Genomic DNA, 230,686 nt, shown 5'->3' on the forward strand with positions numbered 1-230,686 from the left:
GGCGCGGCAGCCTCCTCGACACCGCCGGCCGACGCCGTCTCTTCGGCGGCCTCCGGCGACCCGCCGCAGCAGGAGACCGCCGAGGAGACCGCTCCGGCCGCGCGCCCGCGCCGCCGTGCCACCCGCCGCGCCTCCGCACCCGCCGGTGCGCCGCAGGCCGCCGAAGAGACGGCGACGGCCGCCGCTGTCGAGGAGGCTCCCGCGCAGGCCGAGCCCGTCGCTGAGCCGGTCGCTGAGGAGGATGCTCCGAAGGGGCGTGCACGTCGCCGTGCCACGCGCACTGCTTCTGCTCCCGCCGGTGCCCCACAGGCCGCTGAGGAGGCTCCCGCGCAGGCCGAAGCGGTCGCCGAGCCGGTGGCCGAGGAGGACGCGCCCAAGGGTCGTACGCGTCGTCGTGCCACCCGCACCGCTTCCGCTCCCGCCGGTGCCCCGCAGGCCGCCGAGAAGGAGGTGGCCGCCAAGCTCGCCGAGCAGCCGGCCGCCGCCGAGAAGGCTCCGGTCGAGGAAGCCGCCGCCGACAGCGCCGACAGCGCCGATGACGAAGCGCCCCGTGGGCGTCGTCGCCGCGCCACCCGCAAGACCGCGGCCACCGGCTTCTCCGCGCCGTCCGGCCACAAGGCCCGCAGGGCCCAGCGCGCCGAGGAGTCCGGCGAGGACGGCGGGCGCAAGCCCCGCCCGGCCGTCGCCGTCTTCCAGGCGCCGGTGTTCGCCGCGCCGATGTTCCAGACCCCGGAGAGTGCCGCCGCGGCGGCCGCCGCCGAGGCCGCGGAGGAAGAGCCCGCCGAGCCCGCCCCCGCCGTGGTGGAGGAGGAGCCGACGCCGCGCAGGCGCCGCCGCCGTCGGGCCGCGGACGAGCAGCCCGCCGTCGAGGAGCGCGAGGCGGCCAAGGCCGCCGACGAGCAGCCCGCCGACGAGCCCGAGGACGCCGCGGACCAGGTCGAGCAGGCCGACTCCGACGACGACACGGAGGAGTCCGGCGAGCGCCAGGGCCGCCGTCGCCGTCGCGGTGGCCGCCGCCGTCGCCGCGGTGACTCCGCCGACCAGGACGCCGAGCAGCACGAATCCGCGCGCCACGCCCAGGATTCCGACGACGCCGACGACGCCGACACGGTCACCGCCGAGCAGGCGGAGCAGGACGCCGAGGACAGCGCCGAGCAGGAGGCGGAGGACGCCGACGAGTCGGAGGCCAACGGTTCCGGCTCCAGCAGCAGCCGTCGCCGTCGTCGCCGCCGTCGTCGCGCCGGTGACTCCGCCGAGGGCGAGCCGGGCGACAGCGACCCGGAGCGCACGGTCGTCAAGGTCCGCGAGCCCCGCAAGAAGGAGGAGCGCGAGCCGGGCACCGGCGCCGACGAGGTCCAGTCCATCAAGGGCTCGACGCGCCTGGAGGCCAAGAAGCAGCGCCGCCGCGAGGGCCGCGAGCAGGGCCGCCGCCGGGTGCCGATCATCACCGAGGCCGAGTTCCTGGCGCGCCGCGAGGCCGTCGAGCGCGTGATGGTCGTCCGCCAGAACGGCGAGCGCACCCAGATCGGCGTCCTCGAGGACAACGTGCTCGTCGAGCACTACGTCAACAAGGAGCAGGCCACCTCGTACGTCGGCAACGTCTACCTGGGCAAGGTCCAGAACGTGCTGCCGTCCATGGAGGCCGCGTTCATCGACATCGGCAAGGGCCGCAACGCCGTCCTGTACGCCGGTGAGGTCAACTTCGAGGCGCTCGGCATGGCCAACGGGCCGCGCCGCATCGAGTCCGCTCTGAAGTCCGGCCAGTCCGTCCTCGTGCAGGTCACGAAGGACCCGATCGGCCACAAGGGCGCCCGCCTGACCAGCCAGGTCTCGCTGCCCGGCCGCTATCTGGTGTACGTGCCCGAGGGCTCGATGACCGGCATCAGCCGCAAGCTGCCCGACACCGAGCGCGCGCGTCTGAAGACCATCCTCAAGAAGATCGTCCCCGAGGACGCGGGCGTCATCGTGCGCACCGCCGCCGAGGGCGCGAGCGAGGACGAGCTGCGCCGCGACGTCGAGCGTCTGCAGGGCCAGTGGGAGGACATCCAGAAGAAGGCGAAGGCGGCCTCCACGAGCGCGCCGGGCCTGCTGTACGGCGAGCCGGACATGACCGTCCGTGTCGTCCGCGACATCTTCAACGAGGACTTCTCGAAGGTCATCGTCAGCGGTGACGAGGCGTGGGAGACCATCCACGGATACGTCGCGCACGTCGCCCCCGACCTGGCGGACCGCCTCTCCAGGTGGACGTCCGAGGTCGACGTCTTCGCGACGTACCGCATCGACGAGCAGCTCGCCAAGGCCCTGGACCGCAAGGTCTGGCTGCCGAGCGGCGGCTCGCTGGTGATCGACAAGACCGAGGCGATGATCGTCGTCGACGTCAACACCGGCAAGTTCACCGGACAGGGCGGCAACCTCGAAGAGACCGTGACGAGGAACAACCTCGAAGCGGCCGAGGAGATCGTGCGCCAGCTGCGCCTGCGCGATCTGGGCGGCATCGTCGTCATCGACTTCATCGACATGGTCCTGGAGTCGAACAGGGACCTGGTCCTGCGGCGCCTGCTCGAATGCCTCGGACGTGACCGTACGAAGCACCAGGTCGCCGAGGTCACCTCGCTCGGCCTGGTCCAGATGACCCGCAAGCGTGTCGGCCAGGGACTCCTGGAGTCCTTCTCCGAGACCTGCGTGCACTGCAACGGCCGCGGCGTCATCGTGCACATGGAGCAGCCCACCTCCGCGGGCGGCGGCGGCAAGCGCAAGAAGCGCGGCCGTGGCGGCCCGGACCACCAGGACCACGGTCACGAGCACACGCACGACATGGAGACGGCGGACGAGGTCGCGGACTCCGAGACCGCGGACGAGCTCGCGGCCGAGGTGGCCGCTCCGGTGGCGCTGCCCGAGCCCGAGTTCGTCGCGGACGAGGAGCTGTACAGCAGTGCGGCCGAGGCCGAGGCGGCAGCGTCGTCCCGCGGCCGTTCGCGGCGGCGCGCGACGCGCCGGGCGTCGGCTCCTGCGGGCGCCCCCCGCGTGGAGGCCGCTCCCGAGGAGGAGGCGCCGAAGTTCGACGCCCCGCAGGCCGACTCTCCGAAGGCCGACTCCCCGAAGGCCGCGAAGAAGGCGGGCAAGCGCGCCAGGGCCGCCGAGCGGGCCGCGAAGGCCGAGGCGGAGGCCAAGGCCGCCGAGACCCCGGTCGCCGACTCCGACGTCGCGCGCACGGTGGCTCCGGCCGTCGAGGACCCGATCGTGGGCAGCCCTGAGGCCGTCGAGGCGGCGCAGGAGGCCCATGAGACGGCTGAGACGGCTCCCGAGGCTCCCGCGGCTCCTGTGGACGACGCCGCGCCGAAGGGACGTACGCGCCGCCGTGCGGTCCGCAAGGCGACGTCGCCCGCCGGGTCCCCGAAGCCCGCCGAGGGCGCCGAGAGCGGTCAGGCCGCCGAGGTGGTCGTGGAGGCCCCCAAGGCCGAGCCGGTCGCCGAGCCGGCGCCCGAGCCCGCCGCACAGGCGCCCGTGACCGACGCGGCGCCGCCGCGTCCGCGCCGCCGTGCGGTCCGCAAGGCCACCGCGCCGACCGCGTCCGAGGAGGCGGCCGTCCTGGTCGTCCCGTCGACGTCGGCGGAGAAGGCTCCCGAGAAGGCCGAGGCACCCGCCGAGGCCCCCGCCGAGGAAGCCGCACCGGCCAAGAAGACGGCGCGCAAGGCGGCCAAGAAGGCGCCTGCGAAGAAGACGGCGGCCACCAAGACGGCCGCGAAGAAGACGGCTACCAAGAAGACGGCCGCGAAGAAGACGACGGCCAAGAAGGCGTCGAAGGCGACGGCGAAGAAGGCCGCGGCGGCCGAGCAGGCGCCGTCCGGTGTCTCCGCGAGCGCGGCCGACGAGGGCTGACCTCTTCGCCCCGGTGCCCCCCGCACGGCGAGTACGCCGGGCGGGGGGCACCGCTGTGTCAGGTAAACGCGCTCCCACAGCCCGAAAGCGTGAAGTGGGAGGCCCTCTCTTGGAGCTACGGGGGGATACCTGTAAAACTCATGCGGTCTGATGAACGAACAGTGACGTGTGCGCGTGTTTGGGGAGAAGGCGTGCCGCGTCGGGGGAGGGATGACACATGGCGCACGGGCGCCTGCGAGGCACGGGACGACACCGTGCGGTGAAACCGGTCAAGGGCGGCCGCCAGGCGGTGGCGCTGGCCACGGTCCTCTCGGCGGCGGGAGTCCAGGCCGCGGGTTCCGTGGGGACCGCGTCGGCGGACACCGGGCCCACCTGGACGGAAGGGCCGATCTTCAACGATCCGAACGGCACGGCCGACCAGCAGTACGCGATCCGGTCCCGGCTGATCGAGCTGACGAACTCCGCGGTGCCCGGCTCGACGATCAAGGTCGCGGTCTACCACGTATGGGAGGCCTCGGTCGTCAACGCGCTCGTCGACGCCAAGAACCGCGGCGTGCGCGTACAGGTCCTGCTCGACGAGACCAGCAGGAGCGACCGGCCGACGAACACCTCGTACAACACGCTGAAGTCGGCGCTCGGCACGGACAGGACCAGGTCGTCGTTCGTATCGCTCTGCCCGACAGGGAAGTCCTGCCTGGGCAACCCGAGCTACGGCAAGTCGATCATGCACAACAAGTTCTGGCTGTTCTCGGAGGTCGAGGGCGCCAGGGACGTGGTCGTGCAGACCACGTCGAACTCGACGCCGTCGGCGCACACGAAGTTCTACAACGACGCGCTGCTGCTGCCGGACAACCCCGCGATGTACGACGCGTACGCGGAGTACTTCACGGACATGCTCGGCAAGCGCTGGGCCGACTGGGACTACCGCACGGTCAGCAGCGGCCGCTACAAGGCGTACTTCTTCCCGCGCAACGGCACGGTCAACGAGACCGACACCATGTACTCGGTCCTGAACAACGTGAAGTGCACGTACAAGGACGCGGCCGGCGTGACGCAGCACACGAAGGTCCGTGCCGCCATCTTCAAGATCACGCGGAAGCAGATCGCCGACAAGCTCGTCTCGCTGAAGAAGGCCGGCTGCTCGGTCAGCATCCTGTACGCGGAGACGGACAGCGCCAAGAGCCAGGGCGGCACCCCGGGCACCTGGGAGCAGCTGCACAAGTCGGGCGGCCCGTCCGTGCGCTGCTACAACGACGACCGGGACCCCCTGCACCCCGGCACCCGCCTCACGACGCCGTACATCATCCACTCGAAGTACCTGCTGGTCGACGGCATGTACGACGGCAAGCGGAACAAGGTCTCCTTCACGGGCTCGCAGAACTACACGGCGCCCGCGCTGCGCGAGAACGACGAGGCGATCGTCAAAATAGACGACGACTCGGTGCACGACACGTACCGCTCGCACTTCGACCGCACGCGGGCCGTGGCCTGGCCGGGCAGCGCCGACAAGACGGACCTGTGCAAGGGCGTCAAGCCGCTGCCGCCGGACGGCGAGCCCACGTGAGCGGGGGTGCGGGGCCGGTTTGACCCTTCCGGGTCGGCCCCGTAACCTTGACCGTCGGCGTGTTCCTATGCACCGCCACCCCCTGTAAACCTTTTTCCTCCCGTTTCGTGGGCACTGTTCCGGGTCGGGAGAGGCCGTCCGCTCTGCGGGCGGCTGGACTGCGGGGGCACCGTTCCGAGCGAGAGAGAGATCCGCGTGTACGCCATCGTGCGCAGCGGTGGTCGCCAGCACAAGGTTGCTGTCGACGACATCGTTGAGGTTGACAAGATTTCCACTGCCAAGGTTGGCGACACGGTCGAGCTCTCGACCCTGCTCGTTGTCGACGGCGAAGCCGTGACGAGCGACCCGTGGGTGCTTGCCGGCATCAAGGTCCAGGCCGAGGTCGTGGACCACCACAAGGGCGCGAAGATCGACATCCTTCGCTACAAGAACAAGACCGGTTACCGCCGTCGTCAGGGTCACCGTCAGCAGTACACGGCGATCAAGATCACCGGTATCCCCACGGCTGCGAAGTAAGGGACTGAGACAAGATGGCACACAAGAAGGGCGCATCGTCCACTCGGAACGGTCGCGACTCCAATGCTCAGCGGCTCGGCGTGAAGCGCTTCGGCGGTCAGGTCGTCAACGCCGGTGAGATCCTGGTCCGCCAGCGTGGCACGCACTTCCACCCGGGTTCGGGCGTCGGCCGCGGCAAGGACGACACCCTGTTCGCGCTGGACGCCGGTGCGGTGGAGTTCGGTACCCACCGCGGCCGCAAGGTCGTCAACGTCGTTCCGGTCGCCTGACACAGGCTGCCGTAGAACACGTTCTTCGCGAGGGCGGACCTCTCTTCCCGGTTTCGGGAAGCAGGTCCGCCTTTCGCGTGTTAGACGTAAGACATTTCCGTACGTTTCTGGAGGCACTGAACCATGACCACCTTCGTGGACCGCGTCGAGCTGTACGCCGCCGCGGGTAGCGGGGGCCACGGCTGTGCCTCCGTCCACCGTGAGAAGTTCAAGCCGCTCGGCGGCCCGGACGGCGGCAACGGCGGCCGTGGCGGCGACGTGATCCTGGTCGTCGACCAGGACGTCACCACCCTCCTCGACTACCACCACAGCCCGCACCGCAAGGCCACCAACGGCCAGCCCGGCGCCGGCGACCACCGCTCCGGCAAGGACGGCCAGGACCTCGTCCTGCCCGTCCCGGACGGCACGGTCGTCCTCGACAAGCAGGGCAACGTACTGGCGGACATGGTCGGCCAGGGCACCACCTTCGTCGCGGGCCAGGGCGGCCGCGGCGGCCTCGGCAACGCGGCGCTGGCCTCCGCCCGCCGCAAGGCCCCCGGCTTCGCGCTGCTCGGCGAGCCCGGCGAGTCCCGGGACGTCGTCCTGGAGCTCAAGACCGTCGCCGACGTCGCCCTCGTGGGCTACCCGAGCGCGGGCAAGTCCTCGCTGATCTCCGTGCTGAGCGCGGCGAAGCCGAAGATCGCGGACTACCCGTTCACGACGCTCGTCCCCAACCTCGGTGTGGTGACGGCCGGTTCGACCGTCTACACCGTCGCGGACGTGCCCGGCCTCATCCCGGGCGCCAGCCAGGGCCGCGGCCTCGGCCTGGAGTTCCTGCGGCACGTCGAGCGGTGCAGCGTGCTCGTGCACGTGCTCGACACGGCGACCCTGGAGTCCGACCGCGACCCCGTCTCCGACCTCGACGTCATCGAGGCCGAGCTGCGGGAGTACGGCGCGGGGCTGGAGAACCGGCCGCGCATCGTCGTCCTGAACAAGATCGACGTGCCGGACGGACAGGACCTCGCGGACCTGGTCCGCCCCGACCTGGAAGAGCGCGGCTACCGCGTCTTCGAGGTGTCGGCCGTCGCCCACAAGGGCCTCAAGGAGCTGTCCTTCGCCCTCGCGGAGCTGGTCGGCGAGGCGCGTGCCGCGAAGCCGAAGGAGGAGGCGACCCGCATCGTCATCCGCCCCAAGGCCGTCGACGACACCGGCTTCACGGTCACCCGCGAGGAGGTCGGCGGCGAGCCGCTGTACCGTGTGCGCGGTGAGAAGCCGGAGCGCTGGGTGCGCCAGACCGACTTCCAGAACGACGAGGCCGTCGGCTATCTCGCGGACCGTCTCAGCCGCCTCGGCGTCGAGGAGGCGCTGATGAAGGCCGGCGCGCGCAACGGCGACGGCGTCGCCATCGGCCCCGAGGACAACGCGGTCGTCTTCGACTGGGAGCCGACGATGATGGCGGGTGCGGAGATGCTCGGACGCCGTGGCGAGGACCACCGTCTCGAAGCGCCGCGGCCGGCCGCCCAGCGGCGCAGGGACCGCGACGCGGAGCGGGACGAGGCGCAGAAGGAGTACGACGACTTCAAGCCCTTCTAGCACTTCAGGGCAGGGTGCGTACGACAACGAGAAGGGCCCCGGAGCTGGAAAGCTCCGGGGCCCTTCTGCGTATGCGCTGACGCGCGGGTGCGATCAGAGGCTCACGCCGTGACCGAGTCCTCCGCGCCGTTCGACTCGTTCGATTCGTTCGGGTCCTGTTCCATCTCCTCCGCCGCTTCCTCCGCGATGCGCTGGCCCGGGATGTCCGCGTCGATGCGGGAGGTCATGCGGGCGCGGCGGGCGTCGGCCTTGGCGCTCAGGGCGAGGGCCGCGGCGTTGAAGCGGACCAGGGAAGGCGGGTCCGAGGGGCCCAGGAGGTGCTCCTTGAGCTCGGCGCGGGCCTCCGCGTGGGTGTCGAGCTCCGGGGCGCGTACGGCCTTCAGAAGGGCCGCCACGCCGTCCGCCTCGGGGGTGAGGATGGCCGCCGCGGACGCGGTCGGGAAGCTCGCGCGGAACTCCGCCTCGGACATGCCCGCCGTGTTGGCGACGGCGTAGGGCTTCTCGCTGCTCAGCCAGTCGGAGACGACCGAGGAGACATCGCTGATCAGCAGGTCCGCCTGGTTGAAGCAGGCGAAGATCGCCGGGCGCGCGGACGTGATGATCTGGTGCTCCCACTCGGGGAAGGAGGCCCAGAACGCGGTCTCCCACGCGGTCGTCGCCGCGTCCACCGCGCTCTGCTGGTCGCCGTCCGGGGAGCCCTGGAGCATCATCCGCTCCTGTTCGTCCGCGCTCTTGCGGAAGCGCCGCGCGGTCAGCTGGTCGAGCTCCTCGGTGCGCCGGGCCAGCTCGGCCGCGGCCTCGGGGCCCGGCCGGGCGCCGGAACGCTTCTGGTTGGCCGCGAGGATCATCGCCTTGATGCGCTCGTTGGCGGCGCCCGCGCGCGGGTCCTGCGAGCCGGTCATCGGGTGCGGCTTGTAGAGGAGGCGTACACCCGGGTCCGCGAGGAGCTCACGGACGATGTTCTCGCCGGCCAGGACCACCGAGGTGTTGCCGGGGTTGCCGTCCCAGCCCTCCCAGGTGGGGGCGTAGAGGACCGTCGTGTACGGCCCGGTGGGCGCGCCGGAGAACGGGCGGATCGGGGACAGCTGGGGGCGGCCGACCTCGACCACGTCGCGGTCGTCCACGCCGATGTCCGCGAGCTGGTAGCGCTCGCGGGCCGCGGGGCCCGCCACCCACACCTCGTCGTACGCCTTCGCGTAGGGGTTGCAGGAGGAGAGCTTGTCGCTCTCGCCGTGGTTGATGAAGGCGTGCTTGATCGTGGGGATGCGCAGGACCTGCGAGGTCTTCGCGGCGTTCGCCGGGTGCAGCATCGTCTTCAGCGTCGACGTCTCCAGCGAGAACATCGTGGCGACCTTCGGGAAGCAGATGATCGGGACGTCGGTCGCGTCGATCTTCTGCACCATGAACCGCTCGCGCAGCACGATCAGCGGCTTGCCGTCGAGCGCGCCGAGCGTGGAGAGCCACATGTTCGCCTGGTAGGCGGACGTGGTGCCGCCCGAGAAGTACATGGCGACGGTCGGCTTGTACTCCGCCAGCCACGCGTCGAGCCACTCGATGACCTTCTGGTCGTTCTTGGCCCGCTTCTTCGGCAGCAGCCAGGTGCCGAGGTAGAGCGCGCCGGCACCGATCAGCGTGAGGGAGACGGCGAGCCCGATGCCGCCCCAGTACGCGTCGGTGGTGCCCGCGGTGACGAGCAGGCCGATCGTCGACGGGACCGAGAAGGTCAGCAGGCGGTGGGCCTGGCGGCGGGACAGGATGCGCGGCGGGGCGGCCGTCAGGTGCAGCGCCGAGGCGTCGATGTTGCGGGTGACGATCGGCAGCGAACGGGTGCGGCGCACCAGCACGGCGATGGCCTGGCATCCGAAGTGCAGGGCGTAGAAGGCGAGCAGCGCGATGGTCAGCGGCGACTGCTCGGCCAGCGGCTCTATGCCGTCGATGCGCAGCAGCCCGACGAGGATCAGCATGTCGCGCAGGAGCTGGCGCACCGTGACGTCGAAGCGGATCTTGCCAAGGAGGGAGAGGAGGCCCGGCTGCTTGTACTGCAGATAGATGTCGAGCGCGAGGTTCGCGGCGGCCGCGGCGATGAACACCGGGACGTAGGGGATCAGCGCGGTCGCGAGCTGTGTCGCGAAGAGCGCGAACATCGCGAACAGCGCTGACAGCTGCACGATGCGACGGGGGGCGAGTCCGGCAGAGGGCACGGGCTTGGGCTCCTGGCGGGGATGAAGGGGGATGAAGGGAAACTGGGGGGAAGTCGACCACTGACCGTATGACGCGCAGTGGCTCCCTAGCAATCTTCCGTGACATCAATCACCGGATAAAGGGGCAAAGAAGACTGAACCTCAAGGTCGTTTTTCGCCTCTGACTCGAATAGGCCTCGGCGCGCCGCGTAGATTGCAGGTCCGGAGCGTGCAGGTCCGAATACCTGCGGATCCGGAGAAAACGCAGATCCGGGGCATCGGGACAGTTGGGGAAGAGCGTGGCAGCGGCAAGGCAGTCAGTGGCAGAGGCCCGGCGGGTCGTCGTGAAGGTCGGGTCGTCGTCCCTGACCACCGCGTCGGGGGGCCTGGACGCGGACCGTGTCGACGCGCTCGTCGACGTGCTGGCGAAGAGCAGGAGCGGCGGCGAACGCGAGATCGTGCTCGTCTCGTCCGGCGCCATCGCCGCGGGTCTCGCCCCACTGGGCCTCGTCCGGCGCCCCAAGGACCTCGCCCGGCAGCAGGCCGCCGCCAGCGTCGGCCAGGGCCTCCTCGTGGCCCGCTACACCGCTTCCTTCGCGCGCTACGGCGTACGCGTCGGACAGGTGCTCCTCACCTCCGACGACATGGCCCGCAGGGCCCACCACCGCAACGCCTCGCGCACCCTCGACCAGCTGCTCGCGATGGGCGCGCTGCCCGTCGTGAACGAGAACGACACCGTGGCCACCGACGAGATCCGCTTCGGCGACAACGACCGGCTCGCCGCCCTTGTCGCCCACCTCGTCCACGCCGACCTCCTCGTCCTCCTCTCCGACGTGGACGGCCTCTACGACGGCGACCCCGCCCGGCCGGGCACCTCCCGCATAGAGGAGGTCAGGGGCCCCGCCGACATGGCACACGTCGAGATCGGCAGCGCGGGCAAGGCGGGCGTCGGCACCGGCGGCATGGTCACCAAGGTCGAGGCGGCCCGGATCGCCGCGGCCGCCGGCATCCCCGTCGTCCTGACCTCCGCGAGCCAGGCCGGGGACGCCCTCACGGGCCGCGCCACCGGCACCTACTTCCACCGCACGGGACGCCGCTCCGCCGACCGTCTCCTCTGGCTGCAGCACGCCTCCGAGCCGCGGGGCGCGATCACCCTCGACGAGGGGGCCGTGCGCGCGGTCGTCGAGGGCCGCAAGTCGCTGCTGCCGGCCGGTATCGCCGCAGTCGAGGGCGACTTCACCGCGGGCGACCCGGTCGAGCTGCGGGACGCCGCGGGCCGGGCGGTGGCGCGCGGCCTGGTGAACTTCGACGCCAAGGAGATCCCGATGCTCATCGGCCGCTCCACACGTGATCTCGCGCGGGAACTCGGACCTGCGTACGAGAGGGAGGTCGTGCACCGGGACGACCTCGTCCTGCTGCACGGATAGCTCCAGGAAAGCCCCAGGTCGCCTCGGCCCACCCGCCCCACGCGCCCCATACGCCCCGGCCGAAAACCGTCGCGAACGACCCCCGCCGACCGGCCCGCGGAAGGTGAAACTCCCCAAAACCGCCCCGCGGGACTGCTTGGCCTGCTCAACTTTGTTGAAGACAGTTCTGCACGACCGTTGCGTATCGGCACCACCATTGCGTAAGGAGGCCGTCGTGAGACGAGTGCGCCCAGGGGCGGCGTCCCGCGGCTCGGCTGAGCGGACGCTGACGAGCGTCGGGGCGGGAACGGCGTACGAGAGCGACCCGCACGGGGCGCAAGAAGGCGACAGGGGCGAGAGCCGGGAGGGCGACGGTGCGCAGGGGCCCCGGCTGTGGCACGTCACGCTGAGCGTCTCGGGCGTCGAAGCCCCGCTGGACGACGTCAGGCGAGGTCTCGAACAGCTCGCCCACGACCACCCCTTTCTGCTCACCAGCAGGTACGCGCCGGACCACGCCGAGATCCGCTACTGGGAAGAGGCCCGCGATCTGCACGACGCGGCCGCGGTCGCCCTGCGGCTCTGGGGCGAGCACCGGATGAGCGCGCAGCTGCCGCCGTGGGAGATCGTGGGGCTCGAAGTGATCGGCCGCGACACGTATCACCAACGCATCGCGGAGGGTTACGGTCCGTTACCGGCCACCCCCGTCGGCGTGCACCCCTTTTGAGCCGTCGTCCCACGGGGGTACCGGCCCGCCGGCGGTCTCGGGGACTGGAACACCGGGTGGACGCCCCGCGCGCGGGGATTACCCTGCGGGCATGACGTCGCTCTCTTCCGTCTCGCCCTACGACAACCTCTCGCCGGTCGCCGAGGCCGCCTACCGCGCCCGCGGCGCCGCCGCCACGCTCGCCCCGCTGCCGCGCGCGGCCAAGGACGACGCGCTGCTCGCGATCGCCGACGCCCTCGAAGTGCGGACCGCCGAGATCGTCGAGGCCAACGGCAAGGACACCGAGCGCGCCCGCGACGCAGGGACCAGCGAGTCGATCGTCGACCGCCTCACCCTCACCCCGGAGCGGGTCCGCGCCATCGCCGCCGACGTGCGCGACGTGGCCGCCCTGCCCGACCCCGTCGGCGAGGTCGTCCGCGGCTCGACCCTCCCCAACGGCATCGACCTGCGCCAGGTCCGCGTACCGCTCGGCGTCGTCGGAATCATCTACGAGGCCCGCCCGAACGTCACCGTGGACGCGGCGGCCCTCTGCCTGAAGTCCGGCAACGCGGTACTGCTGCGCGGCTCGTCGTCGGCGTACGCGTCGAACACCGCCCTCGTGCGGGTCCTGCGCGACGCGGTGCACGGCGCGGGCCTGCCCGCCGACGCCGTCCAGCTCGTCCCGGGCGAGAACCGCGACTCCGTGCGCGAGCTGATGCGGGCCCGCGGCCTCGTCGACGTGCTCATCCCGCGCGGCGGCGCCTCACTGATCAAGACCGTCGTCGAGGAGTCCACGGTCCCCGTCATCGAGACCGGCACGGGCAACTGCCACGTCTACGTGGACGCCGCCGCCGACATCGACATGGCCATCGACATCCTGATCAACTCCAAGGCCCAGCGCCCCAGCGTCTGCAACGCCGCCGAGACGCTGCTCGTGCACCGCGACATCGCCGACGCGTTCCTGCCGCGCGCCCTGGACGCCCTCGCGGACGCCGGGGTGACCGTGCACGCCGACGAACGCGTCCTCGCCCACGGGGACGCCTCCAAGGCCACCGTCGTGCCCGCGACGACCGAGGACTGGGAGACCGAGTACCTCTCGTACGACATCGCGGCCGCCGTCGTCGACACGCTGGAGCAGGCCGTCGAGCACATCAGGCTGTGGACCTCCGGGCACACCGAGGCCATCGTCACCACCTCGCAGCAGGCCGCGCGCCGCTTCACCCAGCTCGTGGACTCCACGACGGTCGCCGTCAACGCCTCGACGCGCTTCACCGACGGCGGCCAGTTCGGCTTCGGCGCCGAGATCGGCATCTCCACGCAGAAGCTGCACGCGCGCGGCCCGATGGGGCTGCCCGAGCTGACCTCGACCAAGTACATCGTGACGGGCGACGGCCACATCCGCTGACATTCCTGCTGACATTCCCGGTGGCACTCCCTTACCGGCCGAATTCCCTTGCCGTCTGCCCAAATTGCCCCCTCCAGGGCTACGCTGGAGGGGTGCCGGAGGACGTGGGGGGCACGCCGTCGTTCCCTGACGGCTGGGAGCCCGACGACGACCGCGACCGCGGGGGTGCGGACGAAGAGTTCGCCTCCGTGGTCTTCGACGAGGACTTCGTGCGGGCCGCGGAGATACACGAACCGACCGCCGTCGAGCGGCTGTTGGCCGCCGCCCAGGCGCGCGCCGAGGCATCGGAGGCCGAGGCCCGGCGGGCCCGCCCCCGCGGCCGTGGCCACGACGCGACCGACGACGAGCTGTACGACGAAGGCTTCGGGCCCGACGACAACGAGTTCGGCCGCGACGACGACTCCGACGATGCCTACGAGTACGACGCCCCCGACCGGCGGTACGGCCGCCCCGGCCGCCACCCCGGCCAGGCCCGCTGGCACCGCCCCATCGCCTGGATGCTGGCCCTCCTGATGGGCATCGGCATGGTCGCCCTCGCCTTCACCGCCGTCTACCGAGGAGCCTCCTCGGGCCGCCAGGACCAGGTGCCCGCACCCGCCTCGACCGAGGTCGGACAGAGCGCGGGACAGGAGGCGCCGCCCAGCCCCTCCGTCTCGGCCGAGTTCAGCCGGTCGGCGGTGCCTGCGGAGCCCCGCACACCGTGAAGAGTTGACCGAACTTGTCGTGTACCAGGGCGTTTACCTGACGCCCCGGAGACCTACTCTGAAGGTATGGGCGGGCCAGGAGACCCACCCGCAGGGACACCCGAGGGCGCTCCCGGCGGTGGCGAGGACGAGTACCGATCGGTTGTCTTCGACGAGTCGTTCGTGCGCGCTGCCCGCCTCCAGGAGTTCTCCGCGCAGGAGCGCATGGGCGACCACACGCGCGCCGTGCGCCGCCGCCCCGCACGCCACCGGGGCCTGTCCCGCCAGCTCGTGATCCTCGCCGTGCTGATCGCGGTCGCCTTCGGCACGGCGATCTACATGGGCGTACGAAATCCGTACCATCCCCCGACCGCCAAGCGCCCCGAGCCGCTGCGCATGACGGTGATACCACTCGCGCCCGCGGGCCGCGTACCCGGCTCGACCAGCGTCTCCGACCTCTACGCGCACAGCCCCGCCGCGCAGCTCAGGGTGGGCGCCGCGGGCATCAACCTCCCCCCTGTACGCCGCACTTCGCACTTCTCGGACAGTCAGGTGATGGCGGCGCTGGTCACCGCCAAGGACTATCTGGTCGAGTCCTCGCTCGCCCCGGACGTCCTCACCGGCGGCTCCGAGCGCTCCGTGCGCCTCCTGGTCGACCCGGAGCAACTCGCCCAGTTCGACCGGAGCTTCGCCCACCCGGTGGCCGACGGGCGGCACGCGGCGACGGGGTGGCTGGTGCGGTTCGACCCGGCGAAGACCGCGCTCGCCGACAACCGGGTCAGGACCGAGGGCGCGCTGCGGGTCGTGGAGGCCGGCAAGAACACGCTCGAGGTGACCTCGGAGCACACGTTCGTGTACGCGCTGAAGCCCGTGCGGAAAGGGACCGGGGGCGGCGGGGGCGCCGGGGACGCTGCGGGCACGGAGGAGAAGGCCGAGGCGTCCCTGTTCACCGTCCGCCGCGAGGTGCACTTCCGCTTCGACCGCGACGACCTGCGGATGCACCGGGCCGAGCTGGTCACCTCCGCGACGCAGGCGGGCCCCCTCGCCTGCGGGGGCGAGTCGGCGAACCACCTGCGGCCGCTGCTCGCCGGGCAGAAGGCGAAGGCGGCCGGCCCGGCGGGCACGGATCCGTACGCGACCGGGGGCGCGACGGCGCTGTGCGGGTCCCTCGCGGCTTCGGCGCAGCCTTCGCTCTCTCCGTCGTGACGTGGTCCGACGTGTTTTCTACGGCTGCTTGTCGCCCGGCGAACCGTCGTCGCCCTGGCCGCCCTGGCCGCCGTGACCGCTCTGGCCGCTCTGACCGCTCTGACCGCTCTGACCGCTCTGGCCCGTGAACTTTCCGCGGAGCTTGCCGCCCAGGTCGCCCGCGCCGCCCGCGATGTCGTTGACCAGCTTCATCAGCGGGTCCTTGCTGTTGCGCACGTCGTCGGCGTACGACGACGCGGACTGCCGGAAGGAGTCGGAGACCGAGGTGTCCCTGTCCTCGTCGCGGCGGGGGTAGTGGCCGTCCATGATCCGCTGGTAGTCGCGGGATTCGGCCCACTTCTTCAGCTCGGCGGCGCGGACCGTGGCGAAGGGGTGCGTGCGCGGCAGGATGTTCAGGATCTTCAGCACGGAGTCGCGCAGGTCGCCCCCGGCCTCGTACTCCTCGGCCTGCTCCAGGAACGCGTCCACGTTCATCTCGTGCAGGTGGTTGCCGCCCGCGAGCTTCATCAGACCGCGCATCGAGGCCTTCAGGTCCTGTCCGACCAGCAGGCCCGCGCGGTCCGCCGACAGCTCGGACTTGCGGAACCACTCGCGCAGCGCCGTCACGATCGCCATGATCGCGACATTGCCGAGCGGGATCCACGCGACCTTCAGGGCGAGGTTCGTGAGGAAGAGGAGGATCGTGCGGTAGACGGAGTGGCCGGAGAGCGCGTGGCCCACCTCGTGGCCGACGACGACCGCCCGCATCTCCTCCTCGTCGAGCAGCTCGACCAGGCCCGTCGTCACGACGATGATCGGCTCGTCCAGGCCGATGCACATCGCGTTCGGGTTCGGGTCCTGGTTGACGTACATCGGCGGGACCTTCTCCAGGTCCAGGATGTAACAGGCGTCCCGCAGCATGGTGTTGAGGTGCGCGAACTGCGCGTCGGACACGCGCACGGAGTCCGACAGGAACAGGAGCCTGAGGCTCCGCTCGGGCAGCAGGCCGCTGAGCGCCTTGAAGACCGTGTCGAACCCGGTCAGCTTGCGCAGGGCCACCAGGGCCGAGCGGTCCGCCGGGTGCTCGTAGGCCCGCGACGAGATGCCGGGGAAGCGCCTGCGCTGCCGGCTCGGCACGCGCTCGTGGCCCGCGCCGTCCCCGCCGCGGTGGTTGTCGTCGGTCATGCCGCATCCCCCATGTCTCGTCCTCCCGTGCCCCCGAGGTGGGGCCCAGCCTAGGCGGAGATACCGTGACAGGGCAGCACACAGAAGGAGTCTTCCGTCATGGAGCACAACCCCGGGGCCGTCTGGCTCACCGAGGCGGCCAAGGCCGCGGAGCAGCAGGGGCCGGGCAATCTGCTGCGGATCGTGCTGATCGTCATGGTCGCCGGATGCGTACTGGTCGGCTGGTTCCTGTTGCGCGGCTACCGTCAGGGCGGCGAGAACGGCGACGGGGGCGGCAACGGGGGCGTGGAGCGTACGCCGGACAAGGACGCCGAGAAGGGCGCTGACAAGGGGGCCGAGAAGGCCGCCGGCGAGGACGCCGACAAGAGTGCCGGCAACCGTAACGGCTGAGTCGACGTAAGCCGGAGCGAGCCTCCCGCATACGATGGCCCGGAAGTCTTTATGTCCATCCCACCTCCGGATAGGTCCTGCCTGAGATGAGCCTCCACAGCAACGCCGCCCAGCTGGTCACTCTCGCCTCCGAGGGCGGCGAGCACGGCGGCAACCACGAAAGCCTCAGCCCTCTCCTCACCGGCGGCGGCGCGTTCCTCGCCCTCCTGCTGCTCCTGTGGATCACCACCCGCTTCAATCGGGACCGCTGAAACAGGGCCCGTCCGCCGGGCCGGTAGGGTCTGCACGCATGGGAGAGCAGGACATGCCTACCGGTCCGGTGAGCAACGGCAAGCGCCGCCTGGGCGTCATGGGCGGAACGTTTGATCCGATCCACCACGGACACCTCGTGGCGGCCAGTGAGGTCGCCGCGCAGTTCCACCTCGACGAGGTGGTGTTCGTGCCGACCGGCCAGCCGTGGCAGAAGAGCGACAAGCAGGTGTCACCTGCCGAGGACCGTTATCTGATGACGGTCATCGCGACCGCGGAGAACCCGCAGTTCTCGGTCAGCCGCATCGACATCGACCGCGGCGGAGCCACCTACACCACGGACACGCTGCGCGATCTGCGTGCCCTCAACCCCGACACGGACCTCTTCTTCATCACGGGCGCCGACGCCCTCGGCCAGATCCTCACCTGGCGGGACACGGAAGAGCTGTTCTCCCTCGCGCACTTCATCGGGGTCACCCGGCCCGGCCACACGCTGGCCGACCCCGGGCTGCCCAAGGGCGGTGTCTCCCCGGTGGAGGTGCCTGCCCTGGCCATCTCCTCCACGGACTGCCGCGCGCGGGTCGCCAAGGGTGACCCGGTCTGGTACCTGGTGCCCGACGGTGTTGTGCGTTATATCGACAAGCGCGAGCTGTACCGCGGCGAATGAGCCGAGAGGGGCACCGGTGAACGACCGACAGTACGACCCTTATGCGGGCGAGTACGCGGCTGACCAGTACCAGGTCGTCGGGTACGACGAGTACGGGCGGCCGGTGTACCAGCAGGTGCAGCAGCCGCAGGTGCCTCAGCAGCATCAGGGGTACGGGTACGACCCGTACGCGGGCGGTCAGGGCGGTCAGGGCCTTCAGGGCGTTCAGGGCGGTCAGCAGCAGGGGTACGACGCCGGGTCCTACGACGCGTACGGGGGCGCAGGGACGGCGTACGACAGCAGTGGCGCCTCGTACGAGAACGGTGGCGCCTCGTACGACAACAATGGCGCCTCGTACGGCGCGGCGACCACGCAGGACGCCGGGTGGATCCCGCAGCAGCAGCAATATCAGCCGCAATCGGCTCCAGCTCCGGCTCAGGCTCCGGCTCCGCCTCCGGAACCCGAACGTGAACCCGCCCCGGAACCTGCGCCGCGTGCCGGGAAGCAGGGCGAGTACAAGACCGAGCAGTTCTCCTTCATCGAGGAGCCGGACGAGGACTCCGAAGACGTCATCGACTGGCTGAAGTTCACCGAGAGCCGCACCGAGCGGCGCGAGGAGGCCAAGCGGCGCGGGCGTTCCCGGGTCGTCGCGCTCGTCGTGGTCCTCGCGCTGGTGATCGCGGGCGGCGTCGGCTACCTGTGGTTCGCGGGCATGCTGCCGGGCCAGTCGGACGGCGAGGGCGGCGCGGCCGCGGCGGCCGGTCCGCAGAAGCGCGACGTCATCGTCGTCCACCTGCACAACACCAAGGGCGGCGGCACCTCCACCGCGCTCCTGGTGAACAACGCCACCACCAAGCAGGGCGCCACCGTCCTGCTGCCCAACTCCCTCGCCGTCTCGGACGACGACGGCACGGCGACGACGCTCGGCAAGTCCGTCGACGACGACGGCTCCACCGGCACCCGCGACGCGATCGACACGGTGCTCGGCACCCAGGTCGAGGGCACCTGGCGACTGGACACCCCGTACCTGAACAACCTCGTCGAACTCGTCGGCAACATCGACATCGACACGAACACCGACGTGCCCGACCCCAAGGCGAAGAAGGGCGAGGCGCCTCTCGTCACGAAGGGTGAGCAGCAGACCCTGAGCGGCCCGATGGCCGTCGCGTACGCCACCTACCGCGCGCGCGGCGAGACGGAGACCGACCAGCTGAACCGCTTCGGTGAGGTCATGCAGGGCGTCCTGCGCAAGCTCTCCTCGGACCCGCAGGCGGCCACCACCACCGTCCAGTCGCTCGCGCAGATCCTCGACCCGTCGCTGGAGGAGAAGGACCTCGGCGCCTTCCTCGCCAAGCTCGCCGACCGCGCGAAGGGCGGCGACTACAAGACGTCGCTGATGCCGGTGCAGCAGGACGGCACGCTTACGGAGAAGGCCGGTGAGACCGTGGTCAAGGACGTGCTCGGCGGCGCGGTGAAGAGCCCGGAGAAGGGCGCGGCCCTGCGGGTCGGCGTGAAGAACGCCTCCGGGAAGAAGGCCGCGGCGCAGGACGCCCGGGTCTCCCTGGTCAACGGCGGCTACACCTTCATCGACGGCGGCGCGGGCACCGCGGCCCAGCCCACCTCACAGGTCACCTACGCCGACGCGAGCAAGAAGGCGCAGGCCACCGAGGTCGCCAAGACCCTCGGCCTGCCGGCGAGCGCGGTCCGCAAGGGGAAGACGGTGTCCAACGCGGACGTCTCCGTAGTCCTCGGGCAGGACTACCGGACGGGATGACAGCGGGCGGCCGGACCGGATGACAGCGGGCGGCCGTACGGGATGACAGCGGTCGGCGCGGGCAGCCCGGGACGGCCCGCGCCGACGCGGTGACGTAATCGTCTGGGGCGGTGTCGGCGGTCCGTGAGACCCTTGGGGTGTATCCACGACCCGAAGGACAGCTCTCTAGTGACCGCCACGGACCGCTCCACCGAGCTCATCAACGTCGCCGCCCAGGCGGCTGCCGACAAGCTCGCGCACGACATCATCGCGTACGACGTCAGCGACGTGCTGTCGATCACCGACGCCTTCCTGCTCGCCTCGGCGCCCAACGACCGCCAGGTCAAGTCGATCGTCGACGAGATCGAGGAGCAGCTGAACAAGCAGCTCGGCGCCAAGCCGGTCCGCCGCGAGGGGGACCGCGACGCCCGCTGGATCCTCCTCGACTACGTGGACATCGTGGTGCACGTCCAGCACAGCGAGGAGCGTGTCTTCTACGCCCTCGAGCGCCTGTGGAAGGACTGCCCCGAGATCGGCCTGCCGGAGGACGCCAAGGCGACCCGCGGCAAGGGCGCCGAGCACGCCGAGCAGCAGGCCGCGGAGGAGGCCGACCTGGACGGTGACCTGCGGTGAGCAACCGCGGTTGCCGGATCATCCTGTGGCGGCACGGTCAGACGGCGTGGAACCTGGAGCGCCGCTTCCAGGGCTCCACGGACATCGAGCTGACCGACACGGGCATATCCCAGGCCAAGCGTGCCGCCCGGCTGCTCGCCTCCCTGAAGCCGGACGCCATCGTCGCCTCCGACCTCAAGCGGGCGGTGGCCACGGCCGGTGAGCTCTCCGCGATCACCGGTCTCCCCGTCAGGCACGAGGAGGCCCTCCGGGAGACGTACGCCGGTGACTGGCAGGGTCTGACGCACGACGAGATCATCGCCCGCTTCGGCGGGCAGTACGCGGCGTGGAAGCGCGGCGAGCCGGTGCGTCGCGGTGGCGGCGAGCTGGAGACCGAGGTGGCCGACCGGGCCGCGCCGGTCGTCCTGCGCCACGCCGAGAAGCTGCCCGAGGACGGCACGCTGGTCGTGGTCAGCCACGGCGGCACCATCCGCACCACGATCGGTCGCCTCCTCGGCCTGGAGCCCCACCACTGGGAGGGGCTCGGCGGTCTCAGCAACTGCTGCTGGTCGGTCCTCGGCCAGGGCGCGCGCGGCTGGCGCCTGCTGGAGCACAACGCGGGCACGCTGCCGGAACCGGTGCTCGGCGACGACGACTGAGCGTTCCTGAGCTGCCGCGGAGCCGTTCCGCAGCCGCTTCGGAGCCGCTTCGGAGCCGCTTCGGAGTGCGGCCCGACCCGGATTTCACATTCCGGCTGGTCGCAGGCTAAAGTTCTTCTTGTTCGCCCGCCGAGCGGGAAGAACACAAGGGGCTATAGCTCAGTTGGTAGAGCGCCTGCATGGCATGCAGGAGGTCAGGAGTTCAATTCTCCTTAGCTCCACAGTCCCGGAAATCCCGTCCCCATCAGGGGGCGGGATTTTCCTGTTACCCCGAACCGGCTTGAGTCGTGTGGGGTGCCTGGGGCGTATTCATCCGGAGCGCGCTCTTGGCGTGCACCTGTGCGCCGGGTGCGGTGGCCGCACCGGGCGCCGTGTCCGGACTGGTACGAATGCGTCGCTGACCGGGTCGCTCGGAGCGTGGCAGAATCGGACGGCCGGAAGGGGACGCAGCCCGAGGGAGGGAGAGCGCGATGCCTGCGAGCATCCTCGGAGAGGTCGACCACCTCTCCGAAGCGGCGGCCGTACGAGAACGGTCCGTGCCCCGCACGCTCCTCGACTGCCCTTCCTGCGGCTCGTCCCACGTCGCCCAAGTACTCGGTGACAACGGCGGAGTCTCGTACGTCTGCACCGCCTGCGGCCACAGCTGGAGCTGATCGATGGGTGCACACAGGCGGAAATGCGACTGGTGCGGCAGTGGCACACCGATCGTCCGCGACATGGAACCGGTCAACCAGGAGTACCAATACTGGTGCGAGGAGTGCGCACGGGCGCTGATCATAAAAGGCGACCCCATCGAGACGTACCGCGAACTTGAAGGGGAGCCGATCTACGGCAGGCTGCTGGACGAGCACTGCACGCTCAAGCGGTTCTACTCGTTCGCGACCGCGTGACCGCGACCAGGAGAAACGCGAAAGCGGTCACTACGTAGAGGGCGGACAACGTCATCTGGCCATAGTCCTGGGCGAGTTCGAGCCGCCCCGCTCCGTGCGGTCCGTGCGGCACCCACCACAGGGCGTACGAACAGAAGACGAGGGACGAGGCCCCGGCGACCGCCCACCGCGCCGGGCCGCCCCGGCGCTCCGCCTCGGCCGCCAGGAGCAGCACCATCGGCACGCACCACACCCAGTGGTGCGACCACGACACCGGACTCACCAGGAGCGCCGTCGCCGCGCAGGCGAGGGCGGCCCAGGCCCGTTCCCCGCGCAGCGCGGCGGTCACCGCGACCGCGAGACCCAGCGCACCGGCCACGGCGGCGGCAAGGACCCAGCGGGCGCCGGGCTCCCCGGTGTGCAGGAGTCGGGCCAGGACGCCGCGCAGCGACTGGTTCGCGGTGTCCTCGGCGAACCCGACCCGGCCCGCCTCGAAGACCATCCGCGTCCAGAAGCGCCACGAGTCGTACGGCAGGGCGGCGGCCGCGAGGAGCGTCGCACCGGCGAAGGAGGCGGCCGCCAAGCACGCCTGCCGCACAGCAGGCCGCCACGGCCCGCGCCGCAGCGCTTCCGCGGCCCCCGTGAACATCAGGAGCGCCGCGAAGAGTGCCGGCGTGAGCTTGATCGCCGCCGCGACCCCGATGCCCGCGCCCGCCCAGCGGTGACCGGGGCGCCGGGACAGATCCCACAGGACGAGGACGGCGAGCAGCAGGTTGATCTGCCCGTAGCGCAGCGTCGTCCACACCGGCTCGCACCAGACGGCGAGGGCGGACGCCCACAGGGCGCTCTCCACGCGCGCGTGCCGCTTCCCCGGCTCTCCCCGCTCGCCTCGGCCTCCCTGCCCTCCGTGGATCAGCCGGAGGGAGAGGTGCACGAAGACGACCAGGAGCAGCAGGTTGCCCAGCGTCGCGAGCGTGCGCATGGCCGCCGTGTCCAGCAGCGTCAACGGAGTGAAGAGCAGTGCGGCGAACGGCGGGTAGGTGGTGGGCAGATGGGCCTTGGTGGTGCGCAGCGCGTACAGGTCTCCGCCCGCGCGCACAGTCTCGCCCTCGGCCCGGTAGACCATCAGGTCGATCATCGAGACGTCGGCGGCGCGCTGCGCGGCCCAGAAGGCCGTGAAGGAGAGCAGGCAGATCCCGGCGGCCAGAGGCACACGACGGCGGGTGGCGGCGAGCGCGATCACGGTCACGAAGGCTGACAGTACCGGGCGTATCCGTCCAGACCGGAAACGATTTGGTGGAGCACGGGTATGACCGTGTAATGTTGGCGGAGCCGCCGGGGAAACCGGGCGGACAAGCAAGGGGCTATAGCTCAGTTGGTAGAGCGCCTGCATGGCATGCAGGAGGTCAGGAGTTCAATTCTCCTTAGCTCCACAGGATATGAGCGGGCCACCCGGATCGGGTGGCCCGCTCTTTTCGTTGCTCCTTTTTGTCCGTCACTGCCTTCCGCTGCCGAGCGCCCGGCGGCCCCGGCCCGGCGGGAGGGCTGCCGGGACCGTCCGGCGGGCCTGAGGCGACGCCCCGGGGGCCTCCTCGATGCGCAGCGCGAGCGCGGGGCATCGGCGTACCGCGCGTGTGGCACGCGCTTCGGAGTACCGCGGTACGGACGCTTCCGCCACCGAGGGGAAGCCGTCAGGGCCGAGCTGGATCAGCTCCGGGACGATGTCCGCGCACAGACCGTGGCCCTGGCAGAGCGTCCAGTCGACGGCGAGCTTGCGGCCACTGGGCGCCTCCGCCTGGGACACGTCCTCCTGTAGAGGCAGGATTCCCTCCACGGGGCGGCCGCAGCCCGCGCCCAGGACATGTGCCGCGAGGTCGTCCGTGAACGCCGAGATCGACGACTCCAGGAAGGCCGCCGAGCCGTCCGGGTGCTTGCACGCGCCGCGCCGCTTCACGGCCCGGGTCACCTCGCGCAGCGCTTCGAGAGCGGTCGGCCCGCCGCCCGCCAGGACGTCGGCGAGGCCGCGGGCCGCCGCGGGCAGGCCGAGGTAGCAGGGGCCGCACTGCCCCGAGCTCTCGGCGGCCAGCCAGTGTGCGACGCGCAGCGACTCGCCGAGCGGGCAGGTGCCCTCGCCGATGGGCAGGATCGCGCCCGCGCCGAGCGCGCCCCCGCAGGCGTCCAGGGAGGCGCGTGAGACGACCGCCTCGTGTGCTGTCACGCCGTCGAGCCACTTGCCGTGATAGCCGCCCGTCAGCACGCCCTGGGGGAGTGCGGGCGCTCCGGCGAGCTGGAGGACGTACCGCAGGGGCACTCCGGTGGGCACCTCGAGGACCATCGGCCGCGCGACCGCTCCGGAGAGGGTCAACAGGACGGTGCCCGGCTCGTCGCGCAGACCGGTGCGGCAGTAGCGGTCGGCGCCCGCCCGCGCGGCGACGGCGAGGTGCGCGAACGTCTCCGCGTTGGAGAGCAGGGTGGGGGCGCCGCCCACTCCGGAGTCGGACGTTCGCACCTTGCGGCCCGGCGGCAGGGGAGGGCCGCCGTCCGCCGAACGGACGAGGGCGGAGGACTCTCCGGTGACCATGCGCACCGGATTGCGCTGCACGCGCGCGCGAAGGGCCGGCCCGCGCCGGTTGCCGAGACCCCGCTCGGCCAGAGCGGTGCGCATCGAGGCCTCGGTGGAGTCGCGGGTCACGCCGATGACCAGCGTGCGGGCGCCCAGGGCCTCGGCGGCGAGCAGGGCGCCGTCGAGGATGAGGTGCGGGGCGCGGTTGATCAGGACGGTGTCCTTGCGGCAGGCGGGCTCGTCCTCGCTGCCGTTGACGACGACCACGGGGCGTACGCCGCGGCGTATCGCCGCTTCTGCGACGGCCCGCAGCTTCTGGGCGAAGGGGAAGCCCGCGCCCCCGCGGCCGCGCAGCGAGATGTGCTCGGCGAGTCGGGCGAGGGGCTCGCCGGCCATGGGTTCCAGGGGGCCGTGCACCTTCAGGTGCATGGCGAGGTCGAGGCGTTCGACGAGGTCGAAGCCGGAGGTGAGCAGGGGCAGGCCGACGACTCGGACTTCGGGGACGTCGGGCAGTGCGGCGTTCACGGGTGGCCTCCGGTGGCGGCGTTCCAGGGCTCGCCCGAGCCGGGGGCCTGGAAGGGCCGGGGCAGCGGTTCGGTGGCGGGGCCACTGTCGTACGCGGGGTCGAGGGGTGCGTCGTACGAGGGGTCGTAGACGGGCTGAGGGGTGGTGTCGTAGGTGGGCTGGGGTGCCGCGTAGGGGGACTCGGTCGGCAGCGGCGGGCAGGGCGCGGGCCAGCGCCCTGTGGGGTCGGCACGGGGCGGTGGGGCCGTGGGGTGCGGGGGTGTGGTGGGGGTCAGCGCACGGTAGGCCGCCGAGATGCCGACGACCGGCTCCGGAGCGGGGGTGGGGGTGTTCGTGCCGGGCAGTGGGGTGGAGGCGGTGTCCCGCGCGGGTGGCTCCCGCCGGGGCGGGGCGCCACGTTCCGGTTCGAGCAGGGCCAGAATCCGGGCGGCGACCTTCCGTTTGACCGGGCGTGGGGCGGCGCGCAGCGCGACGGCGCCGGCGACCCCGACCAGGCACAGGGAGTACAGGGCGATCACCCATGGCTTCGGCGGGCGGCCCGCGTACAGGCCGTGGATCAGCCCCGCGCACCAGGCGGGGTAGGCGAGCATGTGCAGTGCCCGCCAGCGCGAGGCGATCCGCGCGGGGGAGGCGAAGGCACTGCGCAGGGCGCCGGTGACGGCCGTGGTGATCATGAGGAAGCCCGCGAGCGAGCCGAGGCCGATCAGCCCGGCGCTGCCGGTGACGCCGAGTCCGAACGGCATCAGGGCACCGAACAGGGACACGTGGTCGAGCGCGACCTTGACGGTGCCGTGCAGCAGCAGGAAGCCGACGGAGGCGACCGCGGTGGCGCGGTGCACGGCCTGGGCGAGCAGGCGCTGGCGGGGGTGCAGGAACAGGCGGTCCGTGGCGACCAGGCCCCAGATGACGGCGGCGGTCAGCGAGACCAGGGAGAGGACGCCGGCGGTGAAGTCGATGGCGGCCCGCAGACCGTCACCGCCCGCGAAGACGAGCAGGGGTATCAGGAACAGCGCTCCGGCGCTCAGGGCCCGTGACAGCGGAAAGGCACCGGAGGACGGGTTCGGGAACGGCGAGAGCGGTGGAGAGGGCGGACGAGGCGACGGCCGGGGTGACGAACGGGGGAGGGAACGGCTCTTGCGGTGCGGGTGCAGAGGGTTCATGGGGGCGGCTCCGAAATGGTTCGGTCCCGCCGCATGCTAAGTCGCTCCATACCGGTGGGTACGGGCTTTGAGTTATTGCGTTGTTATCAAAGTGCGACCCGATCTTGGTGTTGCCCCGATAGCGGTCGGTACGCGGGGTAACCCTTGGCCAAAGCTCGGCGCCCGGTCGGGGAACGGCCGAAGATGGGAGGGATTCCCGGGTACCCGGGCGTCGTGGACGGAAGCTCGTCGCGGGCCGCGGGAGGGCTGCGGTACCCTGACGCCATGCGTGCCGTACGCCTTCTGCTTAGCGGGCCGCGCTGATCAGTCCCGACCGCCGGTGAATCGCGGTCGGAATCGGCGCGGCGTCCCCTCCTGTGCGAGGGGCATTTTTATTTGGCCAGCAGGCCAATTCCGTAGGCAGAGACGATCGATGGAGCTTTGAGGATCATGAGCGAGACGAATTCTGCTGCCGCCTCCGAGGTGGCCGCGCCGCACCGCTATACGGCCGCTCTGGCCGCTGAGATCGAGGCACGCTGGCAGGACTTCTGGGACGCCGACGGCACCTACGAGGCGCCGAACCCGAGCGGCGACATGGCCGCGCGGGACGAGGCCGAGGCCGCCCTGGTCGGCAAGCCCAAGAAGTTCATCATGGACATGTTCCCGTACCCCTCCGGAGCGGGCCTGCACGTCGGCCACCCCCTGGGGTACATCGCCACGGACGTCTTCGCGCGCTTCCAGCGCATGACCGGCCACAACGTCCTGCACACCCTGGGCTTCGACGCCTTCGGCCTGCCCGCCGAGCAGTACGCCGTCCAGACGGGCACCCACCCGCGGGTCTCCACCGAGGCCAACATCGCGAACATGAAGGCCCAGCTGCGCGCGCTGGGCCTGGGCCACGACAAGCGCCGTTCGTTCGCGTCGATCGACCCCGAGTACTACAAGTGGACCCAGTGGATCTTCGTCCAGATCTTCAACTCCTGGTACGACGCCGACGCCGCGAAGGCCCGCCCGATCGCCGACCTGGTCGCGCAGTTCGACAGCGGTGAGCGTGCCGTACCGGGCACCACGCGCGCGTGGAGCGAGCTGGACGCCGCCGAGCGCGCGGACGTGCTGAGCCAGTACCGCCTGGCCTACGCCTCCGACGCGCCCGTCAACTGGTGCCCCGGCCTGGGCACCGTCCTGGCCAACGAGGAAGTCACCGCCGACGGCCGTTCCGAGCGCGGCAACTTCCCCGTCTTCAAGGCCAAGCTGCGCCAGTGGAACATGCGCATCACGGCGTACGCCGACCGCCTGCTGGACGACCTGGACGCGCTGGACTGGCCCGAGGCCATCAAGCTGCAGCAGCGCAACTGGATCGGCCGCTCCGAAGGCGCCCGCGTGAACTTCCCCGTGGGCACCGAGGGCGACGCCATCACCGTCTTCACCACCCGCCAGGACACCCTGTTCGGCGCGACCTACATGGTCCTGGCGCCCGAGCACGACCTGGTCGACAAGGTCATCCCCGAGGCCTGGCCCGAGGGCACCCACGAGGTGTGGACCGGCGGGCACGCCACGCCGGCCGAGGCCGTCGCCAAGTACCGCGCCTTCGCCGCCGCCAAGTCCGACGTGGAGCGCCAGGCCGACGCCAAGGAGAAGACCGGCGTCTTCACCGGCGTCTACGCCACCAACCCGGTCAACGGCGAGCAGGTCCCCGTCTTCATCGCCGACTACGTACTGATGGGTTACGGAACCGGCGCGATCATGGCCGTCCCGGCGCACGACAGCCGCGACTTCGCCTTCGCGCGCGCCTTCCACCTGCCGATGCACTGCGTCGTCGAGCCGTCCGACGGCCGCGGTACCGACACCAGGACCTGGGACGACGCCTTCTCCTCCTACGAGGCGAAGCTGACCAACTCCTCGAACGAGGAGATCTCCCTGGACGGCATGGACGTCGCGGGCGCCAAGGCCCGCATCACCGGCTGGCTGGCCACCCGCGGCATCGGCGAGGGCACCGTCAACTTCCGCCTGCGCGACTGGCTGTTCAGCCGCCAGCGCTACTGGGGCGAGCCCTTCCCTATCGTCTACGACGAGGACGGCATCGCCCACTCGCTGCCCGAGTCGATGCTGCCCCTGGAGCTGCCGGAGGTCGACGACTACTCCCCGCGCACCTTCGACCCGGACGACGCGGACACCTCTCCGGAGACGCCGCTGTCCCGCAACGAGGACTGGGTCAACGTCACCCTGGACCTGGGCGACGGCCCCAAGCGGTACCGCCGCGAGACCAACACCATGCCCAACTGGGCGGGTTCCTGCTGGTACGAGCTGCGCTACCTGGACCCGCACAACGACCAGCAGCTGGTCGACCCCGCCGTCGAGCAGTACTGGATGGGCCCGCGTGAGGGGCAGCCGACCGGCGGCGTCGACCTGTACGTGGGCGGCGCCGAGCACGCCGTGCTGCACCTGCTGTACGCCCGCTTCTGGTCGAAGATCCTGTTCGACCTGGGCCACATCTCGTCCGCCGAGCCGTTCCACAAGCTGTACAACCAGGGCATGATCCAGGCCTACGTCTACCGGGACAGCCGCGGCTTCCCGGTGCCGGCCACCGAGGTCGAGGAGCGCGACGGAAAGTTCTTCTTCGAGGGCGAGCCGGTCAAGCGCGAGCTGGGCAAGATGGGCAAGTCCCTGAAGAACGCCGTCACGCCGGACGAGATCTGCGACGAGTACGGCGCGGACACCCTGCGCCTGTACGAGATGGCGATGGGCCCCCTGGACGTGTCACGCCCCTGGGACACGCGCGCGGTGGTCGGCCAGTACCGCCTGCTGCAGCGGCTGTGGCGTCTGATCGTCGACGAGTCGACGGGTGAGGTCACCGTCGCCGACGTCGCCGAGAGCGACATCGACGAGGGCATCCTGCGCGCCCTGCACAAGGCGATCGACGGCGTGCGCCAGGACTTGGACGGCATGCGGTTCAACACCGCCATCGCCAAGATCACCGAGCTGAACAACCACCTGACGAAGGTGGGCGGCGCGGTGCCGAAGTCCGTCGCCGAGCGCCTGGTGCTGCTGATCGCGCCGCTGGCCCCGCACATCGCCGAGGAGCTGTGGCGCAAGCTGGGCCACACCGACACGGTCGTCCACCACGACTTCCCCGTCGCCGACCCGGCGTACGTCGTCGACGAGTCCGTGACCTGCGTCGTGCAGATCAAGGGCAAGGTCAAGGCGCGCCTGGAGGTCTCCCCGTCGATCTCCGACGCCGAGCTGGAGAAGGTGGCGCTGGCCGACGAGAAGGTCGTGGCGGCGCTGGACGGCGCGGGCATCCGCAAGGTGATCGTGCGGGCGCCGAAGCTGGTGAACATCGTTCCCGCGTAACGACGTGCGTGCCTAGCGGCATAGGGGTCTTCCCCTACGGGCAGGTTGGGGGTTCCGCTGGAACCTCCGACCTGCCTTCTCCGTTTACGGTGGAGGAGTCGCTGGAGCGGACATCGCTGGAGCGCGCTGGACTGGATGCGGAGAGAGGAGCGTCATGGGAGCCGTGGGCGCAGTCGTGGCGCTGCTTTTCGTGCTGTTCTTGGTGCTGGGTGTCTACATGACGGTGAAGGCGGTCCGGGCGGCCAAGCGGGGCGTGGACCGCACCATCCTGGAGGCCCGCAGGACGGTGGAGGACACCACACTCCGGGCGAAGAGCTTCGCCCAGGTCGGCACCGCGGCTGAACTGGCCCAGCTGCGCCTCTCGTTGCGCACGTCCATGCGGGCCACGCAGGACGTCCTGCAAGCGGGCGCCGCCGAAGACGCCTCGCTGAAGGAGACCCTGGAGCTCTTCAACCGCCTCAGCGTCCACGGGCACGAGCTGGACGACGAGCTGCGGCGTCTGGAGCGCGACCCGGACAAGGCCGCTCTGGCCGAGCGGCTCCCCGAGATGCGGGAGCGCACGGAGCAGATCAAGAAGGCGGCGGACTCCCTGCGGTGGTCGGCGCGCGACCGGGCCCGCCGGTTCGCGAACGACGACCTGGACTCGCTGAGCACGCAGATCGACATGGAGGCGGGCGCCCTGCGGCACTGGACGACGGAGCCTTCGCCCGCCCAGGCACCTCCCGCCGCGTGGCCCGAGCCCACGACGGAGGCGGGCAAGGACGCCGAGCAGACCTGGTCCGAGCCGTCCGGTTCCGCCCGGCAGACCGCCCAGGAGGCGACGCGGCCCGCGATCACTCCGCCCGCCGCGAGGCCGACGTATCCGTGGGAGAAGAAGGCCAAGCCCGAGAGCACGACCTGATCCGCCCGGTGGCGGACGGGACGTCCGGGGAGCCGGGCGGGCAGGGGCCGGACTGCCGCCCGACGGCGCAGACAGGTAATCTCCAGCTCATGTCCCGCCATGTCGCGATCGTCACGGATTCAACGGCCTACCTGCCGCAGGCGACGATGGACCGGCACGGCATCACCGCGGTGCCCCTGACCGTGGTCCTCGGGGATCAGGCGCTGGAGGAGGGCACCGAGATCTCGGCCCGCTCGCTCGCCCTGGCGCTGCAGAAGCGGAAGTCGGTGACGACGTCCCGGCCCAGCCCCCAGCTCTTCGCGGAGACGTACCGGAAGGCCGCCGAGGCGGGTGCCACGGCCATCGTCTCGCTGCATCTGTCCGCCGAGTTCTCCGGTACGTACGACGCCGCGGTCCTCGCCGCGAAGGAAGCGCCGGTGCCGGTGCGGGTGGTGGACACCGGCATGGTCGCGATGGCCCTGGGCTTCTGCGCCCTCGCGGCGGCTCAGGCCGCCGAGGCCGGCGACTCGGCGGAGGAGGTGGTGGCGGCCGCGGAGAAGCGGGCCGCAGGCACGTCCGCGTACTTCTACGTCGACACCCTCGACTATCTGCGCAGGGGCGGCCGCATCGGCGCCGCACAGGCGCTGCTGGGCTCCGCGCTCGCCGTCAAGCCGCTGCTGAAGCTGGACGGCGGCCGCATCGACATGCTGGAGAAGGTACGGACGGCGTCGAAGGCGATCGCCCGGCTCGAGGAGCTCGTGGTCGAGCGCGCCGGTACCGGCGAGGTCGACATCGCGGTGCATCATCTGGCGGCACCGGAGCGGGCGTCGGTACTCGCTGAGCGGCTCAGGGAACGGGTGCCGGGCCTTGCGGAGCTGCACGTCAGCGAGGTCGGCGCGGTGATCGGGGCGCACACGGGGCCGGGGTTGCTGGGGGCCGTGGTCTCGCCGCGGTGAGGTTGACTGCTCGGTTCGAGCGGTGAGGCCGGCTGCTCGGTTCGAGCGGTGAGGTGTGGCCCTGATTTCCCACGTGTGGGTGACGGAGATATCCACAACTGCCGAGTAATCCACGGAAATTGAGCAAGATCAACAACTTTCTTCCGCTGTGCCTAACGTCGTCGGCATGGCACTTCGACCACTTCCCAGGACAGCTTCCGCATCGAGCGGCCCCGGTCGCGGCCCCGCGTCCGACGGTCGCGCGAGCCACCGTCACGCCCGTGATCGGGCCCGTCGCAGACGCGCCTCGGCGGAGGCGGTCCGGCTGCGTGCGGAGAGCCTCTTCGCGGAGCCGCAGCCGCCTCCTCCGACGCCTTCTCTGACGCCCTCTTCTCCCTCTTCGCGGCCTTCACGGCCCTCACAGCCTTCGAGGAGTCACCCGCGTTCTCCGCGGCTGGACGTGGCGGCTCCGGATGCGGTGCCGGTGGGCGAGGCCCGGGCCGGGCAACGCGCCGCCGCGCCGCGTGTGCCCGTGCCCGGGTGGGCGCGGGAAGCGGAGGCGCGGGGCCAGGCGGAGGCGCCGCAGTCTGTCTCGGAACAGGGGCCGCAGCCCGTATCGGCCCAGGGGTCGGAGGCGGCGGGGCCGGAGGCGGTGGGGCCGGGCTCTTCGCGGCGCGAGCGGATGGGGCTCGCCGTCCGGGAGCGGCTCCCCGTGTGGCTGCAGTCGCGGTGCGGTCTGGAGCGGCGCAGCGTGGTCGCGCTCGTCGTGGTCCTCGCCGTCGCGGCCGTCTTCGCCGTGCAGCACTTCTGGACGGGGCGGACCCAGTCCGTGCGGCCGCCCGAGGTCGTGCGTGCGGCGGGCAGCGCCCCTGACCGGGGTGCGGAACCGGCTCCGTCGCCGGGAGTTCCGGCGCAGGCGGGGCGGGCGTCGGCGGACGGGGGTGGCCCGGGTGGCGCGGCGGCCGGCGGTGCTGCCGGGGGTGTGATCGTCGTGGACGTCAGCGGGAAGGTCCGCCGCCCGGGTGTTCAGCGGCTGCCCGCCGGGTCCCGGGTGGCCGACGCCCTGCGGGCCGCCGGTGGTGTCCGGCCGGGTACTGAGACGGGCGGGCTCAATCGGGCGCGGTTCCTCATGGACGGCGAACAGGTGGTGGTCGGAGGCCCTGCGGCGGCCGCCGGGGCCGGTGGAGCAGGCGCGGGCACGGGCGCGGGGACGGGAGGAGTGGGTGGAACGGGAGGAGCGGGTGGCGTTGGAGGGGCGGCCGCCACCGGGCCGATCGGCCTGAACACGGCGACCCCGGAGCAACTCGACCAACTGCCGGGCGTCGGACCCGTGCTGGCGCAGCACATCATCGACTACCGCGCGGAGCACGGCGGTTTCCGCTCCGTCGAAGAGCTCCGCGAGGTCAACGGCATCGGCGACCGGCGCTTCGCCGACCTTCAAGATCTCGTACGGCCATGACGCGCGCGGCAGTTCACCTTGCGTCGGGCCACCGGCTCGGTGCCTCGAACCCTCGGCAGGAGGGCCCGGCCGACCTCCGGCTGGTGCCGCCCGCGTTGGCGGCGTGGGCGTCGGCCGCGCTGATGTTGGACGTGCCGACCCGGTGGGCGTTGGCCACGGTGACAGGCTGCGTGTTGGTGGCCGGGGCGCTGATGGTGACGTGGACGGCCCGGGGGAGACGGGTGCGGGACGCCGGAGGTCCCGGGCGGGCGGTGGGGCGGCGGCCATGGGGAAGGCTCTCGGTGGCCGCGGTTCTGCTCTGCGCGGCCGGGGCGACGGCCTCCGCGGCGCTGCACGGGGCGGATCTGCGCCGTGGTCCGGTCCCGGCTCTGGCGGGTGAGTACGCGCAGGTGGAAGCGGAGTTGGAGGTCACCTCCGACCCCCGGCGCACCCGTCCCCGTGTCGCGAGCGCGCACACGATGCCGCCCGCCGTCGTCCTGGACGCCGAAGTCCTCCGTGTCACGGAGGCGGACGGCACATCGACTGCGACACGCACGCCCGTCCTGGTCGTGGTGCGGACGGGGAGTACGGATTCTGGAAAAGGTGCAGGAGATGCGGGGGCCCGGTCCGGTGCCGGGCCCCGTGCGGACTGGCTCGCGTTGCTCCCGTCGACCCGGGTGCGCGTGCAGGCCCGACTCGCCCCGCCGCTGACGGAGAGGGGCAAGACCGCCGCGGTGCTCCGGGTGTCGGGGGAGCGGCCGCCACGGGTGGTCGGGGCACCGTCCGGGCCGCAGCGGCTCGCCGGGCGGCTGCGGGGCGGGCTGCGGGAGGCCACGGACAGCCTGCCGGCCGATGCCCGCGCCCTGCTCCCCGGGCTCGTCATCGGGGACACCTCCCGCGTGCCGGCCGAGCTCGACCAGGCCTTCCGGGCGACCGACCTCACGCACCTGCTTGCCGTGAGCGGCGCGAACCTCACGATCGTCCTGGTCCTGCTCATCGGCCCGCAGGGCACCGCCCAACGGATCGAGAGGCGCGGCCTGGCGCCGAAGCTCGGTGTTCCGCTGCGTACGACGGCGGTGCTCGGCGGGGTGCTCACGCTCGGGTTCGTCATCGTCTGCCGACCGGATCCGAGTGTGGTGCGGGCCGCGGCCTGCGGGCTGATCGCCCTCCTCGCCATCGCCACCGGGCGGCGCAGATCCCTCATCCCCGCGCTGGCCACGGCGGTCCTGCTGCTCGTCCTGTACGACCCGTGGCTCGCCCGGAGTTACGGCTTCCTGCTCTCCGTCCTGGCCACCGGCGCCCTGCTCACCCTCGCGCCGCGCTGGGGAGCCGCCCTGCGCAGGCGGGGGATCCCGCCACGCCTCGCGGACGCGTTGGCCGCAGCGGCGGCGGCGCAAGCGGTGTGCGCGCCCGTCGTCGCCGCCCTCGCGGCCCGGGTGAGCCTGGTCGCGGTGCCGTGCAATCTCCTCGCGGAGTTCGCGGTCGCGCCCGCCACAGTGCTCGGCTTCGCGGCGCTGGCCGCGGCGCCGGTGGCGATGCCTGCCGCCAAGGTCCTTGCCTGGGGCGCGAGTTGGCCCACCGAGTGGATCGCGGGGATCGCCCGTACCGGGGCGGCGCTGCCCGGGAGCGGGGTCGACTGGCCGGGCGGCTGGCGTGGCGGGTTCCTGCTCGCGGTCGTCACCGTGGTCCTCGTCCTGGCGGGACGCAGGGTCGTGCGACACCCATGGGTGGCCGCCGCCTGTGCCGCGCTGCTCTTCCTCGTGGTCGTCCAGCCCCCGCCGGTCACCCGGGTGATCGCGGGCTGGCCGCCACCGGGATGGCGCCTGGCGATGTGCGATGTCGGGCAGGGCGATGCCGCGGTGCTCGCGGCGGGCGACGGCGCGGGGGTGGTGGTCGACGCGGGGCCCGACCCGGTGGCGGCCGACCGCTGTCTGCGTTCGCTGGGGATCACGCGCGTGCCGCTCGTCCTGCTCACGCACTTCCACGCCGACCACGTCGCGGGGCTGCCGGGGGTGCTGCGAGGACGCGAGGTGGGGGAGATCCAGACGACGGGGTTCCAGGAGCCGCCGGAGCAGGCCGCGTTCGTGCGGGAGCACGCCGCGGCGGCGCGGGTTCCGGTGGTTCAGGCGGCGGCGGGGGAGCGGCGCCGGGCGGGCCCCCTGGACTGGCAGGTGATCTGGCCCCCGGCAGGATCGGTGCCGCGCCCCGACGGGCCGAACGACGCGAGTGTCACTCTGCTCGTACGGACGGGAGGGCTGACCCTGCTGCTCCTCGGGGACCTGGAGCCGCCCGCACAGCGAGCGCTGTTGCGCACCCCGGCCGCCGCGTCGCTCGCTTCCGTGGACGTGCTCAAGGTCGCCCATCACGGATCGGCTCACCAGGATCCGGGGCTCCTGCGCAGGGCGGCGCCTCGGCTGGCCCTGATCTCCTGCGGCGCCGACAACTCGTACGGACATCCGTCGCCCGTCACCCTGGCGGCGCTGCGGGCCGGGGGTGCGCAGGTGGTGCGTACGGACACGGAGGGCGCGATCGCGGTGGTGGGCTCGGGCTCCCGGTCGGCACCGCGGCTCGGAGTGGCCACCCGACCGCCGTGAGGGTGGCCGTCTGATCCTCGCCCACGCAGACGCCCCGCGTCTCTACGGCCGCCTTTCTACTGCCGCCTCTCCGCGCCCCTCCCGGCGGGGCTACCGAGGGGAACACGGCCCTGAGCTGGGGATATGTAAAAGGCTAGGTGGCCAATTCGGGTCAGTTGGGCCAGTCATGACACTTCCCGGCGCATCGGTAGCATTCCCGTGATCTGGGTCCGTGTTGCATCGAAAGCCGCAACGGTGATCGAATGCCTCTTCGTTGCAGTTTGCAGGTGTTGTCAAGTAAGGCGGGGGTGTGTCGCACGTGTTCGGCCGTTGGCTGGGAAACCGTACGAATCTGGCTGGACGGACGGGACCCTTGTCGGCGCTCACGATTCCGTCGAGCGCGGGGGTGCTCAGCTGCCGGGTGCTCGACCCGGTCAATGAGCCCGTGCGGAACGCGGAGTTCGCCGTCAGCGATGCCATGGGCCGCAAGGTCGTCAGTGGGGGCACGGACCCCTTCGGCTCGTTCATCACGGCTGTTCCGGCGGGGGACTACCGTCTCGCGGTCTCGGCGGAGGGGTTCACTCCGTACCGGGCGAGCGCGACGGTCGCGGAGGACGCGCACGCCTCGCTCGGCGACGTGACGCTCCAGGTCGCCCAGCCCCCGGCGCTGCCCGAGCCCGGCGACTGGGAGATCGACCCCCTGCACTCCTCGGTCGCCTTCACCGCGCGGCACATCGGGCTCGCCCGCATCCGCGGCCGGTTCAACAGCTTCGCGGGTGCGATCCGGATGGGCGAGCGGATGGAGGAGTCAGCGATGCATGTCGTCATCGACGCGTCCTCCATCGACACCGGGGTCACGATGCGCGACGACCACCTGCGTTCCGGTGACTTCCTGGACGTCGCGCGCTTCCCGACGATGGAGTTCTACAGCGACCGCTTCGTCCACAAGGGCGGCAGCCGCTGGGCGGTGTCCGGCGGCTTGACGCTGCACGGCGTGACGCGCACGGTCACGCTCGACACGGAGTACCTCGGGATCGGCAAGGGACTCGAGGGTGAGACCCGGGTCGCCTGCCGCGCCGGCACCGAACTGCACCGCGACGACTTCACGATCACCTGGCAGACGATGCTCGCGCGCGGTATCGCCGCCGTCGGACACAGCATCACGATCGACCTCGACATCCAGGTGATCCCCAAGACAGGCTGACCGCCCCCCGCCGGGCTGACGGCCGGACGGACCGGCCGCCGTTCACTACGGGGCTTCGAGCCAGCCCTCGTGTTCGGCGGCGAGTTCATCGAGGGCAGCGGGGTCGAGGCGGGACTCGGGGTCCTCGACGACCACCAGCCACTGGGCGTCCTCGGCGTCGTCCTCCCCAGCCAGGGCGTCGCGGACGAGCTGGGGTTCCTCGGCCACGCCGAAACGGTCGGGGAGTTCTTCGGACACCGCCTCCGCGGCGTCGCGGTCGGGCAGCACCAGGACATGTCGTACATCGGTCACCGGCCCATTCTCCGCCACAGGGACGGGCGGCTCGGGGCGGGGTGTCAGTGCCGCGTGGGATGCTTGTCGGCGATGGCCAGGAAGACAGATACCGCCGACATGTCAGATCCGCTCGCTCCCCTCACGCTCGCCGTGGGGCAGGAGGATCTGCTCCTCGACCGCGCCGTGCAGCAGGTGGTCGCGGCCGCCCGGGCGTCCGACGCGGACACGGACGTGCGCGACCTCACCCCCGACCAGTTGCAGCCCGGCACGCTCGCCGAGCTGACCAGCCCGTCGCTCTTCGCCGAGCGCAAGGTCGTCGTCGTGCGGAACGCGCAGGATCTGTCGGCGGACACGATCAAGGACGTCAAGGCGTATCTCGCCTCGCCGGTCGAGGAGATCACTCTCGTCCTGCTGCACGCGGGCGGCGCGAAGGGCAAGGGCCTGCTCGACGCCGCGCGCAAGATGGGGGCCCGCGAGGTCGCCTGCCCCAAGATGACCAAGCCGGCGGACCGGCTGTCGTTCGTGCGGAGCGAGTTCCGCACGATCGGCCGTTCGGCGACGTCCGAGGCGTGCCAGGCGCTCGTCGACTCGATCGGCAGCGATCTGCGGGAGCTCGCCTCCGCGGTCTCCCAGCTGGCGGCGGACGTCGAGGGCACGATCGACGAAGCGGTCGTCGGGCGGTACTACACGGGTCGCGCGGAGGCCTCCAGCTTCACCGTGGCCGACCGGGCCGTCGAGGGGCGGGCCGCGGAGGCGCTCGAGGCGTTGCGCTGGTCCCTCGCGACCGGGGTCGCTCCCGTCATGATCACGAGTGCCCTCGCGCAGGGTGTCCGGGCGATCGGGAAGCTTTCGTCCGCGCGCGGCGGCCGGCCCGCCGACCTCGCCCGTGAGCTGGGCATGCCGCCCTGGAAGATCGACCGTGTGCGCCAGCAGATGCGAGGCTGGACGCCGGACGGGGTGGCCGCGGCGCTCACCGCGGTGGCGGCGGCCGATGCGGGGGTCAAGGGCGGGGGCGATGATCCGGAGTACGCGTTGGAGAAGGCCGTCGTCGCCATTGCGCGTGCGGCTCGCTCCGGCCGCCATTAGTGCTCCGCACAGGCTGGCGGTTCATTCCCTGCGGGTAGCCCGTGGCTGGTCGCGCAGTTCCTCGCGCCCCTGAAGAGCCCGGCCCACCGCAGCCACGGCCTCTGCGGCTCGATGCGTGTGCGGGTTGCCCGTGGCTGGTCGCGCGGTTCCTCGCGGCCCTGAAGAGCCCGGCCCACCGCAGCCACGGCCTCTGCGGCTCGATGCGTGTGCGGGTTGCCCGTGGCTGGTCGCGCAGTTTCTCGCGCCCCTGAAGAGCCCGGCCCACCGCAGCCACAGCCCCAGCAACAGCCGCAGCCGCAGCCACAGCAACAGGTGAAGCCCCTCGCCGGGGACAGGACACAGCAATGCCCCCGGAGTGGGTCCGGGGGCAATGGCGCAGCGTGGCGTACTGCGTGGTCTGTCCGCGATTCGAGGTAGAGGGCTCGAATTACCCTCGCGGGAGGATTGATCAGCTCCCCGGCGCACTAGCCGGGGTAAGGGCTTCAGCCCTTGAGGGCCGCCGCCTTCGTCGCAAGCGCCGACTTCTTGTTGGCGGCCTGGTTCTTGTGGATGACGCCCTTGGAGACGGCCTTGTCCAGCTGACGCGTGGCCTCACGCGTGAGCTCGGCGGCCTTCTGGGTGTCACCGGCGGCAACGGCCTCGCGGGCCTTGCGGATCGCGGTCTTCAGCGAAGACTTGACCGCCTTGTTGCGCTGACGCGCCTTCTCGTTGGTCTTGATCCGCTTGATCTGGGACTTGATGTTCGCCACGAAAGAGCCTTTTCAGGTTCAGGTACTGCAGAGGTACTGCAGATGAATTTGATGACACGCGCCTCGATGCTTGAGAGGGCTACGAGACACAGCTGTCCACGGTACCAGCCGCCCTCGGACCGGCCCAAACCGAGCGCAGTGCGCCACCCATGGGACGATGGAAGCTACGTATAGATCCGACCCGAGGCTACAGGCGCCTCAAGAGACAGGACCCTGCGTGCCCGCGACCCCTAACAATGTGCCCGAGCCGAGCCGTACCGACCCGGCTCTGATCCGCAATTTCTGCATCATCGCGCACATCGACCACGGCAAGTCCACGCTCGCCGACCGCATGCTCCAGCTCACCGGGGTGGTGGAGCAGCGGCAGATGCGTGCTCAGTACCTCGACCGGATGGACATCGAGCGCGAGCGCGGCATCACGATCAAGTCCCAGGCGGTGCGTCTGCCCTGGGCCCCTAACGAGGGCCCGGACCAGGGCAGTACGCACATCCTCAACATGATCGACACCCCGGGACACGTCGACTTCACGTACGAGGTCTCGCGTTCGCTCGCGGCCTGTGAGGGCACGATCCTCCTCGTCGACGCGGCCCAGGGCATCGAGGCGCAGACTCTCGCCAACCTCTACCTGGCGATGGAGAACGACCTCAAGATCATCCCGGTGCTCAACAAGATCGACCTGCCGGCGGCCCAGCCGGAGAAGTTCTCCGAGGAGCTCGCCAACCTCATCGGCTGCGAGCCCGAGGACGTGCTGAAGGTCTCCGCGAAGACCGGCATGGGCGTCGAGGCGCTGCTCGACAAGGTCGTCGCCGAGATCCCGCCGCCGGTCGGCGTCGCGGACGCGCCCGCCCGCGCGATGATCTTCGACTCGGTCTACGACTCCTACCGCGGCGTCGTGACGTACGTCCGAGTCGTCGACGGCCAGCTCAACAAGCGTGAGCGGATCCGGATGATGTCCACCGGGGCCACGCACGAGCTGCTCGAGATCGGTGTGTCGTCGCCCGAGATGACCCCGGCCGACGGCATCGGCGTCGGCGAGGTGGGCTACATCATCACCGGCGTGAAGGACGTCCGTCAGTCCAAGGTCGGTGACACGATCACCTCCCTGCACAAGGGAGCCACCGAGGCGCTCGGCGGCTACAAGGACCCGAAGCCGATGGTCTTCTCGGGCCTGTATCCGCTGGACGGCTCGGAGTACCCGGACCTCCGCGAGGCCCTGGACAAGCTGCAGCTCAACGACGCCGCGCTCGTCTACGAGCCGGAGACCTCGGCCGCGCTCGGCTTCGGCTTCCGCGTCGGCTTCCTCGGGCTGCTGCACCTCGACGTGATCCGTGAGCGGCTCGAGCGCGAGTTCGGCCTCGACCTCATCGCCACCGCTCCGAACGTGGTCTACCGCGTGATCATGGAGGACGGCACCGAGCACACGGTCACCAACCCGAGTGAATTCCCCGAGGGCAAGATCGACGAGGTGTACGAGCCCGTCGTGCGCGCCACGATCCTCGCGCCCAGCGAGTTCATCGGCTCGATCATGGAGCTGTGCCAGAACAGGCGCGGCGTCATGCTCGGCATGGACTATCTCTCCGAGGACCGCGTCGAGATCCGCTACACGCTGCCGCTCGCCGAGATCGTCTTCGACTTCTTCGACCAGCTGAAGTCCAAGACGCGTGGTTACGCCTCGCTGGACTACGAGCCCACGGGCGAGCAGTCCGCGCAGCTCGTCAAGGTGGACATCCTGCTGCACGGCGACAAGGTCGACGCCTTCTCCGCCGTCACGCACAAGGACGCGGCGTACGCGTACGGCGTGCGGCTCGTCGCCAAGCTGCGCGAGCTCATCCCGCGCCAGGCCTTCGAGGTGCCCGTCCAGGCCGCGATCGGCTCCCGGGTCATCGCCCGCGAGACCATCCGCGCCATCCGCAAGGACGTCCTCGCCAAGTGCTACGGCGGTGACATCTCCCGTAAGCGGAAGCTGCTCGAGAAGCAGAAGGAGGGCAAGAAGCGGATGAAGATGGTCGGCTCCGTCGAGGTGCCGCAGGAAGCCTTCATCGCGGTGCTCTCCAGCGACGACAGCGGCCCCGGCAAGGCCAAGAAGTAGTCGCCGCCTGCCGCGGGTGAGCGGCCGCCACGCGGGCCCGGTGCGCAACGCACCGGGCCCGCGGCGCGTTGCGGCGGGCCTGCTCGTTCCGTTTGGGTGTCTGGAGGAAGTGACAGGCAGATGCCCCTTACGCATGGCGCGTCGGAGCTCTACTCTGATCACCACTCGTAGGTTACTCACAAGTTAAACAAGTAGCCGCAGGGACGTAAGAAGCACACGTAAGAGCAGACGTAGAAGCAGACGTAGAAGCAGCCGCCAGCCAGTTCGCCGCACCGTCGTGGGCCCGGAGGATGTCGTGAGCGACACACAGATCTTGATCGAGAACCGTCCGCCTTCCGTGGCGCATCTCTTCCTGGAGCGCGTGGCGGCCACGCCGGACGCCGAGGCCTACCGCTACCCGGTCCCCGCGGCCTCGGGCGAGGGCCCCGACGACTGGCGGACGCTCAGCTGGGCACAGGCCGCCGACCGCGTCCACGCCATCGCGGCCGGGCTGATCGAGCTCGGCCTGCGGTCGGAGGACCGGGTCGCCCTCGCCTCCTCCACGCGCGTCGAGTGGATTCTCTGCGACCTCGGCATCATGTGTGCCGGCGCGGCCACGACGACCGTGTACCCGCAGACCAACGCCGAGGAGTCGGCGTACATCCTGGCCGACTCCGGCAGCCGGGTGCTGATCGCCGAGGACGCCGCGCAGCTCGCCAAGGCGCGTGAGAAGCGCGCCGACCTGCCCGAGCTGCGGCACGTCGTGGTGCTCGACGCCGAGGGCGCGGAGCCCGTGGAGGGCGACCCCGAGGGCTGGGTGCTCACGCTCGCCGACCTGGAGGCCCGCGGCGCCGCACACCTGGAGAAGAACCCGGGGCTCATCAAGGAGCGGATCGCGGCGATCACCGCCGACCAGCTCGCCACGATCATCTACACCTCCGGCACCACCGGACGCCCCAAGGGCGTGCGCCTGCCGCAGGACAACTGGTCGTACATGGCCAAGGCCATCGCGGCGACCGGGCTGCTCGGCCCGGACGACGTGCAGTACCTGTGGCTGCCGCTCGCGCACGTCTTCGGCAAGGTGCTGACCTCCGGGCAGATCGAGCTCGGGCACGTCACCGCCGTCGACGGCCGCGTGGACAAGATCATCGAGAATCTGCCGGTCGTGCAGCCGACGTACATGGCCGCCGTGCCCCGCATCTTCGAGAAGGTCTACAACGGGGTCGCGGCCAAGGCGCGGGCCGGTGGCGGCGCCAAGTACAAGATCTTCCTGTGGGCCGCCGAGGTCTCCCGCGAGTACGCCAAGGTCAGCCAGGACAACTTCCGCAGGACCGGCACCGCCTCGGTGCCCTTCGGGCTGCGCGCCAAGCACAAGGCCGCCGACACCCTCGTCTACTCCAAGCTGCGCGAGGCGTTCGGCGGACGGCTGCGCGCCGCCGTCTCCGGGTCGGCCGCGCTCGCCCCCGAGATCGGCTACTTCTTCGCGGGCGCCGGCATCCACATCCTGGAGGGGTACGGCCTGACCGAGTCCTCCGCGGCCTCCTTCGTGAACCCCGGCGAGGCCTACCGCACCGGCACGGTCGGCAAGCCGCTGCCCGGCACCGAGGTGCGCATCGCGGACGACGGCGAGATCCTGCTGCGCGGCCCCGGCATCATGGAGGGCTACCACGGGCTGCCGGAGAAGACGGCCGAGGTCCTGGAGTCCGACGGCTGGTTCCACACCGGGGACATCGGCGAGCTGTCCGTCGACGGCTACCTGCGGATCACCGACCGCAAGAAGGACCTGATCAAAACGTCCGGCGGCAAGTACATCGCGCCCGCCGAGGTCGAGGGCCAGTTCAAGGCCGTGTGTCCGTACGTCTCGAACATCCTCGTGCACGGCGCCGACCGGAATTTCTGCACCGCGCTGATCTCCCTCGACGAGCCCGCCATCCTCGACTGGGCCAAGGAGAACGGCCAGGAGGGCAAGTCCTACGCCGAGGTGGTCGCCGCCCCCGCCACGGTCGAGCTCATCGACGGTTACGTGCGGCAGCTCAACGAAGGCCTGCAGCGCTGGCAGACCATCAAGAAGTTCCGGCTCCTGCCGCGCGACCTGGATGTCGAGCACGGCGAGCTGACGCCCAGCCTCAAGCTGAAGCGCCCGGTTGTCGAGCGGGAGTACAAGCACCTGATCGAGGAGATGTACGCGGGTTCGCGCGAGGCCTGAGCGCGGGCGCGCGGCCCGGGGTCCGGGGGCCTTTCGTGCGCGGCCGGGGTGGCCTAGACGCCCCGGCCGCGGCGCATCTCCTGCACCAGCTCCTCCATGTGCGTCACATGGCGGCGCAGTTCGAGGACGTCCTTGAGACTGCTCGCGGCCATATGGGTCTCGATCGCCGACAGACGCGCGCCCAACTCGTCGAACTGGCGCTGCTCACGGGCCAGTATCCGCTCCAACTGCCGGTTCTTGCGATGCAGTTCGAGGAAGACGGTGACCTTGGCGCGCAGTACCCACGGGTCGAACGGCTTGGTGAGATAGTCCGCCGCGCCCGTCGCGTAGCCCCGGAAGGCATAGCCCGCGTCGTTGTCGGTGCCCGTCAGGAAGATGATGGGCACGTCCTTGGTCTGGTCGAGACGCTTGATGTTCGACGCGGTCTCGAAGCCGTCCATGCCGGGCATGCGGACGTCCAGGAGGATCACGGCGAATCGTTGCCTCAGGATCGCCTTCATGGCCTCCTCACCCGAACGGGCGCGCACCAACGGCTCGTTCAGTGACCCGAGGACGGCTTCGAGCGCCATCAGGTTGTCCTCCATGTCGTCGACAAGGAGGATGCTCGCGCGGTTGTCGGTAACGGCCTCTGCACTCATGGTCACGGTGCCTCACTCGGTTGCCGGCGGAACAGCGCCTTCTCCCTGAGTGCTGGGCTGTTCCGGAGCGACGGTCTCTGGATCGGGGGAGGTGGCCTGCTCGGCGGCTGCCGGTCCTGCGGGGTCCAGGAGGGCGCAGACGACGCCCAGCAGCTGGTCCACGTCCACTGGTTTCGGTACGTAGTCGGTGGCGCCCTGGGAGATGGCCTTCTCGCGGTCCCCGGGCATGGCCTTGGCGGTGAGGGCGACGATGGGCAGACCCCGCCAGCGGGGACTGCGGCGGATCGCGGCCATGGTTTCGTAGCCGTCCATCTCCGGCATCATGATGTCCATCAGGACGATGTCGACCTCCGGATTGCGTTCCAGCGTCTCGATGCCCTCGCGGCCGTTCTCCGCGTACAGGACGGGCATGCCGACACGGCTCAGGACGTGGGTCAGCGCGAAGACGTTGCGGATGTCGTCGTCGACGATGAGCACCCTGCGCCCCGGGAGTATGCGGCCCGCGCGCCCTTCCTTCCACTCCTCCAGCTTCGTGGGCGTGGGCCAGCTGTCGTCGGGTTCGAGGGCGGTGTGCGGCCGCAGGGCCGCCTGTTCGATCGGCTCCGGCATGTGCTGCGTGTGCGTCGCGGCGTACGCGATGGCGGCCGCGCCGTGGCCCGGGTGCACCACCGGGACGTACAGCGAGAAGGTCGAGCCCTCGCCGGGGCTGCTCTCCGCGGTGATACGGCCGCCGAGCAGGCCCGCGATCTCACGGCTGATGGAGAGACCGAGGCCGGTGCCTCCGTACTTGCGGTTGGTGGTGCCGTCGGCCTGCTGGAACGCCTCGAAGATGACCGGGAGCTGCTCGGCGGGGATGCCGATGCCGGTGTCCCTGACGGCGAAACAGAGCAGGTCCTCGTTGTCGTGGACCAGCCGGTCGCGCGCCGTCTCCTTGACGCGGCTGACGCGCAGCTCGACGCTGCCCGCCGAGGTGAACTTCACCGCGTTCGACAGGAGGTTGCGCAGGATCTGCTGGAGGCGCTGCTCGTCCGAGAACATCTCACGCGGCACGTCCTCGCCGACCGACACGTCGAAGGCGAGTCCCCGGTCCAGGGTGAGCGGGCGGAACGTCGCGTGGACGTAGTCGAGGACCTTGATGAGCGGGAGCTTCTTGGGGCGTACGTCCATGCGCCCGGCCTCGATCTTCGACAGGTCCAGGATGTCGTTGATGAGCTGGAGCAGGTCGGAACCCGAGCGGTGGATGGTCGTCGCGAACTGCACCTCCTGGTCGGAGAGGTGGTCGTCGGGGTTGTCGGAGAGCAGCCGGGCCAGGATGAGGAGCGAGTTGAGCGGCGTGCGCAGCTCGTGCGACATGTTCGCCAGGAACTCCGACTTGTACTGCGAACTCGTGGCGAGCAGGGCCGCCTTCTCCTCCAGCTCGGCGTTCGAGCGGCGCAGCTCGGCCTGCTGGCGCTGGAGTTCGTCCGAGCGCTCCTGGAGCTGGGTGGCCAGGCGCTGGGACTCGCCTAGCAGGGACTCCGTGCGGGAGTTGGCGATGATCGTGTTGATGGCGACGCCGATGGTGTTCACGAACTGGTCGAAGAAGGCCAGGTGGACATCGGAGAAGCGGGAGAACGTGGCCAGCTCGATCACGCCGAGCAGCTTGTCCTCGAAGAGGATCGGGATGATCACGACCGTGGCGGGCGCCGCGTCGCCGAGCCCCGAATGGATCTTGATGTAGTCCGGCGGGACCTCCTCGACGAGGATGCGCTTCTTCTCCAGAGCGGCCTGGCGCACCAGGCCCTGCGCCGGCATCCCGCCGGTGTCGACGACCGAGCCCTGCGCCGCGCCGTACCCCGCGATGAACGCGAGGCCCTTCGCGGTGACCTGGGTGGGCGCGGGGCTCTCCGCGGTGTCCGGGTCGGCCAGGAAGAACGCGCCGTACTGCGCGTTCACCAGCGGGGTCAGCTCGCGCAGGATCAGATCGGCGACCTCCATCAGGTCGCGGTGGCCCTGCATCAGACCCGCGAGGCGGGCGAGGTTGGACTCCAGCCAGTCCTTCGCGCGGGTGGTCTCGCGGAGGTTGGACACCATCAGGTTGATGTTGTCCTTGAGGTCGGTGACCTCGCCGCGCGTCTCGACCGTGATGGCGCGGGTCATGTCGCCCTGGGCGACGGCGGAGGCGACCTCGGCGATGGCGCGGACCTGAGTGGTGAGGTTCAGCGCCAGCTCGTTCACGTTCGTCGTCAGGCGCTTCCACGTGCCGTACACGCCCTCGACGCGGGCCTGGCCGCCCAGCTGACCCTCGGAGCCGACCTCGCGGGCCACGCGGGTGACCTCGGAGGAGAACGAGGACAGCGTGTCCACCATGGTGTTGATGGTGGTCTTCAGCTCCAGGATCTCGCCGCGGGCGTCCACGTCGATCTTCTTGGAGAGGTCGCCCTGGGCCACGGCCGTCGCGACCTGGGCGATGTTGCGGACCTGGCCCGTGAGGTTGTCCGCCATGTAGTTGACGTTGTCGGTGAGGTCCTTCCACACGCCCGATACGCCGAGGACCTGCGCACGGCCGCCGAGCCTGCCGTCCGTGCCGACCTCGCGGGCGACACGGGTCACCTCGTCGGCGAAGGCACGCAGCTGCTCCACCATCGTGTTGACGGTGTCCTTCAGCTCCAGGATCTCGCCGCGCGCCGTGACCGTGATCATCTTGGAGAGGTCGCCGTTGGCGACGGCGGTGGTGACCTGGGCGATGTTGCGGACCTGGGAGGTGAGGTTCGACGCCATGAAGTTGACGTTGTCGGTGAGGTCCTTCCACACGCCGGAGACGCCCCGCACCTGGGCCTGGCCGCCGAGGTTGCCCTCGGTGCCGACCTCGCGGGCGACGCGGGTGACCTCGTCGGCGAACGCGGAGAGCTGGTCGACCATCGTGTTGATCGTCGACTTCAGCTCCAGGATCTCGCCCTTCGCCTCCACCGTGATCTTCTTGCCGAGGTCGCCCTGGGCGACGGCCGTCGACACGAGCGCGATGTTCCGCACCTGGGAGGTGAGGTTGTCCGCCATGAAGTTGACGTTGTCGGTGAGGTCCTTCCACACCCCCGACACGCCCCGCACCTGGGCGCGCCCGCCCAGATTCCCTTCGGTGCCGACCTCGCGGGCGACGCGGGTGACCTCGTCGGCGAACGCGGACAGCTGGTCGACCATCGTGTTCACCGTCGACTTCAGCTCCAGGATCTCGCCCCGGGCGTCCACGGTGATCTTCTGGCTCAGGTCGCCGTTGGCGACGGCGGTGGTGACCTGGGCGATGTTGCGGACCTGGGAGGTGAGGTTCGACGCCATGAAGTTGACGTTGTCGGTGAGGTCCTTCCACACGCCCGACACCCCGCGCGCCTGGGCGCGGCCGCCCAACTGGCCCTCCGTGCCCACCTCGCGGGCGACGCGGGTCACCTCGGCGGCGAACGCGGAGAGCTGCTCCACCATCGTGTTCACGGTCAGCTTCAGTTCGAGCAGCTCACCCGTCGCCTCGACGGTGACCGTGCGGGTCAGGTCGCCCTGCGCCACCGCCGTGGTGACGAGGGCGATGTCCCGCACCTGGGCGGTGAGCCGGGACGCCATCGTGTTGACGGCCTCCGTCACGTCCCGCCAACTGCCGGACAGACCGCGCACCTTGGCGCGCCCGCCGAGCCGGCCCTCCGTGCCGACCTCCCGGGCGACGCGGGTGACTTCACCCGTGAAGAGGGACAACTGATCGACCATCGTGTTGACGGCACGCCCCAAACGGCGTAAATCACCCCGCAGTTCACGGGTGCCGTCGTGCAGGTCGACGCGCTGAGTGAGGTCACCGCCCGCCACCGCGTTCAGCACCCGGGTGGCGTTCGCCGCCGGTGCGACCAACGCGTCAAGGAGGGTGTTGACCTCCGAGACACGCGCCGCCCACCTGCCCTGTCCGGGGCTCGCGCCGAACCGCTCGTCGAGCCGGCCGTGTCGTATGATCTCGCGTCGCACTCGGACCAGTTCACCGTCGAAGTGCAGTGAACGGTCCAGCATTTCGTTGAAGACCGCGTACAGCTCGGCGGTGATGCCCTCACCGACCGGCGCGACCTTGGTGAAGTCCCCGTCCCTTGCGGCGCGCATGGCAGCGAGAAGCGGGCGTAGCTGGGAGGTGACCGATTCCGTGTCGGGGTCGGTCTTCTGCGCGGGGACCCGATTCCGGCCACGTCCGAGCGCAGGCATAGCACTGTTCTCACTCATAACGGCCCACTTCAGTAACTCGTTGCTTATGAGTGTGGCCAGTCTGTCACTCTGTCGGTGTCACCTGAGGCGTATTCGCCCGAACTGCTCAGGAGCCGCATTGTGGGGTCCATTCCGATGCAACGGAAGAACGATTTCCGTGCCTCCGCCACGGACCCGGACCACCCCGGGCCACCGGCGGTGGCGCGCACATCACTGCCCGGAAACCCACTGGCACCCGCCGCCGCACGCAGGTTCGTGCGTGCCGCGCTCGCCGACTGGACCGAGCTCGGAGTGCCCGCGGCCGCCGGCATCACCGACCGCCTCGCCGACGACTCGGTGCTGCTCGTGAGCGAACTGGTGACCAACGCCGTCGTGCACGCGGGCACGAACGTCGAGCTGATGTGCCGGCTCGACGAGGCACTGCCCGAGGAGAGCAGCACGGAGGCCCTCGTCATCGAGGTCTCCGACCACCACCCCTCCCGCGCCGTCCGCAACGAACAGGGCCCGCCGTCGGCGTCCGGCACCCCGGAGTACGGCCGCGGCCTGAACCTCGTCGCCACCCTCTCCGAGTCCTGGGGCATCACCTACCGCACGGGCACCAAGACCGTCTGGGCCCGGCTGCCCGTCGAAGGCGTGCAGGCCGTCCAAGAGATCGAGTCGTACGCGAGCGAGCAGGCGCTCCAGCGCGGCCTGCGCGCCGCCGAGATCCTCGCGCCGCTGCCCAAGCGGACCTCCCACGACACGGAGTGGGTCAACAGGGGCGCGCTCACCTTCCTCGCCGAGGCGTCCGACCTGCTGGCCGGACAGTTCGACGAGGACCTGGTGGCCGCCCTCGCCGGACAGCTCCTCGTGCCGCGCCTCGCGGACTGGTGCGCGGTGTGGCTCGAAGACGCCTCGGGAGGGCCGGGCCGCGGCGGCATGGGAGGGCCGGGGGCACGCCTCGCCCGCGTGTGGCACACCAGCGAACACCGCATAGAGGAACTGCGCCGCGTCCTGGAGAAGGAGCCGCCCCGGCTGCCCGAGGCGGCGGGCTCGGGCGCCTGCCCCGTCCCCTGGCCCGGCGAGGCGCCTGCGGGCGGGGCGTCCGGCGCGGCACTGGCGTACCGCCTGACCGCGGGCGGACGCGCGCTCGGCACGCTCGTCATCGGCCGGGCGGGCCTCGTCCGGTTCGCCGACGAGGTCACCGGCCTCATCGAGGACTTCAGCCGCCGGGTCGCGCTCGCCGTCAGCACCGCCCGCCGCTACCAGCGCCAGGCCAACATCAGCCAGGTGCTCCAGCGCGGGCTGCTGCCCAGCAAGGTCGCCGAGATCCCCGGCGTCGAGAGCGGCCTGGTCTACGAGCCGCGGGACAAGGGCGGCCCCGGCGGCGACTTCTACGACGTGTTCCAGGCGGGCGAGGGCCGCTGGTGCTTCGCGCTCGGCGACGTCCAGGGGAAGGGGCCGGAGGCGGCCGTCGTCATCGGCCTCGCCCGGCCCTGGCTGCGGCTCCTCGCCCGCGAGGGGTACCAGGTCGCGGACGTCATGGACCGCCTCAACCAACTGCTCCTCGACGACGCGACCGAGGCGGCGGACGCGGCGGCGGCGGTGGTCGCGGTGGCGGGCGGGCAGGGAGTGCCGCCCGACGGGCCGACCTCGCGCTTCCTCTCCCTCCTGTACGGCGAGCTCCTCCCCTACGAAGGGGGAGTGCACTGCACGATCGCCTGCGCCGGGCATCCGCTGCCGCTCCTCCTCTCCCCGGAGGGGAAGGTACGGGAGGCGGCCACTCCGCAGATGCTGCTCGGGGTCGTCGACGACGAGACGTACACGAGCGAGAGCTTCGATCTGCGGGCCGGCGAGACGCTGCTCTGCGTCACGGACGGCGTGACCGAGCGCCGCTCGGGGCGGCAGCAGTTCGACGACGGCAACGGGCTCGCGGAGGCGCTGGCCGGGTGTGCGGGGCTCGACGCGGGGTTGGTGGCGGAGCGGATCCGGCGACTCGTGCACGAGTTCTCGGAGCGGCCGCCGGATGATGATCTGGCGTTGTTGGTGTTGCGGGCGCATTGAGTGGTGCGGGTGCGTTGAGTGTGGGGTGGGTACTTCGGGTGGTGCGGCTGCATTGAGTGGTGCGGGCGCGTTGAGTGGTGCGGGTGCGTTGAGTGTGGGGTGGGCACTTTGAGTGGTGCGGGTGCATTGAGTGGTGCGGGCGCATTGCGGGGGGTGGTGCGCTGAGGGGCTCGCGGTGGAGTGCGGGACACTTGTCGTATGCCTTCCGCACTGCCCGATGGTGAGCCCATGCCCGAGGACGGCGCGCTGCCCGCGTCCGCCCTGGACGGCGCGGCCTCCCGCCCCCTCGGCTTCTACCTGCACGTCCCGTACTGCGCCACACGCTGCGGCTACTGCGACTTCAACACGTACACCGCCACCGAGCTGCGCGGCTCCGGTGGCGTGCTCGCCTCCCGGGACAACTACGCGGAGACCCTCGTCGACGAGGTACGGCTCGCCCGGAAGGTCCTGGGGGACGACCCGCGGCCCGTGCGGACCGTGTTCGTCGGGGGCGGTACGCCGACGCTGCTCGCCGCCGGGGATCTTGTGCGGATGCTGCGGGCTGTACGGGATGAATTCGGGCTCGCGGACGATGCCGAGATCACGACCGAGGCCAATCCGGAGTCCGTCGACGCGGCGTATCTGAGTGAGCTGCGGGAAGGCGGGTTCAACCGTGTCTCCTTCGGCATGCAGAGCGCCAAGCAGCACGTTCTGAAGGTCCTCGACCGTACGCATACGCCCGGTCGGCCCGAGGCGTGCGTCGCCGAGGCGCGGGCGGCCGGGTTCGACCATGTGAATCTCGATTTGATCTACGGCACACCGGGCGAGACCGACGACGACTGGCGGGCCACGCTCGACGCGGCGATCGGGGCCGGGCCCGACCACGTCAGCGCCTACGCGCTGATCGTGGAGGAGGGGACGCAGCTCGCGCGGCGGATTCGGCGCGGGGAGGTGCCGATGACCGACGACGACGTCCACGCGGACCGGTACCTCATCGCGGACGAGGTGCTGGGGGGTGCGGGATTCGACTGGTACGAGGTGTCCAACTGGGCCACGTCCGAGGCGGGGCGGTGCCTGCACAACGAGCTGTACTGGCGGGGGGCCGACTGGTGGGGGGCCGGGCCGGGGGCGCACAGTCACGTGGGCGGTGTGCGGTGGTGGAACGTCAAGCATCCCGGGGCGTACGCGGGGGCGTTGGCGGGGGGCGGGTCGCCGGGGGCCGGGCGGGAAGTGCTTTCTGCCGAGGATCGGCGGGTGGAGCGGATTCTGCTGGAGCTGCGGTTGAGGGAGGGGTGTCCGTTGTCGCTGCTGCGGGAAGCCGGTCTGGGCGCCTCGCGGCGGGCTTTGGTGGAGGGGCTGCTTGAGGGTGGGCCCTATGCGGAGGGGCGGGCCGTGTTGACGCTTCGGGGGCGGTTGCTGGCGGACGCGGTGGTGCGGGACCTGGTCGACTAGGGGGCGCCTTGGACGGGGGCGCCTGTTGTTGCGTTGTGGGGCGGGTCGTCGGGCGTGTGTGCGTGGTCCCGGGTCTGCGCCTGCTGCCCGGCTGTGGGGCGGGGCCGTGGGGGTATGTACGTACTCGCTATCCCTGCGTCGCGCCTCAAGTCCAAAGGCGCCAATGTGTGCTCGGTGCTCCGTGCGCACATACCCCCACGTCCCCTCGGGCGCGTTTGCGGCTGCGGCCCGGTGGGGGTTGCCAGCGCCCACCCCTCCGCGGCCCTCGGGCCGGTTGCGCGGCTGCCGGCCGGTGGGGGTTGCCCGCGCCCGGGCCCTCACGTCCCCTCGGGAGCGTTTGCGGCTGCGGTCCGGTGGGGGATCGCTCCCCTCCTGCTCCTACCCCTGCAGGGCGTCGCGGAGAATACCCCACCCGCCCGCCCCTACTCCCGCGGGGCGTCGCGGGGCAAACGGGTGGGTGGGTGGGATACATCCGCCGCGAAGCGGCGGGCTTGGGGCTCCTACCCCGGGGGGACGTCGCGGGGCATCCCACCCACCCCGGGGGGCGTCGCGGGGACACCTCACCCACCCCGGCGGGGCGTCGTGGGGGGGGCGGGGTCAGGGGAGGGTGACGAAGTCGATCAGTTCTTCTACTCGGCCCAGGAGTGGGGGTTCCAGGTCCTTGTAGGAGTGGACCGAGTTCAGGATGCGTTGCCAGGCCGCCCCCGTGTTCTCGGGCCAGCCGAGGGACCTGCAGACGCCCGTCTTCCAGTCCTGGCCGCGGGGCACGCGGGGCCAGGAGGGGATGCCTACGGAGGACGGCTTCACCGCCTCCCATACGTCGATGTAGGGGTGGCCGACCACCAGGGCGTGGGCGCTGGTCACCTCTGCCGCGATGCGGGACTCCTTGGAGCCGGGGACCAGGTGGTCGACGAGGATGCCCAGGCGGGCGTCGGGGCCGGGGGCGAACTCGGCGACGATCGCGGGGAGGTCGTCGATGCCTTCCAGGTACTCGACGACGACGCCCTCGATGCGGAGGTCGTCGCCCCAGACCCGCTCGACCAGTTCGGCGTCGTGACGGCCCTCTACGTAGATGCGTCCCGCGCGGGCGACCCTGGCCCGCGCCCCGGGGACGGCCACCGAACCGGAGGCGGTACGGGAGGGACGTACAGGAGTAGAAGCCTGCGCGGGGCGGACCAGGGTCACCGGGCGGCCGTCCAAGAGGAAACCGCGGGGCTCCATCGGGAACACGCGGTGCTTGCCGAACCGGTCCTCCAGCGTCACCGTCGGGCCTTGCGCCGTCTTCTCGCAACGGATCACCGCCCCGCAGAAACCGGTGCTCAGCTCCTCGACCACGAGGCCGGCGTCCGCCGCCACCTCCGGTACGGGCTTCGGCTTCTTCCAAGGGGGCGTGAGGTCGGCGGAGTACTGGCGCATTCTGGTGACGATAGGAAGAGCGGCGGGTGTTGGCGTCACGACACGCCGAAGCGGGTGGCCAAGGTGGCGCGTTGCGTGTGGACAAATGCCGCATTTACCGTCGCGCCGTGGCCCGGTACGTACAGCGCGTTCTCGCCGCCCAACTCCAGGAGGCGGTCCAGCGCGGCCGGCCAGCGGGACGGTACCGCGTCCGGGCCCGCCTGCGGTTCGCCCGACTCCTCGACGAGGTCGCCGCAGAAGACGATCTCCCGGTCGCCGTCGGTGCCAGGCACCAGGACCGCGAGGTCGTGGCCCGAGTGGCCGGGGCCGATGTTCGCGAGCAGCACCTGGAGGCCGCCCAGGTCGAGCGTCCACTCCCCGCACACCAGGTGGTGCGGGTGGACGAGGAGGTCGGTCGCCTCCGCAGCCGCGTCCGCGTCCAGGCCGTGGCGTACCGCGTCCTCACGCAGTTCTTCGCGGCCCTTGGCGAAGACCGTGTCGATGCCCACCGCCCCGTACACCTCCACGCCCGCGAAGGCGGCCGCCCCGAGGACGTGGTCGAAGTGGGGGTGGGTGAGCGCGAGGTGGGTGACTCTGCGGCCGCCGCCGAGGATCCGCTGGGCCTGGGTCCGCAGGGCCGCGCCCTCCGCCAGGCTCGAACCGGACTCGATCATGAGGGCGGCGTCGTCGCCGACGACGAGTCCCGCCGCGCAGTCCCAGACGGGCAGACGGCACCGCCCCACGCGCCGTGCGAGCCGCTCCCAGCCCGCCGCTTCCCATGCCGGCGTCACGTTCATACGGTGACGCTATCCGCACGCGCGGTGTTCGGCAGCCGCTGTCTTGCCGGGGCCGTACCCGACGGCCGTACACTGACCCTTTGAAAGGCTGGCACTCACCGCGGGCGAGTGCCAGGCGGGGCTCACGGAGACAGCTGGAGGTGTGCGCGATGCTCAATGAACGCAGGCTCGAAGTGCTGCGCGCCATCGTCCATGACTATGTGGGGACGGAGGAGCCCGTCGGCTCCAAGGCGCTCACCGAGCGGCACCGTCTGGGGGTCTCCCCGGCCACCGTCCGCAACGACATGGCGGCGCTGGAGGAGGAAGGGTTCATCGCCCAGCCCCACACCAGCGCGGGGCGCATCCCGACGGACAAGGGGTACCGCCTCTTCGTCGACAAGCTCGCCGGCGTCAAGCCGATGACCGCGCCCGAGCGGCGGGCCATCCAGAATTTCCTCGACGGCGCAGTGGACCTCGATGACGTGGTGGGGCGTACGGTTCGGCTGCTCGCGCAGCTGACCCGGCAGGTCGCCGTCGTGCAGTATCCCTCGCTGACCCGGTCGACTGTGCGGCACGTCGAGCTGCTTTCGCTCGCTCCCGCCCGGCTGATGCTCGTACTGATCACCGACACGGGACGCGTCGAGCAGCGCATGATCGACTGCCCGGCGCCGTTCGGTGAGACCGCGCTCGCGGACCTGCGGGCCAGGCTGAACAGCAGGGTCGCGGGGCGGCGCTTCGCGGATGTGCCACAGTTGGTGCAGGACCTGCCCGAGGCCTTCGAGGCCGAGGACCGCGGCACGGTCGCGACGGTTCTGTCCACTCTCCTCGAGACGCTCGTGGAGGAGACCGAAGAACGGCTGATGATCGGCGGCACCGCCAATCTCACGCGCTTCGGACATGACTTTCCCCTCACCATCCGGCCCGTTCTCGAAGCCCTTGAGGAGCAGGTCGTGCTCCTCAAGTTGCTTGGGGAGGTGCAGGATTCGGGCATGGCCGTACGGATCGGTCACGAGAACGCCCATGAGGGGCTCAGCTCCACGTCCGTGGTCTCGGTCGGCTACGGTTCGGGAAGCGAGGCAGTCGCCAAGCTCGGCGTGGTCGGACCGACCCGCATGGACTATCCGGGAACGATGGGAGCAGTACGCGCAGTGGCACGTTACGTCGGACAGATCCTGGCGGAGTCGTAAGTGGCCACGGACTACTACGCCGTACTCGGCGTGCGCCGCGACGCTTCCCAGGACGAGATCAAGAAGGCCTTCCGGAGGCTGGCTCGTGAGCTTCACCCGGATGTGAATCCGGACCCGAAGACTCAGGAGCGCTTCAAGGAGATCAACGCCGCGTACGAGGTGTTGTCGGACCCGCAGAAGAAGCAGGTCTACGACCTCGGCGGCGACCCCCTGTCCCAGGCGGGCGGCGGCGGAGGCGCGGGTGGCTTCGGCGCCGGTGGCTTCGGCAACTTCTCCGACATCATGGACGCGTTCTTCGGGACGGCGTCGCAGCGGGGCCCCCGGTCGCGCACGCGCCGCGGCCAGGACGCCATGATCCGCCTCGAGATCGACCTCGAAGAGGCCGCCTTCGGGACCACCAAGGACATTCAGGTCGACACCGCTGTGGTGTGTACGACCTGTAGTGGGGAGGGTGCGGCTCCCGGGACGTCCGCCCAGACCTGTGACATGTGTCGCGGTCGCGGTGAGGTGTCGCAGGTCACGCGGTCCTTCCTCGGCCAGGTCATGACCTCGCGGCCCTGCCCGCAGTGTCAGGGCTTCGGGACCGTGGTGCCGACGCCGTGCCCGGAGTGTGCCGGTGACGGCCGCATCCGGTCGCGTCGGACGCTGACCGTGAAGATTCCCGCCGGTGTCGACAACGGGACCAGGATTCAGCTCGCGGGTGAAGGTGAGGTCGGGCCCGGCGGTGGCCCCGCCGGCGACCTTTACGTCGAGATCCACGAGCTGCCGCACGCCGTCTTCCAGCGGCGCGGCGACGACCTGCACTGCACGGTGACGATCCCGATGACGGCGGCGTCGCTCGGCACGAAGGTGCCGCTGGAGACGCTCGACGGCCTGGAGGAGATCGACATCCGGCCCGGTACGCAGTCGGGGCAGTCCGTTCCGCTGCACGGGCGCGGGATCACTCATCTGCGGGGCGGCGGCCGCGGCGACCTCATCGTGCACGTCGAGGTCCTCACGCCGACGAAGCTCGACCCCGAGCAGGAGCGGCTGCTGCGTGAGCTGGCGCAGCTGCGCGGTGAGGAGCGGCCCACGGGGCAGTTCCAGCCGGGGCAGCAGGGGTTGTTCTCGCGGCTCAAGGACGCGTTCAACGGGCGGTAGCGCCTTGAGCGGTGGCCTTCCTTAGCCCCCGGCGACGGATCTTCCGTGCCGGGGGCTTTGTCGGTCACCTGCGGGGCGGTGGGGGCTGGTCGCGCAGTTCCCCGCGCCCCTAAAAACAACCCCGTCCCGCGCCTCTTGAAGGGGCCCGGGACGGGCCTTCAAGGGGCGCGGGGAACTGCGCGAGCAACCCGCGACGGCCCGCAGCCGCCGACGGCGGTCGTGGGGCAGACGAGGCGGCGTACGCCCGGTGCGGGGTGCGCGATTCGGTGCGGCCCGAGGAGCGTGGCACGATGCGTGCATGTCCTCCGTACTGACCGATCTCCGCCGCTGTCCGATCGTGCAGGCCCCCATGGCGGGCGGTGCCTCGGGGCCGCAGCTGGCCGCGGCCGTCGCCGAGGCCGGCGGGCTCGGGTTTCTCGCCGCCGGGTACAAGACGGCCGACGGGATGTACCAGGAGATCAAACAGTTGCGGGGGCTGACCTCGCAGCCCTTCGGCGTCAACCTGTTCATGCCGCAGCCCGACACCGCCGACGCCGCGGCCGTCGAGGTCTACCGCAGCCAGCTCGCCGGTGAGGCCACCTGGTACGAGACGGAGCTCGGCGACCCGGACAGCGGGCGTGACGACGGGTACGACGCGAAGCTCGCGATCCTCCTCGACGATCCGGTGCCGGTCGTCTCCTTCACCTTCGGGTGCCCCACCCGTGACGTCCTTGACGCGTTCGCGCGCGTCGGCACCCTGACCGTCGTCACCGTCACCACGGCCGAGGAGGCCCAGGCCGCGCAGTGGGCCGGTGCCGACGCCGTGTGCGTGCAGGGCATCGAGGCGGGCGGACACCAGGGCACCCACAAGGACAATCCCGAGGCCGACGGCTCCGGGATCGGACTGCTCTCCCTCATCACCCAGGTCCGCGAGACCGTGCAGATCCCGATCGTCGCGGCCGGCGGGCTGATGCGCGGCGCGCAGATCGCCGCGGTGCTCGCGGCGGGCGCGGACGCGGCGCAGCTCGGCACGGCGTTCCTCGTCACCCCCGAGTCGGGCGCCAACCCCCTGCACAAGCAGGCCATGACCAACCCGCTGTTCGTACGGACCGAGCTGACCAGGGCGTTCTCCGGGCGCCCCGCGCGCGGCCTCGTCAACCGCTTCATGCGCGAGCACGGGCCGTACGCCCCCGCCGCCTACCCGCAGGTGCACCACCTCACCAGCGGCCTGCGCAAGGCCGCGGCGAAGGCCGGTGACGCGCAGGCCATGGCGCTCTGGGCCGGGCAGGGCCACCGGCTCGCCCGGGAGCTGCCCGCCGGACAGCTCGTGGAGGTCCTCGCCGCCGAACTGGCCGAGGCCAGGGCCTCGTCGACGCCGGAGGGCGCCGCGTGACCGCCCCCGTCTTCGTCGTCGAGGACTTCACCGCGGGCGCCGGCGGACGGTACGTGCTGGACGGGCCCGAAGGGCGGCACGCCGTCTCCGTGAAGCGGCTGCGCGCCGGTGAGGACGTCGTCCTGACCGACGGCGCCGGGCGGTGGGCGGAGTGCGTGGTCCTCGACACCGAGGGCAAGGACCGGCTCGTCGTGCAGATGGACTCCGTGGCCGAGGAGCCCGAACAGTCGCCGCGCATCACCGTCGTGCAGGCGCTGCCCAAAGGTGACCGCGGCGAGCTCGCCGTGGAGACCATGACGGAGACCGGCGTCGACGCCGTCGTGCCGTGGACCGCGTCGCGCTGCATCACGCAGTGGAAGGGCGACCGCGGCCTCAAGGCCCTCGCCAAGTGGCGGGCCACCGCACGCGAGGCGGGCAAGCAGTCGCGCCGGGTCCGCTTCCCCGAGGTCGCCGACGCCGCGTCGACCAAGCAGGTCGCGGCGCTCCTCGCGGGCGCCGACTTCGCGGCCGTCCTGCACGAGGAGGGCAGCGAACCGCTGGCCACGGCGGAGCTCCCGGCGGCCGGGCACATCGTGCTGGTGGTCGGGCCCGAAGGCGGTGTCTCCCCGGACGAGCTGACGGCGTTCGCCGGGGCGGGCGCGAAGCCGTACCGGCTCGGACGCAGTGTCCTGCGCACGTCGACCGCCGGGACCGCGGCGACGGCGCTGCTCCTGGGGCGCACGGGACGCTGGTCCTGAGCGACCCCGGGGAGGGTGTGCGTCGCGGGTCGAGCCGTTTCCGGTCGGAGCGGGTCGAGCCGTTTCCGGTCGGACCAACTCCCGTACGCGCGAGGGCAGATGGCCGCAAGCGGTCTTCCGTACCGGCGTGTGCGGTGGCACTCTGCCGCCTATGGGGGCATTGAGGCGGTTACGTGGCCGGGTGGTGGCGAAGAGGCGTTCGACGATCGTGTACGCCGTCGGGCTCGCCGGCGCCGCCGCGCTGGGCGTCACCGCGTGCGACCCCGTGGACGGGGGCATGAACACCTCCGCGGTCGCGCTCACCGTCGACGAGATGGGCACCAAGGAGCTGGAGCGGCAGAAAGCCGACGTGGCGTGGCTCAGCTGTACCGCCAGGTTCGACGACAAGGTGACCCCGCGCGGCGAGTCCGCGTCGGCCGACGCGGTGGTGAAGGTGGACTGCCAGGGCGAGACCGACGACGGCAAGGACATCACCGTCAAGGGCACGGTGCACTCCGTCGTCGACAGCGCCTGCGTACGCGGCAACCTGACCGCCGAGGTCGACGGCAAGCAGTGGTTCCGCGTCGATGTCCTTGGCAACTGCGAGGCGGGCGACGGCGATGGGGACGGTGAGGGAGACGGCGGTCAGCCCTCCGGCCCGTCCTCCGAGCAGCCCTCCGATCCGCCCGACTCCCACCGGCCGCCGCCCTCCCACGAGCGGCCCGACCCCGCGCCCACCACCACCGTCACCGTGACCGTCACCCCGGACCCGCCGCCCCGTCCGACCTGCGACTGCGTCCCCGGCAAGTGATCCTGCCCCCTGTCGGCCCGCCGGGAGCCTGCCTAGGCTGGTCGGCGTGACAGAGGCAGCGCACTCCGCGTATCTCCGGTTCCCGCACATCCACGGCGAGTTGATCACCTTCACGGCTGAGGACGACGTATGGGTCGCGCCCCTCGACGGGGGCCGCGCCTGGCGGGTCAGCGCCGACGACATGCCCGTGAACCACCCCCGGATCTCCCCGGACGGTACGACCGTCGCCTGGACCTCCACCCGCGACGGAGCCCCCGAGGCGCACATCGCGCCCGCCGACGGCGGGCCGTCCAAGAGGCTGACGTACTGGGGCAGTTGGAAGACCGCCGTGCGCGGCTGGACCCCCGACGGGCAGGTCCTCGTGGTCAGCGCGGCGGGACAGGCCTCGCTGCGCCGCAGCTGGGCGCGGGCCGTGCCGCTCGACGGCGGACCGGCGGCCACACTGCCGTACGGCATCGTCGGCGACGTCGCGCACGGCCCCGACGGGCAGGTCCTGCTGCTCTCCGCCCCGATGGGCCGCGAGGCCGCCTGGTGGAAGCGGTACCGGGGCGGCACCGCGGGCAAGTTGTGGATTCGGCGCCCCGACGGGGACTCCTTCGTGCGCGTCCACGAAGAGCTCGACGGGAACATCGAGTACCCGCTCTGGGTGGGCGACCGCATCGCCTTCCTCTCCGACCACGAGGACGTCGGCGCCCTCTACTCCTCCCTGCCCGACGGCTCCGACCTGCGGCGCCACACCGCGGTCGACGGCTTCTACGCACGGCACGCCGCCACCGACGGAACCCGCGTCGTCTACATGTCCGCCGGTGAACTCCTACTCCTCGACGACCTGTCGGACGCCGAGCCGCGCCGCCTGGACGTGCGTCTCGGCGGACAGCGCACCGACCTGCAGCCGCACCTCGTGGCCGCCGCCCGCTGGTTCGGGGCCGCCGCGCCCGGCCACACCGGACGCGGCAGCGCCGTCTCCGTGCGCGGCTCCGTGCACTGGGTGACCCACCGCGAGGGTCCCGCCCGCGCGCTCGCCGCCGAGCACGGCGTGCGCGCCCGGCTGCCCCGCACCTTCCGCGTCCAGGGCGAGGAGCATGTGGTGTGGGTGACGGACGCGGAGGGCGACGAGGCGCTCGAGTTCGCGCCGGCCACCGGACCCGCGCCCGGCGCGACCCCGCGCAGGCTCGCCGCGGGACAGCTCGGCCGGGTCCTCGGGCTCGCCATGGCCCCGGACGGCTCCCGGGCCGCCGTCGCCTCGCACGACGGCCGGGTGCTGCTCGTCGAGCGGGAGAGCGGTGAGGTCCGCGAGGTCGACCGCAGCGACGACGGCGAGGCCACCGGGCTCGTCTTCTCGCCCGACTCCTCCTGGCTCGCCTGGTCGCACCCGGGGCCGAGCCCGCTGCGCCAGCTGAGGCTCGCCAACACCGCGGACCTGTCGGTCGCCGAGGCGACCCCGCTGCGCTTTCGCGACTACGCGCCCGCGTTCACTCTCGACGGCAAGCACCTCGCCTTCCTGTCCGCGCGCGCCTTCGACCCCGTCTACGACGAGCACGTCTTCGACCTCGCCTTCGTCGGCGGCTCCCGGCCGCACCTGATCACGCTCGCCGCGACCACACCGTCCCCCTTCGGGCCGCAGCGGCACGGCAGGCCCTTCGAGGCGCAGGACGGCACGGAAACCCCCGACAGCGAGGGCGCGCCCGTCACCCGCATCGACTTCGACGGCCTCGCCGACCGCATCGTGCCGTTCCCCGTCGAGGCCGCCCGCTACACCACGCTGCGGGCCGCCAAGGACGGGCTGCTCTGGCTGCGCCACCCGGTGCGCGGTGTGCTCGGCGCCTCCCGCGCCACCCCGCACGACCCGGAACCCCGGACGGAGCTGGAGCGGTACGACCTCGCGCAGCGCCGCGTGGAGGAACTGGCCGCGGACGCCGACCACTTCGCGGTCACCGGGGACGGCAAGCGGGTCCTGCTGTGGACCGACGGCAAGCTGAAGGTGGTGCCCAGCGACCGGCGCGCCTCCGGCGACGAGGACAGCGACTCGAACATCACCGTCGACCTCTCCCGGGTCCGGCACACCGTCGACCCGGCCGCCGAATGGCGCCAGATGTACGACGAGACGGGCCGCCTCATGCGGGACAACTTCTGGCGGCCCGACATGGGCGGCGTCGACTGGGACGCCGTCCTGGAGCGCTACCGCCCCGTGCTCGCCCGTGTCGCCACCCACGACGACCTCGTCGACCTGCTGTGGGAGGTGCATGGCGAGCTCGGCACCTCCCACGCGTACGTCATCCCCGGCGGTGTCGGCGGCGCGCACCGGCAGGGGCTCCTCGGCGCGGACCTCTCACGCGGCGAGGACGGCCTGTGGCGCATCGACCGCATCCTGCCCTCGGAGGTCTCCGACCCGGCCGCGCGTTCGCCGCTCGCCGGGCCCGGCGTCGCGGCCCGCCCGGGTGACGCGGTCATCGCGGTCGACGGCCGCCCCGTCGACCCGGTCGCAGGGCCGGGGCCGCTGCTCGTGGGCACCGCGGGCAAGCCCGTCGAGCTGACCGTGTCGCCGGCCGGCGGCGGCGATCCGCGGCACGCCGTGGTGATCCCCGTCGACGACGAGGAGCCGCTGCGCTACCACGCCTGGGTCGCCGACCGGCGGAGTTACGTCCACGAGCGTTCGGGCGGCCGCCTCGGCTACCTCCACGTGCCCGACATGCAGGCGCCCGGCTGGGCGCAGATCCACCGCGACCTGCGCGTCGAGGTCACCCGGGAGGGCCTGATCGTCGACGTGCGGGAGAACCGCGGCGGGCACACCTCGCAGCTCGTCGTGGAGAAGCTGGCGCGCCGGGTCGTCGGCTGGGACATGCCCCGGGGCTCGCGCCCGTTCAGCTACCCCATCGACGCGCCGCGCGGCCCGGTCGTCGCCGTCGCCAACGAGTTCTCCGGTTCGGACGGGGACATCGTCAACGCCGCAATCAGAGCGCTCGGCATCGGACCCGTGGTGGGCACCCGCACATGGGGCGGCGTCGTCGGCATCGACAGCCGCTACCGCCTGGTCGACGGGACGCTGGTGACACAGCCGAAGTACGCGTTCTGGCTGGAGGGCCAGGAGTGGGGCGTCGAGAACCACGGCGTCGACCCGGACGTGGAGGTCGTCACCACCCCGGACGACTACGCGGCGGGCCGCGACCCGCAGCTGGACGAGGCGGTCCGCATCGCGCTCGCCGCACTGGAGGAGAGCCCGGCGAAGACCGCGCCGCCCCTGCCCGGCGGGGAGTGACCTCGCCCGGGCACCCGGACGGACGGCCGATAGCATGCCGAACGTAGAGATCTTTCCCATCGTGCTCATGCTCAGCTAGGAGGCGGCCCATGGCGGGCAAAGCGCAAAGCGACTGCCTGTTCTGCAAGATCGTCGCGAAGGAGGTGCCGGCGACCCTCGTCCGGGAGACCGAAACGACCCTCGCCTTCCGCGACATCAACCCGCAGGCGCCCACCCACGTCCTGGTGATCCCCAAGGCGCACTATCCGGACGCCGCGTCGCTCGCCGCGGCCGAGCCGACGATCGCCGCGGACGTGCTGCGGGACGCGGGCGAGGTCGCCGCCGAGGAGCGGGCCGACAGCTACCGCATCGTCTTCAACACCGGTTCCGGTGCGGGCCAGACCGTCTTCCACGCGCACGCGCACGTCCTGGGCGGCCGCGGCCTCCAGTGGCCGCCCGGATAGCGGGGGCCGCCCTCCTTGTCCGTACGTGAACTGGTGGTGCTCGGCACCGCGAGCCAAGTCCCCACCCGGCACCGCAACCACAACGGCTACGTCCTGCTCTGGGACGGCCAGGGCATCATGTTCGACCCCGGCGAGGGCACGCAGCGCCAGATGCTGCGCGCCGGGGTCGCCGCCCACGACCTGCACCGGATCTGCGTGACGCACTTCCACGGCGACCACTCCCTCGGCCTCGCCGGGGTGATCCAGCGCATCAACCTCGACCGGGTCCCGCACCCCGTCACCGCCCACTACCCGGCGTCGGGCCGGCGCTTCTTCGACCGCCTGCGGTACGCGACGGCCTACCGCGAGACCGTGCCGCTCGCCGAGGAGCCGGTCGCCGCGGACGGGCCGCTTGCCGTCACCCCCTCGTACACCCTCGACGCGATGAAGCTCTCCCACCCCGTCGAGTCGTACGGCTACCGGCTCACCGAGCCCGACAGGCGCCGGATGCTGCCCGCGCTGCTCGCCGAGCGGGGCATCACAGGGCCCGACGTCGGGCGGCTGCAGAAGGAGGGCAGCCTCGGCGGCGTGACCCTCGACGAGGTCAGCGAGGTGCGGCGGGGGCAGCGGTTCGCCTTCGTGATGGACACGCGGCTCTGCGACGGCGTGCACGCGCTCGCCGAGGGCTGCGACATGCTCGTCATCGAGTCGACGTTCCTCGACGAGGACGAACAACTCGCCACCGACCACGGCCACCTGACCGCCGGTCAGGCAGCCCGCGTGGCCGTCGATGCGGGCGTGCGCCACCTCGTCCTCACGCACTTCAGCCAGCGCTACCCCGACCCGACCCGCTACGAACAGCAGGCCCGCGCCGCCGGCTTCGACGGCGAACTCACCGTCGCACGCGACCTGTTGCGCGTCCCCCTCCCCAAACGAACCTGAACCACCCCCCCCAGAACTGAGCGAGACCGCACCATGCCGATCCCCAAGGCCGAACTCCACCTCCACATCGAAGGCACCCTCGAACCCGAGCTCGCCTTCGCCCTCGCCGCACGCAACGGCGTCGAACTGCCCTACGCCGACACCGAAGAGCTCCGCAAGGCCTACCTCTTCGACGACCTCCAGACCTTCCTGAACCTCTACTACAGCCTCATGGCCGTGCTGCGCACCGAGGCGGACTTCGAGGAGCTCGCCGACGCCTACCTCGCCCGAGCCGCCGAGCAGGGCGTCCGGCACGCGGAGATCTTCTTCGACCCGCAGGCGCACACGGCACGCGGCGTCCCGATCGCCACCGTCGTCGAAGGTCTCTGCCGCGCCCTGGACCGCAGCGAGGAGCGGCACGGCATCTCCACGCGGCTCATCATGTGCTTCCTGCGCGACCAGTCCGCCGACTCCGCCCTGGAGACCCTGACGGCCGCCGAGCCGCACCTCCACCGCATCATCGGCATCGGCCTCGACTCGGCCGAGGTCGGCCACCCGCCGGCCAAGTTCAAGGAGGTGTACGAGGCCGCCGCCGCCCGCGGACTCCGGCTGGTCGCCCACGCGGGGGAGGAGGGCCCGCCCGCGTACATCACGGAGGCCCTCGACGTCCTGCGCGTCGAGCGCATCGACCACGGGCTGCGCTGCATGGAGGACCCGGAGCTCGTGGAGCGCCTGGTCCGCGACCGGGTGCCGCTCACGCTCTGCCCGCTCTCCAACGTCCGGCTGCGCACCATCGACGTCCTGGAGGAGCACCCGCTGCCGCAGATGCTGGACGCCGGCCTCATGTGCACGGTCAACTCCGACGACCCGGCCTACTTCGGCGGGTACGCCGACGACAACTTCCACGCCGTGCGCGAGGCGCTCGGACTCGACCGGGAGCGGCTGCGCACGCTGGCCAGGAACTCCTTCCTGGCCAGCTTCCTCGACCGGGACGCGGCGGACGAGGCGCTGCGGGCGAAGTACCTCGCCGAGGTCGAGGCTTATTCGTTCGACTGATCGCCAGGGGCCGCGATACGGTCCCGGCATGGACTCCATCGCGCAGATCTACGGCTGACACGGCCCAGTAGGCCCCCGCCCGCCCGCCCGCACAGGGCCGAGGCGGCGGGCCGCCGTGTCTCTCTTCCCTTCCGTAGCTCTCTGTTCCCGGAGGAACACCCATGCCTCGACGGCTCTCCCGTCGCCCTGCCCACATCGCCATGATCGGCGTCCCGATGGTCAGCCACGTGCTGCCGGGACTGGAGATCATCCGCGAGCTGGTGGCCCGCGGCCACCGCGTGACGTACGCCAACGACCCGGCCACCGCGGGTCTCATCGAGCCCACGGGCGCCGAACTCGTCGCGTACGAGTCGACGCTCCCGTTCCGCGACAACATCTGGCCCGAGGACCCGATCGCGGCCAGTGCGCTCTTCCTCGACGACGCGATGGCGGTGCTCCCGCAGCTCCACGCGGCGTACGACGACGATCCGGCGGACCTGTACCTGTACGACATCGGCGCCTACGTCGCCCGTGCGCTCGCCGAGGCGCAGGGGCGGCCGATCGTGCAGCTGTCGCCCACCTACGTGGCGTGGGGCAGCTACCAGGAGGACGTCGGCGCGTACCTCGCCCAACTGCCGGGCGCCGACGCCCTGGAGGCCCGGTTCAAGGAGTGGCTCGCCGGGTCCGGGGCCACGACGCTCGACGTGGCCGAGTTCTCCGGACGCCCGCCGCGCGCGATCGCCACGGTCGCGCGGGCCATGCAGCCCCACGCGGACACCGTCGACCCCGAGCGGATCGACTTCGTCGGGCCCTGCCTCGGCGACCGCGCCCTGCGCGAGAGCTGGACGCGGCCCACGGGCGCGGAGAAGGTGCTCCTGGTCTCGCTCGGCTCGGCGTACACCGTGCAGCCGGAGTTCTACCGGCGGTGCGTGGCCGCGTTCGGGGATCTGCCCGGGTGGCATGTCGTCCTCCAGATCGGCAAGCATGTCGATCGGGCGGAGCTGGGTGACGTTCCGGGGAACGTCGAAGTCCGCTCCTGGGCGCCGCAGTTGGCGGTCCTGGAGCAGGCCGACGCCTTCGTCACCCATGCGGGCATGGGGAGCAGCGGGGAAGGGCTCTTCGCCGGTGTGCCGATGATCGCCGTGCCGCAGGGCGCGGAGCAGCCGATGAACGCGGACCGGCTCGTGGAGCTCGGAGTGGCCCGCCGCATCGACACGGAGGCCGCGACGGCGGACGCGCTGCGTGCCGCGCTGCTGGAGCTGGTCTCGGACCCCGAAGTCGCGCGCCGGTCCGCCGCGTTGCGGGCGGGGGCCCGCGCGGAGGGCGGCGCCGCGCGGGCCGCCGACCTGATCGAGGCGGAGCTTTAGCGCGCCGCCGGTCGGGGCGGTTTCGATGCCGCGGGTTCGCTGTGGCTGGTCGCGCAGTTCCCCCGCGCCTCTTTCGCAGTTCCCCGCGCCTCTTTCGCAGTTCCCCGCGCCCCTTTCGCAGTTCCCCGAGCCCCTTGCCGGGGCTCGGGGTGCTGCCCCATTGACGACCGCTGTTCCCATATCTACTCTCCGTTCTCATGTATGGACACCGTTCCGGCAGTCTCGTCATCACGGACGTCCGCCTCACCCCCGTCCTCGTCGCCGATCCACCGCTGCTCAACACGCAGGGCGTGCATCAGCCCTATACGCCCCGGCTCGTCATCGAGGTGGTCACGGCCGGTGGGGTGACGGGGATCGGGGAGACGTACGGGGACGGGAAGTATCTGGAGATCGCGCGGCCGCTCGCCCGGCGGCTGGTCGGGTGCACGGTCTCCGAGCCGAACCGGCTGTTCACACTCGCGGACGAGACGGCCGTCGACGCCACGCGGATCGACGACGCCGTGGACGTCGGCGGTCTGCGCGGCGTGCAGAGCGCCGACAAGCTGCGGCTCTCCGTCGTCTCCGGGTTCGAGGTCGCTTGCCTGGACGCCCTGGGCAAGGCGCTCGGGCTGCCCGTGCACGCGCTGCTCGGCGGCAAGGTGCGCGACGCCGTGGAGTACAGCGCCTACCTGTTCTACAAGTGGGCCGCCCACCCGGCGGGCGTCGCGAGTGAGCGGGACGAGGGGTGGGGCGCGGCCCTCGACCCGGCCGGCATCGTCGCCCAGGCCCGGCTCTTCGCCGAGCGGTACGGCTTCTCGTCCTTCAAACTCAAGGGCGGCGTCTTCCCGCCGGACGAGGAGGCCGCCGCGATCCGCGCCCTGGCCGATGCGTTCCCCGGCCGGCCGCTCCGCCTCGACCCCAACGGGGCCTGGTCCGTGGAGACTTCGCTGAAGGTGGCGGAGGAGCTCGGCGACGTACTCGAATACCTGGAGGACCCGGCGCTCGGCACACCCGCCATGGCGGAGGTCGCCGCGGGCACGCGGGTGCCGCTCGCCACGAACATGTGCGTGACGACCTTCGAGGAGATACCGGAGGCCTTCGCGAAGGGGGCCGTGCAGGTCGTCCTCTCCGACCACCACTACTGGGGAGGGCTGCGCCGCACCCGTGAACTGGCCGCTGTCTGCCGGACGTTCGGCGTGAGCGTGTCGATGCACTCCAACACACACCTGGGCATCAGCCTGGCCGCCATGACCCACGTGGCGGCGACCGTCCCCGGGCTCGACCACGCCTGCGACTCGCACTACCCGTGGCAGGCCGAGGACGTCCTGACCGCCCGGCCGCGGTTCACCGGCGGGAAGGTCGCCGTCACCGACACCCCCGGCCTCGGCGTCGAGCTCGACCGGGAGAAGCTCGCGGCCCTGCACGCCCGCTGGCTGGACGACGACTTCCGCGCGCTGCGGGAGCGGGACGACGCGGCGGCGATGCGGGTCGCCGACCCGGCGTGGACGACCCCGGCCGTGCCGCGCTGGTAGCCCTCCGTCCGTTACGTTGCCTGCATGGTCGTACCTGTAGAGCCCACCATCGACCCGCTGAAGGCGGCCCGCAGAGCCGGTGATCCGGACTGCGACGTCTACCTCACCGGCACGGTCTTCCTCGACATCATCTTCACCGGCCTCGACTCCGCGCCCGTGCGCGGGACCGAGTCGTGGGCGCGCGGCATGGGGTCGAGTCCCGGCGGCGTCGCCAACATGGCGACCGCGCTCGCCCGGCTCGGCCTGCACACGTCGCTCGCCGCGGCCTTCGGGGACGACCACTACGGGGAGTACTGCTGGGACGCCCTCGAACAGGGCGAGGGCATCGACCTCACCCCGTCACGGACCGTGCCCGGCTGGCACTCGCCGGTGACGGTCTCCATGGCGTACGAGGGCGAACGCACCATGGTCAGCCACGGCCACGAGCCGCCGCCGGACTCCGACGCACCGGACGGGGGCGCCCCCTCGTGCCCGCCACGCGCCCGTGCCGCCGTCGCCTCGCTGACGCCCGGCACCAGCGCCCCGTGGATCGCGCAGGCCGCCCGCAGCGGCACCCGCATCTTCGCCGACGTCGGCTGGGACGACACCGGCCGCTGGGACCTCGCGGCCCTGCCCGACCTGCGGCACTGCGAGGCGTTCCTCCCCAACGCGGAGGAGGCGATGCGCTACACCCGCACGTCGTGCCCCCGCGCGGCGGCGCGGGCGCTGACCGAGCACGTGCCGCTGGCGGTCGTGACGCTCGGGTCGGAGGGCGCGTACGCGGTGGACCGGCGGACCGGCGAGACGGCGGAGGTCCCGGCCATCGAGGTCGAGGCACTCGACCCCACGGGCGCGGGTGACGTCTTCGTCGCGGGCTTCGTCACCGGGACGCTCGCGGACTGGCCCCTCGCGGACCGGCTCGCCTTCGCCGGCCTCACGGCGGCGCTCTCCGTCCAGGAGTTCGGCGGCTCCCTGTCGGCCCCCGGCTGGGCCGAGGTGGGGGCGTGGTGGCGCCGGGTGCGGGAACTGGACGGCCAGAATCCGGTGGCGCTGCGCCGGTACGCGTTCCTGGAGGGCCTGCTGCCGGCGGCGGCACGCCCGTGGCCCTTGCGGCGGGCCGTGCCGACGATCGGCTTCCGGTCGGCGTAGCCGGGGCCCGGGGGAGAGGGGGGAGAGAGGTGAGGCGGACGGGGGAAAAGCCCTACGGTCCCGGGCGTGCCGCGTCGTACTCTTGGCAGTGCAAGGCTGTCGAGCGGCCACCAAGCCCCGCACGAGGAGGATGAGCAGGCCTTCAGAGCCGGCCCATGACTCAGACACCCACGACTCACACCGACCCGCAGGACCAGGCCCGAGCCCACTTCACCGTCCCGGCGAAGCACCCGATGGTGACCGTGCTGGGCTCCGGCGACGCCCTGCTGCGGGTGATCGAGAAGGCCTTCCCGGCGGCCGACATCCACGTCCGGGGCAACGAGATCAGCGCCGTGGGCGCGGCCCGCGAAGTCGCCCTCATCCAGCGCCTGTTCGACCAGATGATGCTGGTGCTCCGCACCGGTCAGCCGATGACGGAGGACGCAGTGGAACGCTCGATCGCCATGCTGAGGGCGGACGAGAACGGCAGCGGCGCGGAGGAGACCCCCGCCGAGGTCCTCACGCAGAACATCCTCTCGTCCCGCGGCCGCACCATCCGCCCCAAGACCCTGAACCAGAAGCGGTACGTCGACGCGATCGACAAGCACACCATCGTCTTCGGGATCGGTCCGGCGGGCACGGGCAAGACGTACCTCGCCATGGCCAAGGCCGTGCAGGCCCTGCAGTCCAAGCAGGTCAACCGCATCATCCTGACCCGGCCCGCGGTCGAGGCGGGCGAGCGGCTCGGCTTCCTGCCCGGCACCCTGTACGAGAAGATCGACCCCTACCTGCGCCCGCTCTACGACGCCCTGCACGACATGCTCGACCCGGACTCGATCCCGCGGCTGATGGCGGCGGGCACGATCGAGGTCGCGCCGCTGGCGTACATGCGCGGCAGAGCGCAACCGGTCTTCACCAATGTCCTTACGCCGGACGGCTGGCGCCCCATCGGCGACCTTCAGGTCGGTGACCTGGTGATGGGCTCGAACGGTGAGCCGACCCCAGTTCTGGGTGTCTACCCGCAGGGCCAGAAGGACATTTACCGTGTCACCGCCCAGGACGGCTCTTGGACGCTGTGCTGTGGTGAGCACCTGTGGACGGTCCGCACGGCGTCGGACAAGCGCCGTGACAAGCCGTGGCGGGTCCTGGAGACCCAGGAGATGATCGGCAACCTCCGCGCGGCCCACGCCCGCCGGTACGAACTGCCGATGCTCACGTCCCCCGTCGAGTTTCCGGAGCGCGAGATCCCCATGGACCCCTACGCGCTCGGTCTACTCCTCGGGGACGGCTGTCTCACCGGCTCCACCACTCCATCATTCGCCACGGAAGACGTCGAGCTCGCCCACGCGCTGGACGCGGCGCTCCCCGGCGTTGCCGTCCGGCACAAGAGCGGGCCCGACTACGTGTTGAACCGGATCAAGTCGCCCGGTGACGTGGTCACCATGGAGAACCCGGTCACCCGTGTCCTGCGCGAGACCGACCTGTTCGGCAGCCGGTCGCACTCCAAGTTCGTGCCGGACGACTACCTGTACAACACCGCAGAGGTCCGTCTCGCCGTACTTCAGGGTCTGCTCGACTCCGACGGCGGTCCGGTCACCCAGGACGACCGCACCTGTCGTATTCAGTACTCGACCGCGTCGATCGTCCTGCGGGACGATGTGATCGCGCTCGTTCAGTCTCTCGGCGGTACGGCCTACACCCGGCGCCGGCCGGCCGAAGGTCATGCACGGAGTACTGCTCTGGCCGCCCATCGCCACGACACGCACGTCGTCGACATCCGCCTCCCCGAGGGCATCGCCCCCTTCCGCCTCCAGCGCAAACTGGACAAGTACCATGCGGCGGGAGGCGGCGGCCGACCGATGCGCTTCGTCGACTCCATCGAGCCTGCGGGCCGCGAAGAGACGGTCTGTATTCAGGTCGCGGCCGAGGACTCGCTGTACGTCACACAGGACTACCTGCTCACGCACAACACCCTGAACGACGCGTTCATCATCCTCGACGAGGCGCAGAACACCAGCGCCGAGCAGATGAAGATGTTCCTCACCCGCCTCGGCTTCGACTCGAAGATCGTCATCACCGGTGACATCACCCAGGTCGACCTGCCGGGCGGCACCAAGAGCGGTCTGCGCGAGGTGCAGCGGATTCTCGACGGCGTGGAGGACATCCACTTCTCGCGGCTCACGTCCCACGACGTGGTCCGGCACAAGCTGGTCGGCCGTATCGTCGACGCGTACGAGAAGCACGACAGCCGCGACGGGAAGTAGACCAGCACCACCATGTCGATCGACGTCAACAACGAGTCCGGAACCGAGGTCGACGAGCAGGCGATCCTCGACATCGCCCGCCATGCCCTCGCGCGGATGCGCATCCACCCGCTCTCCGAGCTCTCGGTGATCGTCGTGGACGCCGACGCCATGGAGCAGCTGCACATGCAGTGGATGGACCTGCCGGGGCCCACGGACGTCATGTCCTTCCCCATGGACGAGCTGCGGCCGCCCATGAAGGACGACGGCGAGCTCCCGCAGGGCCTCCTCGGCGACATCGTGCTCTGCCCCGAGGTCGCCACGCAGCAGGGCAAGGACGCCCCGACGCAGCACTCCATGGACGAGGAGCTCCAGCTCCTCACCGTCCACGGGGTGCTGCACCTGCTCGGTTACGACCACGAGGAGCCCGACGAGAAGGCCGAGATGTTCGGGCTGCAGGCCGCGATCGTCGACGGCTGGCGCGCCGAGAAGGGCCTGACCGGCCCGTCCCCGGCGCCCACGGTCTCGTAGCGCCATGAGCCTTCAGCTGATCGCCGGTGCGGTCGCCCTCGTCGTCGTGGCCTGGCTCGCGGCGTGCGCCGAGGCGGGCATCGCCCGGGTCTCCAGTTTCCGCGCGGACGAGGCGGTCCGCTCCGGGCGGCGCGGCAGCGCGAAGCTCGCGCAGGTCGCCGCCGACCCGACGCGCTACCTCAACGTGTCGCTGCTCGTGCGGGTGGCGTGCGAGATGGCCGCGGCGGCCCTCGTGACGTACGCCTGCTTGCAGGAGTTCGACGAGACGTGGCAGGCCCTCGCGGTCGCCATCGCCGTGATGGTCCTCGTCAGCTATGTGGCCGTGGGGGTCTCCCCGCGCACCATCGGCCGCCAGCACCCGCTGAACACGGCGACCGCTTCGGCGTACGTCCTGCTGCCGCTGGCCCGCGTCATGGGCCCGATCCCGCCGCTCCTGATCCTGATCGGCAACGCGCTCACGCCCGGCAAGGGTTTCCGGCGCGGCCCGTTCGCCTCCGAGGCCGAGCTGCGGGCGATGGTGGACCTCGCCGAGAAGGAGTCGCTGATCGAGGACGAGGAGCGCCGCATGGTGCACTCCGTCTTCGAGCTGGGCGACACGCTCGTGCGGGAGGTCATGGTGCCCCGCACGGACCTGGTCGCCATCGAGCGGTTCAAGACGATCCGCCAGGCGCTCACCCTCGCGCTGCGCTCCGGTTTCTCGCGCATACCCGTGACGGGCGAGAGCGAGGACGACGTCGTCGGCATGGTGTATCTGAAGGACCTGGCGCGGAAGACGCACATCAACCGGGACAGCGAGTCCGAGCTGGTGTCGACGGCGATGCGCCCGGCCACGTTCGTGCCGGACACCAAGAACGCGGGCGATCTGCTGCGGGAGATGCAGCAGGAGCGCAATCACGTGGCCGTGGTCATCGACGAGTACGGCGGTACGGCGGGCATCGTGACCATCGAGGACATCCTCGAGGAGATCGTCGGGGAGATCACCGACGAGTACGACCGTGAGCTGCCGCCGGTCGAAGCGCTGGCGGACGGCTGCTACCGCGTCACGGCGCGGCTCGACATCGGCGACCTGGGCGAGCTCTTCGGCTTCGACGAGTTCGACGACGAGGACGTGGAGACCGTCGGCGGTCTGCTCGCCAAGCGTCTTGGCCGCGTCCCGATCGCGGGGGCGTCGGCGGTGGTGCCGCTGCCGGACGGGCGGGGGCTCAAGCTCACCGCGGAGTCCGCCGCGGGCCGCCGGAACCGGATCATGACGGTGCTCGTGGAGCCCGCAGACGCCGATGCCGGGGGCGGCGCGGAGAAGGCCGGGGAGGCCGGGTGACGCCCGAGGACCTGCGCGCGTTCTGCCTCTCCTTCAACGGCGCGGTCGAGGAGTTCCCGTTCACGCCGGAGATCTCCGTCTTCAAGGTGGCCGGGAAGATGTTCGCGCTCACGGCCCTCGACGGCAGCCCGCTCACCGTCAACCTCAAGTGTGAGCCGGACCTCGCCGACCGGCTGCGGGCCGCGCACCCGGAGATCGTGCCGGGCTGGCACATGAACAAGCGGCACTGGAACACGGTGACGGTCGACGGCGGGCTGCCCGACCGGCAGATCAGGGAACTCGTCGAGGATTCCTACGACTTGGTGGTCGCGGGTCTGCCGCGGGCGGAGCGGCTGCGGCTCGACCGCCCCTGAGGGGCGTACGCGACCCGGAGCGCTCTGTGCAGAGTGGCCCGTCAGCCCCTCGCCAGCGGGGTGGTGGGGCGGGCAGAATGGAGTGACAGGCGGATCCGAAACGCTCCCACTCCGGGCTGCCGGCCAAGGGAACTCGGAGTGGAAACGTCTTGTGCGATGGCGTCCGCCGTGTCCGGCCTCGGCCCTTTCGGGTCGGGGCCGGCCGTGTGTCACACGTGTGGCAGTACCCACTTCTCGAAGCACTCGCCGAGCACTACGAGAAGACTGGCCCACGGAGCCGCGTGTGCGGCCCAGTCGGTCCACGTGCGGGTGACACGACGCCCGTCCGGCTTGTCAGCCATGGGGCTTGTTCTCCTTCCTGGTTCCACTCCCAGTCGTGGATACCGCGGCGCCCCACGAACGGGTGGCAGCAGGAAGGGGGAATCGGATGAGTCGGCCGACCAGCGAGCCGGGAGGCCGGCGACACTCGTTGGAGTGAGTTCCCCGCTGGTCGTGATGATCTTCAACCTCCTTACCCTGTCGGCCAGTTGAAGCAAGCTACCCCTCCGCACCAGCGTAGCCCGCACTTCGCCACGTGGGTAGTGCCATACAGCACCTCGCGGAGGTAGGGGTCCGGTTCCAGAGCTCGCTGAATGCGATATAGCTTTCCGGGAGCTGTCGACCGGACAGCCCTCAGCGGTTGCCGCTGCGGGAAACCTCAGGTCTCCTGACAGTGGCGTGAACTGTCGTCCCGGAAGGTCTCGATGAGTAAGCTGCTAGTCTGCTATGTTGCACCTCGCACGGTCCAGTTGGGGGTGGAGCCATCATGAACGTGCCAAGTGCGGCACTTCAGCGGCTGCGGCTGCGCACCGAGCTCCGCAAGGCGCGGACCGCCGCACAGCTGACGCAGCGTCAGGTCGCGGCCAAGATGGAGTGGAGTCCCTCCAAGCTGATCCGCATCGAGGCCGGTGAAGTCGGCATCTCCGTCAACGACTTGAGGCCCCTGCTGGATGCGTACGGCATCCGCGACCGGCGCAAGATCGAGGAGCTGCTCGATCTCGCCCGCGGCAGTCGGCGCATGCCCTTCAGTGAGTACCGCGACCTCTACAGCAAAGAGTTCCTGCAGTTCCTCGCCCTGGAGTCCTCCGCCTCGATCGTCCGGCACTACGGCGCACTGCTGATGCCGGGCTCGCTGCAGACCGAGGAGTACGCGCGCGCGATCATGCTCTCGTACGAGAAGGACATCCCCGAGGAGCGCCTGGAACGCAGCGTGGAAGTGCGCCTCACCCGGCAGGATCTGCTCACCTCGGGCGGCCGGGAGGTCTTCTACATCCTCGACGAGGCGGTCGTGCGCCGGCACGTCGGCGGGCGAGGGGTGATGCGTGCCCAGCTGGAGCGGCTCGCGGAGCTGGCGGAGCGGCCGGGTGTCACCATCCAGATCCTGCCGTTCAGCGTCGGCGCCCACGCGGGCATCCAAGGCCCCTTCAGCCACTTCGAGTTCGGGGTGGACGAGATGCCGGACTCGCTTCATCTGGAGAACCCCCGCGGCGACTCGTACGTCACGGACGCCCCGGAGGAGACCGGCCGTTACCTTGAGCGGTTCTGGGAGCTGGAGGACCTCGCCATCAAGGACGACATGCCCGCCCTGCTGCGCGCCCTCGCCGTCAGGATGGGTGAGGGCACGGACGACCTGGAAGTGCTGACCAGGGAGGCCGTGCCGCAGGAGGCCCCACGGGAGGTTCCGCAGGCGTAACTCCCCCTGGACCACGCCACCTTGGCGAGAAACGCCTCGTTCATATTCGTATGACGCCCCGTTATTCTGGAAGAGGTGCTGCGTGTCCCTGCACCAGCCGCGCGGGGGAAGCGACGGCTGGCCTTCCGCACCCGGGGTGGAGGAGAAGCGTGGGCGGCTCATGGACGTGGCGCAAGAGCAGTGCGAGTGACGGTCCCGGCGGTGCCTGCCTGGAGGCGGCCTGGACCGGTGAGTCGGTCCTCGTGCGTGACTCCACCCGCCGCCGGGGTCCCGTGCTCGTCTTCGGCCCCCGGGCCTGGTCGGCCTTCCTCGCCCTGGCCGGGGCGCCGGAGCCGCGGAGTTCGACGACGGCCCGCCTCTGAGAGAGGCCGGGCCGTCGGCATGCCGGGTGGTGGTGGGTGTCAGGCGCGCGAGGCGCCCCGGCGCAGGCCCAGGAAGACCAGCGCCGCCGTCACGAGCACCACCGCCGCGTCGATCGCGAGGACCGTCCGGGTGCCCGCGAGCAGGTCGGGGCCCGTCGTCGCCAGGACTCCGAGCAGCGGGATGCCGATGGTGATGCCCACCTGCTGCGTGGAGGTGACCAGGCCCGTCGCCAGGCCCTGCTCCCCGTCGGGAACGCCTGACGTGACCGTCACGCCGTACGAGACGATCGCGCCCAGGTGGCACATGCTCGCCAGTGACACCGCCGCTGTGGCCGGCCACACCGACCAGCCGCTCTCACCGATGCCGAGCAGCGTCGTCACGAGCACGCCCTGGCCGACCATCGAGCCGACCAGCGTGCGGTGTGCCCCGAAGCGGCCGATGACCCTCGGCGCGTACGCGCCGGCGATCACCGAGAGGACACCCTGCACGCCGAAGACCAGGCCGGTCTCGAAGGCGGAGAGGTGCAGGATCTCCTGGAAGTAGAGGGTCAGCACGAACACGACCGTCGTCATCATCGAGAACGTGACCAGGCCGCCGATGTTGCCCCACGCCACCGTGCGGCGGCGCAGCATCGGCAGCGAGACGAGCGGCGAGGCGGCGCGCGACTCGACGTATCCGAAGGCCGCGAACAGGACGACGCCCGCCGCCAGCGTCACGATGACGTCCGGGCCGCCGAAGCCCCGCTCGGCCGCCGTGGAGAGTGCGTAGATCAGGGAGAGCAGACCGCCGGTGACCGTCGCGGCGCCGGGGATGTCCAGGCGGGGGCGGTCCGGGGTGCGGGACTCCGGCAGCAGTCCGGGTGCCAGCGGCAGCACGATCAGGACGAAGAGGGTCAGCAGGCCCATCGTGGAACGCCAGCCGAGCGTGTCGGTCAGTACGCCGCCGAGCACCATGCCGACGGTGAAGCCGAGCGAGAGCAGCGTGCCGGAGATGCCGAGCGCCCGGTCGCGCTGCGGCCCCTCGGGGAACGTCGTCGTCAGGAGCGACATGCCGGTCGGCACGATCGCCGCCGCACCCACGCCTTGCAGCGCACGCGCGGTCAGGAACGACGCCGGGTCCCACGCGAACGTGGCGAGCAGCGAGGCCAGACCGAAGAGGGCCAGACCCGAGAGGAACAGCTTGCGGCGCCCGAAGAGGTCACCGGCCCTGCCGAAGAGGAGCAGGAAGCCACCTGAGGGCAGCGCGAAGGCGGTCACCGCCCACTGCAGCGCGGAGTGGCTCATGCCGAGGTCGGCGCCGAGCACGGGCAGCGCCACGTTCAGCACGGAGAAGTCGAGCGCGACCATGAACTGGGCCGCGCAGAGCACGAAGAGGACGAGCTTGTCGCGGGTGGACAGCTTGGGGTTCCGGGGTCGCGGCGCCGGTGGCGCGGCCTGTGGGGACGGGGCAGTGGTGGTGTCGATCGCCATGGTCAAGAGCTTGCGACGGCCGGAATAGACGTGGGGAGCGGGAACTTATGCTGGTGGTCGGAACACCAGTCAGGGCTTGGGGGAGCGCCTCATGGCAGCAACAGCGTCGGTCACCTCATCGGGCACGGACGCCTCGAAGGCGCACCGTCTCGCGGAACTGCGGGAGTTCCTGATGAGCCGTCGCGCGCGGATCAGCCCCGCGGAGGCCGGACTCCCGGACGGCGGCGCCCGTCGGCGCACGCCGGGTCTGCGCCGCGAGGAGGTCGCCGTGCTCGCCGGGGTCGGGGCGTCCTGGTACCAGTGGCTGGAGCAGGGCCGCGACATCTCCGTGTCGCCGCAGGTCCTGGACTCCGTGGCGCGCGTCCTGAAGCTGAGCGGCGCCGAGCGGCGTCATCTGTACGTGCTGTCCGGGCTCAACCCGCCGCGGCCCGAGGTCGCCAGGGACGACCGGGAGATGTGCGAGGGGCTGCACCGGCTCATCGACACGTGGATGCCGCAGCCGGCGCACATCATGGACGCGTACTGGAACTGTGTCATGTACAACGACGCGGCCGCAGCCGTGCTCGGCATGCGCTCGGAGACCCCCGAGAACTGTCTCCTCACCTTCTTCACCGACCCCATCTACCGTGCTCGCGTCAAGAGTTGGGAGCGGAACGCTCCGGGGCTCGTCGCGATGTACAGGGCCGCCTGCTCGGAGCTCCCCGACGACGACGGCTTCGCCGCGGTGATCGCCGAGGCGAAGTCGGTGAGCCCGGAGTTCGCCGAGCTGTGGGAGCGGCGGGACATCCTGCCCGCCGGGCAGGTGACCAAGGAGATCCAGCACCCGGTGGTGGGCCCGCTCTTCCTGGAGTCCACGCAGCTCAAGGTGCCGGCCAGGCCCGACCTCACCATCGTGCTGCACACGCCGCTGCCGCACGCCGAGGTGGACACGGCGGGCAAGCTGGCGTGGCTGGCCTCGCCCGAGGGGCGCCGCGGGTCGATCCATCCGGTGGCGATGTGACGGGGCGTGCTCCGTATGCTCGGGGCATGACTGAGAGCGCCGCGCTTGACCCCGAGGACCGCAAGATCGTCACCCTGGCCCGTTCGGCCAGGGCCCGCAACGGTGTGCCCGAGGGGGCGGCCGTGCGGGACGAGACGGGCCGTACGTACGTGGCGGGAACCGTCGCTCTCGACTCGCTCCAGCTGTCCGCGCTGAGGACGGCGGTTGCGATGGCGGTGGCGTCCGGGGCGGAGTCCCTGGAGGCGGCGGCGGTCGTCTCCGGCACGGAGAAGGTCTCCGACGAGGACCTCGCCGCGGTCCGGGACCTGGGCGGGGCCGGGACGCCGGTGTTCCTCGCGGGGGCGGACGGGGAGGTCCGGGAGCGGGTCGAAGCGGGCTGAGGTCACGGGCCGGGCGCCGTCACACCGCGTCCGGGCCCCGTTCTCCCGTCCGTACCCGCACCACCGTCTCCACCGGGACCGCCCACACCTTGCCGTCGCCGATCTTGCCCGTGTGGGCGGCGCGGACGATCGCGTCGATGACCGGGTCCGCGTCCAGGTCCGGGACCACCACCTCCACCCGGACCTTGGGCACCAGGTCGACCTGGTACTCCGCGCCGCGGTAGACCTCGGTGTGGCCGCGCTGGCGGCCGTAGCCGCTGGCCTCGGTGACCGTCAGGCCGTGCACGCCCAGTTCCTGGAGGGCCGACTTCACCTCGTCCAGGCGGAACGGCTTGATGACCGCGGTGATCAGCTTCATGCGACGGGGCTCTCCTTCTTGGCCGGGGCCTTGACCGAGGCGGAGCCCACGGGGCCCGCCAGGACGCCGTGATCGTAGGCGCTCTCCGCGTGCTGTGTCTGGTCCAGGCCCGTCAGCTCGTCCTCGGCCGACGCCCGGAAGCCCATCAGCCGGTCGACGGCCTTCCCGATGCCGTACGTGACGGCGAACGTGTACGCCGCCACCGCCCCGACCGCCACCGCCTGCCTGCCCAGCTGCGCCGCGCCGCCGCCGTGGAAGAGGCCCTCCGCGCCGTCCGTCATCGTGGCCGTCGCGAACAGGCCGATCAGCAGCGTGCCGATCACACCGCCCACCAGGTGCACGCCGACGACGTCGAGGGAGTCGTCGTAGCCGAGGCGGAACTTCCACGCGACGGCGTACGAGCAGACGACGCCCGCCGCGAGGCCGATCGCCGCCGCGCCCGGGATGCCGACCACACCGCACGACGGGGTGATCGCGACCAGGCCCGCCACCGCGCCCGACGCCGCACCGAAGGTGGTGGGGTGGCCGTCGCGCCGCTGCTCGACGAAGAGCCAGCCGAGCAGGCCCGTGCACCCCGCGACCAGGGTGTTGAGGAGGGCCGCCGCGGCGAGGCCGTTCGCGCCGAGGGCGGAGCCGCCGTTGAAGCCGAGCCAGCCGAACCAGAGCAGACCCGCGCCCATCAGGACCATGGGCAGGTTGTGCGGCCGCATCGCCTCCTTCTTGAAGCCGATGCGCGGCCCGAGCACCAGACACAGGGCCAGCCCCGAGGCGCCCGACGCGATCTCCACGACCAGGCCGCCCGCGAAGTCGAGGGCGCCGAGCTTCTGCGAGATCCAGCCGTCCGGCCCCCACACCCAGTGCGCCACGGGAACGTATACGAGAAGGGTCCAGACCGGTACGAAGACCAGCCAGGCCGCGAACCGGGTGCGGTCCGCGACCGCGCCGCTGATCAGCGCCGCCGTGATCACCGCGAAGGTGAGCTGGAAGGTGGTGAAGAGGAGTGTCGGGACCGTGCCGGTGAGGGAGCCGGGGCCGATGCCCGCCATGCCGGCGTGGTCGAGGCCGCCGATCAGCCCCGCGAAGACGTCGTCACCAAAGGCCAGCGAGTAGCCGGCGGTCAGCCACACCACGGTGACCAGGGCGATCGAGACGAACGACATGAGCAGCGTGTTCAGGACGCTCTTCGTGCGGACCATGCCGCCGTAGAAGAGGGCGAGGCCCGGCGTCATCAGGAGGACGAGCGCGGTGGCCGCGAGCAGCCAGGCGGTGTCGCCCGTGTCGAGGTGGGGGGCGGCGGAGGTCGTCATGGGGGGAGAGCGTCACGGGCGCGCGTTTCGTAACGGGCACCCGCGGGTTTCAGCCGTGTTTCGTGTTGCCGCGCGGTTTCCCGGAGCTCACGGGAGGGGCTCTCCGGGGGCCGATGTGGTGGCCGCGCGGGCCGGGCGGTGCGGCGCGGGTCCGGGGATCAGGGACAATGGGCGCCATGAGCGTTCGTACCCCGTCATCAGCCGAGCCGTCCGAGGCCGTCCACCGCGCCGGCTTCGCCTGCTTCGTCGGCCGCCCCAACGCGGGCAAGTCCACCCTCACGAACGCTCTGGTCGGCCAGAAGGTGGCGATCACGTCGAACCGGCCGCAGACCACGCGGCACACGGTGCGCGGCATCGTGCACCGGCCGGACGCCCAGCTGATCCTGGTGGACACCCCCGGCCTCCACAAGCCGCGCACGCTGCTCGGCGAGCGGCTCAACGACATCGTGCGGACGACGTGGGCCGAGGTCGACGTGATCGGCTTCTGCCTGCCCGCGAACGAGAAGCTCGGCCCCGGTGACCGGTTCATCGCCAAGGAGCTCGCCTCCATCAAGAAGGCGCCGAAGATCGCGATCATCACCAAGACCGATCTCGTCGACAGCAAGACGCTCGCGGAGCAGCTCATCGCGGTCGACCAGCTCGGCAAGGAGCTGGGCTTCGAGTGGGCCGAGATCGTGCCGGTGTCGGCCGTCGGCGACCAGCAGGTCGAGCTGCTCGCCGACCTCATCGTGCCGATGCTGCCCGAGGGCCCCCCGCTCTACCCCGAGGGCGACCTCACCGACGAGCCCGAGCAGGTCATGGTCGCCGAGCTGATCCGCGAGGCGGCGCTGGAGGGTGTGCGGGACGAGCTGCCGCACTCCATCGCTGTCGTGGTGGAGGAGATGCTGCCGCGCGAGGACCGGCCCGCCGACAAGCCGCTGCTCGACATCCACGCGTTCGTCTACATCGAGCGGCCCAGCCAGAAGGGCATCATCATCGGCCCGAAGGGCAAGCGCCTGAAGGACGTCGGCATCAAGTCCCGCAAGCAGATCGAGGCGCTCCTCGGCACGCCCGTCTTCCTCGACCTGCATGTGAAGGTCGCGAAGGACTGGCAGCGGGACCCTCGCCAGCTGCGGAAGCTCGGGTTCTAGGGCGGGTTCCTCTTCTGCGGGTCCGTCGTGGCCGGGCGCGCAGTTCCCCGCGCCCCTTTGGGGCGCGTTCCGTGGCGGTACCTATCTCACCCCCCTGACCCGCGTCACCAGCACCGCCCCCACCAACCCGATCACCGCCGCCGTCAGGTACAGCGTCCGGTAGCCGCCCAGGTGGGTGACGAGCGGGGCCGCCAGGGCGGGGGCCGCGACCAGAGCACGAACGGCTTGCGCCGCCCCACTCGGTCCGACCAGGCGCCGCCCACCACGACGGTGGCGAGCATCGTCGCGCCGTTCACGGCCGTCAGGATCAGCACGCCCTGCTCCGGGTCCGCGTACTCCAGACGGTCCCGCAGGAAGTAGAGAAGGTAGAGCAGCACCAGCGCGTTGCTGACGTTGATGAGGAAGCGGGTCAGCCAGGCCCAGGCCAGGTCGGGGTGGCGGCGCGGGCTCAGCCGGAACCCGGACAGGAAGTCCTGACGGTTCCACGGTGGGCGGTCGGCCGGTGACAGGCGCAGGTCCCGGTGGCGTACGACGTAGGGCAGCACGCCCGCGACGGTGAAGACCGCACACGCCGCGTACCCCGCGCCCGTCCCGCCCGCCACCGTCGCGAGCCCCGTGCCGACGACCACGCCGAGCAGCTGGGCCGCGCCGAGCCAGCCGCCCACCGAGCCCCGCTGAAGGCGCGGCACCCGGTCCGGCACGGCCGCCGTGACCGCGGCGAAGGCGGCGTTCAGGGCGAGTTGGACCAGGCACCAGCCCGCCGCCAGCCACCACACCGAGCCCGCCGCGGAGAGCAGGAGCAGCGCGGCCGCGCCGCCCGCCGCGCCCGCCACGATCCACGGGGTGCGCCGGCCCCAGCGGGACGTCGTGCGGTCCGAGAGCGCGCCGAAGACGGGGTTCGCGGCGAGGGAGACGACCGCGCCGGCGCCCGTCACCCAGGCGAGCACGGTCTCCTTGGAGGTGCCCGCGGGCGCCAGGTCCTCCGCCTGGACGGCCAGCAGGATCTGCAGCGGTCCGTACCAGCCCACCCAGATCGCGCCGTTGGCGAGCGACAGCGAGGCCGTCCAGCCGCGGCCGACCCGCTCGGTCGGCTCCCGCAGCGCGGTCGCGGTCACGGGCGCCGAGCCCGCAGGGCCTCGCGCAGCCAGTGGTACGACGCCTTGGGGGTGCGCACCTGTGTGGCGTGGTCGACGTGGACGAGGCCGAAGCGCCGCCGGTAGCCCTCCGCCCACTCGAAGTTGTCGATCAACGACCAGACGAAGTAGCCGCGCACGTCGACACCCGCCTCCAGCGCCCGGTGCAGGGCGCGGAGATGGCCGTCCAGGTACGCGATCCGGTCCTGGTCGTCGAGTCCTTCGTACGAGCAGCCGTTCTCGGTGATGACGAGCGGCGGGAGACGCTCGCCGTAGCGGTCGCGGAACGCGGTGAGGAGTTCGGTGAGGGCGTCGGGGACGACGGGCCAGCCGAAGTCGGTGACCGAATAGCCCTCGATCTGCCGCGGGGAGAAGGGGAGTTCGGGTGGGAGCGTGACGCCCGCGAACTCGGCGGCCGTGCCCTCGGGGAGCGGGGCGCCCACCTTCGTCGGCTGGTAGAAGTTGATCCCGTACCAGTCGAGGGGTTCGGCGATGACCTTCAGGTCCGCGTCCGGGTCGGGCGAGGGCATCAGCTCGCCGATGCCCTCCGGGTAGCGGCCGATGAGCAGCGGGTCCGCGAAGAGCCGGTTGAGGAGCACGTCGTAGAAGTCCGCGGCGGCCGTGTCCTCCGCGGCGGGGGAGGCGGGCCAGGTCGGGCCGTGCGAGTTGGCGATGCCGATGTCGCGGGCGCCGGCCGCGCGCAGCGCCTGTACGGCCAGGCCGTGCGCGAGGAGCTGGTGGTGGGCCGCGGGCAGCGCGTCGAAGAGGAGCCGCTCACCGGGGGCGTGCTGGCCGAGCGCGTGGCCGAGGAGGGTGTGTTCCGCCGGTTCGTTGAGGGTGATCCACTTGGTGACACGGTCGCCGATGCGGGCCGCGACCACGGCCGCGTAGTCGGCGAACCGCTCGGCGGTGCGCCGGTTGAGCCAGCCGCCCGCCTCCTGCACGACGAGCGGGGTGTCCCAGTGGAAGAGGGTGGGGACGGGGCGTACGCCCGCCGCGCACAGTTCGTCGACGAGCCGGTCGTAGAAGTCGAGGCCCTCCGGGCTCACGGCGCCCGCGCCGGTGGGCAGCACGCGAGGCCAGGAGACCGAGAAGCGGTAGGCGTCCACGCCGAGGTCGCGGACGAGCGCCACGTCCTCGCGGTAGCGGTGGTAGTGGTCGCAGGCGACGGCGGCCGTCGTGCCGTCCTTCACGTTCCCCGGCACGGCCGTGAACGCGTCCCAGACCGAGGCGCCGCGCTCGTCGGCGGCGCCCTCGATCTGGTGGGCCGATGTGGAGACGCCCCACAGGAAGTCGCGGGGGAAGCTGGGTATCGGGCTCGCCGCACTCGCTGCCATGGGCGGGATCCTCCGTACCGGCGAGTACGGAAGTCAATGGGCGTGCGACAAGAAGATGAGCAAAGCTCAAGTTTTGGTGGCCGCGCTACGAGCCCTCCTTCAGCACCCGTGAGATCAGCTTCCGCTGCGGCTCCGTCAGCCGCGGGTCCGAGCAGTACACCGTCCGGCCGTCCACCGTCAGCTGGTAACTGAAACCGTCCGGCACCCCTATCGGCTGCGTGCTCCGCCCCTCGGCCACGGCCTGCTCGGCCAGGGCGTGCCATTCCGGGGCATCGGCCAGCTCCGAGGTGTCCACCTCGGCATGCCGGTCGATGCCCGCGAATCCTCCGGTCCGCTTCACCTGGATACGCATGGGTCCTGTCTACTCCACCGGGCGGGCGGCCGGTAGCACGCCGTCAAGCCGTCACTCGCTCGTCGGCACCTTGACCGTCGACCACGCGTCGACGACGGCCTTGAGCTCGTCGCCGTCGCCGAACTTCTGGCGCGCGGCGGCGACCGTCAGCTTGGCGAAGTCGATGAAGGACGCGTCCTGCGCCAGCTCGCCGCCCGTCAGGACTGTGTACCAGATCTGTCCGGCCCGCTCCCACGAGTGACCGCCGAGGGCGTCGGCGACCAGGTAGAACGCGCGGTTGGGGATGCCGGAGTTGATGTGCACGCCGCCGTTGTCGCGGCCCGTGCGCACGTAGTTGTCCATGTCGGCCGGCTGCGGGTCCTTGCCGAGCACGTCGTCGTCGTAGGCCGTGCCGGGCTCCTTCATGGAGCGCAGCGCCTTGCCGGTGACGCGCGGGGCGAGCAGTCCGGCGCCGATCAGCCAGTCGGCCTCGGCGGCGGTCTGGCCCAGCGTGTACTGCTTGATCATCGAGCCGAAGACGTCCGCCATCGACTCGTTCAGGGCGCCCGGCTGGCCAAAGTACGTCAGGTTCGCCGTGTACTGCACGACGCCGTGGGTGAGTTCGTGGCCGATGACGTCCACGGGGATGGTGAAGTCGAGGAAGATCTCGTTGTCCCCGTCACCGAAGACCATCTGTTCGCCGTTCCAGAAGGCGTTCCCGTAGTCCTCGCCGTAGTGGACCGTCGCGTTCAGAGGCAGACCGTTGCCGTCGATGGAGTTGCGGTCGTACGACTTCTGGAACAGCTCGAAGGTCGCGCCGAGACCCGCGTACGCGCGGTTGACCGTGGCGTCCTTGCCCGGCTTGTCGCCCTCGCCGCGCACCTTGCGGCCCGGCAGCTCGGTGCGGTGCTTGGCGTCGTGGATCGTGCGGTGCGGCTTGCCGGCCGCGGCTTCCTTGGGTGTGGCGACGGAGGGGGCGCCGATGACGGTCGTCAGGCGGCGGTGGGTGCGCTCGATGGAGTCCCGCTCCAGGGTGCGGCGGGCGGGTGCGGCGAGCGCGGGGTCCTGGTTCTGGGCGAGGGTGTCCAGGACGTGGGGCGGCACGATGGTGCAGAAGACGGGCTCGAAGGCTCGTGGGTTGACGGTCATGGCGGCAATGTGGCACTGGGTCATGCCACTGTCACTACCTGCGACCATGATTGCTGAAATAGAGGGATTGATCACCACTGGGGGTTTATCCGGCCACGGTCCCGCATACTGATACGGGCCCGCGCCCGGAGCGCGGCTCGGCTAGGCTGCGGCACATCATGCGATTCGGGCTGCTTCTCCTTAGCTGCCGCGGCGAGGGCCTGTAGTCGAGGCCGACCCCCTCCCCGCGGAGTTCGGCGTTGCGCTAAGACCGTCGGCCGTCCTTCAGGACACTTCCGAGGAGCCCCGCACATGCCGAACTTCCAGCGCCCCACCTCCATGCCGGTCCACAAGTACGGGCAGTACGAGCAGGTCGGCATCCCCGACCGCACCTGGCCGGACAAGCGGATCACCGTCGCTCCCCGCTGGCTCTCCACCGACCTGCGCGACGGCAACCAGGCGCTGATCGACCCGATGTCCCCGGCCCGCAAGCGCGCCATGTTCGACCTGCTGGTCCGCATGGGCTACAAGGAGATCGAGGTCGGCTTCCCCTCCTCGGGCCAGACCGACTTCGATTTCGTACGGTCGATCATCGAGGACGAGGACGCGATCCCCGATGACGTGACCATCTCCGTCCTGACCCAGGCGCGCGAGGAGCTCATCGAGCGCACGGTGGAGTCCCTGAAGGGCGCCCGGCGCGCGACGGTCCACCTGTACAACGCGACCGCACCCGTCTGGCGCGATGTGGTCTTCCGCGGCTCGCGCGACGCCGTCAAGCAGATCGCCGTGGACGGCACGCGCCTGGTCATGGAGTACGCCGACAAGCTGCTCGACGACCGTACGACGTTCGGATACCAGTACAGCCCCGAGATCTTCACCGACACCGAGCTGGACTTCGCGCTGGAGGTCTGCGAGGGCGTCATGGACGTCTGGCAGCCCGACGCCGACCGCGAGATCATCCTCAACCTGCCCGCCACCGTGGAGCGTTCGACGCCCTCGACCCACGCGGACCGCTTCGAGTGGATGTCGCGCAACCTGTCCCGGCGCGAGTTCGTCTGCCTCTCCATCCACCCGCACAACGACCGCGGCACCGCCGTCGCCGCCGCCGAGCTGGCCGTCATGGCCGGCGGCGACCGCGTCGAGGGCTGCCTGTTCGGGCAGGGCGAGCGCACCGGCAACGTCGACCTGGTGACGCTGGGCATGAACCTCTTCTCGCAGGGCGTCGACCCGCAGATCGACTTCTCGGACATCGACGAGGTCCGCCGTGTGTACGAGTACTGCACGCAGATGGAGGTCCACCCCCGCCACCCGTACGCGGGCGACCTCGTCTACACCGCCTTCTCCGGCTCCCACCAGGACGCCATCAAGAAGGGCTTCGACGCGATGGAGACCCGGGCGGCGGCCCAGGGCAAGACGGTCGACGACATCGAGTGGGCCGTGCCGTACCTGCCCATCGACCCCAAGGACGTCGGCCGCTCCTACGAGGCCGTCATCCGCGTCAACTCGCAGTCCGGCAAGGGCGGCATCGCGTACGTCCTGAAGAACGACCACAAGCTGGACCTGCCGCGCCGCATGCAGGTCGAGTTCTCGAAGATCATCCAGGCGAAGACCGACACCGAGGGCGGCGAGGTCACGCCCGACGCGATCTGGAGCGTCTTCCGCGACGAGTACCTGCCGAACCCCGAGAACCCCTGGGGTCGGATTCAGGTCAAGAACGGCCAGACGACGACCGACACCGACGGCGTCGACACCCTCACCGTCGAGGCCACCCTGGACGGCGCGGACACGGTTCTGACCGGCTCGGGCAACGGTCCGATCTCCGCGTTCTTCGACGCGCTGCAGGGCATCGGCATCGACGTACGCCTCCTGGACTACCAGGAGCACACGATGAGCGAGGGCGCGTCCGCGCAGGCCGCCTCGTACATCGAGTGCGCGATCGGCGACAAGGTGCTGTGGGGCATCGGCATCGACGCCAACACGACGCGCGCCTCCCTGAAGGCCGCCGTCTCCGCCGTCAACCGCGCGGCACGCTGATCCGTCGACCGGTTCCGCCCGGTTCCGCCCGGCCCCGTCCGCCGTTCCGGCGGGCGGGGCCGCGTCGTCTCCCGGCCATGTCCGGCTCGCTCTCCTGTGCGAGGTGCTGACGCCGCATCAACGATGTGGCTAACATCACGCCAACGCGGCAATGCAGCCGGGGAGTTACGGAGGTGTGTGGTGCTGCCAGATCGTGGACGAAACGGCCGGAATTCCCGCATCCCCGCCAAGCCGGTCTCACGCGGGCGAGCGCTGTGCAAACGCATGGTCGGCACGCACACCGCCTGGGACACTGTCGGCGACGGAGAGTTCTTCTGCCCGGCCTGCGGCGGCGACCGCAACTACCAGCGGCTCACAGGACGGCGCCGCTTCGTCCTGCTCGGCCTGCCCGTCGTGCCGCGCGGCACCCGCGGACCCGTCGTCCAGTGCGCCGCCTGCCAGGACCTGTTCGACCCGGACGTCCTGGACCACCCCACCACCACCCGGCTCTCCGCCATGCTCCGCGACGCCGTGCACACGATCGTCGTCGCGGTCCTCTCCGCGGGCGGCACCGGCTCGCGCACGGTCCTCGAAACGGCCGTCTGCGCGCTGAACGGCGCGGGGTGCGACGACTGCTCCGAGGACGAACTCGCCACCCTCGTCGACACGCTCGCCGCCGACGCGGGACGTGCCACCGAGACCGACTGCCAGCCCGGCCTCCCCGGACTCGCCATCGAACTCCACGAGGCGCTCGGCCCGCTCGCCCCGCACCTCGCCCCCGCGGGCCGCGACGCCCTGCTCCTCCAGGGCGCCCGCATCGCCCTCGCCGACGGCCCCTACACCCCGGCCGAGCGGGACGTGCTCACCACGGCGGGGTGCGCGCTCACGATCTGCTCGGAGGACGTGGCACGCCTCCTCGCGACGGCACGGACGCCTTCCTGAGCTCACGGGCGACGGCGCGCTGCTACGCGTACCCCGCGCACCCCGCGTACTCCGTGGGGAGTAGTTCCGGTCGGTCGCCTCCCCGAGCCGTAGCGCCCAACTCGCCCCCCAGTCCGACGGATTGCGGCCCGGAGTCCGGGAAGGTTGGCCCCGGACACGTCAGCCCAGCCGAAGGAGGCCCGACATGGGGGCCGCACAGACAGCCGCCGCGCCGCGACGGCGACGGCGCGCCGTGCCCTGGGTGTTCCTGGGGCTGTGGATCGTCGTGCTCGCGCTGGCCTCGCCCTTCGCGGCGAAACTCGCCGACGTCCAGGAGGACCGGGCCGTCGACTACCTCCCCGCGAGCGCCGGTTCCACGGAAGTCGCCAAGATCCAGGAGCAGTTGCCGGGCGGCGAGGCCACCGAGATGGTGCTGGTCTACCACCGGGACGGCGGGCTCACCGCCGCCGACCGGACGGCCGCCGCCGGGCAGGTCGCCGAGATGGCAGAGGCGCACAAGCTCGTCGGCAGGCCCGAGGCCGTGCCCTCGAAGGACGGCACCACCCTCATGTACCCGCTCGCCTCCACCGAGCCGGGGCAGGACGAGGACAAGCGGGACACCCTCGTCGAGGACATCAGGGAGACCGCCCGCGGCGAGGGCGGGCTGAGCGTCGACGTCGGCGGGCCCGGAGCCCTCGACACCGACGCGGGTGAGGTCTACAACTCGCTCGGCGGCCCCCTGCTCTACACCACCGCAGGCGTCGTCGCGCTGCTGCTCGTCCTCATCTACCGCAGCCCGTTCCTGTGGCTCGTGCCGCTCGCCGTCGCGGGCGCCGCCGACTATCTCGCGATGGGGGTCGCGTACGGACTGAACCAGGCCTTCGGGACGTCCGTCACCGGGCAGAGCTCGGGCATCATGACCATCCTCGTGTTCGGGGCGGGCACCGACTACGCGTTGCTGCTCGTCGCCCGCTACCGGGAGGAACTCCGCAGGATCGAACGGCCCTACGACGCGATGACCACCGCCCTGCGCGGCTGCGGGCCCGCCGTCCTCGCCTCCTCCGGGACCGTCGCCGCCGGACTGCTCTGCCTGCTCGCCGCCGACCTCAACAGCAGCCGCGGCATGGGTCCGCTCGGCACCGTCGGCGTGCTCTGCGCGCTCGTGACCATGCTGACGCTGCTGCCCGCCGTGCTCGTGCTCCTCGGCAGGCGGGTGTTCTGGCCGCTCGTCCCCGAGTACGGGAGCACCCCGAAGCAGCGGCGGGGCCTCTTCGCCGCGATGGGCGGCTCGGCCGGACGCAGGCCGCTCACCGTGCTCGCGAGCGGAGCCGTGCTGCTCGGCGCGCTGGCCCTCGGCGCGCTGAACCTGCCGGGCGCGCTCAAGCAGGAGGACTCCTTCACCAAGACCCCGGAGTCCGTGTCGGCCATGAGGACCCTCGCCACCGCCTACCCCGAGCGCGGCACCCAGCCGATCACCGTCATGACCCCGGCCGGCCGGGCCGACGACTCCCTGGCGGAGATCCGCGACACGAAGGGCGTCGACAGCGCGCGGCCCGGACGCACCGCCGAGGGCTGGACCGAGATCTCCGTCATCACGACCTCCGCGCCCGAGTCCGCGGGGGAGACGGCGACCATCAAGACGCTGCGCGACGGCCTCGACGACTCGTACGTGGGCGGCGCCTCCGCGCAGCAGATGGACCTCAAGGACACCAACGCCCGCGACCGGAACATCGTCGTGCCGCTCGTCCTCGGCGCCGTCCTGCTCGTCCTCGTCGCCCTGCTGCGCAGCATCGTCGCGCCCCTGCTGCTGCTCGCCGCGGTCGTCGCGGTGTGGGGCGCCTCCCTCGGCATCGCGGGCCTCGTCTTCGAGCCGCTCTTCGGGTTCGAGGGCACCGACCCGGGGCTCGGGCTGCTCTCCTTCGTCTTCCTCGTCGCGCTCGGCGTCGACTACGGAATCTTCCTGATGCACCGGATGCGCGAAGAGTGCATGAACGGGGCCGAACCGGGGGCGGCCGCGCTCACCGCCCTGCGCACCACCGGCGGCGTCATCGCCTCGGCGGGCCTCGTCCTCGCCGCGACGTTCGCCGTGCTCACCAGCATGCCGCTGGTCCAACTCGTCGAGCTGGGCTCCGTCATCGCCGTCGGCGTCCTCCTCGACACCTTCCTCGTCCGTACGTACCTGGTGACGAGCGCGAGCGTGGCGCTCGGCAGGAAGGTGTGGTGGCCCGGCCCGCTCTCCAAGGCCCCCGCGGCGAAGACACCGCCGTCCCGTGAGGCCGAGCCCGAACGGGTCCCCTCGCCTTGAGCCGGCCCCCGAAGGCGCCCCTCCCCTCCCGGAGGGGCGCCCCCGTGCCCGAGGATGGGGCGGTGCAATCACCCCGATGCCTCCTCGCGGAAGGCCCTCGGCGCAGGCTCGTCGAGCGCGCGCTGGGCCCCGGCGCGCCCCACGGCCGGCTGCGCGGCACGGACGTCCTGTTCGCCGTGGCCATGGCCGCGAGCTCCGTCGTGGTCGTGCTGGTCGTGCACGACAACGGCGGGCCGCCCGGCCTGCCCGGCTGGCTGCTCCTGGCCGCCGCGCACCTCACCATCGTGTGGCGCCGCCGGGCCCCCATGCGCGTGATGTGCGTCCTGATGGCGCTGCTGGTGCCCTACCACTCCCTCGACGCCAACCACACCGCGCCCATGGCGGTGTCGATGACCGCCCTCTTCACCGTCGCCTCCCGGTGCCGGCCCCGGCACACCGTCCTCGTCGGCGCCGGGGTCATGGGCATCATCCTCGGCCTGAAGTTCCACGAGGGCATGGCCGAGGGGGCGGAGTCGCTGCGCATCTCCGGCTGGATCGTCGCCTTCCTGCTGCTCGGCGTGTACGTACGCATCCACCGCCAGTACGTCACCTCCGTACTGGAACGGGCCGAACGGGCGGAGCGCACCCGCGAGGAGGAGGCGCGCCGCCGGGTCGCCGAGGAGAGGCTGCGGGTCGCCCGCGACCTGCACGACCTCCTCGCGCACAGCATCACGCTCGTCGGCGTCCAGACCTCCGTCGCCGCGCACGTCCTGGCCGCGGACCCCGACCGCCTTGACCGCGCGGCCGTCGCCAAGGCCCTCGACGACGTCGCCGAGACCTGCCGCACCGCCCGCGGCGAACTCCGCGCCACGCTCCAGGTGTTGAGGTCGGGCACCGAGGACGAGACGGGCGAGGCCAGAGGCCCGCTGCCCGGCCTCGACGGCCTGCCCGACCTCGCCGACGCGGCCCGCACCTCCGGCGCCCGCGTCGAACTCGCGGTGGCCGAGTGCGAGGCACCGGCCGCCGTGGGCGCCGCGGCCTACCGCATCGTCCAGGAGGCGCTCACCAACGTCGTACGGCACGCGGGCCCCGGCATCACCGTCCGCGTGTCGGTGCGCGCCCAGGACGCGGCGCTGTGCGTGCGCGTCGCCGACGACGGCACCGGCGGCCGCGCCCAAGAGGACGGCCACGCACCGGGGTTCGGGCTCGTCGGGATGGCGGAGCGGGCCCGCACGGTCGGCGGCACCCTGGACGCGGGCCCGCGCCCCGAGGGGGGTTACATGGTGTCGGCGGTGCTGCCCCTGGCACCCGTGTCCCTGGGAGGACTGTCATGACGGTACCGATCCGCGTGCTGCTCGCCGACGACCAGACGCTGGTGCGTGCCGCGTTCGCGATGCTCGTCGACTCGGCGCCCGACATGGAGGTCGTGGGGCAGGCGGGCACGGGCCGTTCGGCGGTCGACCTGGCCCGCTCCGAGCGCGCCGACCTCGTCGTCATGGACATCCGCATGCCCGACCTCGACGGCATCGAGGCGACACGGCTGCTCGCGGCCGACGAGGACCTGGCGGGCGTGAAGGTCCTGATGCTGACGACGTACGACACCGACGAGCACGTCGTCGACGCGCTCCGCGCGGGCGCGTCCGGCTTCCTCGTCAAGGACACCAGACCCGCCGAACTCCTGGACGCCATCCGCACGGTGGCCGCAGGCGACGCCCTCCTCTCGCCAGGACCCACGGCCCGCCTCATCGCCCGCGTGCTGCGCGCACCGGACACCGCGCTGCCCGTCACCGGCGGACCCGAGGGCCTCTCGGAGCGGGAGCGGCAGGTCCTGCGGCTCGTCGCGCGCGGCCTGAACAACCAGGAGATCGCCGACACCCTGAGCCTGAGCCCACTGACCGCGAAGACCCACGTCAGCCGCATCATGGGCAAGCTCGGCGCCCGCGACAGGGCCCAACTGGTCATCATCGCCTACGAATCCGGCCTGGTCGCGCCGGGCACGCCCGCCGCTCCCTGACGCCGGCCGGGTCACAGCAGTCCGGCCGCCGCCAGGTGTCCGCCGACCCGGTCGGTCTCCGCCGGTGACAGCGGGATCTGCGGCTCCGCCGTGGCGGCGCAGTCGATCACCCCGCGCAGCCGCAGCGCCGCCTTGAACGCGCCCAGCGCCGACGAACTCCCGCCCATCCGCGCCGGATCACCGGCCGCCACCATCCCGAAAAGACCGCACAGCCGCTCCTGTTCGGCCCGCGCCCGCCCCCAGTCGCCCTCCCGGCAGGCGCGGTAGAGGCGCGCGTAACCCGCGGGGTCCACGTTCCCGAGGCCCGGCACGACACCGTCCGCGCCCATCGCGAGCGCCGAGTCGGCCGTCACCTCCGACCCCGTGAGGACACTGAACCCGGCGAGCCCCGGCTCCGACCGCTTGCCGAGGACGACGCTCCGGAAGGCGCCCTCGTCGCCGCTGGAGTCCTTCAGGCCCGCGAGCACGCCGTCCCTGGCCAGCTCCAGGACCAGCCCCGCGCCCAGCTTGGAGTGCACCGACACCGGCAGGTCGTACGCGACGACGGGCACCGCGCAGCCCTCCGCGACCAGCCGGAAGTGGCGGGCGATCTCCGCCGGATGGGTCCGGGTGTAGAAGGGCGCGGTGACCACGACCGCGTCCACGCCCGCCCGCGCGAGGGCCCGCGCGTGGTCCAGGACGCGGGGCGTGGTCATGTCGATGGCTCCCGCGAGCACGGGCAGCCGCCCGCCCACGTGACCGACGACGGTGTCGACGACGAGTGCGCGCTGCCGGTCCGTCAGATACGCGACCTCGGAGGTCGACCCGAGCACGAAGAGACCGTCGACGCCGCCCGCGACGAGATGGTCGACGAGCCTGGTGAGGGAGGAGGTGTCCACCTCGCGGTCCGGTGTCAGAGGAGTGCAGACGGGTGGCACGACACCGGTCAGCGGGGTGGGAATCGTCATGGATGCTCCCTCGGGGTGGCGATGTCGGCGGCGCTGCCGGTGACGGGGGCCGTGGCGGCGGCCTGGGTGACGAGGTCGTGCGTCGACTGTCCCTCTTCGACGGGGTGGAAGCAGCGGAACCGGTGTCCCGCGCCTGCCGACAGAGTGTCCGGCATGGCGGTGGCGCACACCTCGTCCGCCTTCCAGCAGCGGGTGCGGAACGGGCAGCCGCTCGGCGGCCGGGTCGCCGACGGCACGGGTCCGGCCAGCGGGATCGGGTCGATGGGGTCGAGCAGGCCCGGCGTCGCGGAGAACAGGGCGCGGGTGTACGGGTGCCGGGCGCGGTCCAGGATCTCCTCGGCGGGGGACTCCTCGACGATCCGGCCGAGGTACATCGTCACGACGCGGTCGCTCATCCTGCGGACGGTCTGGATGTCGTGGGACACGAAAACGAGCGCGAGTCCCAGGCGCTCCTTCAGGTCGAGGAGCAGGTTGAGGATCTGGGCGCGGACGGACACGTCGAGGGCGCTGGTCGGCTCGTCGGCGACCAGGAGGTCGGGTTCGAGCGCGAGGGCGCGGGCGATCGCCACGCGTTGTCTCTGGCCGCCGGACAGCTGCCCCGGCAGCCCGTCGGCGAGGGCCTTCGGCAGCCCGACCAGAGACATCAACTCCCGTACACGATCGTCCCGTTCCCTCGGGGTGCCGCGTCTGTGCACGTCCAACGGGTCACGGAGTATCCGGCTCACCGGCAGGCGCCGGTTCAGGGCGGTCGAGGGGTCCTGGAAGATCATCCCGGTGTGGGTGCCGATGGAACTCCGCCTTTCGGCGGGCGTCATCTTCCACAGGTCGTGGGCGCGGAACGAGACGGTCCCTGTGGTGGGTCGCTGGGCGCCCACGAGGACCTTGGCGAGGGTCGATTTGCCACAGCCCGACTCTCCTACGACCCCGACCGTCTCGCCGGGGGCGACGGTGAGGGTGGCGGCGGTCAGGGCGTACACCCTGTCCCGGGAGAACAGGCCTCCTGAGCGGGCCTTGTGTACGACATGGACGTCGTTCAACTCGACGATGGGGGTGGTCATTTCGGCTCACGCTCCGTCGTGGCTGGTCGCGCAGTTCCCCGCGCCCCTGGGAGGCGCCCCTGCGGGGCCCTCCCCGCGGGGCGCGTCGGCCGGGTGGTGGCAGGCGGTGGAGTGTGCCGCTTCGCCCATGAGCTCCGGTGTCGTCGTACGGCACACCTCGCTCGCCAGCGGACATCTTTCCGCGAACCTGCACCCCCGTGGGAAGTCCGCCGGGGAAGGGACCACGCCCTTGATCTGGGTGAGGCGCTGTGCCGCCGACTCCAGGGAGAGCACCGAGCCGAGCAGGCCGCGCGTGTAGTGGTGGGCGGGGGCCTCGACGAGGTCGGCGGTCACTCCCGTCTCCACGATCTGTCCGCCGTACATCACCACCACCCGGTCGGTGACGTCGGCGACGAGCGCCAGGTCGTGGGAGACGAGGATCAGCGCGAAGCCCAGCTCCTCGCGCAGCCGCAGCAGCAGCTGGATGATCTGCGCCTGCACAGTGACGTCCAGGGCGGTCGTCGGCTCGTCGGCGACGATCAGTTTCGGGTCGCGGGAGAGGGCCATCGCGATCAGGACGCGCTGGCGCTGGCCGCCGGACAGCTCGTGCGGGTAGCTGCGCAGGGTGCGTTCGGGGTCGAGGCCCACCATGTCGAGGAGTTGGTGCGCGGTGCGCCGGCCACCTCTTCGTACGACCTGTTTGAGCTGGGAGCGGACCGTCATCGCGGGGTTCAGGGACGACAGCGCGTCCTGGTAGATCATCGCCATGTCGTGGCCGAGGAGGCGGCGCCTGGCCCGCATGGGCAGGCCGGTCAGTTCCTGTCCGTCGAAGGTGACGCGGCCGCCGACCCGGGCGCCCTTCGGTTCCAGGCCCATGACCGTGAGCGCGGTCAGCGACTTGCCGCAGCCCGACTCGCCGACCAGGCCGAGGACTTCACCGGGGCGTACGTCGAAGCTGATGCCGTCGACGATGTCCACGCCCTCGTGGCGTTGCGGGAAGGAGAGGGTCAGGCCGGTCACGGCGAGGACCGGGTCGCCCGTCGGGAGGGGGCGGGCGCGGGCGCGCAGGCGGTGGGCCGCCTCGGTGAGGCCGGGGAGTTCAAGGACGTGGCGGCTGCCGGGTTCGGGGGCCTCCAGGCGGTCCTGTGCGCGGGCCGCGCCCGCGACGTCGCGTCCGGAGGGCGCCGCCCACGCGTCCGACACGCCTTCGGAGAGGATGTTCAGGGCGAGGACGGTGATCAGCATCAGGAGTCCGGGGAAGACGGTCGCCCACCAGCCGCCGATCAGGACCATGTTCTTGCCGTCGGCGATGACGCTGCCCCAGGACGGGTCGGGCGGCCGCACCCCCGCGCCGATGAAGGAGAGCGACGCCTCGAAGACGATGGCCTCGGCGACCTGCACGGTGCAGAAGACCAGGACGGGCGCCGCGCAGTTCACGGCGACGTGGCGGATCAGGATGTGCGGGGTGCGGGCGCCGATGACGCGTTCGGCGACCACGTAGTCCTCCCCGTACTGGTCGAGGACGTTGGCGCGTACGACGCGGGCGACGGGCGGGGTGAACAGGAACGCGATGGCGCAGATGAGGACGGGGAGGCCGCCGCCGAACACCGCGACGAGCACGGCGGCGAGCGCGATCCCGGGGAACGCCATGACGACGTCGAGGCAGCGCATCAGCGTCTCGTCGACGGCCTTGCGGGAGGTCGCGGCGACCGCGCCGATGAGGGCGCCCGCGACGAGGGCGAGCAGGGTGGCGCCGAGCCCGATCGCGAGCGACCAGCGCGCCCCGTACATGAGCCTGCTGAGGATGTCGCGGCCCAGGCTGTCCTGGCCCATCCAGTGGTCGGCGGAGGGGTGTCCTGTGCCGTCGGTCTGGGGCTGCTGGTCGAGCGGGTCGTGCGGGGCGAGGAGCGGGGCGAAGGCCGCCACCAGGACGACGAGTCCGACGACGCCGACGGCGACGCGGGACAGGACGGGGAGTTTTCGCAGGGAGCGGAGCCGGATGCCGGGCACGGACAGCCGTTCGGCCAGTGCCTTGCGCGAGGTGAACATCAACTCGTCCCCCTAAGGCGCGGGTTGACAAGGAGGTGGAGGATGTCGATGACGAGGTTCACGACGACGAAGCCGACGGCGGTGGTGATGACGACGCCCTGGACGACGGCCGGGTCGCCGTTCTTCACGGCGTCGATCATCAGCTTCCCCATGCCGGGCAGCGAGAAGATCGTCTCGATGACGACGGCGCCGCCGAGCAGATAGCCGACGCGCAGGCCGAGGACGGTGAGCGGGTTGATGAGGGCGTTGCGCAGGACGTTGCGGCCGACGACGACCACCGGGGGCAGTCCGTTGCCGATGGCCGTGCGCACGTAGTCCTTGTCGAGCTCCTCGACGACGGCGGTGCGGATGATGCGGGTGAGGCCGGCCGCGACCGGCAGGGAGAGGGCGAGGGCGGGCAGCGTCATGGTCTTGAGCCAGCCGGTGAAGGAGTCGGCGGGGTTGATGTAGCCGCCGGTCGGGAACCAGCCGAGGTCCACGGCCAGGTACTGGATCATCAGCAGCGCCAGCCAGAAGCCGGGCGCAGCGACGCCGGTCAGGGAGATGACGCGGATCAGCTGGTCGGGCAGCCGGTCGCGGTGGATCGCGGCGGTGACGCCGAGGGTGAGGGAGAGGACGACCGCGATGCCGAGCCCGAGGAAGGTGAGCTGCACGGTGAGCGGCAGGGCGGTGGTGACCTGGTCGAGGACGGGGGAGCGGTTGAGGACGCTGATGCCCATGTCGCCCTGGAGCAGGTCGCCGACGAACGCGACGTAGCGGACGGGCAGCGGGTCGAGGAGCCCGTTCTCCTCACGGAACTCGTGCAGTTGCTCGGGTGTGGGGTTCGCGCCCTGGAAGAACGCGGACGCCGGGTCGACGTCCGAGAACCGCATCACGAGGAAGACGAAGAGCACGATGCCGAGCAGCAGCGGGACGAGCAGGGCGACGCGGCGGGCCAGGATTCTGAGGACTGCGGTCACGGCGTACGACTCCTCGACTCGGCCTCGGTCACACCCACTTGGCCTGGAGCAGGTTGATCCCGGGGTAGGGCTGGGCCTGGATGCCGGTGACCTTCTTCGGGTCCCAGGCCGTCATGAGTTCGTTGTGCACGACCGGGTAGAGCACGGCCTGTTCCGCGACGACGTCGATGTACTCCTGGATCATGGTCTTCTTCCGGCCGGCCTCGGGCTCGCGGGTGGCGGCGGCCATGTCCTTGAAGAGTTTGCGGGCGACGGCGGTGTCGGCCCACCGCGCATAGCCCATCCACAGGTTCTCGGGGCCGTAGTTGTAGTGCATGATCAGGTCGGCGTCGAGCCCGAACTGGTTGGGGTTCGAGGCGGCGGCGACGACCTGGAAGTCCTTCTTCTGGTCCAGTTTGGTGAAGACGGCGGTGGTCTCCTGCGGGTCGAGGGTGACCTCGACGCCGAGCTTCTCCCAGCCGTCCTGGATGGTCGGCAGGCAGTCCACGATCCAGCTGACGTTGACGGCCATGAGGTTGATCCGCAGCTTGCCGACGCCCGCCTCCTTCAGCAGCTTCCTGGCTTTCGCCAGGTCGTGTCCGTAGACCGTTTTGGCCGGCCGGTAGGAGGGGTTGGCCTCGTTGAGGAAGGACGTGGACGCCTTGCCGTGGCCCCTGAGGGCGGCCTCGATCATCTTGTCGCGGTCGATGGCGTAGTGCAGGGCCTGCCGGACGCGCACGTCGTCGAACGGTTTGTGCGCGGTGTTGAAGAGCAGGAAGAGGTTGTTCATCCCGGCGCCGCCCTCGACGGTCATCCCGCTCTTCTTGAGCTGTTCGATGTTGGCGTACGGGATGTTGTCGGCGAGCTCGGCGTCCGCGCTGCCCCCGGAGATCTTCGCGACGCGCGGCGCGGCGTCCACGATGGTCAGCCAGTTCATCTTCTTGAAGGCGGCCTTGCGCGGCCCGTTGTAGTCCTCGAAGGCCTCGAAGGTCGTGTTCGACTTCGGGTGGTGGGCGGTCTGCTTGTACGGGCCCGAACCCACCGCCTTCCCCTTCGTCGCGTCGTCCCACGCGCCCGGTTTGCCGAACACGTGCTTCGGCATGATCTTGGCGAGGGAGAGCCGGGCGGCACCGTCGGGGAAGGGGAACTTGAGGACCAGCTCGACGGAGGTCGCGTCGACCTTCCTGACCTCCTTCAACCAGCTCGCGAAGAAGCCCTTGGCGAGGGTCTGGGTCTTCGGGTCGAGGATGCGGTCGAAGACGAACACGACGTCGTCGGCGGTGACCGGCTTGCCGTCGTGCCACTTCGCGCCCGGCCGCAGGGTGAACTTCCACGTCGTCGCCTTGAGGTCGTTCGGGATCTCGGTGGCGAGCGCGGCGTACGGCTCACGGGTGATCGGATCGGCCCCGAGGAGCCCCTCGTAAATGTGTTCGTTGCCGGCCATCGCGAAGGCGGACGCGGTCTGCGTCGGGTCCCAGCTGCCGTCGTTCCCGTACCCGATGACGGCCGTGAGCGTCGAGTCGCCGCCCTGGCCGCCGCCCCCGGTCTCGTTGGTGGACTCGGGTCCCGAGGAACAGGCGGAGAGCGTGGTCGTGACGGCGGCGGCCGCGCTCAGCGCCCCCGAGTACTTGAGGAAGGCCCGGCGGTCCGGCAGGACGGCGCGGCGCGTGGTCGGAGAGGGCAGATCGGTCACTGTTTCTCCCTTGCCTGCCTAAGAGGTCCCACGTCCTACGTCATGGGTGGCGTGGCGACGATAAGAGCGGCGAGGGGGCCGGTCAAGGTCTCCGGCAAGGCGGCCCCGCGGCGTTGGGCAGGGCGGGTGACGCGGCCGGTGGTCAGGGGGTTCGGTGGTCAGGGGGTGCGGGGGCAGCCGTTGATGGTGGGGCCCAGCTCCCGGGCCAGGGTCAGCGCGAGGGCGCGGAAGATGCGCACCTCGGGGTTCTCCTCGTCCGCGCGCACCGCGAGATAGCTGCTCTCCCAGGGGGCGTCGAGGACCGGGACGAAGGTCGCGCCCGGCCAGGCGTAGTAGCGGGCGAAGGACTTCAGGCCCGAGCCCGCGGCCCGGCCGGTGACCACACCGGTGAGCACCTCCTGCGGGGTCACCGCGTAGTCCGAGCTGCGGTGCCGGGCCTCGTCGCCGAAGTAGAGGTAGTCGGTGAAGGTGCGCGGGGTGTGGCCGGGGACGCGGAAGAACGGCAGGCCCGCGATGTCCGCGACCGTCACCCCCGTCAGCCGGGCCTCCGCCAGCGGGGAGCGGGCCGGGACGACGACGATGCGCTGCTCCGTCGTCAGGACGTCGGCCGTCACCCGCTCGTCGTCGGGGCCCGGCCGCACGAAGGCCACGTCCACGCGGTCCTCCGTCAGCGCCGTCACATGCTCCGTGAAGTCCAACTGGCGTATCTCCACGCGGACGTCGGGGCGGGCGCGCCGGTAGGCGTTGATCGCGGCCGGGGTGAGCTCCGCCGAGCCGTGGCCCATGATGCCGACCCGCAGCGGGCGGCCCGCCGGGGCGGCACCCGGGCGGACGGCCTCGGCCATGTCGTCCAGGGCGGCGTTCGACGCGGCGAGCAGCACGCGCGCGTGTCCGGCCAGCCGCACCCCCGCCGGGGTGGGCGCCACCGGGTTCGCGCGCCGGTCGAGAAGGACCGTGCCCAGCTCCGTCTCCAGGCGGCGCACGTGCTGCGTGACGGCGGGCGGCGACAGGAAGAGCCGGGCCGCGGCCCGCCCGAAGTGCCCCTCTTCCACCACCGCGAGGAACGACGACAGAAGTCGCAGATCGAGCGGTGCGGAAGACATGCGTACCAGCGTAGACGCGGAGGTCAGCGGGGTGCGCGCCGTCTTCACGAATCGTGAACGCGGGTGGCGGCCGGGGGTGCGGCGCGCCTAGAACTGGGCGTCATGAGCATCACCACCCCCACGTCCGCGGGACCCGCTCCCGACCCTGTTCCCGGCTCTGTACCCGGCTCTGTACCCGACCCCGGGGCCGCGCCCGTCCCGCCCCGCAGGCACGGGGTGCGGGCCGCCTGGATCATGATGGCCTCCGGCTGGAGCGCCAACCAGTTCTCCGCGCTCCTCGGCGCCTACCGCTCCGAGCTCGGCCTCTCCGAGTCCGCCGTCACCGGCCTCTTCGCGCTGTACGTCATCGGGCTCGTTCCCGGGCTCCTGGTGGGCGGCCCCCTCGCCGACCGCGTCGGACGCCGCCCGGTCGCGCTGACGGCACTCGCGCTGAACCTGGTCTCGACGGGGGTGCTGATGCTGGGGGCAGGGGCCACGGGGTGGCTGTGGCCGGGGCGGTTCGTGACGGGATTCAGCGCGGGGGCGCTGCTCGCGGCGGGCAGCGCGTGGATCAAGGAGCTGTCGTCGGCTCCGCATGTCCCCGCCGGAAGCGGGACGGCCTCGACTGCGTCGCGGCGGGCGGGCCTGTTCGTCTCGGCCGGCTTCGCCTCGGGCGGCCTCGTGGCGGCGCTGATCGCCCGGTGGGCACCGGCGCCGATGATCACGGCGTACATCCCGCACGCGCTGCTTGCGGTGGGGGCGGGCCTGCTGGCGCTGAAGTCCCCCGAGACGGTGACGCCTCCCGCCGGGGGCGGCGGCCGGGCCGACTCCGCCGCGCCCATGGTGCCGGGCGCGGGTGGGCGGGGCTCGGGTCACGGTGCGGGTGGGCGGGGCTTGGGCTGCGGTGCGGGTGAGCGGGGCTCGGGCTGCGGTGCGGGTGAGCTGGGCTTGGGGCACGGTGCGGGTGGGCGGGGTGCGGGTCGCGGTGGGAGTGAGCGGGGCTCGGGCTGCGGTGCGGGTGAGCGGGGCTCGGGCTGCGGTGCGGGTGAGCGGGGTGCGGACCACGGTGCGGGTGAGCTGGGCTCGGGCCGCGGTGCGGGTGAGCCGGGTGCGGGTCGCGGTGCGGGTGGGCGGGGTGCGGGTCGCGGTGTGGGTGGGGTCTTTCGGCGTCGGGTGCTGCCCGTGGCGCCCTGGGTCTTCGCCGCCCCCAGCGTGGGGTTCGTGACGCTGCCCGGCCTCGTGCACGGGGGCCTCGTCTACGCGGGTGTCGCCACCGCCGTCGTGCCCGGCTCGGGCCTGCTCGTGCAGCCCCTCGCCCGCCGCGTGGCGCCCCGGCACCGGCTCGCGACCGCCGTCGCCGGGCTGCTCACGGTCACCGTCGGCTTCGGCGCGGCCGCGTTCGCCGCCTCGCTCGGCGCCGGGGGCGGCGGCCGCGCCCTCGCCCTCGCCGCCGCCGCGATCCTCGGCGCGGGCTACGGCTTCGTGCTGACGTACGCCCTCACCGAGGTCACCGCCATGGCCCCGCCCCACCGGCTGGCCCGCCTCACCGCGTACTTCTGGACGGCGGCGTACGTCGGGATGCTCGCGCCGTACGCCGTCACGCTCCTGTCCGGCGTGGTGCGCCCACCGGCCCTCCTCACCGGGGCCGCCGCCCTCGCGGCCCTCTCCTGCGCGCTGCTGGTCACCCTCCACGCCCGGGAGAAGGAGTAGCGGGTCTCGCGGTGCGGTCGCCCGCGTCGCCGCTCCGCGCCGGTTTGTATCCTCGGCACGCTCACCCATGAAGAGCACCGAAGATCACCGAAGCGGCACCTGCGAGAGGCAACACCATGACCACCGAGCTGAGCCCCGACGCCCCGGCCCCCGACGCCCAGGCCCTCGCCGGGCTGCTCGAGCGGGCGCGGCGGGACTACGACGATCTCGCCGGGCGCGGGCTCTCCCTCGACCTGACGCGGGGCAAGCCCGCGCCGGAGCAGCTCGACCTCGCCGAGGACCTGCTGAGCCTGCCCGGCGGACGGCACACCGCCGCCGACGGCACCGACGTACGCAACTACGGCGGGCTCCAGGGCCTGCCCGAGCTGCGGGAGATCTTCGCCGGGCTGCTCCAGGTCCCCGCCGGGCAGCTGCTCGCGCTCGGCAACTCCAGCCTGGAGCTGATGCACGACTGCATCGTGCACGCCCTCCTCGGCGTGCTGCCCGGCGCGGAGTCCCGCTGGGTCGACCAGGAGCGCATCGCGTTCCTCTGCCCCGTGCCCGGCTACGACCGGCACTTCGCGCTCTGCGAGCGGTTCGGCATCGACATGATCCCCGTGCCGATGACCGCCGAAGGCCCCGACATGGACGAGGTCGAGCGGCTCGCCGCGGAGAACCCGGCGGTCAAGGGCATCTGGTGCGTGCCCAAGTACAGCAACCCCGACGGTGTCGTCTACAGCGACGAGACCGTGGCCCGCCTCGCCGCGATGCCCACCGCCGCCCCCGACTTCCGCATCTTCTGGGACAACGCGTACGCCGCCCACCACCTCACCGACGAGCCCGCCGAGATCGCGGACCTGCTCGCCGCCTGCGCCGCGGCGGGGCACGAGGACCGGGCCTTCGTCTTCGGCTCCACCTCGAAGATCACCGCGGCGGGCGCGGGCGTCGCCTTCTTCGGCTCGTCGCCCGCCAACGTGAAGTGGCTGCTCGCCAACAACCAGAAGCGGTCGATCGGCCCTGACAAGGTCAACCAGCTGCGGCACGTGATGTTCCTGAAGGACGCGGACGGCGTACGCGCCCACATGGAACGCCAGCGTGCCCTGCTGCAGCCCAAGTTCGAGACGGTCGCCCGGATCCTGGACGCCGAGCTCGGCTCCACGGGTCTCGCGACGTGGACGTCACCCAAGGGCGGCTACTTCGTGACCCTCGAAGTCCCGGACGGCTGCGCCAAGGAGGTCGTGCGCCGCGCCGCCGAAGCGGGGATCGTCCTGACCCCGGCCGGTGCGACGCACCCGTACGGGGACGACCCGCGCGACGCCGTCATCCGCGTCGCGCCCAGCTACCCGAACCTCGCGGAGCTGGAACAGGCGATCAAGGGCCTCACCACCTGCGTCCGCCTCGTCGGCTACGAGCAGCGGGTGGCTCGCTGAGGTCGGCGGTATCTGCGCGGGTCCGTTGTGGCTGGTCGCGCAGTTCCCCGCGCCCCTGGAACCGTTCCCGGGCCCCGTTCCAGGAACGGTCCCAGCAGTCCCGGCACCGCACGTTCCGCGAACTCCAGGCCCTCCGCTTCGCCCACGTCGTACGCCGCGTACGCCTGCGCGCCCGCGGCCGTCGTCGCGCTCAGGGTCACCAGGCCCGCCCGGCGCTGGAGCGCGGACTGCTTGACGGTCCAGCCGATCACCCCGCCGCGCCGCAGCGCCACCGTGGAGCGCCGCAGCGTCCCCGACCGCACGACGAGGTAGCCGCCGTCCAGCGCGTGCCCCAGGCTGCGGTACGCGTCGTGGGCGAGCGCCACCGCGACCGGCACCAGGACCACCGCGAAGCCCGCCCCCAGATACATCAGGACCGGCAGTTCCAGGAGAGCCCCGAGCAGCAGCAGGACGAGCGCGGGGGCCGTCGCCGCCGACACCGCCCAGCGGACGCGCCGCGCCCGTGCCGCCCGGGGGTGCGCGGTGAGCCGCGCGGCGGTGGGCGTCACCGGCTCCCGCAGGACGCGCGCCGCCACGTCGTCGGCGAGCCGGCGCGGCGCGGCGGGCAGCAGGGTGTTCGGGCCCGCGTGGTCCTCCTCGTCACGGCGGGACAGGCCCGTGGCGACCGCGTCCACGCGGGCCGCGCCCGACAGCCGCAGCCCGAGCGGCTCCACCACGTCGACCCCGCGCAGCCGCGCCTCCTCCAGGGAGATCGAGCGGGTCGTGAAAAGGCCGCGCCGCACCCGCAGCGTCCCGGAGGGCTCCCGGTCGAGGCGGTAGTTCCACCACATCCCGATCCACAGCCCGAGCGCCCCCACCGACCCGGCCGCAAGCCCCACCGCGACCAGCGCGAGCACCATGCCGGTCACGGACATCCCGCGGAACACGTCCCCCACCCACTCGATGACCTCTTCCTGCGCCCCGAACCACTCGCTGACCTGCATCACCGCGCCGCCCGCCGCGGCGGCGAGCGCGGACGTGATGAAGGACAGCGGGGCGTACCGGACCCAGCGGAGGTCGAGGGCGGCGATCGTGCCCTCCGCGTCCGGCGCGGCGTCCGGGGCGGCGCGGCTCAGCAGTTCGCGCCGCAGCCGCTCGCCCTCCGCCCTGCGCACGGGCCGCAGTTCGAGCGTGGCCTCCTGGGCGGAGCTCTGTTCGCCGGTGCCGATGCGGACCTCCACCAGGCCGAGGAGGCGCAGCAGCGGGTGGGCGACGAGGTCGACGGAACGTATCCGCTCCCGGTTCAGGGAGCGGTGCTTGGCGAAGAGGACGCCGCTGCGCAGCTCGGCCCGTTCGGGCCCGACGCGGTAGCGGCTGTGGCGCAGGCGGAGCGCGTCGAGGCCGACGCCGCTCGCGATGACCAGCAGGCCGAGGCCCACCGCCCAGGCCACCACGGGCCCCATGTCCACCCAGCCCTGGAAGCTGAGGGTGACCGGCAGCCCGATCGCGGTCACGACGCCGCCCGTCATCTGGGCGGTGACGAGCAGCGAACGCCGGTCGAGCGGCAGCCAGCCGGATTCCTGGGAGGTCTCCGCGAGTTCGCTCACGTCGCGTCCCCGGGCGTCGCCTGGGTGACAAGGGCCAGCCGCTCCGCCAGCTCGGCGGCGGTCGCGTGGTCGAGCCCCTTGACCTTCAGGGCGCCCTTGGCGGACGCCGTGGTGACCGTCACGGTCGTCAGCCCGAAGATGCGCTGGACGGGCCCGCGCATCGTGTCGACGGTCTGCAGCCGCGACATCGGCGCGATCCGGCCCTCCATCCAGAAGAACCCCGTCCGCACGTACACCGCGTCGTCGGTGACCTCCCAGCGGTGGACCTCGTACCACCACAGCGGCAGCAGCACCCCGGCGAGCACTCCCGGCACCGCGATGACCGCCGCGGGCAGCAGCAGCCAGAAGCGGGCCGGCGCGATGAGCGCGGCGAGCAGGCCGAGGACCGCCACGGGGGCGGCGACGGTCAGCAGCAGTTGCGTACGCCACCAGGCGACGGCGCGGCGGTCCAGGGAATGGCGCGGCGGCCGCAGCCGCACACCCGCCCTGTCGTCTCCTTGGTCAACAACCATGAGCCGAAAGGTACTTGTTCCGCACCGGTCGGGGTGGTGACACAGGCTCTCAGTGCTGCTGCGGCTTCTGCGGTGTCGCCTCGCTCGGCCGCACGATCACGTGCCCCTCGCCCTCCAGCTTCAGCTGCACGGCCTCGCCCGAGCCGCCGCGGATCATCGAGCCGATGGACTGCGAACGGTGCAGGGACGTGCTGAGGTTGGCGGTCCAGCCGACCACCGCGTCCGTGTCGACGTACACGGGCTGCTGCGGCGACACGGGGATGACCAGCGGATTGCCCTCGCAGATCAGGCCGAGACGGCCCGCGCCGGTGAAGACGCTGTTGAACAGGCCCCCGCCGGTCATGCCCGCGCCCTTCACCGTCTTGATCTCGTACGAGAGCGACGCGTCGAAGCAGAGGACGTTGCGGCCGTTGACCGTGAGGACGTCGCCGGGCTCGATGTCGACGACGAAGCAGTTCTGCGCCTCGTGCGCGAACCACGCCTCGCCCTGGCCGCGCACGGCCATCACCGGCAGTCCCTCGCCGGTCATGGCGCGCTTGAGCATGCCGCCGACGCCCTGGCTCTTGCGCTCGAACTGCAGGTCACCGCGGTAGGCGATCATCGCGCCCTGCCGGGCGAACATCTCGCCGTTCACCGCGTACTTGATGGATTTGGCGTTCTGGAGCGTCATGCCGGGGGCGTGGGCCGGCTGGGCCATGTGGTCACTGGAGAACAGGTCACTCTTCATGCCCACATCTTGGGCTATGCCTTGTGTGCGCGAAAGCGCATGGGCGCCCCGCTCGCAGCGGGACGCCCACCCCTCAGTGACTCACGCGCTCAGGCCCGTGCGGGCTCCCCGACGAAATACAGGTAGCCGAAGGAGGCGATCGCGAACTCGGCCGCCGCGATGAGCTTGCGCACCGTACTGTTCTTCTCCCGCTCCGGGAGCTCTTTCAACTCCGCGACGAATCGCTTGAGTTGAATCTCGTTGAACATGGTGTCGCCGTGGCGGTTCACGGCACGCAGGATGCTGCCCTCCGGTGCCGACTCGCACAGGGCCAGGAACGTCTCCTTGTGGTCTTCGTGGGTCTTGGCCATCCGGCCGTGCACTTGGTCTTCCACGTAGATGACGAGGGGCATGCGGTACGTCTTCCTCCAGACTTTCTTCCGGCTGTCTTTCGGGGTCAGTCCCCGGAGATGAACAAGTAGCCGCGCAGAGTCGCCGCCCGCCGCGCCATCTCGGCCACCCGCCGGGTCGTGTCCGTCCTGAGCTCCTCGGGGAGCTGGTTCAGCTCCTCTGCGAGCTGCGGCAGTTGCAGCTCGTTGAACATGGTGTCGCCGACGGAGAAGACGCCGCTCATGACGCTGCCGTCCGGTGCCGCGTGGCAGGCCGAGAGGAAGCTTTCGTCGATGTCGTCCCCCAGTTTCTCGGAGACCCGCTCGTGCGACCGGTTCTGCACATGGATTTCCATCCGCGATACCCACTCCTCGCTAAACGGCCGGCTTCTCGATCGGGTACATCGTGCGGACAGCTCCGTACTCGTCCTGCGAGACCAGAAGCCATGACGTCGGCTTCTTGCCGGTCATCTCGGAGGTCCGGCCGATCAAGGTGCCTGCATCGACGTAACGCTCGTAGTGTCCCTCGTGGTTCGGACCGACGGGCTTGGACCTGTAGGACATCTCAACGAGCTCGTCGAGGTCGACATCCGCGTCGAAAACGCCCTTCTTCCACGTGACGTTCGCTCCTCCCTCGACATGCTTGCCCCGTACGTAGTCCTCTCCGTAGTTGTCCAGCATGGGGGGTACCAGGCACTCGTCGCCCGCACTGCGCGACACGGCCGCACCGCGGACACCGCGGCCACCGCAGGCCTTCAGCGCCTCCCTGGCCCGCTTCCCGATGCCGGCGATCACGTCGGACGAGAGGCCGGACGCCTTGACGGCCTTCCAGGCGCCGGACGTCTTGCCGCCCGCCTTGAGTGCCTGGTCGAGTGAGCCGATGGCCCGGACGGCGTCTTCGATCTTCTTGCCGGGGATGAAGTTGGAGGCTGCCCAGGCGCATCCGCTGACACTGCCGTGGTAGCAGTCGACGAAGTCCTGGACGAGGATGTCCCAGGCGAGCCTGGCGATCACCTTGACGATGTCCTGGGCGATCTCCAGCTTGGTGAAGTAGCGGGTGACGTCCTTCTTCAGGCCCTTGAAGGTCTGCGAGGCGAGATAGACCGTGTCGCGCTTCGGACAGCTGGACTCGGACGCGGCGACATCGGGGTTGGCGCAGAGGTAGAAGTCGACGTCGGCGTCGAAGGTGAGGGTGAACGTCACCGTGCAGCCGGAGAGGCCGATATCGAGGACGCAGTCGTTCTTCGGCTTCGGGTCACCGGTGAGTCTGACGCCGTCGACGACGTAGAAGGTGCCGCCGATTCCCGTGCCCGCTCCGACGGACACCTGCTTGTTGGCTTCCGCCCGCTCGGCCCGGTCCGCGGCGTCCTGCGCGTCGTCGGCGTACTTCTTCGCGTCCTTGGCGTGCTGCTCGGCCTCGGTCGCCGCCTCGTCGGCACGATCGGCCGCGGCCCGTGCGTCCTTCGCGTCCTGTTCGGCGGCGTCCGCCGCGTCCCTGGCCGCTTGTGCGTCGAGGGCGGCTTCGTCGGCGGAGTCGCGGGCGTCCTTGGCATAGCCTTCGGCCCGGCCCGCCGCCTTGTCGGCCGCCTCGGCGTCCGCGGTGGCCTGCCTGCCGTACTCGACCGTGCGGGCCAGGGACTGCGCGGCCTTCGTGGCTGCCTTGGCGGCGGCTGCCGAGTAGCCGAGGGCTTCCTTGGCGTAGCCGCGCGCGGTGGCCGCGTAGCCGGCGGCGTTGGCGGCGTGCTGGTAGGCCGCCTTCGTGTCGTCCTGCGCCTTGTCGGCGATGACCTTGGCGGCCTGGGCCTCCTCATCGGCGTTCTTGGCGTGGGCGTCGGCGACGGCCTGCTGCTGTTCGGCGATCGTCTTCGAGCCCTGCCCCGTCAGCACCACCAGGGAAGCGGCGCTGTCGGTGTCCCTGTAGGGCGAGCCGATCTGGATCGCGTCGTTGGCCGGCTGCGCCACCTGCACGGCGGCGTTTCCGGCGTCGACGGCGGCCCCGGCGGTGACGTGCGCGTACCCGGCGGCCTTCACCGATGCGGCGAGGGCCTTGGCGGACTCTTTGCTCGCCTCGTCCGCGTGGGATTTGGCGGTCTTGGCGAGCTGCTCGGCCTTGTCGGCCTCCTTCACGGCCTGGTCGGCCTCGTAGGCGGCGTCCTTGGCCGCCTGGATGGCGTCGGCGGCGGAGCTGGTGGCCTTCCTGACGGCCGCGTCGGCCTTGAGCTTCGCCGCTTGCGCGTCGTCCGCGTGCGCGCGGGCCCTCTTGGCCGCGGCCTCGGAGCGGGTGGCCGCGGCGTCCGCCTCGGCCGCCGCACGGGTGGCGGCATCGGCCTCGGAGCGGGCCTTCTTCGCCGCGGTCTCCGCCTCGGTGGCGTGCTTGTCCGCCTTGTCGGCCGCCGCGCGGGCGTCGTCGGCCGCGTCTCCCGCGTCCATTGACTGGGCGTGGGCCTGTTTGGCATCCGCCTTGGCGCGGGCGCTGTCGGCCTTCTGCTCGGCGTCCCACGCGTCGTCGCGCAGGTCGCGCGCCTTGTCGCTGGACTTCTTGGCGTCGTCCCTCTTCGACTCGGCGGTGGCCTCGGCGCCTTCGGCGTCCTCCTTGGCCTTCTTCGCCGTGGCCGCGTGGCCCTGCGCCTTGGTCTTGTGCTCCTTGGCCTCGGCCTGTTTGGCCGCGGCGGTCTCCTTCTCCGCCTTGGCCGTCTTCTCCTCGGCCTCGGCGGCGAGCCGCTTGGCGTGCGCGTCGGCCGCGGCGGCCTTCGCCTCCCCTTCGGCCTTCTCGGTCTCGGCGAGCTTGGCCTCGGCGGTCTCCTTGTCCTCCTTGGCGTTGTCCCGGTGGACCTTCGCCGCGTCCCGGGCGGCCTTGGCCTGGAGCTCCGCGATATGTGCGGCTTCCCTGCGGAACTCCGTCTTCGTCTGCGCCGTCTGGGCCAGCGCGCGCTGTGCGATGGTCTGGCTGTCGCCGCCCGAGGCACGGGTGGCGGCTTCGGCGGTCTCGCCGGCCTTGACCATGGCGTCGAGCGCGGCGACCGCTCCGTGGGTGACCTGGGCCTTCTGCTGACCGACGAGGAGACCGCGGCCGCGCGGGGCGCCGGCTGCGTCCGCGACCCGGTAGGCGGCCTGTTCGGCGGTGTCGGAACCGGCCGCGGCCTTCTTCGCCTTGGCGGCCTGCGCCTTGAGGACCTCGAGTTGCAGCTTGGCCTGGCTGCGCGCCTTCGCCATGCCCGCGGTGGCCTGGGTGAACTGGGCCTTCGGCGGCACGTCTCCCGTGTGACCGGACGGCTTGATGTCGAACTGCTGCGGCCCTGAGCCGTTGCACGCGTACAACTGCGAGTTGTAGCCGTTGTCGTACTTGTGCAGGTCCAGGCATTTGCCCGTCCCGACGTTCTTCAGCGCCGTGGTGGCGCTCAGGTTGTACTCCCACGTCTGCGCCGGGCTGCTGTTGCACGTCCAGATCTGGATGAGCGTGCCGTTGGCCGCATTGTTGTTCTCGACGTCGAGGCACTTGCTGGAGTTGGCGTTCTGCAGGTGCAGTCCGGCATCGTCGCCGTAGACGAGCCACTTCTGCGCCGCGCTGCCGTTGCAGGTGTAGATCTGCACCGGGGTGCCGTTGGTTTTCCCGGAACCCTGCACGTCGAGGCACTTGCCCCGCGCGGCGTGCACCTCGATGACCGCCGGCTTGTCGCCGATCGTTCCCGCTCCTCCGGGGGACCAGTAGTCCTGCCAGCGGGCCAGGCGGTCAGCCGTCCACGAGTAGCCGATGAGCTTGCTGAGCGTCTTGGAGCCGTCGGTCAGCGCGTTCGTGGCGTCCTTGTTCGCGTTCAGGATCTGGTTGCGCTGGACCGCCTGGGAGGCGATCTCCTGCTGCCACTCCTTCGTCGCGGTGTCCGAGACCCCGCCGAGGACCTGGTTCGGGTCGATCGCGTCGCGCCACGCGCACGTGGCGAACCGGCTCTTCATGTCCTCGACCGCGATGCGGAACTCCGCTGTGCCCGGCTCCGGTGCCAGCCGGGGAAAGCCTCCGGAGGCCAGGAAGAGGCGGGCGTCGTCCGCGCCCATCGGCTGCAGCACCCCGCTGGTCAGGTGCCTGAACGCCTCCTGTTCGGCAAAAGCACGCGCACGCTCGTCCGGCGGCAGGCCGGGGTCCGGGTCCTGCTTGTAGAGCGGGGTGCCGAGATCCTTGACCGCCTTGGCGGTCGTCTTGTCGGCCGACGGGGTGGCGTCCTCGTAGAAGTCGTCGTCGTCCTTCCAGAACCGGTCACTGATCCACTTCGTCAGACCGGTCTGGGAGTCGAAGGACTCTCCGTCGTTCCCGGAGGTTCCCGGCGGCCAGTGGAAGCCGGTCTCGGTGAACCCCGCCGGTGTGGTGAGGCCTTCCAGGGGCTTCTCCCACGTCCCGCGGGCGGCGTCCAGGGCATCGCCCTGCTTGGCGTAGTCCTCCCGGTCGGTGGCGTACGCGGTCGCGAGCGGAGTGTCCTCCCAGTGTTCCCGGTCGGCCAGCGCGTGCAGCCGGTCGGGGTCCTGATCGAGGCCGCCCTGCGCGACGCCCGCCATGGCGGGCCCGCCGAGGCGCAGCACATCGGTCATCAGACACTGGTCCTGCCGCAGTTGCTCGGCTGCGGTGTCCTGGCTCCAGTCGTACGGCCTGTCGCCGGTGGCGGCCGCGCCCGCTCCGGCGAGCCGGTTCAGCAGATCCGGGTGGACGGCGAGCGTGAGCAGCACGGCCACGGTGGTGAGGAGCAGGATCGTCCGGGCGACGAACCCGGACCTTCCCGGTCTTGGTAGCAGGAGACCTGGCGACCTGGAGCGCACGAGTGCGTCCCCCCGTCATGAGGAACGCGGCCGGGAGCCACCCGTGAGGTGGTCCCGGCGTCGGTTGTCGCTGGTTCCCTCCCGCAGCGGTACTGGCCCCCGGCCGCTGAGTGAAAGTTTCGTGACGGAACAGTGGAGGTCCGTCAGCACGGCGATCACCGTAGGGACGGGCCATACGGGGGGCAAGGGTCCGCTTTCGTACGGCTCGAAAGTGCCTAACGGGGGTTACGGGCGCAGGGGTACGTAACTCGCTTGTGTTGAAAGGGAGTTACCTGTGCGTTTCCTGTGAAGGAGGAAAGCGGCCTCCGCTCCAGAACGACTGAAATCCAAGATCGGTTCCGGACGAGGCCCGTTGGCCGATGTCCACTGGTGCGAATTGCACGTGCCGAAGCTGAGCGAGGCACCGACGGCTCGCCAGTGGCGCCAACGGCTGCGCATGCGTGCCGCGATGCCGTTCCTGGCCGAGGGTCTGCCCCTGGAGGCGGTGGCCCATCGCCGGCACGCTTCGGTCCCCACCGAAAGGTCACGCCCATATGGTCGTGGCATGACGACACTTCTTCGGTACGAGGAGTTCCGCGACCTGCACCGCGCCGGTGCGCCGCTGCTGCTGCCCAACGCCTGGGACCACGCGTCGGCCGCCGCTCTCGCCGCCGCCGGGTTCCGTGCGGTCGGGACGACCAGCCTGGGCGTGGCGGCCGCGGCGGGGCTGCCCGACGGGACAGGCGCCACCCGGGCGGAGACCGTCCGGCTGGCCCACGGCCTGGCCCGCCTCGACGCGCTGATCAGCGTCGACATCGAGGGCGGCTTCAGCGACCACCCCGCGGAAGTGGCCGCGCTGGCGACCGAGTTGGCGGACGCCGGGATCGTCGGCGTCAACATCGAGGACGGCCGCCCGGACGGCACGCTGCGGGACCTCTCCCACCAGTGCGACATCCTCCACGCCGTACGGGAGGCCGTGGGCGGCCGGCTCTTCGTCAACGCCCGCACGGACACGTACTGGTTGCCGGGTGCGGGGAAGGCCCCGGAGACCGGGCGGCGACTTGGCGCCTACCGCCGGGCCGGCGCGGACGGGGTGTTCGTGCCCGGCCTGCGCGACCTGAGCGTCATCTCCGAGCTGACCTCGGGCCTCGAAGACACCCCGCTCAACACCCTCCACGCCCCTGAGGGCCCCTCCCTGCCGGAACTCGCCGAGGCGGGCGTACGCCGGGTCAGCTGCGGCTCGCTGCTGTTCCGCGCGGCGCTGGGGGCGGCGGTGGCGGCGGCGCGGAACCTGTCGGTGAGCGGCGACGTCCCCTCGTACGCGGAGACGCAGGCGCTTTCCGGGGCCTTCGCCTTCGCCTGATGTCGCGCCGGTGGAGACCAGCGAACTGGCTGACGCGGAACGGCGGGTGGGGGAGGCGTTTCCTCTCCGGAGTCCGTCAGGGCCTGGGGCCACCTCCAGGGCCCACGCGGGCGATCAGTCGTCAGTAGGGGCGACGACCATCGCCACGAACGCGGACCAGGCACCGGCGCGGATCACCAGGGCGGGGCCCTGGGGGACCTTGCTGTCCCGTACGGGGACGACACCGGTGACTCCGTCGGCGACCTCCACGCAGTTGTCGCTTTCGTCGCCGCTGCTGTAGCTGCTCTTGCGCCAGTGGGCGGCGCCCACGAAGTCGTACGCGATCTCGACGCAGTCCTCTCCGCCGTTGCCGCCGCTGTAACTGCTCTTGTGCCAGCGAGCGTTGCTCAAGTCGTACTCACGCATCGTCTGTAGTCCTCCGACACCGACTCGATCAGGTCCAGGGACGCCTCCGGCGACAACGCGACGGCCCTGAGCAGAGCGTAAGTCGCTTGCGTCCGCTTCACCACTACCGGGTCGTCCAGGAGGTTCCCCGAAAGCACCGCTTCTGTATAGACCGTTGGCGGGGCGTCCTCGAACTCCATGAGCTTCATCATCTTGCCCATGTCCGGGTACGCCCCGGCCGCGAAGGGCAGCACCTGCACCATCACCATGCGCTCACGCACCATCGCCGCGATGTGATCGAGCTGTTGGGCCATCACGGTGGGCCCTCCGACGGGGACGAGCGGCACGGTCTCGTGCAGGATCGCCCAATACGCGGGCCGTGCGGCGTCCTTGAGGAGCAGCGCGCGGTCCATGCGGCCCCTGACCAGTTCCTCGATGTACTCGTCGGTGGCGAAAGGGTTGTTGCCCAGGAAGACCGCTCGCGCGTACTCAGGGGTCTGCAGGAGGCCCGGCATCACCGACGGCGCGAACTCGCAGATCTCTGTCGCCAGCCGCTCAAGTTCCGCCGCGTGCGCGAAGTACTCCGTAAACGGCTGGTCCTTGATGAGCTTGCGCCACAATCGTTCGAAAAAGCCACCGGTTTGCAGCACCTCATCAATACGCTGCGCCACATCCAGCTGAGGTTTTCGAATGGCCTGCTCGAACTGGCCGATGTAGCCCCCGGACACGAATACGCGGACCCCTAGCGCCGACTGGCTGAGCCCCGCGTCCTCGCGGCGTCTCTTCAGCTCCGCGCCGAAGAACTCCCACGCCGCCTGCCGTGAACCATTGGCCATGGCCAACCGCCTTCCACTGCCCCGCAGTTGTAGGAGACAGGCTGCTGCCGAGTGTAGGCGGGGTGCGTCACTGTGGGGGTGAGAAGAGTGAAATCCGAAGGCAAAGGGGAGCCACGTGAAGGTGGACGGAAAGCAGCACGCGGTGGCATGTATCGAACAGGCGGAGGAAACCGTGCAGGAATTGCGCGCCGTACTCGCACGAGTGGGAATTACCTTGCCGTCATTGAGGATCGACCCCGCGTCCATCGCGCGGGAAGCCCCGTGTCCGCGGATCGAATTGGGAGGGTGTTCGGCAGACGTGGCGGCGCGCCTCGCGGCGGTGCTGAGGAGTGCGCCGTGAATCTTCCCGTCGGGGCGTACGTCGTGGACACGCGCAGTGGTCGCGTGGGGCGGGTGATGGGCCACGAGGGGCCGTACGTCCAGCTGCGCCCCTACGGAGGGGGCAGGGAGTGGGACTGCGCTCCGGAGGCGATCCGTGCGGCGACGACGGCGGAACGGCTGCGCGCGGCGACCGCGTACGCGAACGCCCGGAGCCGGGGCGAGGTGCCTTGACGTTCAGCCGTACCAGGTGATGTTGCAGACGTAGACGCACTCGTGACGTGGTACGGGCAGGAAGTTGATGAACCCGCGCCCACCGAGGAAGTCGAACTCACGCAGACCGCCTTCACGGTCGGTGGGCCTGCCGACGACGGCCGAATCCCGCCCGAGCGCGGCGAGCTCGGTTGCCAGCCGCTCGACCTAGGCGACGACGCCGGGTGGGACTCCGTCGGTGAGGTACTCCTCGCTCGGGTTCCAGTCCCAGGACCAGTCGGTCACAGACCGGCCTCCGCTTCCGCGTCGTCCCGGATGCGGCGGATCTCGGCGATGGCTTCCGTCGGGTCCTGCTCCGCCGCGTTCACCAGCCGTTCCAGCTCGCGCAGGCGGGCCGCGCGCTGCGGATGCCGCTCGATCGCGACGAAGACGGCCCACGAGTGGACGAAGGCGCGCAGGGGGGCCAGGCTCTGCGTCTGCTGGGCGTTCGTCGTCGCCTCGAACAGGTGCCGCGTGAGTGCCGGGACCCGGCTGGGCGCGATCCTGGACACCGCGGCACGCAGCGCGTCGGGCGTCAGCTCGGGCATCGGGATCAGCGGCCCGTAGGGCTCGTCGGGCTGTGCGCTCACGGGGGCCTCCGGGGCGGATGGGACAGCTCTTCGTACGCTACCTCTAAGGCGCGGGACGCAGAGGGCATACGCGGCGAACGGGCCCCGGTCGGCCACCCGGGCCCGGCGACCCCTTGGCGTACGCGAGAATGGACCCCATGAGTCTGTTCCGCGACGACGGCATCGTGCTGCGCACCCAGAAGCTGGGTGAAGCGGACCGCATCATGCTGCTGTCTCCCGGGGGACGACCCCCGTACTCCCGGCCGGACACCCGAGGGGGCGCGCGATGAGTCTCTTCAGGGACGACGGCATCGTGCTGCGCACCCAGAAGCTGGGTGAAGCGGACCGCATCATCACCATACTTACCCGCGGTCACGGGCGCGTGCGTGCCGTCGCCCGCGGTGTGCGGCGGACCAAGTCCAAGTTCGGGGCCCGGCTGGAGCCGTTCTCCCACGTCGACGTGCAGTTCTTCGCGCGCGGAAGTGAGCTCGTCGGGCGCGGGCTGCCACTGTGCACGCAGAGCGAGACCATCGCTCCGTACGGTGGGGGCATCGTCACCGACTACGCCCGCTACACCGCCGGGACGGCCATGCTGGAGACCGCCGAGCGGTTCACGGACCATGAGGGCGAGTCCGCCGTGCAGCAGTATCTTCTGCTCGTCGGCGCGCTGCGCGTCCTGTCGCGCGGCGAACACGCGCCGCACCTCGTCCTCGACGCCTTCCTGCTCCGCTCCCTCGCCGTGAACGGCTACGCGCCGAGCTTCACCGACTGTGCGAAGTGCGGCATGCCGGGACCGAACCGCTTCTTCTCGGTCGCGGCGGGCGGATCGATTTGCGTCGACTGCCGGGTGCCCGGCAGCGTCGTACCTTCGGCGGAGACGCTCACGCTGCTCGGCGCGCTGCTCACCGGCGACTGGGAGACGGCGGACGCGTGCGAGGCGCGGCACGCCAGGGAGGGCAGCGGGCTTGTTTCCGCCTATCTGCACTGGCATCTGGAGCGCGGACTGCGCTCCTTGCGGTACGTAGAGAAAGGCACGTGAGCAGTCACGTGCAGGACAGCTAGGTAGGAGAGAGAGCCCCCATGGCACGACGCGGAATCCTCGGACGGTCCCGCCGTGAGTATCAGCTGCCCGAGCCCCACCCCTCGGGCGCGCGACCGCCGAAGATCCCCGGCGAGCTGGTCCCGCAGCACGTGGCGATCGTCATGGACGGCAACGGACGCTGGGCGAAGGACCGCGGCCTCCCGCGCACCGAAGGGCACAAGGTCGGCGCCGAGCGCGTCCTCGACGTGCTGCAGGGCAGCATCGAGATGGGCGTCGGGGCGATCTCGCTGTACGCCTTCTCCACGGAGAACTGGAAGCGTTCGCCGGACGAGGTGAAGTTCCTGATGAACTTCAACCGCGACTTCATCCGCAAGACCCGCGACCAGCTCGACGACCTGGGCGTGCGGGTGCGCTGGGTGGGCCGGATGCCCAAGCTGTGGAAGTCGGTCGCCAGGGAGCTGGAGATCTCCCAGGAGCAGACCAAGGACAACGACAAGCTGACCCTGTACTTCTGCATGAACTACGGCGGCCGCGCCGAGATCGCGGACGCGGCCATGGCCATCGCGGAGGACGTGAAGGCGGGCCGGCTCAACCCGTCCAAGGTCAACGAGAAGACGTTCGCGAAGTACCTGTACTACCCGGACATGCCGGACGTCGACCTCTTCCTCCGCCCGAGCGGCGAGCAGCGCACCTCCAATTATCTTCTCTGGCAGAGCGCTTACGCCGAGATGGTCTTCCAGGACGTCCTGTGGCCGGACTTCGACCGGCGCGACCTGTGGCGGGCATGTCTGGAGTACGCCTCCCGGGACCGGCGCTTCGGCGGCGCGATCCCCAATGAGGAGCAGATCGCCAACAGTTAGACCTGTGAACGGCGAAGGGGCCCGCACCGTCAGCGCGACGGTGCGGGCCCCTTCACGTACGTACGACTACTTGCTCGCGCACTCCTGGCTCGCGCACTCCTGGCACGTGCCGAAGATCTCCACTGTGTGCGCCACGTTCACGAAGCCGTGCTCCGAGGCGATCGCCTCGGCCCACTTCTCGACCGCGGGACCCTCGACCTCGACGGCCTTGCCGCAGACGCGGCAGACCAGGTGATGGTGGTGGTCGCCGGTCGAGCAGCGGCGGTAGACCGTCTCGCCCTCGTTGGTGCGCAGGGCGTCGACCTCACCGGCGTCGGCGAGGGACTGGAGGGTGCGGTAGACCGTGGTCAGACCGACCGAGTCGCCCTTGTGCTTGAGCATGTCGTGCAGCTCCTGGGCGCTGCGGAACTCGTCCACGTCGTCGAGTGCCGCGGCCACCGCCGCACGCTGGCGGGTCGACCTGCCTCGAACCGGGGCTCCCACGGTTGCCTCCTCGCGTCACGCTCTGGTCTGGGCCTGCCGGGCCATTGTGCCAGGTCGGCCCGGACACAGGTCGGACACAGGTCAGGCCTTGGCCGCCGGCTGTGCCGGTACCGAGCACTCCGCGGGATCGCCGGCCGCCTCCGCGGCGGCCGCGGCCCGCGCTCTGCGCCTGGCCAGCGGCGTCGCGAGCACCGTAAGGACGATGAAGGCGCCGATGGTCAGGAGCACGATCGTCGCGCCGGGCGGCACGTCCTGGTAGTACGAGGTGACCGTGCCGCCGATGGTCACGGCGACGCCGATCGCCACCGAGACCACGAAGGTCACCGCGAAGCTCTTGGTGAGCTGCTGCGCGGCCGCCACCGGCACCACCATCAGCGCGGAGACCAGGAGCAGGCCCACGACGCGCATGGCGACGGTGACGGTGACCGCGGCGGTCACCGCCGTCAGGAGGTTCAGCGCGCGCACCGGGAGGCCGGTGACGCGGGCGAACTCCTCGTCCTGGCTGACCGCGAAGAGCTGACGCCGCAGCCCGACCGTGACGAGGACCACAAAGGCGGCCAGGAGGCAGATCGCCGTCACGTCCTCCTCGGAGACCGTGGAGAGCGAGCCGAAGAGGTACGACTGGAGGTTCGCGTTCGAGCCGCCGGGGGCGAGGTTGATGAACATGACGCCGCCCGCCATGCCGCCGTAGAACAGCATCGCCAGGGCGATGTCGCCGCGCGTCTTGCCGTACCAGCGGATCAGCTCCATGACGACGGCGCCGACGATCGCGACGGCCGTCGCCATCCACACCGGAGAGGCGGAGAGCAGGAAGCCGAGGCCGACGCCGGTCATCGCGACATGGCCGATGCCGTCGCCCATCAGGGCCTGGCGGCGCTGGACGAGGTAGATGCCGACGGCGGGCGCGGTGATGCCGACCAGGACGGCGGCGAGCAGCGCCCGCTGCATGAAGGCGTAATTGAGGAGTTCCATGGCTCTTGCGTCCTCAGGTGAGCAGGCCGGTACGGACCGGCTCCGCGTCGGCGGTGTGCGGGTGGACGTGGTCGTGGCCGGGCAGGGCGTGCTGCCCGACCGCGTGCGGGGGCGGCCCGTCGTGCAGGACGCAGCCGTCGCGCAGGACCACGGCACGGTCGATCAGCGGCTCCAGGGGGCCGAGCTCGTGCAGGACGAGGAGGACGGAGGTGCCGGCCGCGACCTGCTGGCGCAGGGTGGCCGCGAGGACCTCCTGGCTGGCCAGGTCGACGCCCGCCATCGGCTCGTCCATGATCAGCAGCTCGGGCTCGGAGGCCAGGGCGCGGGCGATGAGGACCCGCTGGTGCTGGCCGCCGGAGAGCGCGTTGACGGAGTCCTTGGCGCGGTCGGCGAGGCCCACCAGGTCGATGGCGCGGGCGACGGCCTCGCGGTCGGCCTTGCGCATGATGCCGAAGCGGGCGCGGGAGAGCCGCCCGGAGGCGACGACCTCGGTGATCGTGGCGGGTACGCCGCCCGCGGCGGTGGTGCGCTGCGGGACGTACCCGACGCGGGCCCAGTCGCGGAAGCGGCGGCGAGGGGTGCCGAAGATCTCGACGTCGCCCCCGGTGACGGGGACCTGCCCGATGACCGTGCGTACGGCGGTGGACTTGCCCGAGCCGTTGGCGCCGAGCAGGGCGACGACCTCACCGCGGCGCACGGTGAGGTCGATGCCGCGCAGCACGGGGCGCGAGCCGAGCTCGGCCGTCACCTTGCGCAGGGATATGACGGCTTCGCCGGTGTCGTCGTGGGTGCTCATGGCTCGTGCCTCCGTAACCGCAGGGGGTGTCACTTGGCGCCCAGGGCCTTCTGAAGGGCCTTGAGGTTGGACTCCATGACCTGGACGTAGTCGTCGCCCTTGGAGTCGTCGGTGATGCCCTCGACGGGGTCGAGCACATCGGTCTTCAGGCCCGCGTCCTTGGCGAGGGTCTTCGCCGTCCTGTCGCTGACGAGCGTCTCGTAGAAGACCGTGGTGACCCCGTCGGCCTTCGCCATCTTCTGGAGGTCCTTGACGCGCTTGGCGCTGGGCTCGCCCTCGGGGTCGAGGCCGCTGATGGCCTCCTCGGTGAGGCCGTAGCGCTCGGCGAGGTAGCCGAAGGCGGCGTGGGTGGTGATGAAGACCTTGCTCTTGGTGTTCTTCAGGCCGTTCTCGAAGGACGCGTCCAGGCCGTCGAGCTTCTTCACGAGCTTCGCGGTGTTCTTCTTGTACGTCGCCGCGTTGTCCGGGTCGGCCTTCTCCAGGGCCTTGCCGACGCCCTCGGCGACCTCGGCGTACTTCACCGGGTCGAGCCAGATGTGGGGGTCGGCGCCTTCGTGGGAGTGCCCGTGGCCGTGGCCTTCGTGCCCCTCCTCCTCGTGGCCTTCTTCCTCGTGTTCCTCGTGCTCGTCGGCGTGCCCGCCGACCTCGTTGCCGTGCTTCTCCGTGCTGGTCAGCGAGGCGGCGTCGACCTTGGTCTTGATGCCGGACTGGTTGATCGCGTCGTCGACGGCGGGCTGCAGGCCCTTGAGGTACAGGGCGACGTCGGACTCTTCGAGCTCACCGCGCTGCCTGGCGGAGACGTCGAGGTCGTGCGGCTCCTGGCCGGGGCCGGTGAGGGTGGTGACGGAGACGTGGTCGCCGCCTATCTGCTCCGCGAGGTACTGCATGGGGTAGAACGACGCCACCACGTCCAGCTTGCCGTCCTTGTCGTCCGCGGCGGAGGTGGAGCAGGCGGTCAGCGCGGTGAGGCCGAGGACCGTGGCGGAGGCGAGGGCGGCGGTGGGTATCAGGCGTCGTCGTACGTTCATGACACTCATTTTCAACAAATGTGGAAACGATTGTCAACAAGGCCCCGGTGCGGGGGTGTGCGGGGAACCGATTTGATTAGGGGGGTAAGGCCGCCGGTAACCTGAAGCATTCGCTCCCGAAGCGCCTAACCATGCTTCGTCCGCCGTCGTAATGAAGAGAGCACCGTGGCCGCCGACAAGATCGACACCATCGTCAGCCTGAGCAAGCGCCGTGGCTTCGTTTTCCCCTGCAGTGAGATCTACGGCGGACAGCGCGCCGCCTGGGACTACGGACCGCTGGGCGTCGAGCTGAAGGAGAACCTCAAGCGCCAGTGGTGGCGTTACATGGTCACCTCGCGCGAGGACGTCGTCGGCATCGACTCGTCGGTGATCCTGGCGAGCGAGGTCTGGCAGGCCTCCGGCCACGTCGCGACCTTCTCCGACCCGCTCACCGAGTGCCTCTCCTGTCACAAGCGCCACCGCGCCGACCACCTGGAAGAGGCTTACGAGGCCAAGCACAACCGCCCGCCGGCCAACGGCCTCGCGGACGTCAACTGCCCCAACTGCGGCACCAAGGGCCAGTTCACCGAGCCCAAGCAGTTCTCCGGCATGCTCGCCACGCACCTCGGCCCCACGCAGGACAGCGGCTCCGTCGCCTACCTGCGCCCCGAGACCGCGCAGGGCATCTTCACCAACTTCGGCCAGGTCCAGCAGACCTCGCGCCGCAAGCCGCCCTTCGGCATCGCGCAGATGGGCAAGTCCTTCCGCAACGAGATCACGCCCGGCAACTTCATCTTCCGGACCCGCGAGTTCGAGCAGATGGAGATGGAGTTCTTCGTCAAGCCGGGCGAGGACGAGAAGTGGCAGGAATACTGGATGGAGCAGCGCTGGAACTGGTACACCGGCCTGGGCCTGCGCGAGGAGAACATGCGGTGGTACGAGCACCCGAAGGAGAAGCTCTCCCACTACTCCAAGCGCACCGCTGACATCGAGTACCGCTTCCGGTTCGGCGGCAGCGAGTGGGGCGAGCTGGAAGGCGTCGCCAACCGCACGGACTACGACCTGACCGCGCACTCCAAGGCGTCGGGCCAGGACCTGTCCTACTTCGACCAGGAGGCCGGCGAGCGCTACACCCCGTACGTCATCGAGCCCGCGGCCGGTGTGGGCCGCACGATGCTGGCCTTCCTCCTCGACTGCTACTTCGAGGACGAGGCGCCGAACGCCAAGGGCAAGATGGAGAAGCGGACGGTCATGCGCTTCGACCACCGCATCGCGCCGGTGAAGGTCGCGGTCCTTCCTCTTTCGAGGAACCCGGAGCTGTCCCCGAAGGCCAAGGGCCTGGCCACCGCGCTCCGCCAGAACTGGAACATCGAGTTCGACGACGCGGGCGCCATCGGCCGCCGCTACCGCCGCCAGGACGAGATCGGCACGCCGTACTGCGTGACGGTCGACTTCGACACCCTCGACGACAACGCGGTGACCGTGCGCGAGCGCGACACGATGAAGCAGGAGCGCGTCTCCCTCGACCAGATCGAGGGCTACCTCGCGACGCGTCTCGTGGGCTGCTGACGCCTGACGTTTTTATCGGGTGAGACTGCGGGAAGCCCCCGGTTCCGGGTTATGGAACCGGGGGCTTCCGTGCACACTGAGGCGCATGCCTACCCCCACGACCACGAGCAGGGTAAGACGATGGGACCAGCACGGGCGCGAGCACGTCGTCGAGGTCCAGAAGGCGGGCATGCAGCGGCAGTTGAGCTGTGTGACCTGCGGTTGGCGCAGGAAGGCGCAGTTCCTGCCGTGGCTCAAGGCCGAGGAACACCTGACGCAGGAACACCAGGCGACGGTGGACCCGTCGGCTCCGGCGTCGTAGGGGCCATAGAGGCCACAGAGGCCACAGGGGCCACAGGGGCCACAGGGGCCATCGCGAGGATGGTGGTGTCCTGTGGCTGAGGGGTGAGCAGCAGGTTCATGGCGTACGGGTGGGACGTGCGGTCGTTCTGTGGCGTGATCTCGACGGTCCGTGGAGCGAAGTCGCCGACCGACCGGCAGGCCCACCAGTCGTCCAGGTCGGGCCGCGCGGTCGCAAGTCGGTCGGTGAGCCGCCGAAAGCCCTCATCCCCGGGGCGGCGGTCCGCGCGGGTGCGCAGGTGCCGGTAGAGGTCCACGGCGACGGACTCCCAGCCGGGCAGCACCCGCTGGTGCCGTGCGTCCGCGACGAGCAGGAGCAGCAGATTGCGCCGCTCCTCGGGAATCTTCGCGGGATCGGGCCATACGTCGGCGTACGCGCGGTTCCAGGCGAGGATGTCGTAAGCGGGGCCGAGGAGTAGCGCCGGACTGCCGGGCCAACTGTCGAGCAGGGCGCGGAGGTTCGGGTCGTACGAGGCACGCGGGGCCGTGGCGCCGGGAGCGAACCCGGCGAGGGCGAGGGCATGTCGGTGGGAGGCGTCGTCGAGGCGCAGGGCACGGGCGACGGCGTCGAGCACCTGCCGGGAGGTGTCCACGCGCCCCTGCTCCAGCCAGGTGTACCAGGCGACGGAGACGCCGGACAGCGCGGCGACCTCCTCGCGGCGCAGCCCCGGGGTGCGGCGGCGCGCGGTGTGCGGCAGGCCGACGTCACCGGGGGAGAGCCGCTCGCGGTGGGCGCGCAGGAACCCGCCAAGTCCCTTACTGAGGCGCGTGGGTGCCGTGCTGGTCGCCGTCGTGCTCACCGTCGTGGTCGCCATGCGCCCAGCGTATGACCTGGAGTCACCCTCATGAACGCCTGTCTGGTTGCGGTGCCCGCTGGGCCCGAGGCTGAACCCATGACGGAACCCATGACGGAAACCCCCACCATGTGGCGCCACCGCAACGACTCCTCCGGCCTCGCCGCACCCCGCCCCTTCATCCGCGTCTACACGGGCCCTGGCACGCTGGACACGCTGGCGGCGTCCTACGAGCGCCTGCTCGGCACGGAACGGGACATGTGGTTCACGTACCCCGAGAAGGGGCTGAGTCTGGCGGTGGTCGGCGCGTTCCTCCTGATCGAGGGCACGGAGGAAACGTTGGCCCCCTTCCGCGCCGTTGACGGCACGCTGCTCGTGGACTCGGCCCAGGCGTACCTGACCCGCCTGGCGGCGGAGGGCGGGGAGATCACGGAGCCCCTGACCAAGGTCCCCACGGGCTCGGGCTTCACGGCCCGCCACCGCGACGGCACAGTCATCGAATACGTGGAGCACAGGCCGACGGAGGAGGGGCTGTAGGGGAGGTGGGGTTGTAGGGGAGAGGAGGGGCTGTAGGGGAGGCGGGGCACACGGATGTCAGAGGCACCCCCTAGGGTCCGCCCGTGACTACTTCATCCACTCCTGCAACCCACCTCGCCCAGACGGCAGACGCCTACGACACCATCGCCACCGTGTACGCCGGGCTGGCCCGCGACGACCTCCGCAGCCCTTCCCTGGACCACGCGATGCTCACGGCGTTCGCCGGTCACGTACGGGCCGAGGGCCCCGGCCCCGTCGCCGAACTGGGCTGCGGCCCGGGCCCCGTGACCGCTCTCCTGCGCGACCTGGGCCTGGACGCCTTCGGCATCGACCTGTCCCCGGCGATGATCGACCTGGCCCGCGAGACCTACCCGGACATCCGGTTCGAGGTCGGCTCCATGGACGCCCTCGACCTGCCCGACGGCGAGCTGCGCGGCGTGGTGTCCTGGTATTCGCTGATCCACGCCCCGGAGCGGGATGTGGCCGCGTACCTGGCCGAGTTCCACCGCGTCCTCGCCCCCGGCGGCCACCTCCTGCTCGCCTTCTTCGAGTCGGAGGGCGCCCCGCTCACTCCCTTCGACCACAAGGTGACAACGGCCTACCGCTGGCCGATCGACGCCCTGGCTGCCCTGGCCCGCGAGGCAGGCTTCACCGAACTGGGCCGCATGCTGCGTGAGCCGGGGGAGGGGGAGCGGTTCCGTCGGGGGAACGTACTGCTGCGCAAGGGGTAGACGGGGCGCTGCCCCGGTCCGGGCGCGCGGGCCGGGGCAGCGGGCCGGGGCAGCGGGCCGACGACGCTATGCTGCCGCCATGGCTGAGGCCTTCATCACCGGTGACAGCCACCGTGCTTGCGGCATCTGCCCCTCGCGCCGCTTCCCGTCGGGCAACTTCGAGGTGGTCGAGCGCCCGTCACGTGAATGCCCCTTCAACCCTGAGGACGGGCACAGGTACACCCTGCGTGGCGTGCCCGTGTGCGTCCATCCGGAGGAGGTGGGCCTGTCGCCGGCGCCCTACAAGACGAATGGCGTCGCTCTGCTGGAAGACGTAACGCTGCCTCATGACGTCGCCGTTCTCGACGACTACTTGCGTGAGTTGGTGCACGGCGCGGCGCCGGGCGCGCTTGAACTGCTGATCGATCTGGCTGACCGCGAGATCCGGCATACCTTCCCCGAGGTCGACCCGACCTTGGCGCTGCGCCGTGCCTTCAACTAGCGCCGTTGCCCGGCGGTGGCGAAGCCGGGCGTGAAGCGGGGGCCGCCGTCCAGGATGCCCATGGACTCGTACTTCGCCGTGACGGCGGCCGGCATCGGTGGTCACGAAGACAGCCTGGCGATCTCGGCGGCCGACTCAAGCAGCCAGGAACCACCGCCTCGGCGTGCCAGACCCGCGCCAGGTGGGTCGGGGAACCCCATAGGCCAGCGACGTATCCAGCCCTAGATCATCTGAGCTTCCCAAGCTGAGAGTGCGAGTTCGATTCTCGTCACCCGCTCTTGTTGTATCCCTGGGTCTTGGGCCCGGGGGTTTTCTGTTTCCTGCACGGGTGGGCCGGTCGGTGAGACCTGGCCGACGTCGCCAGTCGGACTCGGAGTGTTGACTCAACGGCCGACCGGCTCAGAACGTATCTGCTCCCGAGTCGGCCCTTCGTACGGCCCGAAGTGCACGCCGCATCCGTTCTCCGTCGGCGCATGGGCCTGTCTCTGTCTGGCATGGGGCGCAGTGGTCCAGATGTGCGAGATAGCTCTGGTAGACGAGCTCCACACGGCGGCGAGCTGTGGAAACCGACGCCGACGCACTCGCCACCGGATCTCCGCCGTCCGTGCTCTGCCCGAGGCCGATGACGGCCGCCACGGTGGCGGGCTCGCACAGGTCGCCCGCGAAGCGCGGCCGCACGATCCAGTACGGGCCGGGCGGCTCCGTGCGGTCGAGCCTCGGCACGCCGAGGTAGGTCCCGCGGCTCAGACGCGGCGCGCAGTCCTGGTGTTTCCACACACGACTGCGGCACGGCTTCATCAGGGCGTAGTAACTGCCACCCAATGTGCGGCCGTCGTAGACGACAGGCCCCTCGACGAGCCAGGCGAGGCGGGCGGCCACCGCCTGCCGAGCGATGACTCCGAGGGCCGCCTGCACCAACGCCTCGGGAAGGCGGACGGCATCGAACCGGCCGCCGAGCGGCAACAGCGCCACACCGGATTCCGCCCACTCCCGGCAGGCCTGCTCGGAGGCAAGCCGGCTGTGCGCGAACCATGCGCTCAGGGTCGCGGCCGCGGCCGGGGCTGGGGATGGGGCCGGTGCTGGGGCTGTGCTTTCCGTGATCGGCGATCGGCTGGTCTTGGCGTCCACGTCGACTCCTTGCTGGTCGGCCGTGCCCGGGGACCGTTCACGCGACCGCCGAGCGCTGACCCACTCATGGAATCGGCCCGCCACACAGCGTGACAGGGACGTGGCACCCTACTTTCGCGACGCTATTCAGCGACGCCACTCGGTCGGCGCTATTCGGCGACGCCCAGGAGCTCTGCCAACTGCCGGAGCCCCGGCGGATGATGAGGGAGCGCCCACAGATCCCGCACGATGGCCACGGCCAGAGTGTGGTGCTGCATCCACGAGGGCGACACGCGGTGGAGCGACTCCAGGGCCTTCACCGCGCCGACCGCATCGCCGAGGTCGGTGTGGGCCCGGGCCACATCCAACAGCAGCCAGGTCCGCCAGGACGCGGGAACGTCCTTGCCAAGACGCATGTCCTTGGCCAGCGTCAGGGCTTCTTGCGGGTGGCCGTACTGAACGGCCAGCCGGACGCGCTCGATGCGCACCGATGAGGGACTGAACACGCTGACCATGCGGCTGTCGCTGCCCGGCGGCAACTTGGTCACCCTCTTGGCTTCCTTCTCGGCGTGCTCCATCAACTCTGCCGCTCGCTCATAGTCGTTGCTGCGCGCGGCGGATGTGGCCGCGGACATGGTCAGCGCGCCCCAGACCTTCAGGCCGTCGGCGCTCTCCGTACAACCACCAACGGCGATGGCGTCCGCAGCACGCGTGGCAACGTTCAGGGCGTCACCGAGTCGGCCTTGTCGCTGATAGGTCCACGCGACGGAGTTGACGATTATGGGCCGCAGCAAGGGGTCGGCGGAACGGTCCGCCGCGTCGATGGCCCGCTCCAGGCTGACGAGCGCGAGGTCGGTCTTTCCCATCCGTACGGCAACGTGCCCAGCGAGCTGAAGCGCCTTCCCCAACGCCGCAAACCCGGCGCTCCGGCCGTCCGCACCCCCCTCGCCCCATACGCTGGCCGCGCGCGCATCCGCGATCATGTCGGGCAGCGCCTTCATCACGGCGTCGAACTCGGCCGCGTGGTACTGCGTCCACCCCTCCGCGATCTGCTCGCGCAGGACGTCGAGCGAGAAGCCGGGCCCCGGCGGCTCCGGTTCCGGCCCCCCGAGCGCCGGCATGATGGCGCGCCGCACCGCCACGAAGCGGGGCCCGTCGTTCTCCCCCGTCGAGGAGACGGCAGGCGGGTCCCCGAGAAGCGTCGTCAGCTCCACACCGAGCCCGTTCGCCAGCGCGTGCAACGTGGGCAACCTGGCCGAATGCTTCCGCCGCTGCTCAAGCTGCCGAATCACGTCCACACACACGCCGGAGCGCTCAGCCAAGTCCTCCTGCGTCAACGACGCCAGCCGACGCAGACGCCGCAGGTTCCGCCCCAAGTCATCGTTTCCCACGCAGTCAAGGTACGCCGCTCCCCAACTGGGCGAAGCGCTAGAGGTTATGCGGACGCGAGGACTATCAAGTGGGCCGCCAACTGGCCCACGAGGTCGGAAGAGTCGGCTGCGGTCCGGCGAACCAAAACGCCCGAGGGCGGCCGGACCACACTTGGACAACGGCTGTTGGCCACGGCCAGACCGACTGAGTTACAACTTTCTTCACTGGTTTCAAGCGCCCGGCGCCGCTCCGCGCCGCCGGGCGGGCCCACGGCTCCGCTCGGGGCATCGCTCCTGCCTTCGGCCCGCTCCGCCCCGGCTGCGCCGACGCCCGCCCACACATGGATTGCCCCGGGGACATGAATCGAGCACCCGGCATACGCAGCCTACGGTCACAGACGATGCCTCCGGCGGGGGATCGGCCAGCACCGGGATGGAGGGGGCGCCGTTCCCAGCCGCAGGCACATCGTGGCGAGCGTGGGGAGCTCCCATCCCGTCCACCATCGCCCCAGGCACAGCCGAGCAGACGCGGCCCATGGCGTCCAGGTCGTTCGTACAGTGGCGCGCTCCACCTGGACGCCGTGAAACACGCCCGCCCCACAGACGTGTGGGTCGACGGCGGACGGGGTGGGAGCTGGGGAGAGTGGTGGGTTGACGAGCAGGACGCCCGATGACGCTGTTCTACTCCAAATGGTTCAGGGAATTCATAATCAAGTAAGCTTCACCGTCGATATATTCGGGGTCGATGTCGCGCTCCTCGTCGCCACCCTCGAAATAATCATCTGATTCTTCAGATGTCCAGTCAGACAGCAAGGCCTCCGCATTTGGCCACTTCGTTTGCCAGTAATCTTCGTGGCGCAGAATGTATTGAAGCGCACTGTCAATCAGGTCGGTTTCTACATCGTCAGGATCTTCGGAGTACTGAAGAAGCAGGGCGGTAATTGCTTCGTCAGCCTGGCGGCAGATGCTTTCGCGAGTTCCATCGTCCACGTATTTAGCGAGGTCCATGGCGTGGCCTGCTGCTATAAAGAGGCCCCGGTCGCCACCAACCTTATTGAACAGGGAAGTCAGGCCTTCCAGCCGCACTGAGTCGTGGAGTGCCTTGACTTGCGGGTCCCCAGACGTGCGAGTTGCCTCAATTAGAGAAATTGCATCTTCGGAACTGGCGCGATAAACGAAACCCGGCTGCCGCAGCTTTCGCAACGCCCAATTCCGAACTTTCGTGATACCCAGAGATTTCCCGATGCGCAGGCATTCCACTACTCTTCTGGCCTGCGGCTGCGAGGTTGTGGTTCCACGGTCCAGCGTTGCCAAAGCCGCCTTCTCAACCTCTACCTGAAGGGGCATGAGGTTGAGTCGGGCCGGCAGCCGTGATTCTGGTGGTGCATCGTGGTAGGAAGCGAGGAGTGTCACTTGATCAAATGAATAGGTACACTTCAGGACCTTCAGCACCAGGTCGCGCTCTTCGGAGAACTTCACTAGCATGAAGTCATTTACGGACGGATTGCTGAATTCGATTCGACTGTTGGATTGTTCCCCGATTGCATTTGACGTAACCCCGTCGGCCACCTTCACGAGTGTTCCATTGAGGACTTTTAGGCTGGCTTTGAACTGAGACAAGCTTCGCTGCGAGAATTCCAGATAAGCGTCACCCAATGTCGTAAGTGAGCTCTTCCCGCCCAGAGAGAAAAGGAGATAAAGGACATCCCTGTCGCTGTCTTTCAGCTGGTTGTCGAATAGATGTCTCCATAGCCCCATCGGGTTATTTAGTGCGGCCAGCGCTTGGTCGCCAGATTCACCCAGATCGGGATTAAATGGAACGGACAAGAGGTTGGAGATCGATCTGGGGTTGAAACTCTTGTGCCTAATTATTGGCCGGTATACATCGGGTTGCGAGAACACGCGCTTTGCCGCAATCGGCCAATCTGACCAGTAAACATGATTATAAAGTATCTGCGCTCTTTCCTCGCGCTCCAGGTCATCTAGATTGATGGTAAGAGTGAGAGGGTCGAGGTCTCCCTGATCCATTCGTTCGTATCTTTGGCGTGCCTGTTGAAGAATATACTCGCGAGTTGTGCAGACAAATCGCTTCGTCGAGTCCTTTCGGATTCTACGGATCAGGGACAGGAGCCTGCTGTCCTCGTTCTTGTGTAGTTTGTCGTCTAGCGATGTTTGACCAAGAAAGTCGTCGTATATGAATATCTGTGGTTCCCCGTCATGCCAGACTCTGTACACGTCTTCTATGTTCTCGGAAACCTCAACGAGTTCGAAACCCCGGTCTGCGTAGCGGGCGCAGATAACCTGCGCCATGGTCGTCTTACCAACTCCCGGAGGCCCTGATATCAAGACTACGTGATTCTCTTCTATGAGGTCCATTGCCGAATGCAAATCCGAACTCGGGACGTACGTGCGCAGCGTATCTCTAATATCGTCCGCGAGGTGCAGAGAGCGCTGAATTACATTCTTTGAAATCATGGATTCAAGGATCGTGGAGTCATTCAGCCATAGCCGCATGTGCTTACGAATCATCTTAGGGTTTTGCTGCAGGATCGACGTTATTTCAGAAATTCCGAAGATGTCCCCGGCGCTCAAGATGTATGGGCTGAATGCGCTGGCTATAGTAGTTTTGCTACCTGGTGTCATGTCGACTGATGTAGCCAATATGTAGCGCATAGGGAGAGGGGTGATCTGATCCAACTTGGGAAGCTCTTTATCAATCAGGTGCTTCACAAGCTTGGCCCGTCCGCTCTTCATCCAGTGCTTGCACTGGATTACGATGTTCCGGTCCGGTCCGAGATATCGAAGATCTATGCCGCCGTCGGGTCCGCTCGCAAATATCTCAAGCCTTACGTCGAGAATATGCTCGAATATGTCCTTGCATAGGTTTTCGAAGTCCAGATCGGACAACTTGCGCAAATCGAGCAGGTCCACAGCTCTCCACCCCCAAAGGTGCCACGTTCCTCGAATAGAGATCGTAGTCTCCTTCCATGGCCCTATCGCCATGGAATCGCACAGCTCGCCACCTCTCATGCCGGGTGCTGTGAAGGGGGCTAGAGCGGCTCGGCCCACGAAGTGCTGTGGCTGGTGACTACCCTCCGGGCTGCTCCAGGTGGAACGCTGGGCCCGGCTGCGTGGGAGACCAGCCCGGGCAGAGAGCCGACGCCATAGCGGCGGTGGCGTCCCTTGGCAGAACCGCGACAGCCGGCGAACCGGACCAGTTGCTGGTATGGGGCTGATTCGTGGTGACGACGAAGGTCGTTCCGGGGTCCTCTGCATACTGCACGGCGTACGTACACGGCCTGTCACAGAGCGCCTGGTCGTACGTGGGCTGGCGGCGCAGGCGCCAGCGGTAAGTCGTGCCGTCGACGACGATGCGGCGCGAACTCTTGCGGCCGATTGCCATGGCGAGTCCACATCCCCCTGGACTCGCCGCGATGCTAGCTGGTCAGAGCACGGAGAAGCCGAGAGTTTCGGGCTGTCCCTGGGTCGTCCGAGGCCGCTCAACACTGCCCAGTGACGACCGCCAGTGACAGAGGCCCAACCTGACGCCCCCAGGTCACACCCGTTTGTCTGCGGCATTGGTACAGCCATGCCAAAGCCCGGAGAACTGAGCTCACACGCTCAGAGAGGGGCCAGATACTGGCCCCTCTAGCGTCCTGCTTGGACCGTGCCACATCCGTGCCAGGTTGGGCGGGGAACCACGGGGAACGGCGGGCAACGAGGCGTCGGCATCGAGGGTCGTCAGGCCGCTCCCCACAGTTCAGATCCTCAACTACCCTTAGATCGCCTCAGCTTCCCAAGCTGAGATCGTCCGTGGGATACGCGTTTGTATAGCCCACAGGAGTGTCACTCGGTGTGCATCGCGTCGGTCTTCATGTCCGTGCGCATCGCTTCTCGGGTTGCGTGTAGGGCGTGGACCACGGCGTCGTTGTGCGTCGGGCGTTCCGTGTCTTCCCAACGCAGGCCACGTCCTACGGCGTCGCGAAGTCGGCGCACGCTGCGAAAGTAGTCCAAGGCTGGCTCTACAACGCTCCGCGGTGCGAAGACCTCGAGCTGATAACGCTGCTCGTAGCATCCGGCGAAGAGTGATCGAGCCGCCACTGCCCGCTCCTGGTCCGCCATTTGGTCGTCTCGGCTGATCGTCCACAACTCGCCTCGGGCCTTCGTAAGTTCGGTGAGGAACAATCCGTACAGTTCGCGGCGCGCCTGTCGCCACTCGGCAACTGAGGCACGCTTGTCCCGCCACGACTCGATCAGTAGAGATGAGCCGGTGGCTATGAACGCTCCTAAGAGGGTCGCCGCAAGTGTCGTCCACATGGATGCACCGTAGAGCGTTCCTGGGCCAGGCCAACGGCTGCCCGTTCCGGGTTCGGTCCTGATGAGTAGTGGTGTGAGTGGGCAGTTCGCCGGCTCGTTGGTGACCATCGTGGGCCGTGCCCAGGCTGGAGGTGTGACCCGCGACGTTACGGTCCCCGAGTAGGTGGATCTGAAGAAGTATGCCCCCCCGGGAGCAAGGGCTGGGAAGTTGATGTTCAGCTGTTGCTGGATGTCACGGACGATGAGTGGGCGGTTCTTCATAAGGGCATGCTCGGTGCGATGCCGAGCGAGCCGGAGTACGAGTTCGTGCCCACTGCCACCTCCCATGGACACGCCGGTGATTTCTACTCGGTCGGGGGCACGTTGCAGGTCGAGGCCGAGGCGCCCGGCGAGGCGGCCGATGTCGCTGTTGCCGCTGTGCGGCGTGCTCTCCGCAGTGCTGGAGGAGGGCCGGACAACGGCGTCGTGGAGATCATCGTGCGACAGGGTGAGGTGGATCCTCGGCTGCTGGGACGCCGGTAGCCGGTAGCCGGCGTCAGGTTCGCAGGCCGCGCAGTGTGAGGTCCAGGACCGCCGTGAATGCGGCCTCGATGCCCGGGCGGGACCAGTGCGCGGCATAGGCCGGGTCGTGGAAGCGGCCCGTCGCGTCGAAGACCGCGCGGGCCGACAGCGCCGGGTCGGGGGACGTGAAGTCGCCCCGCTGCACGCCCTCTTGGATGATTGTGGTGAGTTGGGACGTGAGGTCCGCGATGTGGTCGTCCACCACGTCGCTGTTCTCGTCGACCAAGACGGAGTACGTGGCGAAGAGTTCGGGGTCGTCGCCGGCCTTGTGCTGTTTCGCGTCGAAGAGGGCAGCCAGCCAGTGGCGGAGTTTCGCCTCGGGGGGCTCCGTGCCGGTGACGATCGTGGAGAGAGTCTGCGACGTACGGTCCAGCCAGCGCCGCGTCACCGCGCCGCGCAGCTCCGTCTTCGTACGGAAGTGGCGGTACACCGTGCCGTGGCTGACCCCGAGCGCGCGGGCCACGTCGACGACCGTGGCCTTGGCCGCGCCGTGCCTGCGCAGCACCTCCTCGGTCGCTTCGAGGATGCGCTCGGGGGTCAGGGGCGCCGCGGTTGCTGCCATGGCTAGACCGTACCCGGGGACGGATCAGTGCTCGCTGTCGAGGTGTGCCATCTGGGAGTCCGGGTAGCGGGCGCCCGCCGCCGCGTCCGCGGGGACGGCTGCCTCGATCGCGGCCAGGTCGGCGGGGTCGAGCGTCACGTCCAGGGCGGCCAGCGCCTCGTCCAGGCGGGCGCGCGTGCGAGCGCCCACCAGCGGCACGATCGCCGCGCCGTGCCGGGGGCCCTGTGCGAGCACCCAGGCGATCGCGGTCTGCGCGACGCTCACGCCCTTCTGGTCGGCGATCTTCCGCAGCGCGTCCACCAGGTCGAGGTTGCGGTCGAGGTTCTCGCCCTGGAAGCGGGGGCTCATCGCGCGGAAGTCGTTGGCGGCCAGCTTCCGGTCGCGGGTGAAATGGCCGGAGATCAGGCCGCGCGAGAGGACCCCGTACGCCGTCACGCCGATGCCCAGTTCGGCGGCCGTCGGCAGGATCTCCGCCTCGATGCCCCGCGAGATCAAGGAGTACTCGATCTGGAGGTCCGAGATGGGGGCCGTCGCCGCCGCCCGGCGGATCGTCGCGGCGCCGACCTCGGAGAGGCCGATGTGCCGGACGTACCCCTTCTCGACCAGCTCCGCGATGGCGCCCACCGTCTCCTCGACCGGGACGTCGGGGTCGATGCGGGCGATGCGGTAGACGTCGATGTGGTCGACGCCGAGGCGCTGGAGCGAGTACGCGGCGAAGTTCTTTACCGCTGACGGGCGGCCGTCGTAACCCGACCAGCCGCCGTCCGGGTCACGCAGGGCGCCGAACTTCACGCTGGTCAGCGCCTGTTCGCGGCGGGCGGGCGGGGCGGAGCGCAGGGCTTCGCCGATCAGCATTTCGTTGTGGCCCATCGCGTAGAAGTCGCCGGTGTCGAGGAGCGTGATGCCCGCTTCGAGGGCGGCGTGGATCGTCGCGATGGACTCCGTGCGGTCCGCTTCTCCGTAGAGCGCGGACATGCCCATGCAGCCGAGGCCGAGAGCGGAGGTCCGGGGGCCGGTGGTTCCGAGAGTGAGAGTGCGCATGCCTCCACCATGGCATGACAGATGACAGATTTCAATATCTGTCATCTGTCATCTGTCATCTGCCATGTGGCGTCTGGCGTCTGTCGTCACCTGCCGTGGCTCAGCACCGCCTCCGGCCGCGTCTCCTCCTCCAGCCGTTCCGCCGCCCTCCGCGCCGACTCCCGCGCCCACCGCCCGCTCGTCACCGCCCCCAGCACCAGTACCGCGAGCCCGCAGCCCGCGATGATCCACCAGGCGGGGCGGCTCGCCTCCGTGAAGTCGTCCGCGTACGAGGACGACGCGACGCCCGACGCCAGGACCGCGCCGATCACCGCGACGCCCAGGGTCGTGCCGATCTGGCGGCTCGTGGAGGCGACCGCCGCCGCGACACCCGCCTGCGCGCGCGGCATCCCGGAGACGGCCGTGTTGGTGATCGGCGCGTTCACGAAGCCGAAGCCGAGGCCGAAGAGGAGGTACCCGGCCAGGCGCGGCCCGTCGGCGGACTCCGCCTCGAACGCGGCGAAGAGGACACCGGAGACCGTCATCGTCACCCCCGCGATCAGCAGCGGAACGCGCGGCCCCCGGGAGCCCACCAGTCGGCCCGACAGCGGACCGCAGACCAGCGCCATCGCCGCGATCGGCAGCATCCACAGCCCGGCGTGCAGCGCGTCGAGGCCGAGCACGTCCTGGAGGTGGAGCGTCGAGAGGAAGAGGAACCCGCTGAGCGAGGCGAAGGCGCAGACCGCGATCACCGTCGCCCCGCTGAACGGCACCGACCGGAAGAAGCGCAGATCGATGAGGGGCTCGGCGCGGCGTGGCTCGTACCGGAGCAGTCCCACGAGGGCGAGCAGAGCCGCGCCCGCGAAGCCGAGGATCAGCGGCGACGTCCACCCGGCGCGCGGCGCCTCGATGATCGCGTACGTCAGCGCGCCGAGCAGCACGATCACGAGGAGCTGCCCGACCGGGTCCGGGCGGCGCGGCTTCGGGGCGCGCGACTCGGGGACGTACCGCAGCGTGAGGAAGAGCGCGGCGAGGCCCACCGGCAGATTGACCAGAAAGATCGACCGCCAGCCGACCGTGTCCACGAGCACCCCGCCGACCAGCGGGCCCGCCGCCATGGAGATCCCCGCGACGCCGCCCCAGACGCCGATGGCGCGGGCCCGCTCACGCGGGTCGGTGAACGTGTTGGTGATGATCGACATCGCGACCGGGTTGAGCATGGAGCCGCCGACCGCCTGCACCATGCGGAAGACCACCAGGAATTCGAGGCTGGGCGCGACGGAGCAGAGCACCGAGCCGAGGGTGAAGATCACCAGGCCCGCCAGGAAGATCTTGCGGCGGCCGATCCGGTCGGCGGTCGAGCCCGCCAGCATCAGGAGCGAGGCGAGGACGAGCGTGTACGCGTCGACCGTCCACTGCATGCCCGAGACGCTCGCGTCGAACTCCTTCTGCAGGGTGGGCAGCGCGACGTTCAGGACCGTGTTGTCGAGGGTGACGATGAGCAGGCTGGTGCAGCAGATCGCGAGGACGAGCATCCGCCGGCGGTGGGTGAGTTCATCGGGCATCTTTCGACCGTAGTTCTCCGAAAGGCCCCCGGGCCGGGCCGCGCCGGGGGCGATACGCAGGTTCAGGCCATCTTGCGCGGCAGTCGCAGGCTCAGCAGTGCCAGGCCGAGCAGCCCCGCGAGCTGTACCCCGAGGGCCGTCACGAACGCGTTCCGCATGCCGATGCCGGGGATCAGCGCCAGGAAGAGCGAGCCGACCGTCGCCACCCCCACCGCCAGGCACGACTGCTGCACGGTCGCGGCGAGGCCACTGCCCGCGCCCGCCCGCGCGGCGGGCACGGCCGCGAGCGCGACCCGGTAGTAGAGGGCGAGCTGCACGCCCTGACCGGCACCGCACAGGAGCAGTCCCGGGGCGAGGGCCAAGGGGTGCAGGCCGGGCCACGGCGCCCACAGCACCGTCAGGGCGAGCACCGCGAGACCCGTGGCGTGCACCAGGGCGGCGCGGGTCATCGCGCGGGTGCCCCAGCGGCGTACCAGGCGCGGTACGAGCATCGACGCCGGGATCTGCGTGAGGCCCATCGGGATCACGGTCAGGCCCGCCTGCAACGCCCCGTAGCGCAGCCCCTGCTGGAGGACGATCGCGAACCCGAACATGAAGCCGCTGAACCCGACGAAGATCGGCAGGCCGAGGACCAGGCTCTTGCGCACGGCGGGCTCGCGCAGCAGCGAAGGCGGCAGCAGCGGGCTGCCGCCGGTGCGTTCGGCGCGGCTCTCCACGGCCCCGAACGCCCAGCCGAGCAGCGGTGCCGCGACCAGCAGAAGCACGGACCACAGTGGCCAGCCCGTCGCACGGCCCTCCGTCAGGGGCAGCAGGAGCGCGGTCAGCGAACCGGCGAACAGGACCGTGCCGAGGACGTCGCCCCGCACCGGCCGCTCGGCGCGGCTGTCCGGGACCGCGCGCACCCCGACGAGCAGGGCCGCCGCGGCGATCGGCACGTTGACGAGGAAGACCGCGCGCCAGCCGGTGCCGCCCAGGTCGGCGGCGACCAGGGCGCCGCCGAGAGCCTGGCCGAGCAGGCCCGCGACGCCGCTCACGGCGCCGTACAGGGCGACGGTCCGGGCGCGGCGCTCACCCTGTGTCGTCGCGTGGATGGTGCCGAGGACCTGCGGCAGCATCAGCGCGGACGCGGCGCCCTGCGCCACGCGCGCGCCCACGAGCCACCACGCGCCGGGAGCGAGCCCGCAGGCCAGTGAGGTCACGCCGAAGGCGGCCACGCCCCACAGGAAGAGCTTCCTGCGCCCGTACGTGTCCCCGAGCCGGCCGCCGAGGACGAGCAGCACGGCGTACGCCACCGCGTACCCCGCGACGACCATCTCCAGCGTGGCGGGCGAGGCGTGCAGGTCGCGCTCGATGCTGGGCAGGGCGACGTTGACGATGAAGAAGTCGATGCTGGAGAGGGAGGCGCCGAGGAGGAGGGTCAGGAGGCCGAGGGATGTCAGGGGGGCCATGGGGGACAGGGGAGTGGGCTCGGGGGGTCCGGCCGCACCGGTGGCGGGGGACTTGTCGGTGTTGGGCGTCGTGAGAGTCACGGATACGACGATGATCCGGCCGCCAGAGGGGTACCAGAGTGTCTTTATCCTGGTACCAGACGCACCTGGAAACAGGCTCCGGTATGCGCCAGCCTGGGACAGTGACCGTTACCGCTGAGTCCGCTGAGTCCGCTGAGTCCGCTGAGTCCGCCGAGTCGGCAGAGCCCGCAGAGCCCGCCGCGTCGGCAGAGCCCGCAGAGCCGCGAGGGCCCACCGAGTCCACCGAGTCGGCAGAGCCGGCCGCCGACATCCGCCGCCAAGAACTGGCCGCCTTCCTCCGCAGCCGCCGCGAGCGCGTCACGCCCGAGCAGGTGGGCCTGCCCCGGGGTACCCGCCGCCGCACACCGGGCCTGCGCCGCGAAGAGGTCGCGCAGCTCTCCTGTGTGGGCGTCACCTGGTACACGTGGCTGGAGCAGGCACGGCCCATCCGGGTGTCCGCGCAGGTCATCGACGCGATCGCACGGGCGCTGCTGCTGGACCCCAGCGAGCGCGCCCACCTCTTCGCGCTCGCTGGCGCCATCGACCCGCGCCCCGAGGCCGAGTGCACGGCGCTCTCCGCGGAGGTCCGCCGGCTGCTGCGCCGCGTCGCCCCCTACCCGGCCACCGTGCAGAACGGCCGCTACGACGTCCTCGCGTACAACCGCTCCTGGACGCACGTCTTCGGCGACTTCGACGCGATGGAGCCGCGCGACCGCAACTGCCTGTGGCTCCTCGCCACCAGCCGCAGCTGGCGGGAGACCTTCCTCGACCGGGACGAGATGCTGCGCGACCTGGTCGCCAAGTTCCGCGGCTCCATGGCCGAGCACGGCGCCGAACCCGCCTGGAAGGAGCTGCGCGACCGGCTCGCCGGGGTCTCCGCCGAGTTCCGCGAACTGTGGGAGCGGCACGAGGTGGCGACCATGGCACCGCACGTCAAGCGCTACCAGCACCCCCAGGCCGGCCTGCTCCGCCTGGAACACCGCATGCTGTGGATGGCCCCGCTGCCGCAGGCGTACCGCCTCATCACGTACATCCCCGCGGACGACGAGACGGAAGAGCGCCTGGAGCGTCTGGAGCACCTGGCGGAGCTGTCCGCGGAGTGAGGGACAATAGAGGGTCCCGTCGTCCGTCCCGGAGATCATCCATGCCGTCTCTGCCGCAGCCCCTGTCGATCGGCCCGCACACCGTGCAGCCGCCCGTCGTGCTCGCCCCCATGGCGGGCATCACGAACGCGCCGTTCCGGACGCTGTGCCGGGAGTTCAGCGGCGGCAAGGGCCTCTTCGTCAGCGAGATGATCACCACCCGCGCCCTGGTGGAGCGCAACGAGAAGACGATGCAGCTGATCCACTTCGACGAGACGGAGAAGCCCCGCTCGATCCAGCTGTACGGCGTCGACCCGGCGACCGTCGGCAAGGCCGTCCGCATGATCGCGGAAGAGGACCTGGCCGACCACATCGACCTGAACTTCGGCTGCCCCGTCCCCAAGGTCACCCGCAAGGGCGGCGGCTCCGCGCTCCCGTACAAGCGCCCCCTGCTGCGCGCGATCCTGCGCGAGGCCGTCAGCGGCGCCGGGGACCTCCCCGTCACCATGAAGATGCGCAAGGGCATCAACGACGAGCACATCACCTTCCTCGACGCGGGCCGCATCGCCGTCGAGGAGGGTGTGACCGCCATCGCGCTGCACGGCCGCACGGCCGCCCAGCACTACGGCGGCACGGCGGACTGGGACGCCATCGCCCGCCTCAAGGAGCACGTCCCCGAGATCCCGGTGCTCGGCAACGGCGACATCTGGTCGGCGGCCGACGCGGTCCGCATGATGAACGAGACCGGCTGCGACGGTGTCGTCGTGGGCCGCGGCTGCCTCGGCCGACCCTGGCTCTTCGGCGACCTCGTGGCCGCCTTCGAGGGCACGGGCGCGCCCAAGGCCCCGACCCTGCGCGAGGTCTCCGCCGTCATGCTGCGCCACGCCACGCTCCTCGGCGAGTGGATCGGTGACGAGTCGCGGGGCGTCATCGACTTCCGCAAGCACGTCGCGTGGTACCTGAAGGGTTTCGCGGTCGGCTCGGAGATGCGCAAGCGCCTCGCGATCACCTCGTCGCTCGCCGAACTGGAGGACGGGCTCGGCGAGCTTGACCTGGACCAGCCCTGGCCCGCCGGCGCCGACGGCCCCCGCGGCCGCACCTCCGGGAACAACCGCGTGGTGCTGCCGGACGGCTGGCTGAAGGACCCCTACGACTGCGCGGGCATCAGTGAGGACGCGGAACTGGACACGTCGGGCGGCTGACCCCGCCCCCCCCCGGGCTCCCGCCCCCCGCCCCCGGCCCGACCACTGCCTGCCCCCGCCCGCCCGCCCGCTACTTGAGCGTCACCGTGACGGGCAGCTCCTTGATCCCGTTGACGAAGTTGGACCGCACGCGCCGCACCTCACCGGCGACACGGATGTCCGCGAGCCGCGGCAGCAGCTCCTCGAACATGACCCGCATCTCCAGGCGGGCGAGGGAGTTGCCGAGGCAGAAGTGCGGGCTGCCCTTGCCGAAGGTGACGTGGTCGTTGTCCTCGCGGGTGACGTCGAAGCGGTACGGGTCCGGGAAGACGTCCTCGTCCCGGTTCCCGGAGGCGAACCACAGCACGACCTTGTCGCCCGCCCTGATCCGCTTGCCGCCGAGCTCGACGTCACGGGTCGCCGTCCGCCGGAAGTGGTAGACGGGCGAGGCCCACCGCAGACACTCCTCGACGGCACCGGGGACGAGCGAGGGATCACGGACGAGCCGCGCCCGCTGCTCCGGGTGCTCGATGAGGGCGAGCATGGAGTGCGAGATGGCGTGCCGGGTGGTCTCGTTCCCGGCGACGACGAGCAGCAGGAAGTAGTTGTCGAAGTCGGTGGCGGACAGCGGAACGCCGTCCCGGGGCGAGCTGTTCACCAGAGCGCTCACGAGGTCGTCCCCGCTCCCGCCGCGCCTACGGGCGGCCAACTCCCTTCCGTACGCGAAGACTTCAAGCGCCGCCGGCGACCGAAAGGGCAGGTTCCGATACCGCTCGCTCTCCGCGCTCTCCAGCAGCACATCCGCGTAGTCGGGGTCGGTGTTGCCGATGATGCGGTTGCCCCAGTCGATGAGCCGCCGCGTGTCCTCCTCGGGCACGTCGAGCATGCGCGCGAGCACGTTGATGGGAAAGTCGGCGGACACCTCCCGCACGAAGTCGAAGGTGCCCTTGGGCAGGGCGGCGTCCAGCGTGCGCGCGGTGAGCCCGCGCAGGAACGTCTCGTACGTCGCGACGGCACGCGGCGTGAACCGCTTCTGCAGTACGAGCCGCATGGCCCGGTGCCGCAGCCCGTCGGTCTCCAGCAGCGAACGCCGCAGGGCGATGTAGTCCTCGTCCACCTCCTCCAGATTGGTGAACCTCTCCGAGGTGAAGGTCTCGGGGTCACGGTCGACGCGCACGATGTCGGCGTGCCGGGTGACCGCCCAGAAACCGGAGTTGGGGGCGGGCTCGGGCTGCCAGTGGACGGGGTCCTCACGGCGCAGCACGTCGAACATCCGCCAGGGCAGCGCGCGATCGGTGAACCGGTCGTTGTCGGCGAGGTCGACATCGGCAAGCGACAGAGGCGGCACGGCCTCGCCCGCAGCCGAGGTCGCAGGAAGGGCCTCGGCCCGGTCAGATGAGAAACGCATACTCCCCGAACTCCCAGTCATTCACGGCCTGTTGACACCGCTCGACCTCATTGCGCTTGTACGTGAGGAAAGCGCGGACGAATCCTTCGCCGAGCAGCCCGACGAGCGCCTCATCGGCTTCCAGGGCGTCGAGGGCCTCGGTGAGAGTGACGGGCAGCCGAACGGCCGAGACCTCGTCGTATCCATACCCCTCCAACGGGGCGGGCGGCTCGGCCTTGTCGCGCAGCCCGAGCAGAACAGCGGCGACGGTGCCCGCGACCAGGAGATAGGGGTTGGCGGACGCGTCACCGAGCCGGAGCTCCAGCCGGGCCCCGGCGCCGCGCTCGGGCGGTATGCGGACCATGGCGCTGCGGTTGTCCAGACCCCAGTCGATCAGCCAGGGGGCGAGGGTGTCCGGCCCGAAACGCTTGTAGGAGTTGACGGTCGGATTGAGCAGCGCGGCCAGCGCGGACGCGTGCCGCAGCACGCCGCCGACGGCGTGCAGGGCGATGGCGGACAGACCGTTCCGGGCCCGGGGCTCGTCGAAAACATTCCGCCCCTCCCCGTCAACCAGTGACAGATGGACATGGAAACCGGACCCGCCGAGCCCGTTGAAGGGCTTGGCCATGAAGGTCGCGAGACGCCCCTCGTGGCGGGCGGCCTCCTTGACGGCGGCCTTGAAGAAGAAGGCGCGGTCGGCGGCGTCCAGGGCGTCCGAGTGGTCGAGATTGATCTCGAACTGCCCGCCGTCGAACTCGTGGTTCCCCGCGATGACGCCGATACCGAGGGCATCCAACTGCCGCAACGTGCGCAGCAGATGACCGTCCGGGTCGCCGCGCCGCCCGGCGCTGTACACATTCCCGGTGGCGCCTCCGTAGGGCATCCAGCCGGACGCGGCGGCGGGGGCGGGGTCGCACAGGAAATACTCCAGCTCGGGCCCGACGACGACGGAGAGCCCACCGCCCCCCACGCACTCGCCGGCACGCTCAAGTACCCGTCGCAGCAGGGCGCGGGGCGACTCCGGCACGGCGGCGCCCGTGAGCGGATCGAGACTGTTCCCCAGACACCAAGCGACCCCGGGCTCCCAGGGCAGCGGTTTGAGCGTGCGCAGATCGGGCTGTACGCAGATGTCGGGAAGCCCCGCGTCGAGTCCTCCCGCGACGGGGACGACGTCGCCCCTGGGGCTGGTGTGGTAGACGGCGCGACAGAAGCTGAGCCCGTGCTCGCAGGCGCGCGGCAACTGTCCGACGAGGACGTCGCGTCCGCGGTCGGCTCCGATCAGGTCGGGGTAGACGACGCGGATGACGTCGGTGCCTTTGGCGCGCAGCGCTTCGACGGTTTCTGTGACGGGGGTGTCCTCGCCCCGGGATGGTGCGCTCGCTTCACTCACCCGTGTCCCAGCCTTTCCGGGGGTGCGGTGCGCCATTTGTTTGACCTCAAACGATAGAACTCCCCCGAGGGTGCGCGCTACCCCAACCTCCGCGCGGGCAGCGCTTGTTGCCCTGCGGCGCGGTGCGTGGGTGCCGGGTCCCCCGCGACGGCCCGCCGGGGCAGGCCCCAAGCCCGCCGCTCCGCGGCGGATGCATCCCACCCACCCACCCGTTCGCCCCGCGACGTCCTGCGGGAGTGGGGGTGGGTGGTGGGGTGTTCCCCGCGACGTCCCGCCGGGGTAGGAGCCTCAAGGCCGCCGCTTCGCGGCGGATGTATCCCACCCGCCCGCCCGTTTGCCCCGCGACGCAGCTGCCAGGTAGGAGCAGGAGAGGCTGCGCCCCCCACCGGGCCGCAGCCGCAAACGCGTCCCGAGGGGACGTGGGGGTATGTGCGCACGGAGCACCGAGGAAACATTGGCGTCTTTGGACTTGAGGCGTGGCGAAGGGATAGCGAGTACGTACATACCCCCGCGGCCCCGCCCCACAGACGAACCCAAGGCGCCCCCGCCCAGTGACAGCCCCCCGCACCCAGGCGTACCGTACGGGACCAAACGAATCGCGGAAGGGGCTGGTCATGGCCGGACTCAAGGGATTCCTGCCGCCCAAGAGCGCCACCGGCAGGTCCTCCACCGTGCCCCACCCACCCTGGCACTACTCCGGCGACCTCCTCACCATCGAGTACCGCACCGACCCCGCCCACATCCGCGCCCTCCTCCCCGCCCCCCTCACCCCCGCCCCGGACGACCCCGGCGCCGTCGCCCTCATCTGGGCCGACTGGCAGTCCTGCGGCGCCGACAGGTCCGAACTCCTCGACCCCGTCCGCGCCCAGTACAAGGAGTGCTTCGCGGTCGTCCGCTGCACCTACCGCGACCGCACCTACTCCCGCTGCGTCTACATCTGGGTCGACAAGGACTTCGCCATCGCCCGCGGCGCCCACCAGGGCTACCCGAAGAAGCTCGGCTCCATCCATCTCACCCGTCCCCACCCCTACGGCCCCGCCCCCCCGCATCGAACCCGGCGCCGTGTTCGGCGCCACCCTCGCCGCCGCCGACCGCCGCCTCGCCCAGGCCGTGGTCACCCTGCGCGCCCCGTCGCCCACCAACGGCTTCGTCAACGCCCACCCCATGGCCCACCACCGCCAACTCCCGTCCATCGACGGCAAGGGCCTGGCCCTCGACGAGCTGATCGAGTCGGGCGCCGCCGCCTTCGAGGGCGGTCAGGCGTGGTCGGGCGAGGCCGAGCTCGACCTCTTCGAGGCGCCCACGGAGGAGCTGGCCGCGCTCACGGTCGAGGAGCCGATCGGCGCGTACTACCGTCAGGTGGGCGTCACCTGGAACGGCGGAACGCTGCTGGAACGCGAGCTGTAAAAGCCCACACCGGCCAGCCCCAACCCCAGCCCCAACCCCAACCCCAACCCCAACCCCAGCCCCAAACCCCAGCCCCAGCCCCAGCCCCCAAGCCCCACGCATGACACAAGGAGACACGGAGTGACGGGCCACCGCACCATCCGCGAGACCGAGAAGGCGGTCCGAGCCAAGCTCGGCGACACCGGCACCCCCGTCCGGTACGACCAGATGGCCGCCGTCTCGAACATCTACCGCGCGGCGGCGGCCGTACGACAGCACTTCGAGAACTCGGTGCTCCGCGGCGCCGAACTGACGTGGACGTCGTTCGTCGTGCTCTACGTCATCTGGATCTGGGGCGAGACGGAGACGCGGTACGTCGCCGAGGAGGCCGGCATCTCCAAGGGCACGCTCACGGGTGTCGCCCGCACCCTCATGGGCCGTGGCCTCGTCGAGCGCCGCGGTCACCCCGACGACGGCAGGCTCGCCCTGCTCCGCCTCACGGACGAGGGCGAACGCCTGATGGGCGAGGTGTTCCCCGCCTTCAACGCCGAGGAGGCGTTCGTCACCGAGGGCCTGACGGACGAGGAGTGCGAGACCCTGGCCGACCTGTTGCGCAGGATCGTCGTCCGTACGGAGGAGAAGGGCGACGACCGCAGGCAGCACCTCCTGAACGGCGCGGCGCCCACTCCCCGCCGCAGCGGCCGCAGACCCAAACGCCCCGCCTGACCTCCTCCGCCTGACTTCCCTCGCCCGACTTCACACCCACTCAGCGGCCGAGGCCGAGCCAGAGGCCGAGTCAGAGGCCGAGGCGGCCCGAACCACCGCCTCGAACAACCCCCGCTGCCGCCCGTCCACCTCCGCCGTGTCCTCCGGATGCCACTGCACGGCGGCGAACCACCCGGACGTGCCCGGCAGTTCGAGCGCCTCGACGGTCCCGTCGGCAGCCCAGGCGGTGGCGACGAGCCCCTGCCCGAGGCGTTCCACGCACTGATGGTGATAACAGGAAACGTCTGCGCCCCCGCCCTCCACACCCCCCACGGCCCCCACACCCCCGCCCCCCATCGCCCGCGCCACCGTCGATCCCCCCGCCACCCGCACGCGATGCACCACATGCCGGTGCTCCGAGCCGGGCCCGCCCATGTCCTGCCGCAGCGTGCCGCCGAGCAGTACGTTCACGGCCTGGAGCCCGCGGCAGACCGCGAGGGTCGGCAGGCCGCGGGGCAGCGCGTACCGGGCGAGAGCGAGATCGAAGTCGTCCTGAGCGTCATCGACGTCGTACACGGCCCCGTGCACCCCGGCCCCAGCGCCACCCCTTACCCCCACCCCATACCGCCACGGCGCGACATCCCCACCCCCCGGCAACAACAACCCAGCACAGAGCGACAGCCGTTCGGCGGCCTCTTCCGGTGGCCCGGGGAGCATCATGAACGGCTCGCCGCCCGCGCGGAACACGGCCTCGGCGAGGGCGCGGGCGGTGACGACGGCGGCGTAGCGGAGGGCGGAGGTCGTCGCGGCGTACCGCTGAGGGAGGGCGATCAGCGGCCGACGGCACGGCATCGAAGCCTCCTTGACCGGTCAGTGCCGGAAGCAGGGACATGCGCGACACGCGCGCTCCCGTTTGACCCCAAACGATAAACCAATACCCCTATCCGCACGAGGGGTTGACGAGGGAGTGGCAAGGGGTTGACCCCCACCCGCCCCCGCTCGTACGTTGTTTGGGTTCAAACGAACTGGAGGCGGAGATGGCCCAGGCCCACGCTCAAGATCCTCCCGCAGCCACGGCCACGGCGACGGCCACGGCCACGGCGACCGTCGAGGGCGTACGCATCGACACCCGCCACTGGATCAACGGCACCCGCGCAGCCACCACCTCCGCCACCACTCCCACCGCCCCCACTACCCCCACCACCTTCATCGACCACTCGCCGATCGACGGCACCCCGCTCGCCCCCATCGCACGCGGCGGCCCCGGCGAGGCACACGCCGCCGTGGCCGCCGCCCGCACCGCGTTCACCGGCTGGGCGGCGACCCCGCCCGTCGAGCGCGCCCGGCTGCTGCACGCCGTCGCCGACGGCGTCGACGCCCGCGCCGAGGACCTCGCGGCGGTCGAGACCGCCGACAACGGCGCGCTGCTCCGCTCGCACCGCCGCGGCGTCATACCGCGCGTCGCCCACAACTTCCGCTACTTCGCCGACCGGCTCCTCGCCCTCGCCCACGACGACTTCGACACGAGGGGCCACACGAACCACGTCAGCTGGGACCCGGCGGGCCCCGCCGTCCTCATCACGCCGTGGAACGCCCCGTTGATGCTGGCGAGCTGGAAGATCGCGCCGGCGCTCGCGGCGGGCTCCACCGTCGTCGTCAAGCCCTCCGAGTGGGCCCCGCTGACCGCCTCGCTCCTCGCCGACATCACGCACGAGGCGGGGCTGCCGCCGGGCGTCTTCAACCTCGTGCAGGGGTACGGCGAGGAGGTCGGCGCACCCCTCGCCGCCCACCCCGACGTGCGCCGCATCAGCTTCACCGGCTCCGTGCCCACCGCCCGCCGTATCGCCGCGGCCGCCGCCACCCACCTCGTGCCCTGCAGTTTCGAGCTCGGCGGCAAGTCGCCGCTGCTCGTCCTCGCCGACGCCGACCTGGAGCTGGCCGCCGATCTCGCCGTGGAGCAGTACGACAACGCGGGGCAGGTCTGTCTCGCCGGCACCCGCATCCTCGTCGAGGAGCCCGTGCGCGACACGTTTCTCGGTCTCTTCCTCGACCGCGTCACCAAGCTGGTCCAGGGCGACCCGCGTGACGCGGCCACCGACATCGGCCCCAACATCCACCCGCGGCACGTGGAGCGCGTCGACGGGTTCGTGCGCCGTGCCCTGGAGGCGGGCGCGAAGGCCGTCACCGGCGGCGGCCGCAACACCGCGCTGGGCGGGAACTACTACCTCCCGACCCTCCTCACCGACGTCGCCCAGGACTCCGAGATCGTCCAGGAGGAGGTGTTCGGTCCTGTCCTCACGCTCCAGACGTTCCCCGAGGGCGACGACGACGAGGCCGTGCGCCTCGCCAACGGCACGCGTTTCGGCCTCGCCGCCACCCTCGCCACCGGCGACCGTGAGCGCGCGGCGCGGATCAGCGCGCGGCTCGTGGCGGGCACGGTCTGGGTCAACTGCTTCTTCGTGCGCGACCTCTCCGCGCCCTTCGGCGGATCGCGCGGCTCCGGCATCGGGCGCGAGGGGGGGCGACTGGTCCTTCGACTTCTACTGCGACCTCAAGAACACCGTGACCGCGCCGAGGGGGTGGGCCCACCATGGCTGAGGCGAGAGTCGAGAGCGCAGGGAGGGGCGAGATCGTGGGGGCCGGACTCCTCGCCCACGTACCGACCATCGTGCTGCCCGAGGAGACCCGCAAGGAGCTCAACGAGGGCCGCGAGATCAGCCTCGTCCCCGGCCTGCGCACCCTGCGCTCCGACGTCTTCGAGACGCTCGACTACGACACTGTCGTCGTCCTCGACTCGCACTGGGCGACCACCGTCGAGTTCGTCGTCTCCGCCCACTCGCGCCGCGCCGGGCTCTTCACCTCCGAAGAGCTGCCGCGCGGCATGTGCCGCATGCCGTACGACTACCCTGGGGATCCCGAACTCGCCCACTCCGTCGCGCGGTTCGCGGAGAAGCACGGCACCTGGATCACCCCGATCGACGACCCCTTCCTGCCCGTGTACTACGCCACGATCAACCTGTGGACGTACCTGGGCCACGGCCTCCCCGAGAAGAAGTGGGTCTCGATCGGGGTCTGTCAGACCGGTGACACCGAGGACCACCTGCGGCTCGGCCGCGCGCTCGCCGACGGCATCGGCGCGCTGCCCGGCCGCAGGGTCCTGCTCATCGCGTCCGGCGCCCTCTCGCACACGTTCTGGCCGCTGCGCGAGCTGCGTGCCCACGAGTCCAGCGACCCCTCCCACATCCGTACGCCCGAGGCGCGCGCCGCCGACCGGCAGCGCGTCGAGTGGTTCGAGCGCGGCGACCACGCCCAAGTCCTGCGCACCATGGCGGAGTTCCTCACCCACAAGCCGGAAGCCCGGTTCGGGCACTACCTGATGATGGCCGGCGCCCTCGGCGAAGAGCGCTGCACCGCCCCCGGGCGCGCCTACAGCGCGTACGAGAACTCCATCGGCACGGGACAGATGCACCTGTGGTTCGACCGCCCGGCCACCGGCTGGACCGGCACCAGTGCCGACACCAGTACCGACACCAGCACCAGCACCGGCACCGGCACCGACCCGAGCGAGGCAGTCGCATGAGGACGAGGGAGAGGGCGAGGGAGAGGGCGCGCACCATCGAGTACCGCCGCGTCCTGCTCGACGGGACCGCCGTCCAGGTCCTCCGCGAAGGGGACGAGCTCGTGGCCCCGGACGGCCGCCGCGTCAAGGCGTCCGAGGCCCGGCACCTCCCTCCCGTACGCCCTTCCAAGGTGATCGCCGTACACCTCAACCACCGCAGCCGCGTGGCGGAGTTCGGGGCCACCCTGCCGCCCGCGCCCACCTACTTCCACAAGCCCGTCTCCGCCCTCAACGCCCACGGCGGCGCGGTCGTGCGCCCCGAAGGCTGCCAATACCTCAACTACGAGGGCGAGATCGGTATCGTCATCGGCCGCACCTGCCGCAACGTCGCCCCGGCGGAGGCCGGTTCGTACATCGCGGGTTATACCGTCGCCGACGACTTCGGCCTGCACGACTTCCGCGACACCGACGCCGGTTCGATGCTCCGCGTCAAGGGCTCCGACACGCTCTGCCCGCTCGGCCCCGGCCTCGTCACCGGATGGGACTTCCACGGCAAGTACCTGCGGACGTACGTCAACGGCGTACTCGTGCAGGACGGTTCGACGGACGAGATGGCGTGGGACATGCACTACCTCGTCGCCGACATCGCCCGCACGATCACGCTGGAACCGGGCGACGTGTTGCTCTCCGGGACGCCCGCCGGCTCCCGCCCCGTCCGGCCCGGGGACGTCGTCGAGGTCGAGGCCGAGGGCCTCGGACGGCTCACCAACCACATCGTCACCGGCCCGGCGGTCGTCCGCACCGACGTCGGTGCCCAGCCCACCGCCTCCGAGGAAGTCCTCTCCACGGCACTCGGCGGCGACTGGGAGTTCCGCGGCATCCGCCCGCCACGCCGCTGAAGCAGTAGCCGGAAAACCCAGCCAGAAGCCCACGTCGGAAAGGGAGTTGGCATGGTCCGAGTCATCGTCGACCTGGAGGTCTGCCAGGACCACGGGCAGTGCGTCTTCGCCGCGCCGGACATCTTCCGGCTCGACGGCGAAGGGCATCTCGCGTACACCGGCTCGCCCGACGACTCGCTGCGCGCCGACGCCGAGGACGCCGCCGACGTCTGCCCGTTGCAGGCCATCCGGGTCGAGGGCTGAACGATGGCCGCCGTGGGCATCGCCGTCGTCGGAGCGTCGCTGGGCGGGCTGCGCGCGGCGGAACAGCTGCGGGCCGCGGGCTGGCGGGGCGCGATCACCGTGTTCGGTGACGAGCGGCATCTCCCGTACAACAGGCCGCCGTTGTCGAAGGACGTTCTCGCGGGACACCTCCCCGCCCGCGGCACCGAGCTGCGCCGCAGGCCGAGCGTCGAGGACGTCGAGTGGCGGCTGGGCGCGGCGGTGATCGCGGCCGACCTGACGGCGCGCACGCTCACACTGGCCGACGGTTCGGCCCACATGTACGAGGGTCTGGTGGCCGCGACGGGGGTGCGGCCACGCAGACTCCCGATCCCCGGGGGCCCGCCCCGGCACGTCGTCCGCACGCTGGAGGACTCGGTGGCCCTGGCCGCCGGGCTGGCGGCGGGCACCCGGGTACTGACGATCGGCTCCGGCTTCATCGGCTGCGAGGTGGCGGCGACCGCGCGCACGGCGGGCTGCGAGGTGACCGTCGTCGCGCCGGAGGCCGAGCCGATGCTCCTCGCCGTCGGCGCGGACCTCGGCCGGGCGCTGCGGCGCCGCCACGAGGCGCGGGGCGTGCGCTTCCTGATGGGCCGCCTCGCCGCCGGACTCACCGCGGACGGCGCGGTCCTCGACGACGGCACCGAGGTCGGGGCGGATCTGGTCGTCGAGGCCGTCGGCTCGCTGCCCAACACCGAATGGCTGGCCGCGACCGCCGGGCTCGACCTGACCGACGGCGTCCTCTGCGACGCGCACCTGCGCATCGGCGGGCTGCCGCACGCGGTCGCCGTCGGCGACGTGGCCCGCTTCCCGAACCCGCGCTACGGACCCGTGCCGCGCCGCGTCGAACACTGGTCGATCCCCGGCGACAGCGCCCGCCACGCGGCCCGCACCCTGGTCGCGGGCCTGACGGGCACTGAGGGGCCCGGCGCCGAGCCCTTCGCGCCGCTGCCGTCCTTCTGGAGCGACCAGTTCGGGATGCGCCTGCAGTCCTTCGGCCAGCCCGCGCTCGCCGACCGCTGCCGCCTCCTCGAAGGCGACCCGGAGTCCCCGGACGACGACCTCCTCTACGGCTACTACCAGGGCACCCGCCTCATCGGCGTGGCCGCGCTTGGCGGCCCGGGAGCGGTCCTCGCGGCGGGCCGGCACCGGGCGGAACTGCTGACGACACCGCAGCCGGTGCCCTGAGCCGGTGCCCTGAGCCGGTGCCCTGAGCCGCAGCCGGTGCCCTGGCACCCGGCCGCACGGCCCGGCGCGCCGCCCAGGACATGCCGAAGGGGCGGCCACCCCCGCACAGGGTGCCGCCCCTTCGTCGCGAACCGGAACCGCCGCCGCATCGGTACTGAGGGTCGGGGACGCGGCGACGGTTCCGGAGCTTCTACCGGTGGTCGCTGCCCGCCGAGTGGGAGGCCGCGCGACCGGCCTCCAGGCGGGCCACCGGGATGCGGAACGGCGAGCAGGAGACGTAGTCCAGGCCCACCTCGTGGAAGAAGTGCACGGACTCAGGGTCGCCGCCGTGCTCGCCGCAGACGCCGAGCTTCAGGTCGGGCCGGGTCTCGCGGCCGGCCTTGACCGCGTCGCGGACCAGCTTGCCGACGCCGTCCTTGTCGATCGTCTCGAACGGGGAGACGCCGAAGATGCCCTTCTCCAGGTACGCCGTGAAGAAGCTCGCCTCCACGTCGTCGCGGGAGAAGCCCCAGACGGTCTGCGTGAGGTCGTTCGTGCCGAAGGAGAAGAACTCGGCGGCCTCCGCGATCTGGTCCGCGGTGAGCGCGGCACGCGGCAGCTCGATCATCGTGCCGAGCGCCAGCTTCAGCTCGACGCCGGTCGTCTCCTGGACCTCCGCGATGACCTGCTCGGCCTCCTCGCGGACGATCTCCAGCTCCTGGACGGTGCCGACGAGCGGAATCATGATCTCCGCGCGCGGGTCGCCCTTGGCGGTCTTCCGCTCGGCCGCGGCCTCCGCGATGGCCCGCACCTGCATGGTGAACAGGCCCGGGATGACGAGGCCGAGGCGGACACCGCGCAGACCCAGCATCGGGTTCTGCTCGTGCAGGCGGTGCACGGCCTGGAGAAGACGCAGGTCGTTCTCGTTGGCGTCCTTGCGGGACTCGGCGAGCGCGACGCGGACCGAGAGCTCCGTGATGTCCGGGAGGAACTCGTGCAGCGGCGGGTCGAGCAGGCGCACGGTGACCGGCAGGCCGTCCATCGCCTCGAAGAGCTCCACGAAGTCCCGCTTCTGCAGCGGCAGAAGCTCCTTCAGGGCGTCCTCGCGCTCCTCGTCGGCGTCGGCGAGGATCAGGCGCTCGACCATCTCGCGGCGCTCACCGAGGAACATGTGCTCGGTGCGGCACAGGCCGATGCCCTGCGCGCCGAAGCGGCGGGCGCGGAGCGCGTCCTCGGCGTTGTCCGCGTTGGCACGGACACGGAGGCGGCGCACCCGGTCCGCGTACGCCATGATCCGGTGCACGGCGGCGACCAGCTCGTCGGCGTCGTCGGCGCCCGCGTGCATGCGGCCCTCGAAGTACTCGACGACGGGGGAGGGGACCACCGGCACCTCGCCGAGGTACACCTTGCCGGTCGAGCCGTCGATGGAGACGGTGTCGCCCTCCTCGACGACCACGCCGCCCGGCGCGGTGAGGCAGCGCCGCTTGGTGTCGACCTCAAGCTCCTCGGCGCCGCAGACACAGGTCTTGCCCATGCCGCGCGCCACGACGGCCGCGTGGGAGGTCTTGCCGCCGCGCGAGGTCAGGATGCCCTCGGCCGCGATCATGCCGTCGAGGTCGTCGGGGTTCGTCTCACGGCGGATGAGGATGACCTTCTCGCCCGAGCGCGACCACTTGATGGCCGTGTACGAGTCGAAGACGGCCTTGCCGACCGCGGCACCGGGTGACGCGGCGATGCCCCGGCCGAGCTGCCTGACCTTCGCGTCCTCGTCGAAGCGGGGGAACATGAGCTGCGCGAGCTGCGCGCCGTTGACGCGCTGGAGCGCCTCGGCCTCGTCGATGAGGCCCTGGTCCACGAGCTGCGTGGCGATGCGGAACGCGGCACCGGCGGTGCGCTTGCCGACGCGGGTCTGGAGCATCCACAGCTGCCCGCGCTCGATGGTGAACTCGATGTCGCACAGGTCCTTGTAGTGCGTTTCGAGGGTCTCCATGATCTGCATGAGCTGGTCGTACGACTTCTTGTCGATCTGCTCCAGATCGGCGAGCGGCACGGTGTTGCGGATGCCCGCCACCACGTCCTCGCCCTGCGCGTTCTGGAGGTAGTCGCCGTACACGCCCTGGTGGCCGCTGGCCGGGTCGCGGGTGAACGCGACGCCCGTGCCGGAGTCGGGGCCGAGGTTGCCGAAGACCATCGAGCAGACGTTGACGGCCGTGCCGAGGTCGCCGGGGATGCGCTCCTGGCGGCGGTAGAGCTTGGCGCGGTCGGTGTTCCACGACTCGAAGACCGAACGGATCGCGAGGTCCATCTGCTCGCGCGGGTCCTGCGGGAAGTCCCGCCCGGCCTCCGTCTTGACGATCTTCTTGAACTTGGTGACGAGCTTCTTGAGGTCGGCGGCCTCGAGGTCCGTGTCGACCGCGACCTTCTTCGCCTTCTTGGCGGCCTCCAGCGCGTCCTCGAAGAGGTCGCCGTCGACGCCGAGGACGGTCTTGCCGAACATCTGGATGAGCCTGCGGTACGAGTCCCACGCGAAGCGGTCGTCGCCGGACTGCTTGGCGAGGCCCGTCACGGACTTGTCGGAGAGCCCGATGTTCAGGACCGTGTCCATCATGCCGGGCATCGAGAACTTGGCGCCCGAGCGCACCGAGACGAGCAGCGGGTCGTCGGCCTGACCCAGCTTCTTGTCCATCTTCTGCTCGAGGGCGTCGAGGTGCGCACTCACCTCGTCGCGCAGCTCGGCCGGCTCCTCGCCGCTGTCGAGGTACGTCTTGCAGGCCTCGGTGGTGATGGTGAAGCCCGGGGGGACGGGCAGCCCGAGGTTCGTCATCTCGGCGAGGTTCGCGCCCTTCCCGCCGAGAAGGTCCTTGAGGTCCTTGTTGCCCTCGGTGAAGTCGTAAACGAACTTCACGCTCTCACTCGTGTGAGCTACGTGGGGATCTTTGTTTTCCGACACGGGTCTCGACTCCTCGAGAGCTCGGTGGCTGCCCTGACGGCGAGGAACATACCCAGATCGAAGGCACCTGGGTACGTCCACTTGCGCGTCATGCGGCCGTAACCACCCGTCCGCCGCTAGATCGAAAGTGACTGAGCAGTAGCAGGAGAGCGGCGCTTATGTTCAAGTCTTGAACTCGCTACCCCCGTAGAACCCATAAAACGCTCAGATGAGCCGAGTGAACTCAGATGTGAGTTCACCTCATGAATGATCGAGCAGTGGCACTGAGTGCCACCCCTTGGAGAAGTGCAGTCGGCCGCGAACCGCTCATCTGAGCGCAAGCCCTATCAGGGGTGGCGAGAATCACGCCGTTTGAAGAGGCCGGATGCCGGCACCCGGACCCTCGCGAAGGGGCCGGACCGATCGCGGTGGCATACCGGCCGCCGCGCTAGACGCCCAGCGCGACCAGCCGTTCCTCCACCCGCTCCGGGGCGTACAAGTGCTCCACCACGAGTTTTCCCGCGCCGATCAGCGCGGCGTGCTCGCCGAGACGCGAGGTGACCACCTTCAGGTGGGCGGTGGAGCGGGGCAGGGCTCGCTGGTAGAGCAGCTCACGGACGCCCGTGAGGAAAGGGGTTCCGGCCAGATCTCCGGCGATGACCAGAACGCCCGGGTTCAGCAGGGTCACCACGGTCGCGAGAACCTCCCCGACATGCCGCCCGGCTTCACGCGCGAACCCCACGGCCGCGGGATGCCCCGCCTCCAGAAGCGCCCGCACATCCGAGCCGGACGCCGCCGGGACGCCCGCCTCCGCCAGGCGACCGGCCACCGCGCGGCCGCTCGCCACTGCCGCCAGACAGCCGTACGAACCGCACCTGCACAGGGCGTCCGCGCCCTCGGGCACCCGGACGTGGCCGATGTCGCCGGCGCCCCCGTCGACGCCCCGGTAGACGTCGCCGCCGACGACCACACCGCACCCGATGCCCGTGGAGACCTTGACCAGGGCGAAGGCCGAGCAGTCCGGGTAGTGGGCGCACTGTTCGCCGTACGCCATGAGGTTGGCGTCGTTGTCGACCAGGACCGGCACGTCGGCGGGCACACCGTCCGGCCGTCCGGTGAGCGCCCTGCGCAGGCGGCCCCGTATGTCGTAGCCGTCCCAGCCCGGCATGATCGGCGGCTGGACGACGCGTCCCGTGCCGCTGTCGACAGGGCCCGGCACGGCGAGCCCGACGCCGCACACCGAACCGGCCGGACGGCCGGTCTCGCGCAGCAGCTCGCCGAAGCGGACGCCCAGCTCGCCGAGGACCGCGTCGGGGCCGTCCTCGACGGCCAGGGGCGCCGCCCGCTCGGCGAGGATCTCGCCGCCGAGGGTCAGCAGGGCGGTGCGGGCATGCCGGGTCTCCAGACCGGCGGCGAGGACGACGGCGTGCGTGTCGTCGAACTCCAGCCGGATCGCGGGCCGCCCGCCGAGCGGCGAGTCCACCGGGCCCCCGCCCCCCTCCCGCAGCCACCCCGCCCGGAAGAGCCGGTCGAGCCGCTGCCCGACGGTGCCCCGGGACAGCCCCGTGACCTGCTGCAGGGCGCCCCGCGTGGTGGCGCGGCCGCTGCGCACGAGGTGGAGGAGGTCACCGGCCCCACCGGAGCCGGCACCGGTCCGCGTCCGCCCCTGACCTGCCGTGTGCATGCGCCCTCCCGCGCTCGTCCGCTCCTTGTGCGCCCCAACTTCACGTTACACACGGGGTTTTGCGCGCCGACCGGACGTAACCCTAAGGTGAGAAGAGCCGAACTGGCAGGGCGTCGAGTCTCCCGGGGAGCACCGCGTGGACCGCAGTACGACCACCCGGCCGGCCGCCCACCGGGCCGCCGCCGAGGAGAGAGTTCTGCGGAAACAGGCGGCCGAGGTGCTGTGGGGCAACTGGACGGGTACATCGACCGTCCCGTCCCGCGCGCTCTACCCCCATCAGTGGTCCTGGGACTCGGCCTTCATCGCGATCGGCCTGCGCCACCTCTCACCGCTGCGCGCCCAGGTCGAACTGGAGACGCTCCTCGCCGCCCAGTGGGGCGACGGCCGCGTCCCCCACATCGTGTTCAACGACGCCGTCCCGCCCGGCGCCTACTTCCCCGGCCCCGACTTCTGGCGCTCCACCACGGCGGGCCGCCCGTCCGGCGCGCCCGGCGGCGTGCGGACCTCCGGCCTCGTGCAGCCGCCGGTGCACGCACTCGCCGCCTGGCTGGTGCACCGCGCAGACCCCGGCCTCTCCAGGGCCCGCTCTTTCCTCGCCCGGGCCCACCCGCGCCTGACCGCCTGGCACCACTACCTGCTCTCCAGCAGGGACGCGGGCGGCGCGGGACTCGCCGCCGTGGTGCACCCCTGGGAACAGGGCATGGACAACAGCCCCTGCTGGGACGGCCCGTTGAGCCGCGTCGAGCCCGCGGGTCCGGAGGCGTTCCGCCGCGCGGACCTGGCCTACGGAGCGCCCGAGGACCGGCCGACGGACCTGGACTACGGCAGATACGTGCGGCTCGCGGCGGAGTACCGGGACCGGCGGTACGCGGACGGCCGGGCCCACGGCGCCTTCTCGGTGGAGGACCCCGCGTTCAACGCGCTCCTGATCGCATCGGAGTACGCGCTCGCCCGGATCGAGCACGAACTGACGAACACCGCTGAGGTGTTGACGCGTGACCCGGACGAGCGACGCACGCGCGCCCGGAAGCTGACCGAGACCCTTGTGGCCCGCCTCTGGGACCCGCGGCGCGAGCTCTTCCTCTGCCGCGACCTGCGCGCCCCCGGCCCGGACGGGGAGCTCATCACCGAGCGCGGCGTCGCCGGTCTCGTCCCCCTCGTGCTGCCCGCGCTGCCGCCCGGCATCGCCGCGGCCCTGGTGCGCACCGCGTGCGGCCCGCACTTCGGGCTCGGCGGCCCGGCGCGGCTCGTGCCGAGCTACGACCTGACGGGGCGCGCCTTCGACCCGCGCCGGTACTGGCGCGGACCCGCCTGGTTCAACACCAACTGGCTGCTGGAGAAGGGCCTGCGGCTGCACGGCGAACAGGCGCGGGCGGACGGGCTGCGGGACGCGCTGCTCGACGCGGCGGTCACCTCCGGGTTCGCCGAGTACGTCGACCCGTACACCGCCCGGGGGAGCGGCGCGCGCGGCTTCGGCTGGACGGCGGCGCTCGCGCTGGACCTCCTGCTCGACGACGGCAGGGACGAGCGGGGCGGGCCGGGCGGGCTCTCTGAGGGAGAGGTGCAGGCATGAGCGATCCGCGTCGGCTGCTGGTGCGGGGGCGGACGTTCGCGGCCGTCGGCACGGGCGGTGACATCAGCGGTGTCGGCCTGGCGCGCGGCGGTGGCGCGAGCCCGGACGGCCTCTTCGTACGGGACGCGCGGCATCTGAGCCGCTGGCAGCTGACCGTCGACGGAGCCGTCCCCGAAGTCCTCACACCCGTGGACACGACGGCCGCGGCCACCGGCGCGGCGCGCTGCGTCCTGGTGCCGCGCGGCGGCCGCCAGGAACCACCCGCCTGCACACTCTTCCGCGAACAGGCCGTCGCCGACGGGGTGTTCACCGAGACGCTGCGGCTCCTCAGCAACCGGCCGGTGCCGACGCGCGTGGGTTTCGCGCTGACCGTGGACGCCGACTTCACCGACCAGTTCGAGCTGCGCGCCGACCACCGCACGTACGCGAAGCCGGGCGCCGTCAGGACGCGGCGGCCGCTCGACGGGGGCGAGGGCGTGGAGTTCACCTACCGGCGGGGCGAGTGGTGCTCCCGTACGACGGTGACCGCCGACCCCGCGCCGGACGGCATCGTGGAGACCGGTACCGGTGCGCGTCGCCTCGTATGGACGCTGGAGCTCGACGCGCACGGCTCGGTGGAGGTGGCACTGCGTGCCGCCGCGCAGCCGCACGGAGAGCCCGTCCCGCGCACACCGGAATCCCCGATGAAGGCGGTGCGACAACTCGTCGCGGCTGAGGCGGAGTTCGTCTCGGGTGTCACGCTGCCCACCGTCTGGCCCGAACTCGCGGCGGCCTGCGCGCGCGGCCTGGCGGACCTCGCCGCGCTCCAGGTCCCGGCGACAGGCCCGGACGGCGAGGAGGTGCGGGTGCCCGGGGCCGGAGCGCCCTGGTTCCTCACGCTGCTGGGCCGCGACGCCCTGCTGACCTCGCTCTTCGCGCTGCCCCATCTGCCGCGCCCGGCCGCCGCGACACTGTCCGCGCTCGCCGCCACGCAGGCCACGGAGGCGATGGGCGCCATGGGCGACGGGGACGGCGGGGACGGCGGAGGCGGCGGGGCCGCACAGCCCGGCAAGATCGTCCACGAGGTGCGGTACGGCGAGCTCGCACACTTCGGACAGGTGCCCTTCGGCCGCTACTACGGCTCGGTCGACGCGACCCCGCTCTTCCTCGTGCTGCTCGGGACGTACACGGAACAGACCGGGGACACCGCCACGGCCCGCCGCCTGGAGCCGCACGCGCGGGCCGCCGTCGGCTGGCTGCTCGACCACGGCGGGCTCACCTCGCGCGGCTACCTCGTGTACCGCGCCGACGAGGGCGGTCTCGCCAACCAGAACTGGAAGGACTCGCCCGGCGCGATCTGCTCCGCCGACGGCACCGGTGTGACAGGACCCGTCATGGCTGCGGGCGCGCAGGGGTACGCGTACGACGCCCTGCGGCGCACCGCCCGGCTGGCGCGCACCGTCTGGGACGACAAGGTGTACGCGGACCTGCTCACGCAGATGGCGGCCGACCTGCGGGACCGTTTCCAGCGGGACTTCTGGATGCCGGACCGCGGCTTCCCCGCGCTCGCCCTGGCCGACGACGGCCACCAGGTCGACGCGCTCGCCTCGGACGCGGGCCATCTGCTGTGGTCCGGGCTGCTCGACAAGGAGTACGGCGAAACGGTGGGGCGCCGCCTTCTGGAGCCCGACTTCTTCTCGGGCTGGGGCGTACGGACGGTCGCGGCCGGGCAGCCCGCGTTCCATCCCCTCTCCCGTCACCGGGGTGCGGTGTGGCCGCACGACAACGCGCTGATCGCGCTCGGCCTAGCGCGCTACGCCCTCCACGACGAGGCCCGCGCGGTGACCCGGGGCCTGCTCTCCGCGACCACCACAACAGACGGCCGCCTCCCGGAATCCCTCGCGGGCTACGACAAGGACGCGTGCGCGGTGCCGGTCCCGTACCCGCACTCGTGCGTACTGGAATCGCGGTCGGCCGCGGCGCCACTGGCGTTACTGACCGCGGTGGGCGGCGCGTAACGGAGACGTACGGCAGGCGCGCGCTCTTTACCGGACGCAGGAATCCCGGTCAATGGGAAAATGAGTTCGGGCTGCCGTTCGCGGCATCGCGCGGTGTTGTTTTTCCTAACGCCGCACGCCGCACGCCGCACGCCGCACGCCGCACGCTTCACGAGCCCTCTGCTCGAAGTTGTGTACCTATGCGACACATATGGAAATCGCATGGAGGGCGGTGTCAGCATTCCTGTTGTTCCTGACGGTCCTTTGTGGATGACGCGAGGTATGGCATGGGTGAGGGCAGCAGTGCCGAGGGGCCTTTTCCGCTCCCGGTCTCCGAGGAGCGCCAAGGCGCGTGGATGCAGGCCGTACTGGCGACGGACGGGGTGAACCTGCCGCGCGGGGCGCTGGAGAACGTGGCCCCGTTCATCGTCGACCCCGAGGACACGCTGAGCGAGGCGGATGCCAACGGCGTCCGCACGCTCAAGGGGAACGCGGTCCGCCGCCTGCGGACCGACGCCGGTGACATGGTCGTCGCCGTCGTGCGCATGCACGGGGCCGGGGGAGTGCAGTGGGGCCACAACGAGCGGATCAGCTCGATCTGGCGCTCCATGGCCGATCCGACGGTGGGCCGGAACACCGAGCGCACCCTGGCGCCCGTGCGCCCGTGGAAGGGCGTCGTCGGCGACGGCAGCGAGACGTACCTCGCCGCCCTGGAGAGCACGGTGCCCGACCGGCAGGCGCTGATGATGAACGCGGAGGACGCCGCGAACGCCCTGACGAGGCGGGACCGGGTCCGCCCGTACGACCTGGAGGAGGACCTCGTCCTCAACGGGCAGCAGGAGCCGGGGCTGTATGTGCCGCAGCAGGTGCGTCTGGAAAAGGAGCCGGGGAACGACTCCGACGGGAATCCCCTGTATCCCCGGGCCTATTGGGGATGGATGGCGGTCCGGGGGAACAATCGAACGCAGAAACGTCAGTCGATCTACCGTTTGAGTTCCGGTGAGGTGCTGGCCGGAGTTCCCGTGGAGAAACTCGGCAGGGACGGGGACGACATCGTGTTCGACCCCGGTGTCTGGCTGGCGGAATTCTCCGCCCTGCTCAACCGCGAGTACGCGGAGGCGGGCGACGACCTCGACCCCACGAGCGGGTCCAGGGCCCGCCGGGCAGCCGCCATCGCCGTGGTGGACGCCCACTTGGTGATCGGCACTCCGACCCCGCAGCGCCTCTTCCGCATCGTGCAGATGAACAACCGGCGCGACCACGTGCACCCGCCCCTGGAATTCGACTCGACCAACCGCTCCCGTGCGCTCGGGCGGAGCGTCCTCGGCATGTACGTCGCCCAGCGGGTGATGGACGAGAGGACGGCGGAAGTGCTGTCCGGCCTCGCACCCATTCGCGAACTGCCCGACGCCACCCCCGACATGACCGTCTCGGAGCTGCGGGACCTGCGGTCCATGAAGCTGCTCCAGGAACTGTTCCCCACGGACCCGCACAAGCGGCACCTGCTGCGGCGCGCGCTCAGCGAGAACCAGCCGTCCCAGCTCAAGGTGGCGGAGATCCACCAGCGCGCCCGGACCTGGTCGGCCCTCACCTCCGAGAGCTACCCCAAGCCGTGGAACCCGCGCGTGGGACAGGTCTTCGGCACCAAGGCGCGGGAAGGCCTCACCATCTCCGGACGCAGGCTCCGCGACCTTCTGGCGGCCGCGGACACGGACGAGGCGGCCTTCGAGGAACTGGTGGCCTACCGGGCCGTCCACTGGCTGGCCTCCTTCGGCATCATCGAGGCCGACCGGGGTTCCCTGGACGGCCAGGAAGTGATCGGGGACGCCGGTGAGAGTGTGCGCCGCTCCCGGCGGACGGTGACGAACTCCCTCCAGGCACTGCGCCACGAGAAGAGCCGCATGATGGCGGTCGGGCTGCTGAAGGCGCTCGTCGCCGCGATGGACGACGGGGACCGCAGGCCGTGGCAGGTCAGCGTCTCGGGGAAGGAGATGCCCGGCCGTGAGATGACGCCGCTCTGGTTCGACATGGAGTTCCCGAAGGGCACGGGGACGCGGCCGCGCAAGGCGGCGGGGCCTTCGCTCGCGCTGTCGACGAGGACCACGGCGGCGGCGCCGGCGACGGTGACGGCGCCCGTTCCCGCTCCCGCTCGGGCGGGCACGGCGGCTGTGGGTGCGTCCACCCCGTCGGCCCCGTCACCCCCGTCCGCCCCGCCCGCGTCGCTGTTCCCCGCGCAGGCCGCCTCCCCGGCACAACCGCCGGCCCTCCACGATCTGATGGACAGGATCGAGGAGCGGATCAACGGGCTGCACGCGGCCGCAGGCGAGCTGAGCGGCCTCCTCGCCGACCTGGAGGAGCGCAGCCGTGAGGACGCCGTCGACCACCCCCTCGCCCGGCACCGCGCCGACGCGGCCGTCCGGCTCCTCACCCAGACCTTGTCCCGGCTCCGCAAGGCCCCCGAGCTGATGGAGGACATGACGGAACCAGCCTGACGGGCGCGACTCCATCCGTCGCGTCCCCGCCACGATCAGTCGTCGATCCCCGACCGCTCCACCCCCGCCACGATCCACCGCTGGAAGAACAGGAACACCACGAGCAGCGGCACGATCGAGACGGCCGCCGCCATGAACAGTTCGTGGAGGCGGATGACCTGGGACGTGGTGAAGGTGGCCAGGGCCACCTGGACCGTCCACGCGTCGCGGTCCTGGCCGATGACCAGGGGCCACAGGAAGGAGTTCCACGCGCCGATGAACACGATCGTGCCGACGGCGGCGAAGACGGGGCGGGAGTTCGGGACGACGATCCGCCAGTACGTACGCCAGTGGCCGAGCCCGTCCACCCGGGCCGCGTCCTCCAGCTCCCGGGGAAAACCCAGGAAGTACTGGCGGAAGATGAAGCAGGCGAAGGCCGAGAACAGGGTCGGGACGATCAGGCCGCGCAGGGTGGAGACCCAGCCGAGCGAGGAGACCAGGACGAAGCTCGGGACGAACGTGACGGCGGCCGGGACCATCATCGTGCCGAGGATCGCGTAGAAGACCTTGTCGGCATGGCGGTAGGGGATGCGCGCCAGGCCGTACCCGGCGAGCGAGGCGAGGACGAGCGTGCCGAGCGTCGTCGCGACGGCGATCAGCGACGAGTTGAGCAGGGCGCGGGCCATCGGCACGGCCGGGTCGTCGAAGAGTTCGGAGAAGTTCGACCAGTGCAGCGTCGAGGGGAAGAACGTCCAGTCGGGGGACGTGATGTCGTCCTCGGACGCGAGACCGTTGCGTACGAGGAGGTAGAAGGGGATCAGGAACAGCAGCGCGAGGGCGACGAGCAGCACGGCTCGCAGCGCGCGGCCCACCCGGACCACGGCGTCGTCCACGGGCCTGTTCGCGGGGGGCTTCGCAGGAGCGGTCATGGTCCTCAGTCCTCCTTCCTGCCGAGGCCGAACCAGCGCGCCTGGCCGATCGTCACCACCGCGATGATCAGCGCGAGCAGGACCGCGCCCGCGCTGCCGAGGCCGAGGTTCTGCTCGCGGCCGAGCGCCGTGTAGTAGAGGTAGACGAGCGGCGGGCGGGCGTGGGGCGGGTAGCCGCTGGAGGTGGAGAGCAGGTTGTAGAACTCGTCGAAGGCCTGGAAGGCGTTGATGACGAGGAGCAGCGTGACGGCCACCGAGGTGGCGCGCAGCTGCGGGAGCGTGATGTGGCGCAGGACCTGCCAGCCGGGCCGCGCCCCGTCCACGGCGGCCGCCTCGTAGAGGGTGGGGGAGATCCGTTGGAGGCCCGCGAGGAACAGGATCATGTAGAAGCCCGCCTGGAGCCAGAGCCGCACGGTGACGATGACCAGCCAGTACCAGGGCGGTTCCGTGGTCGAGAGCCAGGCGGTCTGGTCGGCGCCGAACCAGCCGAGGACGGTGTTGGCGAGCCCGAACCGCACCCCGTTGAAGATCGACAGCTTCCAGATGAGCGCCGCCACGACGTAACTGCACGCTGCCGGGAGGAAGAAGACCGAGCGGAAGAACGCCTGGGCGCGACGCAGGCGGTTCACCATCAGGGCGAGCGCGAGCGACAGGACGAAGGTGGTCGGGACGATGAACGCCGAGAAGACCGCGAAGGTGACGAGGCTGTCGGTGAACGCCTCGTTCCGCAGCATCGACGTGTAGTTGTCGAAGCCGATGAAGTCGTCGGGTGAGACCGTGTTGTGGGCGTCGAAGAAGCTGAGGTAGACGCTCCAGGCGAGCGGCACGTACGTGAAGAGGACAAGGCCGAGCGCGAAGGGGCCGACGAACACCCAGAACCAGAGGGTGCGGTTCTGGGTTCCCAGGAGCCGGCTCCTGACGGGGGCGCGGCTCACGACTTCGCGGCTCATGACGTCGCGGCTCACGACTTCTTCTTGACCCGGTCCAGCTCCGCCCGCACCTTCCGTACGACGGACTTCACCTCGCTCTCCGGATTCGCGCCGGACTTGATGATCCGGCTCAGCGCGTCCTGGTACGCGGTGCGGCTCGCCGGCGTCCACAGCAGCGGCTCGGAGTAGCCGTACTCGGTGGAGTAGCGCACGGCGTCCGCCGCCGGGCCCTCCTTCAGCTTGTCGGCCTTCTTCGCCAGGGAGAGTCTCGCCGGGATGTGGAAGCCATAGGAGAGCGCGAAGTCCTCCTGATGTTCGGTCTTCTCGATCCACAGCCACTTGAGGAAGTCCTTCGCCTCCTCCTTGTGGTCGCTGCGGGCGCTCACCGCCGCGCCGTACGACCCGACGGGCAGCGACGGCTTGCCGCCCGGCCCGTCGGCGGGCAGCGCCAGCACGCCGAAGTCGTCGCCCAGCTCCTTCTGCACGGCGGGCAGCGCCCACAGGCCGCACCACTGCATGGCGGTCAGCTCCTGAAGGAACGCCGACGGGTCCGACCAGTCGGCGGGCGCGCCCAGCAGCAGCGACTTGTCGGCGTACAGCTGACGCAGCTTGCCCAGGGTGCGGGCGGCCGCCGGGTCGTCGAAGCCGACCTCGCCGTCCTCGGTGACGGAGGAGAGGCCCGCCGCGTACAGGGGCGTGACGCCGAGGGCGCCCACGCCGCCGTCGTTGCCGAGGAAGAGGCCCTTCACGTCCTTGGTGGTGAGTGCCTTCGCCGTGTCGACCAGTTCGTCCAGGGTCTTCGGCGGCCGCAGTCCCGCGTCGTCGAGCAGGCTCTTGCGGTAGTAGAGCAGGTGCATGTCGACGACCTGCGGGATCGCCCAGATCTTCCCGTCGTACGTCTTGGGGGCGAGCACCGCCGGGTTGAAGTCGTCCTTCACGCCGTCGAACAGGCCGGTGAGGTCGACGACCTGGCCGCCCCGGATCTGGTCCAGGGACGGACCGTTGACCTCGAAGACGTCGGGCCCCGAGTCGGTGAGCAGCGCCGCCGCGGTCTGCTCGTCGTAGTTGCCGGGCCGCCACTGGACGCTGACGTCCGCCTTCTTGTACGCGGCGGCGTACCGCTTCACGGCCTGTTCGGTGCCCGGCTCGCCGTACTGGTGGTACCACTGCGCGAGCCGGGGTCCCTTGCCGCCCGAGCCGCCGCCGTCGCGCCCTGTGTTGGAACCGCACGCGGTGAGCAGTCCGAGCGCGGTGCCCGAGGCGCCCGTCCCGAGCAGTGTCCTGCGGCTGATGGCCATGCTGGTCGTCCCCCTGCGTGACGTAGGTGTGTGCCGGGCCCAACGATCAACCATGCAGAGGGATTACGACAGGGGTGTTGCGGCCGAGTGTCGGCCCGCCGGGGCTCCGTGAATCCGTCAGTGCTCCGTAAAGGAGGACCCATCGTGTGTATGCACCACGTCAAGGACACCGCCGTGGCCCGGCAGACGTTCTACGGTGCCGCACATGGGACACAACAGGACGAGACAGGGCGTCGCACGGGCCGGGGCGGGCGAGCCCTACGGGCGGGAGACTCCGTACGCGACCGTGTCGGACCGCGGCTGGGCGGCCGACGTGCGGGCCGCCGTCTTCTGCGCCCTCGCGCTCTTCGGCCTCGTCCTCCTCATCGACTGGGCCAACGGCACGCTCGACCCCGTCCGCGCCTGCCTGTGGGTCCCGCTCTCCGCCCTGCTCTACCTCGTGCTGCACCCCGTACGGGTGACCGCGGGCCCCGGCTGGCTCGCCGTGCGGGGTCTCGGCCGCCGCAAGCACGTCTGCACCGGCCTGCTCACCGCCGTGCGGCACAGCGGGGGCGTCGCCGCGCGTCTGGTCCTGTGCGACTCGCTCGGCAACCGTGTCGAGCTCGACCCGCAGATCCTCGTCGACAACCCGCTGCTCCTGCACCGCCTCGACACCGGCGCCCGGGCCGCACGGGACGCCGGGCTGCTCAGGACCGGCCACGCAGAGCTGCGACGGCTCGTCGAGCGTGCGGACGGCGCGGCGGCGAGGGGCGTCTTCGAGGCGTCCGACCTGCACTGACCGGGACCTTCGGCCCTGGGAGAGGCAGGCCCGGGGGGCGGACCGTGGAGACATGAACGCCCCGCCGCCCCGCCGCGACCGGCACCTCCGGCACCTCCCGCATTCGGCCGACGCCCCACCCGCCGCCCGTGGCACAGTCGTACGTGTGGACATCGCATCCCGCGCCGACCTCGACGTGCTCATCCGCCGCTTCTACACGGCGGCCTTCGCCGATCCGCTGATCGGCCCCTTCTTCACGGAGATCGCCGGCACCGACCTCGACGTGCACCTGCCGCGCATCACCGACTTCTGGGAGCGAGCACTCCTGCGCTCCGCCGAGTACCGGAGCGACGCGTTCGCCCCGCACGCCGCGCTGCACCTTGCGCGCCCGCTCACCGCGGAGCACTTCGGCCGCTGGGTCCAGCTGTGGCACGCGTCCGTCGACGGGCTGCACCGTGGCCCGCACGCGGACCGCGCGAAGGCGCAGGGGGAGCGGATCGCGCTCGCCATGCTGCGGCGCCTCGGCGGCAAGGACGCGCCGACCGCGGGCGAGGGCCCCGGCTTCATCCCGCTGGCGGCGCTGGAGCTGCGCAGGGCGGCGTGAAACGTGCGGTGCCGGCCCTTGAGAACGGTGCTGAGCTCTTGCGCACGGTGCTGAGTACGGTTCTCAGTTCTTGAGTACGTCGTACCGCACGCCCGTCAGCTCTTCGGATGCCGCCCAGAGCCGTTCGCCGGCCACGTCGTTCAGCGTCCACGCCGCCCGCCAGGACCGCACGGGCGCCCCGCGGAACCCGAGGCGTCCCGGCCCGGTGAACGAGTCGGGCCGCACGCCGGGCGCCGTCGCCGCGTACAGCGTGGGCAGCGCGCCGGCCGCGGCGGACTGCGCGACGAACCGGTTGCCGAGTGCCATGAAGCGCTCGGCGCCCCTGCGGCCCATCATCTTCGGGCCCGCGCTTTGCAGGTTGGTGGAGGCGTAGCCCGGGTGGGCGGCGGCCGCGACGGTGTCGGAGCCGGTGGCGGCCAGGCGGCGCGCCAGCTCGTGGACGAAGAGGAGGTTGGCCGTCTTGGAGCGGCCGTAGGCGAGCCAACGGCGGTAGTTCCGCTCGCCGTTGAGGTCCCTGATGTCGATGTTGGCGAGCGCGTGCAACCCGGACGACACGGTGACGACCCGCGCGTCGGGAGTCTCCAGGAGGCGGGGGAGCAGCAGTCCCGTGAGCGCGAAGTGCCCGAGGTGGTTGACGCCGAACTGCGTCTCGAAGCCGTCCGCGGTGCGGCGGTGGGGGAGCGCCATCACGCCCGCGTTGTTGATCAGCAGATCGAGCCGCGCACTGTCGTACGTGTCCGCGAACTGCCGTACGGACGCGAGCTCGCCGAGGTCGAGCGGCGCGAACTCGGCGCGGGCGCCGGGAACTTCGGCGAGGACGCGGCCGACCGCCGCCCGCCCGCGCTCCTCGCTGCGGCAGGCGAGGATCACGCGGGCGCCGCGGCGGGCCAGTTCACGCGCGGTGACGTAGCCGATGCCGCTGTTCGCGCCGGTGACCACGGCCGTGCGGCCACTCTGGTCGGGGATGTCGTGCGCGGTCCACGCCGCCATGGAAGGGCTCCCTCTCGTCGACTTCTTACTCAAGAGTAAGACCGGTTGCTCAAGAGTGAGGCCGAGTGAGAGCCCATGGGCGGAGGTCGTCCGACAGCCCGCGCTCAGGCCGCCGCGCCGCCGTCGATCAGCAGGTCGGCGCCGACCACCGAGCCGGCCTCGTCGGAGGCCAGGTACAGGACCGCCGCGGCGACCTCCTCGGTCGTCGACACACGGCCGAGCGGCGTCGCCTCCTTCATGCGGGCCGCCCGGTCGGCCTCGGTCTCGCCGGGGCGGAACGACATGGTGGTGTCGGAGGAGCCGGGGCTCACGGTGTTGATGCGGACGCCGTCCCGGATGTGCTCGGCGGCGGCCGCGCGGCTCAGCGCGGAGACGGCGGCCTTGGTCGCCCCGTACGCGGCCGTGCCCGGCGTGCTGGTGTGCGCGCCCAGGGTCGAGCCGATGTTCACGATGGCGCCGCCTCCCGGCTGGGTGCGCATCTGCTTCACCTCGGCCTGGAGGGCGAGCAGTACGCCGGTGACGTTGATGTCGAGCATCGTGCGCCAGTCCTCCTCGGGCAGCTCGGCGACCGGCTGTCCGGCGCGCAGGACGCCCGCGTTGTTCACGGCCACGTCCAGGGAGCCGAAGCGCTCGACCGTGGCGGCGACGAGGGCGGCGAGGTCGGCGGAGCGGGAGACGTCGGCGGTGACGGCGAGGGCCTTGCCCCCGGTCTGCTCGATGAGGTCCGCGGTCTCCTTCAGGGGACCTTCCGTGCGCCCGGCGACGACGACGTTCGCACCCTCCGCGGCGAACGCGAGGGCCGTGGCCCGGCCGAGGCCGGAGCCGCCGCCGGTGACGAGGGCCGTGCGGCCTGCGAAGCGGGAGCGGGAGCTGGTGGCGGAAGCAGTCATGACAGACTCTTTTCTTGACCGATCGGTTCAATATGAGGGCAAATAAAAAAGGGCTGGGGGTGCCGTCCGGAAGTGGCGGGCGGTGGGGCGGCCGGACGTCAGTCGAGCAGGGCCAGCGCCTGCTCCACCGCGTCCCGCACCCGCGCGGGTTCCCTGGAGGCCTTGCCGACCACCCGCACGCCCTGCATCACGACGAGCAGCATGCGGGCGAGCGTCAGCGGATCGCGGCCTTCGGGCAGCTCACCCTGGGCCTGCGCCCGGACGAGCGCGGAGTGCAGCAGGGTCTCGATGTGGTCCCAGCTCCGCTCGACGCCCCGGGCGGCCGCCTCGTCGTGCGGGCCCAGCTCGGCCGCCGTATTGGTGATGAAACACCCGATCAGACGGCCGTCCTCGGAGACGGACTCCGCCCCGAAGCGGCGCACCACCGCGCGCACGGCGGGCAGGGCGGGGCCCGGCGGCGCCAGCTCCGCGAGCAGCAGCGGCCGCTGCTGCTCGCCGTACCGCTCCAGCGCCTTCAGGTACAGCTCGTGCTTGTTCCCGAAGGTCGCGTAGATGCTGGCGCGCCCGATGCCGAGCGCCTCGACGAGGTCCGCCATCGACGTCGCCTCGTAGCCACGCCGCCAGAACAGCTCCAGGGCCGACTGCAGCGCGGCGTCCGGATCGAATTCCTTGGTCCTGGCCACGAGGGGAACGCTACGTCTTTCTGGAACGACCGGTCAAGGCGAATTCCGGAACGCGCGGTCAAGTTGTCAGGCGATGCGGACCGGGTGCACCGCGACCGAGACCTCCTCGTCGTCCAGGCACCGCCCCGTCTCCAGGTCGAACCGCTGCTTCAGCAGCGGCGAGGCGACGAACGGCCGCCCCCGCTCCGTCCCGAGCAGCCCTCGGGAGAGGACCGCGGCGCCCGTGAACGGATCGCGGTTGTCGATCGCGTACGTACGCCCCTCGCGGTCGAGGAACAGCGCGGCCTGCCGGCCGTCGGGCAGCAGGGCGGCGAGGCCCCGGCCCGGCATCAGCTGCGTACGGTCGCAGATCTCCAGCCAGTCTTCTTCCAGGCGCAGTTGGACGCTGGCGGAGGTCGAGCCGCTCATCGTGTGGCTCCTTCCAGGGGGCGGGGGCTGATGGACAGAAGGGGAAGGTCCGGCTTGATCTGGTTGCGCTCGGGGACGAAGCCGACCGTGGGGTCGGGGACGCCCGGCGCGTTCACGAAGGACACGAAGCGCGCGAGCCGCTCCGGGTCGTCGAGCGTCTCGGCCCACTCGTCGCGGTAGTGCGTGACGTGGGCGGCCATCAGCGACTCCAGCTCGTCGCAGATGCCCAGCGAGTCGTGGACGACGACGTCGCGCACGTGGTCGAGGCCGCCGTCGATCCGGTCCAGCCAGGCGGCGGTGCGCTCCAGGCGGTCGGCGGTGCGGATGTAGAACATCAGGAACCGGTCGATGAGGCGCACCAGTTCGGCGTCGCTCAGGTCCTGGGCGAGCAGGTCGGCGTGGCGCGGGGTGGCGCCGCCGTTGCCGCCGACGTACAGGTTCCAGCCGCTCGCCGTGGCGATCACGCCGAAGTCCTTGGACTGGGCCTCGGCGCACTCGCGGGCGCAGCCGGAGACCGCCGACTTCAGCTTGTGGGGCGCCCGCAGTCCGCGGTACCGCAGCTCCAGGTCGATGGCCATGCGCACGGAGTCCTGCACGCCGTACCGGCACCAGGTCTGCCCCACACACGACTTCACGGTCCGCAGCGCCTTGCCGTAGGCGTGGCCCGACTCGAAGCCCGCGTCCACGAGGCGTGCCCAGATCACCGGAAGTTGTTCGACGCGCGCGCCGAACAGGTCGATGCGCTGGCCGCCGGTGATCTTCGTGTAGAGCCCGAAGTCCCGCGCCACCTCGCCGATGACGATCAGCTTCTCGGGTGTGATCTCGCCGCCGGGGATGCGGGGCACCACCGAATAGGAGCCGTTCTTCTGGAGGTTGGCGAGGAAGTGGTCGTTGGTGTCCTGGAGCGCGGCCTGTTCGCCGTCCAGGACGTAGCCGCCCGCGCCGATCGTCGGGGCGAGCGAGGCGATGATCGAGCCGACCGCCGGCTTGCACTCGTCGCAGCCCTCGCCGCCGCGCGCCTCCTCGCGGCCGTGTGCGTCGAGCAGTTCGCGGAAGGAGGTGATGCGCAGGGCGTGGATGATCTCGTACAGCTCCTGGCGGGTCTGCCCGAAGCAGCCGCACAGCCCGCCGTCACCGCTCTTCGGGAGGAGCTGCCCGATCACCTTCAGGCAACTGCCGCAACCCGTACCGGCCTTGGTGCACTTCTTCACCTCGGGCAGCGAGGAGCAGGCGCAGATCTGGTCCTTGGTGACGTTGTGGCAGTTGCAGATCACCGCGGAGCCGGGCAGCGCCTCCGGGCCGAGCGCGACGGGCGCTCCCGCACCCGCGGGCAGCACCAGCTGCTCGGCGGGCACCGGCGGTACGGAACCGGTGAGCGGCCGCAGGACGCCGTACGCCTCGGCGTCGCCGACGAGGATGCCGCCCAGGAGTTCGCCGCCGGGCGCCATCACCAGCTTCTTGTACGTTCCCGAGCGCGAGTCGGTGTAGACGACGTCGAGGCAGCCCTCCGCCGTGCCGTGCGCGTCGCCGAAGGATGCCACGTCGACACCGAGGAGCTTCAGCTTGGTGGACAGGTCGGCGCCGGTGAAGGACGCCTCCCGGGAGGCGATGGCGGCGGCCGCCGTCTGCGCCATCTCGTAGCCCGGCGCGACCAGGCCGTAGACGCGGCCGTCCGCCGCGAGGGCGCACTCGCCGATCGCGTACACGTGCGGGTCGCTGGTCCGGCACTGCTCGTCGACCGTGATGCCGCCGCGCTCGCCGACCGTCAGGCCGTGCTCGCGGGCGAGCTGGTCGCGCGGCCGGACGCCCGCGGAGAACACCACCAGATCCGTGGCGACCTCGCTCCCGTCGGACAGCTTCATGCCGGTCACGGCGCCGTCCTCGCCCGTCACGATCTCCTGCGTGCCGGTGCCGGTGTGCACGGTCAGGCCCATGCCGGTGATGGTCCGCAGGAGCGCGGCGCCGCCGCCCTCGTCGACCTGCACCGGCATCAGCCGCGGCGCGAACTCCACGACGTGCGTGGCCAGTCCGAGGCCCTTCAGGGCGCCCGCCGCCTCCAGGCCGAGCAGCCCGCCGCCGACGACCGCGCCGGTCGTGGCGCGCCGCTTCGCGTACTCCTCGATGGCGAGCAGGTCCTCGATCGTGCGGTAGACGAAGCAGCCCGTCGCATCCTTGCCCGGCACGGGCGGCACGAAGGGGTAGGAGCCGGTCGCGAGCACCAGCGTGTCGTACGCGAAGACGGCGCCCGAGCGCGCGGTGACCGTCCTGGCCTCGCGGTCGAAGCTCTCCGCCGCGTCGCCCACGTACAGCTCGATGCCGTGCTCGTCGAGGAACTCCCGGTCGGTCATCGACAGGTCGTCGGGTGTGCGGCCCGAGAAGTACGAGGTGAGCTGCACCCGGTCGTAGGCGGGGCGCGGCTCCTCGCACAGGACGACGATCCGGTGGGACGTCGTGAGGCCCTGCTCGGCGGCGGCCTCCAGGAACCGCTGGCCGACCATGCCGTGCCCGACGAGTACGAGGGTGGGGCGGGGGTGCGGGGTCTGTGCGGGCGTGGGCATCTCAGCGGCCTCCGTCAGAAGTGAGCAGGTGGAGCAGGGGGCTGTCGTCGTCGGGCAGCTGGTCGTCGGACTCCCACGCGCGGGCCAGCGCGCCGACCGCCGCGAGCTCGCCGAGCAGGACACCGCCGACGAGGCGGCCGCCGCGGACGACGACCTTGCGGTACGTGCCGCGGGTGGCGTCGGTGAGCTGGACGACGTCGTCGTCGGGGCGCGGCTCCGGGTCACCGAAGGCCGCGAGATCCAGCGGGCCCGGACCCGCAAGGGTGAGGCGCGTGAGGGTACGGGTGCCGGTGTAGGGGCGGGCGGCGTCCCGCGCGGCGGGTTCGCGGGCGAGCGCGTCGGCGAGCGCGTCGGCCTGCTCCACTGCGGGTGTCGCCAGGCCGTAGACGCGGCCCGCGTGCTCGGCGCAGTCGCCGACGGCCCGGATGTGCGGGTCGGACGTCCGCAGCAGGTCGTCCACGACGATGCCGCGGCGCACGTCGAGACCGGCGGCCTGCGCGAGTCCCGTGCGCGGCCGCACACCGCAGGCGAGGACGGTCAGATCGGTGTCCAGCAGATAGCCGTCGGCGAGCTCGACGCGGCGTACGGCGCCGTCGGTGACGCCGACCCCGCGCACCCGGCACTCCGTGTGCACCTCGACACCGAGGTCCGTCAGGTGCCGGCGCACCAGCTCCGACGAGGCCGGGTCGAGCTGGCGCTCCATGAGCCGCTCGGCCTGCTGGGTCAGGACGACCTGGGCGCCCCGCTCGGCGAGGGCGCGGGCCGCCGACACCCCGAGCAGACCGCCGCCGATGACGACGGCGCGGACGCCCGGCGCCACCGCCGCGGACAGGGCGAGGCAGTCGTCCATGGTCCGGAACGCGTGCACTCCGCCCGGCAGTTCACGGGCGCCCGGCGCGAAAAGGCCGCGCAGCGGCGGCAGGACGGGGTTCGAACCCGTCGCGAGGACGAGCGTGCCGTACGGGACGACGCTGCCGTCCGCACAGTGCACCCGGCGTTCGGCGCGGTCGACGCGGACCGCGCGGGTCCTGAGCACGGGCCCCGGCGGACTCGGCAGGGCGATCACGTCCGGCCCGTACCGGCCCGCGAGGACCTCCGCGAGCAGCACACGGTTGTACGGGGAGTGGTCCTCCTCGCCGATCAGTACGGTGCCGGCGCCGAGGCGCTGCGCCACGCGGGCGCCGGCCAGGCCCGCGCCGATCACCACGACACCGGTGCCCGGCGCGGGACCGGGGGGTGTCGGCTGCGCTGAGGAGGTCATGTTCAGCAGCATGCGGGCCGGGTGTTACCCGGCCGGGGCCGAGTTGTTTCCCTGGGGGAACGGTGTGCTCAGCGGGGGTCTTTCGGCGGTGTGAGGGGCCGACCCGCGCCTCATCCTTGCCGCAGGCACCCCTTGCTTAACCCCCGTTGAGGTGATCCTCAAGGCCGCCTTAAGAATCCCGGATACGTCGCTGACCAGCCGTTTCCGGTGCCCGTCGACGCCTAGTGTGCCGCCGTGACCACCGACGCAGCCGACCCCAGACTCGACGCGTACCCCGCGTCGGCGGCGTATCCCGCGTACCCCGCGTACCCCGCGTCGGCCGCGTACCCCGCGTACCCCGAGCCGGCCGCGTACCCCGCGCTGGCCGCGTATCTGCGCCGGACGGGCCCGGCGCCGGACACGCGGACACCGCCGATGCCCTCGGCGCCGCCGCCCGCCGCCCCCACCGTCCCCGCCGTCCCCGCCGTCCCCGCCGTCCCCGCCGTCCCCGCCGCCTCCGCAGCCCCCGCAGCCCCCACCGTCCCCGCCGTCCCCGCCGCCTCCGCCGTCCCCGCCGTCCCCGCCGTCCCCGCCGCCCCCGTACCCCCGATCCGCGTCACCCCCCGGACCCTGCGCACCGGCGTCCTCGGCGGCGCGGGTGCCGTCGCCGCGCTGTGGGCCGTGCAGATGGAACCGTCCGCCCGGCTCGACGTGCTGTTCGCCACCGGGGCCCACCTCACGGGGCTGCTCGCCGGGTACGGCGTTCTCGTCATGCTGTTCCTGATGGCCCGCGTGCCCGCCGTCGAACACGGCGTCGGCGCCGACCGGCTCGCGCGCGGCCACGCGCTCGGCGGGCGGTACGTGCTGAGCCTCTGCGCGGCCCACGCCCTCCTCGCCCTCTGCGGGTACGCCGTCCACGCCGACACCGACCTGCTGCACGCCACCCTCGACCTGCTCGGCTACCCGGGCCTCGCCGCCGCCACCGCGGGCACCGCCCTGCTCGCGGCCGTCGGCCTCACCTCCGCGCGCGCCCTGCGCCGCCGCGTCCCGCACGAGACCTGGCGCGCCGTGCACCTGCTCACCCACCTCGGCGCCGCCCTCGCCTTCGCCCACCAGCTCGCCGGGCCCGACGTCGCGGGCGGCGTCCTCACCCTGTGGTTCTGGTCGCTGCTGCACGCCACGGTCGCCGTGCTCCTCGTCTGGTACCGCCTCGTCGTGCCCGTGCGGCAGGCGCTGCGGCACAGCCTGCGCGTCATCGACGTGCGCGGTGAGGGGCCCGGCGTCGTCTCCGTCGTCGTGCAGGGCATCGGCGTCGACCGACTGCGCGCCGAACCGGGGCAGTTCTTCCGGTGGCGGTTCCTGCAGCGCAGGCTCTGGCACACCGCGCTGCCCTTCTCGCTCTCCGCGCCCGTCCGCGACGACACGCTGCGCATCACCGTCAAGGCGGCCGGCGACCACACCCGGCGGATGCGGCGCCTGCGGCCCGGCACACGCGTCCTGGCCACCGGCCCCTTCGGCGCGCTCACCGCGCACCGGCGCACCCGGCGCAAGGTGCTGCTCCTCGCGGGCGGCGTCGGCATCACACCGATGCGGGCCCTCTTCGAGACCCTGCCCGGCGGCCCCGGCGACCTCACCCTGCTCTACCGGGCGAGCAGCGCCGAACAGCTCGTCCTGAGGGAGGAGCTGGAGGCCATCGCGGCGACCCGGCAGGCAAGCCTGCACTACCTCCTCGGCCCCTCCGACGCCGCCTTCGACCCCCTCGCCCCCCGGTCCCTGCGCAACCTCGTCCCCGACCTCACCGACCACGACGTCTACCTGTGCGGCCCGCCGGGCATGTCCGCCGCGGCGACGACCGCCCTCGTCCGCGCCGGCGTCCCGGAGGACCGCATCCACGCCGAGTGCTTCACGCTCTGACCGAGTGCTTCACGCTCCGACCGAGTACCGAACCGCCCCCCTCACGTCACGAGAAAGCTGGTCATGGGACGCCACCGCAGACCCGCCACCCCCGACCGGGGCCCCACCCGCCGGGCCCGCCGCGGACTCGCCGCGGGCCTGGCCGGAGCGAGCGCGCTCGTCGCCACGGCCCTCACCCTCACTGTCTCCCCGTCGGCGCCCCCGGCGCCCGACCGCCCCTCTGCGGACGTACCCGCGCCACAAGCGGCTCCCTGACCTCAGCAGTCGCCCCCTGACCTCAGAAGTCGCTCCCCGACCTCAGAAGTCGCTCCCCGACCTCAGAAGTCGCTCAAGTCTTGCCGTTTCCCACCGATTTCCGTGGACGGCGCGATGATCGCGTCCATAAGGTCGCGATCATGCCTGACATATCACTGACCACCGGCGTCGTCCTCTGTCTCGCCGCTCTCGCGGCCGGGTGGATCGACGCGGTGGTCGGAGGCGGGGGACTGCTGTTGCTGCCCGCCCTGCTCCTCGGGCTGCCCGGCGGCACGCCCGCGGCGCACGCCCTCGGCACCAACAAGGCCGTCGCCATCGTCGGGACCACGGGCGCCGCCGTGACGTACGTCAGGAAGACGCCCGTCGACGTGCCGACCGCCGTGCGGATCGGCCTCGCCGCGCTCGCCGGGTCGATGGGCGGCGCCTTCTTCGCGGCCGGGATGAGCACCGAAGTGCTGCAGCCCGTGATCATGGTGGTGCTGCTCGCCGTCGCCGCCTTCGTGATCCTCAGGCCCGCCTTCGGCACCGCGCCCGCCGCCGGGCCCGCGTCCCCGAAGCGGATACTCGCCGCGATCGGCCTCGCGGGCCTCGGCATCGGCTTCTACGACGGCCTCATCGGCCCGGGCACCGGCACGTTCCTCGTCCTCGCCCTGACCGCGGTGCTCCACCTCGACCTCGTCTCGGCCTCCGCCACCGCGAAGATCGTGAACTGCTGCACCAACGCGGGTGCCCTCGCGATGTTCGCCTGGCAGGGCGCGGTCCTGTGGCAGCTGGCCGGCCTCATGGCCCTCTTCAACCTCGCGGGCGGCATGTTCGGCGCGCGCACGGCCCTCAAGAAGGGCAGCGGCTTCGTCCGGGTCGTGCTCCTGACCACCGTCTTCGGGCTCGTCGTGAAGATGGCGTACGAGCAGTGGGTGGCGTAGGACTCAGCGCACGGCTCAGCGCTCGGCTCAGCGCACGGCTCAACGCACGGCTCAGCGCTCTGGTCGGCGCACCGCTCAACGCACCGCGGTGAGGTGCGCGAAGACCACCACGTTGCCCTGGTAGCCGGTCTGCTTCGAGTACTTCCCGCCGCAGGTGATGACCCGCAGCTCGGGCCGGGCGGCCGCGCCGTACACCTTCTCGTCGGGGAAGTCCTCGGCGTCGTACACCTCGTTCGCGTCGACCGTGAAGACGGCCACGGTGCCGTCCCGGCGCCGCACCTCGATCGTGCGGCCCTTGCGCAGCGCGCCCAGCTCGTAGAAGACGGCCGGGCCCTCCTTGTTGTCGACGTGGCCCGCCACGATGGCGGTGCCGCGCTCGCCGGGCGTGGTGCCCGCCTCGTACCAGCCCGCGAGGTTCTTGCGCTCCGGCGGCGGCACGTCGAGGCTGCCCTGCCGGGTCAGGCCGAGCCCCATCAGGGGCGTGTCGACGCCGATCGACGGGATGCGCACACGGTCGGGCGGGGACGGCGGGAGCGGCCCGGGCCCGGGGCCGCGGTCGTGGGAGGCGGCCGGGGGCTCGGGGTGGCGGGTGCCGGGGCCGGTCGAGGCGGCCTGCGCGGCGGAGGGCTGCGGCGGCGGCTCGGAGCCGCTGCTCAGCAGCCACGCCCCGGAGCACAGCGCCAGGGCGGTGACGGTCCCTATGACGGCGTTGCCGGTCTTCCTGCCTGCACCACGTCGCGTACGGAGTCGCGTACCGATGCGCATACGGCGTCCCCCTCGGGGTCGGGCGGTCCTGGCCCTCGTCCCCCTCCCCGCCCGCGGGGGGACACGGGCCGGGAGGGGGCAGGGACGGCGGTACCGGTGGACAGCGGAGGGTGTCCGTCAGATCCTGTCGCCTCTCGCCCGGCGATGCAGGAGCCAGGTACCGCCCGCGGCGGCGACGGCCAGGGCCGCCACTCCCGCCGCGGTCTGCACGGGGTCGGGGCCGAGTGCGCCGCCGACCCCCGTCTTCACATGTCCTCTGGGAAGCTGCTGATGCCGTTCGCCGGCGGCCGCGGTGGAGGTGATCGTGACGACGAGATCACCCGCGATCCGCTTGCCCTTCGCGCCGGAGCCGCCGGACCCGGAACACGTCGCGACGATCTCGTACGTGCCCGGCTGGGCGGACGGCGGCACCTTGAACCGGCCGGCCGCCGCCTCCCGGCTCTCCTGGTGCGCGGCGGGCGCCAGCGCGAACGGCCCCGCGCCCACCGCGCTCGCGTCGCCCGCCGCGGTCCCGCCGGAGCCGCAGGCGGTGGTGTGCACGGTGACGGTGGAGCCCGGGGTGACGGTGGCGGGCCGGATCTCCAGGCCGCCGGCGGGCGGGCCGGGAGCGGCGGAGGCGGGGACGGCCAGGGCGCCCGTCGCCACGGCGAGAGCGGTGACGGTCAGCAGGCGGGCGTTGCGCATGTGCTCGTTCCTCCGAGGGGCCTAGGCGCGAGCACGGCCCGCGGCACCCCCAAGTGCCGCTGCGTCGGTCGAACCCCGCTCTACCGAGGTAAGTGGCACTCGGCGGCGCACGCCTCCTGATGAGACATCAGAAAGGTGCTCCGGAGGGCGATTCCGACGTAGCGAAAGGAACGTTCCAGCAGGTCATCGGCGTATCGGCGGGAAGAGTCCGAAGAGCGTGGGCGACGCCTGTGAATGGGTGACGACGACGACGGTGATCGCCGCCGGTCTCACACGGAGGCGTCCTGCCGGTCCGCCGGAGCGGCTTCGCAGGGCCCGGTGGCTTCGCGGGACCCGGTGGTTTCGCGTGACCCGGTGGTTTCGCGGGACACGGTGGCTTCGCAGGACCCGGTGGTGCACGGGATCTCCTGCTCCACCAGGCGGCGCGCGCCCGGACCGCGCGAGCCCAGCGCGTCCCGCGTGTTGGACAGCGAGCACCGGGAGAGCGAGAGGCAGCCGCAGCCGATGCAGTCGGTGAGGTTGTCGCGCAGCCGCTGGAGGGTGCGTATGCGGGTGTCGAGGTCCGCGCGCCAGCACTCCGAGATCCTGGCCCAGTCCGCACGGTTCGGGGTGCGGTCGTCGGGGAGCAGGGCGAGCACCTCACGGATGGTGGCCAGGGGCATGCCGAGCTGCTGCGACGTACGGATGAAGGCGACCCGGCGCAGGGTGTCGCGGCGGTACCGTCGCTGGTTGCCCGAGGTGCGACGGGACGTGATGAGCCCTTCGCTCTCGTAGAACCGCAGGGCGGAGGGGGCCACTCCGCTGCGCTCGGCGAGCTCGCCGATGGTGATTTCCTTGGCTTCCGGTGCGAGGCGCTGGGTCATCCGTTCAGCGTAGGCCCGGCGGAGGGCCGGACCCACCCCCACGCCCGACCGCGGGCCGGACCCACTCTCACGCCGACGGCAGGCGCACCACCGCCACCGCGCCGCCGTCCGCCGCGTTGGCGAGATCCACGCGGGCCCCGATCACCTGGGCCTGGCCGAACGCGATGGTCAGACCGAGCCCGGTGCCCTGCCCGCGCTCCCGCGCGCCGGTCTGGAAGCGCCGCGGGCCGTCCCGGAGAAGGTGCGCCGGGAACCCGGGCCCGTGGTCGCGGACCACGACCCCGGCACCGTCGACCCGCACCTCGACCGGGTCGCCGCCGTGCTTGCGGGCGTTGCCGACCAGGTTGGTGAGAATCCGCTCCAGGCGGCGCGCGTCCGTCCGCACGAACGTGTCGTACGCCGCGTCCGTGCCCCGCGCGACGAAACCGGCCCCCGAACCGCTGCCCGCACGCTCCGCGATCGTCTCGACGAGGCGCCCCAGCGGGTGCACCGCCAGATCCGGCTTCTCCACCTCCGCGTCGAGACGCGCCACTTCGAGCAGATCCTCCGTGAGGGTCCGCAGGGCGTGGACCCGGTCCCGCACGAGCTCGGTCGGGCGGCCCGCCGGCAGCAGCTCGGCCGCCGTGTGCAGACCGGTCAGCGGAGTGCGCAGCTCGTGGGCGACGTCCGCGGTGAAGCGCTGCTCGGCCTCCAGACGCTGCTGCAGGGACGCGGCCATCGTGTCGACGGCGGTGGCCAGTTCGGCCACCTCGTCCCTGCCGTGCCGCACCCCGGGCGGGCGCGGGTGGTCGATGCGGGCGTCGAGGTCACCCCGGCTGATGCGGCGCGCGATGGCGGCCGCGGTGCGCAGCTCGCGGCTGAGCCTGCTCGACAGACCCGCCCCGCCGAGCGCGGCGAGGCCCACGACGACGGCACCCGAGATCAGCAGCCGCCGGTCGAAGTCGGCCATCTCGGCCGCCTGCGCGCGCAACGGCTCGCGGACGGACAGGACGTGGCGGGGGTGGTCGCCGACCGGTCGCGCCGCCCAGACGCACGGGTCGTCCGACGCCATGTCGAGGTAGGTGGTGCGCTGCCCGGCCAGCGCGGCCCGCCGCAGCCCGGCGGGGAGTGCGGGGTCGTCGACGGCGGAGTCCGTGTCGCTCCGGTCGACCTGTCCCGTCAGCTCGTACAGCTGCCGCACGCGGACGAGCTGTGCCACCGCTCCCGAGCGGGCGCCCGCGGAGACCTGGTCGAGCCGGGCGTGGTGGACGAGCAGGCCGATGGCGACGGCGACCACGGCGCAGCCCGCCGCGAGTAGCGCGGCGATCTTCCAGCGCAGCCCGAGACCGTTGAGACCGTTGAGACCGTTGAGACCGTTGAGCGCGGCACGCGCTCCGGCCACGGCTCGCCCGCGCGGCATCAAGGGCCTCCTGGGGACGGCGACCCGGAATCACCGGGCACGGGCTCACGCGTGTCGGTCGGCCGGGGCGGCTTCTTGTAGTTCTTGATGTCGCTGACCGTGGACATCCGCGCGCCGTCCCAGTGGAAGCGCACGGCCTGCTCGCCGCCCTCCGAGCACGAGGTGCGCACCAGCAGGTCCGGGCCGATCGTCTCCACGCTCACGTTCCTGCCGGAGGTGAGCAGGATCGGGAAGACCTTGCCGTCGCGCTCGGTGTAGACGGCCACGACGGACCGCCCGCTCTCCAGGTCGGCGGCCACGAGCATCTCGGGCTTCTTGTCGCCGGTCAGGTCCAGGAACATCGGCGGCCGCAGCCCGGCCCGCCCCGGGCGGTCGATCATCCCGCGGCCGGCGAGCGGCTTCGTGCGGGGATCGGCCCGCAGGACCGCGCGGACGTCCAGCGAGGCGAGCCCTGCGGAACCGACCTTCGGCAGCCCCCGCAACGCCCTCGGCGGCGGCTGGCGCGTGGCGGCCTCGGCGCCGGGCGACCGCGACGACTTCCCCGACCAGGCGGGCCACACCGCCTCGGGGCGTGGCTGCACGGAGACGGACGGCGCGGCGTCACCGGGGCCGAGACCGTCCGCGCCGCCGCACCCGGTGAGCGCGAGGGCCGCCAGGGCGGCGAAGGATGCGGCGCCCAGGAGGAGCGGGCGGCGGGACATGGGATTCATGGAGTGGCTGACCGTCACGTGAGGGGGCTGGTGGTGGCCGGTCCAGGGGCCGCACCGGGGATTCGGCGGAAGGGCCGGACCGGCCACCGCTCCCGAAGGTAGAAACCGCTCATCACGGAAAACGGGAGATTGTGTAACAGCTACGTCCAAGAAGCCCCATACCGCTATGTTCAGGACCTTCGGCCTGGGCGCTCGCCTCTGGACGCCGCTGTGCACAATCGGCGTATGGACGACGAACCGAAGGTGCGGGTGCTGACCGTACTGACCACGACGGACGCCGAGGACAAGGCGCGGGACCTCGCGGGCGGCGCGGTGCGGGCGCGCGTCGCGGCCTGCGCGCAGATCGCCGGACCCGTCACGTCCGTGTACCGGTGGGAAGGCGCGCTCGAGACCACCCAGGAGTGGCAGGTGCTGTTCAAGACGACGCCCGGCCGCTACGCCGCCCTGGAGGCATGGCTCCACGCCGCCCACGACTACGACACCCCGGAGATCATCGCGACCCCGGTGGTGCGGGGCAGCGCGGCCTACCTGGAGTGGGTGGAGCGGGAGACCGCCGAGTGACCCGGCGCGTCACGGCCCGGCTGCCGGACGCGGTCCTCCATGAGGGCCCGGCTACCCCTACCTCGTCGAGGAGCCCGGGAGCGGCGAGGTAACTCCCAGAGGCAACTCCCTCCCCACGCCGCACTGTTGGCCCCACCAGGGCAAATTCGCAGCTCAAACCCCCATGCACCCGATCTGGTGATACGAACCACTCGTGCGAGCGAGTTGACGTGACTACGCACAGTGAGCGACGTCAAGCTCTCCGTGTGCACCTTCTGGTGTGCGCGGCGGTGCGTGAGCACCCTGTCCCTGAAGGAATCGCCCTATGCGAGTTCGTCGTTCCCTCCCGGCCGTCATCGGCGCCCTGGCCCTCGGCCTCGGGATGTCCCTGACGTCCTCGGCCTCGGCCTCACCGGCGGCCATCCAGAACCCGTGCGGGTTCTACGAGACCCACACCGACGCCTACTACAACCACTGCACGAGCGACGGCTCGAAGATCCTGATCGAGATCGACGACTGGGGCCCCAACACCATCAAGTGCGTGGGTCCTGGCGTCACCTGGATCGACGAGGCCAGTGACGTGGACGGCGCCTGGTACATCGGCCGCACCTGCTGACCTCCGCCTCCTCGTACGACCGCGGGCCCGGACCTCGACCCCGGGCCCGCTCCACCACCTCACGGCAGCTCCACCGGTTCCAGCCGTTCCAGTCGTTCCAGCCGCACCGCGCACACCTTGAACTCCGGCATCCGTGACACCGGATCCAACGCCGGATGCGTCAGGGTGTTGGCCCGCCCCTCGCCCGGCCAGTGGAACGGCATGAAGACCGTGTCGGCGCGGATCGCCGTCGTGACCCGCGCCGGAGCCACCGCGCGGCCCCGCCGTGAGACGACGGCGACCGGATCGTCCTCCCCGACCCCCAGACGCGCGGCGAGCCGCGGATGCAGCTCCACGAAGGGCCCCGGAGCAGCGGAGTTGAGCTCGTCGACGCGCCGCGTCTGGGCCCCGGACTGGTACTGCGCGAGCACCCGCCCCGTGGTGAGCAGCACGGGATACTCCTCGTCCGTCTCCTCCGCGGCAGCCCGGTGCACCACCGGCACGAACCGCGCCCGCCCGTCCTCGGTCGCGAACCGGTCGAGGAACAACCGCGGCATGCCTTCGGCCTCCGGGCCCGCCGGGCACGGCCAGAACACCCCCTCCCCGTCGTTCTCCCTCAGCCGCTCATAGCTGATCCCCGAGTAGTCCGCGGCCCCGCCCGCGCTCGCCCTGCGCAACTCCTCGAAGACCTCCTCCGGTTCGGTGGGGAACCCCTTCCCGTGGCCGAGCCGCTCCGCGATTCCGTGCAGGACCTCCAGGTCACTGCGGACCCCGGCCGGCGCGGACACCGCCTGCCGCCGCAGCAGCACCCGCCCCTCCAGATTCGTCACCGTCCCCGTCTCCTCGGCCCACTGCGTCACCGGCAGCACCACATCCGCCAGTTGAGCCGTCTCGGACATCACCACGTCCGCCACCGCGAGGAAGTCGAGCGACCGCAGCCGCTCCTCCACGTGCGCGGCACGCGGCGCGGAGACGACCGGGTTGGAACCCATCAGGAGCAACGTCTTGATGTCCCCGCCCAGCGCGTCGAGCAGCTCGTACGCCGACCTTCCGGGCCCCGGCAGGGAGTCCGGGTGCACACCCCAGACCTCCGCCACATGGGCCCGCGCCGCCGAGTCGGTCAGCTTGCGGTAACCCGGCAACTGGTCCGCCTTCTGGCCGTGTTCACGCCCTCCCTGGCCATTGCCTTGCCCTGTCAGACAGCCGTACCCGGACAGCGGCTGCCCGGCCCGCCCCGTGGCGAGGCACAGATTGATCCACGCCCCCACCGTGTCCGTGCCCTTGGACTGCTGCTCCGGCCCACGCGCGGTGAGCACCATCGCGGCATCCGCGTCGCAGAACATCCGCACGGCGTCCCGCAGTTGGGGCACCGCCACACCGGTGATCCGCTCGACGTGCTCCGGCCAGTGCGCCATCGCCGCCGCCCGTGCCTCCTCCCATCCGCTCGTCCGCTCCTCGATGTACGCCTCGTCCGTACGGCCCTCCGCCACGACCAGGTGCAGCAGCCCGAGCGCCAGGGCGAGGTCCGTGCCGGGCCGCGGCGCCAGGTGCAGGTCGGCCTGCTCGGCGGTCCGGGTCCGCCGGGGGTCCACGACGATCAGCGTGCCGCCGTTCGCCCTGAGCTCGGTCAGATACCTCAGGGCGGGCGGCATCGTCTCGGCGAGGTTCGACCCGACGAGGATCACGCAGCCGGTGCGCGGGATGTCCTCCAGCGGGAACGGCAGCCCCCGGTCGAGCCCGAACGCCCGCTGCCCGGCGGCCGCGGCCGACGACATGCAGAACCGTCCGTTGTAGTCGATCTGCGACGTGCCGAGCGCCACCCGGGCGAACTTGCCCAGCGCGTACGCCTTCTCATTCGTCAGACCGCCCCCGCCGAACACCCCGCACGCGTCCGCGCCGTGTTCCGCACGCGCGCGGGACAGCTCGTCGGCGATCCGGTCGAGCGCCTCCTCCCAGGTGGCCGGCGCGAGCTCGCCCGTGGCGTGGGACCGGACGAGCGGCTCCGTCAGGCGCACCCGGGAGGAGAGCACGGCGGGAGCCGTGCGGCCCTTGCCGCACAAGGCCCCCTTGTTGACGGGGAACCCCGGCCGCTCGACGACCTCCACTCCTCGGGGGCCGTTGGTGAGGCCCATCCCGCATTGCAGCGCGCAGTACGGACAGTGGGTCGAAGTCGCCGTGGAGTGCATGGGGTCAGCGTGCGGTGGGCTTGTTACGTGTCCTGCGCCCGCGTGTTACGCGTGCGGTAACCCCACCTCAGTGCCACCCGCACCCTGCGGTGAGACCTTTCCGGGTTGCTTTGGGCTGGTCGCGCAGTTCCCCGCGCTCCTCAGGGGGTGCGGTGTGTCGTCAGGGCTTGGGCCACGCCCGGTTCGCGGGGGCCCAGGAAGTGGGGGTCCGGGCGGAACGTCGCGTCGAGCGCCGCCTTGCCCGCCGCGAATATCTCCCGCGCGCCGCCGTAGTACCAGGTCGTGTCGTGCACGGCGTCCACCGCCACCCCGTACGACGACACGCCCGCCGCGTCGCACAGCGCGACCGCCCTGCGTATGTGGAAGCCCTGGCTGATCAGCACCGCCCGGTCCACGCCGAAGATCTTCTTGGCGCGGACGCAGGAGTCCCACGTGTCGAATCCGGCGTAGTCACTCACTATGCGGCGGCCCGGCACGCCGTGCTTCTTCAGATAGGCGCGCATGGCGTCCGGCTCGTCGTACTCCTCGCGGCTGTTGTCGCCCGTGACGAGCACGACCTCTATCCGCCCCGCACGGTACAACTCCGCCGCCGCGTCGAGCCGGTGCGCCAGATAGGGCGACGGCTCGCCCTTCCACAGTCCGGCGCCGAAGACCACCGCGACCCGGGTGCGCGGCGCTTCCGCGACCGTGCCCACCTTGTCGTCCGTCGTCACGAACAGCCAGGTCGCGGGCAGCAGCGCGAGGACGCACAGCGCCATCACCGCCTGCACGGCCCGCCGCTGTCCCCGCCGCGAGCGCGGCAGCCGCAACCAGTCCGGCTTGCGCGCCCACGACGACCGCGCCCACGACGACCGCGCCCACGACGGCCCCGACAGCCTCCGCGCCCCGTCCCCATGTCTTTCCATCAGTGATCCGCCCCCGTGCCCGCCGGATCTCCCCCGATCCGATCAATGCCACAACCGTAAACGGCCCCCGCGGGCCACGTCAGCGACCCATGCCCCCGAAACACCCCCGACAGCACCCCGACACCACCCCGACCCAACCCTGACAGCGCCCCGCAGCCCACCGTGAGCCCGATGAAAACAGTCGTCACGACCGCGCAACGCGTCCGCAATGTGTCCCGGCCATCCTCGGTTCATGACGCCGTCGAACCCTCTTCACGACGAGTCCGGCAGCACTCACCTCGACAGTACGGCGCAGATCATGGACCGCATCACCAGCCGGCTCGGCACCCAGCTCAGCCCCACACTCGTCCTCGTCGCCCACGGCAGCCGCGACCCGCGCGCCCTCACCACCGTCACGGCCCTCGCCGAGCGGATCCGTGAGCAACGCCCCGGCCTCACCGTCCGCCTCGGCCACATCGAGCTGAACGAGCCGCTGCTCACCGACACCCTCGCCGCGCAGCGCCCCGGCTCCGCGGTGCTCGTGCCGCTGCTCCTCGGCCGTGGCCAGCACGTCAAGCGCGACATACCGGCGGCCGCGGCGGGCGCCCCCCACCTCGACATCCGCGTCGCCGCCCCGCTCGGCCCCCACCCACTGCTCGCCGAAGCCCTGCACGCCCGGCTCGTCCAGGCCGGCTGGCCGGAGCGGCCCCGGGGCGCGGGGGCGCGACGCGGGCACGCGGTGGTCCTCGCCGCCGCGGGCTCCCGCGACCCGGAGTCGGCCGCCGACACGGAGACCGCCGCCGAACTGCTCGCCGAACGCCTGGGCGTCCCCGTACTCCCGGCCTACGCGGCGCCCACCGCGGCCTGCCCCCGCACCGTGCCGGAAGCGCTCGAAGCCCTGGCCGCGGCCGGACGGACGCGCACCGCCGTCGCCGCCTACTTCACCGCACCCGGCCGCTTCGCCACCCAGAGCGCCGCCGCGGCTCCCTGGATCGCCGCCGCCCCCCTCGGCCCCCACGCGGCGCTCGCCCGGCTCGTCCTGCACCGCTACGACCAGGCACGCGACCGAGCACGCGACCAGGCACGCGACCAGGCACGCACCGCACCGGCACCGGCCCCGCAGCGTCGCCTGACCAGCGTCTGACGGAGGCTGAATCCAAGGGGCCAGATCCCTGTTTGTCACTGCTTGCGTCTACTGTCGGTGCATGGAAGGCACAGCACCGAACGCGCGACCCGAGGCCCACCCCGAGACCCGCACTGCCGACAACGCCTGCTCCGCCCCCACCGCCCCCACCGCCTACTCCGCATACGACGAAGCAGCCGTCGAGCGGTGGGCCGCCGAGCCCGACAAGAGGCCGGGGCGCACGGCCTTCCAGCGCGACCGCGCGCGCGTCCTGCACTCCGCTGCGCTGCGCCGCCTCGCGGGCAAGACCCAGGTCGTCACGCCCGGCACCAGGAGCCAGGCCTGGGACGCCAGCGCCCGCACCCGTCTGACGCACTCTCTGGAGTGCGCCCAGGTGGGCCGCGAGCTGGGCGCCGCCCTGGGCTGCGACCCCGACCTGGTCGAGATGGCCTGCCTCTCCCACGACCTCGGGCACCCCCCGTTCGGACACAACGGAGAGCAGGCGCTGAACGAAGTGGCGGCCGACTGCGGAGGTTTCGAGGGCAACGCCCAGTCGCTCAGGCTCCTCACCCGCATCGAGCCGAAGCGCTTCGTCCGCTCCGAGTCCTCCGGTGACCTCGTCAGCGTCGGCCTCAACCTCACGCGCGCCGCCCTCGACGCCGCCACCAAGTACCCCTGGCCGCGCGGCGGCCGCCCGGCCGACCCGGCGTCCCCCAAATTCGGTGTCTACGAAGACGACAGGCCCGTCTTCGACTGGGTCCGCAAGGAGGCTCCGGGACAGCGCATCTGTTTCGAGGCACAGATCATGGACTGGTCGGACGACGTCGCGTACTCGGTCCACGACTTCGAAGACGGCCTGCACGCCGGACACATCGATCCGAACGCGCTGCACGCGGAGCCCGAGCGGCAGGACATCTACGCCGTGGCGCTCGGCCGCTACGTCCCTTCGGACACCGACCCCGAAGAGCTCGCCCAGGCACTCGACCGCCTCCTGGACCAGGACTGGTGGCCGCACGGGTACGACGGCTCGGCCGTCGCCCAGGCCCGGTTGAAGGACGCCACAAGCCAGCTCATCGGCCGCTTCTGCCTGGCCGCGGAGACCGCCACCCGCGCGCGGTTCGGCCCGGGCTCCCTCACGCGGTACGCCGCCGAGCTCGTCGTCCCCCGCCAGGCGCGGCACGAATGCGCCGTGCTCAAGGCCGTCGCCGACCGCTATGTGATGCAGCGCCCAGCCCAGGAGCGGCTCCGCGCCGACCAGCGCATCGTCGTCGCCGAGCTCGCGGAGGCGCTCACCACCCGCGCCCCCGACGGGCTCGACCCGCAGTTCCGGGCGCTGTACGACGCGGCTCCCGACGACCGTGCCACCCAGCGCGTCGTGGTCGACCAGATCGCGTCCCTCACCGACGCGGCGGCCCGCGCCCTGCACACCCGACTGACGGCGAGACCCCGGTGAAACGACGGTAAGTGACCATGGAGTGACCACAGGGCGTGACGAAATGTGGCCAGTCGGAGCCACGCCCCCTTCCCCCATCACGCTCTGTGCGGGACGCTCCCTGTTGCGGCAAGGCCGAAGGGCAACGCTGTGTTCTTCCGGGGGACATCCCCGGTACCCCGGGCAAGGAGGCATCAAGTGGTCGACGCGGATCAGACGTTCGTCATTGTCGGAGGAGGGCTGGCCGGCGCCAAGGCGGCCGAGACGCTCCGCTCCGAAGGGTTCACCGGCCGGGTGATCCTCATCGGCGACGAGCGTGACCACCCCTACGAGCGCCCGCCCCTGTCCAAGGGGTACCTCCTGGGCAAGGAGGAGCGCGACAGCGTCTTCGTCCACGAACCGGGGTGGTACGCGCAGGCGGACATCGAGCTGCACCTGGGCCAGACCGTCGTCGCCGTCGACCGTGCGGCGAAGGCCGTGCGCCTGGGCGACGGCACCGTCATCCGCTACGACAAACTGCTGCTGGTCACCGGCGCCGAGCCCCGCCGCCTCGACGTCCCGGGCACGGACCTCGCGGGCGTCCACCACCTGCGCCGCCTCGCGCACGCCGACCGCCTCCGCCACGTCCTGGCCGCCCTGGGCAGGGACAACGGCCACCTGGTGATCGCGGGCGCCGGCTGGATCGGCCTGGAGATCGCGGCGGCCGCCCGGGAGTACGGCGCGGAGGTCACCGTCGTCGAGCCCGAGCCGACCCCGCTGCACGGCGTCCTCGGCCCCGAGATCGGCCAGGTCTTCGCCGACCTGCACGCCGAGCACGGCGTCCGCTTCCACTTCGGTGCCCGGCTCACCGAGATCGTCGGCCAGGACGGCATGGTCCTCGCCGCCCGCACCGACGACGGAGAGGAGCACCCCGCGCACGACGTGCTGGCCGCGATCGGCGCGGCCCCGCGCACGGCCCTCGCCGAGTCCGCGGGCCTCGACCTGGCCGACCGCGCCGACGGGGGCGGCATCGCCGTCGACGCGTCGCTGCGCACCTCCGACCCCGACATCCACGCGGCGGGCGACGTGGCCGCCGTCCGCCACGCGCTCTTCGACACGAGGTTCCGCGTGGAGCACTGGGCCAACGCCCTCAACGGAGGCCCCGCCGCGGCCCGCGCCATGCTCGGCCAGGACGTCACGTACGACCGTGTGCCCTACTTCTTCTCCGACCAGTACGACGTGGGCATGGAGTACTCGGGCTGGGCGCCCCCGGGCGCGTACGACCAAGTGGTGGTCCGCGGTGACGCCGGCAAGCGCGAGTTCATCGCCTTCTGGCTGCGCGAGGGACAGGTCCTCGCGGGCATGAACGTGAATGTGTGGGACGTCACGGAGCCGATCCAGCAGCTCATCCTGCGGGGCGCCCGCCCCGACCCCGACGCCCTCGCGGACCCGTCGACCCCCCTGGCGTCGCTCCTGACGTGACCGGGCCGGACGGGAGTGTCACAGGCGAGCCGTAGTATTCGTACGTGGCAGGCAGGATCAATGACGAGGACGTGAAGGCGGTTCGGGACGCGGTCCCGATCGACGCCGTGGTCTCCGACTACCTCCAGCTGCGCAACGCGGGGGGTGGAAACCTCAAGGGTCTGTGCCCCTTCCACGACGAGAAGTCACCGTCCTTCCAGGTCAGCCCGAGCAAGGGTCTCTTCCACTGCTTCGGCTGCCAGGAAGGCGGCGACACGATCGCCTTCGTGATGAAGATCGACCACCTCACGTTCTCCGAGACGGTCGAGCGCCTCGCCGCCCAGGCAGGCATCACGCTGCGCTACGAAGAGGGCGGGTACAACCCCTCGCACCAGCGCGGCGAGCGCATCCGCCTCGTCGAGGCCCACAAGATCGCCGCCCAGTTCTACGTGGACCAGCTGGAGAGCGCCGAGGCCGAGATCGGCCGCAAGTTCCTCGCCGAGCGCGGCTTCGACCAGGCCGCGGCCGCGCACTTCGGCGTGGGCTACAGCCCCGCGGGCTGGGACCACCTCACCCGCTATCTGCGCGGCAAGGGCTTCAGCGACAAGGAGCTGACCCTCTCCGGCCTCTCCCAGGAGGGCCGCCGCGGCCCCATCGACCGCTTCCGCGGCCGCCTCATGTGGCCGATCCGCGACATCGGCGGCGAAGTGGTCGGCTTCGGCGCCCGCAAGCTCCGCGACGACGACAACGGCCCGAAGTACCTGAACACGCCCGAGACGCCGATCTACAAGAAGTCCCAGGTCCTGTACGGCATCGATCTCGCCAAGAAGGAGATCGCCAAGTCCAGCCGCGCCGTCGTCGTCGAGGGCTACACCGACGTGATGGCCTGCCACCTCGCGGGCATCACCACCGCCATCGCGACCTGCGGCACGGCCTTCGGCGGCGACCACATCAAGATCCTCCGCCGCCTCCTGATGGACAACGGCTCGGCCCGGGTGATCTTCACCTTCGACGGTGACGCGGCCGGCCAGAAGGCCGCCCTGCGCGCCTTCGAGGACGACCAGAAGTTCGCCGCCGAGACGTACATCGCGATCGCCCCCGACGGCATGGACCCCTGCGACCTGCGCCTCGCCAAGGGCGACGCCGCGGTCGCCGACCTGGTCGAACCGCGCACGCCGCTCTTCGAGTTCGCACTCCGCCAGATCGTCTCCCGGTACGACCTGGAGACCCCCGCGGGCCGCGCCGCCGCCCTGGACGAGGCCGCCCCCGTGGTGGCCCGCATCAAGAACAGCGGCGCGCAGCACGAGGTCGCCGTGCAGCTCGCCGGCATGCTCGGCATCCTCGACACGCAGTTCGTCGTCAAGCGCGTCGCCCAGCTGGCCCGCTGGGCCCGCGACCGCGGCGGCAGGGGCCCCGCCCCGGCCCCCCAGCGCTCCTCCCCGGCGTACGAGACCGCGTCGCAGGGCTTCAGCGGCCCCGCCCTCAACCTGCGCAGCCCCGCCCACCGCACCGAGCGCGAGCTGATCAAACTCGCCCTGCAGTACCCGCAGTTGGTCTCCCCGGCCTTCGACGCGTACGGCCTGGACGAGTTCACCGCCCCGCCCTACGCCGCGGTGCGCCGCGCCATCGAGGAGGCGGGCGGCGCCGAACAGGGCGCGCAGGACCCGCAGGAGTACCTCGTCCGCGTCCGCGACGCGGCGCCCGACGACGCGGTCCGCTCCATGGTCACCGAGCTCGCCGTCGAGGCGATCCTGCGCAAGACCGTCGACGAGATGTACGCGGGCATGCAGCTGGTCCAGGTCAGGCTGCGCGCCGTCGACCGCCGCATCCGCGACGTCCAGGGCAGCCTCGCCCGCCTCGGCGCGGGCGGCGATCCCCAGCACCTGGCCGCCGTCCAGAGCGAGTTGTGGGTCCTCCAGCAGTACGGCCAGGCGCTCCGCGAGCGGGGCGCGGACGCGCTCTGAGGCGAGTCGGCGGGCCGTCCGGGGTTCGTCCCGGGCGCCGAGGGTTACCCGTCGGGTAACCAAGCGGTCACGGACCGGACTCAAAAAGTCACCGCACGCCCCTCGTGGCGGCCGTGTGTCGTGCCCCACACTGGGTTCCGGTGCCTGAGTCCTCGGAGCGCGGCCGACCCGCAGACAGCGGGTCCGACACATCCGCGGTTCCACACATCGTGTCCGGGACGGACAGCGGCGAGGCCGTCGTCCCTCTCCCGTTGCCGCACGCCTCAGCAGCGATCACCCTGGAGGTCGCCCCCGTGCAGACCCAGACCCTCACCCAGACCGACACCGCCGCGCGCGCGGATGCGGATACGAACGTCCTGGAGTCGGTCCCGCCCCAGAGCCGAGCCACCCGGCACCCGGAAACCCTGGAAGCACGGGAAGCGGCCCCCGAAGCGGCACAGACCCCCGAAACCGCCGAACCCCGGGACGACGCCCCCGAGGCGCTGGAGCCCGAGACCCTCGACCTGCCCACCCCTCGCAGCCGCGCCGACACCAGCGGCCCCTCGTCCGACCTGTTCCGCCAGTACCTGCGCGAGATCGGGCGGATTCCGCTGCTCACCGCGGCGGAGGAGGTGGAGCTGGCCCGCGCCGTCGAGGCCGGCCTCTTCGCCGAGGAGAAGCTGAGCAGCACCCCCGACCTGGACTCCCAACTCGCCCTGGACCTGGACAAGCTGGTCGTCATGGGCCGGATGGCCAAGCGCCGCCTCATCGAGGCCAACCTCCGCCTGGTCGTCTCCGTCGCCAAGCGGTACGTGGGCCGCGGGCTCACCATGCTCGACCTGGTCCAGGAGGGAAACCTCGGCCTGATCAGGGCGGTCGAGAAGTTCGACTACGCCCGGGGCTACAAGTTCTCCACGTACGCGACCTGGTGGATACGCCAGGCCATGTCCCGCGCCCTCGCGGACCAGGCCCGCACGATCCGCGTGCCCGTGCACGTCGTGGAGCTCATCAACCGTGTCGTACGCGTCCAGCGGCGCATGCTCCAGGAGCGAGGGTACGAACCCACGCCCGAAGAGGTCGGCGCCCATCTGGACCTCCCGCACGAGCGCGTCAGCGAAGTCCTGCGCCTGGCCCAGGAACCCGTGTCGCTGCACGCCCCCGTCGGCGAGGAGGACGACGTCGCGCTCGGCGACCTCATCGAGGACGGCGACGCCACGAGCCCCGTGGAATCGGCGGCGTTCCTGCTGCTCCGCGAGCACCTGGAAGCGGTCCTCTCCACGCTCGGCGAACGCGAACGCAAGGTTGTACAGCTCCGCTACGGCCTCGCGGACGGCAGGCCCCGCACCCTGGAGGAGATCGGCCGGATCTTCGGGGTGACCCGCGAACGCATCCGCCAGATCGAGTCCAAGACCCTCAACAAGCTGCGGGACCACGCGTTCGCGGACCAGCTGAGGGGCTACCTGGACTGAGGCCCGGGTCCGCGGACCCGGGCCCCACGGCTCCTCAGTCGACCTCCGCGACGGCCTGCGCGAACTGAGCCGCGTACAGACGCGCGTACGCCCCGTCCGCCGCCAGCAGGGCATCGTGGGTGCCCTGCTCCACGATCGAACCGTTCTCCATCACCAGGATCGTGTCCGCGTCCCGGATGGTGGAGAGCCGGTGCGCGATCACGAACGACGTGCGCCCGTGCGCGAGCCGGGCCATCGCCTTCTGGATCAGCACCTCGGTGCGGGTGTCGACGGAGCTCGTCGCCTCGTCGAGCACCAGGATCACCGGATCGGAGAGGAACGCCCGCGCGATGGTGATGAGCTGCTTCTCGCCCGCGCTCACGCCCGTGCCGTCGTCGTCGATCACGGTGTCGTAACCGTCGGGAAGTGTCCGCACGAAGCGGTCGGCGTGGGCGGCGCGCGCCGCCTCCTCGATCTCCTCGCGCGTGACGTCCTTCGCCGCGCCGTACGCGATGTTCTCCGCGATGGTGCCGCCGAACAGCCAGGTGTCCTGGAGCACCATGCCGATCCCGGCCCGCAGTTCCTCCCGCGACATCCCGGCGATGTCGACGCCGTCCAGGGTGATGCGCCCACCGGTCACTTCGTAGAACCGCATCAGCAGGTTGACCAGCGTGGTCTTGCCCGCGCCCGTCGGCCCGACGATGGCGACCGTGTGGCCCGGCTCGACGACCAGGGAGAGGTCCTCGATGAGCGGCTTGTCCTTGTCGTAGCGGAAGGACACGTGGTCCATCCCGACGCGCCCGCGCAGCTTCTCGGGCCGCTCGCCGGGCACCGGGTCGGCCTCCTGCTCCTCCGCGTCGAGGATCTCGAAGATCCGCTCGGCGGACGCGACACCCGACTGTACGAGGTTCGCCATGGAGGCGACCTGCGTGAGCGGCATCGAGAACTGCCGCGAGTACTGGATGAAGGCCTGCACGTCACCGATCGACAGCGACCCGGAGGCCACCCGCAGACCGCCCACCACGGCGACCAGCACGTAGTTGAGGTTCGAGACGAAGAACATCAGCGGCTGCATGACACCGCTGTTGAACTGCGCCTTGAACCCGGCCTCGTACAGCTGCTCGTTCTGCTCGGCGAACGCCTTCGCGGACTCCTCCTGCCGCCCGAACACCTTCACCAGGGTGTGCCCGGTGTACATCTCCTCGACGTGGGCGTTGAGCGTGCCGGTGGTCTTCCACTGCTGCACGAACTGCGGCTGCGACCGCTTGCCGACCTTCGTCGCCACGAAGAACGACAGCGGCACGGTGACCAGCGCCACCAGCGCGAGCAGCGGCGACACCCAGAACATCATCACCAGGACGCCGATGATGGTCAGCAGCGAGTTGATGAGCTGGCCCATCGTCTGCTGCAGCGTCTGGTTGATGTTGTCGATGTCGTTCGTGGCGCGGCTCAGCACCTCGCCGCGCTGCCGCTTGTCGAAGTACGACAGCGGGAGCCGCGACAGCTTCGCCTGTACGTCGCCGCGCAGCCGGAAGACGGTGCTGTTGATGGCGCGGTTCGACAGCCGCGTCGCCACGGCCATCAGCAGGCCCGCCACCACGAACGTGCCGAGCGCGAGCAGCAGGACCTCGCCCACCGCGCCGAAGTCGATGCCCTCGCCGGGCGTGAAGTCGACGCCGGAGAGCATGTCGGCCATGCCGCCCTCGCCCTTGGCGCGCAGGCCGTCGAGGGCCTGTTCCTTCGTCGTTCCCTCGGGCATGTCACGGCCGACGATGCCCGCGAAGAGCAGGTCGGTCGCGCGGCCGAGGATCTTCGGGCCGAGCACGGAGAGCGCGACGCTCAGGACGCCGGCGACGAGCATCCCGTACATCGTGGCCCGTTCGGGCCTGAACTGCGCGAGCAGTCGCCTGCCGGAGCCCTTGAAGTCCATGGACCGGGAGTCCGGCCCCATCATCGGTCCACCGATGCCAGGGGGCATTACGCGGCCTCCGCTTCCGTCAGCTGGGAGAGGACGATCTCCCGGTAGGTCTCGTTGCTCTCCATCAGCTCGTGATGGCGTCCCGTGCCCACGACCCGGCCCTCGTCGAGGACCACGATGCGGTCGGCGTCCCGGATGGTCGACACGCGCTGGGCGACGATGACGACGGTCGCCTCGGCGGTCTCGCGGCCGAGCGCGGACCGCAGCGCGGCGTCGGTGGCGTAGTCGAGCGCGGAGAACGAGTCGTCGAAGAGGTAGATCTCCGGGCGCTGGACGAGGGTGCGCGCGATGGAGAGGCGCTGGCGCTGGCCACCGGACACGTTGGTGCCGCCCTGCGAGATCGGCGCGTCCAGGCCCTCCTCCAGGCTCTGGACGAACTCCTTGGCCTGGGCGACCTCAAGGGCGTGCCACAGCTCCTCGTCGGTGGCGTCCGGGTTGCCGTAGCGCAGGTTGGTGGCCACGGTGCCGGCGAACAGGTACGGCTTCTGCGGGACGAGGCTCACGGTCTTCGCGAGCAGTACGGGATCGACGGTGCCCACGTCCACGCCGCCGACCAGCACCTCGCCCTCGGTCGCGTCGATGAGCCGCGGCACGAGGCTGAGCAGCGTCGACTTGCCGCTGCCGGTCGACCCGATGACCGCCGTCGTCTCGCCGGGGCGGGCGACCAGGTGGACGGACTTGAGGACGGGCTCCTCGGCGCCCGGGTAGCGGAAGCCCGCGTCCCGGATCTCCAGGTGGCCGTGGCTGCGCAGTTCGCGCACCGGGGCGGCCGGGGGCACCACGCTGCTGTCGGTGTCCAGGACCTCCTCGATGCGCTCGGCACAGACCTCCGCGCGCGGCACCATCATGAACATGAAGGTGGCCATCATCACGGACATCACGATCTGCATCAGATAGGCGAGGAACGCGGTGAGCGCGCCGATCTGCATGCCGCCGCTGTCGATGCGGTGCGCGCCGAACCACACCACCGCGATCGAGGAGATGTTCACGACGGTCATGACGATCGGGAACATCAGCGCGAGCAGCTTGCCGGAGCCGAGCGAGACGTCGGTCAGGTCGGCGTTGGCCTTCCTGAAGCGCTCCTTCTCGTAGTCGTCCCGGACGAAGGCGCGGATGACGCGGTTGCCGGTGATCTGCTCGCGCAGCACGCGGTTCACGGTGTCGAGCCGCTCCTGCATGGTGCGGAAGAGCGGCCGGAGCCGCCGCACGATGAGGCTGACGCTGATGCCGAGAACGGGCACGACGGCGACGAGGACCGTGGACAGCGGCACGTCCAGGCCGAGCGCCATCACGATGCCGCCGACGCACATGATGGGCGCCGACACCATCAGTGTGAACGACATCAGGACCAGCATCTGCACCTGCTGGACGTCATTGGTGGTCCGCGTGATCAGCGACGGGGCGCCGAACTGGCCCACCTCGCGCGCGGAGAAGGACTGCACGCGGTCGAAGACGGCGGCCCGCACGTCGCGGCCGAGGGCGGCGGCGGTCCGCGCGCCGTAGAAGACGGCGCCGATGTTGCAGACCATCTGCACGACGGTGACGGCGATCATGATGCCGCCGAAGCCGAGGATGTATCCCGTGTCGCCCTCGACGACACCGTTGTCAATGATGTCGGCGTTGAGGCTGGGCAGATAGAGCGCGGCGCAGGTCTGCAGGAACTGCAGCAGCACCAGCAGGACGATGGGTTTCTGGTACGGACGCAGGTATGTCCGCAGGAGTCGTATGAGCACGCTCGGTCTCTCGAGGAGTCGGGTGTCGGCGAGGGGTCGGGGTCGGCGGGGTTGGGGGAGGCCCCCCATCCTCCGACACCCGACCCGTGGCCGTGCAACCGATTAACCCATGACCGGGTCAAATTTCAGCCCCGGTAAAGAACTGGGCTCACTCAAGGAACGCGAAGCTCGCGTTCCGCTTCAGCAGGCGTCGCGTTTCGCTTCAGCAGGCGTCGCGTTCCGCTTCAGGAGGCGAAGGCCCCGGGATGCGTCTGCTCCCGCACCGTCGCGTGCTGCTGGCGCACCGCCTGCCCCACCGCGAGCTCCTCACCGGGCTCGAATACCTGCGCGGCGGCCCCTTGCCAGAGCGGCAGTTGACCGGTCAGCGCCCACGCGGCCTGCCGCGCCGCACCGATCGCGGCGTAGTCCGCGGGCTGCGGCACCACGACCTGCGTACCGAACAGCATCGGCGCCGCGGCCTGCACGGCGGGCAGCTCGGCGGCGGCGCCAAGGAGGAACACCCGCCGGACCTCGACCCCCCGCGCCCGCAGGACGTCCAGCGCGTCCCCGAGCCCGCACAGCATGCCCTCGAAGGCGGCCCTGGCCAGATGCTCCGGCTTCATCGACTCGCGCCGCAGCCCGGTCAGCGTCCCCGCCGCGTGCGGCAGGTTCGGCGTCTTCTCGCCCTCCAGATAGGGGAGGAGTACGAGACCGTGCGCGCCCGGCGTCGACTTCATGGCGAGCGCGGAGAGCTCCTCCAGGTCGGCGATCCCGAGCATCTCGGCGGTGCCGCGCAGCACACGCACCGCGTTCGACGTGTGGACGACCGGCAGGTGCATCCCGGTGGCGTCCGCGAGCGAGGTGATGATGCCGCGCGCGTCGGTCAGCGCCTCGTGGTGCACGGCCATCACCGACCCGGACGCGCCGAGCGACACCACGGCGTCGCCCTGCTGCACACCGAGCCCGAAGGCCGCCGCCATCGTCTCGCCCGTGCCCGCGGAGATCAGCAGGCCCTCGGGCGTCGTCCCCGCGGCCTCGGCGGGCCCGATCACCTCGGGCAGCATCGCCTGGTGTCCCAGGGCCAGTTCGACGAGGTCGGGGCGGTACGCACCGGTCGCCGCCGACCAGTAGCCGGTGCCCGAGGCGCCGCCGCGGTCGGTCGTGCGCCGGGCGGGCCGGCCGAGGAGCTGCCACACCAGCCAGTCGGGCGCCTGAAGGAGGCCGGCCACGTGCCGCGCCGACTCCGGCTCCGTCTTCGCCAGCCAGCGGAGCTTCGTCACCGGATGCGCGGCCTGCGGCACGCACCCGACGGCCTGCGCCCAGGCCTCGCGGCCGCCGACCCGGTCGATGAGGTCGACGGCGGCCACTTGCGCCCGCCGGTCGTTGCCGACGAGCGCGGGCCGCACGGTGTTGCCGTGCTGGTCGAGCGGTACGAGCGCGTTCTGCTGGGCGGACACGCCGATGGCCTGTACGCCTTCGAGCAGGCCGCCCCCCGCGGCTTCGCCGAGGGAGAGCAGCCAGGCCTGCGGATCCACGTCGGAGGGCCGCCCGCCACCCTCGGCGTTCTCCAGCGGATGCGGGGCATACCCCTGCTTGAGTACGGCGCCCGTGTCCGTGTCACAGACCACGATGCGCGTGAAATCGGGCGAACTGTCCAACCCTGCGACTATCCCCATGCCAGGAATTCTGCCGCACCGGGGGACGTGTCCCGCACCCGTGTTCGCTCTCCGTGATTCCTGCCGCTACGTGTTGCTGGTGCCCCAGTCGTCCCCGGTGCCGCCCGGCCCGCGCTCGCGCAGGGAGCGGACCCGGTCGGCCACCGAGTCGGGCATCCTGTCCCCGACCTTCTCGGAGACCGTGTCGAAGGCCTTGCCCGCCACCTCGCGCCCCTGCTGAGTCGCGGACTCGACGGTGTTGCGCACGGCCGGGTTCTGCGAGATCTCACGGGCGGACTTCTTCAACTGCTCGTAACGCTCGCGTCCGGCCCGGGTCCCGAGCACGTACCCGAGGGCCAGTCCCGCCACGAATGTGAGCCGGTACCGCATGGCTGCCACCCTTTCCCTTGCGTCGGCTTCGCACGTCTGTCACTGGTCTGTCGCTCGCCAGCTGATCGCCCGAGGGATACCGATTGGCGGAGCACCCCCCTGCTTGCGCTAATGTATGTGTCGCAGCGAGCGCGCGCCGCCCGGAGAGTTCCCAGGTAGGTGCGTTCGATGCAACGAGACGATCCCCTGTAGCTCAATTGGCAGAGCAGCCGGCTGTTAACCGGCAGGTTACTGGTTCGAGTCCAGTCGGGGGAGCTCGGTCTCCTGTAGCTCAATTGGCAGAGCAGCCGGCTGTTAACCGGCAGGTTACTGGTTCGAGTCCAGTCGGGAGAGCTGTGAAGAAGGACCCTCGAGAAGCCTCTCGGGGGTCCTTTTCCGTGCCCCGTGGAACCATGCGGGCATGCCTGCGGTCCTCTTGGTCGAGCGATGCCGACCATCCGAAGCAGGAGATCGTATGAGCGGCTATGCTGCGGCAGACGGCGCGCACAAATGTGCGCGACGCGCCGTTAGGGGCGGTAGCTCAGCCGGTTAGAGCAGCGGACTCATAATCCGTCGGCCGTGGGTTCGAGTCCCACCCGCCCCACCACAGCGTCATGGCGCAGGAACGATTCCACCTGCGTCAATGACGCAAACCTCCGGGGGCTGCCCTTTCGGGTGGCGTGCGAGTGGCCGCCGACCGGGTCGCGCGGCCCGGCCGGCGGGTGAGCCGGGGATCAGTCCGCCGGGTTCGGGCGGGGCTTGCGGCGGCGGGGCCATGTGCGAGTGTCGCGGGGTTCCACGTAGGGCTCCTCCTCCGGGGGCATGCCGCCGGAGATCGCGCGCTGGCGGGCCAGTTCCGCGTCGAACTCCAGGCCCAGCAGGATCGCCAGGTTCGACAGCCAGAGCCAGATCAGGAAGACGACGACACCGGCGAGGGTTCCGTACGTCTTGTTGTACGAGGCGAAATTGGCGACGTACAGCGCGAAGCCGCCTGAGGCGAGCAGCCAGAGCAGGACCGCCAGGGCGCTGCCGGGGCTCAGCCAGCGGAAGCCGGGGCCGCGGACGTTCGGGGCGCGCCAGAAGAGCAGGGCGATCATCACGATCACGAGGATCAGAAGGACCGGCCACTTGGCGATGGACCACGCGGTCAGCGCCTCGTCGCCCACGCCGATCGCGTCCCCGGCCCGCTCGGCCAGCGGGCCCGTGAAGACCACGATCAGCGCGCTGACGGCGAGCAGGATCATCAGGACCACGGTCAGGGCGATGCGGAGCGGGGTCAGTTTCCACACCGGGCGGCCCTCGGGGAGGTCGTAGACCGCGTTGGAGGTGCGGATGAACGCCGCCACGTATCCGGAGGCCGACCAGACCGCCAGCACCAGGCTCACGATCGCCATCACGCCGCTGGTGCCACCGCTGTCCCCGAGCTGCCGTACCGCGTCGCCGAGGAGGTCGCGCACCGGGCCCGGGGCCAGCTCCTGGAGGTTGTCGAGGACCGTACGGGTCGCGGACTCGCCGATCACGCCCAGGATCGAGACCAGGACCAGCAGCGCCGGGAAGAGGGAGAGGACGCCGTAGTAGGTGAGGGCGGCGGCCCGGTCGGGCAGGTCGTCGTCCATGAACTCCTTGCCGGTGCGCCGCATGACCGTCCACCAGGAGCGCGCGGGAAGGTCGCTGGGCTCGTCCGGGGCGGCCCGCTCCACCTCCGGGGCCGGGCCGGTGCCCAGAGCCGGTTCGTCCTCGCCGTGCACGTGTTTGTCCCTGCCGAAGAGTGCCATGCGAGGGCGAGTTGACCGGTTCGGGCGGCGTATGCGCGTTCGGGGCCGCCGGTGTCGGCGCAGGGGGCGGCTTGGAGGTTCCTCCAGAGGGGAGGGTGTGCGGGCGCATCTGCCATGGATATCCGTATCAACTTTTACAAATGCGAGCTCTGCGCGCTTATCTTGTCGCATATGCAGTCCTACACGATCGGTCAGGCCGCGCGTCTGCTCGGAGTCAGCCCCGACACCGCCCGCCGCTGGGCGGACGCCGGACGGGTCGCCACGCACCGCGACGAGGGCGGGCGGCGGCTCATCGACGGCCGCGATCTCGCCGCGTTCTCCGTCGAGGTCGCGCAGAGCGGCGCCGCCGGTGCCGGAAGCGGTGAGGAGGACGTCTCGTACACCACCGCCCGCAACGCCTTTCCCGGCATCGTCACCGCGGTGAAGCTCGGCGACGTGGCGGCCCAGGTGGAGATACAGGCGGGCCCGCACCGCCTGGTGTCCCTGCTCACCAGGGAGGCGGTGGAGGAACTCGGCCTGGAGGTCGGGGTGCAGGCCACCGCCCGGGTGAAGTCCACCAGCGTTCACATCGACCGGGCCTGAGGTCTGCCTCCTGCCTCCTTCCTCCCTCCTCCTTTCTCCTTTCCCCTTTTCTCCTTTCCCCTCCGCCTTCTGCAAGGAGCCCCGCCGCATGTCCGTCACGTTCCCCGCACGCACCGTCCGCCGGGCCGCCGCCGCGGCCGTGACCGCAGCGCTGCTCGTTCCGCTCGCCGCCTGCGGCAACGACGACGACAGCGAGAGCAAGAAGGACGGCGGCGGCAAGGACGTGAGCCTCACCGTCCTCGCCGCCTCCTCCCTCACCGATGTCTTCGCCACCGCCGAGAAGGCGTACGAGAAGGAGCACCCGGGGACGAGGATCACCGTCTCCGCGGCCGGGTCGCAGGAGCTGGCCGCCCAGGTCAAGCAGGGTGCGCCCGCCGACGTGCTCGTCACCGCCGACACCAAGACCATGGACGGACTGAAGGGGGAGACCGGCAAGCCCACCGTCATCGCCAAGAACCGGCTCGTGATCGCCACCCGCGAAGGCAACCCGAACAAGGTCAAGGGGCTCGAGGACCTCGGCGACAGCAAGCTGAAGGTCGTCCTCGCCGACGACGCCGTGCCCGTCGGGCGCTACAGCAAGCAGGTCCTCGACAAGGCGGGCGTCGACGTCAAGCCGGTCTCCAAGGAGGCGAACGTCCGCTCCGTGCTGAGCAAGGTCGAGCTCGGCGAGGCCGACGCGGGCATCGTCTACCGGACGGACGCCGCCACCGCGCCCGGCAAGGTCGACGCCGTCGACATCCCGGACGGTCGGAACGCCGTCGCCTCCTACCCGGCCGCGACCCTCAAGGGCTCCGGGAACGGGGAGGCCGCGGCCGCGTTCGTGAAGTGGCTCAGCACGCCGGAGGCGCAGAAGATTCTGCGGGACGCCGGCTTCCAGAAGCCGTAGCCGGCACTCACCATGACCCGCACCCGCACCCGCACCCGCACCCGCACCCGCACCCGCACCCGCGCCCGCGCCCGCACCCGCACCCGCACCCGCACCCGCACCCGCACCCGCGCTCGGGCCCGCACCCGTACGCCGTTCGCGTTGGCCGTTCCCGCGCTGCTCGCCGTCGCGTTCCTGCTGATGCCGCTCGTCGGCGTTCTCGCCCACACCGAGTGGGGCGACCTCGGGACGCATCTGACCGCTCCTGGGGTCACCCAGGCCCTGAAGCTCTCGCTGCTCGTGTCGTTCTGGGCGCTCGGGCTCTCGCTCGTGTTCGGGGTGCCGCTCGCCTGGCTGCTGGCCCGGGTGGAGTTCCGGGGCAAGGCGTTCGTACGGTCCCTCGTCCTGCTGCCGATGGTGCTGCCGCCCACCGTCGGCGGCGTTGCGCTCCTGCTCGGCTTCGGGCGGCGCGGGCTGCTCGGGCCGTGGCTGGAGGACACCTTCGGGGTCGTGCTGCCCTTCCACACGTCCGGTGCGGTGGTCGCGGCGACCTTCGTCTCCATGCCGTTCCTCGTCATCAGTCTGGAGGGCGCGCTGGGCGGGCTGCGGCCCGGGTTCGAGGAGACCGCCGCGTCACTGGGGGCCTCTCCGGTACGGGTGTTCCTCACCGTCACCCTGCCGATGGTCGCCCCCGGACTCGCGGCGGGGGCCGCGCTGACCTGGGCGCGGGCGCTCGGCGAGTTCGGGGCGACGATCACCTTCGCGGGGAACCTGCCGGGCACGACGCAGACCCTTCCCCTCCAGGTGTATCTGCTGCTCCAGGACTCCCCGGAGGCCGCGACCTCGCTGTCGCTGCTGCTGCTCGCCATCGCGATGGCCGTACTGGTCGGGCTGCGGGGGCGGTGGACGGCGGGGGCCGCCTCCGCGCGCGTACGGGGGCCTGTGCCCGACGGGTCGGGGGCGGGTGCTGAGGAGCCGGGTGCGGGGGATGGCGCGCCGGGGGCGGGGGACGACCACCACCCGGTCGCCGTGCCGGGCGGGAAATGGGCCCTGCACGCCGACGTCACCGGCCACAACGAACTCACCCTCGACGCGGAGCCCGGCACCACCATCGCCGTCGTCGGGCCCAACGGCGCGGGCAAGACCACGCTCCTGCGTGCCCTGCTCGGCCTCACCCCGCGCGCCCACGCACGGCTGCGGCTCGGCGAGCGCGACGTCACCGGGCTGCCGCCGCACCGGCGCGGGGTCGCCTGGGTGCCCCAGGAAGGTGCGCTCTTCCCGCACCTGAACGCGCTCGGCAACACCGCGTACGGGCTGCGTGCGCAGGGCGTCCGGCGGGCCGAGGCGCGCCGCGAGGCGCAGGCTTGGCTCGACCGGCTCGGCGTCGGACACCTCGCGCACCGCAGGCCCGCCCAGCTCTCCGGCGGACAGGCCCAGCGGGTCGCGCTGGCACGGGCGCTGGCGGCCAGGCCCCGGCTGCTGCTCCTCGACGAACCGCTCGCCGCACTCGACCAGACCACCCGTGCCCACGTCCGCCACACCCTGCGCCGGCACCTCGACGGGTTCGGCGGCGTGTGCCTCATCGTCACGCACGACCCCGTCGAGGCGGTCTCGCTGGCCGACCGGGTCCTCGTGCTCGACGAGGGGCGTACGTTGCAGGACGCGCCGCCCGCCGAGGTGACCCGGCACCCGCGTTCGCCCTGGGTGGCCCGCATGCTCGGCCGCAACGCCTGGCCCGGCACCGCGGCCGCCGACGGCACGCTCGCGCTGGCGGGGGAGGGGCGCCTGGTCGTCGCCGATCCGCTGGAGGCCGGGGCTCGGGCGCTCGCGGTCATCGCGCCGGAGGCGGTGTCCGTGCACCGGGAGAAGCCGGAGGGCAGCCCGCGCAACGTATGGCCGGGAACAGTACGGGAGATCACCACCGCGGGGAGCCGGCTGCGCGTCCTGATCACCTCGCGCGCGGCGCCCGACCTGGTCGCCGAGATCACGCCGCAGGCGGCGCTGGAGCTGGGCCTCACGGACGGGGCGGAGATCTGGACGAGCGTGAAGGCGACGGAGGTTTCGGTGGTGGCGCTCTGACGGTTCGGGGGCGGCCGGTCCGGGGGCGGCCGGTCCGGCGTCCGGCGACGAGGGGCCTGGGGTCCGGCGACGAGGGGCCTGGGGTTTGGCAGCGATGAGTCCGGCGCTCGGCAACGATGGGGCCGGCGTCCGGCAACCCGGCAACGATGGGGCCGGAGCTTGGAGCTCGGAGCTCGGAGCGCTCGGAGCTCGGAGCTCGGGGCTCGGGGCAGCGGGAGCGACTGGAGCGGCTGGAGCGGCTGGGCTGGAGTGGGGCGCTAAAGCGGTGCCTGCCAGGTTGCCGTTGTGCCCGCCTCTACGCCGTCCGTGGCTCCGTCGTCGTACACCGTCAGGCGTACGCACTCCCGGCCGTCGGGAAGCGCCGCCCGGGCGTCGACCGTCACGTCGACGCGGGTGACGCCGGTGCGACGCGACGTGGCCGCGAGGGAGCGGCGCAGGGCGGCCAGGAGGTGGCCGGCCGCCGGGTCCGTGACGTTCGTGTCGACGGCGCCGGCGAAGTGCACGGACGGCTGGATGCCGAGGACCGCGGAGGCGCCCGCCGTCTCGCGCAGGACCTTGCCGCGGAAGGTGGCCGGGGCGTCGGCGGGCGGCTGCTGGAGCGCGAAGATGGCCGTGCGGACCTCCTGGATCGTCGACTCCAGCTCGTCGACCGCGTGGTCGAGAGTGGACTCGACCTTGGTCGAACGGGCCCTGCGGCGGGTCGACTCCAGCATCATGCCGGTGGCGAAGAGGCGCTGGACGACGAGATCGTGGAGGTCGCGGGCGATACGGTCGCGGTCCTCGAAGACCGCGAGGCGCTCCCGGCTCTGCTGGGCGTCGGCCAGGACGAGGGCCAGCGCGGCCTGCGAGGCGAACTGTGTGGCGAGGAGGCGTTCGGCCGGGGTGTAGGCGGGTGCGCCGCGGCGGCGGGGCAGGGCGAGCGTGCCGATGAGCCGGCCCCCCGCCTGCAGCGGCAGCATCATGCTGGGGCCGAAGCGGGCGCGTACGTGGGTGGTCATCCGGGGGTCGGTCGCCGAGTCGTCGATGAACACAGGTTCACCGCCGAGGAGTTGGGCGAGAACGGCGCTGCCGGGTTCGATGGTGGTGCCGATGAGGTCGTTGTGGTGGGGGTGGGGGGCAGGAGCGGGGGTCGCCCGGGTCCTGCCGTCCGGGGGTTCGGGTGCCGCCCACGCTGCGGCGGCTGGGGGGTTGGTTGCGGCTTGGTCGGGGCCGGGTGTGGGTGTGGTTTGGGTGTCGTCGGTGGGGGGCCTGGCTGTTGTCCACGGGCCGGCTGCCCGTGGGCCGCCCCCGCCCCGTTCCCCCGCCGAGGCGCCCCACCCGTGGGGTTCGCCGTCCGTGGCGGCTGCGACGATGCGCATGCCGCCCGACTCCGTGGGCTGGAGGATCACGCCCGCCGCCGCACCCGCGAGGATGCGTGCCCGGTCCGCGACCGTCATCAGTGCGTCGGCGGCGGCCTCGCCGGTGAGGAGGGCCGTGGTGACCGCGGCCGCGCCCTCGATCCAGCGCTCCCGTTGCCGGGCCGCCTCGAACAGGCGGGCGTTGCCGATGGAGATGCCCGCCTGGCTCGCGAGCACCCGCAGGAGCTGGCGGTCCTCGTCGGTGAAGGGGCCGCCTCCCGCCTTGCGGGCGAGCGACAGCGTGCCGAACGGCTCGTCGTGCACGAGGATCGGCACGTGGAGGACGGTGCCGTCCGCCACCGGGCGCACCGTCGGCACTCCGTCGGGGAAGCGGTCGGGGCCGCCCGCCACGAACAGCTCGGGCGGGCCCCCGGCACCGGGGGCGGAGGAGGCGTGGACGGCGAGCGTGCCGAGCCACGCCCCGGTCAGCCGGGCCGCGCTGTCCACGATGTGCTGGAGCGTGGCACGGAGTTCGAGGTCCGTGCCGACGCTGAGGACCGCTTCGAGGATCGGCCGCATCGAGGGCGGCGGCGCGTCCGCTCCTTCGGGCATCTCGGTCACGTACTGCGTACTCCGTGGTCGGTGGAGGCCGGCGCCTGGTCAGCCGGACAACGGGTCCAGGACCAGCGGCTGGATCTTGCCCTCCAGCATCGCACCGAGCCCCAGCACGGCGCACACATCCGGTCGTTCCGCGATTTGTACGGGCATTCCGGTCGCGTCCCGCAGCATCTGGTCGAGGCCGGGGAGCAGTGCGCTGCCGCCGACCAGCATGATGCCGCGGTCCGCGAGGTCGGCGACCAGGTCCGGCGGGCAGTCGCGCAGCACCTTTCCGATGCCGTCGAGGACGGAGGTCAGCGGCGTGTGGATCGCCTCGCGGACCGCGGCCGTGTCCACCTGGACCGAGCGGGCGAGCCCCGTCGCGACGTCCCTGCCGTGGATCTCCGTCGACTCCGGGCCCTGCGGGGTGAGCCCGTTGCCGCGCAGGGCGAGCTGGAGAGGCCGTACCGACTGGGAGGGCAGCATCAGTTCGTGCTGGTGGCGCAGGTGCTGCACGATCGCGTTGTCGATGGCCTCGCCGCCCACGGGAACGCGTTCCGCGGTCACGATGGAGCCGAGGGAGAGGACCGCGACCTGGGTGGTGGCGGCGCCGCAGACGAGGATCATCGTCGCCTCGGGGCGCTCCACGGGCAGTCCGCAGCCGACGGCCGCCGCGATGAGGGTGTCGACCAGCTCCACGCGGCGGGCGCCGAGCCCGACCATCGTCTCGACGGCGGCGCGCTGCGCGAGCGGGTCCGCGTCGTGCGGGGTGCACGCGGCGGCGCGCAGCCGGGGCTTGCGGCGCAGGGTGCGGCGGAGCTTCTCGCCGATCAGGTGGCGCAGCATGCGCTGGGCCATCTCGATGTCGACGACGGTGCCGCCGGAGACGGGACGTACCACGCGGATGTAGCCGGGCGTGCGTCCCGTCATCTGCTCGGCGAACTGGCCGACCGCGATGAGCGCGCCCGTCCGGGTGTTCACGGCGGCGGCGCTCGGCTCGTCGACGACGAGCCCGGCCCCCTTCACGAACACCCGGGTCCTCGCGGCGCCCAGGTCGACGGCGATGTGGCAGCGGCGCAACTGCTCCAGACTGACGGTCATGGCAGGTCCTCCCGAGAGCGCAGACCGTACGGACCGACGGACGGCGGTCCTGTCTCGCATCGTGCGGCGGACGCGCGCGGCCCGCGCGCTGGCCTGAGCCGGGCGGGGTGCCGCCGCACGGGTGGTTTTTCGGTGACGGGTCCTCAGGCGGCCCGGGGGAACCCGATTCGCAGCTGCCTCGGCACGCCGACGGGCCGGGGCGGTGGCGCACTGCGGGGGTTGCGGGGCGCACTGCGGGGGTTGCGGGGGTGCACTGCGGTGGCGCACTGCCGTGGCGGACCGCGGAAGGGGCGTCCTGGCGGATTGTTGCCCTGGCGGCTTTCCGCCACGTTCCGTCAACTCACCTGCAACAGAAGGGACCTGACACTTTTCGCAGCACTCGGGCACCACCCCTCCCGCCCGGGTCCGACGAAGAGAGGCAGCCCCATGACCAGAGCTCCCGTACGGCGAAGAGCCGCGCTCGTGGCCGCCGCCGGTCTCGCGTTCGCCCTGCTTCCCGCCGGGCAGGGCGCCGTGGCCGACGCCGCCCCCGAGGACACCCGCGCCACCGGTGCCGCCCGTACCGCCGCCAGTGCCGCCCGTACCGCCACAGCCACCCACACCGTCACCCTGATCACCGGGGACAAGGTCACCGTCACCCGGCTCGGCGGCGGGCGGCAGACCGTCACCGTCGACCGGCCCGCCGGGGCGAGCGGGGCGGTGCGCAGTCAGGTGGCGGGCGGGCACGTCACCGTCGTACCGGACGAGGCGCGGCCGTATCTGCGGTCCGGTGTCCTCGACGAGCGGCTGTTCGACGTGACCGAGCTGATCCGGCAGGGTCTCGCGGAGCCGGGGAAGCAAGGGGAGCCGGGGAAGCGAGGGGAGCCAGGGAAGCCGGGGGAGCCAGGGGAGCCAGGGGAGCCGGGGAAGCCGGGGAAGCCCGGCGGGCAGGGCGAGGCCGGGCCCGGGTTGCCCCTCATCGTCACGTACGACAAGAAGGCCCGCGGCGAGCGCGAGCTGCCGCGCGGGGTCGAGAAGGTGCGCTCCCTGAAGAGCGTCGAGGGCGTCGCCGTCACCGCGGAGGAGCCGGGCGCGCTGTGGCGGTCCGTGCGGAGCAAGGCGTCCGGCGTCGGCAAGGTGTGGCTCGACGGGCGCGTCGAGGCGGACATGGCGCAGAGCAACGAACAGATCGGCACTCCGAAGGCATGGGCGGCCGGGCTGACGGGCAAGGGTGTCAAGGTCGCCGTCCTCGACACCGGTGTCGACGCCGGGCACCCGGACCTCAAGGGGCGCGTCGGGGAGTCCAGAAGCTTCGTCGCGGGGGAGGAGGTCGCCGACCGCAACGGGCACGGGACGCATGTCGCCTCCACCGTCGGCGGCAGCGGCGCCGCGTCCGAGGGCGGCAAGGAGAAGGGCGTCGCGCCGGGCGCCTCGCTCGCCGTCGGCAAGGTGCTCAGCGACGAGGGCTTCGGCAGCGAGTCGGAGATCATCGCGGGCATGGAGTGGGCGGCAGAGGACGTCGACGCCAAGGTCGTCTCCATGAGCCTCGGCTCGTCGGAGGCGAGTGACGGCACCGACCCGATGGCCGCCGCCGTGAACTCCCTCTCCGAGAAGACCGGCGCCCTCTTCGTCGTCGCCGCGGGCAACACGGGCGCGCCCTCCTCCATAGGCTCGCCCGGCGCCGCCGACTCGGCACTGACCATCGGCGCCGTCGACTCCGCCGACGAGGCCGCGTACTTCACGAGCCAGGGCCCCCGTGCCGGCGACCACGCCCTCAAGCCCGACCTGTCGGCGCCCGGCGTGGACATCCTCGCCGCCCGTTCCCAGCTCACCGGCGGCGAGGGCTTCTACACGGAGATGAGCGGTACGTCGATGGCGACGCCGCACGTCGCGGGCGTCGCCGCCCTGCTCGCCGAGCGGCACCCCGACTGGACCGGCGCGCGGCTCAAGGACGCCCTGATGTCCGGCTCCGAGCAACTCGGCGCGTCCGCGTACGCGTTGGGTTCGGGGCGTGTCAGTGTGCCCGGCGCCATCGACGCGAAGGTCACCGCGACGGGCAGCGCCGACCTCGGCTTCTACGGCTGGCCCTACGAGGACAACAAGCCCGTCGACAGGACCATCACCTACACCAACTCATCGAGCGAAGCTGTGGAGTTGCGACTTGTCGCGCAGGGTGCGGCTGACGGCGTCGTGACGCTCGCCGACTCCACCCTCACCGTCCCGGCGCACGGCACCGCGTCGACCACCGTCACCGGGGACGGCGCGAAGGCGCCCGTCGGGAACACCAGCGGCGCAGTCGTCGCGAGCGTCGAGGGGAAGAAGGTCGCGCACACCGCGTTCGGCATGGTCAAGGAGGAGGAGCGGTACACGCTCACCGTCCACGTGAAGGACCGTGACGGCGCCGCGGCCCCCGCCGACCTCGTGGTGCAGCAGCTCGCCGGGGGCACCGAACCGTTCCCGGCCGCCGTCGGCGACTCCGGCACCCTGGAACTGCGCCTGAAGCCCGGCACGTACGCCCTCTCGACCTTCCTCGACGTGCGCGGCGCCAAGGGCGAGGACTCCCTCGGCCTCGGCTTCCTCGCCGACCCGCAGATCCGCCTCGACCGGGACCGCGCCATCACCCTGGACGGGCGGCGGCTGCGCGAGATCAAGGCCGGTGTGGACCGGCGCACCGAGACCCGGCAGCTGCTGATGGAGTACGACAGGAAGGCCGGCGGCGCCGAGCTGATGGGCGCCGTCCAGGTGCCCGTGAAGTACGACAGCGTCTTCGCCGCGCCGACCGCGGAGGTCACCGAGGGCAGCTTCGAGTACCGCACCGTGTGGCGGCTCGGTAAGCCTCTCGTGGACGTGAAGGGCCTGCGCGAGGCCGTCGCCCAGCCCGGCGGGACGATCGCCGAGGGGCGGCACAAGTGGTCCCTGGTGGACGCGGGCGACGGCACCCCGGCCGCGTACGAGGGCAAGGACGTCCGCGGCAGGGCCGTCGTCGTGCGCCGCACGGGCGCGGTCACCCCGGAGCAGCTGGGGCAGGCCGCCCAGGACGCGGGCGCCGATGCGCTGTTCGTGACGGACGGGCAGCCGGGCCGCCTGAACGCCTGGTTCGGCACGGACGACAACGGCGACCGGCCGCTGCAGATTGCCACGGTCGACGCCGCCGACGGGGCGCGGCTGATCGAGGCCGCGAAGGCGGGCAGGAAGGTCGAGAGCACCGGCACCGTCAACACCCCTTACGTGTACGACCTCTCCGAGGGCCACCAAGGGGCCGTCCCGAAGGACCTCACGTACGAGCCGAAGAAGCGTGAACTGGGCGTGCTGGACACCAGGTTCCACGCCGTGGAGCCCGCCGCGGGCGGCGAGTACCGGTACTCGATCACCGACACCTTCCCCGTCGGCTTCGGCTTCCAGGAGAAGATCGACTATCCGGCCGAGCGGACGGAGTACGTCTCCACGGGCCAGGGTCAGCTGTGGCACGAGTCCGTGTCCACCGGGCCCGGGGCGCTGGAGGAGCGCAGCGGCCTGGTCGCCTACAAGGGCGGCAGGCACGCGGAGCTGAACTGGTTCAAGCCGGTGCTGCACCCCTGGCTCGGCACCGGCCTCGGCTGGGGCCAGACGCGCAGCGGAAACGACCTGGCGTTCAACGTGCCCGGCTGGGGCGACTCGGGCCCCGACCACACCGGCTTCGGCGACGTCTGGAACGAGGACTCGATGACGCAGGTCAGCGAGGTCTTCGTGGACGGGGTGAGCGCCGACCGGCGCAAGAGCTCGGGCGTGTACGTGTGGGACGCGGACCCCGCCGAGCACACGTACAAGGTCGTGACCGACACGACGCTCGACCGGGAGCGGTGGCGGCTCGCGACGAAGGGCCACGCGGAGTGGACCTTCCGGTCCGCACAGACCCCGGCCGGCAAGAAGACGTTCCTCCCCCTGCTCAACCTCGGCTTCGACGTGGACACGTCCCTGTCGGGCGACGTGCGGGGCGGGCGGACCGTGCCGGTCGGAATCTTCGCGGAGTACGTGAAGGGGGCGCCGGACACGGGTGTCATCGGGGGCGGGAAGCTGTCCGTCTCGTACGACGAGGGCGTGACGTGGAAGGCGGTCGCCCTGGACCGGGACGGCAAGAAGGCGTCGTGGGTGGGGAAGGTGAAGGTCCCCGCTGACGCCGAGTCGGTGTCCTTGCGGGCCGCTGCCTCCGACGACCGGGGCGGGGCCGTCTCCCAGGAGATCATCCGGGCGGTGGGGGTGAAGTAGCCCCGAGGGCGGGGCCCCGTGTCGCTCACCGACGCGGGGCTCCGCCCCGGACCCGCTCCTCAATCGCCGGAGGGACTTGAGTCCCGTACCAGCGCCCGCTTCATGATCTTCCCCATGTCGTTGCGCGGCAGCGCCTCCAGATAGCGCACCACCCGCGGCCGCTTGTGCGGCGCAAGGCTCGACGCCACGTGGTCCGCCAGCTCCGCGGCGGCCGGGGGCGCCTCAGGGTCGGCGGGGACCACCCACGCCACGATCCGCTCCCCGAGGTCGGGGTCGGGCTCGCCGGTGACCGCGGCCTCCCGCACCCCCTCGTGTTCGAGGAGCGCGTTCTCGATCTCGCCCGCGCCGATCTTGTAGCCGCCGCTCTTGATGAGGTCGGTGGCCTTGCGGCCGACGATGCGTACGTAACCGTCGGGGTCCCGCACGGCCATGTCGCCGGTGCGGAACCAGCCGCCGGGCGCGAAAGCCCCCGCGGTCGCGTCCGGGCGGTTCAGGTACTCCGTGAAGAGGTTGGGGCCGCGCACCTGGATCTCGCCGACCGCCTCCGGCCCGTCCGCGGTGATCTCCTCGCCCGCCTCGTCGACCAGACGCAGTTCGACGCCGGGCAGTGGCACACCGACCGCGCCCGCGCGGGGCTCGCCGTCGGCCCGCACACTCGTGTTCATCAGCGTTTCCGTCATGCCGTACCGCTCGATGACGCGGCGCCCGGTGGCGGCCGCGATGCGCTCGTGGTCGTGCACCGGGAGCGCCGCCGAGCCGGACACCAGGAGCCGCGCCCCGGCCAGCGCCTTCGCCAGCTCCGGGTCGTCCGGCAGGGCCTCGGCGATCCGGTGGTACATCGTCGGCACCCCGAACAGCATGGTCGCCCCGGAGCCGAGCTCGCGCGTCACGCCCTCGGTGGCGAACCGGCCGAGGTGGCGCACGGAGCCGCCGCGCCGCAGCGGGCCGAGCGTGCCGAGGATCAGACCGTGCACGTGGAAGAGCGGCAGGCCGTGCACGAGGACGTCGTCGCCGGTCCACTGCCAGGCGTCCGCCAGGGCGTCGAGCGTGGCGGCGATCGCGCGGCGCGGCAGGACGGCGCCCTTGGGCGGGCCCGTGGTGCCGGAGGTGTAGACGATCAGGGCGGGGGATTCGGGGTCGGGTTCGGTGGGCGCGCCCGACGGGCGGGCCGCGTCGTCCGGCCGTACGTCGACGTCGTGCCGGGCCACGTCGCCCAGGGCGGGCGGCAGTTGGACGCCGGGCCCGGCGAGCACCAGGGAGGGCGCGCTGTCGCGCAGGATGTGCGTGAGCTCGGAGTCGCCCGACTTCGGGTTGAGCGGCACCGCGGGAACCCCGGCGAGCAGTGCGGCGACCACGCCGACGGCCGTCTCCAGGGACGGTGTCGCCCAGACGGCGACCCGGCTCGCGCCGCGCAGCCGCAGCGCCAACGCCCCCGCGCTCGCGCCCAGTTCGGGGTAGGTCAGCGAGCGGTCGCCGAACCGGAGGGCCTCGCCGTGCGCGGCGTTGAGGGCCGGGAAGAGGGGATCCACGTGTCGTACTCCTCGAAGTCCGTCGGGGTGATCCGTGCAGAGCATGTGCAGTCTCTGCACCGGGGTGTAATGAGAGTGTTACGCCCCTGAAGGTGTGGTGTCACAGTGATCAGTGAGGCTGTTGTGGCTGTCCGTCACTATCCGGTCACCTACCAGCACCTCGGTAATCCGGTCCTCCCCCCACAATCCGAACAGGATGGGACCACCTTGACCACCTTCATGTCCGATGCCCTGAGGCGTCCCGACGCCTCACCCCAACCCCACTCGCACACAGAACCCCACCCGCACACCGAACCCCATACCCACCACCGCCCCCACGTGCTCGCGGTCGGCGCCCCCGGCCCCGGCAGGGAACAGCTCACCCGCACCCTCCGCCTCACCGGCCACGAGGTCACGCACGCCGTCCCCGGTGATGTGCGCCGCCAGGTCAGGCAGGCCCCGCCGGACGCGATCGTCGCCCTGGACGACGGGCCCGACGGACGCAGGCAGGGCCGCGACGTCATCAGGGAGGTGCGCGCCGACCCGGCGGGCCAGGCCCTCCCGCTGCTCATGGTCACGGCGGCCCGCGGCCCCTCGACGGTCGCCGAACTCCTGCGGCACGGCGCCGACGACTGCGTGCCGGAGGCGCCCGACCCGGACGAGCTGTCCGCCCGCATCGCCGCCAAACTGCACCGGGTCCCCGTCCCCGTGGAGCAGCTGCTCCTCGACCCGCGCACCGGCCTGTATTCGGCGCCGCACTTCATGGCCGAACTCGACCGCGAACTCCAGCGGCCCGCCGCCGCCCGGCGCGGCGGTGTCCTCGCCGTGGTCCGCGTCGCCGAGACGGAGGCCCTGGAGACCCGGCTCGGACCGCGCGTGCGACGCGAGGTCGCCGAACGGCTCGCCCAGGTGGGAGAGCGGCTCGGCAACGTCTGCGACCGGCTCGGGTGGGACGAGGAGGGCCGCCTCCTCGTCCTGATGCCGGGTGTCGACGAGGAGACGGCGACCGCGAGCCTGCGGGAGTTCGCGTCCTCCGTGGCGGGCACGCGGTTCGTCGTCGCCGACGAGAACGTCCGGCTCACCCCGGCCGTCGGCTGGCTCCCGCTGTCCGACTGCACCGGCGAGGGCGCGAGCGCGCGGGCCGCCGAGCGGGCGCGGGACGCCGCCGAGGAAGCCCTGCGCCACCGCGACCTGCGGCCCGTGCGCTACGAACCGTGGATGCGGACCGCCGCCGCGCACGGCCACCGCCGCGCACGCCCCGGGCTGCGCGGCCTGCTCTCGGCGGTGACACCGCTGCTCTCACCGGTCCTGATGGTGGCCCTCGGCGTGGGCGTGCCGTTCCTCCTGTACCAACAGGCGTACGCCATGGGCTGGGACGCGGCGTCCTTCGCGTACTGGGTGGTCGTCGCAGGGCTCGTGACGTCCGCCCTGCTCATCGTCCTCGAATGCCTCTTCTCGCTCGACGCGGAGCAGCGCCCGGCCGCCCCCGGGCAGCCGTACCCGGTGGCGAGCGCGGTCATCGCGGCGTACCTGCCGAACGAGGCGGCGACGATCGTCGACACCGTCGAGTCGTTCCTGCGCCTGGACTACCCGAACGAGCTGGAGATCGTCCTCGCCTACAACACCCCGCACCCGCTGCCCGTCGAGGAGACACTGCGGGAGATCGCGGGGCGCGATCCGCGTCTGGTGCTGCTGCCGGTGGCGGGCAGCACCTCCAAGGCGCAGAACCTCAACGCGGCGGTGACGCGGGTGCGCGGCGAGTTCGTCGGCATCTTCGACGCCGACCACCATCCGGCCCCGGACGCCTTCCGGCACGCCTGGGACTGGCTGTCCAACGGCTACGACGTGGTGCAGGGGCACTGCGTCATACGCAACGGCGAGAGCTCCTGGGTCGCCCGGCTGGTCGGCATCGAGTTCGAGGCGATCTACGCGGTCAGCCACCCCGGCCGCACCAGGCTCTACGGCTTCGGGGTCTTCGGCGGCTCCAACGGCTTCTGGCGCACCGACCTGCTGGCCAGGACGCGGATGCACGGCTCGATGCTGACCGAGGACATCGACTCCACCATGCGGGCCCTCGGCGAAGGCGCGCGCATCGCCATGGACCGCACGCTCGTCTCGCGCGAGCTCGCCCCGACGATGCTGAAACCCCTGTGGAACCAGCGCTCGCGCTGGGCGCAGGGCTGGCTCCAGGTCTCGCTCGAACACCTGTGGCGCGGGCTGCGCTCGCCGGTCTTCACACGCCGCCAGAAGACGGGCCTGTTCGTGCTGCTCGGCTGGCGCGAGATCCAGCCGTGGCTGACGCTGCAGATCCTGCCGATCCTGCTGCACGCGGCCTGGCGCGCGGGCGGCGCGGACCGGCTCGACTGGGCGGTGCCGGTCTGCCTGGTCGCGGCGGCCGTCACGATGTCGGCAGGACTGGTGCAGGCGGCGTTCGCGTGGCGGCTCGCCGTGCCCGAACTGCGCGCCCGCAGAAGCTGGTTCTGGCACTACCTGCTCGTGACGACGTTCTTCTACACCCACTTCAAGAACATGGTGGCGCGCGCCGCCCACCTGAAGGAGGCGCTCGGCGACCGGCAGTGGCGGGTCACGCCGCGCGCCACCGCCGTCGCCGCCACCGCCGTCGTCGCCGCCGAGCCGGCCGGAACGGGAGGGGGTTCGTGACCGCGCCGATCGCGCCCGAGACGATCGCGCCACCCCGCGCCCCGGAGCGCGGGAAACCGCCCGCGCGCGGCCGCGCACTCGAACTCCAGGGCTTCCGCGGCCTGGCCGCGCTCAGCACCGTCGTCTTCCACGTCTGGCAGCAGTACTACACCTACGACGCGACGGGCTCGCACCCACCGGTCGACAATCCGTACGTCGGGGCGCTGCTCTCCCTCGAAGTGATCGACCTGTTCTTCGTGATGTCGGCGTACCTGCTCACGCTGTCGTACGCGCGGGCCGCCATCGACGGCGAAGAGGGCTCCGTCAGGCCCGCCCGGGTGTTCCTGTTCCGGCGCGCGATCCGCATCCTGCCGCTGTACTTCCTGGCGGTCCTGGTCGTCTGGTCGACGCGCAACCCGACCCTGCCGGGGGACTGGCGGGACCTCGTCGAACACCTCACGTTCACGCACGTCTTCGACCGGGAGCGGATCTTCCACACGCTCGGCCCGAGCTGGTCCCTCTCCCTGGAAGTCGCCTTCTACCTGGTCCTCGTGGCGCTCGGGCCGCTCGCGGTGCGCGCCTGCCGCAGGCTGCGGACGCGGCGGGCCAGGGCAGCGCTGTGCGCGTCGGGCTGCGCGGTCCTCTTCGCCGTCCCGCTCGCGTGGATCTCCTGCGCCCACTACGTCCTCGACGTGCCGCACACCGACTGGCCCGTGTACTTCGGCCCGCAGGCCCGCTTCGGCGGCTTCGCGGCGGGCATGGCCCTCGCGGTGCTCCTGACGGCGCTGGGCGACGGCCGGGGCAGGCTGCGGGCCCGCTGGGCGAGCGCCCTGTCGGCCGCGGCACTGGCCGGCCTGCTCACCCTGTCGTACCTCTCCGCCCCGGAGAACCTCGCGCACACCTTCTACCACCCGGTCGCCGCCGTCCTGTGGTCCGTGCTGCTGTACGCGACGCTGCACGTCCGGCGCCGGGAACGCCAACAGGTGCGCCGGCACGCCCTGTTGAGGACGCGGTGGGTCACGGCGGTCGGCCTGATCAGCTACAGCCTCTACATCTGGCACGAGCCGGTGATGCTCCAGCTCGACAGGTCGGGGCTGCTGCCGTCGTCGCAGGCGGGCTTTCCGGTGGCGGTGCTCGTGGTGGTGCTGGTGGCCCTGGCGGTCGGGGCGGCGAGCTACTGGCTCGTGGAGTACCCGGCGGGGCTGCTCGGCAAGGCGAAGGACGGCAGGGGGAGGGCGCGGGACTTCTACCCCGGGGCCACCACGGCCCGCTGAAGCCCGGCCCGCAGCAGCCCGGACCGTAGAAGTCAGGCCCGCTGAACACGGCGGCGCCGCCTCCCCGTGGGACGGGGGGAGGCGGCGCCGCTGCGGATCGGTACGGGTGACGTCAGACCAGCCAGCCGAGGAAGTGGGCGAGACCGGCGACGACGTCAGTGATGAGGTTCATGGTGGTGCATCTCCTTGTGGGACTTTCAGGAAGGCCGGGCCCGGGATCTTCGGGCCCAACACCCCGGCCCCGTATGGGACATGGGCCGGGTGCGCGGTCACGGTCTGCAGCCCGTCGCTCGCGCACCGTAAGCATCGTCAATCACGGGGACCCCGCGCAATTCCTGGCGTGACGATCACCTGTTCCAGGGAACAACTGCCCAGTCGTTCGAGTGTCAGTAGGTCAGCACCACACCCACGTACGACACTCCCGCGATCACGGCCCACGAGACGAGCCCGAGCGTCGCGACCCGGCCGCCCGTACGGGTCAGGGACGGCAGGTCGACCGCGCTGCCGAGCCCGAACAGCGCCGCGGCCAGCAGGAGTTCCTGCACCGTCCCGGCCGCGTCGATCGCGCCGCCGGGCAGCCACCCGGTCGTGCGCAGCGCCACCATCGCGAGGAAGCCGACGACGAAGAGCGGCACGAGCGGCGGACGCCTGGTGCCCGCGGCCCCCTCGCCCTCGCCGGACCCGCGCCCCCGCCGGCGCGCCCGCACCGAGAGCGCCACCGCCGCCACGAGCGGCGCGAGCAGCGCGACCCGCATCAGCTTGACCAGGACCGCGTCGCCGAGCGCCCCCGCGCCCGCCGTCTGCGCGGTCGCCACGACCTGCCCCACGTCGTGCACGCTCGCCCCGACCCAGCGCCCGAACTCCGCGTCACTGAGCCCCAACGGGTGTTGCAGCAGCGGGAGTACGGCGATGGCGAGGGTGCCGCACAGAGTCACGAGCGCCACCGAGGTGGCCGTGTCCCGCTCGTCGCTCTCGGACGCCTCGCTGACCGCGCCGATCGCCGACGCACCGCAGATCGAGTAGCCGGTCGCGATCAGCAGTGGCTGGTCGCCGCGCAGTCCCATGCGGCGGCCCAGCCACCAGGTGCCGAAGAAGGTGACCGCGACGACGCAGAGCACCATCGCGACCGAGGCCCAGCCGAGCCCGAGCACGTCGTCCAGGCTCAGCTTCAGGCCGAGCAGCACGATGCCGACCCGCATCAGCCGCTTCCCGGCGAACGTCAGACCGGCCTTGCCGGGCCCGCGCACGAAGATGCGGGCCGCGCCCGGCAGATGGGCGGCCGCGATGCCGAGGACCACGGCGGCCGTGAGCATCGGCACCCCGGGCACCAGCCGGTGCACGCCCCAGGCCACGGCGACGCCCATGACGGCCAGTGCCAGGCCGGGCAGCTTGCCGGGCGGGCGGCCGACGAGTGAGGTGACCGGTGCGGTGCGGGACTTGGCGCGCTCCCCGAGCAGCGCCATTACCGGTCGGCCGGGAGCTCGTAGACCCGGCGGACGCTGCTGCCCAGGCGGGCTATGTCCGCGCCGTAGATGTGGATCGATATCGCGCGGGTGCCGCAGGCGTTCCACACCCGGTGGATGTCGCCGGGCGGCGCGAACCCGCAGACCGAGCCCTGCGGGTTGACGACGTCCTCCGTGGCGACGAGGCGGGCCGCGCCGCCGTTCTCGGCCGCGGGCACGAGCCGGTAGCGCCGCTCCCGCTCCTCGCCCTCGTGGACGCCCGTGACGCACCACGACACGTGGTCGTGGACGGAGGTCCGCTGCCCCGGCAGCCAGACGAGCGCCACGATCGAGAAGCTGCCGTCGTGCTCGGCGTGCAGCACGTGCTGGCGGTAGCGCTCGGGGTCGCCCTCGCGCTGCTCGTCGGTGAGCAGGTCGGCGGCGCCGAGATGGGGGGCGAGCCGCTCACCGACCAGGTACGCGGTCAGGTCGGGGGGCAGGCCGCGCCCCACGGCCTCGCGCACGTCGGCGACGAGGGTGTCGAGGCGCTCTGTGGTCCGGGCGGCCCGGTACGCGGTCGGAGTGCTCATACCGGCAGCGTCGCGCCGCCCGAACCATCACGTCCAACGACAGTCTTTTGGACACCCCCCAACTTCCGCTTATGGAAGGCGCGCGAGGAAGGGGCCGGTGATCAGCAGCCGACGCGGTTGGCGGCCACGGTCCTCAGCTCGTCGAGGACCAGGGCCGTGGCCGGGATGCGCAGATGGTCCTTGAGAACGTACGCCGACACCTGGCGCCGCGAGGCGGGGTCCAGGGCGCGGCCCGTGACCTTGCGGTGGCAGAGGAAGTTCAGGACGAGGCCCGGCATCATCGCGATGCCGAGCCCTTCGGCGACCAGGCTCTGCACCACCAGGTTGTCGTCCGTGGTGAAGGCGATGTCGGGTGCGAAGCCCAGCTCGGCGCACTCGTGCAGGAAGTTGGCGCGGCAGCGCGGGCAGCCCGCTATCCACCGCTCCTCCGAGAGCTCGGCGAGCTTGACCGAACGCTGGCGCGCCATCCGGTGCCCGGTGGGCAGCAGCACGGTCAGCTGGTCCTCCATCAGCGGGATCTCCGCCAGCTCCGCCGGCACCTCGTCGTGCAGGCCGGGATAGGTGAAGGCGAGCGTGATGTCGCACTCGCCGCGCACCACGCGGCGCAGCGACTCGGGCGGCTCGTCCTCCAGGAGCTCCACGCGCACGCCCGGGTGTCCGGAGGCGAGCCGGGCCAGGGCCTCCGGGATGAGGGTCGCGTTGGCGCTGGGGAACGCGCAGACCCGCACCCGGCCCGAGCGCAGCCGCGTGATCGCGTTCATCTGCTGCTGCGCGGCGGAGATGTCGTCCAGGATGATTCCCGCGTGCCGTGACAGCGCCTCGCCCGCCTCCGTCAGCCGCATGCGGCGGCCGACGCGGGTGAACAGCGGAGTGCCGACGGACCGTTCGAGGGCCTTCATCTGCTGGGTGATCGCCGGCTGTGTATAGCCGAGGGAGCGGGCGGCCGCCGAGTACGAACCGGCCCGGACCACCTCGTGGAACGTCTTGATGTGCCGTGAATCGAACACGCTGAATCATAAGCAGATGTTGGAGTCGGCGAACAAGACCGGGGCCGGGCTTTTGCCTCCGGGGCACGCGTCTTCGTCCTCCGAGGCGCGTGGGGCGCGGTTGTTAGCCTGCGGGGCCTGTGATCCGTACGAGCAAGGAGTCCCCGTGGCAAGCCCCCGCATCGCGCTGGTGACCCGTCGGCCGCAGCCCGGCCACGACCACGACCTGTCGGACCTCGCGCGCGCCGTCGGCGAGACCGGCGCCGAGGCGCACGTCGTCGGCTGGGACGATCCGGACATCGACTGGTCCCGGTTCGACCTCGTGGTGATCAGGTCCACGTGGGACTACAGCTGGCGCGCCGCGGAGTACGTGGCGTGGGCCGAGCGGTGCGCCCGGCTCACGCGGCTCGCCAACCCCGCGGACGTCGTCCGGTGGAACACCGACAAGCGCTACCTGGGCGAGCTGGCCGAGGCCGGGGTGCCCGTCGTCCCGACGTACTACCGCGCGCCCGGCGAGGACGCGGGACTCCCCGACGGTGACGAGGAGTTCGTGATCAAGCCGACCTCCGGGGCCGGTGCGCGGTACGCCGCCCGCTACCGCGCGGACGAACGCGATGCGGCGCTGGCGCACCTGGCCCGCATGCACGAGGAGGGCTTCACCGCCATGGTGCAGCCCTACATGCGCCGAATAGACGTCACCGGGGAGCGCGCCCTCGTCTTCTTCGGCGGACAGTTCCTGCACGCCGTCCAGAAGGGCGCGGTCCTCGCGCCCGGCACGGCGTACGACGCCGCCAAGACACCGCACCCCGACCTGCGCCCCTGGCAGCCCACGGAGGCCGAACTCGACGTCGCGAGCCGGGCGTTGGCCGCGGCCCCCGGCGGCCCCGGCCTGCTGTACGCGCGTGTGGATCTCGTGGACGGAGACGACGGCGCCCCCCGCGTCATGGAGCTGGAACTCGTCGAGCCCAATCTCTTCCTCGCCGTGCACCCCGGCTCGCTGCCCCGCGTCGCCGAACTGATCTTCAAGGCGGCGGTGTAGCCCTCCCGCGTGGCCGCCACCGCCTACGTGGCCTCTTCCATGAGGAAGGAGGCCACCAGGGAGGTGACCGCTTCCGGGCGCTGCAACGGCAGCATGTGGTCGCAGTCGGGGAACGTCACGAACCGGCTGTCGGGGATCGTCTCGGCGAAGGCCTGCTGCCGCTCGGGGGTGTGGAGGTGGTCGTGCTCACCGCTGAAGACCAGGGTGGGCACCCCCTTCAGGCCGCCGGTCAGCGGACGCGTGCGGCTGGTCAGGGCGGTCGCGAGCAGGTCGACCTTGCGCGGTGCGCGGGCCGCGTTGCGCATGAAGCGCCGCAGGTAGCCGAGGGTCAGGTCGCGGCGGTGGACGTGGTGGCCCTCTTCGAGGCAGAGCAGGGCCCCGGACATCAGCGTGGCGAAGCCGTCCGCGTCGCCGGCCCGCGCCAGACCGGTGGCCTCCCGCAGCCGCGCCACGAGATCCTCGGTGATCCGGCCGGGCACGCCCCCGATGAGCAGCCGCGCGACACGCTCGGGGTTGCGCTGCGCGTACTGGTACGTGATGGCGGCACCCAGGGAGTAGCCGTAGAGATTGACGCGGTCGGCGCCGAGATCGTCGACGATGCCCTCGAGCCCGGTGCAGAGCGCGTCGACGTTGTCCCGTTCCGCGCCCTGGAAGGCGACGGGGTCGAGGCCGGGCAGGTCCACGGTGACCAGGCTCGCCCTGGGCAGAACGATTCCCTCCAGATAAGCCCAGTCGTACATGCCCTCCAGCACTCCGCCCATGACGATCACGGGCTCGACGTCGGGGGCCGGATGCCGCATCACCCGGTAGGTGTACGACACCCCTTGCACGGTCAGGGTGCGGATGTGCTCCTCGGTCATGCTTCTTCTCGTTTCATTGGCGGGCGAGGACGAGTACGGAGTTGTGCCCTCCGAAGCCGAGCGAGGTGGTCACCGCGCAGTCCAGGCGGGCGGGCCCGGTGGTCCGGGCCACCTCCACGGGGACGCGCGGGTCCTGCGTACGGAGATTGACCGTCGCCGGCACCAGCTGCTCCTCCAGGGCGAGGACGGTGAAGGCGGCCTCGATGCCCCCGGCGGCGCCCAGCGTGTGCCCCGTCATGGCCTTGGTGGAGGTCACCAGCGGGCCGTCCCCCAGGACCCGGTGCAGCACGGCGGCCTCCACCAGGTCGTTCATGACGGTGGACGTGCCGTGGGCGTTGACGTGCCCGATGTCGCCGGGGGCCACGGACGCGTCGGCCAGCGCGGAACGCAGCGCCAGCTCGATGCCGGCCTCGCTCGGGGCGACGGGGGAGGACGCCTCGCTGGAGGTGGCGGCCCCGTACCCGAGGACGGCGGCCCGGGACCTGGCGCCGCGGGCCCGCGCGTGTTCCGCACGCTCCAGGACCAGCACTCCGGCGCCTTCCCCCACGACGAAGCCGTCCCTGTCGACGTCGAACGGGCGGCAGGCGGCGGCGGGGTCCGAGGTCCGGGTGGACAGCGCCTTCGCGTTGCACGTACCGGCGAAGACCGCCCGGACGCACATGGACTCCGCACCGCCCGCGACGGCGATGTCGCAGGCCCCGGCGCGCAACAGGTGCAGCGCGGTGCCGATCGCGTCGGTGCCGGAGGAGCAGGCGGTGGCCACCGCCAGGCTGGGCCCGCGGGTGCCGAGGTCCCGGGCGACGCTGCCCGCCGCTCCGTTGACGACGCTCAGCGGCGCCAGCCTCGGCGACACCCTGCGGGCACCGCGCTCGGTGAGCGTGCCGTGCTGCTCGGCGTAGAAGTCGAGGCCGCCGTGGGCCGAGCCGATGACCACCGCGACACGTGCGCTGTCCCAGACGTCGGGGCCGAGCCCCGCGTCCGCCACCGCCTCCCGGGCCGCGATCACGGCCAGTTGCGCGAAGCGGTCCATGAGCCGGTGGCTGGCCACGCCGAGCTCGGCGTCGATGTCGAGGCCGTCGATCGTGTACATGAAGTCGCAGGGCAGGTCCCGCAGCGCGGCGGGCCGCCGCACCCCGCGGGGGGCGGTGGCGGTGGTGACCTGGTTCCAGGTGTCCTTCACGCCGATGCCCGCGGCGGTCACAAGACCGATGCCGGTCACCGCGGCCGCGGCGGGCTCCCGTGCCGCCCCGGTCATGCCGTCACTGCCTTCTGGCGCACGGCGGACAGCAGGGCGGCGACCGTGTCGCGGGAGGTCAGGGTCAGGTCGGCGAGGTCGACGGCGCACTCGTCCTCGATCTGCAGGATGAGTTCCTCGAGGGCGAGGGAGTCGATGGACAGTTGGTACAGGGGGGCGTCGGGGGACACGGTGTCGAGACGGACCCCGAAGTTCTTCTTCAAGAGAATCGTTACGCGCTCTGTGGCTTCCACTTCGGTACCGCTCCTTGCTCGCGATGGTCAAGTGGGGAACGCGCCACCGCGCGGCAAGTCACGGTTGCCTGCGGGTACCGAATGCACTTCGTCGCGGTACCGGGGGAAGTCGATCTCTAGGGGAGGGCCACTCGTTGGAGCAGACCCCAGGTGAACTCCGCGACGCAGCGCCGCCGTTCACCGCTCGCGTCCGGCGCCTCGAACGTGAGGCCCCACCGCGTCGGCGCCGTGCCCTCCATGGGCCGCGCCGGCGCGAAGGCGCGCGCCGCCTCGTCGACGGTGCACGACCAGGGGGTGAGATCGTCGAGCGTGCGCAGCTCGGGAGCCGGAGCCCCCGGCGCGCGCACCAGCCAGTCGTTCCACACCGCCCCGTTCGGGGCGAGCAGCACCTCGAAGCGCAGATCGGGCCAGAGCGGCACCGGCCAGCGCAGCGCCTCGCACTCCAGGTCCCCGATCCGGCGGCGGACGGCCGACTCCGGGGTGCCGAGGACCGAACGGTAGCGCGATGCGGCGCCCCGGGAGCGCGCGGAGCGGGTCATCGCCTGCCAGCGGCGGTTGGCCTCCCGCATGTCCGCGACGGAGACGCCCAGTTCGTGCCGGGCGTCCTCCACCAGGTCGGGGTTGTGGTCGGCCATCCTGCGCAGCAGGACCAGCTGGAAGTCCAGGGCGCCGAATGAGCTGAACGAGCTGAACGAAGAGCTAGCGGGCATGCACCCCATCGTCGCGCACCGCGAGCGCTCCCGGGCGGTGGCCGTCGGGGAGGAACAGGACCGAGTTGACATACCGGGGGCGTCTCGGGGTGAGCACCCGGCGCAGCAGGCCCTGCGACACGACGTACGACGTGCGGGACTGATGCGCCTCCAGGTCGAAGGAGGCCAGCGGCAGCCACTTGTCGTGCGGCAGTACCCAGCCCCGGTAGCCGTGGTGCCCGGTCAGGAGCTCCACGATCGGGTCGATCGGCTGGATGCGGGACTCCAGTTCGATGAAGAGCGCGGGGCGGTCCCGGGTGATCAGCTCGTGCGCGCCGCGCAGCACCGGCAGCTCGTTGCCGTCCACGTCGATCTTGACGAAGTGCACGTTCCGCAGGCCGAGCCCGTCCAGGGTCAGGCACGGCACGTCCACGGCGACGTCGTGGATGTCGCGCCGGACGAGGGAGGACACGCCCCGCTCGCCGTGGTCGCCGCGCGGCAGCCAGAGCCTGGCCGTGCCCGGGCGGTCCGACGCGGCGGCCTGGATCACCCGGACGTTGCCGGGCGTGCCCGTGGAGAGCAGCCGCGCCAGGTGCGGCACCGGCTCGACGGTCACCACGCTCCGCGCGCGCGAGGCGAGGCGGTGCGACCACGGCCCGTACCAGCCGCCGACGTCCACGGCGGTGCCGCAGCCCGGCGGGCAGAGGTCGGCGAGCCGGGCCAGTTCCGGCTCGAAGCGGGGATAGACGAGCCGGGCCACGGCGGCGATCAGCCGGTCGGGGACGAGGGGCGCCAGGCGGGCGGCGATGGTCATGGGCATCCTCTCGTCACGGTGACATCCGTTTGAGGAGCTGCTCGTGCGCGTCCTCCGGGACCTGCTCGCCGGAGGAGGGCAGCAGCTGCGGTATGCCGTCGACGACGGGATAGCGGCGGCGCAGCCGCGGGTTGTACAGCGACTCCTCCGGTACGAGGGGTTCCTCGGCGGACAGCAGGTGCAGCGGGCCCTTGTCCAGCGGGCACGCGAGGATCTTCAGCAGCGGGTCGTCGGGGTTCATCCGCTGGTCAACTCCTTGGGAGCGGTCGAGGGGCGGGGTGTGGTGCCGTCGTGCTTCGGCATGGCGAGGAGCACGGACACGGCGAGGACCGTGCCCGCGATCCGCAGGGTGAGGCGCACCGGTTCGTGCGGCAGCGCCTCGCCGAACGCGAGTGTCCCGAGCACCGCGGTGAACAGCGACGTGACCGTCGTGCACACGGGGACGATCAGCGATGCCCGGCAGCGCTGCAGGGCGGCCTGCGACATGATCAGGCCGAACGCGCCGGTGAAGAGCAGCAGGTAGGGGTAGGGCGAGCGCAGCAGACCGCCGAGCGCGCCACCGATGTCCTCCGTCGTCAGATAGCTGGAGACGCCCTTGATGGCCAGCGAGCTCACCCCGTACAGCAGGCCCACGGCGACGCCGTACTCGACGCCCGCCGTCGGCATGCGGTGCCGGTGCCTGGCGCGGCGCTCCGCGGAGCCGTACAGCCAGACGCCCGCCGCGAGCGACGGCAGGCACACCGTGAGGATCAGCGCCACGGGCGCGCCCCGGCCGACCGTGTCGCTCTCCTCGCTGAGCGAGAGGACCACCATGAGCAGCGCGAGCAGGATCGCGCCGACCGCGTACCGCTCGCGGCCCGTGGTCCGCTCGCCGAGCAGGACGGAGGAGAGCAGCAGGAGGAGGACCAGGCCGGACACGAAGATGCCCTGCGCCGCGGCGATCGGCAGCGTGCGGTACACGGCCAGCTGGGCGGCGAAGCCCGCCGCGAGGGCCAGCGAGCCGCCGATCCACAGCCAGCTGCCGAGCACCTGCCGCAGCAGCTGGGCGGGTTTGCGGACGCTGACCGACGGCATGGCCGTCAACGCCCGTTTCTCCAGGACGAATCCCGTGCTGTAGAGCAGGTTCGCGATCAGCGCCGCGGCCACGCCCCACCACATGGTCAGGCCTTTCGGGCGTGCAGCAGGAGGATCGAGGCCGCGCTGGGGACGGCACAGGCCAGCCGGTCGAGGGCGCGCAGGGGCCGTGGCACGCCGTGGAAGGGCGCGCCGGACAGGCGTACGACCCGGAAGCCGGAGGCGGCGACGAACTCGCGCAGGGCGCGGGCCGTGTACAGCCGCAGGTGTCCGACGACCTCCTTGCCCGGGCGGCCGTGGACGGCGCGCAGGCTCACCTCGGAGAAGACGGGCTGCACACCGGCGAGGAGCAGGCCGCGGTTGTACCAGGCCGCGAGGTTGGGGGTGGAGAGCATGAGGTGTCCGCCCGGCCGCAGCACCCTTCTCAGCTCGTCGAGGGCGCTGTCCGGGTCGACGAGGTGTTCGACGACCTCGCTGAACAGGACGGCGTCGGCGGCCCCGTCCGCGAACGGCAGCCCGCCGTCGGAGAGTTCCCCGCGTACGACGTAGGGGAGGCGGGCGTGCGCGCGCTTCAGGGCGTCCTGCGACCAGTCGACGCCGATGACGCGGTGGCCCGCGAGGAGCGGTGCCGCGGTGGCCGCCGCCGTGCCGTCGCCGCAGCCGATGTCGAGGACCGTGGCGGTGCGGGAGGTGGCGGGGCCGAGGGCGGCGGCGAGGATGCGGGCCTGGCGCAGGCTGCGGGCGTCGCCGGACGCGACGGGGACAGCAGGGTTCTCGTAGAAGTCCCGGAGCCGGCTGGGGCGTTTGGTGGTCGCGGTGGTCACTTGGGCCCCTCCTTCTTCTTCGCGGCGGGGTCGCCGGGCCCGGTGTGCTCCGTCGCGTGGAGGTAGTGCTCGAACAGGTCGCGCAGGTGTGCGCCGTCGCCGTGGCTGAGCAGCGTCCTCGACCAGCGCAGGGCGAGGTGCAGACGGCCCGCCGTCGACGCCGTCGTCACGGTGAGGCCGCGGGGCAGCCGGGCGGGCGCGGAGAACCACACGGCGTGCGCGCGGCCCGCGTCGCCGAAGTCCAGGGCGTACGGGACGCGGCCGATGTTGCTCAGGAGCGTGGTCGACGTCCAGGGCGCGGCGGCCCTGCGCAGCCCGCGGGTGGTGGCGGCCCTGAGGGTAACGGGGAGGACCGGCGCGGTCAGGAGCGCGGCGCCGCGGCCCAGCTGGGGGCGGGGCAGGGCCTTGAGGGCGCGGGTGCGCTCGGAGGTGCGGCGCAGCAGGTCGCGGGTGGCCTCCGGGGTCCACTCCCGCTTGGCCAACTCGTCCGCGCCGAAGGGGACTTCGACGAGGCGCGTGCCGTTGCCGATCGGCATGGTGGCGTCGCGGGGCCGGTCGTCGACGGGCATCGTGATGCGGAAGGGGCGGGGCCGGGCGCCGTGTTCGCGGTTCCAGTGGGCGATCATCAGCGCGGTGGCGACCATGAGCTGGTCGTTCACGGTGAAGGGCGAGCCCTTGGGGCGGCGCGGGACGGGCAGCTCCGCGACGAGCATGCCGTTGCCGGGAGACGGCTCGGGAGAGCCCTTCGCGACCCGGGCCGGCGGCGACCATCCCGAGGGCGCGTCGGCCGGCAGCTGTTCCTGTGCCGCCTGCGCTCCGGCGGGGGCGCGGGACGGCGGGGCCGCGGGGGAGTTGTCCCGGCCGCCGTAGAGCTCGGCGGCCGTCGCGAGGACGCGGAGGCAGGCCGGGCCGTCGAGGGCGGTGTGGTTGATGGTGAGGAAGAGGACGGACCCCCGGCTCTCGGCGCCGGGCGGGCCTTCGCCGGGTGACGGCGTCACCACTTCCAGGCGGATCGGGGGCGACGCGGTGAGCGGGGGCGCCTCGGCGAGGGCGCGTTCGCGGGCGCGTTTGAGGGCGTCGGATTCCGGGGCCGGGAACGTCACGACCTCCACGTCCGGTTCCGCGGTCAGTTCCCACTCGTAGCGGCGGCGGTACCAGGGGCCCCGCGCCTCCCGCATCAGGATGCGGGGGTGGCGGCGCAGGGCCTCGTGGAAGGCGGCCCGGAGGCGGTCCGGGTCCGGGGTGCCCGGCAGGTGCACCTCGATGTGCACGGTCTCCGGCTCCTCCTCCTGGAGGCAGTGCCGTGAGACCTCGTCGACGACGGGGAACGGCACGCGCGCGGGCGGCCGGCCGGGGCCGTCCGCGCGACGTGCCGGATGTTCCAGTGCGGTCATCGCTGGGTGCCTTCTCCTGTCGTGGACGTTCGCCTGCGGCGCGAGAGGCGCATCGCCCTGCGGCCGGGCGGCGCGGGATCCGGCTGGGCCGAGGCGGGGCCGCGGGCCGAGACGGTCGGGCCCGCGTCGTGCCGGGGCGCTTGCGGTGCGGTGTCCGGGCCGCCTCGCTCGCGGCGGGGCAGCGGGGGCGTCGCGGGGGCGGGTCCCGGCACAGGCGTGCCGGGCGGGACCGGGCCGTACTCCAACGTGTCCGTGGTGCGTGGACGTGTCTCCCGTACCGTCACGAGGGCCGCGAAGAGGCCGATGAAGGCGAGGAGTTGGGCGGTGTGGCCGAACGCGCCCTCGTCGGCCGAGACGGCCTCGCCCGCCCCCGTCGCCGCCGCGATGCCCGCGCCCGCCATGGCGAGGAACGCGATCGGCACCAGGAGTGCGTGGCGCCACCATGCGAGGAGGGCGAGCGCCGGGACGAGCAGGGCGAAGGGGCCCGCGATCACCGCGGCCACCAAGGTGAGCGCCACCGTGCCGAGGATGATGCCGGGCGCGGGCGGCGGGCCGGACGGGGCGTCCGTGTCGGTGTCGCGGCGCCGGGACAGGACCAGGACCAGGCCCGCCAGGGCGAGGACGCCCACACCGGCCAGGATCAGCCCGATCTCGTAGATCTGCGACGGCTCGTACGTCAGCTTCACCGTGCCGCCCTCGCCGTCCGGCACCAGCCAGCCCTGCTGCCAGCCGTCGAGCCGCACCGAGGTGAGCTCCTTGCCGTCGAGGGTCGCCTTCCAGCCGTCGTTCACGTTCTCGTACGTGGTGAGGTACGAGGCCGCTCCCGCGCCGACCGTCACCTCGCGGCGGTCACCGAGCCAGTCCTTGACCTCCACCTCGCGGGCGGTCGTGTCGAGGTCGCCCGGCGTGCCGACGGTCAGCGACGCGTCCATGACGGCCAGCGGTCCCGCGTCCCCGGTCTCCACGCTGTGCGCTCCCGCGCCGAGCCGGACCGCGGAGCTCTTCTCGCCCTCCTGGCAGAGCGTGATGTCGACCGGCCTGCGGTCGGTCAGGTCCTGGACCCTGCCCTTGGCGCTCGTCTCGTACAGCTCCCCGTCGATCGACATCGTCGGGCCCTGGCCGCACGGCAGCGAGAAGCGGTCCGTCGGGTCGGGCTGCTTGGTGCGGTACTCGTCGAGCGCGGGGACGTACACCTCGGTGAGGCCCACGGGCAGCTGGAGGTCCTCGTCCGCCACCGGGTTGTGGATCGTCAGCGGGGCGGTCTCCGTGATGGTGATGTCCATCTCGTCGGTGGTGATCGGGGCGAAGCGCGCGTTGCCGTTCTCGTCGACGCCCGCGGTCGCCGCGCCGTCCGGCGAGCTGATCTCGATCTTCACGGGGCGGGTGGACAGGCCGCCCGCCGCCGGCAGCACGATCTCGCCCACCGGCTGCTTGCCCGGCCACTTGAGGTGGATCACGGGGCGGTCGGCGGAGCCCGCGATCCAGCCCGTCGTCAGGTCGCCGTCGGTGAGGTTGCGCGGCGACAGGCCGCTGCCCAGCTTCGCCGTGGAGTCGGCCGTGGCGATGATCTGCTGTTCCTGTTCGGGCGCCACCTTGTAGAGCAGCTCGTCGAGTTCGGCGCCCGGCACGGCGACCGCGCTCGCCTTGAACTCGTACGCGCCCTCGCCCGTCGTCGTGAAGCGGCGGTGCAGGCCGGCCTCGGCGTTCACCGGCGACAGGGCGCCCGGGTCCGACGAGCGGTGCATGGAGTAGGTCGTCGCCTTGGCGTCGGTGGACTTCTCCGCGTCCGTGGGGAGCTGGAGGAGCTTGGTGACGCGCACGTCCGGGATGCTGATCTCAGAGAAGCCGGCGCCGGTCAGGCCGGGGCGGCCCTCCTGGGTGTCCAGGATCGTGATCTTGATCCAGTCGGTGGTGCCCGCGCGGGCCTTGATCCGCTGGGCCGTGCCGTTCGGCTGGAGGTCGCTGGTGACGCTGCCCCGCTCGGTCTCCACGCGCACCCGGGTGGGCGCCGACCGCACGCCGTCCTGCGGCAGCGGCGTGACGCGGAAGGAGGCAGGGACGGAGACCTTCGCGTTGAACTCGGCCTTGATCCACTCGCCGTCCGCGGAGCCCGCGTTGCCCTCGGCCCAGGCCGTGGCCGGGTTGCCGTCGAAGGCGTTGACGGGGTCGTACTGCGGCAGGTGGAAGAGCCAGTTGCCGTAGCTGGACGCGGAGACCGACTTGGCGCCGCGCAGCTCCGCCGTCGTCTGGTGCTCGATGCCCTTGGTCGGCAGGATCTGGTGCGGCTTCTTGTCCGGGTCCTGCACGGCGTCGACCGCGTTCCGCTCGCTGCGGGCGTACGTGTAGGAGGTGTTGGAGTTGACCAGGCCGAAGCGGGTGTCGGCGCGGCGCAGGCCGTCACCGACCGCCTGGAGGCCCGGGGCCCCGACGCCGGGGTGGTTGTCGCCGGTCAGGACGGCCGGGCGGTCCCGCATCGACGGGTCGGCGGAGAGCGGCAGCAGGGACTCGGGGCCGCCGCTGACGACCGCCGTGTTGGACACCGGCTTCAGGCCCGCCTGGCCGGGGCGTTCGGCGCCCTTGCCGGGAGCGTAGATCTCGACCGCACGCTGGCGCGGGTAGAGCCCTTCGACCTGGATCGGGGTGTCGTCCTCGATCTTCCCGCCGGTCGTCGTCGGGCCGAGGCCCGTGACGCGCTTGAAGCCCGACTCCTCCAGGGTGCGCTTGACGGTCGCGGACGGCACGTGGCCGACCTGGTCGGGGTCGAGGTCGTTGCGCACGACGACGTAGTAGAGACCGGCACGCGTCAAGTAGTTGCGCAGGCCCGGCACTTCGGCGCCGGTCATCAGCGCCTGCTCGACCGCGTCCATCGCGCGGCGGTTGCCGGCGGTGCCGAACGGCACGTAGTCGCGCTGCGCCCAGCGCGAGTCGGCGAGCACGTCCAGGGGCTGGTCGATGGGCGAGCCCCAGGTGTAGATGCCGTGCGCGGTCGCCGGGACGACGAGGGCACGCGAGTCGGGGGAGTACTTCTCCAGCCAGTCGGCCGTCGCCTGCCAGTACGTCGGCAGCTTCTGGAACGAACCCGGCTGCAGGATCGAGCCGTTGAGGTAAGGCCAGGCCAGACCGGGCAGCACGAGGACGGCGGCGATCAGTGGCGCGTACCGGCGGCCGCGCACCTGCCTTGCGCCGCGCGCCTGGGAGGCCACGCCCACCAGGTGCATCAGCCCGAAGACCAGCGCGAGCGCCAGGCCCGTCTGGAACTTGTAGATGTTGCGGAACGGCACCAGACCGCCGTTCAGCCAGGACTGGACGGTGTCGTGGAAGGGCGCCCCGAACGCGCCGCCGTACCCGGCGAGCGTCACCAGGACGACGGAAAGCACCGTCAGGACCAGCCAGCGCCGCTCCGGCAGATCGCGCCGCGCGAGCCCCGCGAGGCCGAGCGCGGCGGCGAGCGCCGAGCAGACGATCGTCACGACGGCCGTCGCCACCGTCCACCCCGCGGGCAGCCACGCCTCTCCGAAGTGCAGGTACGCGACCCAGTTGCCGGCGCCGCGCAGCGTCTCGGTCGCCGACATGGTGCCCGTCGTGGTGGCCGAGTTCTCCACGTACGGAAGGAAGTTCTCGCCGTAGATGCCGAGCATCAGCAGCGGTACGGCCCACCAGGCGGTGGCCAGGACGACACCGGGCACCCACCAGGTGATCAGCTTCCGCTTGCGCGGGCCGTTCGGCCGGGAGAGGAGATAGAGGCCCACCGGCAGCAGCGAGGCGAGGGTCGCCGCCGCGTTCACGCCGCCCATGAACGGGATGATCAGCGCCGAACGGGACGCGGCGAGGCGCGCGCTGATCCGCTCGTCGGCGAGCGGGAGCAGCACCCACGGCAGCACCGCGCCGGGCAGCGCGGCCGCCGAGGTCGACCCGACCACGACGGTGAACGTCGGCCACAGCGCGTACACGACGGCGCCGAGGAGGCGGCTGTGCCGGCTGCCGATGCCGAGGCGCTCGGCGAGGCGCATGGCGCCCCAGAACGCCGCCGTCACGATCAGCGAGAGCCACAGCCGCTCGGCCAGCCACACCGGCAGCTGCACCAGGTCGGCCAGGCCGTAGAACGGCAGCATCGGGAAGACGTAGCCGACGTACTGGTCCTGGATGCCGCCGAAGCCACCCCGGTCGTGCCAGAGCTGGCCGAGGTCGGAGAGGAACTGCCAGGGGTCGACGGCGACACCGAGCTTGGTGTCGAACGTCATCCGCCCCGGTTTCACCGCGAGGAAGAGCACGAACACCACGGCCCAGAACCCGAGGAGCCAGCGCCGCGAGCGCGGCCCCCGCGAGGGTTCGGGGGCATCGGTCGTGGGTCTCGCGGCCGCCGGGGGTGGGGCCTGGACCGTGGTCATGGACACCGCCTGAGGATGAGGAGGAGATTCCAGGTCGCGATCTCGCGCACACCCGGCACCTTGGTGATCGCCCCGGCCAGGAAGGGCCAGTAGCGTGAGCGGGCCGACACGATGTCCACGTCGTCGCGGCCGCGCACCTGGCGCAGGGTCGTGCCGACGTGGTGGGCGAAGAGGTTCTCGCCGAGTGTGTGCTTCGCGGCCTTACCGGTACGCCGTTCATAGCGGGCGCGGGCCCGGTCGGCGCCCAGATAGTGCCAGGGCGCCCACTCGTGCCCGCCCCACGGGGAGAGCCAGTTGGTGAACGAGACATAGATCAGGCCGCCCGGCCGGGTGACCCGGACCAGCTCGCTCAGGAACGTCTGCGGGTCGTCGACGTGCTCCAGGACGTTCGAGGAGAACGCGACGTCGGCGACGCCGTCCGCGAGCGGCAGCAGATAGCCGTCGGCCACCACCGCGCCCTCGGGCGGCTTGGCCCCCAGCTCCGCGGGGTCGGGCTCGAAGAGGAAGGACTGCGCGCCGCGCCGCCGGAACTCCTCCGTGAAGTAGCCGCCCCCGCCGCCGATGTCGACGACGACGCGGCCCTTCACCGGTACGTACGCCTCGACCTGGTCGGCGGCGTCACGGGCGAGGAGCGTGTAGCACCGCTCGGGCTCCCGCTGCTCGCGCAGGAAGGCCCGGAAGAGGGTGGCGGAACGGCGCAGCGAGGGGTCCTTCACGCAGACCCCTGGGGTATGTGCGCCGCGTGGTGGGCGGCGACCGACTCGGCCGCCACCGCCTGGAACTGCCGCACCGTGTTGCCCCAGCGGAACTGCGCGGCCCGCTCACCGGCGGCCTTGCCGAGCGCTCTGCGGCGCTCGGCGCTGAGCGCCAGGGTGCACCAGGCGGCGGCGAAGGAGCTCTCGCCCCGGGCGAGGAGCCCGGTCACGCCGTCCTCGACGGAATCGCGCACCCCCGGCACGTCGAAGCCGATCGAGGGCGTGAAGCGGGTCGCCGCCTCGGTGATGACGAGCCCCCAGCCCTCCACGGCCGACGGGTGGAGCAGCATCCACGCCTCGCAGAGCAGCCGGTGCTTCTCCGCCTCGGAGACGTGCCCTTTGAACTCGACGCCGGGGCCCGCGAGTTGTTCGAGGCGCGCTCGCTCGGGGCCGTCGCCCACGATCACGAGCCGGCCACCCGTGACGGGTCTGACCCGCTCCCAGAGCCGCAGCAGGAGATCGATGCGCTTGTACTCGACGAGCCGTCCCATCGCGAGGAACAGCGGCTCGTCGGAGCGGGGGTGCAGCGGCCCCGGCTCCTCGACGCCGTTGTGCACGATCCGGATGCGCTCGCGCTCGACGCCGATCGCCCGCAGCGCGGTGGATGTCGACGGCGACACGGCCACGAGGAGGTTGCCGCGCTGGGCGCCGGACAGCGCCCAGTGTTCGAGTCTGCGGCCGAGCCGGGCCGCGGGGGCGAGGGCGCCCTGGAAGCGCATCCCCCACAGGTCGGTGTGGACGTGGTTGACCAGGCACAGGGTGGGCCCGCGGTGCCACAGCGGCGCCAGGTACGGCATGCCGTTGCAGACCTCGACGAGCAGGTCGCAGTCGCCGACCTGCCGGGTGAACGCGGAACGTGCCCGTACGTAGTGGGCCAGGTCTCCACCGGCGGAGACCACGCGGTAGTCGCGGTAGGCGGCGGGGCCGCCGCACAACAGGGTCACCTGGTGGCCGAGCTTGCTGAGCCCGTCGGCCAGACGGTCGACGAGGAGTTCGGAGCCGCCCGCGGCCGGATTGCCGAGGTCGCGGT

General features: G+C 71.5%; 187 protein-coding genes, 5 tRNA genes and 4 pseudogenes (1 of these 196 cut by a window edge). 104 read left to right on the forward strand and 92 right to left on the reverse strand.

The window, feature by feature from the left end; genetic code table 11:
• The 5 genes from AB0N81_RS04805 to obgE form a co-directional block, all read left to right on the forward strand.
• Positions 1 to 3,879, forward strand: a 3,879-nt coding sequence (locus AB0N81_RS04805) for an Rne/Rng family ribonuclease (protein ID WP_365355694.1), incomplete at its 5' end; no start/stop codon positions are given.
• Positions 3,880 to 4,096: 217 nt separating this feature from the next.
• Positions 4,097 to 5,443, forward strand: coding sequence for a phospholipase D-like domain-containing protein (locus AB0N81_RS04810; protein ID WP_365355696.1), 1,347 nt, complete (start codon positions 4,097 to 4,099; stop codon positions 5,441 to 5,443).
• A gap of 195 nt (positions 5,444 to 5,638) precedes the next feature.
• Positions 5,639 to 5,959, forward strand: a complete 321-nt coding sequence (gene rplU / locus AB0N81_RS04815) for a 50S ribosomal protein L21 (protein ID WP_365355698.1) — start codon at positions 5,639 to 5,641, stop codon at positions 5,957 to 5,959.
• Positions 5,960 to 5,973: 14 nt separating this feature from the next.
• On the forward strand, positions 5,974 to 6,228 hold the full coding sequence (rpmA, locus tag AB0N81_RS04820; protein WP_365355700.1) for a 50S ribosomal protein L27: 255 nt from the start codon (positions 5,974 to 5,976) through the stop codon (positions 6,226 to 6,228).
• 123 nt (positions 6,229 to 6,351) lie between these two features.
• Positions 6,352 to 7,800, forward strand: coding sequence for a GTPase ObgE (obgE, locus tag AB0N81_RS04825; protein ID WP_365355702.1), 1,449 nt, complete (start codon positions 6,352 to 6,354; stop codon positions 7,798 to 7,800).
• Positions 7,801 to 7,901: 101 nt separating this feature from the next.
• On the opposite strand, the gene AB0N81_RS04830 is transcribed toward obgE, so the two are convergent.
• The gene (locus AB0N81_RS04830; protein WP_365355704.1) at positions 7,902 to 10,001 is read right to left on the reverse strand and encodes a hypothetical protein; all 2,100 of its coding nucleotides are present in this window, start codon (positions 9,999 to 10,001) and stop codon (positions 7,902 to 7,904) included.
• A 299-nt stretch (positions 10,002 to 10,300) separates the two neighbouring features.
• Between AB0N81_RS04830 and proB the strand changes: the two genes are divergently transcribed.
• From proB to AB0N81_RS04855, 5 genes are all read left to right on the forward strand, one after another.
• Entirely contained in the window at positions 10,301 to 11,407 is a 1,107-nt protein-coding gene (gene proB, locus AB0N81_RS04835) for a glutamate 5-kinase (protein WP_365355706.1), read from the forward strand.
• Between the two features lie 214 nt (positions 11,408 to 11,621).
• Positions 11,622 to 12,110: a hypothetical protein gene (locus tag AB0N81_RS04840; protein ID WP_365355708.1), complete on the forward strand. Its 489-nt coding sequence runs from the start codon at positions 11,622 to 11,624 to the stop codon at positions 12,108 to 12,110.
• Positions 12,111 to 12,201: 91 nt separating this feature from the next.
• Complete coding sequence (locus tag AB0N81_RS04845; RefSeq protein WP_365355710.1) at positions 12,202 to 13,494, forward strand: glutamate-5-semialdehyde dehydrogenase; 1,293 nt, start codon at positions 12,202 to 12,204, stop codon at positions 13,492 to 13,494.
• Between the two features lie 92 nt (positions 13,495 to 13,586).
• On the forward strand, positions 13,587 to 14,198 hold the full coding sequence (locus tag AB0N81_RS04850; protein WP_365355712.1) for a hypothetical protein: 612 nt from the start codon (positions 13,587 to 13,589) through the stop codon (positions 14,196 to 14,198).
• 66 nt (positions 14,199 to 14,264) lie between these two features.
• On the forward strand, positions 14,265 to 15,383 hold the full coding sequence (locus AB0N81_RS04855) for a hypothetical protein (RefSeq protein ID WP_365355714.1): 1,119 nt from the start codon (positions 14,265 to 14,267) through the stop codon (positions 15,381 to 15,383).
• 18 nt (positions 15,384 to 15,401) lie between these two features.
• Here AB0N81_RS04855 and AB0N81_RS04860 read toward each other — a convergent pair whose 3' ends face one another.
• Positions 15,402 to 16,547 (reverse strand): M48 family metallopeptidase, encoded by a 1,146-nt coding sequence (locus AB0N81_RS04860; RefSeq protein WP_365355716.1) that lies wholly within the window; start codon positions 16,545 to 16,547, stop codon positions 15,402 to 15,404.
• 99 nt (positions 16,548 to 16,646) lie between these two features.
• Between AB0N81_RS04860 and AB0N81_RS04865 the strand changes: the two genes are divergently transcribed.
• The 9 genes from AB0N81_RS04865 (at position 16,647) to AB0N81_RS04905 (ending at position 21,746) form a co-directional block, all read left to right on the forward strand.
• Positions 16,647 to 16,937 carry a hypothetical protein gene (locus tag AB0N81_RS04865; RefSeq protein WP_365356403.1) on the forward strand — a complete coding sequence of 97 codons (291 nt, stop codon included), beginning with the start codon at positions 16,647 to 16,649 and terminating at the stop codon, positions 16,935 to 16,937.
• 86 nt (positions 16,938 to 17,023) lie between these two features.
• Positions 17,024 to 17,188 carry a hypothetical protein gene (locus tag AB0N81_RS04870; protein WP_365355718.1) on the forward strand — a complete coding sequence of 55 codons (165 nt, stop codon included), beginning with the start codon at positions 17,024 to 17,026 and terminating at the stop codon, positions 17,186 to 17,188.
• Between the two features lie 38 nt (positions 17,189 to 17,226).
• Positions 17,227 to 17,853, forward strand: coding sequence for a nicotinate-nucleotide adenylyltransferase (gene nadD, locus AB0N81_RS04875; protein WP_365355720.1), 627 nt, complete (start codon positions 17,227 to 17,229; stop codon positions 17,851 to 17,853).
• A gap of 16 nt (positions 17,854 to 17,869) precedes the next feature.
• Positions 17,870 to 19,606: an LCP family protein gene (locus tag AB0N81_RS04880; RefSeq protein ID WP_365355722.1), complete on the forward strand. Its 1,737-nt coding sequence runs from the start codon at positions 17,870 to 17,872 to the stop codon at positions 19,604 to 19,606.
• Positions 19,607 to 19,774: 168 nt separating this feature from the next.
• Positions 19,775 to 20,218, forward strand: a complete 444-nt coding sequence (gene rsfS / locus AB0N81_RS04885) for a ribosome silencing factor (protein WP_365355724.1) — start codon at positions 19,775 to 19,777, stop codon at positions 20,216 to 20,218.
• Positions 20,215 to 20,856 carry a histidine phosphatase family protein gene (locus AB0N81_RS04890; RefSeq protein WP_365355726.1) on the forward strand — a complete coding sequence of 214 codons (642 nt, stop codon included), beginning with the start codon at positions 20,215 to 20,217 and terminating at the stop codon, positions 20,854 to 20,856. Before rsfS ends, AB0N81_RS04890 begins: the two co-directional genes overlap by 4 nt.
• 148 nt (positions 20,857 to 21,004) lie before the next feature.
• Positions 21,005 to 21,077, forward strand: a tRNA-Ala gene (locus AB0N81_RS04895).
• Positions 21,078 to 21,326: 249 nt separating this feature from the next.
• Positions 21,327 to 21,509, forward strand: a complete 183-nt coding sequence (locus AB0N81_RS04900) for a hypothetical protein (RefSeq protein ID WP_365355728.1) — start codon at positions 21,327 to 21,329, stop codon at positions 21,507 to 21,509.
• Positions 21,510 to 21,512: 3 nt separating this feature from the next.
• The gene (locus AB0N81_RS04905) at positions 21,513 to 21,746 is read left to right on the forward strand and encodes a hypothetical protein (protein ID WP_306334254.1); all 234 of its coding nucleotides are present in this window, start codon (positions 21,513 to 21,515) and stop codon (positions 21,744 to 21,746) included.
• On the opposite strand, the gene AB0N81_RS04910 is transcribed toward AB0N81_RS04905, so the two are convergent.
• Positions 21,715 to 22,974 carry a glycosyltransferase 87 family protein gene (locus tag AB0N81_RS04910; protein ID WP_365355730.1) on the reverse strand — a complete coding sequence of 420 codons (1,260 nt, stop codon included), beginning with the start codon at positions 22,972 to 22,974 and terminating at the stop codon, positions 21,715 to 21,717. The two genes, AB0N81_RS04905 and AB0N81_RS04910, sit on opposite strands and share 32 nt — an antisense overlap.
• A 111-nt stretch (positions 22,975 to 23,085) precedes the next feature.
• Here AB0N81_RS04910 and AB0N81_RS04915 point away from each other — a divergent pair.
• Positions 23,086 to 23,158: transfer RNA gene (locus AB0N81_RS04915), tRNA-Ala, on the forward strand.
• A 62-nt stretch (positions 23,159 to 23,220) separates the two neighbouring features.
• Here AB0N81_RS04915 and AB0N81_RS04920 read toward each other — a convergent pair.
• Entirely contained in the window at positions 23,221 to 24,813 is a 1,593-nt protein-coding gene (locus AB0N81_RS04920) for an NADH-ubiquinone oxidoreductase-F iron-sulfur binding region domain-containing protein (protein ID WP_365355732.1), read from the reverse strand.
• A complete protein-coding gene (locus tag AB0N81_RS04925; protein ID WP_365355735.1) occupies positions 24,810 to 25,973 on the reverse strand; it encodes a hypothetical protein in 1,164 nt (387 codons plus the stop codon). The genes AB0N81_RS04920 and AB0N81_RS04925 overlap by 4 nt, the downstream gene beginning before the upstream one ends.
• Positions 25,974 to 26,402: 429 nt before the next feature.
• Here AB0N81_RS04925 and leuS point away from each other — a divergent pair, with 429 nt between their 5' ends.
• The 4 genes from leuS to AB0N81_RS04945 all read left to right on the forward strand — a co-directional run bounded on the left by leuS (position 26,403) and on the right by AB0N81_RS04945 (position 32,577).
• Positions 26,403 to 29,303 carry a leucine--tRNA ligase gene (gene leuS / locus AB0N81_RS04930; protein WP_365355737.1) on the forward strand — a complete coding sequence of 967 codons (2,901 nt, stop codon included), beginning with the start codon at positions 26,403 to 26,405 and terminating at the stop codon, positions 29,301 to 29,303.
• Between the two features lie 154 nt (positions 29,304 to 29,457).
• Positions 29,458 to 30,204 carry a hypothetical protein gene (locus AB0N81_RS04935; protein ID WP_365355739.1) on the forward strand — a complete coding sequence of 249 codons (747 nt, stop codon included), beginning with the start codon at positions 29,458 to 29,460 and terminating at the stop codon, positions 30,202 to 30,204.
• A gap of 89 nt (positions 30,205 to 30,293) precedes the next feature.
• Positions 30,294 to 31,139 carry a DegV family protein gene (locus tag AB0N81_RS04940; RefSeq protein ID WP_365355741.1) on the forward strand — a complete coding sequence of 282 codons (846 nt, stop codon included), beginning with the start codon at positions 30,294 to 30,296 and terminating at the stop codon, positions 31,137 to 31,139.
• A gap of 439 nt (positions 31,140 to 31,578) precedes the next feature.
• Positions 31,579 to 32,577, forward strand: a complete 999-nt coding sequence (locus AB0N81_RS04945) for a helix-hairpin-helix domain-containing protein (RefSeq protein WP_365355743.1) — start codon at positions 31,579 to 31,581, stop codon at positions 32,575 to 32,577.
• Positions 32,578 to 32,590: 13 nt separating this feature from the next.
• Here AB0N81_RS04945 and AB0N81_RS04950 read toward each other — a convergent pair whose 3' ends face one another.
• Positions 32,591 to 32,734 carry a hypothetical protein gene (locus AB0N81_RS04950; RefSeq protein WP_365355745.1) on the reverse strand — a complete coding sequence of 48 codons (144 nt, stop codon included), beginning with the start codon at positions 32,732 to 32,734 and terminating at the stop codon, positions 32,591 to 32,593.
• Between the two features lie 124 nt (positions 32,735 to 32,858).
• On the opposite strand from AB0N81_RS04950, the gene AB0N81_RS04955 reads away from it, so the two are divergent.
• Positions 32,859 to 35,150, forward strand: coding sequence for a ComEC/Rec2 family competence protein (locus AB0N81_RS04955; protein ID WP_365355747.1), 2,292 nt, complete (start codon positions 32,859 to 32,861; stop codon positions 35,148 to 35,150).
• Positions 35,151 to 35,448: 298 nt separating this feature from the next.
• Complete coding sequence (locus AB0N81_RS04960) at positions 35,449 to 36,333, forward strand: YceI family protein (protein WP_365356359.1); 885 nt, start codon at positions 35,449 to 35,451, stop codon at positions 36,331 to 36,333.
• 45 nt (positions 36,334 to 36,378) lie between these two features.
• Here AB0N81_RS04960 and AB0N81_RS04965 read toward each other — a convergent pair whose 3' ends face one another.
• On the reverse strand, positions 36,379 to 36,624 hold the full coding sequence (locus tag AB0N81_RS04965) for a hypothetical protein (RefSeq protein ID WP_365355749.1): 246 nt from the start codon (positions 36,622 to 36,624) through the stop codon (positions 36,379 to 36,381).
• Positions 36,625 to 36,696: 72 nt separating this feature from the next.
• On the opposite strand from AB0N81_RS04965, the gene holA reads away from it, so the two are divergent.
• Complete coding sequence (gene holA / locus AB0N81_RS04970; RefSeq protein ID WP_365355751.1) at positions 36,697 to 37,692, forward strand: DNA polymerase III subunit delta; 996 nt, start codon at positions 36,697 to 36,699, stop codon at positions 37,690 to 37,692.
• Positions 37,693 to 38,174: 482 nt separating this feature from the next.
• Here the strand turns inward: holA and rpsT are convergent, their stop codons facing one another.
• Entirely contained in the window at positions 38,175 to 38,441 is a 267-nt protein-coding gene (gene rpsT / locus AB0N81_RS04975) for a 30S ribosomal protein S20 (protein ID WP_365355753.1), read from the reverse strand.
• 217 nt (positions 38,442 to 38,658) lie between these two features.
• Here rpsT and lepA point away from each other — a divergent pair, with 217 nt between their 5' ends.
• Complete coding sequence (gene lepA / locus AB0N81_RS04980) at positions 38,659 to 40,530, forward strand: translation elongation factor 4 (RefSeq protein ID WP_365355755.1); 1,872 nt, start codon at positions 38,659 to 38,661, stop codon at positions 40,528 to 40,530.
• Positions 40,531 to 40,825: 295 nt separating this feature from the next.
• Positions 40,826 to 42,715: a long-chain fatty acid--CoA ligase gene (locus AB0N81_RS04985; RefSeq protein ID WP_365355757.1), complete on the forward strand. Its 1,890-nt coding sequence runs from the start codon at positions 40,826 to 40,828 to the stop codon at positions 42,713 to 42,715.
• A 53-nt stretch (positions 42,716 to 42,768) separates the two neighbouring features.
• On the opposite strand, the gene AB0N81_RS04990 is transcribed toward AB0N81_RS04985, so the two are convergent.
• Positions 42,769 to 43,353 carry a response regulator gene (locus AB0N81_RS04990; RefSeq protein ID WP_365356360.1) on the reverse strand — a complete coding sequence of 195 codons (585 nt, stop codon included), beginning with the start codon at positions 43,351 to 43,353 and terminating at the stop codon, positions 42,769 to 42,771.
• Positions 43,354 to 43,365: 12 nt separating this feature from the next.
• Complete coding sequence (locus AB0N81_RS04995; RefSeq protein WP_365355759.1) at positions 43,366 to 47,460, reverse strand: HAMP domain-containing protein; 4,095 nt, start codon at positions 47,458 to 47,460, stop codon at positions 43,366 to 43,368.
• A gap of 234 nt (positions 47,461 to 47,694) precedes the next feature.
• Between AB0N81_RS04995 and AB0N81_RS05000 the strand changes: the two genes are divergently transcribed.
• Positions 47,695 to 49,602, forward strand: coding sequence for an ATP-binding SpoIIE family protein phosphatase (locus tag AB0N81_RS05000; RefSeq protein ID WP_365355761.1), 1,908 nt, complete (start codon positions 47,695 to 47,697; stop codon positions 49,600 to 49,602).
• Positions 49,603 to 49,800: 198 nt separating this feature from the next.
• Positions 49,801 to 51,033 (forward strand): radical SAM family heme chaperone HemW, encoded by a 1,233-nt coding sequence (gene hemW / locus AB0N81_RS05005; RefSeq protein WP_365355763.1) that lies wholly within the window; start codon positions 49,801 to 49,803, stop codon positions 51,031 to 51,033.
• 597 nt (positions 51,034 to 51,630) lie between these two features.
• On the opposite strand, the gene AB0N81_RS05010 is transcribed toward hemW, so the two are convergent.
• Positions 51,631 to 52,449 (reverse strand): DUF3097 domain-containing protein, encoded by an 819-nt coding sequence (locus AB0N81_RS05010; RefSeq protein WP_365355765.1) that lies wholly within the window; start codon positions 52,447 to 52,449, stop codon positions 51,631 to 51,633.
• Positions 52,450 to 52,484: 35 nt separating this feature from the next.
• Complete coding sequence (locus AB0N81_RS05015) at positions 52,485 to 53,219, reverse strand: MBL fold metallo-hydrolase (RefSeq protein ID WP_365356362.1); 735 nt, start codon at positions 53,217 to 53,219, stop codon at positions 52,485 to 52,487.
• Between the two features lie 155 nt (positions 53,220 to 53,374).
• On the opposite strand from AB0N81_RS05015, the gene hrcA reads away from it, so the two are divergent.
• The 16 genes from hrcA (at position 53,375) to AB0N81_RS05095 (ending at position 72,494) form a co-directional block, all read left to right on the forward strand.
• Positions 53,375 to 54,391: a heat-inducible transcriptional repressor HrcA gene (gene hrcA / locus AB0N81_RS05020; RefSeq protein WP_365355767.1), complete on the forward strand. Its 1,017-nt coding sequence runs from the start codon at positions 53,375 to 53,377 to the stop codon at positions 54,389 to 54,391.
• Positions 54,392 to 55,531: a molecular chaperone DnaJ gene (gene dnaJ / locus AB0N81_RS05025; protein ID WP_362995713.1), complete on the forward strand. Its 1,140-nt coding sequence runs from the start codon at positions 54,392 to 54,394 to the stop codon at positions 55,529 to 55,531.
• A gap of 298 nt (positions 55,532 to 55,829) precedes the next feature.
• A complete protein-coding gene (locus tag AB0N81_RS05030; protein WP_365355769.1) occupies positions 55,830 to 56,903 on the forward strand; it encodes a nitronate monooxygenase in 1,074 nt (357 codons plus the stop codon).
• On the forward strand, positions 56,900 to 57,640 hold the full coding sequence (locus tag AB0N81_RS05035; protein ID WP_365355771.1) for a 16S rRNA (uracil(1498)-N(3))-methyltransferase: 741 nt from the start codon (positions 56,900 to 56,902) through the stop codon (positions 57,638 to 57,640). Before AB0N81_RS05030 ends, AB0N81_RS05035 begins: the two co-directional genes overlap by 4 nt.
• 184 nt (positions 57,641 to 57,824) lie before the next feature.
• The gene (locus tag AB0N81_RS05040) at positions 57,825 to 58,430 is read left to right on the forward strand and encodes a hypothetical protein (protein WP_365355773.1); all 606 of its coding nucleotides are present in this window, start codon (positions 57,825 to 57,827) and stop codon (positions 58,428 to 58,430) included.
• Positions 58,431 to 58,476: 46 nt separating this feature from the next.
• Positions 58,477 to 61,686 (forward strand): S41 family peptidase, encoded by a 3,210-nt coding sequence (locus tag AB0N81_RS05045; RefSeq protein WP_365355775.1) that lies wholly within the window; start codon positions 58,477 to 58,479, stop codon positions 61,684 to 61,686.
• Between the two features lie 89 nt (positions 61,687 to 61,775).
• Entirely contained in the window at positions 61,776 to 62,129 is a 354-nt protein-coding gene (locus AB0N81_RS05050) for a histidine triad nucleotide-binding protein (protein ID WP_365355777.1), read from the forward strand.
• A gap of 15 nt (positions 62,130 to 62,144) precedes the next feature.
• Positions 62,145 to 63,050, forward strand: coding sequence for a ribonuclease Z (locus tag AB0N81_RS05055; RefSeq protein WP_365355779.1), 906 nt, complete (start codon positions 62,145 to 62,147; stop codon positions 63,048 to 63,050).
• A 33-nt stretch (positions 63,051 to 63,083) separates the two neighbouring features.
• The gene (locus AB0N81_RS05060; RefSeq protein WP_365355781.1) at positions 63,084 to 64,085 is read left to right on the forward strand and encodes an adenosine deaminase; all 1,002 of its coding nucleotides are present in this window, start codon (positions 63,084 to 63,086) and stop codon (positions 64,083 to 64,085) included.
• 161 nt (positions 64,086 to 64,246) lie between these two features.
• Positions 64,247 to 65,431 carry a macrolide family glycosyltransferase gene (locus AB0N81_RS05065; RefSeq protein ID WP_365355783.1) on the forward strand — a complete coding sequence of 395 codons (1,185 nt, stop codon included), beginning with the start codon at positions 64,247 to 64,249 and terminating at the stop codon, positions 65,429 to 65,431.
• A gap of 197 nt (positions 65,432 to 65,628) precedes the next feature.
• Complete coding sequence (locus AB0N81_RS05070; protein ID WP_365355785.1) at positions 65,629 to 66,942, forward strand: glucarate dehydratase family protein; 1,314 nt, start codon at positions 65,629 to 65,631, stop codon at positions 66,940 to 66,942.
• A gap of 24 nt (positions 66,943 to 66,966) precedes the next feature.
• Positions 66,967 to 68,070 carry a PfkB family carbohydrate kinase gene (locus AB0N81_RS05075; protein WP_365355787.1) on the forward strand — a complete coding sequence of 368 codons (1,104 nt, stop codon included), beginning with the start codon at positions 66,967 to 66,969 and terminating at the stop codon, positions 68,068 to 68,070.
• Between the two features lie 155 nt (positions 68,071 to 68,225).
• On the forward strand, positions 68,226 to 70,313 hold the full coding sequence (locus AB0N81_RS05080; RefSeq protein ID WP_365355789.1) for a PhoH family protein: 2,088 nt from the start codon (positions 68,226 to 68,228) through the stop codon (positions 70,311 to 70,313).
• Positions 70,314 to 70,325: 12 nt separating this feature from the next.
• A complete protein-coding gene (gene ybeY / locus AB0N81_RS05085; protein WP_365355791.1) occupies positions 70,326 to 70,823 on the forward strand; it encodes an rRNA maturation RNase YbeY in 498 nt (165 codons plus the stop codon).
• 4 nt (positions 70,824 to 70,827) lie between these two features.
• On the forward strand, positions 70,828 to 72,141 hold the full coding sequence (locus AB0N81_RS05090) for a hemolysin family protein (RefSeq protein ID WP_365355793.1): 1,314 nt from the start codon (positions 70,828 to 70,830) through the stop codon (positions 72,139 to 72,141).
• The gene (locus AB0N81_RS05095; RefSeq protein WP_365355795.1) at positions 72,138 to 72,494 is read left to right on the forward strand and encodes an MmcQ/YjbR family DNA-binding protein; all 357 of its coding nucleotides are present in this window, start codon (positions 72,138 to 72,140) and stop codon (positions 72,492 to 72,494) included. Before AB0N81_RS05090 ends, AB0N81_RS05095 begins: the two co-directional genes overlap by 4 nt.
• 209 nt (positions 72,495 to 72,703) lie before the next feature.
• Here the strand turns inward: AB0N81_RS05095 and AB0N81_RS05100 are convergent, their stop codons facing one another.
• Positions 72,704 to 72,835 carry a hypothetical protein gene (locus AB0N81_RS05100; RefSeq protein WP_365355797.1) on the reverse strand — a complete coding sequence of 44 codons (132 nt, stop codon included), beginning with the start codon at positions 72,833 to 72,835 and terminating at the stop codon, positions 72,704 to 72,706.
• A gap of 464 nt (positions 72,836 to 73,299) precedes the next feature.
• On the opposite strand from AB0N81_RS05100, the gene AB0N81_RS05105 reads away from it, so the two are divergent.
• Both AB0N81_RS05105 and AB0N81_RS05110 read left to right on the forward strand, forming a co-directional pair.
• Positions 73,300 to 74,226, forward strand: a complete 927-nt coding sequence (locus AB0N81_RS05105; RefSeq protein WP_365355799.1) for a helix-turn-helix transcriptional regulator — start codon at positions 73,300 to 73,302, stop codon at positions 74,224 to 74,226.
• Positions 74,227 to 74,375: 149 nt separating this feature from the next.
• Positions 74,376 to 74,588 (forward strand): DUF397 domain-containing protein, encoded by a 213-nt coding sequence (locus tag AB0N81_RS05110; protein ID WP_365355801.1) that lies wholly within the window; start codon positions 74,376 to 74,378, stop codon positions 74,586 to 74,588.
• 39 nt (positions 74,589 to 74,627) lie between these two features.
• Here AB0N81_RS05110 and AB0N81_RS05115 read toward each other — a convergent pair whose 3' ends face one another.
• Positions 74,628 to 76,058, reverse strand: coding sequence for an MFS transporter (locus tag AB0N81_RS05115; RefSeq protein ID WP_365355803.1), 1,431 nt, complete (start codon positions 76,056 to 76,058; stop codon positions 74,628 to 74,630).
• A gap of 91 nt (positions 76,059 to 76,149) precedes the next feature.
• Between AB0N81_RS05115 and AB0N81_RS05120 the strand changes: the two genes are divergently transcribed.
• Positions 76,150 to 77,058, forward strand: coding sequence for a helix-turn-helix transcriptional regulator (locus AB0N81_RS05120; RefSeq protein ID WP_365355805.1), 909 nt, complete (start codon positions 76,150 to 76,152; stop codon positions 77,056 to 77,058).
• A 26-nt stretch (positions 77,059 to 77,084) separates the two neighbouring features.
• Positions 77,085 to 77,438: a cytidine deaminase gene (locus tag AB0N81_RS05125; RefSeq protein WP_365355807.1), complete on the forward strand. Its 354-nt coding sequence runs from the start codon at positions 77,085 to 77,087 to the stop codon at positions 77,436 to 77,438.
• A gap of 19 nt (positions 77,439 to 77,457) precedes the next feature.
• On the opposite strand, the gene AB0N81_RS05130 is transcribed toward AB0N81_RS05125, so the two are convergent.
• Together AB0N81_RS05130 and AB0N81_RS05135 are read right to left on the reverse strand one after the other, a co-directional pair.
• Positions 77,458 to 77,796 carry a P-II family nitrogen regulator gene (locus AB0N81_RS05130; protein WP_365355809.1) on the reverse strand — a complete coding sequence of 113 codons (339 nt, stop codon included), beginning with the start codon at positions 77,794 to 77,796 and terminating at the stop codon, positions 77,458 to 77,460.
• The gene (locus AB0N81_RS05135; RefSeq protein ID WP_365355811.1) at positions 77,793 to 79,103 is read right to left on the reverse strand and encodes an ammonium transporter; all 1,311 of its coding nucleotides are present in this window, start codon (positions 79,101 to 79,103) and stop codon (positions 77,793 to 77,795) included. Before AB0N81_RS05135 ends, AB0N81_RS05130 begins: the two co-directional genes overlap by 4 nt.
• Positions 79,104 to 79,270: 167 nt before the next feature.
• On the opposite strand from AB0N81_RS05135, the gene era reads away from it, so the two are divergent.
• On the forward strand, positions 79,271 to 80,233 hold the full coding sequence (gene era / locus AB0N81_RS05140; RefSeq protein WP_365355813.1) for a GTPase Era: 963 nt from the start codon (positions 79,271 to 79,273) through the stop codon (positions 80,231 to 80,233).
• 81 nt (positions 80,234 to 80,314) lie between these two features.
• Here era and AB0N81_RS05145 read toward each other — a convergent pair.
• The 4 genes and pseudogenes from AB0N81_RS05145 to AB0N81_RS05160 all read right to left on the reverse strand — a co-directional run bounded on the left by AB0N81_RS05145 (position 80,315) and on the right by AB0N81_RS05160 (position 84,183).
• A pseudogene (locus AB0N81_RS05145) lies at positions 80,315 to 81,348 on the reverse strand (MFS transporter).
• Positions 81,345 to 82,703: a GH1 family beta-glucosidase gene (locus tag AB0N81_RS05150; RefSeq protein WP_365355815.1), complete on the reverse strand. Its 1,359-nt coding sequence runs from the start codon at positions 82,701 to 82,703 to the stop codon at positions 81,345 to 81,347. Before AB0N81_RS05150 ends, AB0N81_RS05145 begins: the two are co-directional and overlap by 4 nt.
• Positions 82,704 to 82,788: 85 nt before the next feature.
• Positions 82,789 to 83,055, reverse strand: a complete 267-nt coding sequence (locus AB0N81_RS05155; RefSeq protein WP_365355818.1) for a protealysin inhibitor emfourin — start codon at positions 83,053 to 83,055, stop codon at positions 82,789 to 82,791.
• Between the two features lie 51 nt (positions 83,056 to 83,106).
• Positions 83,107 to 84,183, reverse strand: coding sequence for a M4 family metallopeptidase (locus AB0N81_RS05160; protein WP_365355820.1), 1,077 nt, complete (start codon positions 84,181 to 84,183; stop codon positions 83,107 to 83,109).
• A gap of 291 nt (positions 84,184 to 84,474) precedes the next feature.
• Here AB0N81_RS05160 and leuA point away from each other — a divergent pair, with 291 nt between their 5' ends.
• From leuA to AB0N81_RS05185, 5 genes are all read left to right on the forward strand, one after another.
• A complete protein-coding gene (leuA, locus tag AB0N81_RS05165; RefSeq protein ID WP_365355822.1) occupies positions 84,475 to 86,196 on the forward strand; it encodes a 2-isopropylmalate synthase in 1,722 nt (573 codons plus the stop codon).
• A 180-nt stretch (positions 86,197 to 86,376) separates the two neighbouring features.
• Positions 86,377 to 87,117, forward strand: coding sequence for a TerB family tellurite resistance protein (locus AB0N81_RS05170; protein WP_365355824.1), 741 nt, complete (start codon positions 86,377 to 86,379; stop codon positions 87,115 to 87,117).
• A 184-nt stretch (positions 87,118 to 87,301) separates the two neighbouring features.
• Positions 87,302 to 89,401, forward strand: coding sequence for an MMPL family transporter (locus tag AB0N81_RS05175; protein ID WP_365355826.1), 2,100 nt, complete (start codon positions 87,302 to 87,304; stop codon positions 89,399 to 89,401).
• A gap of 62 nt (positions 89,402 to 89,463) precedes the next feature.
• Complete coding sequence (locus AB0N81_RS05180; protein ID WP_365355828.1) at positions 89,464 to 90,714, forward strand: histidine kinase; 1,251 nt, start codon at positions 89,464 to 89,466, stop codon at positions 90,712 to 90,714.
• Positions 90,711 to 91,394, forward strand: coding sequence for a response regulator transcription factor (locus AB0N81_RS05185; protein ID WP_365355830.1), 684 nt, complete (start codon positions 90,711 to 90,713; stop codon positions 91,392 to 91,394). The genes AB0N81_RS05180 and AB0N81_RS05185 overlap by 4 nt, the downstream gene beginning before the upstream one ends.
• Positions 91,395 to 91,405: 11 nt before the next feature.
• On the opposite strand, the gene AB0N81_RS05190 is transcribed toward AB0N81_RS05185, so the two are convergent.
• The 6 genes from AB0N81_RS05190 to AB0N81_RS05215 form a co-directional block, all read right to left on the reverse strand.
• Positions 91,406 to 92,341, reverse strand: a complete 936-nt coding sequence (locus AB0N81_RS05190; RefSeq protein ID WP_365355832.1) for a dihydrodipicolinate synthase family protein — start codon at positions 92,339 to 92,341, stop codon at positions 91,406 to 91,408.
• Positions 92,338 to 93,399, reverse strand: coding sequence for an ABC transporter ATP-binding protein (locus AB0N81_RS05195; protein WP_365355834.1), 1,062 nt, complete (start codon positions 93,397 to 93,399; stop codon positions 92,338 to 92,340). The genes AB0N81_RS05190 and AB0N81_RS05195 overlap by 4 nt, the downstream gene beginning before the upstream one ends.
• A gap of 6 nt (positions 93,400 to 93,405) precedes the next feature.
• A complete protein-coding gene (locus AB0N81_RS05200; protein ID WP_365355836.1) occupies positions 93,406 to 95,427 on the reverse strand; it encodes a dipeptide/oligopeptide/nickel ABC transporter permease/ATP-binding protein in 2,022 nt (673 codons plus the stop codon).
• On the reverse strand, positions 95,427 to 96,386 hold the full coding sequence (locus AB0N81_RS05205) for an ABC transporter permease (RefSeq protein ID WP_365355838.1): 960 nt from the start codon (positions 96,384 to 96,386) through the stop codon (positions 95,427 to 95,429). Before AB0N81_RS05205 ends, AB0N81_RS05200 begins: the two co-directional genes overlap by 1 nt.
• A 28-nt stretch (positions 96,387 to 96,414) precedes the next feature.
• Positions 96,415 to 98,058, reverse strand: coding sequence for an ABC transporter substrate-binding protein (locus AB0N81_RS05210; RefSeq protein WP_365355841.1), 1,644 nt, complete (start codon positions 98,056 to 98,058; stop codon positions 96,415 to 96,417).
• Positions 98,059 to 98,216: 158 nt separating this feature from the next.
• The gene (locus AB0N81_RS05215; RefSeq protein ID WP_365355843.1) at positions 98,217 to 99,161 is read right to left on the reverse strand and encodes a LysR family transcriptional regulator; all 945 of its coding nucleotides are present in this window, start codon (positions 99,159 to 99,161) and stop codon (positions 98,217 to 98,219) included.
• A 102-nt stretch (positions 99,162 to 99,263) separates the two neighbouring features.
• Between AB0N81_RS05215 and AB0N81_RS05220 the strand changes: the two genes are divergently transcribed.
• Both AB0N81_RS05220 and AB0N81_RS05225 read left to right on the forward strand, forming a co-directional pair.
• On the forward strand, positions 99,264 to 100,850 hold the full coding sequence (locus tag AB0N81_RS05220; protein ID WP_365355845.1) for an MFS transporter: 1,587 nt from the start codon (positions 99,264 to 99,266) through the stop codon (positions 100,848 to 100,850).
• A gap of 116 nt (positions 100,851 to 100,966) precedes the next feature.
• The gene (locus AB0N81_RS05225) at positions 100,967 to 102,259 is read left to right on the forward strand and encodes an aminotransferase class I/II-fold pyridoxal phosphate-dependent enzyme (protein ID WP_365355847.1); all 1,293 of its coding nucleotides are present in this window, start codon (positions 100,967 to 100,969) and stop codon (positions 102,257 to 102,259) included.
• Here the strand turns inward: AB0N81_RS05225 and AB0N81_RS05230 are convergent.
• The 6 genes from AB0N81_RS05230 to AB0N81_RS05255 form a co-directional block, all read right to left on the reverse strand.
• Positions 102,235 to 103,845 carry a PH domain-containing protein gene (locus tag AB0N81_RS05230; RefSeq protein WP_365355849.1) on the reverse strand — a complete coding sequence of 537 codons (1,611 nt, stop codon included), beginning with the start codon at positions 103,843 to 103,845 and terminating at the stop codon, positions 102,235 to 102,237. The genes AB0N81_RS05225 and AB0N81_RS05230 overlap by 25 nt on opposite strands.
• The gene (locus AB0N81_RS05235; RefSeq protein WP_365355851.1) at positions 103,842 to 104,357 is read right to left on the reverse strand and encodes a PH domain-containing protein; all 516 of its coding nucleotides are present in this window, start codon (positions 104,355 to 104,357) and stop codon (positions 103,842 to 103,844) included. Before AB0N81_RS05235 ends, AB0N81_RS05230 begins: the two co-directional genes overlap by 4 nt.
• A gap of 49 nt (positions 104,358 to 104,406) precedes the next feature.
• Positions 104,407 to 105,084, reverse strand: a complete 678-nt coding sequence (locus AB0N81_RS05240) for an AIM24 family protein (protein WP_365355853.1) — start codon at positions 105,082 to 105,084, stop codon at positions 104,407 to 104,409.
• 89 nt (positions 105,085 to 105,173) lie between these two features.
• On the reverse strand, positions 105,174 to 105,476 hold the full coding sequence (locus AB0N81_RS05245) for a hypothetical protein (protein ID WP_365355854.1): 303 nt from the start codon (positions 105,474 to 105,476) through the stop codon (positions 105,174 to 105,176).
• A 44-nt stretch (positions 105,477 to 105,520) separates the two neighbouring features.
• A complete protein-coding gene (locus tag AB0N81_RS05250) occupies positions 105,521 to 105,808 on the reverse strand; it encodes a hypothetical protein (protein WP_365355856.1) in 288 nt (95 codons plus the stop codon).
• Between the two features lie 19 nt (positions 105,809 to 105,827).
• The gene (locus AB0N81_RS05255; protein ID WP_365356364.1) at positions 105,828 to 110,030 is read right to left on the reverse strand and encodes a ricin-type beta-trefoil lectin domain protein; all 4,203 of its coding nucleotides are present in this window, start codon (positions 110,028 to 110,030) and stop codon (positions 105,828 to 105,830) included.
• A 769-nt stretch (positions 110,031 to 110,799) separates the two neighbouring features.
• Between AB0N81_RS05255 and AB0N81_RS05260 the strand changes: the two genes are divergently transcribed.
• The gene (locus tag AB0N81_RS05260) at positions 110,800 to 111,597 is read left to right on the forward strand and encodes an isocitrate lyase/phosphoenolpyruvate mutase family protein (RefSeq protein ID WP_365355858.1); all 798 of its coding nucleotides are present in this window, start codon (positions 110,800 to 110,802) and stop codon (positions 111,595 to 111,597) included.
• A 114-nt stretch (positions 111,598 to 111,711) separates the two neighbouring features.
• Here the strand turns inward: AB0N81_RS05260 and AB0N81_RS05265 are convergent, their stop codons facing one another.
• Positions 111,712 to 112,002 carry a DUF397 domain-containing protein gene (locus AB0N81_RS05265; protein ID WP_365355860.1) on the reverse strand — a complete coding sequence of 97 codons (291 nt, stop codon included), beginning with the start codon at positions 112,000 to 112,002 and terminating at the stop codon, positions 111,712 to 111,714.
• A complete protein-coding gene (locus AB0N81_RS05270; RefSeq protein ID WP_365355861.1) occupies positions 111,984 to 112,817 on the reverse strand; it encodes a helix-turn-helix transcriptional regulator in 834 nt (277 codons plus the stop codon). Before AB0N81_RS05270 ends, AB0N81_RS05265 begins: the two co-directional genes overlap by 19 nt.
• Positions 112,818 to 113,153: 336 nt before the next feature.
• Here AB0N81_RS05270 and AB0N81_RS05275 point away from each other — a divergent pair, with 336 nt between their 5' ends.
• Positions 113,154 to 113,369: a hypothetical protein gene (locus AB0N81_RS05275; RefSeq protein ID WP_365355863.1), complete on the forward strand. Its 216-nt coding sequence runs from the start codon at positions 113,154 to 113,156 to the stop codon at positions 113,367 to 113,369.
• Between the two features lie 260 nt (positions 113,370 to 113,629).
• On the opposite strand, the gene AB0N81_RS05280 is transcribed toward AB0N81_RS05275, so the two are convergent.
• Entirely contained in the window at positions 113,630 to 113,977 is a 348-nt protein-coding gene (locus AB0N81_RS05280) for a hypothetical protein (protein ID WP_365355865.1), read from the reverse strand.
• A gap of 137 nt (positions 113,978 to 114,114) precedes the next feature.
• Here AB0N81_RS05280 and AB0N81_RS05285 point away from each other — a divergent pair.
• The 3 genes and pseudogenes from AB0N81_RS05285 to AB0N81_RS05295 form a co-directional block, all read left to right on the forward strand.
• Positions 114,115 to 114,189: pseudogene (locus AB0N81_RS05285) on the forward strand (DNA repair protein RecO); the annotation flags it as partial.
• 53 nt (positions 114,190 to 114,242) lie between these two features.
• Positions 114,243 to 114,995, forward strand: a complete 753-nt coding sequence (recO, locus tag AB0N81_RS05290; protein WP_365355866.1) for a DNA repair protein RecO — start codon at positions 114,243 to 114,245, stop codon at positions 114,993 to 114,995.
• A gap of 41 nt (positions 114,996 to 115,036) precedes the next feature.
• Positions 115,037 to 115,858, forward strand: a complete 822-nt coding sequence (locus tag AB0N81_RS05295; RefSeq protein ID WP_365355868.1) for an isoprenyl transferase — start codon at positions 115,037 to 115,039, stop codon at positions 115,856 to 115,858.
• 66 nt (positions 115,859 to 115,924) lie between these two features.
• Here the strand turns inward: AB0N81_RS05295 and AB0N81_RS05300 are convergent, their stop codons facing one another.
• From AB0N81_RS05300 to AB0N81_RS05315, 4 genes are all read right to left on the reverse strand, one after another.
• Positions 115,925 to 116,341, reverse strand: a complete 417-nt coding sequence (locus AB0N81_RS05300) for a transcriptional repressor (RefSeq protein WP_365355869.1) — start codon at positions 116,339 to 116,341, stop codon at positions 115,925 to 115,927.
• A gap of 81 nt (positions 116,342 to 116,422) precedes the next feature.
• Positions 116,423 to 117,313 (reverse strand): metal ABC transporter permease, encoded by an 891-nt coding sequence (locus AB0N81_RS05305; protein ID WP_365355870.1) that lies wholly within the window; start codon positions 117,311 to 117,313, stop codon positions 116,423 to 116,425.
• A 13-nt stretch (positions 117,314 to 117,326) separates the two neighbouring features.
• The gene (locus AB0N81_RS05310) at positions 117,327 to 118,109 is read right to left on the reverse strand and encodes a metal ABC transporter ATP-binding protein (RefSeq protein WP_365355872.1); all 783 of its coding nucleotides are present in this window, start codon (positions 118,107 to 118,109) and stop codon (positions 117,327 to 117,329) included.
• Between the two features lie 29 nt (positions 118,110 to 118,138).
• Positions 118,139 to 119,137: a metal ABC transporter substrate-binding protein gene (locus tag AB0N81_RS05315; RefSeq protein ID WP_365355873.1), complete on the reverse strand. Its 999-nt coding sequence runs from the start codon at positions 119,135 to 119,137 to the stop codon at positions 118,139 to 118,141.
• Between the two features lie 165 nt (positions 119,138 to 119,302).
• On the opposite strand from AB0N81_RS05315, the gene AB0N81_RS05320 reads away from it, so the two are divergent.
• Positions 119,303 to 120,685: a glycine--tRNA ligase gene (locus AB0N81_RS05320; RefSeq protein ID WP_365355875.1), complete on the forward strand. Its 1,383-nt coding sequence runs from the start codon at positions 119,303 to 119,305 to the stop codon at positions 120,683 to 120,685.
• 85 nt (positions 120,686 to 120,770) lie between these two features.
• Positions 120,771 to 120,986 (forward strand): hypothetical protein, encoded by a 216-nt coding sequence (locus AB0N81_RS05325; protein ID WP_365355877.1) that lies wholly within the window; start codon positions 120,771 to 120,773, stop codon positions 120,984 to 120,986.
• On the opposite strand, the gene AB0N81_RS05330 is transcribed toward AB0N81_RS05325, so the two are convergent.
• Positions 120,919 to 121,839: a helix-turn-helix transcriptional regulator gene (locus tag AB0N81_RS05330; RefSeq protein WP_365355878.1), complete on the reverse strand. Its 921-nt coding sequence runs from the start codon at positions 121,837 to 121,839 to the stop codon at positions 120,919 to 120,921. The genes AB0N81_RS05325 and AB0N81_RS05330 overlap by 68 nt on opposite strands.
• A gap of 78 nt (positions 121,840 to 121,917) precedes the next feature.
• On the opposite strand from AB0N81_RS05330, the gene AB0N81_RS05335 reads away from it, so the two are divergent.
• The 3 genes from AB0N81_RS05335 to AB0N81_RS05345 all read left to right on the forward strand — a co-directional run bounded on the left by AB0N81_RS05335 (position 121,918) and on the right by AB0N81_RS05345 (position 123,567).
• On the forward strand, positions 121,918 to 122,355 hold the full coding sequence (locus AB0N81_RS05335; protein ID WP_365355880.1) for a hypothetical protein: 438 nt from the start codon (positions 121,918 to 121,920) through the stop codon (positions 122,353 to 122,355).
• A gap of 83 nt (positions 122,356 to 122,438) precedes the next feature.
• Positions 122,439 to 123,086, forward strand: coding sequence for a class I SAM-dependent methyltransferase (locus tag AB0N81_RS05340; RefSeq protein ID WP_365355882.1), 648 nt, complete (start codon positions 122,439 to 122,441; stop codon positions 123,084 to 123,086).
• Positions 123,087 to 123,165: 79 nt separating this feature from the next.
• Complete coding sequence (locus AB0N81_RS05345; RefSeq protein WP_365355883.1) at positions 123,166 to 123,567, forward strand: hypothetical protein; 402 nt, start codon at positions 123,166 to 123,168, stop codon at positions 123,565 to 123,567.
• Positions 123,568 to 123,966: 399 nt separating this feature from the next.
• Here the strand turns inward: AB0N81_RS05345 and AB0N81_RS05350 are convergent, their stop codons facing one another.
• The 4 genes from AB0N81_RS05350 to AB0N81_RS05365 all read right to left on the reverse strand — a co-directional run bounded on the left by AB0N81_RS05350 (position 123,967) and on the right by AB0N81_RS05365 (position 130,361).
• Positions 123,967 to 124,695, reverse strand: coding sequence for a hypothetical protein (locus AB0N81_RS05350; protein ID WP_365355884.1), 729 nt, complete (start codon positions 124,693 to 124,695; stop codon positions 123,967 to 123,969).
• A 149-nt stretch (positions 124,696 to 124,844) separates the two neighbouring features.
• Positions 124,845 to 126,065 (reverse strand): helix-turn-helix transcriptional regulator, encoded by a 1,221-nt coding sequence (locus AB0N81_RS05355; protein ID WP_365355885.1) that lies wholly within the window; start codon positions 126,063 to 126,065, stop codon positions 124,845 to 124,847.
• A gap of 660 nt (positions 126,066 to 126,725) precedes the next feature.
• On the reverse strand, positions 126,726 to 128,975 hold the full coding sequence (locus AB0N81_RS05360) for a restriction endonuclease (protein WP_365355887.1): 2,250 nt from the start codon (positions 128,973 to 128,975) through the stop codon (positions 126,726 to 126,728).
• A 915-nt stretch (positions 128,976 to 129,890) separates the two neighbouring features.
• On the reverse strand, positions 129,891 to 130,361 hold the full coding sequence (locus tag AB0N81_RS05365; protein ID WP_365355889.1) for a hypothetical protein: 471 nt from the start codon (positions 130,359 to 130,361) through the stop codon (positions 129,891 to 129,893).
• Between the two features lie 222 nt (positions 130,362 to 130,583).
• On the opposite strand from AB0N81_RS05365, the gene AB0N81_RS05370 reads away from it, so the two are divergent.
• Entirely contained in the window at positions 130,584 to 130,883 is a 300-nt protein-coding gene (locus tag AB0N81_RS05370) for a hypothetical protein (protein WP_365355890.1), read from the forward strand.
• Between the two features lie 13 nt (positions 130,884 to 130,896).
• Here AB0N81_RS05370 and AB0N81_RS05375 read toward each other — a convergent pair whose 3' ends face one another.
• The 4 genes from AB0N81_RS05375 to AB0N81_RS05390 form a co-directional block, all read right to left on the reverse strand.
• Positions 130,897 to 131,484 (reverse strand): TetR family transcriptional regulator, encoded by a 588-nt coding sequence (locus AB0N81_RS05375; RefSeq protein WP_365355892.1) that lies wholly within the window; start codon positions 131,482 to 131,484, stop codon positions 130,897 to 130,899.
• 24 nt (positions 131,485 to 131,508) lie between these two features.
• Positions 131,509 to 132,525 carry an aldo/keto reductase gene (locus AB0N81_RS05380; RefSeq protein WP_365355894.1) on the reverse strand — a complete coding sequence of 339 codons (1,017 nt, stop codon included), beginning with the start codon at positions 132,523 to 132,525 and terminating at the stop codon, positions 131,509 to 131,511.
• Positions 132,526 to 132,611: 86 nt separating this feature from the next.
• Positions 132,612 to 134,069: an MFS transporter gene (locus tag AB0N81_RS05385; RefSeq protein ID WP_365355896.1), complete on the reverse strand. Its 1,458-nt coding sequence runs from the start codon at positions 134,067 to 134,069 to the stop codon at positions 132,612 to 132,614.
• Between the two features lie 62 nt (positions 134,070 to 134,131).
• Positions 134,132 to 135,517: an MFS transporter gene (locus AB0N81_RS05390; protein ID WP_365356366.1), complete on the reverse strand. Its 1,386-nt coding sequence runs from the start codon at positions 135,515 to 135,517 to the stop codon at positions 134,132 to 134,134.
• 182 nt (positions 135,518 to 135,699) lie between these two features.
• Between AB0N81_RS05390 and AB0N81_RS05395 the strand changes: the two genes are divergently transcribed.
• Complete coding sequence (locus tag AB0N81_RS05395; RefSeq protein ID WP_365355897.1) at positions 135,700 to 136,680, forward strand: helix-turn-helix transcriptional regulator; 981 nt, start codon at positions 135,700 to 135,702, stop codon at positions 136,678 to 136,680.
• Between the two features lie 41 nt (positions 136,681 to 136,721).
• Complete coding sequence (gene dusB, locus AB0N81_RS05400) at positions 136,722 to 137,861, forward strand: tRNA dihydrouridine synthase DusB (protein ID WP_365355899.1); 1,140 nt, start codon at positions 136,722 to 136,724, stop codon at positions 137,859 to 137,861.
• Between the two features lie 70 nt (positions 137,862 to 137,931).
• Here the strand turns inward: dusB and AB0N81_RS05405 are convergent, their stop codons facing one another.
• Both AB0N81_RS05405 and AB0N81_RS05410 read right to left on the reverse strand, forming a co-directional pair.
• Positions 137,932 to 139,248: a cytochrome P450 gene (locus AB0N81_RS05405; RefSeq protein WP_365355901.1), complete on the reverse strand. Its 1,317-nt coding sequence runs from the start codon at positions 139,246 to 139,248 to the stop codon at positions 137,932 to 137,934.
• Positions 139,232 to 140,617 (reverse strand): glutamine synthetase family protein, encoded by a 1,386-nt coding sequence (locus AB0N81_RS05410; RefSeq protein WP_365355902.1) that lies wholly within the window; start codon positions 140,615 to 140,617, stop codon positions 139,232 to 139,234. Before AB0N81_RS05410 ends, AB0N81_RS05405 begins: the two co-directional genes overlap by 17 nt.
• 614 nt (positions 140,618 to 141,231) lie before the next feature.
• Here AB0N81_RS05410 and AB0N81_RS05415 point away from each other — a divergent pair.
• A pseudogene (locus AB0N81_RS05415) lies at positions 141,232 to 142,024 on the forward strand (acetoacetate decarboxylase family protein).
• Between the two features lie 120 nt (positions 142,025 to 142,144).
• A complete protein-coding gene (locus tag AB0N81_RS05420) occupies positions 142,145 to 142,729 on the forward strand; it encodes a MarR family winged helix-turn-helix transcriptional regulator (protein ID WP_365355903.1) in 585 nt (194 codons plus the stop codon).
• Positions 142,730 to 142,759: 30 nt separating this feature from the next.
• Here AB0N81_RS05420 and AB0N81_RS05425 read toward each other — a convergent pair whose 3' ends face one another.
• Positions 142,760 to 143,560, reverse strand: a complete 801-nt coding sequence (locus AB0N81_RS05425) for a gamma-glutamyl-gamma-aminobutyrate hydrolase family protein (RefSeq protein WP_365355905.1) — start codon at positions 143,558 to 143,560, stop codon at positions 142,760 to 142,762.
• Positions 143,561 to 143,745: 185 nt separating this feature from the next.
• Between AB0N81_RS05425 and AB0N81_RS05430 the strand changes: the two are divergent.
• The 5 genes and pseudogenes from AB0N81_RS05430 (at position 143,746) to AB0N81_RS05450 (ending at position 148,615) form a co-directional block, all read left to right on the forward strand.
• Positions 143,746 to 145,306, forward strand: a pseudogene (locus AB0N81_RS05430) (aldehyde dehydrogenase).
• The gene (locus tag AB0N81_RS05435; protein ID WP_365355906.1) at positions 145,299 to 146,288 is read left to right on the forward strand and encodes a 3,4-dihydroxyphenylacetate 2,3-dioxygenase; all 990 of its coding nucleotides are present in this window, start codon (positions 145,299 to 145,301) and stop codon (positions 146,286 to 146,288) included. Before AB0N81_RS05430 ends, AB0N81_RS05435 begins: the two are co-directional and overlap by 8 nt.
• Positions 146,285 to 147,166: a fumarylacetoacetate hydrolase family protein gene (locus tag AB0N81_RS05440; RefSeq protein ID WP_365355907.1), complete on the forward strand. Its 882-nt coding sequence runs from the start codon at positions 146,285 to 146,287 to the stop codon at positions 147,164 to 147,166. Before AB0N81_RS05435 ends, AB0N81_RS05440 begins: the two co-directional genes overlap by 4 nt.
• Positions 147,167 to 147,217: 51 nt before the next feature.
• Positions 147,218 to 147,409 carry a ferredoxin gene (locus AB0N81_RS05445; protein ID WP_365355908.1) on the forward strand — a complete coding sequence of 64 codons (192 nt, stop codon included), beginning with the start codon at positions 147,218 to 147,220 and terminating at the stop codon, positions 147,407 to 147,409.
• Positions 147,410 to 147,412: 3 nt separating this feature from the next.
• Complete coding sequence (locus AB0N81_RS05450) at positions 147,413 to 148,615, forward strand: FAD/NAD(P)-binding oxidoreductase (protein WP_365355910.1); 1,203 nt, start codon at positions 147,413 to 147,415, stop codon at positions 148,613 to 148,615.
• Between the two features lie 190 nt (positions 148,616 to 148,805).
• On the opposite strand, the gene ppdK is transcribed toward AB0N81_RS05450, so the two are convergent.
• Together ppdK and AB0N81_RS05460 are read right to left on the reverse strand one after the other, a co-directional pair.
• Positions 148,806 to 151,544: a pyruvate, phosphate dikinase gene (gene ppdK / locus AB0N81_RS05455; RefSeq protein WP_365355911.1), complete on the reverse strand. Its 2,739-nt coding sequence runs from the start codon at positions 151,542 to 151,544 to the stop codon at positions 148,806 to 148,808.
• A gap of 427 nt (positions 151,545 to 151,971) precedes the next feature.
• Complete coding sequence (locus AB0N81_RS05460; RefSeq protein WP_365355913.1) at positions 151,972 to 153,207, reverse strand: ROK family protein; 1,236 nt, start codon at positions 153,205 to 153,207, stop codon at positions 151,972 to 151,974.
• A 136-nt stretch (positions 153,208 to 153,343) separates the two neighbouring features.
• Between AB0N81_RS05460 and AB0N81_RS05465 the strand changes: the two genes are divergently transcribed.
• The 3 genes from AB0N81_RS05465 (at position 153,344) to AB0N81_RS05475 (ending at position 159,248) form a co-directional block, all read left to right on the forward strand.
• Positions 153,344 to 154,780 carry a hypothetical protein gene (locus AB0N81_RS05465; RefSeq protein ID WP_365355914.1) on the forward strand — a complete coding sequence of 479 codons (1,437 nt, stop codon included), beginning with the start codon at positions 153,344 to 153,346 and terminating at the stop codon, positions 154,778 to 154,780.
• Entirely contained in the window at positions 154,777 to 156,777 is a 2,001-nt protein-coding gene (locus AB0N81_RS05470; protein ID WP_365355916.1) for a glycogen debranching N-terminal domain-containing protein, read from the forward strand. The genes AB0N81_RS05465 and AB0N81_RS05470 overlap by 4 nt, the downstream gene beginning before the upstream one ends.
• Before the next feature lie 335 nt (positions 156,778 to 157,112).
• A complete protein-coding gene (locus tag AB0N81_RS05475) occupies positions 157,113 to 159,248 on the forward strand; it encodes a hypothetical protein (protein WP_365355917.1) in 2,136 nt (711 codons plus the stop codon).
• 35 nt (positions 159,249 to 159,283) lie between these two features.
• Here the strand turns inward: AB0N81_RS05475 and AB0N81_RS05480 are convergent, their stop codons facing one another.
• The 3 genes from AB0N81_RS05480 to AB0N81_RS05490 are packed head-to-tail and all read right to left on the reverse strand — an operon-like array spanning position 159,284 to position 162,383.
• Positions 159,284 to 160,120 carry a carbohydrate ABC transporter permease gene (locus tag AB0N81_RS05480; RefSeq protein ID WP_365356367.1) on the reverse strand — a complete coding sequence of 279 codons (837 nt, stop codon included), beginning with the start codon at positions 160,118 to 160,120 and terminating at the stop codon, positions 159,284 to 159,286.
• 41 nt (positions 160,121 to 160,161) lie between these two features.
• Positions 160,162 to 161,106, reverse strand: coding sequence for a sugar ABC transporter permease (locus AB0N81_RS05485; protein WP_365356368.1), 945 nt, complete (start codon positions 161,104 to 161,106; stop codon positions 160,162 to 160,164).
• Between the two features lie 11 nt (positions 161,107 to 161,117).
• Entirely contained in the window at positions 161,118 to 162,383 is a 1,266-nt protein-coding gene (locus tag AB0N81_RS05490) for a sugar ABC transporter substrate-binding protein (protein WP_365355919.1), read from the reverse strand.
• Between the two features lie 205 nt (positions 162,384 to 162,588).
• Here AB0N81_RS05490 and AB0N81_RS05495 point away from each other — a divergent pair, with 205 nt between their 5' ends.
• Together AB0N81_RS05495 and AB0N81_RS05500 are read left to right on the forward strand one after the other, a co-directional pair.
• Entirely contained in the window at positions 162,589 to 163,161 is a 573-nt protein-coding gene (locus tag AB0N81_RS05495; RefSeq protein ID WP_365355921.1) for a hypothetical protein, read from the forward strand.
• A 145-nt stretch (positions 163,162 to 163,306) separates the two neighbouring features.
• Positions 163,307 to 163,744, forward strand: a complete 438-nt coding sequence (locus AB0N81_RS05500; RefSeq protein ID WP_365355922.1) for a group III truncated hemoglobin — start codon at positions 163,307 to 163,309, stop codon at positions 163,742 to 163,744.
• Positions 163,745 to 163,807: 63 nt separating this feature from the next.
• Here AB0N81_RS05500 and AB0N81_RS05505 read toward each other — a convergent pair whose 3' ends face one another.
• The 6 genes from AB0N81_RS05505 to AB0N81_RS05530 all read right to left on the reverse strand — a co-directional run bounded on the left by AB0N81_RS05505 (position 163,808) and on the right by AB0N81_RS05530 (position 170,534).
• Positions 163,808 to 164,734: an oxidoreductase gene (locus tag AB0N81_RS05505; protein WP_365355924.1), complete on the reverse strand. Its 927-nt coding sequence runs from the start codon at positions 164,732 to 164,734 to the stop codon at positions 163,808 to 163,810.
• Positions 164,735 to 164,838: 104 nt separating this feature from the next.
• Positions 164,839 to 165,624 carry an SDR family oxidoreductase gene (locus AB0N81_RS05510; protein ID WP_365355925.1) on the reverse strand — a complete coding sequence of 262 codons (786 nt, stop codon included), beginning with the start codon at positions 165,622 to 165,624 and terminating at the stop codon, positions 164,839 to 164,841.
• 98 nt (positions 165,625 to 165,722) lie between these two features.
• The gene (locus tag AB0N81_RS05515) at positions 165,723 to 166,307 is read right to left on the reverse strand and encodes a TetR/AcrR family transcriptional regulator (RefSeq protein WP_365355926.1); all 585 of its coding nucleotides are present in this window, start codon (positions 166,305 to 166,307) and stop codon (positions 165,723 to 165,725) included.
• A gap of 66 nt (positions 166,308 to 166,373) precedes the next feature.
• A complete protein-coding gene (gene nirD / locus AB0N81_RS05520) occupies positions 166,374 to 166,715 on the reverse strand; it encodes a nitrite reductase small subunit NirD (protein ID WP_365355927.1) in 342 nt (113 codons plus the stop codon).
• The gene (gene nirB, locus AB0N81_RS05525) at positions 166,712 to 169,273 is read right to left on the reverse strand and encodes a nitrite reductase large subunit NirB (protein WP_365355929.1); all 2,562 of its coding nucleotides are present in this window, start codon (positions 169,271 to 169,273) and stop codon (positions 166,712 to 166,714) included. Before nirB ends, nirD begins: the two co-directional genes overlap by 4 nt.
• A 1-nt stretch (position 169,274) precedes the next feature.
• Positions 169,275 to 170,534, reverse strand: a complete 1,260-nt coding sequence (locus AB0N81_RS05530) for an FAD-dependent oxidoreductase (RefSeq protein ID WP_365355930.1) — start codon at positions 170,532 to 170,534, stop codon at positions 169,275 to 169,277.
• 234 nt (positions 170,535 to 170,768) lie between these two features.
• Here AB0N81_RS05530 and AB0N81_RS05535 point away from each other — a divergent pair, with 234 nt between their 5' ends.
• From AB0N81_RS05535 to AB0N81_RS05545, 3 genes are all read left to right on the forward strand, one after another.
• A complete protein-coding gene (locus tag AB0N81_RS05535) occupies positions 170,769 to 172,427 on the forward strand; it encodes a ferric reductase-like transmembrane domain-containing protein (protein ID WP_365355931.1) in 1,659 nt (552 codons plus the stop codon).
• Between the two features lie 63 nt (positions 172,428 to 172,490).
• Positions 172,491 to 172,682, forward strand: a complete 192-nt coding sequence (locus AB0N81_RS05540) for a hypothetical protein (RefSeq protein ID WP_365355933.1) — start codon at positions 172,491 to 172,493, stop codon at positions 172,680 to 172,682.
• A 140-nt stretch (positions 172,683 to 172,822) separates the two neighbouring features.
• A complete protein-coding gene (locus AB0N81_RS05545) occupies positions 172,823 to 173,605 on the forward strand; it encodes a TSUP family transporter (protein ID WP_365355934.1) in 783 nt (260 codons plus the stop codon).
• Positions 173,606 to 173,680: 75 nt separating this feature from the next.
• On the opposite strand, the gene AB0N81_RS05550 is transcribed toward AB0N81_RS05545, so the two are convergent.
• The 5 genes from AB0N81_RS05550 to AB0N81_RS05570 form a co-directional block, all read right to left on the reverse strand.
• The gene (locus AB0N81_RS05550; RefSeq protein WP_365355936.1) at positions 173,681 to 174,370 is read right to left on the reverse strand and encodes a class F sortase; all 690 of its coding nucleotides are present in this window, start codon (positions 174,368 to 174,370) and stop codon (positions 173,681 to 173,683) included.
• 117 nt (positions 174,371 to 174,487) lie between these two features.
• Positions 174,488 to 175,054: a hypothetical protein gene (locus tag AB0N81_RS05555; RefSeq protein WP_365355938.1), complete on the reverse strand. Its 567-nt coding sequence runs from the start codon at positions 175,052 to 175,054 to the stop codon at positions 174,488 to 174,490.
• A 269-nt stretch (positions 175,055 to 175,323) separates the two neighbouring features.
• Positions 175,324 to 175,917, reverse strand: coding sequence for a redox-sensitive transcriptional activator SoxR (gene soxR, locus AB0N81_RS05560; protein WP_365355939.1), 594 nt, complete (start codon positions 175,915 to 175,917; stop codon positions 175,324 to 175,326).
• A gap of 67 nt (positions 175,918 to 175,984) precedes the next feature.
• The gene (locus AB0N81_RS05565; protein WP_365355940.1) at positions 175,985 to 177,316 is read right to left on the reverse strand and encodes a HAMP domain-containing sensor histidine kinase; all 1,332 of its coding nucleotides are present in this window, start codon (positions 177,314 to 177,316) and stop codon (positions 175,985 to 175,987) included.
• A complete protein-coding gene (locus tag AB0N81_RS05570; protein ID WP_365355942.1) occupies positions 177,316 to 178,026 on the reverse strand; it encodes a hypothetical protein in 711 nt (236 codons plus the stop codon). The genes AB0N81_RS05565 and AB0N81_RS05570 overlap by 1 nt, the downstream gene beginning before the upstream one ends.
• Before the next feature lie 225 nt (positions 178,027 to 178,251).
• Between AB0N81_RS05570 and cutA the strand changes: the two genes are divergently transcribed.
• Together cutA and AB0N81_RS05580 are read left to right on the forward strand one after the other, a co-directional pair.
• Positions 178,252 to 178,587: a divalent-cation tolerance protein CutA gene (gene cutA, locus AB0N81_RS05575; protein ID WP_365355943.1), complete on the forward strand. Its 336-nt coding sequence runs from the start codon at positions 178,252 to 178,254 to the stop codon at positions 178,585 to 178,587.
• 304 nt (positions 178,588 to 178,891) lie between these two features.
• Positions 178,892 to 179,182, forward strand: a complete 291-nt coding sequence (locus tag AB0N81_RS05580; protein ID WP_365355945.1) for a DUF6355 family natural product biosynthesis protein — start codon at positions 178,892 to 178,894, stop codon at positions 179,180 to 179,182.
• A gap of 59 nt (positions 179,183 to 179,241) precedes the next feature.
• Here AB0N81_RS05580 and AB0N81_RS05585 read toward each other — a convergent pair whose 3' ends face one another.
• Both AB0N81_RS05585 and AB0N81_RS05590 read right to left on the reverse strand, forming a co-directional pair.
• Complete coding sequence (locus AB0N81_RS05585) at positions 179,242 to 181,347, reverse strand: molybdopterin oxidoreductase family protein (RefSeq protein ID WP_365355946.1); 2,106 nt, start codon at positions 181,345 to 181,347, stop codon at positions 179,242 to 179,244.
• Positions 181,348 to 181,487: 140 nt separating this feature from the next.
• On the reverse strand, positions 181,488 to 182,252 hold the full coding sequence (locus AB0N81_RS05590; RefSeq protein ID WP_365355947.1) for an ElyC/SanA/YdcF family protein: 765 nt from the start codon (positions 182,250 to 182,252) through the stop codon (positions 181,488 to 181,490).
• 232 nt (positions 182,253 to 182,484) lie between these two features.
• On the opposite strand from AB0N81_RS05590, the gene AB0N81_RS05595 reads away from it, so the two are divergent.
• From AB0N81_RS05595 to AB0N81_RS05615, 5 genes are all read left to right on the forward strand, one after another.
• Entirely contained in the window at positions 182,485 to 183,375 is an 891-nt protein-coding gene (locus AB0N81_RS05595) for a sirohydrochlorin chelatase (RefSeq protein ID WP_365355949.1), read from the forward strand.
• A 61-nt stretch (positions 183,376 to 183,436) separates the two neighbouring features.
• A complete protein-coding gene (locus AB0N81_RS05600) occupies positions 183,437 to 184,807 on the forward strand; it encodes a deoxyguanosinetriphosphate triphosphohydrolase (protein WP_365355951.1) in 1,371 nt (456 codons plus the stop codon).
• 177 nt (positions 184,808 to 184,984) lie between these two features.
• Positions 184,985 to 186,247 carry an FAD-dependent oxidoreductase gene (locus tag AB0N81_RS05605; RefSeq protein WP_365355952.1) on the forward strand — a complete coding sequence of 421 codons (1,263 nt, stop codon included), beginning with the start codon at positions 184,985 to 184,987 and terminating at the stop codon, positions 186,245 to 186,247.
• 44 nt (positions 186,248 to 186,291) lie between these two features.
• Positions 186,292 to 188,190, forward strand: coding sequence for a DNA primase (gene dnaG / locus AB0N81_RS05610; RefSeq protein ID WP_365355953.1), 1,899 nt, complete (start codon positions 186,292 to 186,294; stop codon positions 188,188 to 188,190).
• Between the two features lie 140 nt (positions 188,191 to 188,330).
• Positions 188,331 to 189,638, forward strand: a complete 1,308-nt coding sequence (locus tag AB0N81_RS05615) for an RNA polymerase sigma factor (protein WP_365355954.1) — start codon at positions 188,331 to 188,333, stop codon at positions 189,636 to 189,638.
• A 34-nt stretch (positions 189,639 to 189,672) separates the two neighbouring features.
• On the opposite strand, the gene AB0N81_RS05620 is transcribed toward AB0N81_RS05615, so the two are convergent.
• The 4 genes from AB0N81_RS05620 to AB0N81_RS05635 all read right to left on the reverse strand — a co-directional run bounded on the left by AB0N81_RS05620 (position 189,673) and on the right by AB0N81_RS05635 (position 195,361).
• Positions 189,673 to 191,571: an ABC transporter ATP-binding protein gene (locus AB0N81_RS05620; protein WP_365356369.1), complete on the reverse strand. Its 1,899-nt coding sequence runs from the start codon at positions 191,569 to 191,571 to the stop codon at positions 189,673 to 189,675.
• Positions 191,572 to 191,594: 23 nt separating this feature from the next.
• Positions 191,595 to 193,328: an ABC transporter ATP-binding protein gene (locus AB0N81_RS05625; RefSeq protein ID WP_365355956.1), complete on the reverse strand. Its 1,734-nt coding sequence runs from the start codon at positions 193,326 to 193,328 to the stop codon at positions 191,595 to 191,597.
• A 224-nt stretch (positions 193,329 to 193,552) separates the two neighbouring features.
• A complete protein-coding gene (locus AB0N81_RS05630) occupies positions 193,553 to 194,983 on the reverse strand; it encodes an FGGY family carbohydrate kinase (RefSeq protein ID WP_365355957.1) in 1,431 nt (476 codons plus the stop codon).
• A gap of 66 nt (positions 194,984 to 195,049) precedes the next feature.
• Complete coding sequence (locus AB0N81_RS05635; protein ID WP_365355959.1) at positions 195,050 to 195,361, reverse strand: YtxH domain-containing protein; 312 nt, start codon at positions 195,359 to 195,361, stop codon at positions 195,050 to 195,052.
• A gap of 173 nt (positions 195,362 to 195,534) precedes the next feature.
• Between AB0N81_RS05635 and AB0N81_RS05640 the strand changes: the two genes are divergently transcribed.
• From AB0N81_RS05640 to AB0N81_RS05650, 3 genes are all read left to right on the forward strand, one after another.
• A tRNA-Asn gene (locus tag AB0N81_RS05640) sits at positions 195,535 to 195,607 on the forward strand.
• Between the two features lie 5 nt (positions 195,608 to 195,612).
• Positions 195,613 to 195,685 (forward strand) — tRNA-Asn (locus tag AB0N81_RS05645).
• Positions 195,686 to 195,861: 176 nt separating this feature from the next.
• Positions 195,862 to 195,938 (forward strand) — tRNA-Ile (locus tag AB0N81_RS05650).
• A 127-nt stretch (positions 195,939 to 196,065) separates the two neighbouring features.
• Here AB0N81_RS05650 and AB0N81_RS05655 read toward each other — a convergent pair.
• Positions 196,066 to 197,106: a YihY/virulence factor BrkB family protein gene (locus AB0N81_RS05655; protein WP_365355960.1), complete on the reverse strand. Its 1,041-nt coding sequence runs from the start codon at positions 197,104 to 197,106 to the stop codon at positions 196,066 to 196,068.
• A gap of 171 nt (positions 197,107 to 197,277) precedes the next feature.
• On the opposite strand from AB0N81_RS05655, the gene AB0N81_RS05660 reads away from it, so the two are divergent.
• The 3 genes from AB0N81_RS05660 to AB0N81_RS05670 all read left to right on the forward strand — a co-directional run bounded on the left by AB0N81_RS05660 (position 197,278) and on the right by AB0N81_RS05670 (position 200,632).
• On the forward strand, positions 197,278 to 197,688 hold the full coding sequence (locus AB0N81_RS05660; RefSeq protein WP_365355961.1) for a helix-turn-helix transcriptional regulator: 411 nt from the start codon (positions 197,278 to 197,280) through the stop codon (positions 197,686 to 197,688).
• Between the two features lie 88 nt (positions 197,689 to 197,776).
• A complete protein-coding gene (modA, locus tag AB0N81_RS05665; RefSeq protein ID WP_365355963.1) occupies positions 197,777 to 198,574 on the forward strand; it encodes a molybdate ABC transporter substrate-binding protein in 798 nt (265 codons plus the stop codon).
• Between the two features lie 180 nt (positions 198,575 to 198,754).
• Entirely contained in the window at positions 198,755 to 200,632 is a 1,878-nt protein-coding gene (locus tag AB0N81_RS05670) for an ABC transporter permease (protein ID WP_365356370.1), read from the forward strand.
• A 257-nt stretch (positions 200,633 to 200,889) separates the two neighbouring features.
• On the opposite strand, the gene AB0N81_RS05675 is transcribed toward AB0N81_RS05670, so the two are convergent.
• Complete coding sequence (locus AB0N81_RS05675) at positions 200,890 to 202,581, reverse strand: GAF domain-containing protein (RefSeq protein WP_365356371.1); 1,692 nt, start codon at positions 202,579 to 202,581, stop codon at positions 200,890 to 200,892.
• 48 nt (positions 202,582 to 202,629) lie between these two features.
• A complete protein-coding gene (locus AB0N81_RS05680) occupies positions 202,630 to 203,667 on the reverse strand; it encodes a rod shape-determining protein (RefSeq protein ID WP_365355964.1) in 1,038 nt (345 codons plus the stop codon).
• A gap of 426 nt (positions 203,668 to 204,093) precedes the next feature.
• Between AB0N81_RS05680 and AB0N81_RS05685 the strand changes: the two genes are divergently transcribed.
• Entirely contained in the window at positions 204,094 to 207,891 is a 3,798-nt protein-coding gene (locus AB0N81_RS05685; RefSeq protein WP_365355966.1) for a S8 family serine peptidase, read from the forward strand.
• A 59-nt stretch (positions 207,892 to 207,950) separates the two neighbouring features.
• On the opposite strand, the gene AB0N81_RS05690 is transcribed toward AB0N81_RS05685, so the two are convergent.
• Positions 207,951 to 209,420, reverse strand: coding sequence for an acyl-CoA synthetase (locus AB0N81_RS05690; protein WP_365355968.1), 1,470 nt, complete (start codon positions 209,418 to 209,420; stop codon positions 207,951 to 207,953).
• Between the two features lie 219 nt (positions 209,421 to 209,639).
• On the opposite strand from AB0N81_RS05690, the gene AB0N81_RS05695 reads away from it, so the two are divergent.
• Together AB0N81_RS05695 and AB0N81_RS05700 are read left to right on the forward strand one after the other, a co-directional pair.
• Entirely contained in the window at positions 209,640 to 212,060 is a 2,421-nt protein-coding gene (locus AB0N81_RS05695; protein ID WP_365355970.1) for a glycosyltransferase, read from the forward strand.
• On the forward strand, positions 212,057 to 213,313 hold the full coding sequence (locus AB0N81_RS05700; protein ID WP_365355971.1) for an acyltransferase: 1,257 nt from the start codon (positions 212,057 to 212,059) through the stop codon (positions 213,311 to 213,313). Before AB0N81_RS05695 ends, AB0N81_RS05700 begins: the two co-directional genes overlap by 4 nt.
• 386 nt (positions 213,314 to 213,699) lie before the next feature.
• Here the strand turns inward: AB0N81_RS05700 and AB0N81_RS05705 are convergent, their stop codons facing one another.
• The 3 genes from AB0N81_RS05705 to AB0N81_RS05715 form a co-directional block, all read right to left on the reverse strand.
• Positions 213,700 to 214,776, reverse strand: a complete 1,077-nt coding sequence (locus AB0N81_RS05705) for a putative sulfate exporter family transporter (RefSeq protein ID WP_365355973.1) — start codon at positions 214,774 to 214,776, stop codon at positions 213,700 to 213,702.
• Entirely contained in the window at positions 214,776 to 215,345 is a 570-nt protein-coding gene (locus AB0N81_RS05710; RefSeq protein WP_365355975.1) for a cysteine dioxygenase family protein, read from the reverse strand. Before AB0N81_RS05710 ends, AB0N81_RS05705 begins: the two co-directional genes overlap by 1 nt.
• A 101-nt stretch (positions 215,346 to 215,446) precedes the next feature.
• Positions 215,447 to 216,352: a LysR family transcriptional regulator gene (locus AB0N81_RS05715; protein WP_365355976.1), complete on the reverse strand. Its 906-nt coding sequence runs from the start codon at positions 216,350 to 216,352 to the stop codon at positions 215,447 to 215,449.
• Between the two features lie 145 nt (positions 216,353 to 216,497).
• Here AB0N81_RS05715 and AB0N81_RS05720 point away from each other — a divergent pair, with 145 nt between their 5' ends.
• The gene (locus tag AB0N81_RS05720) at positions 216,498 to 217,370 is read left to right on the forward strand and encodes a hypothetical protein (protein ID WP_365355977.1); all 873 of its coding nucleotides are present in this window, start codon (positions 216,498 to 216,500) and stop codon (positions 217,368 to 217,370) included.
• 23 nt (positions 217,371 to 217,393) lie between these two features.
• Here the strand turns inward: AB0N81_RS05720 and AB0N81_RS05725 are convergent, their stop codons facing one another.
• The 12 genes from AB0N81_RS05725 to AB0N81_RS05780 form a co-directional block, all read right to left on the reverse strand.
• Positions 217,394 to 218,230: an alpha/beta hydrolase gene (locus AB0N81_RS05725; protein ID WP_365355978.1), complete on the reverse strand. Its 837-nt coding sequence runs from the start codon at positions 218,228 to 218,230 to the stop codon at positions 217,394 to 217,396.
• Between the two features lie 13 nt (positions 218,231 to 218,243).
• Positions 218,244 to 219,485: a beta-ketoacyl-[acyl-carrier-protein] synthase family protein gene (locus tag AB0N81_RS05730; protein WP_365355980.1), complete on the reverse strand. Its 1,242-nt coding sequence runs from the start codon at positions 219,483 to 219,485 to the stop codon at positions 218,244 to 218,246.
• Positions 219,482 to 219,718: an acyl carrier protein gene (locus tag AB0N81_RS05735; RefSeq protein ID WP_365355982.1), complete on the reverse strand. Its 237-nt coding sequence runs from the start codon at positions 219,716 to 219,718 to the stop codon at positions 219,482 to 219,484. The genes AB0N81_RS05730 and AB0N81_RS05735 overlap by 4 nt, the downstream gene beginning before the upstream one ends.
• Before the next feature lie 116 nt (positions 219,719 to 219,834).
• On the reverse strand, positions 219,835 to 220,428 hold the full coding sequence (locus tag AB0N81_RS05740; protein WP_365355984.1) for a hypothetical protein: 594 nt from the start codon (positions 220,426 to 220,428) through the stop codon (positions 219,835 to 219,837).
• The gene (locus AB0N81_RS05745; RefSeq protein ID WP_365355985.1) at positions 220,418 to 221,227 is read right to left on the reverse strand and encodes an FkbM family methyltransferase; all 810 of its coding nucleotides are present in this window, start codon (positions 221,225 to 221,227) and stop codon (positions 220,418 to 220,420) included. Before AB0N81_RS05745 ends, AB0N81_RS05740 begins: the two co-directional genes overlap by 11 nt.
• Positions 221,228 to 221,234: 7 nt before the next feature.
• Positions 221,235 to 221,462 (reverse strand): Trm112 family protein, encoded by a 228-nt coding sequence (locus AB0N81_RS05750; RefSeq protein WP_365355986.1) that lies wholly within the window; start codon positions 221,460 to 221,462, stop codon positions 221,235 to 221,237.
• Positions 221,459 to 222,367, reverse strand: coding sequence for a hypothetical protein (locus AB0N81_RS05755; protein ID WP_365355988.1), 909 nt, complete (start codon positions 222,365 to 222,367; stop codon positions 221,459 to 221,461). The genes AB0N81_RS05750 and AB0N81_RS05755 overlap by 4 nt, the downstream gene beginning before the upstream one ends.
• A gap of 14 nt (positions 222,368 to 222,381) precedes the next feature.
• On the reverse strand, positions 222,382 to 223,119 hold the full coding sequence (locus AB0N81_RS05760; protein ID WP_365355989.1) for a class I SAM-dependent methyltransferase: 738 nt from the start codon (positions 223,117 to 223,119) through the stop codon (positions 222,382 to 222,384).
• On the reverse strand, positions 223,116 to 224,513 hold the full coding sequence (locus AB0N81_RS05765; protein ID WP_365355991.1) for a condensation protein: 1,398 nt from the start codon (positions 224,511 to 224,513) through the stop codon (positions 223,116 to 223,118). Before AB0N81_RS05765 ends, AB0N81_RS05760 begins: the two co-directional genes overlap by 4 nt.
• A complete protein-coding gene (locus AB0N81_RS05770; RefSeq protein ID WP_365356373.1) occupies positions 224,510 to 228,901 on the reverse strand; it encodes a DUF3367 domain-containing protein in 4,392 nt (1,463 codons plus the stop codon). The genes AB0N81_RS05765 and AB0N81_RS05770 overlap by 4 nt, the downstream gene beginning before the upstream one ends.
• Positions 228,898 to 229,617 (reverse strand): class I SAM-dependent methyltransferase, encoded by a 720-nt coding sequence (locus tag AB0N81_RS05775; protein ID WP_365355993.1) that lies wholly within the window; start codon positions 229,615 to 229,617, stop codon positions 228,898 to 228,900. The genes AB0N81_RS05770 and AB0N81_RS05775 overlap by 4 nt, the downstream gene beginning before the upstream one ends.
• On the reverse strand, positions 229,614 to 230,686 hold the 3' portion of the coding sequence (locus AB0N81_RS05780) for a glycosyltransferase family 4 protein (protein WP_365355995.1). It continues 103 nt past the right edge of the window; the window shows 1,073 of its 1,176 coding nt (coding positions 104-1,176); its start codon lies beyond the right edge, outside the window; the stop codon is at positions 229,614 to 229,616. Before AB0N81_RS05780 ends, AB0N81_RS05775 begins: the two co-directional genes overlap by 4 nt.

Origin of the sequence: Streptomyces sp. NPDC093510, from assembly GCF_040683555.1 — a bacterium.
Taxonomy (GTDB): domain Bacteria; phylum Actinomycetota; class Actinomycetes; order Streptomycetales; family Streptomycetaceae; genus Streptomyces.

Coding starts and splice junctions, on each gene's coding strand:
- AB0N81_RS04810 (WP_365355696.1), top strand. CDS start 4,097: ATGGCGCACGGGCGCCTGCGAGGCACGGGACGACACCGTGCGGTGAAA.
- rpmA (WP_365355700.1), top strand. CDS start 5,974: ATGGCACACAAGAAGGGCGCATCGTCCACTCGGAACGGTCGCGACTCC.
- obgE (WP_365355702.1), top strand. CDS start 6,352: ATGACCACCTTCGTGGACCGCGTCGAGCTGTACGCCGCCGCGGGTAGC.
- AB0N81_RS04845 (WP_365355710.1), top strand. CDS start 12,202: ATGACGTCGCTCTCTTCCGTCTCGCCCTACGACAACCTCTCGCCGGTC.
- AB0N81_RS04855 (WP_365355714.1), top strand. CDS start 14,265: ATGGGCGGGCCAGGAGACCCACCCGCAGGGACACCCGAGGGCGCTCCC.
- AB0N81_RS04860 (WP_365355716.1), bottom strand. CDS start 16,547: ATGACCGACGACAACCACCGCGGCGGGGACGGCGCGGGCCACGAGCGC.
- AB0N81_RS04865 (WP_365356403.1), top strand. CDS start 16,647: ATGGAGCACAACCCCGGGGCCGTCTGGCTCACCGAGGCGGCCAAGGCC.
- AB0N81_RS04870 (WP_365355718.1), top strand. CDS start 17,024: ATGAGCCTCCACAGCAACGCCGCCCAGCTGGTCACTCTCGCCTCCGAG.
- nadD (WP_365355720.1), top strand. CDS start 17,227: ATGGGAGAGCAGGACATGCCTACCGGTCCGGTGAGCAACGGCAAGCGC.
- AB0N81_RS04900 (WP_365355728.1), top strand. CDS start 21,327: ATGCCTGCGAGCATCCTCGGAGAGGTCGACCACCTCTCCGAAGCGGCG.
- AB0N81_RS04905 (WP_306334254.1), top strand. CDS start 21,513: ATGGGTGCACACAGGCGGAAATGCGACTGGTGCGGCAGTGGCACACCG.
- AB0N81_RS04925 (WP_365355735.1), bottom strand. CDS start 25,973: ATGAACCCTCTGCACCCGCACCGCAAGAGCCGTTCCCTCCCCCGTTCG.
- leuS (WP_365355737.1), top strand. CDS start 26,403: ATGAGCGAGACGAATTCTGCTGCCGCCTCCGAGGTGGCCGCGCCGCAC.
- AB0N81_RS04935 (WP_365355739.1), top strand. CDS start 29,458: ATGGGAGCCGTGGGCGCAGTCGTGGCGCTGCTTTTCGTGCTGTTCTTG.
- AB0N81_RS04940 (WP_365355741.1), top strand. CDS start 30,294: ATGTCCCGCCATGTCGCGATCGTCACGGATTCAACGGCCTACCTGCCG.
- holA (WP_365355751.1), top strand. CDS start 36,697: ATGGCCAGGAAGACAGATACCGCCGACATGTCAGATCCGCTCGCTCCC.
- AB0N81_RS04990 (WP_365356360.1), bottom strand. CDS start 43,353: ATGAGTGCAGAGGCCGTTACCGACAACCGCGCGAGCATCCTCCTTGTC.
- AB0N81_RS04995 (WP_365355759.1), bottom strand. CDS start 47,460: ATGCGCGCCGCAAGGGACGGGGACTTCACCAAGGTCGCGCCGGTCGGT.
- AB0N81_RS05000 (WP_365355761.1), top strand. CDS start 47,695: ATGCAACGGAAGAACGATTTCCGTGCCTCCGCCACGGACCCGGACCAC.
- hemW (WP_365355763.1), top strand. CDS start 49,801: ATGCCTTCCGCACTGCCCGATGGTGAGCCCATGCCCGAGGACGGCGCG.
- AB0N81_RS05010 (WP_365355765.1), bottom strand. CDS start 52,449: ATGCGCCAGTACTCCGCCGACCTCACGCCCCCTTGGAAGAAGCCGAAG.
- hrcA (WP_365355767.1), top strand. CDS start 53,375: ATGCTCAATGAACGCAGGCTCGAAGTGCTGCGCGCCATCGTCCATGAC.
- AB0N81_RS05030 (WP_365355769.1), top strand. CDS start 55,830: ATGTCCTCCGTACTGACCGATCTCCGCCGCTGTCCGATCGTGCAGGCC.
- AB0N81_RS05050 (WP_365355777.1), top strand. CDS start 61,776: ATGGCGGGCAAAGCGCAAAGCGACTGCCTGTTCTGCAAGATCGTCGCG.
- AB0N81_RS05060 (WP_365355781.1), top strand. CDS start 63,084: ATGCCGATCCCCAAGGCCGAACTCCACCTCCACATCGAAGGCACCCTC.
- AB0N81_RS05065 (WP_365355783.1), top strand. CDS start 64,247: ATGCCTCGACGGCTCTCCCGTCGCCCTGCCCACATCGCCATGATCGGC.
- AB0N81_RS05070 (WP_365355785.1), top strand. CDS start 65,629: ATGTATGGACACCGTTCCGGCAGTCTCGTCATCACGGACGTCCGCCTC.
- AB0N81_RS05075 (WP_365355787.1), top strand. CDS start 66,967: ATGGTCGTACCTGTAGAGCCCACCATCGACCCGCTGAAGGCGGCCCGC.
- AB0N81_RS05080 (WP_365355789.1), top strand. CDS start 68,226: ATGACTCAGACACCCACGACTCACACCGACCCGCAGGACCAGGCCCGA.
- ybeY (WP_365355791.1), top strand. CDS start 70,326: ATGTCGATCGACGTCAACAACGAGTCCGGAACCGAGGTCGACGAGCAG.
- AB0N81_RS05090 (WP_365355793.1), top strand. CDS start 70,828: ATGAGCCTTCAGCTGATCGCCGGTGCGGTCGCCCTCGTCGTCGTGGCC.
- AB0N81_RS05100 (WP_365355797.1), bottom strand. CDS start 72,835: ATGGCTGACAAGCCGGACGGGCGTCGTGTCACCCGCACGTGGACCGAC.
- AB0N81_RS05105 (WP_365355799.1), top strand. CDS start 73,300: ATGAACGTGCCAAGTGCGGCACTTCAGCGGCTGCGGCTGCGCACCGAG.
- AB0N81_RS05115 (WP_365355803.1), bottom strand. CDS start 76,058: ATGGCGATCGACACCACCACTGCCCCGTCCCCACAGGCCGCGCCACCG.
- AB0N81_RS05120 (WP_365355805.1), top strand. CDS start 76,150: ATGGCAGCAACAGCGTCGGTCACCTCATCGGGCACGGACGCCTCGAAG.
- AB0N81_RS05125 (WP_365355807.1), top strand. CDS start 77,085: ATGACTGAGAGCGCCGCGCTTGACCCCGAGGACCGCAAGATCGTCACC.
- AB0N81_RS05130 (WP_365355809.1), bottom strand. CDS start 77,796: ATGAAGCTGATCACCGCGGTCATCAAGCCGTTCCGCCTGGACGAGGTG.
- AB0N81_RS05135 (WP_365355811.1), bottom strand. CDS start 79,103: ATGACGACCTCCGCCGCCCCCCACCTCGACACGGGCGACACCGCCTGG.
- era (WP_365355813.1), top strand. CDS start 79,271: ATGGGCGCCATGAGCGTTCGTACCCCGTCATCAGCCGAGCCGTCCGAG.
- AB0N81_RS05150 (WP_365355815.1), bottom strand. CDS start 82,703: ATGGCAGCGAGTGCGGCGAGCCCGATACCCAGCTTCCCCCGCGACTTC.
- AB0N81_RS05155 (WP_365355818.1), bottom strand. CDS start 83,055: ATGCGTATCCAGGTGAAGCGGACCGGAGGATTCGCGGGCATCGACCGG.
- AB0N81_RS05160 (WP_365355820.1), bottom strand. CDS start 84,183: ATGACCGTCAACCCACGAGCCTTCGAGCCCGTCTTCTGCACCATCGTG.
- leuA (WP_365355822.1), top strand. CDS start 84,475: ATGCCGAACTTCCAGCGCCCCACCTCCATGCCGGTCCACAAGTACGGG.
- AB0N81_RS05175 (WP_365355826.1), top strand. CDS start 87,302: ATGGGGGCCGCACAGACAGCCGCCGCGCCGCGACGGCGACGGCGCGCC.
- AB0N81_RS05185 (WP_365355830.1), top strand. CDS start 90,711: ATGACGGTACCGATCCGCGTGCTGCTCGCCGACGACCAGACGCTGGTG.
- AB0N81_RS05190 (WP_365355832.1), bottom strand. CDS start 92,341: ATGACGATTCCCACCCCGCTGACCGGTGTCGTGCCACCCGTCTGCACT.
- AB0N81_RS05195 (WP_365355834.1), bottom strand. CDS start 93,399: ATGACCACCCCCATCGTCGAGTTGAACGACGTCCATGTCGTACACAAG.
- AB0N81_RS05200 (WP_365355836.1), bottom strand. CDS start 95,427: ATGTTCACCTCGCGCAAGGCACTGGCCGAACGGCTGTCCGTGCCCGGC.
- AB0N81_RS05215 (WP_365355843.1), bottom strand. CDS start 99,161: ATGTCTTCCGCACCGCTCGATCTGCGACTTCTGTCGTCGTTCCTCGCG.
- AB0N81_RS05220 (WP_365355845.1), top strand. CDS start 99,264: ATGAGCATCACCACCCCCACGTCCGCGGGACCCGCTCCCGACCCTGTT.
- AB0N81_RS05225 (WP_365355847.1), top strand. CDS start 100,967: ATGACCACCGAGCTGAGCCCCGACGCCCCGGCCCCCGACGCCCAGGCC.
- AB0N81_RS05235 (WP_365355851.1), bottom strand. CDS start 104,357: ATGGTTGTTGACCAAGGAGACGACAGGGCGGGTGTGCGGCTGCGGCCG.
- AB0N81_RS05240 (WP_365355853.1), bottom strand. CDS start 105,084: ATGAAGAGTGACCTGTTCTCCAGTGACCACATGGCCCAGCCGGCCCAC.
- AB0N81_RS05245 (WP_365355854.1), bottom strand. CDS start 105,476: ATGCCCCTCGTCATCTACGTGGAAGACCAAGTGCACGGCCGGATGGCC.
- AB0N81_RS05250 (WP_365355856.1), bottom strand. CDS start 105,808: ATGGAAATCCATGTGCAGAACCGGTCGCACGAGCGGGTCTCCGAGAAA.
- AB0N81_RS05255 (WP_365356364.1), bottom strand. CDS start 110,030: ATGACCGATGTGCTGCGCCTCGGCGGGCCCGCCATGGCGGGCGTCGCG.
- AB0N81_RS05260 (WP_365355858.1), top strand. CDS start 110,800: ATGACGACACTTCTTCGGTACGAGGAGTTCCGCGACCTGCACCGCGCC.
- AB0N81_RS05265 (WP_365355860.1), bottom strand. CDS start 112,002: ATGCGTGAGTACGACTTGAGCAACGCTCGCTGGCACAAGAGCAGTTAC.
- AB0N81_RS05270 (WP_365355861.1), bottom strand. CDS start 112,817: ATGGCCAATGGTTCACGGCAGGCGGCGTGGGAGTTCTTCGGCGCGGAG.
- recO (WP_365355866.1), top strand. CDS start 114,243: ATGAGTCTCTTCAGGGACGACGGCATCGTGCTGCGCACCCAGAAGCTG.
- AB0N81_RS05295 (WP_365355868.1), top strand. CDS start 115,037: ATGGCACGACGCGGAATCCTCGGACGGTCCCGCCGTGAGTATCAGCTG.
- AB0N81_RS05305 (WP_365355870.1), bottom strand. CDS start 117,313: ATGGAACTCCTCAATTACGCCTTCATGCAGCGGGCGCTGCTCGCCGCC.
- AB0N81_RS05310 (WP_365355872.1), bottom strand. CDS start 118,109: ATGAGCACCCACGACGACACCGGCGAAGCCGTCATATCCCTGCGCAAG.
- AB0N81_RS05315 (WP_365355873.1), bottom strand. CDS start 119,137: ATGAACGTACGACGACGCCTGATACCCACCGCCGCCCTCGCCTCCGCC.
- AB0N81_RS05325 (WP_365355877.1), top strand. CDS start 120,771: ATGCCTACCCCCACGACCACGAGCAGGGTAAGACGATGGGACCAGCAC.
- AB0N81_RS05330 (WP_365355878.1), bottom strand. CDS start 121,839: ATGGCGACCACGACGGTGAGCACGACGGCGACCAGCACGGCACCCACG.
- AB0N81_RS05335 (WP_365355880.1), top strand. CDS start 121,918: ATGACGGAACCCATGACGGAAACCCCCACCATGTGGCGCCACCGCAAC.
- AB0N81_RS05345 (WP_365355883.1), top strand. CDS start 123,166: ATGGCTGAGGCCTTCATCACCGGTGACAGCCACCGTGCTTGCGGCATC.
- AB0N81_RS05365 (WP_365355889.1), bottom strand. CDS start 130,361: ATGTGGACGACACTTGCGGCGACCCTCTTAGGAGCGTTCATAGCCACC.
- AB0N81_RS05375 (WP_365355892.1), bottom strand. CDS start 131,484: ATGGCAGCAACCGCGGCGCCCCTGACCCCCGAGCGCATCCTCGAAGCG.
- AB0N81_RS05380 (WP_365355894.1), bottom strand. CDS start 132,525: ATGCGCACTCTCACTCTCGGAACCACCGGCCCCCGGACCTCCGCTCTC.
- AB0N81_RS05385 (WP_365355896.1), bottom strand. CDS start 134,069: ATGCCCGATGAACTCACCCACCGCCGGCGGATGCTCGTCCTCGCGATC.
- AB0N81_RS05390 (WP_365356366.1), bottom strand. CDS start 135,517: ATGGCCCCCCTGACATCCCTCGGCCTCCTGACCCTCCTCCTCGGCGCC.
- dusB (WP_365355899.1), top strand. CDS start 136,722: ATGCCGTCTCTGCCGCAGCCCCTGTCGATCGGCCCGCACACCGTGCAG.
- AB0N81_RS05405 (WP_365355901.1), bottom strand. CDS start 139,248: ATGCGTTTCTCATCTGACCGGGCCGAGGCCCTTCCTGCGACCTCGGCT.
- AB0N81_RS05425 (WP_365355905.1), bottom strand. CDS start 143,560: ATGCCGTGCCGTCGGCCGCTGATCGCCCTCCCTCAGCGGTACGCCGCG.
- AB0N81_RS05435 (WP_365355906.1), top strand. CDS start 145,299: ATGGCTGAGGCGAGAGTCGAGAGCGCAGGGAGGGGCGAGATCGTGGGG.
- AB0N81_RS05440 (WP_365355907.1), top strand. CDS start 146,285: ATGAGGACGAGGGAGAGGGCGAGGGAGAGGGCGCGCACCATCGAGTAC.
- AB0N81_RS05445 (WP_365355908.1), top strand. CDS start 147,218: ATGGTCCGAGTCATCGTCGACCTGGAGGTCTGCCAGGACCACGGGCAG.
- AB0N81_RS05450 (WP_365355910.1), top strand. CDS start 147,413: ATGGCCGCCGTGGGCATCGCCGTCGTCGGAGCGTCGCTGGGCGGGCTG.
- AB0N81_RS05460 (WP_365355913.1), bottom strand. CDS start 153,207: ATGCACACGGCAGGTCAGGGGCGGACGCGGACCGGTGCCGGCTCCGGT.
- AB0N81_RS05470 (WP_365355916.1), top strand. CDS start 154,777: ATGAGCGATCCGCGTCGGCTGCTGGTGCGGGGGCGGACGTTCGCGGCC.
- AB0N81_RS05475 (WP_365355917.1), top strand. CDS start 157,113: ATGCAGGCCGTACTGGCGACGGACGGGGTGAACCTGCCGCGCGGGGCG.
- AB0N81_RS05485 (WP_365356368.1), bottom strand. CDS start 161,106: ATGAGCCGCGAAGTCGTGAGCCGCGCCCCCGTCAGGAGCCGGCTCCTG.
- AB0N81_RS05490 (WP_365355919.1), bottom strand. CDS start 162,383: ATGGCCATCAGCCGCAGGACACTGCTCGGGACGGGCGCCTCGGGCACC.
- AB0N81_RS05495 (WP_365355921.1), top strand. CDS start 162,589: ATGGGACACAACAGGACGAGACAGGGCGTCGCACGGGCCGGGGCGGGC.
- AB0N81_RS05505 (WP_365355924.1), bottom strand. CDS start 164,734: ATGGCGGCGTGGACCGCGCACGACATCCCCGACCAGAGTGGCCGCACG.
- AB0N81_RS05510 (WP_365355925.1), bottom strand. CDS start 165,624: ATGACTGCTTCCGCCACCAGCTCCCGCTCCCGCTTCGCAGGCCGCACG.
- nirD (WP_365355927.1), bottom strand. CDS start 166,715: ATGAGCGGCTCGACCTCCGCCAGCGTCCAACTGCGCCTGGAAGAAGAC.
- nirB (WP_365355929.1), bottom strand. CDS start 169,273: ATGCCCACGCCCGCACAGACCCCGCACCCCCGCCCCACCCTCGTACTC.
- AB0N81_RS05530 (WP_365355930.1), bottom strand. CDS start 170,534: ATGACCTCCTCAGCGCAGCCGACACCCCCCGGTCCCGCGCCGGGCACC.
- AB0N81_RS05540 (WP_365355933.1), top strand. CDS start 172,491: ATGGGACGCCACCGCAGACCCGCCACCCCCGACCGGGGCCCCACCCGC.
- AB0N81_RS05545 (WP_365355934.1), top strand. CDS start 172,823: ATGCCTGACATATCACTGACCACCGGCGTCGTCCTCTGTCTCGCCGCT.
- AB0N81_RS05550 (WP_365355936.1), bottom strand. CDS start 174,370: ATGCGCATCGGTACGCGACTCCGTACGCGACGTGGTGCAGGCAGGAAG.
- AB0N81_RS05555 (WP_365355938.1), bottom strand. CDS start 175,054: ATGCGCAACGCCCGCCTGCTGACCGTCACCGCTCTCGCCGTGGCGACG.
- soxR (WP_365355939.1), bottom strand. CDS start 175,917: ATGACCCAGCGCCTCGCACCGGAAGCCAAGGAAATCACCATCGGCGAG.
- AB0N81_RS05565 (WP_365355940.1), bottom strand. CDS start 177,316: ATGCCGCGCGGGCGAGCCGTGGCCGGAGCGCGTGCCGCGCTCAACGGT.
- AB0N81_RS05570 (WP_365355942.1), bottom strand. CDS start 178,026: ATGAATCCCATGTCCCGCCGCCCGCTCCTCCTGGGCGCCGCATCCTTC.
- cutA (WP_365355943.1), top strand. CDS start 178,252: ATGGACGACGAACCGAAGGTGCGGGTGCTGACCGTACTGACCACGACG.
- AB0N81_RS05580 (WP_365355945.1), top strand. CDS start 178,892: ATGCGAGTTCGTCGTTCCCTCCCGGCCGTCATCGGCGCCCTGGCCCTC.
- AB0N81_RS05585 (WP_365355946.1), bottom strand. CDS start 181,347: ATGCACTCCACGGCGACTTCGACCCACTGTCCGTACTGCGCGCTGCAA.
- AB0N81_RS05590 (WP_365355947.1), bottom strand. CDS start 182,252: ATGGAAAGACATGGGGACGGGGCGCGGAGGCTGTCGGGGCCGTCGTGG.
- AB0N81_RS05595 (WP_365355949.1), top strand. CDS start 182,485: ATGACGCCGTCGAACCCTCTTCACGACGAGTCCGGCAGCACTCACCTC.
- AB0N81_RS05600 (WP_365355951.1), top strand. CDS start 183,437: ATGGAAGGCACAGCACCGAACGCGCGACCCGAGGCCCACCCCGAGACC.
- AB0N81_RS05620 (WP_365356369.1), bottom strand. CDS start 191,571: ATGATGGGGCCGGACTCCCGGTCCATGGACTTCAAGGGCTCCGGCAGG.
- AB0N81_RS05630 (WP_365355957.1), bottom strand. CDS start 194,983: ATGGGGATAGTCGCAGGGTTGGACAGTTCGCCCGATTTCACGCGCATC.
- AB0N81_RS05655 (WP_365355960.1), bottom strand. CDS start 197,106: ATGGCACTCTTCGGCAGGGACAAACACGTGCACGGCGAGGACGAACCG.
- AB0N81_RS05660 (WP_365355961.1), top strand. CDS start 197,278: ATGCAGTCCTACACGATCGGTCAGGCCGCGCGTCTGCTCGGAGTCAGC.
- modA (WP_365355963.1), top strand. CDS start 197,777: ATGTCCGTCACGTTCCCCGCACGCACCGTCCGCCGGGCCGCCGCCGCG.
- AB0N81_RS05670 (WP_365356370.1), top strand. CDS start 198,755: ATGCCGCTCGTCGGCGTTCTCGCCCACACCGAGTGGGGCGACCTCGGG.
- AB0N81_RS05675 (WP_365356371.1), bottom strand. CDS start 202,581: ATGCCCGAAGGAGCGGACGCGCCGCCGCCCTCGATGCGGCCGATCCTC.
- AB0N81_RS05680 (WP_365355964.1), bottom strand. CDS start 203,667: ATGACCGTCAGTCTGGAGCAGTTGCGCCGCTGCCACATCGCCGTCGAC.
- AB0N81_RS05685 (WP_365355966.1), top strand. CDS start 204,094: ATGACCAGAGCTCCCGTACGGCGAAGAGCCGCGCTCGTGGCCGCCGCC.
- AB0N81_RS05695 (WP_365355970.1), top strand. CDS start 209,640: ATGTCCGATGCCCTGAGGCGTCCCGACGCCTCACCCCAACCCCACTCG.
- AB0N81_RS05705 (WP_365355973.1), bottom strand. CDS start 214,776: ATGGCGCTGCTCGGGGAGCGCGCCAAGTCCCGCACCGCACCGGTCACC.
- AB0N81_RS05710 (WP_365355975.1), bottom strand. CDS start 215,345: ATGAGCACTCCGACCGCGTACCGGGCCGCCCGGACCACAGAGCGCCTC.
- AB0N81_RS05725 (WP_365355978.1), bottom strand. CDS start 218,230: ATGACCGAGGAGCACATCCGCACCCTGACCGTGCAAGGGGTGTCGTAC.
- AB0N81_RS05730 (WP_365355980.1), bottom strand. CDS start 219,485: ATGACCGGGGCGGCACGGGAGCCCGCCGCGGCCGCGGTGACCGGCATC.
- AB0N81_RS05740 (WP_365355984.1), bottom strand. CDS start 220,428: ATGCCCGCTAGCTCTTCGTTCAGCTCGTTCAGCTCATTCGGCGCCCTG.
- AB0N81_RS05745 (WP_365355985.1), bottom strand. CDS start 221,227: ATGCCCATGACCATCGCCGCCCGCCTGGCGCCCCTCGTCCCCGACCGG.
- AB0N81_RS05750 (WP_365355986.1), bottom strand. CDS start 221,462: ATGAACCCCGACGACCCGCTGCTGAAGATCCTCGCGTGCCCGCTGGAC.
- AB0N81_RS05765 (WP_365355991.1), bottom strand. CDS start 224,513: ATGACCGCACTGGAACATCCGGCACGTCGCGCGGACGGCCCCGGCCGG.
- AB0N81_RS05770 (WP_365356373.1), bottom strand. CDS start 228,901: ATGACCACGGTCCAGGCCCCACCCCCGGCGGCCGCGAGACCCACGACC.